Source organism: Nocardia inohanensis NBRC 100128 (assembly GCF_001612945.1).
Taxonomy (GTDB): domain Bacteria; phylum Actinomycetota; class Actinomycetes; order Mycobacteriales; family Mycobacteriaceae; genus Nocardia; species Nocardia inohanensis.
The window spans coordinates 342,661-573,346 of the sequence record NZ_BDBK01000012.1 but is presented as its reverse complement, the minus strand read 5'-3'; the positions used below and the strand labels follow the sequence as shown (position 1 = coordinate 573,346).

The window sequence follows — 230,686 nt, the reverse complement described above, 5'->3', positions numbered from 1 at the left end:
GGGGTGCGGTATCGCGAGGCGGTGCTGGCCCTGCGGGATCGGCTGGCGGCCGGTACCACCGTGGTCGCGGATGCGGGGAATACCGGTGCGGCCGTGGTGCATTATCTGCCGGTGCCCGAGGACGGGCGGTTCCTGATCGCGCTCGGGATGGGCGGGATGGGGTATGCGTTCGGGGCGGGGGTCGGGGCCGCGCTGGGGCGGGGGCGGCGAGCCGTCGTGATCGCCGGGGACGGTTCGTACTTCATGCACGGGCACGAAGTGCATACCGCTGTCGAGTATCACGTGCCCGTCACGTTCGTGGTGTTCAACAACAACGCGCACGGGATGTGCGTGACGCGCGAACAGCTCTATTACTCGGGGGAGTACACCTTCAACCGGTTCGGGCAGGCGCGGATCGGGGCGGCCGTGGCCGCCATGTTCCCGCATCTGCCGGCGTTCACCGCCACCACCATCGACGAGTTCGAACGCGCGCTCGACGAAACCCGTACCACTTCCGGGCCCGCCTTCATCGAATTGCTCTGCGATCCCGATGAGATTCCGCCCTTCGCCCCCTTCCTGAAGGAGTTGTCAGCATGACCGAAGCTGCCCGCATCGCCCCCATCGAAGTGCCCGATGTCGGAGTGCCCGGGGTGTATCGCATCGAAACCCTCGCCATGAAGGAGGGGATGCCGATGGTGCTGGATATGACGCGCGCGGTGTATCCGCACGACGAGATCTTCGGGGACTACTGCACGGTCCACGAATTCGTGGCCGCCCCGCCGGACGAGGTGTACGAGTACCTGGCCGACACCCGCAGCTTGTGCGAATGGACCTACAGCATGCGGGGATTCGAGCGGGCCGGGGAACCGGACCTGTGGGTTTCGGACGACCGCATCGGCTCGCACACCCGGATCTACACCCGCACCGTCGCCAATCCGCAAGCGCGCACGGTGGATTACCACTGTTCGTGGGATCAGAGCGAGCACCTGTGGATGATCTACCTGATGCGCGTGGTGGACGCGCAGGTGGTGCTGAACAAGCCGGGCTCGGTGGTCACCTGGACCAACTGCCGTCACCCCTTCTACGAGGAGAACGGCTATCCCGCCACCGCCCCGGCCGATCGCCCGGTCTGGGTGGGCGACTTCTGGCACCTCTTCGCCGCCGGGCACCTGCTCGAACTACGCAATCTCAAGGCCATCTGCGAGCACCGCCACGCCGCCGGCCAGCCGATCAAGCCGGAATGGATGGACTGAGCATGAGCACCGTGAGCCTCCTCGACGTCGCCGGGTACCTGCCCGAGAACATCGTCTCCGCCGACTATTTCGCTCAGCACGCCGACCCGGCGGACGTGACCGCCAACGTCATGTTCAAGGCCCCCAAGTTCCGCCGCCATATCGCGCCCGGCGAATCCGTCGCCGATATGGCCGAACGGGCCGTCGCCCCCATTCTGGCGCGCCAGGGCCGGGAGGTATTGCGCGACATCGATATTCTGATCGTGCACACCCAGCTCCCGGAAACCGGCATCGTCGGCAACGGCGGCGAAGTGGCCGCGCGCCTGGGCATCAACCCCGAATGGCTGATCGATCTGCACAACGGCGGCTGCGCGGCCTTCGTGCACGGCATGAAACTCGCCCGCCAGCTGCTGGCGACCACCGACGCCAAGTCGGCGCTCATCGTGACCGTACAGAACTGCGCCGGACAGGTTTTCACGCAGGAACAGGTGCGCGGCAAACCCCAGGCCGCCATTCCAGGTGACGGCGCGGGCGCGGGCCTGCTGGTGAAATCCGGCGCTTCCCCGATCCTCGACATCGAGACCCGGCACCTGCCCCAGTACGCCGGGCAGATGACGGTCATGGCCGACCCGCCGCGCAAGTACTGGGAAGCCGGTCCGGGCCAGATGCACGTCGGCTTCACCGAATCCAAGATCGTGCGGGTGCTGGCGCGCGGCAACCGCATCGTCCCCGAGGTCGCGCAGGCGGTCTGCACCCGGATCGGCGTCCCCGCGACCGATCTCGACCTGCTGGTCACCAACCAGCCCAACCGCGCCTTCCTGCGCAACTGGCGCGACGCCCTGCAACTCCCCGCCGAGAAGCACCCCGACACCTTCGACGACTGCGGAAACCTCTTCGCCGCCGGCATTCCCGTCACCTTCGACCGGGCCGTGGACGAGGGCCGCGTTCCCGCCGGATCGCTGGTGATGTTCGCCGGTTTCGCGCACGCCGGTGATTTCGCCGCCGCGGCCGCGGTGCGCTGGGGCGGACGCTGAACGGACGGAACTAGCATGACGCACACCATCGAGCTCGGACACCGGCTCGGGCTCAATGAAAACCCGTACGGCCCACTACCTTCCGTGCACGCCGCGCTGGAACGCGCGCTGGTCGCCGCGAACCGCTACCCGGAGTTCCGCCCCGACCGGCTGCCCCGCATGATCGCCGCCCAGGTCGGCGTCGCACCGCAGCGCGTGGTGGTGGGCGCCGGCGCGACCGGCGTGTTCATGACCCTGCTCCAGGAATTCGTCCGCCCCGGCGACGAAGTCGTCATGGCCACACCGACTTTCGAGGGCTTCCCGATGCTCACCGACATGGTGGGCGGCAAGACCGTCGCCGTACCGCTCACCCCCGGCGGCTGCCAGGACCTGAACGCCATGGCCGCCGCGGTCGGCACCCGCACCCGCCTGGTGGTGGTCTGCAATCCGCACAACCCCACCGGCACCCGCCTGGATCCCGCCGCGCTCACCGACTTCCTGGCGGCGCTCGATCCGGCCGTCACCGCCGTACTCGACGAGGCGTACCTGGAGTTCGTCCCGCACGCCGATCGCCTCCCCACCCTCGGCTTGCTCGACCGGCACCCGAATCTGGTGGTGGTACGCACCTTTTCGAAGGCGTTCGGGCTGGCCGCACTGCGCATCGGTTACGCGGTCGGGACGCCGGTGACCATGGGCCGCATCGCGCACCGCCAGGTGCCGTTCGCCATGCACGCCCTCGCCGAGGCCGGGGTGCGCGCCTGCTACGACGCCGCCGACGAACTCACCGCCCGCGTCGAGGCCATTCGCGCCGAGAGTGCGCGCCTCGGCGCCGGGCTGCGCGCGCTGGGTCTGGCGGTGCCGGTCAGCGCCGCCAATTTCGCGTACGTCTTCACCCCTGACCAGGCGGCCGGATTCCGCTTGCGGAACTCCTTCGCCGAGGCGGGCATCCAGGTCAAGGATTATGCCGACGGCATCCGGGTCACCGTCGGCGACGGACCGGCCACCGATGCCGTCCTCACCGCGGTACGGACCACCATCGCGTAATGCGTACCCTGTGACAATGGACGCTCGACCACATACCGGGTCCGAAGCCGGCGGGTACCCGGCTCCGGACGCGGACGTGGATCACGAATTGCTCGCCCTCAGTACCCAGCTGTGCTTCGCCCTGTACAGCACCTCCCGCGCCATGACCGCCGCGTACCGCCCGCATCTGGACGCCATGCAGGTCACCTACCCCCAGTACCTGGCGCTGCTGGCGCTCTGGGAATTCCCCGGCATCACCATGCGCGAACTCGGCGAGCACCTGCGCCTGGACTACGGCACCATCTCCCCGATCATTGCGCGGCTGCAAGCCCGCGGTCTGGTGGACAGCGTGCGCAGCGAATCCGATCGCCGCACCGTCCATCTGCGCGCCACCCCCGCCGGTCAAGCGCTGCAACGCCGGGCCCAGCAGATGATCGAGGCGACCATGGCGGGGATCGGCTATCCGGTCGAGACCCTGGTGGAGTTGCGCGACCGGATCAATGAACTCGGCGCCCGTTTGGAGCAGGTCTCGACCGGGCCCCTGCCTCCCATGTCTTGACACGGGGCAGTCCCGTTTGAAAGACATTGTCGAGTAACAAGTTTGCCTCGGCGAAAGACATAGCTCCGGGGAAACAGCTCGACCGCGGGCTGCACGAGGCCCGGGCACAAAGGGAGTTATTGGTGCACTATCGAGTACCGACGCGAAAGTCCGCCGTCGCGCGGGCCGCCGCGGTCGCGGCCGCCATCGCCTTGGCGGTGGGCCTGCCCGCGGGCAGCACGTCGGCGGAACCGTCGAAACCCGCGTCCATCACCGCGAATACCAAGGATGGGCGCACCTGGCATCTGAAGGTCTATTCGGCGGCCATGGACAAGGAAATCCTGGTCGATGTCCAGCGTCCGGTCGACGAATCCAAGTCCGCACCGAATCTCTACATGCTCAACGGCCTGGACGGCGGTGAGGGCACCGCGAACTGGAAGGCCCGCACCAATGCCCTGGAATGGCTGACCGACAAGCAGGTCAATGTCGTGCAGCCGATCGGTGGTCTCGGCAGTTACTACACCGACTGGGAGAAGACGGACCCGAAGCTGGGCCTGAACAAGTGGAAGACCTTCTTCACCGAGGAACTGCCGCCGCTGCTGGACAAGGAATTGCAGTCCACCGGTTTGAACGCGCTCGCGGGCCTGTCGACCTCGGGCACCTCGGTGCTGCAATTGGCCGAGGCCAAGCCCGGCCTGTGGAAGTCGGTCGCCGCGTACAGCGGTTGCGCTCAGATCGCCGACCCGGCCGGCCAGCGCTTCGTCAAGCTCGCCACCGAGACCTGGGCGGGCGGCAATACCGAGAACATGTACGGCCCGGCCGATTCCCCGCTGTGGGCGGCGAATGATCCGGTCATCAATGCCGAGAAACTGCGCGGCACCCAGCTCTACATCTCCACCGGCAGCGGCATTCCGATGCTCGAGGACGTGCAGTACTACCTCGACAACGCGCCCGGCGTCACCGGTGCCATCAACCTCAGCCTCGGCGTCATCATCGAGGCAGCGGTGAACGGCTGCACCCACAATCTCCAGTCCAAGCTGGAATCGTTGCAGATCCCGGCGACCTACCAGTTCAACCCGGTCGGCACGCACTACTGGCCGTACTGGGAAGACGCCCTGCACAAGTCGTGGCCGATGCTGGCCGCCGGCATGGGGATCTGAATCCGCTGAGCCCGCACGAGATCAGCGCCCACCGAATTCGGTGGGCGCTGAATTCGTTTCGGGGGTCAGTTCAATGCGGTTGCCAGGGCATTGCGTTCGACGGTGAAGAACGTCTGATCCGATGGCAGTTGCCAATCCGGGCCGACGAAATACTGCTTGGCGGTCTCGTCACCGAATGCCAGATAGCGCAACCAGGCCACCCCCGCGCCCGCCGCCCGGTAATGCTCGGGACCGTCCACCGGTGAGAAATGGGTGACGCCACGGGCATTGGCGATCCAGGACGGGGCATTGGACATCAGGTTGTACTGCCACCAGCGCACCCACGCGAAATCCGGTACCACGATGTCGTTGTAGCCGGTCAGGAACAGCGTCGGCACGCCGATCAGCGATCCAAGCGCGAGTGGCCCCGGCTCCATGGCCAGCACGCCCGCGATGCGCAGCTCCGGGTCGATGAGCGAGGCGACCGCGGGCAGCAGAGCGCCGGCTTGCAGCGAGGCTTGCCCGCCGCCGGAGTGCCCGGCGAAGAAGGTGCGGCGCAAATCCACCTTGCCGAACAGCGGTGATGCCGGATCGCGATCGGTCAGTACCGCCACGGCGAGGCCGAGGGTCGGCACGTCCACCGTGGAGTTGAACAGGTCGTACGGGATGACCACCACGAAACCGTGACTCGCGTACAACCGGGCCAGCTGGTCGTATTGCCCGGGCTGGGACCAGATCCCGCCGGTCAGCACCACCAGCGGGGCGGCGGCCAGGTCGGCGATATCGGCCGGATAGTAGGTGTTCACGCCGATCGGGGATTCCAGCCCGGCCGGGAACGCCTGGGTGCATTGCAGCTCGTCGGTATTGCCGAAGACGGTCACGGTGATGTGGGCGATCATGCCGTACACCGACTGCTGGCACGGATTGGTCACCACCGGCGTGCTGACCGGATGCGGACCCGTTGTGGCGTAGCGGCTTTGGGCGGTGGCCGCCGCCGGTCCCGCTTCGTCGGCGGAGGCGAGTGCCGGCGCGGTGCAGGCGGCGAATGCCAGTATGCCCACCGCCGCAGCGGTTTTCAGAGCGGTGAATGTCCTCATCGTCGAGGGCTCCCCTTCGGATATGCGATTGTTCAGCGCGGCGTATTGCCGAGCCCCTGAGCCGCGGCCAGCACCTGGCCGCCGACGTCGATCAACAGCTTGAAGACATCCACCGGGACCGCTTTCCCGTTGCACCACAACAGATTGCAGCCGGTGGAGGCGTACGGTCCGACGCCCAGCAGGATCTCGGCGGCGTTCACCGGATCGACCAGCCGGGACAGCTCGTCCAGATCCTTGGCCAATGGCTTGCTGGGGGCGGGGTAGCGGTACGGGTCGTCGTAGGGTTCGCCGGGCACATCGGTGACCGCGGCGGACAGGCGGCGGAACAGTTCCTTGTTGTCCGGGTTGGAGGTTCCGGTCAGCAGCGCCTGGAGATTGTTGAGCTCGATCTTGGCGGGCACGCCCATGCGCACGATCACCAGGTCCCGGCTCGGCACGACCACCACGAACTGGCCGAGCGCGCCGGAGAAGGCGTAGGTGTCGCGCGGCGAGCCGGTGAAGACCGGGTGTTCGTTCAGGGTCGCGGTCGGCACGTCCACGCCGCGATAGGTGTCACCGGCATTGAGCCACATCAGGAAGCCGTAGCCGCCGTTGGCCGCGCTCGGGGTGGTGGCCTGGCGCAGGTAGTCCGCGCTGACGAGCTGCTGTCCCTGCCAGGAACCGTTGTGCAGCAACAGGGTTCCGATCCGCGCCAGATCCGACGGGCGCATGGCCAGCCCGCCGTTGACCGCGGTATTGCCGCTGCGGTCGCGCAGCCAGATCCAGTTCTCGCGATCGATTCCCAAGGGGCCCATGAGTTCTCGCTGTACGAACTCCTGGTAGTCCAGCCCGGTGGTGATCTCGATGATCTTGGGTAGCAGCGCGAGCACGGACTGCGCGTACTGGAAGGTGGTGCCCGGTTCGTAGTCGGCGGGGGAGGCCAGGGTCTGCAAGACCTGATCGGTCTGGATGCCGGCGATATCGGCGGGCCAGCTGAAGTGCAGGCCGGTGGATTGCGTGAGCACCTGGCGCACGGTGAGATTCGCGTGCGCGGCATCGGCCTGCGGGAAGAACTTGCTCAGCGGATCGTCCACGCCGAAGTAGCCGAGGGTGATGGCGCGGCCCACCGCCACCGAGGCCACGCCCTTGCTGGAGCTGGCCAGGGGCAGCGGCAGATTCCCGGTCGGGGTGCGGTCGCCGACGAGGCAGCCGTGCCGGTACACCTGCACCGCGTAACCGCCCGCGCGCTGCCCGAAATCGAGGGCGTCGGTGACCGCGGCCGCGTCCATGCCGACCTCGCCGGCCTCGCGGCGTTCGAACAGCTTGCCGGCATCGGGCTCGGCGCACGCGACGGCGGCGGGTGCGGCCGGAGCCGGGGCGGCGGTCAGGGACAGGGCCGCGAAGGCGGCTACGCCGACGGCTGCTGCCCGGCTGGTGCGGTGGAAGCGCATGTACGAGATCCCCTCGGCAGGCCGCTGGTCCGGCCTTCGTGTAGCAACTGAGACTGATTGGTGTCACATACCATAGCGAGTGGTGACGTCGGACACAATCCACTGTCTGAGGCAATCGAGCTCAGTGTGTGCGGCAAAGCGCCGGAAAAAGTGGGCGTCGAGTCGCCGACCGGTCGGAATCCATACTGATCAAGGGTCTTTCGGCACTTTTCCGGTCTCCGCCGCCGTGTGAAAGTAGGGTTCGGGAGCGGATCCGAGGCGGGCGAGGAAATCGAAGATGATGATCGCGTTATGGGTGCTGCTGCCCTACGCAGCAATCCTCTCCTGTGTGCTCGGCCATCTCTGGCGCTACCGGCACGACGGCTTCCACGGCTACCTGTACGGTCCGCACCTCGATCGCGCGGAACGGTTCGGCATTCACGCCTTCCGGATCGGCGTGCCCGTCCTGTTCGTCGCCCGCGTCGCCGAAGTGTTCGCCGCCGGGCCGGATTCGCGCCCCGAGGGCGGCATCCGCATCGTCCTCATCGCGCTCCAGCTCATCGCCGTCCCGGCGACCATGATCGGCGCGGCCCTGATCCTGGTGCCGCCGCTGATCGCCGCCGACTCCCGCCCGCGCGTCTCGGTGGTGGATCGCCTCACCCTGCCGGTGCTCATCGCCACCCTGCTCTCGGCCACGCTGGTCACCTTCGACACCACCCCCGCCGACGGCCGATACCGCAGCGCCGAAACGCTTTTCACCTGGACCCGCTCACTGCTCACCCTGCATCCCCAGCCCGAGGTGATGGCGCACGCCCCCGGCATCTACCAGGCGCGCGCCCTCATCGTCATGCTGCTCGTCGCCATCTGGCCCTTCACCCGGCTGGCCGGCATCTTCACCGTGCCCGCGCTGCGGCTGCTGCGGCAAACCGCGCGACTCGGGCTGGTTCGCCCGGCCCGGTAATAATCGGGCATGCCGGAATCCGGGGGAACCGACCAATTCGCACGGCCGGACGCCTGGACTCCGTCGAGCTCATCGAATACGACGGCGCGCGGATCACCGGCCTCTACGCCATCCGCAATCCCGACACGCTCGGCGCCGCCGGTACCGCGCACGCGCTGATCCGATGACCGCCGCCGTGACGTGGCCCACACCATGTCACGGTCCGGGCTCCGGTGGTGTCTGCGCATCGCCGAACGGATGGCCCAGGTCCTGGCGGCCCCCATCCTCGAACCCGAGCAGGGCGTTCATCTACGCCACCAGCGGCTTCCCGCCCCGGATGCGCTCGCTCGTCCGCCTGCTCGAAAGTAAGGGCTACGAGGTCGTGGACACCTTCTCCTGCCGCGCCCTCGACACCTGGCTGCCCTTCAAGCCGGTCGGCGGAATCCGCAAGGGCCACCCCGATATCGACGATCTGGCCGCCGCCCGCGCCTTCGTCGAACGGCTCCGCGCGCGGTGGTGACACGCCGTCTGGGATCGATTCCATTGCCTGCGTGACGTTTTCGGATGATCCCACAAGATCGCGTCGTTGCCTGGCCGAACCGGGCCGGTCGTGTAATGGTGGTGGCATGATGCCCGACGCGGAGTTGAATCCGGCTGCGGTCGAGATCGGCGGGTTCTTCCCGCAGCCACCCGAAGCCCTCTGGCACGCGCTGATCGAGCCGCATCTGGTCGAACGCTGGCTATTGTTGCGCTCCAGCGGATTCGCGGCCGCGGTGGGCACCCGGTTCATTTTCGTGGTGCCCGGCCGCCCGCCGGGTGAGATCGCCTGCGAGGTGCTGGCGGCCCGCGCGGGGGAGCGGCTCACCATCAGCTGGGTGGACCTGCGGGCCGAGCAGCCCGCGCGCTGGGTGGTGGATTGGCTGCTCCAGCCCGAAGGGCGCGGGACGCGACTGCTGTTGACCCAGACCGGATTCGATATCGAGGACCGCCGGCAGAAGATGGCCCGCAATGCCATGGAGCGCGGCTGGAAGACGACCCTGTCCCGGCTGCGCGAGGTGCTGGCGGACTGACCCGGCGGCGGCCGGTCAGTTGGTCAGCGGGTCGACCTTCGGGGAAGGCACGGTGCCGGGCCGGGCGCGCGGCGAATCGTCCACCAGGCGTAGCGCGGTGAAGCCCTGCTCGGCGGCCAACCGGCGAATGGCTCGCACCTCGTCGTCGGTGCGCGCGGTGACATCGATGCTGACCTGCGCGTCGGTAATGCTGTGGCCGGCATCGGCGAGCTGGGTGGCGAGCATGGTGAAGGTGAGGAGGGCGTGCTCCTCGAACAGCTGCTCGGGCTCGATGTGCGGTATCCCCTTCATGACCAGGCACTGTATGCATTGCGGCCGGGAGTCGGTGGCAGCGCGGTCCGCGTGTCGGGTTCGCCTGCTTCCGGGGCGTCGTTTGCCGATGTGTTGCGTGTCTCTTCCGCTCGCCCTGCCACCCGAGTAAAGTCCCGTTTCGGGATATCTCCGTAATGGAGATAAATCGCCAACGAAAGGGGTTGCGGTGACACGGGAATCGGGTCGGGCCGAGGCCGAACAGCGGGTCCAGCGTGGGATCCGCCGGCTGATCGCGCGGGCGGTGTTCGTCAACGACGCCATCGCCCGGGACCTCGGCCTACGCCTGGTGGACTTGCAGGTGCTCAACCTGCTGGCGCTGCCGGGCGGACCGGCGACACCCGGTGACGTCACCGCCGTGACGGGCTTGCCCTCCAGCACCACCACCCGTGTGCTGGACCGGCTCGAGTCCGGGGGATTCCTGCGCCGCGTCATGGACTCCGGTGACCGGCGCAAATTCACCCTCGAACTCGTCCGCGATCGATTCGCCGACTACGACCGCCGCTTCGACCGCCTGCGGGCGGCCAATACGGCACAGCAGGACGGTTACTCGGTCGCGGAGCTCGAACTGATCGCCGGCTTTCTGGAACGGCACGTCGACACCGCCGTCGACACCGGCCCGGAGTAGCCATCGCGGAAAACACACCGCAGAGGAGCACAACATGTACGGAATGCCCGCCTGGTTCGACCTGACCACCGCCGAACCGGCCAAAGCCATCGAGTTCTATATGCAGCTCTTCGACTGGAGCGCCGAACCGGTCGTGATGACCGATTACGGGAAATACATCATGTTCCGCAGGAACGGCGCACCCGTCGCGGGACTGGTGGAGCGCACCGGCGCGACACCGCAGCCGGACGGATGGCTGACCTACCTGTCCACCGCCGATATCAGCGCGACCATCGCTGCGGCGCAGGCGAATCGGGGCGGGGTGCAGCGCCCGATCCTGGAGATCCCCGGGATCGGGACCACCGCCGTGCTCACCGATCCCGCCGGATCCGCGATCGGTGTGGTGCGCCCCGACGGTGACGCCGAAGAACGCGCCGCGGGACCGACCGCACCGGTCTGGACCGAACTGGAATCGGTGGACTGGCCGCTCACCTTCGACTTCGCCACCGAAGTCTTCGCGCTGCGCACCGAAATCCAGTCCGCCACACCGGGATCGCGCTTCGCGACCTTCCACGACGAAAACCATCCGCGCGGCGGGATCTTCGAACTCGCACCCGAAATCCCGCACTCGCGCTGGGAGGTCGCGTTTCTCGTCGACGACGCCCAGCAGGCGGTGGACCGTGCCGTGGAACTGGGCGGCACCATCGTGCGGCCCGTCTACGACATCCCTGTCGGCACCGGCCTCGGTGCGCGAGTGGCCGACCCCAGCGGCGCGCACTTCAATTTCATCGCCTTCTGATCCTGCTCAGTCTCCGGTGGCCCGGGCGAGGCGGGCGGCGAGCTCGCGGACGTGCGTGACCAGCTCCGGTGGATGCAGGATTCGGAATTCGAAGCCGAAACCGGTGGTGTAGTAGGCGATCGCGTCCAGCGACGGCCCGCCGGTGTGCAGGATGCAGGATTCGGCGTCGATCGCCTCGAGCGCGCCGACCGCCGGTGCGATGCGCTCGGCGGCCTGCTCGGCCGAGGTGTGCAACAGGATGCGGGCTCGGAAACGGTAGGGCGCGCTGGTGATGCCGTGCGAGACGAGCTCGGCGGCATCCGGGGCCGGGCGCGGTGTGAAGCGCGGCCCGGTGGGGATGCGCGGGGTGAGGCGGTCTACCCGGTAGGTGCGCCAATCCTCGCGATCCACATCCCAGCCGGTCAGATACCAGCGCCGGCCGGTATGCACCAGGCGATGGGGTTCGGTTGTGCGGCGGGAGGTTTCGCCGTGGTGGGTGCGGTAGTCGAAGCGCAGGCGATGCTGATCGCGAATGGCGGCGGCAATGGCGGTGAGGGTATCGGGATCCACCTGCGGACCACCCGCGGGCACCGCGACGGTGGCCGATTGCAGCGCGGTCATCCGATGCCGCAGCCGCGCGGGCAGCACCTGCTCGAGCTTGGCCAGGGCGCGCAGCGAACTCTCCTCGATCCCGGCGATGGTGCCGCCCGCCGCGGTGCGCAGGCCCATCGCCACCGCGATCGCCTCGTCGTCGTCCAAGAGCAGCGGCGGCAGTTTCGCCCCGGCGCCCAGCCGATACCCGGCCGCGCCCGCGGTGGCATCCACGGGATAGCCCAGGGCGCGCAGCTTCTCGATATCGCGGCGCACCGTGCGCACATCCACCTCGAGCTGCTCGGCCAGCTCCGCGCCGGTCCGATCACGCGGGGTCTGAAGCAGGGACAGCAGGCGCAGCAGTCGCGCGGAAGTTTCCAGCACGATTTCGATTCTGCCGGAAACCTAGGGCGAAAGCTGTCCTAACCCGCTCGTACGGTGGTTCTCATGAGCAACGAGATCACGCCCTTCCGCATCGAAATCGCCCAGGAACAGCTCGATGTTCTGCGCGACAAGCTCGACGCCGCCCGCCTGCCCGCGCCCCTGCCCGGCGACGACTGGGACACCGGCGTCCCGGTGCACTGGCTGCGGGAGCTGGTCGAGTACTGGCGCACCGGCTACGACTGGCGGGCCGCCGAAGCCGAATTGAACCGTTATCCGCAGTTCGTCACCGAAATCGACGGGCAGCGCATCCATTTCATGCATATCCGTTCGGTCGAGCCGGGTGCGACGCCGCTGCTGATGACCCACGGCTGGCCGGGTTCGATCGCCGAATTCCTCGATGTCATCGGGCCTTTGACCGACCCGGGCGCGCACGGCAGCGACCCGTCGGACGCCTTCCACCTGGTGATCCCCGCGCTGCCCGGTTTCGGATTCTCCAGCCCCCTGGTCGATTCCGGTTGGAGCCGCGAGCGGATCGGCCGCACCTGGGCCGAACTCATGCAGCGCCTCGGCTATGACCGCTACGGCGTGCAGGGCGGCGACATCGGCGGCGCGGTCAGCCCCGAAGTCGCCCGCACCGCAACGGATCACGTGATCGGCGTGCACGTCAACGGCGGCCCCAATCTGCCCCCGATCCCGTTCCCGGAAGCCGATCTGCCCGCCCTGACCGACCTCGAACGGGACCGCGCCCGCCGCATCAACGCCTTCGTGCGCGAGGAGTTCGGTTATATCGCCATCCAATCCACCCGCCCCCAAGCCCTCGCCTACGGCCTGGTCGATTCCCCGGTCGGTCAGCTCGCCTGGATCATGGACAAGTTCCGCGAGTGGACCCATCCCCGGAACGTGCTCCCCGACAAGATCATCGACCGCGATCGCCTGCTCACCAACGTCATGCTCTACTGGCTGACCGGCACCGCCGGCTCCGCCGCCTACGTCGGTTACGCCCAGGCCGACCGCTGGGGCGAAGTCCCCGCCGACTCCGGCGTTCCCACCGGCGTCATCGCCTTCGCCCACGACGTCTGCATCCGCCGTTACTGCGAGCCGTCCAACACCATCACCCGCTGGGTGGATGTGGACCACGGCGGTCACTTCGCGGCGCTGGAAGAACCCGAACTGCTGGTCTCCGATATCCGCGAATTCTTCCGCGACCTGCGCTGAGGATCCGGGGTGGTGAGCGTGACGGTCAGCGAGGCCGCGCACAGCGCCACCCCGAACCACACCGCGCCGTCCACCCCGACGCCGTCGGCCAGCACACCGCCGAACAGCGCGCCCAGGGCGATCGAGAGGTTGTAGCCCAGGGTGTTGATGGACATGGCGGCCTCGAAGGCGTCGGGTGCGGTGGCGAGCGTGGAATTGATCTGGCACAGGTTTGCCGCGCCGAAGGAGATGCCCCACAGCACCATCGCCAGCAGCAAGCCCGGCCGCGTCTGCCCGATGGTCAGCAGCAACAGCAGCGAAACCACCAGTCCCGCACCGGCGGTCAGGAAGGTGGCCCGCAGATTCCGGGTCGCCGCCTGCCCGGCGAGGAAGTTCCCGGCCGCCCCGCCGAGGCCGTAGACCATCAGCAGGCCGGTGACGAATCCCGGCGAGGCCGACGAATTCTCCTCGGCGAACGGGCGAATGAAGGTGTACGCACCGAAATGGCCGAGCACGTAGAGCATTACGGCGATCATGACCGCTCGCAATCCCGGATTGTCGACCGGCAGCCGGAACACCTCCCGCACCGAGACCGCGTTCTCCGAAGGCAGCGAAGGGATTACGGTGGCGACCGCGACGCCCACCACCGCCGCGAGCGCGCCCCAGATCAGGAAAGTGGTCCGCCAGCTGGTGAGGCTCTCCAGGAAGGTGCCCAGCGGAATGCCGACGACGGTGGCGATGGAGATGCCCGAGAGCGCGACCGCCGCCGCCCGATTGGCCTGCCGCTCCGGAACCAGCCGCATGGCCATGCTCACCCCGATGGCCCAGAACATGCCGTGCGCGAAGCCCATGATCAGCCGGGTGGCCAGCAGCAGCGGAAAGTTCGGTGCGAGGGCGGTGATCAGGTTCCCCAGCGCCAGCACCGCCAGCAGCACGGTCAGCAGTACGCGCCGATCGACCCGCCTGGTCCACGCCACCAGGAACGGCACCCCGAGCCCCGCCGAGATGCCGAACAGGGTGACCATCAACCCGGCGACCCCGACCGCGACGCCCAGGCTGGACCCGACGGACGTCAACAGCCCGACGGGCATCAGTTCGGTGGTGACGAAGGTGAACAGGCTGGCCGTGATGACGGCGACCCCGAGCCAAGGCCGCCAGACCGCGCCGGAAATCCGTTGTGTCGCTGTATTACTCATACTCCGATCTCACCCGCGCCGGATCCATGAGTCCAACACATGTTTGTCACCGCATCGATCCGAATTCAAGATTGATCCATGGAACTACAGCAGATGCGTTACGTCCTCGCGGTGGCGGAAACGAACAGCTTCACCCGCGCCGCGGAACGCTGCCTGGTGGTCCAATCCGCCCTGAGTCACCAAATCGCCCGTCTGGAAAGGGAACTCGGCGCCCGGCTCTTCGAACGCACCAGTCGCCGGGTCCGTCTGACTCCCGCCGGTGCGGCGTTTCTCCCCGCCGCCCGCCAATGCCTGGACGCGGCCGACCGGGCCGCCGCCGAGGTCGCCGCGGCGGTCGGTGAGATCCGCGGCCGCCTGGCCGTCGGCCTGATCCCGACCGTCACCGCCGTCGACGTACCCGAAGCGCTGCGGCATTTCCGTCAGCGCTATCCGCAGGTGCGGATCAGCCTGCGGGTAGGCGCGAGTGACGATCTCATGGCTCAGATCCGGGCCGGGGAGCTGGACGTGGCATTCCTCGGATTGCCCACCACCGCTCACCCCGACGGCGTCGCGGCCCGCGAGCTCGGGCGGGACCGCCTGGTCGCGGTGGTCGCCCCGGATCATCCGCTCGCCGGGGCATCGACGGTCGAGCTACGCCGACTGGCGGCGGAACCGTTCGTGGATCTGCCCGCCGGAACCGCCGGGCGGATTCAGTCCGATCAAGCCTTCGCGGCCGCCGGACTGGAGCGTGACGTCGCTTTCGAGGTCACCACCGCCGACTACATCGCCCGGCTCGTCGCACCCGGCCTGGCCGTGGCCATGCTGCCCGCCGCCTACGCGCCGCAACTCGCCGGCGTGGTCACCGTCGCGGTCGCCGATGCCCCCGCCCGGGTGGAGTACGTCGTCTGGAGCCGCCACACCCGCACCCCCGCGGCGACCGCTTTCCTGGAGATCGCGGCCGGTGACCCGCGCGACTCCTGACTTACTCAAGCCCGGTGCGGATACGCCCCGCCGTCGACTACCAGGCGCTGCCCGGTGAGATACCCGGCGGCGGGGGAGGTCAGGAACGCCACCACCTCGGCGACCTCCTCCGGGCGGCAGACGTGGCCGAACGGTGCGGTCGCGTCGAGGTCGGCGGCCTGGCGGGTCGCGCCCGCGGTGAGGGCGGCGGTGAGGCGATCGCCCATATCGGTGGCGACCAGGCCGGGTGCGACGATATTGACGTGAATGCCGTGCGCCGCTTCCTCTTTGGCGAGGGTGTGGGCGAGGGCTTCCAGGGCGGCCTTGGCCATGTTGTAGGGCGCGCCGGCCGCGCCGAGCGCGTGGGCGGCAATGCTGCTGATCATGATGATGTCGCCGCGCGGCCGCCGGCGCATTCCGGGCAGGACCAGGCGGGTGAGGTGATGCGGACCGATGGCCTGCACCCGCAGCAGCCGCTCCACCTCCTCGGCGGGCGTGTCCGCCACCTGCTGCCCGCGGCTGGCGATGCCGCCGTTGTGCACCAGGATGTCGATCGGGCCCAGTTCGGCGGTCACCTGTTCGACCATGGCCGCGACGGCGGGCAGATCGTCGACGGGAGCCTGCACGGCGCGGCATTCGACGCCGAGTTTCCGTAATTGCTCGACGGTCTCCGCGGCGGCCGCCGCGTCCCGGCGGTAGTTGACCGCCACCGCCGCGCCGCGCGCCCCCAGCGCCAGGCTGATGGCCCGGCCGATGCCGCGTCCGCCGCCGGTCACCAGTGCCACCCGGCCCGCCAATTCGCCTGCTGCGGTATCCATTCGAGCTCCTTCGCCGATGTCTGCTCCGATCATCGCCCGCGGCGGTGCCGGATGTCGATGCCCGTTCCGGTGGTTGCGACACCGGCGGCGCGGGATGTCCGGTTCGGGTGATGCGGTAGGGCAGACTCGGGTACCGAATGGTCTGTTGCCGAGCGGATAGGAGCTGGGTCGATGCACTTCGAAGAGAATCGCGGCGGCGGGATCTCGCGGCGGGCGGTGCTCGGCCTCGGGGCGGCCGCGATGGCGGCCCTCGGCCTGAGCGCCTGCGGGGACTCCGGTGATTCGAGTTCGACGACCACCAGCACCACGCCCGCCTCCAACGATCCGCACGATATCGCCATCGACGCCTATGTTTTCGGCTACCCGCTGGTGCTGACCGATGTCACCCGTGAAACCGGCGGCCCCGCGAACCAGTTCGTGCACCAGAGCCCGCCCACACCGCAGGAGAAGCAGGTGGTGCGGCTGAATCTGGACACCCTGTATTCGCAGTCGTGGCTGGATCTGCGCGCCGAGCCGATGGTCTTGCAGGTGCCCGCCATCGAATCCGGCCGGTACTGGCTCATGCAGCTGATGGACGCGTGGACCAACACCGTGCACGATCCGAGCAGCATGGATCAGCAGATCAAGCACGGGGAGCCCAAACCGCCCTACACCTATCTGCTGACCGGGCCGGGCTGGTCGGGCAGTGTGCCGGCCGGTATGACACAGCTGGCCATGCCCACCGGCACCGCCTGGCTGCTGGGGCGCATCGAATACAAGGGCGGGGCCGATGTCGCGAATGTGCGTGGCATTCAACAACAATTGAAGCTGGCCCCGCTGAGCGTGTGGAGCGCCGACCCGAACGCGGTGCAGGGCGGTCCGGGTGCGCGGGCCGCCGGTGGACCCGCACCCGCGCAGACCGTCGCCGCCATGGACGGGCCGGCCTTCTTCAACCGCCTCTGCGCGGTGATGGCGTCGAATCCGCCCGCGGCCGCGGATGCCCCGGCCATGAAGCGTTTCGCCACCATCGGCGTGAAGCCCGGGGCCACCATCGATCCGCAATCGGCCGAACTGCTCACCGCCGCGGCGGTCACGGCGCGCAAACAGATTCCGGCGTACCACGATCCGCAGGGCAAGGACGACAACGGCTGGGTGTTCGACTTGAACGTCGGCGCCTATGGCACCGATTACCCGCTGCGCGCCCAGGTGGCCATGATCGGCCTGGGCGCGAACCTGCCCAAGGACGCGGTGTATCCGACCATGAACGCGAATGCGGACGGCGGCAAGCGTTTCCGGCTCACCTTCGCCAAGGGCGAACTCCCGCCGGTCGGGGCGTTCTGGTCGCTGACCGCCTACGACGCGCACAGCTACCTGATCGACAATCCGGCGGGCATCTACTCGGTGGGCCACCTGATCCCGGTGGCCGCCGGAGCGGACGGAAAGGTCGAGATCACCATCCAGAGCGAGGATCCCGGTTCCGAGGTGCCGGTCGGGAACTGGCTGCCGATCCCCGCGTCCGGGCCGTTCTCGGTGACGCTGCGTTTGTACGCGCCGAAAACCACCGTGCTCGAAGGGAAATGGTCGGTGCCCAAGCTGGAGACCGTGGGCTGAACCGGCAGCGGCGGCGCGGGCGCACCACCACCCGCGCCGCCGATCCGCATGAATACCGTTACGGGGTAACGATATTGAAGTTCGGGTCGGGCTTGTCCAGGACGTCCTTCAGCTGCTTCAGCTTGGTCGGATCACCGCTGACCTTGATCGCGCCGGACTGGATCTCGCTGACGATGTCCTGCTTCCCGGCCAGCACCGCGATCAGCTTCAACCGCGGCAGTGTGAAGGTGGCATCCGGTGCGGGCCCGGTGAAGTCGGCCGGCACCACGTAGTGGATGAGCACGCCGTTGCGCAGTTCGGTGCGATAGGTCTTGTTCTCGTCGGTGATCACCCAGTCGTTGACCAGCTTCAGATCCCACGCCTTGGGCCCGTTCACCAGGAAAGCCGCCGAATCGAAGACCTGGTCCACGCTCATGGCGCTGATCATGCTGGCGGAGTTGGCCTTGGTCGGCGTCCCGAAGTTGCCGTTGCGCAGCTCGTAGGCGCCCGACAGGTAGAAGTTGCGCCACGGACCGCTCTCGGATCCGTACCCCAGCTGCTCGAAAGAGCTGGCCTGCAACATCTTCGCCTTCTCGTTGTCCGGCTCGGCGAAGATCAGGTAGTTGAGAACCTGTACCGCCCAACGGTAATCACCGTCGGAGTAAGCCTTGCGAGCGGTCTTCAGCACCTCGCCGGCGCCGCCCATGGCCGAGACGTGCCGCTTGGCGCTCTCCACCGGCGGATGCTCCCACAGATGCGCGGGATTGCCGTCGAACCAGCCCATGTACCGCTGATACACGGCCTTCACGTCATGGCTGACCGTGCCGTAGTACCCGTGGTTGTACCACTTGGCCTCGATGGCCGGCGGCATCTGGATCAGCTCGGCGATCTCGATGCCGGTGTAGCCCTGGTTCAGCATGCGCAGCGTCTGATCGTGCAGGTAGCCGTAGGTATCCCGTTGCAGCTGAAGCCATTCGGTGAGCTTGTCGGTGCCCCAGGTCGGCCAGTGGTGCGAGGCGAAGGCGACATCGGACTTGCTCGCGAACATATTGATGGTCTCGGTCAGGTACTGCGACCAGACGTGCGCGTCCCGCACCAGCGCACCGCGCAGCGTCAGAATGTTGTGCAGCGTGTGAGTCGCGTTCTCCGCCATGCACATCGCGCGAAAGCCGGGGAAGTAGAAGTTCATCTCCGACGGCGCTTCGGTGCCCGGGGTGATCTGGAAGACGATCTCGACGCCGTCGATGTTCTCGGTCTGCCCGGTGCGGGTGACATCCTTGTTCGGCGGGATCAGGCTCACCGTGCCGGTCGAGGTGGTCATGCCCAGACCCGCGCCCACCTGGCCCTTCTCGCCGCGCGGCAGGGCCGCGCCGTACATGTAGGCCGAGCGGCGCGCCATGGCGGTGCCCGCGAAGATGTTCTCCGCCACCGCGTGCTCCATGAAGCCCTGCGGTGCGATCACCGGGATGCGACCGGAGGCGGCGTCCTCACTGCTGATCACGCCCAGCGCGCCGCCGAAGTGGTCGACGTGCGAATGGGTGTAGATCATGCCGACTACCGGCTTGTCGCCGCGCTTGGAGCGGTACAGCTCCATGCCCGCCTTGGCGGTCTCCACGGAGATGAGCGGATCGATGACGATGATGCCGGTCTTGCCCTCGATGACGGTCATGTTCGACAGATCCAGGCCGCGGATCTGGTAGATGCCCGGAACCACTTCGTACAGACCCTGTTTCACCACCAGCTGTCCCTGCCGCCACAGGCTCGGGTTCACCGAATTCGGGCACGAGCCCTGGAGGAAGCCGTAGGAGTCGTCGTCCCACACCACCTTGCCCTGGGCGTCCTTGACGAGGCCCGGCTCCAGCTTGGCGATGAAACCCCGGTCGGTGTCGGCGAAGTCGGTGGTGTCGCCGAACGGCATCGAGGACTGGACGGCCTTTTGCTGATCGATGATCTTCCCGCTGGCATCGACGGCGTCCTTGGAGTTCTGCTCGGCGGCGGACCCACCGTCGGAATCGCTGTCGCAGCCGGTGGCGGTCACCCCGATGCCGGCGGCCACCAGCGCCGCGGCCCCCACGCCGAACACCCCGCGCCGGGACATGGTGAACCCGTTCGGCTTCCGGTCGTCCCCGTCGGTGGTGCGGTTCTGGTCTGACATCGGTGTCTGCTCCTGTCTCGGTTCGACGTTGTGGGACACACCCGGCGCAGGTTGGTAGCTATCAGTTAGCTGTAATCTTTCCAGCCGATTGTGTGGATCAAGGTCGGTTCCGTCACCGTAGCACCCTATTGCAGTCTCGCTGCAATAGACTGCCGATATGACCCACCCGCGCAGCGCAGTCCGGGCCGGTGTGATCGGATTTCTGTTATGACCGACGGTGACCAGGTCCGCACCCGGCGGCGGCGCAATCCGGAACAGACCCGCAAGGCGATCATCGGCGGCCTGCTCGCGGCCGTGCACGACGGTGATTTCGACCCGACCACCAAGACCATCGCCGCGCGGGCCGGAGTATCCGAGCGCAGCATCTTCGTGCATTTCCCGACCCGCAACGACCTGCTGGTCGCCGCGGTCGACCTGCAATCGCAGGATGTGGAGGCCGCCATCGCCGAGGTCGATCCGGCGTTGCCGCTGGACGCGCGCATCGAGGCGGTGGTTCGCCAGAGCGAGCGGATCTTCGCCCTGCAACGCGAACCGCGCCTGGTCGGCCTGCTCGAATCGCAGACCGTGCCCGCGGTGGATGAGCGAATGCGCTTGACCGACGGGCGAATTCGCGACGGGCTGGCGCGGGCCTTCGCACCCGAGCTGACCCGCGCCGCCGCGCGCGACGAGCAGCTGCTCGACTTGGTCGACGCCACCGCGGGCTGGGCTTATCGACATCACCTGATGGATCGCCGGGGCGCCACCGCGGCGGCGGCTTCGGCGGCGATCGGCCGGGCGCTGCGGGTGCTGCTCGGCGCCGCCTGAGCTCACCTGAAACAGTGACCCGGCCCCGGTCCTTGGCGGCCACGGACCGTTGCTGATTATTCGCCCAAGGGGCGGGTGTGATCCGGTGAGCGTGCTCATCGGCACGCATGACGTTCAGTCCTACCTGGCGTGCGCGTGAATGGAAAAGGGGCTCAGCCGTTTTCGGCTGAGCCCCCTTGATGTGTTGAGGCGATTCGCAAAAGTCAGCGCGGCGGAGGTGGTCCCGATCCCACACTGCCCGCACCGGGTGGCGGGGGCGGTGGCGGCGGTGGTGGCGGCGGGCCATGTTCGCCGGGCGGACCTTCGAACCCGGGTGGCGGGGGAGGCGGCGGTGGCGCAGGAGGTCCGCCCGCACCGGGTGGCGGCGGCGGCTCCGCGGCGACCGGGGCGGCGAGCGTGCCCAGCGGGATGAGCAGCAGTGCGGCGGCAACAGCCACTCCGGCGCTGCGCGAGGCGCGGAATCCATTCCGGGATCTGGATGAATCGGGCAAGTCGGTCGAACCTCCTACTCTCCGTGGATCGGAATCAGTAGTGCATGTCGAACGAATCGGCTCAGCGTAGACGAAGGCCGCGGACGGAACTCGCGGCCTTCGTACGCGTGTCTCGGGGAATTCCGAAACCCGTTACGGCGTGACGATATCGAACGCCGGATCCGGCTCATCAAACAGACTGACCAGTTTCGCAAAGCTGGCCGCATCGCCCTCGATCTCGATCTCGCCGGAGGCCAGCGCAGCCTGAAGATCCTCACCGGTGAGCAGCACCCCGATCAGCGTCGGCCGGGTCAGGGTGAAGGTCACATCGGCCGCGGGCTGCTGATCACCCGCGCGCCGATCCCAGTGCGTCAGCAGGCCATTGCGCAACTGCAAGCGCACCGTCCGGCCCTCATCGGTGAAAACCCAATCGCTGGTGGCCTTCTCGTGCCAGGCCTTGGGCCCGTTGAGCCGCAGCGACATGGCGTCGAACACCTGGTCCACGGTCAGCGCGGCCAGCAGCATCGGCGCGACCGCCTCGGTCGGCGTGCCGAAGTTGCCATTGCGCAATTCGTAAGCGCCACTGAGGAAGAAGTTGCGCCACGGCCCGTTCTCCGAGCCGAAGGCCAGCTGCTCGTAGGCGTCGGCCAGCAGGGTCTTCGCGGCCGCGTGGGTCTCGTCGGCGAACACCACGTAGTTGAGCACCTGCGCGACCCAGCGGTAGTCGCCCCGGTCGAAGTACGCGCGCGCCTTCTCCACCACCGCGTCCGCGCCGCCCATGAACTCCACATGGCGCGCGGCGCTCTCGACCGGCGGGTGCTCCCACAGGTGCGCCGGATTGCCGTCGAACCAACCCATATAGCGCTGGTAGATGGCCTTCACATTGTGGCTGACCGAACCGTAGTACCCGTGCGTGTGCCAGGCCGCGGCCAGGGCCGGCGGCAGCTCGATCATTTCGGCGATCTCACTGCCGACATAACCCTGGTTCAGATAGCGCAGCGTCTGATCGTTCAGGTAGCCGTACAGGTCACGCTGCAACTCCAGGTATTCGATCAGGTTCTCGGTGCCCCAGGTGGGCCAGTGGTGGGAGGCGAACACGACATCGCTCTCCCGGCCGAACAGGTTGATCGACTCGGTCAGGTACTTGGCCCACTCGTGCGGGTCACGCACCAGCGCACCACGCAGCGTGAGCAGATTGTGCAGGGTGTGGGTGGAGTTCTCGGCCATGCACAGCGCGCGGAAACCGGGGAAGTGGAAGTTCATCTCCGACGGCGCTTCGGTGCCCGGGGTGATCTGGTAGACGATGCGCACGCCGTCGATCGTCGACTCCTGCCCGGTCTCGGTGATATCGACGGTGGGGGCGATGAGCGAGATGGTGCCGGTCGAGGTGGTCTGGCCCAGCCCCGCGCCGACCTGGCCCTTGGGCCCCCGCGGCAGCGCCGCGCCGTACATGTAGGCGGCGCGCCGGGACATCGCGGTGCCGGCGTAGATGTTCTCCGCCACAGCGTGTTCCATGAACCCCGAGGGGGCGATCACCGGTACCCGGCCCGAGGTGGCGTCCTCCACACTGATGACGCCCAGCGCGCCACCGAAGTGGTCGACGTGCGAGTGGGTGTAGATCATGCCCTTGACCGGCTTGGTCCCGCGATGCGCGAAGTACAGGTCCATGCCGGCCTTCGCGGTCTCGACCGAGATCAGCGGATCGATGACGATCACACCGGTGTCGCCCTCGATGACGGTCATGTTCGACAGGTCCAGCCCGCGGATCTGGTAGATGCCCGGAATCACCTCGTACAGGCCCTGTTTCACCACCAAGCCGGACTGCCGCCACAGCGATGGATGCACCGAGTGCGGGCAACCGCCGTTCAGGAAGCCGTACGATTCGTCGTCCCACACCACTTTCCCGCCGGCGTCCTTGACGATTCCGGGTTCCAGCTTGGCGATGAAACCGCGGTCGGCGTCGGCCTGATCGACTTCGTCGGCGAAGGGCAGCTCCTGGGCGGCCCGCTCGTGCTGCTCGATGATGAACTTGCTCGGTTCGGTCACTGCGCTCACTCGACTGACCTCCTGTAGCTGCCGGAGTACTCGGCATCGGCGAAAAACGAACGTGCTCTTGCTATGTGACGATCGGGTCGAACAGGGCGATGAGGGCGGCGACCACCGTCACGACGCCCACGGCCGCGGCGGTCACCGCGATGACCTGGGCGCCGTGACCCCAATGCCCGTGTTGCAGCGAACGATTGCGGGTGAAGCTGACGATCGCGACGATCGTCAGCACCGCGGCCGCGCACAGCGGTGCGGCCGCGGCGTCGCGCCAGCCGCTGGTGACGGCGTGATTCACGAACAGCACCGCGGTGCCCATCGCCGCGACGGCGGTGCGCCGCCAGGCCAGGGCGGTGCGCTCGGCGGCGAGGGTGGGCGCGGTCACGTCCACACCGTCGCGATGGCCGCGAACACCGAGACCAGCGCGATACCGCCGGCCAGAATCGGCACCAGCACCGTATTGCCCAGCGGCTCACCGCGATTCATCCGCTCGGTGACGTCCTTCCAGTGCAGGTACGCGCCGATCGACAGCACCACCGCCAGCACGATGCAGCTGATCGACAGGGTGCGCCGGACACCGAGGTGATGGAAGGGCTGCACCAGCGTGTGCACCGCGACGCCGGCCGCGAGCAGCCCGAGGGCGGTGCGGATCCAGGCCAGGAAGGTGCGTTCGTTGGCGAGGGTGAATCGATAGTCGATGTGCTCGGGTTCGGAGTGCTCGCCGTCGCCCGCCTGGCTCATGCCAAGATCACCACCCTGTCCGGTTCCGCATGCGTTTTTCGGAGGAGAGCTATCGATCAGCAACTGCGATCCTCCCATGAATTGCCGCGGTCGGATCGGCAGGTTACGCCAATCGGACATAAGGAATGACTCATGTCCACATTCTCGGGATTCCCAATCCGGACAACCTCACCCGGATTGGGTGAATCCAGAGTTATCGATCTTGCGCGGGCGTACTCTCGCCCGTCATGGTCACGGCAGGATCGCGAATGGAAGAGCGCATCGCAGTTGCGGTGCCGGAACCGGACTACGAGTGGGGCGGGGTGTTCGTGGATCGGCTGGCTATCGCCCCGCCGGGCACCGGGCCCTGGCCCGACACCGGCAACCCGCCCGGCTTCGTGCACATTCGCTCGCTGGACTGGTCCGTACTGGCCGTCATGTGCGTACTGGTTTTCCTGCTGGGCATCGCGGCCATGGTGGTGGTCGGCAATGCCGACTTCAAGGACGAGCCCGCGCCACCGCCGAGCATCCCCACCGAATGCGAGCCGTTCTGCCCCGTGCGCTAGCCCGAATCAGGAGCGCGCGGTCCGAGTTCGGGTGCGGCCCTTCGCCGGAATCAGCAATTCGACCGTGGCGCGCAGCTGCTCGCGGGCGCGCTCGGCGCTCAATTCACCCGACAGCCAGCGCGCCGACAGCCCCTCGGTCAGTGCGGTGATCACGGTGGCCACCTGGTCCGCGTCCACCGCGTCCGGGACCTCGCCGGCGGCCTGCGCGCCGCGGATGGCCTCGGCCGTCTCCCGCGTCCACTGCTCGGAAGTGCGCGCGAGGGGTTCCCGCAACGGCTCCTCGTAGACCGCGCACGCTCGCAGCTCGTTCCAGGCCAGGGAGTTCTCCAGCACCGCCGGGGTGTCCTGGATCTCGGCGAGCACGTAGTCGATGAGCTGCTCGCGAGACGCGCCCGGTCCGCCGGCCGCCTGCCGGTAGGCGCGCGCCTCGTCATTGATATAGGTGAGCGCCGCGGCGAGCAGACCGTCGCGATCCTTGAAGTGGTAATAGAGGAGACCGGGGGAGACGCCCGCCACCTGCGCGATATCGCTGACCCGCAACCCGCGCACCCCGCGTTCGGCGATGGCGGTCGCGCTGGCCCGCAGGATGGATTCCCGGCGGCTGGTCACCCCTGGTACTCCCTTCCGGCCGCCGATTCGTCGACGGTCATGCTATCCCAGCGCCGGCTGCTGCTGGGTGATGCAGTGGATGCCGCCGCCGCGCGCGAAGATCTCCCGGGCGTCCACGGTCACCACCCGGCGGCCCGGATACGCCTCGGCCAGGATGGCGGCCGCGGTGGCGTCGGCGGGATCGCCGTAGCCGCAGGCGATTACGCCGTCGTTGACGACCAGATGGTTGATATAGCTGTAGTCCACCCAGCCCTCGTCGTCGCGCAGTATTCCGGGCGCGGGGACTTCGACTATCTCCCAGGGCTTTCCGTGCACATCGTGCGAGGCGCGCAGGGTGGCCAGTACCTCCGCGGTAACCAGCGCGTCCGGATGCGCGTCGTTCCGCTGCGCATGCACCAGCACCCGGCCGGGAGAGGGGACGGCCGCCACGATATCCACGTGCCCGCGGGTGCCGAAACGCGCACTGTCCCGGGTGAGTCCGCGCGGCAGCCAGATCACCTGCTCGGCCCCGATGGTGCGCGCCAACTCCGCCTCGACGGCCGCCTTGTCCGGGCCGGGATTGCGGCCCGGATCCAATTGCACGGTCTCGGTGACCAATACCGTGCCCTGGCCGTCGACCTGAATGCCGCCGCCCTCGTTCACCAGCGACGACGAGATCAGCTCGGCCCCCGCCAGCCCGGCGACGAAAGCGCCGATGTGCCGGTCGTTCTCCCACGCGGCCCACTCCTGCGCGCCCCAGCCGTTGAACACCCAATCCACCGCGCCCAGCCGCCCGTCCGCGCCGCGCACGAAGGTCGGCCCGATATCGCGCATCCAGGCGTCGTCGAGCCGGGCCTCCACGATCTCGATCGCGCTGGAGAGATAGCGCCGCGCCACATACCGGTCCGCGGGATCGACCACCATGGTCACCGGCTCGAAATCCAGCACCGCGTGCGCGACCGCCGACCACGCCACCCGGGCGTCGTGCGCGGAATCGGCGGTGTCGAAGGCCGATCCGCCCTGCGGTGGGAAGGCCATCCAGATGCGTTCCTGCCGAACCGTTTCCGCGGGCATCAACCAGGTCATCACGCCACCGAGCCGTACGGATGGGCGCGATCGACCGGCTCGGTGAGCCGGGCGTAGGTGTCGGGCCGGCGGGTGGTGTTGAACGGGAACAGGTCCAGCCAATCGCGGCGCTGCTCCAGATCCAGATCCGCGACCAGCACCGCGGCCGCGTCGCGCGGAGCCTGCACCAGGACGCGGCCGTAGGGATCGGAGATGAACGACGAACCGTAGAAGTTCACGCTGCCCTCGTCACCGAAGCGATTGGGCACGATCATGAAAGTGCCTGCGGTGATGCCGTTTCCGACGATCACGTGCTGCCACAGCGGCCGGGTGTCGAAGTCCGGGAAGGACGGTTCGGAGCCGATGGCGGTCGGATAGACCAGGATCTCCGCGCCGCCCAGCGAGTAGCCGCGCGAGACCTCCGGAAACCACTCGTCCCAGCAGGTCGGCAAACCGATTGCCGCACCGTCGATTTCGGCCGGCCGGTACACCGGGTAGGCGTGCTCGGCCGGGCCGGGGCGGAAGTAGGTGTCCTCGAAATAGCCGTCGGTGGCCGGGATGTGCAGTTTGCGGGTACGGCCGATCAGCTCCCCGCCGGGCGAGACCAGGATCGCGGAGTTGAATCCCAGCCCGTCCTCGGCCTCGGCGCGCTCGTAGAGCGAGGCGTGCACCAGCACCCCGTACTCCTCGGCGGCGTGCGCGGCGAAGGTGAAAGTCGGTCCGGTGAGCAGATCTTCGGCCCGCGCGCCCGGATTCGCGCCCGCCCGCACATCCGCCGGGTAGCGGGACAGGGTCAGTTCCGGCAGGAACACCGCCTTCGCGCCCTGTTCGGCGGCCAGCCGGATGCCGTTCTTCAGCTGCGCCCGCAGCGCCGCGGGATCGGCCAGCCAGCGGTGCTGGACCAGCCCCACCCGCAGCGGCTGCCGCCGCGGTGCCCGCACCCGGGCGAACGACACCGCCGGCGTGCGGGCGGTCTCGACGATGAAACCAGATTCGGTCATTGCGTACCTCCTGCGCCGATCGAACCAAAGACTGAAATTTCAGTCAAGAAAAACTGAAATCTCAGTCAGACCCGGTCGGGCCTAGCTGGGTGCGGCAGGCCTGCCACGCCGGCGCGGACAGCAGGTCACGGCAGCGATCGAAGAGCCGGAACAGGGCGGGGCCGTGGGCAGCCGCCAGCTCGGCATTGTGGGCCATGACATCGAGTTCGTTGGCCGCGGTGATCTCCATGAAGGCCCGCAGGTCCGCTTCGGCCGGCAGGTATTCGCGCCCGGTGAAGCGGTCCCGGAACCTGACCGGCGGGTGGTCGAGGCGCGGATACACGGCCCCGCGATCGCAGCCCGCGTATTGGTAGACCAATGCCTCGGCATGCTCGCCGATCAATTCCACCAGTGCCGTGCGATGCTCGAGATCCAGCAGTGATCGATCGAACCCGTCGGTGCCGTACATGGCGTGACAGAGTGCGGCATAACGGATTGCACGACTCGCACCCCACGCCGTCAGCATGTCCGCCACCCGGTTCAGATGCGCCAGCAGCGTCCCGCCGGGATGCGGAATCTCCGCCGCACCGTGCCCGCGCAGGAACCGTTCGATCCGATCCCGCTGCGTCAGTTCCGATATCAGCCGCGCCGTCCGCGGCACCGCGATGCCGTGCGCCGCGGCCGCCCGCACGACCGCCCCGCCGATGGCATCGAGCTCGGTGGGCAAACCGGCCTCCGCATCACGCTGCATCGAGGACTTCGCGGTGGCGGGGAAGGCATCGTAGCGCGCCAGTATCTGCTCGACTTCCGTTGCGGCCCCGTGTTTTCGAGCGACTTCGGTCGTCTCCGCCACCACGGCCGCCAGCTCATCCCGGCGCTCCGACCGGACGACGCCGATGGGACTGCGGTAGTGAGTGGTCAGCAATGCGAAGGGCGCGAGAAACGCGAGCTTGTTCCACAGTACGGACTGCTCTCCGGGTAGCACCCGGACCTCGAGTCCCGCCCCGGCGAGCACCTCGGCCGCCCCCGCCAGCCGCTCGGACGACCCGCTCAGATCGATTTCGGTGAACGGACTGCCGTGCTCGATGAAACCGGCTGCGGTACGCGCGGATTCGACCCGAACAACCGCCGGAACGACCTGCTCACGCCCGTACCGCCGGCGCAGCAGATCCAGATGTTCGACCCCGTTCAGCAGCGGCACCACCAGCGCGCCGGTCAGCCGCTCGGCGGGCAACCGCTCGAGCGCGGTCTCCAGAGCCGTGTGCTTGACGGTCACCAGGCACAACTCGACCGCCTCCCGCAGCCTGGTATCGGCCTCGACCTTCGCGGTGAACTCCCCGAACTGTTCACTTCGAACTCGAATCCCCTTGTCGCGCAACACCTCCACGGTCTCCGCACCGGCCAGGCAGATCACCCGATGCCCGGCGCGCGCCAGCAGTGCCGCCAGCAGCCCGCCCACCCCGCCCGGCCCGAGCACCGCCACCGTGCCGGTCCCGGAAACAGCTTCATACGAGGAAAATCCAATGCCGCGCACAGATAAGTCCTTTCGGAACAGTCAGGTCGACACCCGCCCCGATCCCTCCGCCCGGGGCCCGGACGCGGTAGAGAAAAGGGGACGGGTTGCCGCCATTGGGCCCGGCCCAATCATCCGCACCCCCCGCCGCCCCGGTCAATCCTCGTCTTCCCTTGCCAATCCCCAAGATCGCCCTTGCACCCCCCGCCCTCTACCGTGACACCCGTGCGCATGACCATCGACGACCTGCGAGTATTCACGGCGGTCTGTCAGGCAGGCAGCCTCAGCGCGGTAGCCCGCGACCTCTCCTGCACCCAATCCGCCGTCAGCCAACACGTGAAACGCCTCGAGAAAGCCACCGGCGTCCGCCTCCTGGACCGCCACCCCGACGGCGTCACCCCCACCCCCGAGGGCCTGGTCCTACTCGCCGCCGCCACCGACGGCATAACAGCCCTCGACCAAGCGATCCGCCGCCTCGGCGACTTCGCCCGCGGCGAAGCAGGCGCGGTCCGAATAACCACCGGCCCCACCACCATCCGCCACTTCATGTCCACCGCGATAACCGACTTCCGCCGCCACTACCCCCAGGCCACCCTCGACTTCCGAACCATCACCTCCACCCGAGACTGCTTCGCCGCCCTCATCGCCGGCACCGTAGACCTGGCCTGGGTAACCATCCACGGCCCCGTCCCCGGCATCGAACAACGCCCCGTCCTGGACCTACCCTGGGTCCTCGCCACCCGCGCCGACCACCCGATCGCCGCCCTACCCACCCTCACCCCGCCCGACCTCGCCGCCCTCCGCCACATCCGCCTACCGCAGAACTCCGCATCCCGCCAACACCTCGACACCGCCCTAACCCGCCTGGGCGTACACCTCCCCTCGGAAACCGGTGCCACAGACTGGAATACAGCAGTCCTACTCACCGAACTAGGCGTAGGCCACGCCGTAGTCCCCAACCTCCCCTACGAGGCCGCCGAAGCCTCCACCGCCCCCCTCCGCTTCCTACCCCTACCTTTCCTCCCACCCCTCCCGGTCGGCTGGGCGGTCCGCAGCTGGTCCACCCTCACGCCCCTCGCCCGCGCGTTCGCCGAACTCGTCGATCGCCGATCCCCGCTCCGGCAACCCCAATGACGTGGCGGCATCGAGCCCGGCTCAGATGCCGCCGAGGTCTCGAACTTTTTGCTCCGCTGCCCGGCGGAGTCCTTTGAACTTCGACTTTCGCGCAATGCTGTTCAGGTTCGGAAACTCCGGTGCGCTGTCGATTGCCGCGAGGACGTCGAGGGCGAGAGCTGCACGGGCGTGGCCGGATTCACCGGGCCAGGCCAGGATCAAGGGGACCAGGCGCGCGGCGGTGTCGTCATCGCCCAGCAACGCGAGGCTGTGCAACGCCCAAATATCCTTCCCTGGATGCCCCGCCAATTGCCAGGCATCGAATACAGCCCAGCCGAATTCGGCGAGGGACGAGGCATCAGTCGCATCGGCAACCAGGCGAATGCCGGTGGAGTCGTGATCGCGTCCGCTCATAATGAGCATGGTCAACAGATGCTGGGTCGCCGATTGCGGTAACGCGGCATCGTTGCCGCGCATTCGGATCTGTGGAAGCAACGCGGGGGAGAGCCAGTAGGGCGGCTTGGGGACGCGAGCACGAGACAACTGCCAGGGCGGCGTGACGAGGATGGCGGGCAGGTCATTCGTGTCCGCCTCCGGCAGTTTCGCTTCTGTTTCGAGTAGCGAACGCGCATCCGGATGAACATGCGTTTCGATCAGATCGGGATGCGCCAGCGCATGCAGCCGGAACAGTTGTACTACTGCCGGATTCGCGTGCTCGGCGGCATGAGCGGATAGCAGTCGCATTGCCCGGCGTGGATAGCGCGCGGTCGCCTTGGTGAGCGCTGCCGCTGCCGGTTTCCAGTGTGTCCTGCCGAGCAGTGCCAGATATGCCTCGTCGGTGGGGAAATGGACCAGCAGCGGCGCGGTTTCTCGTATCGCACGGGCATGCCAGTCTCCCAGCGCCAGAAAATCGCGCACGACGATCGGGGTGGCGGCGACACCGACCAGGGTCAACAGACTGAATCGCGCCTCGTCGCCGAGATAGGACCACCGGGTATCGAGCGCTAATCGATGCGCGAACTGCTCGGGCGTCGTCATCGCGGTAGTCAGCAGCGCCACGGCTTGCGACCGGTACTTCTCCTCGGGGATGGACAGATCGGCGTCGACCCAATCCTGTCGCTCGGGCAGCAGATACGACGTCGCGATCCGCAGCCGAAATCCGGATTCGCTCCGCATCCCGGTAAACCGTTGCACCACAGCCCGGTACTCGGACTCCGGAGCCGTCAGCAGCCGGCTGCGAACCTGGCTTGCCAGCCCCCAGAACCTCCCGTAGGCGTTATCGTGTTCGACCTTGTGCCGCAGGGGATACAACTGTCGTCCGGCGGCCGGCACATACTTCGTGTCGTCCTCGAGGTCGTAACACAGCAGCGCCGCCTCGGCCGCGAACAGATAACCGTGTTCGAAAGCCCAACTGTCCACGAACAGGTCGCGGGCACTCTCATCCAAATGTGCGGAGTGCCGCACCATGGACCCACAATGGCAGGTGTCGTAATCCCGCGCCACCAATACCCATACCGCGGCCGCCCCCATCGGGGAGTCGCAAGAGTGCGGAGCATCGAGAAAAGCCAGGCCCGCAGCCGCGAGCTCCGTCTCCCCCTGCTCACTCGTCATAGTCAAAGACCGCACGATCTGCGGCCGATAACGCTCCAGAAATTCCCGCAACCGCGCAGTGACGTCGGCTTCCAAACCCCTTGTGCGTGAATCGTTCATCCCACGAAACGGTTCGGCCTTGACCCACCACCCATCCGGAACCACCCACCGGTCTTCATCGTCGTACAGCACCACGCCCAGCCTCTCCACAAGCTCCCCACCCGAACCGGATGATGGTGACGATCTTGCCCGCCGCCACCGACAGCCGGCACCTTCGCTCCTGGGGGACGACGGGTTCCCGCCCCTCGGCCTAGCGGTTGGGGCCTATTCCTCGACCGTTGATGTCGACGAGCCCGGTTGACCAGCGGGCGTAAGTGACTTCCGGGTTCACAGTGATCACGTCGACCTGTCGGACGAGGTCACGGAGGATGGTGTCGTCGTCGAAGTGGTTCGGACCGGGGGTAATGACGGCCTCGGCTTGCAATCGGGTCACTTGCGTTTTCACCCTCGCCAGCGGGGGTCGCGGTGTTCTGGGGTCGTAGACGATGACGCCGCAGAAGTCGTAGCCGAGCTTCTTTGCGATAGAACGTATTTGGTGTTCATCCCTGAGTTGACTTACTCCGGACACGTCGGTTCGCAGATATCCGAGGGCCGCTGGTCGGTGCCGCATCGTTTGCCCCTTGCAATTTTGCTGGTGCCGTAACGCACACAGCAGCGAAGTTTGCGCCGCACTCCCGGCGGCACCTTGTTCGACACGTACACCGAAAGTTTCAACGCGGTCTGGGCTACCGCCCGGCCAGTGGAAGGGTGAACTCTATGGTCCGCACCGAGTACTACCACGACCCCAACGCCCCCACCCCGAACAATATGGTCGTGGCCGCCTCGGCGGTGGTGTGCGACGACGACGGCCGCATCCTATTGCAACGCCGCACCGACAACGGCTTGTGGGCGTTGCCCGGCGGCGGGATGGAGATGACCGAAAGCCTGCCTGGCTGCGCGGTCCGCGAGGTCAAAGAAGAAACCGGCCTCGACATCGAAATAACGGGTTTGGTCGGCACTTACACCGACCCTCGTAACATCATCGTCTACAGCGACGGCGAAGTACGGCGACAGTTCAACGTGTGCTTCGTGGCCCGCGTGATCGGCGGCACGCTGGCGATCTCCGGCGAGTCGACCGAACTCCGGTTCGTCGATCCCGCCGACCTCGGCGCCATCGACATGCATCACACCCAACGGCTACGGCTCACCCACTATCTCGAGCGACGGCCCGCGCCCTACCTCGGGTGACCGGCAGCGACTATGGTCGAGATTTGCCGGTCACCAAGGCGCGCACGGATTCCAGCTCCGCACTGGTCCCACCGCGCCCACTGCGGAGCAACCAGGAGATCGGGTGTCAGGGTAGTGCGATGTATTTGGTTTCGAGGTATTCCTCGATGCCTTCGGTGCCGGCTTCACGGCCGAGGCCGGACTCCTTGACTCCGCCGAAGGGTGCGGCGACGTCGGAGATGATGCCGCGGTTCACGCCTACCATTCCGGATTCGAGGGCTTCGGCTACGCGTAGGGCGCGGTCGAGGTCGCGGGTGTAGATGTATGCGGCCAAACCGAATTCGGTGTTGTTGGCGGCGGCGATGCCTGCGGCTTCGCCGTCGAAACCGGTGATGGCGGCGACGGGGCCGAAGACCTCTTCGCGCAGGATGCGGGCGCCGGCGGGGACGTCGGTGAGCACGGTGGGTTCGTAGAACCAGCCGGGGCCGGGGACTTCGGCGCCGCCGGTGGTGATCTTCGCGCCCTTGGCGACGGCGTCGGCGACCAAATCGGCAACGGAGGCACGCTGTTTCGCGGTGATGAGCGGGCCGACCTGAACGCCGTCGAGGTGACCGGGACCGATCTTCAGTGATTGCATCCGTGCGGTGAGCCGCGCCGTGAACTCCTCGCGCACCGCGTTGTCCACGTGGAAACGGTTGGCGGCGGTGCAGGCTTCACCGATATTGCGCATCTTGGCGGCCATGGCCCCGTCGATCGCCGCGTCCAGGTCGGCGTCGTCGAACACCACGAAGGGGGCATTGCCGCCGAGCTCCATGGAGGTGCGCAACACCTTCGAAGCCGATTGCGCGAGCAGGATTTTGCCGACGCCGGTGGAGCCGGTGAAGGTGACCTTACGCAGCCGATCGTCCTCGAACATGGGATCGGTGAGCTGCGCCGCCCGCGAGGTCGGCAGGATGGACAGCACGCCCGCCGGCAGTCCGGCATCGGCGAACACCTGCCCGAGCAGCAGCATGGTCAGCGGGGTCTCGGCGGCGGGCTTCACCACCATGGTGCAACCGGCCGCGAACGCGGGCGCGATTTTGCGGGTGCCCATGGCGAGCGGGAAATTCCACGGCGTGATGGCCAGCGCCGGACCGACGGGCTGCTTGGTGACCAGGATCCGTCCGGCGCCGCTGGGGGAGTGGGTGTAGCGGCCGTTGATCCGCACCGCTTCCTCGCTGAACCAGCGCAGGAATTCGCCACCGTAGGTGACCTCACCTTGGGCTTCGGTGAGCGGTTTGCCCATCTCCAGGGTCATCAGCAACGCGAAGTCGTCACGCCGCGCCATCACCGATTCCCAGGCGCGGCGCAGGATTTCGGCTCGCTCTCGGGCGGGAGTCGCCGCCCAGCTCGCCTGCGCGGCGACGGCGGCGTCGAGGGCCAGCCGCCCGTCCGCGGCGGTGGCGTCGGCCACCTCGGTCAGCACTTCGCCGGTGGCGGGATCATGCACCGCGAAGGTGCCGCCGCCGACGGCGGGTCGTTGTTCGCCGCCGATCCACAGGCCGGTGGGCACGGTGGCAAGCAGGTCGGCCACGTCACGCATTTGTCTATCGCTCCTTGATATTCGAGGGTCTCGGTTGCTCGGTCAGGCGAGTGCGCGCACCACGTCGGCGAGCACGCCCACGCCGTCGGCGAGCAGTTCGTCACCGATCACCAGCGGCGGCAGCAATCGGATCACATTGCCGTAGGTGCCGCAGGTCAGCAGCACCACGCCACGCGAAAGCGCTTCCGCCGCAATGGCCTTGGTCAGCACCGGATCGGGCACGGTACCGCCCGGTCGCACGATCTCGATGGCGAGCATGGCGCCGCGCCCGCGCACGTCACCGATCACGCCGGTCTCGGCGGCCAGCTCACGCAGCGCCGGCACCACGGCGGCTTCGATGGCCCGCGCCCGCGCCGGAAGATCGAGCTCCTTCATGACCTCGATGGCGGCCAGCGCCGCGGCGCAGGCGACCGGATTACCGCCGTAGGTGCCGCCCAGCCCACCGGCGTGCACCGCGTCCAGCAGCTCGGCCCGGCCGGTGATCGCCGCCAGCGGCATCCCGCCCGCGATCCCCTTGGCCATGGTGATGATGTCCGGCACCACGCCTTCGTGCTCGCTGGCGAACCACGCCCCGGTGCGCGCGAACCCGCTCTGCACCTCGTCGGCGATGAACACCACGCCGTGCTCCCGCGCCCAGGCGGCGAGCGCGGGCAGGAATCCCGGTGCGGGCACGATGAATCCGCCCTCACCCTGAATGGGCTCGATAATGATCGCGGCGACACTCTCCGCCCCGATCTGCGTCTCGATCTGCGAAATCGCCTGCTGCGCGGCCTGTTCCCCGCTCTGCCCGGCCTTGTCCCGGTACGGGTAGGACATCGGCATCCGGTAGATCTCCGGCGCGAACGGCCCGAAATGCGTCTTGTACGGCATGGATTTCGCGGTCAGCGCCATGGTGAGGTTGGTGCGGCCGTGATACGCGTGATCGAAGGCGACGACCGCGCTCCGGCCGGTCGCCAGCCGCGCCACTTTGACCGCGTTCTCGACGGCTTCGGCGCCGGAATTGAACAGCACCGACCGCTTGTCGTGATCGCCGGGCGTCAAAGCCGCCAGCTCCTCGGCCACCCGCACATAGCTCTCGTACGGGGTCACCATGAAGCAGGTGTGGGTGAAACGCGCGGCCTGCTCGGCCACCGCCGCCGCGACCGCCGGATGCGAGGCCCCCACATTGGTGACCGCGATCCCGGAACCCAGGTCGATCAGCGAGTTCCCGTCCACGTCCACGATGACGCCGCCGTCGGCATCGGCCGCGTACACCGGTACCGCGGACCCGACTCCGGCGGCGACCGCGGCCTTGCGCCGGGCGGTCAAGGCCGCCGAATGCGGTCCGGGCAGCTCGGTGACGACCCGGCGCTGCTGCGGTAGCCGGTAGGTGAGGGCGGTCATCGGAGGTTGCTCCCTGTCTTGTCGATGGATGGAACGGCTTGCAGATCGCTCGCGACGAGCGGAAGTGTGTTGCGGCGGAAGAACTCCGGATTGCGCCAGCGCGCCACGGCCATCAGCGCCACACCCAGCAGCAGAATCCCGAAGCCCATATAGAAGACGAGCCCGATGCCGCCGATGGCCGCGCCGCTGCCGTTCCCCGGATCCATGCTCTCGCGCACCGACACCAAGAACACCGCCAGCAGCATGATTCCGCCGAGCATCGGGAACATGCCCTTGAACACGAAATCCCGTGCGCTGCCCAGTAATTCGCGCCGGAAATACCAGGTGCAGGCGAAAGCGGTGATGCCGTAGTACCAGCAGATCATGATGCCCAGCGCCGCCACCGTATCCAGCAGCACGCGTTCGGACAGCAGCGACACCACGGTGTAGAACGCGCCGGTGACCACGCCCGCCGCGACGGTGGAGAAGGTCGGCACCAGGAAGCGCGGATTCACCTCGGCGAATTTCTTCGGGAAGGCCCCGTAGACGCCCATGGCGAGCATGGTGCGCGCGGCCGGCAGGAAGGTGGTCTGGAGGCTGGCGGCCGAGGAGGCCAGGATGGCGAGCAGCAGCAGCGGTCCGGCCCAGCCCAGCACCGGATCGGCGAGCGCGCCGAAGACATTGTCGGCGTTGGCTTCGTTGCCCAGCCCGGTCCCGCTGTCGCCGACGCCGGCGTACATCATGACGGCCACGGTGACCAGCAGGTAGGTGACCAGGATGGAGAGCACGCACAGCAGTCCGGCCCGTCCGGGCACCCGCTTGGGATCCTTGGACTCCTCGCCCAGCGTCAGGCAGGTATCCCAGCCCCAGAAGGCGAAGATGGAACCGGTCACGCCGATCATGAAGGCGCTCAGGGTGATTCCGGTGAAGGGGTCGAACCAGTCCGGATCGAAGTGCAGTTGCGCGGGTGCGTCGCCGCTGCCCACATGCACCAGGGCGGTGACCGCGAACGCCACCAGCACGATCATCTGGAACCCGACCAGCACGTACTGCACGCGCTCGCTGGTGGTGATGCCGCGCCCCGCCACCACCGTGGCGATGGCGACGAAAAGCAGTGTGGTGCCGATGTTCACGAGCTTGTCGTCCGCCAGCTCGGCCAGCCACGCGCTGCCGAAGATCCGCCCGAGGAAGAGGTAGAAGAACTCCACCGCGATGGCCGCCAGATTGGAGAGCACGATAATGGTCGCCATCACCATGCCCCACCCGCACATCCAGCCCACGGCGGGCCCGAATGCCTTGGTGGACCAGGTGAACGAGGCCCCGCAATCGGGCATGCGCGCGTTCAATTCGCGATACGCGTAGGCGGTCAGGAACATCGGCACGAATCCGGCGATGATGACGGCGGGCATCTTCAACCCGACCGCGGCCACGATCAAGCCGATGCTAGCGGTCAGCGTATATCCGGGTGCGACCGTCGAAATCCCCAGCACCGCACCGGAAAAGGTGCCGATCTTGCCCGCCGCCAGCCCTTTGTCGACGGGTTCGATCTCTACTCTGGGGGGTTCACTGGTGACGCTCATTCGTTTCCTCCTTGGGAACCACGACCATCGGCACCTGGAGGACTCTGAGCATCTTCGCTGCGGTGGAACCGAGGAACAGTCTTCGAGGTTGGGCGAGCCGGCTGGAGCCGACCATGATCAGATCGCCGTCGTGCCAATCCAGGCGGTTGACGGCGGCTTCGACGGATGAGCCGTCGGCGGTCATCGCGGTGACCGGGAATCCCTCGGGGAGAGCGGCTTTCGCCTCTTCCAGGGTGAGTTCGGCGTGCGCGAGGGCCCGCTCGCGCACCGATTCGGGGGTGTCGTCGCGGCGCCGGGGCGCGTGCGCGTCCAGGGCGATCAGCGAGACCAGGCGCAGGGGCGTTCCGGCGGCGGCACTGGCGCGCACCGCCAGCTCGAAGAGCAGATCCGCGCCCGGCCGGTCGCCGATGGCGCAGGTCACCTCGCGCACGGCGGTGACGGGGGAGTTGCGGGTGCCGCGCGGCGCGAGCGCCACCGGCACCGGGGCCGAATGCAGCAGTTCGCTCGCCACCGATCCGATGGCGTGCCGCCCGATCAGCCCGTCCCCGGCCGCCCCGACCACGATGGCCAGGGCATCCAGGCGAGCCACTTCGTCGATCAAGCCCGCGGCGAAGGATTCGTGAAAGCTGATGTGCCCCTCGGCTTTCACATCGCCGGGCAGCGCGGCGACCGCGTCGGCCAGCCATTGCCGGGCCCGCACGGTGAGCATGTCGTCGTAGCCGTCATTGGGCACCAGCCCCGGAACCAGGCGGTCCGGGGTGAGCACCATGCAAATGTCCAGCTGGGCGTCCAGGGTCCGGGCCAGCCGGACCCCGAGGGCCAGACCGTCCTCCCCGCTCGGTGTCGCCAGATACCCGACTATCAGTCTCCGCATGCTCATCCGCCTAGCCGTGCGCGCTCATGACGTGCTTGACGCGGGTGTACTCCTCCACGCTGTAGACCGAGAGGTCCTTGCCGTAGCCGGAGTACTTGAACCCGCCGTGCGGCATCTCGGCGACCAGCGGGATGTGGCAGTTGACCCAGACCGCACCGAAATCCAGTGCGCGGCTGAAACGTTCGACGGTGGCGTGGTCCTTGGTCCACACGCTGGCGGCCAGCGCGTAGCGCACGCCGTTGGCCATTGCGATGGCCTCGTCGGCATCGGTGAAGGATTGCACGGTCAGCACCGGGCCGAAGGTCTCCTCCTGCACGATGGGATCGTCCTGGCGCACACCGGTGACGATGGTCGGCTCCACGTAGAAACCCGTTTCGCCCCAGCGGTTTCCACCGGTGACCACCTTGGCGTGCGCGGGCAGCGCGGCGAGTTTGCCCATGACGGCGGCGAAGTGGTTGACGTTGTTGAGCGGGCCGTAGAAGGCGTCCGCGTCGTCGGGCCGCCCCGGTTTCAGGGTTCGCGCGGCCTCGGTGAGCGCCGCGACCAGGTCATCGTGGATGGACTCGTGCACCAGCACCCGGGTCGCGGCCGTACAGTCCTGCCCGGCATTGAAGAACGCCGCCTGCGCGATGCCCAGCGCGGACTTCTCGATATCCACGTCGCCGAAGACGACAACCGGTGCCTTGCCGCCCAATTCGAGATGGGCGCGCTTGAGCTGATGCGCGGCGGACTCGGCGACCGCCAGCCCCGCCCGCACCGAACCGGTGATCGACACCAGGCCGGGGGTGGGGTGCGCGACCAGTTCCGCGCCGGTGCTCGCATCGCCCAGCACCACATTGAGCACGCCGTCGGGCAGGATGCCCTTGCTCAGCCGCGCCAGCACCAGGGTCGATTCCGGGGTGGTGTCGCTGGGCTTGAGCACGATGGTGTTGCCCGCGGCCAGGGCCGGGCCGATCTTCCATACCGCCATCATGAACGGGTAGTTCCACGGAGTCACCTGTGCCACAACGCCGATCGGCTCGCGGCGCACGTACGAGGTGAACCCCTCCATGTACTCGCCGGCCGCGCGGCCCTCCAGCAGCCGGGCCGCGCCCGCGAAGAAGCGGAGCTGATCCGCGCCGACCGTGATCTCCTCGGCGGCGATCATCGCCTTCAGCTGACCGGTATTGCGGGACTGCGCCTCCACCAGTTCATCGCTGTGCGCCTCGATGGCATCGGCCAGCTTCAGCAGCGCGGCGGCCCGTACGCCCGGGGTGGTCCGGCCCCAGCTTTCGAAGGCGCGTTCGGCGGCCGCCATGGCGGTATCGACATCGGCGCGATTGGAGATCGGGGCGCGGCCGACGACGGATTCGTCGACCGGGCTCACCAGGTCCAGGGTGCGCGTGGCGGCGGATGCCACGAATTCGCCATTGATGTAGTTCTCGAGCACAGGACTCGTCTTCGACGTCACCTGGGTTCACCGTCCATCCGTGTGTGCGGGGTGCGGGATCAGTGTGCGCTGTGACACAGTGCGGGTGCCCGTGCCGAGTTGTCGATCCGATCGGAACAATTTCGACATTCTGTACACTCCGGTTCGATGCCTGTTTCCATTGGCTGGGTATTGGCCCAACCCGAGTTGGCGGTTCGCCTGCGCGGCGGCGCGACGGGCGTGGATCGCGAAATCGACCTGGTCGTCACCACCGAACTGGAGCGTCCGTACCCGTGGCTGTCCGGCGGGGAACTCGTCCTCACCACCGGTATGCGATTGCCCGCCGATACGCCGGGGCGCACCGCGTATCTGCGCGGGCTGGCCGAATGCGGGGTGGCCGCACTCGGTTTCGGTATCGGGCTCACGCATCCGCGGATCCCGGCCGACCTGATAACCGCCGCCGACGAGATCGGCCTGCCCCTCATCGAAGTGCCGCTCGCGACCGCCTTCGCGGCCATCGTCAAACGCGTCAGCGTGCGCAGCGCCGAACTCCGATACGATGCCGTGCTGCGCGCCTCCCGCGCCCAGCCGCGCATGACCCGGGCGCTCATCAAATCCGGAGCCGAGGCGATCGTCCGGGAACTGGCCGCCTCGCTGCCCGCGACCGTGGTGGTCCTGGACCCCGCGGGACTGGTGATCGATTGCGTCCCAGCCGAATTGGATGCCACCCTGCTGGGGCGCATCCGGGGTGCGGTGGCCGGCGGCACCGCCAGCGGCGTCCGCACCGAAACCTCCGGCACCTCCATCACCCATCAGCGCATCGCGGTCGGCCGCCATCACCACGGCGATCTCGTCGTGGTGACCGACGCCCCGCTCGGCCACGTCGATCAAATCCTGCTCGGCCACGCGAATTCGCTGCTGGCCCTGGACTTCGAGAAACCGGCCCGCCTGCGCGCCACCCAGCACCAGCTCAATTCGCACGCCCTCGGCCTGCTGCTCGGCGCGGAGGTCGACCCCGAACCCGCCTGGGCGCAACTGGCGGAAGCCGCCGATGCCGAGGGCCGAATCCGGGTGTTGCTCGCGGACGGCGACAGTGCAGAGGCCGTGGCGGCGGTGCGAACCGCGCTCGCCGACGGGCTGCTCGCCGCGGGACACCCCCTGTACCTGCACGCCACCCGACGGCAGGTGCTGGCTGTGCTGCCCGCCGATTCCGCATTCCCGCGGGAATTCACCGGCGGTGCCGAGCCCGGCGTCGACACGGCCGAGCCGCCGTCGCCGGGCCGGCCGATCGCCGGTATACCCGTCGGCCTGCGCAGGCAGCTGCGCTTCGGAGTGAGCGCGCCGCACGCGGTGCGCGAGTTGACCGACGCGGCCGCGGCCGCCCGGCTCGCGGCGTCGGCGGCCGAAAGAGGCGGCGTGGCAATGGAATTCAGCGCCTTCACCGGTAGCTCCCTACTCGCCTTCGACGCCACCCGCGAAGTGCTCGACGCGATGGCTCGCACCGCGCTGGCCCCACTGGTGGAACACGATCGCCTGCACGGCACCGGCCTGCTGCCCGCGCTGCGCGCCTTCCTGGAGGCCAACGGCCAGTGGGAGTCCGCGGCCGCCGTGACCGGCGTGCACCGCCACACGCTGCGCAAGCGCATCACCCAGGCGGGTGAGCTGCTGAACTGCGATCTCGACAACGCCCGCATTCGCGCCGAACTCCTGCTCGCCCTGCTGACTCGTGGCTGAACACAGGCACTCATCGTCGATAGCTACGAAATCCGAAGCTTGTAATCCAGATTTAATGCCGTTTCGGTTGCGAGATGAAGAATTTACAACTGAATCGGTTGCGAGCCGACCGGTGGCTGTGGGATAAAAGTTCACATGACCGCCACCATCGAGCCCCACACCCCGGCCGCACCGCAGGCGTCCCGCGTCATCCGCGACAACCTGTGGATGCACTTCACCCAGCAGCACGCGCGGTCCGGCGAGGACACCCCGGTGATCGTGCGCGGTGAGGGTGCGTACATCTTCGACGACAAGGGCAACCGCTACCTGGACGGCCTCGCGGGCCTGTTCGCCGTGCAGGTCGGCCACGGCCGCGAGGAGCTGGCCGAGGCCGCCGCCCGCCAGACCCGCGAACTCGCCTACTTCCCGCTCTGGGGTTACGCGCATCCGATGGCCATCGATCTGGCGGAGCGGCTGGCGAATCAGGCTCCCGGCGATATCAACCGGGTGTTCTTCACCGTCTCCGGCGGCGAATCCGTCGAGACCGCTTGGAAACTCATCCGCCAGTACTTCAAGCTCACCGGCAAGCCCACCAAGCACAAGGTGATCAGCCGCTCCATGGCCTATCACGGCACCTCGATGGGCGCGCTCTCGATCACCGGAATCCCCGGGGCGAAGGCCGATTTCGAGCCGCTGGTACCCAGCACCCTGCGCGTGCCGAACACCAACTTCTATCGCGCCACCGAGCACGCCGACGACTACGAGGCGTACGGTCTCTGGGCCGCCGACCGCATCGAAGAAATGATCATGTTCGAGGGGCCGGAGACCGTCGCGGCCGTCTTCCTGGAGCCGGTGCAGAACACCGGCGGCTGTTTCGTCCCGCCGCCCGGCTATTTCCAGCGCGTGCGCGAGATCTGCGATCGCCATGACGTGCTGCTGGTCTCGGACGAGGTGATCTGCGCGTTCGGCCGGCTCGGATTCGATTTCGGCGCGAAGAAGTTCGGCTACCAGCCCGACATCATCACCACCGCGAAGGGTTTGACCTCCGGTTACGCGCCCCTGGGCGCGGTCCTGGTCAGCGACCGCATCGCCGAACCGTTCCAGCACGGCGCGACGTTCATGCACGGCTCGACCTACGGCGGGCATCCGGTCGCGTGCGCCGTCGCCATGGCCAACCTGGATCTCATGGAACGCGACGACATCTACGGTCACGTGCTGCGCAACGAGGGCGCGTTCCGCTCCACCCTGGAAAAGCTCTACGACCTGCCGATCGTCGGCGAGGTCCGCGGCGACGGGTTCTTCTGGGCGGTGGAACTGGTCAAGGACCGCGCCACCAAGGAGAAGTTCACCGACGCGGACGCCACCCGCATCCTCAAAGGCCATGTCTCCAAGGCGCTCTTCGAAGCCGGCCTGCACTGCCGCGCCGACGATCGCGCCGAACCGGTGATCCAGCTGGCCCCGCCGCTGATCTGCGAACAGCAGCAGTTCGACGAGATGGAGCAGGCGCTGCGCCATGCCCTGACCGGGGCGTGGCAGCTCATCTGATTTCGTTGTCGGAGCCCCCGGCTACTGTTGGTCGTCATGCGAGGAGCATCGAAGCCGCGGCAGCTGGGGGATTTGCCGTTCGCGCGCCATCTGGAACCGGCCGGGTCGATCGGCATCGAAGGCGAGTACGACTGCGCTCACTTCGAAGGCTTGACCCTGGACGGAATCGATGCCACCGGAACGCATTTCACCGAATGCGCGCTATCGGGGCTGACGGTCACCGGCGGCGCGTTCCGGCACGCCCGCTTCAATGACGCCTGGATCCACGGCACCCAGTGGACCGGCGTCGACTGCTCCGACAGCTCCTGGCTCGACACCGAACTGGTGGACGATGCCTTCTCCGGCGTCGAGCTGTTCGGCGCGAACCTGCGCCGAGTCCGCTTCCACCACTGCAAATTCGATTCGGTCAACCTGCGCGGCGCGGTACTGAACGAGGTGTCGTTCGTCGATTGCGTACTGCGCCATGTCGATATCAGCGAGGCCAAACTGACCGCGGTCAGCTTCCCCGGCACCCAGATCGAGGCCCTCTCGCTACGCAAAGCGCAACTGAAGAAGGTCGACTTCCGCACGGCCCGCACCCTCGGCGTCTTCGACGGCATCGAATCCCTGGCCGGGGCGACCGTCACCCAGACGCAGCTGCTCGAACTGGCCCCGGTGTTCGCCCACACCTTCGGTATCGAGGTTCGCTAGATCTCGATGCCGTGCTGAAGCGCGGCCACCGTGCCGTCCAGGGTTTCGTAGAGCGCGGTCAGGGAGTGGTCCCCGCCGCGCACCCAGGCGTCCAATCCGACCCCGAAGGCCGCGAAACAGGTTGCGGCGGTGAGGGTCGGGCGGATGTCGTCGGCGGGCAGTCCCGCCCGGCGTGCGAAGTTCCGGGCCAGCGCGGCCTGACGGCCCACCGAACCGGTGAAGTTCTCGCGGCGGATCTCCGGGTGGGAGAGCAGCAGCTCGCGGGCACGGCGCGCGGTGTCGGCCTGGGCGGTCCGTTCCGCGGCGCGCTCCGGATCGAGGATGAACTCGCGCAGCGCGGCGCGCACCGCCGGAAACACCGGCTCCTCGGGCGGGCGGCTGTCCATCGCGGCGAGCAGAGCCGCCATGACGTCGGCTTCGTGGGCGAAGACGACCGCGGTCTTGGACGGGAAATGCCGGTGGAAGGTGCGCCGGGAGACCTGGGCCGCGTCCGCGATCTCCTGCACGGTGGTCTGCTCGAAGCCGCGGCTTTCGAAGAGCCGGAGCGCGGCATCGATCAATTCCCTTCGCACCCTGGCCTTTTCGCGCTCCCGCAATCCGCTCGGCTCGGTCATCGCGCCCCTTTGTAGCTCAACTCGCACCCCTTGCTGTCACAAAGTGACACTTCAGAGGATAGTCTGGCCGAAGTGTCTCAATGTGACACCACGTAACCGGAGCTCGAGAGAAAGGCGTCTCGATGACGCGACGTACTGTGATCACCCTCTGCTCGGCCGCCGTACTGGTTGCGGCCCCGCTGGCCGCCGGACCCCTGACCGCGGCCGCCTTCGCCGAGCCCACCGCGCCTTCCGGCGCCGCCCCCGGCACGGTGACCAGCGACGAAGCGCTATCGCCGCACCTATGGATCGAGGGCACGGGTTCCGCGCGCCGCCTCACCTATTGGACTCGCGACTCCTCGGATCAGCCCGCGCTCGCCACGGGTGCGGTGTTCACTCCGGCCGGCACGCCGCCGCCCGGTGGCTGGCCGGTCGTCTCGTGGGAGCACGGCACGGTCGGCATCGGCGACGATTGCGCACCGTCCACCACGGGGCGTTCGCAGCGGGATATGAACTACCTGGCCACCTGGATGAAGCAGGGTTACGCGGTGGTGGCCACCGATTACATCGGCCTCGGAACGCCCGGCGTGCACGCCTATCTCGACGGCCGCGCGGAAGCGCACGCCGCCATCGACATGGTGCGCGCGGCGCGGTCGGTGGAGGATTCGCTCGCCACCAAGTGGGTGGCCATCGGGCAGTCGCAGGGCGGCGGCGCGGCGGTGTTCACCGCGTCCCTCGCGACCGGTTACGCCCCGGAACTCGATTATCGCGGTGCGGTCGCCACCGGACCGGCCTCGAATATCGTCGATGCCGCCATGCTGGTCGGCCCGGATACGCTGCCCGTCAAGTCTTCTCACTTGACCGCGTACGCGACCTATGTCGTGAACGGATTGCACGCCGCCCGCCCGGATTTCGATATGGACAGCTACCTGACCCCGCTCGGCAAGCAACTCGCCACCCAGGCGCAGACGCTCTGCTTCACCCCGCTGGCCGAGGCTGCCGCGGGCGTTTCGCTGAATCAGCTGTTCTCCCGGCCGCTTTCGGAGGGCGATTTCGCCGCGATCGCCCACCCGGTGATGGATGTGCCGATGACCGGTTACGACCGCCCGCTGTTCATCGGGCAGGGCACCGACGACACCGATGTGCCGGCGCCGTTGACCGCCAAGCTGGTGGTGGACCTGAACGCGCACGGCGTGCACCCGGAGGTACACGTCTATCCGGGCAAGGACCACAGCGCCACCGTGGCGGCCTCACTCCCGGACAGCGTGCCGTTCGTCGCCCGGCTCTTCGCCTGAGAACTAGCCCGCGAGCAGCACCGCGCCCAGCGTGATCGCGCCGGGCAGCGCCTGGACCAGCAGAATGCGGCGGCTGGCGGTGGCCGCGCCGTAGAGGCCCGCGACCACGACGCAGGCGCTGAAGAAGATCTGAGCGGCATGGCCGACCGGATCGGATGCGATCAAACCCCAGATCAGGCCCGCGGCCAGAAAACCGTTGTAGAGGCCCTGATTCGCGGCCAGCGCCTTGGTCTGCTCGGCGAATTCCGGGGTGGTGCCGAAGGCGGCACGGCCGCGCGGCGTGGTCCACAGGAACATCTCCAGGACCAGGATGTAGATGTGCAGGGCGGCAAGTAGGCCGACCAGTATTTCCGCGATCGCGCGCATCGAAGAGCCGCCTCTCGAGAGTCCGGTGCAGACGAAATTCGCCTGCCAGGATTCCCGATCGGCGGCCCGGTGTCCGGCAGGCGCGCCCTGACGCGCGCCTGCCGGAGTCTTCAGCTCGCGGTGGGAACGCGGCGGTTGCGGGTGCCGAAGAGCGCTCGGCCCTCGGCGGGGGTTCGGGTCTCCAGCAGCGCGGGCAGCTCGGGCCGCAGATGCTGCTTCAGGATCTCCCCGGCCATCGGCGCGATGATCGGGGCCGCCAGGATCAGGCCCTTCTTGTTGAAGAGCGTGAACAGCCACACCAGAATCCGGCCGGCCGGGCGCACCAGCAGGTCGACGATTCCGGGCCGATCGAAATGCCCCAGCTTGCGCATCCACTTGGGCAGCGTGGCGATGGACGCGAAGGACAGCAGCCGCGCCCCGAGCGCGTAGGTCCACCCCGCGCCATTGCCCGGCGAGGTGAACAGCATCTGGTGGATGCCGTCCTGCGCTCGCTCCGAAGTACACAGCCGCCCACGGACATTCGCGTAGTACTCGCGCACGCCCTCGCGGGTGACCGGCACGTCCTCGGGCTTGCAGGTCTGCAATTCGGCCGCGATCCGGCATTCCTGCCAGAACCGCGCCTCTTCCTCCTCGGTGAGCCCCGGCCCGAACATCTCGTACGCCTTGAGCACCGAATGCCAGCCCGTGATGTGAATCCACAGCTGGGTTTCCGGGCTGTTGGCGCTGTAGCGCTGCCCGCTGATCGGCTCGATGCCGGTCGCCTTGGCGTGGATGGTCATCAGATGCTCGGCCGCCTCGGTGGCGGTCTTGGTGTCGCCGATGGCCACGATCAGGAAGTAGGCGAAGGTCAGATCCAGCCGGCTGCGCGGATCGGAGTAGATCTTCGCGGTGTCGGCGACCGCCGCGGTCAGGAAGGGATCGAAGTGCTCGAGCGCCACCGCGCGCTGGAACCCGATCACGGCGGTGGGCGAGGTCCACACCTTCCAGCTCGGCGAATCCGGTCCGAAGAACCCGAAGTCCTCGCGGCGGAGAGTGGTCGGATCGAAGGTCACTGAGAGCTCCTTCACGGTTCGATCCCATCGAATACAACGCAACCGTAGCAATTGTTCCCGTTCAATACAACGGTCCCGTAGGATTTACCCGGACAAATGCAGCGCCCTCGGATCAGCCGATGACAGAATGGGCCCGATGAAGGTGAAACGGCAGTGAGCAACCCCAGCGCGACGGACCGCCCCCGCAGGCGTTACGCCCCCCGCCTGCCCCCCGAGGAACGCCGCGCGCAACTCCTCGACGCCGCCTACGCGGTACTCGAGAAGGCCGAGCTCCACGAACTGAGCATGGAAGCCGTGGCCCAGGAGGCCGGGGTCGGCAAGCCGGTGCTCTACACGATCTTCAAAACCCGGGCCGAGCTGGTCGCCGCCCTCCTCGAACGCGAACGTGAACGCGCCCTCGACGAGGTGGCCGAGACCCTCCCCACCGACCTGCTCGGCGCGGAACCGGTGGTGGCCGCCTCGGCGACCGTCGAAGCGTTCGTCAATGTCGCACTGGAGAATCCGACCCGCTGGCGGCTGCTGCTCGCCGGCCCGGGCAACGCCCCCGACGAATACCGGGAGGCGATCCGCAGCTCCCGGGCCGGTATCTTCGATCAGGCCGAGGCGCTGGTGCGCATGGGCCTGGCCATCGATTCCCGTTGGGCCGAAGTGGATTCCGGCCTGCTGACCAATTCGCTGCTCACCATCGCCGAAATGCTGGGCCGGCTGGCCATCAGCGAACCCGAGGCCTATCCCCGCGAGCGCATCGAAGGCTTCGTGCAGGCCATCGTCCGCATGCTCATCGGGACGGCCGCCCGGGACTAGTTGCGCTCGAACAGCCTTCGCGCCACCCGTGCGCCCATCAGGGTGGAGATGCCGACCGGGGTCTGCGGGTCGTAGCCGGTGAGTTCGGCGATGCGGGTCAGGCGGTAGGTGACGGTATTGCGGTGCACGCAGAGTTCGCGTGCGGCCGCGTTCTGGTTGAAGTCCTGGGCGATGAAGACCTCCAGGGTTTCGGTGAGCACCGGCTGATCCGCGAGCGGGTCGAGGGCCGCGCGCAGCGTCGGGGCCGCGCCGGAGGTGGCGATGGCGTACTCGAAAACCATGTCCTGACGACGGCAGATGGCATCCGGCCGGCGCAGTGAGCGACCGGTCTCGGCAAGCACTTTCGCCTCCTCGAAGGCCGCCGGCACCTGTGCGCGGGCCGGGGCGGCCGAGACGCCGACCCAGAGCGAGGCCGGGGTATCGCGGGTGCGGCCGAGCAGGATGGTGGTGAGTTCGCGCAGGGCCGCGGGTTCGTCGGTTTCGCTGTGCAGGGGGAGCAGAGCGGTCCAGCCGCCGCTGTCGCGGTGCAGGAAAGCGCCGGAGATCTCGCCCAGGCGGCGGCGCAGCGTCGTGAGAATGCCCGGTTGCGGGTTGTCCAGGCGAATGGCGGCGACCAGATAGGCGTCGGCCAGCGACAGCGCGGCGTCCTCGGCCCATTCGTAGGGGTCGCGGCCGGTGAGCAAGGCCTCGGCGATCTCGCGGGCGCGTTCGACGCGGTCGTAGCGGATCTGGCGGGCATCGTCGAGACAGGCTTCGGCGAAGCGGCTCGTCATCAGCGTCACGTATTCGATGAGGCGAAGCGCCACAGCGGATTTCAGCTCGGCTTCGGCAGGCGTGCTCGCGGCCGTCACGTGGCTCCACAGGAACGAGGTGCCGACGCGGTAGTTGGTCAGGGCCTCGGCGAGGGGCATGCCGTCCCGGGTCAGCGACAGCACCCGCTGCACCAACGGCAGGGATTGATCCTCCGCGGGTTCCACACCGGTGTCGAGATAGTCGAAGAACAGCTCGACATTCAATTGCGCCGCGGGCAGGAAGTCCGCGTCCAGCATGGATTTCGGCAGGCGATCGTACGGGGGCTCACCCGCCGCGAAATCGGCGATCAGCGCGTTCGCGCGCGCCTGCCATTCGCGTAGTACCGCGGTCGCCACGTCGAGACCTCCCCTGCTGTCGAGGCAATGTGTTGTCCCACCCTATGTCACGCGTCTCGGACAATTTCGCCGAGTGGGTAGCGCTAGTGAACTGACTCGCTTACGCTGACCGCATGACGGAGTGGAAGCCCACGGCCTGCATCCTGTGCGAGTGCAACTGCGGTATCCAAGTGCTGGTGGGGCCGGATGGCCGGTCCTTCGAGAAGATCCGCGGGGACAAACTGCATCCGGCGTCGGCGGGGTACACCTGCAACAAGGCGCTGCGGCTGGATCACTATCAGAACGGGCGGGTCGGGCGGCTGACCGCACCGCTGCGGCGGCGCGCGGACGGCGAGTTCGAGGAAATCGACTGGGACACCGCGATTTCGGAGATCACCGCGCGGCTGCTGGAGATCAAGCTGCGGCACGGCGGCGAATCCATCTTCTACTACGGCGGCGGCGGGCAGGGCAATCACCTGGGCGGCGCGTACGCCCCGGCGACCATGGCCGCGTTCGGCATGAAGTACCGCTCCAGCGCGCTGGCGCAGGAGAAGACCGGTGACTTCTGGGTCGGGGCGCGCATGTTCGGGCATCCGGTCCGGGCCGATGTGGAGCATGCCGAGGTGGCGTTCTTCGTCGGCAAGAATCCCTATCAGTCGCACGGGTTTCCGCGAGCGCGCACGGTGCTGAAGGAGATCCACAAGGACCCGGCGCGCTCGATGATCGTGCTGGATCCGGTGCGCACCGAGACCGCGGAGCTGGCCGACTTCCATTTGCAGCTGCGGCCGGGCACCGACGTGTACCTGCTGACGGCGATGGCCGCGATACTGTTGCGCGACAACCTGATCGATGCCGAATGGCTGGCCGAGCACACCACCGGCGCGGACGAGGTGCTGCAAGTGCTGCGCGCCGTACCGATCGAGAAGTACTGCGCCATCGCCGATGTCGACCTCGACCTGGTCACCGCCGCCACGCACCGGCTGGCCCGCGCCGAGTCGGTGGCCGCGCTCGAAGACCTCGGCGTACAGATGAACCGGTACTCCACGGTGGTCAGCTATATAGAGAAGCTGGTGTGGATGCTCACCGGCAACCTCGGAAAGCCGGGCGCGCAATACGCTTTCACGGGTTTGGCCGCGCTCGGACACGATCGCGGGCATCCGATGGGGGAGGGGCCCGAGAGCCCGGTCGCCGGCGCGCCCATCATCAGCGGCCTGGTGCCCTGCAATGTGATCACCGAGGAGATCCTCACCGATCACCCGGCCCGCTATCGCGCCATGTTCATCGAATCGGCCAATCCCGTGCATTCCCTGGCGGATTCGGCCCGCATGCGCGCGGCCCTGGAAGCGCTGGAACTGGTGGTGGTCGTGGATGTGGCCATGACCGAGACCGGCCGCCTGGCCGATTACATCCTGCCCGCGCCCACTCAGTTCGAGAAGTACGAGGCGACGTTCTTCAATTTCGACTTCCCGCGCAATATCTTCCACCTGCGGCATCCGGTGCTGCCCGCGCCCGAGGGCGTGCTGGCCGAGCCGGAGATCCATGCCCGGCTGGTGGAGGCCGCGGGGGTGCTCGGCGAGGACGACTACGCGCCGTTGCGCGTCGCACTCGAGCAGGGCCGGGAAGCGTTCGCCATGGCCTTCCTGGGCATTCTGGCCGACCCCGCCAAGTCGAAACTGGTTCCGGTGCTGCTGTATCGGACCCTCGGGCAGACCCTGCCCGACGGGGCCGCCGCCGCGGCCATGCTCTGGGCCGCCGCCTACAACTGCGTCCGCAAATTCCCGCAGAGCGTCGAACGGGCCGGATACGGCACGGGTCTGGAGGCGGGTGAGCGCCTGTTCGAAGCCATCCTCACCGGTGCGCACGGCATCGTCATCACCGAGGACGACTACGACGTCACCTGGAATCGCCTGCGCGGCAACAAAGTCCGCCTCGATCTGACCGACCTGCTCGAGGTGCTGGCCACGCTGCCCGACCTGGACTCCGATCCCGGTGACTGGCCGTTCGTGCTCTCGGCCGGTGAACGCCGTGCCTTCACCGCCAATACCATTGTCCGCGACCCGGATTGGCGCAAACGCGACGGTGCCGGCACCCTGCGCATGAGCGAAACCGATGCCGAACGCCTGGGCGTGAGCGCCGGAGACCGGGTGCTGCTCACCACCCGCCGCGGCAGCACCGAGGTACCGGTGGAGCCCACCGACCGCATGCGTCCCGGACACCTCTCGCTGCCCAACGGTTTCGGGCTCGCGGTCGACGACGACAACGGCAAGCCGGTGCAGACCGGCGTCGCCCCCAACGAACTCACCGAATTCGATTCCCGCGACGAGTGGGTCGGCACCCCCTGGCACAAGTACGTCCCCGCCCGCCTGGATACCGTGACCGCATGAAGCGCACCACCTTCGCCAACTGGCCCTGCACGGTCGCCCGCACCGTGGACCTCATCGGTGACTGGTGGACGCCCCTGATCCTGCGCGAAGCCTGCTACGGCGCGACCAGGTTCGACGAATTCGAGCGCATCCTCGGACTCAGCCGCAATGTGCTCACCCAGCGGCTGACCCGGCTGGTCGAGGAGGGCATGCTGGACCGGGTGCAGTACCAGGAGCGCCCGGTCCGGCACGAGTACCTGCTCACCGATCAGGGCCGGGAGTTCTTCCCCGTGATCGCCGCCATGATGGCTTGGGGCGACCGCTGGCTGGCCCCCGAGGCGGGGGCGCCGGTGGTACTGCATCACGACGCCTGCGACCATGACACGCACGCCGAAGTGGTGTGCGCGCACTGCCGTGAACCGCTCCGGCAGCAAGATGTCTCCGCCCGCCTGGGCCCCGGCTTTCCGCCGCGTTTGCGGGAGAAAGCCCTGGCCACCGGCCGTTTCGGCGACTGAAACCGGTAGCCGGGACGGCTGTGGGAGTTCTCACAAACCGGCCCGCCGGCGGTTGATCAACAGGACCACGGGTATTCCAGACCGTCCGCATATGTGTGAGGGGTATGGGATATGGGCGCGAGCCTGATGATCGTGCAAGACGACGACCGGGTCCGCGGAGAGTTACGAGTCGCGATGGAGGCCGAGGGTTACGACGTGTCCGAGGCCGCCGAGGCCGAGGTCGCGCTGGAGCAGCTGCGGGTGCACGGCGCACCCGACGTGATGATCGTCGACCTGATGGTCGGCGAGATGGACGTCTTCAGCTGTATCCGCGAAGTTCGGCGCGAACACGAGGTGCCGATCATCGTGGTGAGTGACCACGGCGACACCCACGACGTGGTCGCGGTGCTCGAAGCCGGAGCCGACGATTTCGTCACCGCGCCGTTCGAGATCAAGGAGATGAGCGCGCGCATGCGAGCGTTGCGCCGTCGTCCCCGGCTCGGGGCGCTGCCGGAGGATCCGGTCCTGGAACCGCCGCTGGAGGTGATCCTCGACGCGGATCACGGTGCGCCGCTGGTGTTGTCACCCGAAGGCGGTGTGGTGCGCCGCGGTGACGAGGAATTACACCTCACCATCACCGAATTCAGGTTGCTGTGCGAATTGGCAGCCAACCCCGGGCGCGTGCTCAGCCGGGCCGTACTGCTCGAAAAAGCTTGGGACGAAGGCTTCTTCGGTGACGAACGGATCGTGGACGTACACGTGCGTCGCCTGCGAACGAAGATCGAAACAGACCCTTCGGACCCACGCATCGTGGTTACCGTGCGCGGCCTGGGCTATCGACTGGATATGCGGCGCTGAGGTCATCGGATCGTCATGTGATCGTAATGAGTTCGTACGGTAGACCTCAAAGATCGCTTGACAGTCTGAGTTGGTCATGCAGACCACAATCAGCAACATTGACGCAATAGCACCGCAACTTCTGGCTGAACCGTCCATCCTGATCCGTGAACCAGTCGTCGCCGACGGCGCCCGGATCTGGGCCATGGCCAAGGACTCCCGGGTCCTCGACGCCAATTCCAGTTACGCCTACCTGCTTTGGTGCCGGGATTTCGCCGACACCTCGGTGGTCGCCGAAATCGACGGCGAGCTGGCCGGTTTCGTCACCGGCTACACCCGGCCGCAGGACCCGCACACCATTTTCGTGTGGCAGGTCGCGGTCGATCACCGGCACCGCGGGCGCGGCCTGGGCGTCGCCCTGCTCGACGCGCTCGTCGAAGGACAAGCGCGGCAGGGCGTTTCCCGGCTGGAGACCACCATCTCACCGGACAACCCGGCGTCCATCGCCATGTTCCGATCGCTGGCCCGCCGTCGTGGCGCACGGCTGACGCGCTCGGCATTGTTCGCGCCCGGGGATTTCCCCGACGGGCACGAACCGGAAGACCTGTACCGCATCGCACCAATCACCCACCAGGAGGAATGGCGATGAACAGCCCCGATATGAGCATCTTCGCGACCATGGAGTCCAATGTGCGCGGCTACTGCCGCTCCTGGCCGACGGTGTTCGACACCGCCTCCGGAGCCTGGCTGCGCGATGAGACCGGGCGCGACTACCTGGACTTCTTCGCGGGCGCCGGCGCGCTGAACTACGGGCACAACAATCCGGTGCTCAAGCGCGCGCTCATCGAATACCTGGCCGGGGACGGCATCACGCACGCGCTGGACATGTCCACCATCGCCAAGCGTGAACTGCTGGAAACCTTGCGCACCAATGTGTTCCAGCCGCGCGGGCTCGACTACAAGGTGCAGTTCCCGGGACCGACCGGCGCCAACGCGGTGGAGGCCGCGCTGAAGCTGGCGCGCAAGGTCACCGGCCGCACCGAGATCCTCAACTTCACCAATGCCTTCCACGGCATGACGCTGGGCGCGCTGTCGGTGACCGGCAATGCCGCCAAGCGGGCCGGTGCGGGTGTGCCGTTGCAGCACGCCACCGCCATGCCCTACGACGGCTATCTCTCCGATGACCAGGACGAGTCGTTCATCTGGATGGAGCGCGCCCTCGACGACGCCTCCTCGGGTGTGGATCTGCCCGCCGCGGTGATCGTGGAGACCGTGCAGGGTGAGGGCGGGGTGAACCTGGCCGGCGCGAACTGGCTGCGCAAACTGGCCGGATTGTGCTCGGCGCGAGAGATTCTGCTCATCATCGACGACGTGCAGATGGGTTGCGGCCGCACCGGGCCGTTCTTCTCCTTCGAATACGCCGGCATCACCCCCGATATCGTCACCCTCTCCAAGTCGATCGGCGGCTACGGATTGCCGATGGCGCTGGTGCTGTTCAAGCCCGAACTCGACCAGTGGGCGCCGGGCGAGCACAACGGCACCTTCCGTGGCAACAATCCAGCCTTCATCACAGCGACCACCGCGCTACGGCACTACTGGTCCGACGATGCGCTCGAAGTGGCCACGCTCGCCAAGGGTGATCGCATCGAGCGCGCGCTGACCGGACTGGTCTCCGGCTTCGAGGGCGTCACCGCCCGCGGCCGCGGCATGGTGCACGGCATCGTGTTCGACGACGCGTCGCAGGCCAGCAAGGTGTGCGAGGCGGCCTTCGATCGCGGCCTGCTGGTGGAGACCTCCGGTCCCGAGGACGAAGTGGTGAAACTGCTTCCGCCGCTGACGATTACCGAACCGGAGCTCGATCACGGCCTGGAGCTGCTGTCGGCCTCCATGGACGCGGTCTACGGCGGGCGGGGGATCTGAGATGATCGTGCGCACCACCGCCGAGATCACCGGCACCGAACGCGATGTGGCGGGCCCGGGCTGGCGTAGCAAGCGCATCGTGCTGGCCGGTGACGGAGTCGGATTCTCCTTCCACGAGACCACCATCGAGGAATCCACCGTCCACGAATTCCACTACCAGCATCACATCGAGGCGGTCTGGCTGACCGAGGGCGAAGGCACCCTGGTCGATCTGGACCACGGCGTCACCTACGAACTCGGCCCCGGCTCGATGTACCTGCTCGACGGCAACGAACGCCACCGGCTGTTCGCCCGCACCCGTATGCGCATGCTGTGCGTGTTCAATCCGCCGGTCTCCGGACAGGAGGTCCACGACGAGAACGGCGTCTACCCCCTGGCCGTCGCCGCCGACTGAGCCACTTCAGGAGCTCGAATGACGTTGTCCGACAACATCCGTATCGACCGCTACCGGACCCGCACCATGGTGGGCACGCCGCATATCGACCGCGACGATCCGACCGTCTGGGGCACCATCGGCACCCCGGCGCTGGCGAACTTCGACAATGACGGGTACGCCGTCATCGACGGTCTGCTCGATCCGCTGGAGGTCGCCGATTTCGCCGCCGAAATCGGCCGGCTGACAAACGATCCCGAGCTGCGGCTCGACGAACGCGTGATCATCGAGAAGTCGTCGAACCAGGTGCGGTCGCTGTTCGAGGTGCACAAGATCAGCGCCATGGTCGCGGAGCTGGTGCGGGAGAGCCGGATCGCGGGCCTGGCCCGCCAGGTCCTCGGCTCGGATGTGTACCTGCATCAGAGCCGGGTCAACTACATGCCCGGCTTCCGGGGCGCCGGCTTCTACTGGCACTCGGATTTCGAGACCTGGCACTCCGAGGACGGTATGCCCACGCCGCGCGCGGTCAGCCTGTCCATCGCGCTGACCGACAACTACCCGTTCAACGGCAGCCTGATGGTCATGCCCGGCTCGCATCGCACCTTCGTGCCGTGTCAGGGCGAGACGCCGGACGACCATTACCGGGATTCGTTGCGTGAGCAGGAAGTCGGCGTGCCCACCGAAGCCGATATCGCCGAACTGGCCGGGAAGTACGGTATCGCCCAGTTCACCGGGCGTGCCGGCTCGGCCCTGCTCTTCGATTCGAACATCATGCACGGCTCGTCCGGCAACATCACCCCGTTCCCGCGCTCGAACATCTTCCTGGTGTTCAACAGCGTCGAGAACACCCTGCTGGATCCGTACGCGGCGCCGTATCCGCGGCCGGAATACATTGCGAGCCGCGACTTCACGCCGGTGCTGTAGTTCTCGGCGCGTGATCAGGCCAGTGGTACCGCGACGATCGGGTCGGTGGTGGGTTGGGTGGACCCGCCCACCGGCTCGATCGAAACGGCGAGAACACGTGCCGAATCCAACCGGATCAGCAGTGGGGCCCGGTCGGTGGGCACAGTGGTGAGCACTCCCGCCGAACGGGGTTGCCCGCCTTCGGGAATCAACCAGAGCTGATACACCCGCCCGTCGGGAGGCGTCGGCAGCGCATCGAAAGTCAGCACCGCGGCGTCCAATTCGCGCGAGGAGATGACATCGGCGGTGCCGCCCCCGGTGATCGGCACCCCGGCGGACCTGGCATCATCGCGGGTGCGGACCTGCTGGGCGGTGAGAGTGCCCGAATCCGGTTGCCGCACAGCGTCGATCACGGCGACCGCGCCCAATGCCAGCGCCGCGACGAGCGCGGCGGCCGCGAGCCAGCGGACGCCGGGCGGAATCCGGCGCAGCGCGGTGACCGAGGCCGGCGGCCCGGACAGCAGACCTAGCTGCCGATCCAGGGCGCGCTGGATCCGCGCCTCCAGTTCCGGGGGAGCTTCCCGGGCATCGACGGCGGTCAGATCCGCCAGGGTGTCGCGAATATCGCGCACGATGGCGCGGAAAGCATCGGCCTGCGCCGCTTCGGCCGCGTCGAGCAGCGCCTCGACCCGCCTTCGGTCGACCTCGGACATGGCATCGAGCGCGTACGGGTGTGCGTGCTCGAGCAGCTCGGTGTCGGAGGGCTGTTCAGACATCGGTCACCGCTCCTGTCAGGCAGTTCTGCAAGCGTTTGAGCCCGTCGCGAATCCGCGATTTCACCGTGTTCAACGGAATCTCCAGCTGGGCGGCGACTTCGTTGTAGGTGCGGCCGCCGTAGTAGGCCAGCGCGAGGGTTTCACGCTGGGTGCGCGTCAGCACCTCCAGGCACTGGACCACCGCCCGTTCGTCGGAGTGCTGTGCCACGGTTTCGGCGACGATATCGTGATCGCGGCCCAGGTGCCGATGTCCGTACGCGATATCCCGGGCGGTCGTCGCGGCTTCCACACGCACCCGGTCCACCGACCGCCGGTGGGTGAGCATCATGAGCCAGCCCATCGGCCCGGCCAGCCTCGGATCGTAGCGACCCGCGGTGTTCCACACCTGGAGATAGACCTCCTGCGCCACGTCCTCGGCCGCCGCCACCCGGCGCAGTATCCGTAGTGCCAGACCGAACACCCGATGGTGGGTGCTGCGATAGAACTCGGTGAAGGCCTCGCGGTCGCCGTCGGCGATGGCGGCCAGCAGGTCGATCAGCCGGCGCACGGTCTCGGGATCCGCGCCGGGCCGCGACGCCGGGCAGACCGGCGCGGGGTCCTCGTCGGGTGCTTCGATTCCGACCGGGTACCCGCGTTGTTCATCCGCCATGGTGGTGCTGCTCCGTGGGTAGGGGATGGTAATTCCTCCGTGACGTGCTGACCGCATACCTCCATTTCGATACGCGACCGGTCATGGTTCGGCCGCATCGTGATGTTTTCGAGCCGATCACACAAATTCGGAAATCGACCAAACCCTCTCGGCCGGCAGCGCGAAACCCATTCAGCGCTCACCGGATACGTACCCTCGAGCGCCCGGGGCGGTCTCGGACCGCCCGCCGAGCGCCGGTGGCCGTCCGATCCCTTCGCTGACGACCACCGGTCCGCCGGCCCCTTCACTGCTGCCCGAAATCCGGTTTACGGGTCGGGCACGTCCTCGCCAAGGAGATATACGAGATGAATGCGACACAGCGTACCGCCCGGACTTCGGCGCCGCGGGTATTCGCGGCCACGCTGGCGGTCACCGCGGCGGTGCTCGGGCTGACCGCGTGCTCGGACGACAAGTCCGACAGCAGTTCCACCACCACTTCGGCCGCGACCGGTAGCGCGGCTCGTGCCGACGCCGCCGCCAATCTGGTCGGGCCCGGCTGCCAGAGCTATGCCGAGCAGGTGCCCACCGGCGCCGGATCGGTCAGCGGGATGGCGCAGGACCCGGTCGCCGTCGCGGCGTCGAACAATCCGCTGTTGAAGACCCTGGTCGCCGCGGTTTCCGGGCAACTGAACCCGCAGGTGAACCTGGTGGACACCCTGAACGGCGGAAAGTTCACGGTGTTCGCGCCCGTCGATTCGGCGTTCGCGAAGATCCCGGCCGCGACCATCGACGGCCTGAAGACGGACTCGGCGACGCTGACCAAGATCCTCACCTATCACGTGGTGCCGGGGCGCATCGCGCCCGACAAGATCGCCGGGACGCACCCGACGGTCGAGGGCGCGAACGTCACGGTGACCCGCACCGGCAACGACATCAAGGTCGCGGACGCGTCGGTGATCTGCGGCGGCGTCGAAACCGCCAATGCCACCGTGTATCTGATCGACTCCGTGTTGATGCCGCCCGCCTGATCCGGCGTTGCCCATGACCGTGTTCGGCTCGGTGAGGTGTTCGGAGTGACTGTGTCCGTGCGGGATTCGACCCGCTGGTGGGCGGCGATCACGGCGGGGCTGCTGGCCGGCGCGACCGTGCTCGGGGTCGGGCAGCTGGTGGCCGCGTTCATCGATCCGGCCGCCTCGCCGTTCTACGCCCTGGGCGCGACGGTGGTGGATCACACCCCGCAGGCGTTGAAGCAGGCGGCGATTCGCCGCTTCGGGAGCCGGGACAAGGACGCGTTGTTCGTATCGATGGCGGCGGTCATGGCGGTGGGAGCCGCGATCATCGGGCTGTTCGAGCGGCGCCGGCCGGTGGGTAGTGCGCTTTTGGTGGTGCTCGGTGCGGTGGTCGCCGGTGCGGCCTGGCAGCGGCCCACGGCCACAGCGCTTTTCGTGCTTCCGGCGGTGGCGGGGACGATCGCGGGTGTCGGCGTGCTGCGGTTCCTGATCCAGCGCGCGCCCGGTCCGGCCGCCGTGCCGCCGGGGGTCGCAGAGGCTCCCGGGGCGGCGTCGCGGCGCGGATTCCTGTTCGCCGCGGCCGGTGTCGCAGCGTTGGTCGCGGGAGCGGCCGTCGCCGGACGGATCCTGGCCACCCGGCTACACGATGTGGTCGCCGATCGAGCGGGATTCGTGCTGCCCCGGGTGCGGGCAGCGCCACCGGCGCCGGCGGGAGTGGAGTTGCCGGTCGACGGCATTACCCCGTTCCGGACCGCGTCCCGGGACTTCTATCGCGTCGACACCGCGCTGCGATTACCCGCCCTGCTCAGCGCGGACTGGAGTTTGCGGATACACGGAATGACCGACCGCACCGTGGAATTCGACTTCGACCGGCTGCGCGAGTGGACTCCCGTCGAGCGCGTGATCACCCTGACCTGCGTCTCCAACGAGGTGGGCGGGAACCTGGCCGGAACCGCCCGCTGGCTCGGATATCCACTCGCCGGGCTGCTGTCGACGGCAGGCGTCCATTCCGACGCCGATATGGTGCTGTCGCGCAGTATCGACGGCTTCACCGCGGGCACACCGCTCTCGGCGATCCTGGACGGGCGTGACGCGCTGCTGGCCATCGGCATGAACGGCGAACCGCTGCCGGTCGAGCACGGCTATCCGGCCCGGCTGATCGTGCCCGGGCTCTACGGCTACGTGTCGGCCACGAAATGGGTTGTGGACCTGGAGATCACCCGTTTCGACCGCGCCCGCGCGTACTGGACCGACCGCGGCTGGGCGGACCGGGCCCCGATCAAGACCGCCGCCCGCATCGACGTGCCCGCCGCCTTCGCCACCCTCGACGCCGGCCCGGTCACCGTCGCCGGGGTGGCCTGGGCGCAGCACCGGGGCATCGACCGGGTCGAGGTTCAGGTGGACGAACAACCCTGGCAGGAGGCGACTCTCGCCGCCGAGTACAGCCTCGACACCTGGCGGCAATGGCGATGGCAGTGGCAGGCCACGCCCGGCACTCATACGCTGCGCGTCCGCGCCACCGATCGCACCGGCGTGACCCAGACCGCCGACCGCGCCGCGCCGTTCCCCAGCGGTTCCACCGGATGGCACAACCGGGTCGTCACCATCCGCTGAATCGGTTGGCTCAGGTCCATTTCCAATCCGCCACCACCGGAATGTCCTCACCGTGCTCGCGCGTCCAGGCGCGGGCCTGCCAGCGGGCGTCGACCATCTCCTGCCGCAGGCCCGCCGCCTTCTCGCGCAGCGCCGGTACCCGGTCGATGACGTCCATGACCAGGTGGTAGCGGTCCAGGTCGTTGAGCATCACCATGTCGAAAGGCGTTGTGGTGGTGCCTTTCTCCTTGTAGCCGCGGACGTGCAGCTCGTCGTGGTTGGTGCGGCGGTAGGTGAGCCGGTGCACCAGCCACGGGTAGCCGTGGAAGGCGAAGATGACCGGGCGGTCGCGGGTGAAGAGAGTGTCGAACTCGCGGTCGGGCAGACCGTGCGGGTGCTCCTCGCTGGGGAGCAGGCGCATGAGGTCGACGACATTGATCACGCGGACGCGCAGCTCGGGCAGGCGCTCGCGCAGGATCTTGGCCGCGGCAAGGGTTTCCAGGGTCGGTACGTCGCCCGCGCAGGCCAGCACCACGTCGGGTGCGGTGCCCTCTTCGTCGTTGTTGCCCGCCCACGGCCAGATGCCGATGCCCCGCGCGCAGTGCACCGCCGCGTCTTCGGTCGAGAGCCACGATTCCTGCGGCTGTTTGCCTGCCACCACGACATTCACGTAGTGGCGCGAGCGCAGGCAGTGGTCGTAGGTGGACAGCAGGGTATTGGCGTCCGGCGGCAGGTAGACGCGCACGATCTCGGGTTTCTTGTTGAGCACGACGTCCAGGAAGCCCGGGTCCTGATGGGTGAAGCCGTTGTGGTCCTGCCGCCAGACATGTGATGAGAGCAGGTAATTCAGGCTGGCGATGGGCCGCCGCCAGTCCACCGCGGAGCTGGCGTCGAGCCATTTGGCGTGCTGGTTGAACATGGCGTCGACAATGTGGATGAAGGCTTCGTAGCAGGTGAAAACGCCGTGGCGGCCGGTCAGCAGATAGCCTTCCAGCAGGCCCTGGCACATGTGTTCCGACAGCACCTCGATGACGCGGCCGGTGCGGTCGAGCTTGACGTCGTATTCGCCGACCTCGGCCTGCCAGTCGCGGCCGGTGACCTCGAGAATGTCCTGTAATCGGTTGCTGGCCAGCTCATCCGGCGCGAAGGTGAGGAAGTTGTCGGGGTTCGCGCGGGTGACCTCGCGGAGCCAGCCGCCCAGCACCCGGGTGGCCTCGTGCTTCACCGCGCCCGGTACGAGCACCTCCACCGCGGAGTCCCGCCAGTCCGGCAATCGCAGATCGCGCAGCAGCAGGCCGCCATTGGCGACCGGGTTGGCGCTCATGCGCCGGTCGCCGGCGGGCGGGAAGTCGCGCAGCTCGGGCACCGGGCGACCATCGTCGTCGAAAAGTTCTTGCGGGCGATACGATTTCAGCCACTGCTCCAGCACCGCGCGATGCCCGGCATCGGTGCGGGCCGCGGGCAGCGGCACCTGATGGGCGCGGAAGGTGCCCTCCACCCGGTCGCCGTCCACGACCGGCGGGCAGGTCCAGCCTTTCGGGGTGCGCAATACGATCATCGGCCAGCCGGCGCGTTCGCCGGAACCGTCCGCGCGGGCGGCCCTTTGTATCTCGGCGATCCGGTCCAGGCTGTCGTCCATGGCCCGCGCCATGTCCTGATGCACGGCGCTCGGATCGTCGCCCGCGACGATGACCGGCTCGTAGCCGTAGCCGCGCAGCAGGGAGATCAGCTCGGACTCCGGGATGCGCGCCAGCACAGTCGGATTGGCGATCTTGTACTCGTTGAGCGCGAGAATCGGCACCACCGCACCGTCGCGGGCGGGGTTCAGGAACTTGTTGGCGTGCCAGCTGCCCGCGAGCGGTCCGGTCTCCGCTTCGCCGTCACCGATCACGCAGAACACCGTCAGGCTCGGATTGTCCAGTGCCGCACCGTAAGCATGCAGCAGCGAATAGCCCAGCTCACCGCCCTCGTGGAACGATCCCGGCGTCTCGGGTGCGCAATGGCTCGGCACGCCGCCGGGAAAGGAGAACTGCGCGAACAGCTCTCGCATACCCTCGCCATCGCGCGGGATGTGGCTGTAGAGCTCCGAATAGGTGCCCTCCAGCCATCCGCACGCATTGGGCCCGGGTCCGCCGTGTCCCGGCCCGGCCACGAAGACGGCGTTCAGCTCCCGGGCCCGGATGGCGCGATTGGCGTGCGCCCACACCAGATTCAGCCCCGGCACGGTGCCGAAGTGCCCGAGCAGTCGCGGTTTGATGTGCTCGGCGGCGAGCGGTTCGCGCACCAGCGTGTTCGCCAGCAGATAGATCTGCCCCACCGCGAGATAGTTGGCCGCCCGCCACCACGCGTCGAGGGTGGCGAGTTCGCCGGAGCTCAGCGGCCCGGGGAGTTGCTCCAGCCGATACGGACTCGGCGCGATGGTGTCCCCGCCCTTGCCACCGAGATTGTCCGCCGATGTATCGTCCTGCGACTCGCTGGTCGCGGATTCGCTCGTAGTGCTCACGGCACACCCTTTCGCGCGTTCGACTGCTGCGTGGAATGTCTGCGATGTCGTGCTTTCCGGGCTGCCGCCCACGATACGGGAACCCGCGCACCCGCCCTCGGGACGCTGCTCTCGATCGGCTTCCGTGCCCGGGATCGACCACTCGGTGCTCTTCCGCGATCGGCCTTTTGCCGCTCTTCCCGTGATCGGCTCGGCGAAACGCCGGGGCGGGTCGCGCGAAAGGGACAGAAGGTATTCCGGACCGGCCGCACCCGGGTCTAGGATCGCCGCATGACGGTCGGCACTGACCTGCCCAAACCCAACACTCTCTTCGATCTCGACGTCTGGCTACATCGCTGGCCCGCGAGCGTCTACGCCACCGAACTGCACTTCGGCGTACTCGTCTTCACCGGTCGCGACCTGTTCGACGAACGCGATATCGAAATCGCCCAGCGCACCTACCCCGGGCGCCGGATCCTGCTCAACGACAACGGGAAACTCGAGGTGCACCCGGCGGGGGAGGGACCGCCGCGCTCCATCTTCGATCCCGCCCACCCGCTACGGATCGCGCTGCACTAAGGCGCGACCGGGGCCACCGCGATCGGCGGAATGGCTGCCACGCATTCCGTCGCGCCCGGAGTTCCGGTGCGGATGAAGTTGCCCACCACACCGACCACGCAACCGCTGGGCTCCAGATCCGGCACGTGGCCGGTGTTGGGCACCGAAATGAAGGTGGCGTGCGGGAACCGGGCCGCGGCCAGCTTGCCGTTGGCATCGGGCGTGATGGCGTCGAGGTCACCGGAGAGCACCAGCACCGGCACATCCGGCAGCTGCTCGGTCATATCGTGCGGGCGCGTCGCGGAGGTGGCGGGCCAGTCGATGCAGGCGTCACCGCCGTCGCGCTGACCCGCGGCGAAACCGGCGGCGCTGAACGCGCCGAGGTCACCGGCCGCGGCGATGGCGGCGTCGTACTGCTGCCGGCGCTGCGCCGGGTTGGCGTCGGTGTTCCAGAGGGTCGGGTAGTCGTTGCAGGTGACGGTCAGATACGCGCCGATGTTCTCGTACGCCGACTCCGCCGCGATCTGCTGCGCCCACTGCCGCAGCGCGGTGTCGTCGCCGGTCGCGGCGGCCCGCAGGGCGGCGGGCAGCAGTCCCAGCGGCGTCATGGCGGTCGGATCCGCGCCGACATTCGAGGTCGCGGCCTCGAACACCCAGGTGGCCAGCTTGGCCTCGGTCAGGGCGAAGGGGCGCGGGGAGGTGAACTCCAGCGGGGCGGTGCGCAAGCGAGCCGCGACGGTGCGCAGGTCCGCGACCGCCTGATTGCCGTCGCAGACTCCGCTGCGCTGGCAGATGCGTTGCAGCGCAAGCGATACCGCCTCGGCATTCGGGCGCGCCAACCGGTCCGCGTCGGCGGGATACGCGCCGGTCAGCACCATCGACTGCACGGTGTCGGGATGCCGCTGCGCGTACACCGGCGTCAGATAGGTGCCGTAGGAGATGCCGTACAGCACCAGCTTCGGGATCTCCAGGTGCGCGCGCACCGCATCGAAATCGTCGGCGGTCGCGGCCGAGGTGTACCCGGCGGCCTTCGGCCCGAGCGCCGAAGCGCAATCGGCCGCCATCTTCCGCTGCTGTTCCCGGTTACCGAACTGGTGATCCGCTTCGCTGCCACCGCACTCCAGCGGACCCGACAACCCGGTGCCGCGCGCATCGATGAGCAACAGATCGTGATCGCTGAGCAGATCCCCGGTCAACTGCACCGCCTCCGGGGCATGCGAAATCAGCGGCACCCCCGGCCCGCCCGGATTCGGGGTGATGGTGCCCGCCGTCGCCACCGCCGAATCGCTGTGCCGCACCAGCGCATACGCCACATCGACCGACCCCAGCTCCGGCTGCCCCGCCACGATCGACCGTTTCACCGTCCCGCAATCCACCCGATGCTCGGCGACGGCCGGGCACCACTCCGGCGTCGCCGCCGGCTGCGCCCCGCCACACGCCGTGATCACCCCGGCGGTCACCGCGAGCGCCAGCAACAGTCCGGTCCGCCGCACCGTCTTCTTCACCATTCCGAAACGCCCTCTCTCGCAAAACCTTCGACCGGTCTAACCGGACAACCATGAGCTTCTCGTGAGGGGATCAAGGGCACGGCAGGGAAAAGGCAAAGGCGCGTAAGAATCCGGCCGAACCGTTTGTCAGGCCCGCTCGAGCCGCGATTCGCCCAGCCCGAGTCAAACGGGACCGGGACCACTTGCCGCGGGATCGCCACGAGCGGGGCCACCTGGAGCCGGACCACCGCGACCGAGACCACGGGGAGCGGGGATCACTGGGAGCCGGCCCACGGGGAGCGGGATCACCGGGAACGGGTCCACGGGGAGCTGAGCACGGACACGGCGCTGGCGCGGCGTGGTCGGTCGCCCCGGCGGTGACGGCGGTCACGAATCGCGGGATCCGTCACGGGTGTTGAGGCAATCTGTGGGCAACATTGACGGGTGAGCACCCCGACCGCAGCCGCCGCCCCGACCGTCCTGGTCGTCGAAGACGATCCGAATGTGCGCAGCACCCTGGACATGCTGCTGCGCTTCGAGGGCTATCGGGTGGAGCTGGCCGCCGACGGGGTGGAGGCGCTCGAATCGCTGGCGGTACGGCGGCCCGATCTGGCCATCGTGGATGTGGTGATGCCGCGACTGGACGGTCTGTCGCTGTGCCGGCAGCTGCGCCGCCGGGGCGACCATCTCCCGATTCTGGTGCTCACCGCCCGTCAGCAGACCGGGGATCGGGTGGCCGGGCTGGACGCCGGAGCCGACGACTACCTGCCCAAACCGTTCGATACGGAGGAATTGCTGGCCCGGTTGCGGGCGCTGCTGCGCCGCAGCCGATACGACGCCGAACCGGCGCTGCTCGCCATCGGCGACCTGAGCCTGAATCCCGCCACCCGCCAGGTGTTTCGCGGCGCGCGCGAGCTCGATCTCACCAAGACCGAGTTCGACGTGCTCGAACTGCTGCTGCGGAATGCGCGAATCGTCTTGTCTCGCAGTCAGATCTACGAGCACATCTGGGGCTTCGACTTCGATACCGAATCGCGTTCACTCGATGTGTACATCGGGTATCTGCGGCGCAAGACCGAGGAGGGCGGCGAACCCCGGATCATCCACACCATCCGCAATGTCGGTTACACGGTGCGGCCGTCATGATGCTGCGCACCCGCATCGCCGCCGTGGCCGTCGCGGTCACCGTCCTGGCCATCGCGCTCATTCTGGCGACCTCGTACCGCAATGCGCGTGACCTGGTCATCGACCAGCTCGAGTACAGCCTCAACGACCGCGCCGATGCCGCTGTCGCCGTATTGAACAGCGGCGCGGTGCTGCCACCGCGCCCCGATATCGTCGAGCAGCTGGTGCGCGCGGACGGCAGCGTCAAGTCGCTCACGCCGGGCGGGCGCATCCTCCCGGTCACCGCTGCCGACCAGGACATCGCCGGCACCGGTAGCGGCACAGCGCGTGTCGACATCGAGCTGGACGGCGAACCGTACGACATCATCACCCGGCCCGCGCCCGGCGGTGCGGTGATGGTCGCCCAGCATTACCGCGAATCCGAACGCATCGACAAGCAATTCCTGTGGCGCACAGCCGGTGTCACCATCGGCGCGGTGCTGTTGTCGGCCCTGCTGGCCTGGCTGGCGATCGGCCGGATCCTGCGGCCGGTGCGCCGCCTGCTCACCGCCACCGAGCACATCACCACCACGCGCGATCTATCCACCACGCTGCCCGGTGCGGGACACGACGAAATCGGCAGGCTGACAAAGAGTTTCGACACCATGCTGCGGGCGCTGCGGCAGTCGCGCGCCCAGCAGCAGCGCCTGGTCCAGGATGCCGGTCACGAACTCCGCACCCCGCTCACCTCCATTCGCGGCAGCGCCGAACTGCTGCAACGCGCCCGCGGCCGGCTCCCCGAAGCCGACGAGACACAGGTGCTCACCACCCTGGTCACGGAGATCCGGGCGCTGGATGAACTGGTCGGTGAACTGGTCGAACTCTCGACCGACCAATACGCCGACGAGGATGCGGTGCGGCTGGAATTGGCCGATGTGGCGGAGGAGTGCGCACGGCGTTTCCGACATCGCACCGGCCGGACCATCACCGTGAGTTGTACGGCACCGGAGCCCGTACGCGCCCGGCCGAAAGCTCTGGCGCGTTGCGTGGACAACCTGCTGGGCAATGCCGTGAAGTTCAGTCCGGCCGGCACGCCCATCGATATTCGTATCCTGGGTACGCGGCTGGCGGTGCACGACCGAGGTCCCGGTATCGAATCCGGTTCGGTCACAGCCATTTTCGACAGGTTCCACCGTACCCGCGAAGCGCAGGGCACCGCGGGCTCCGGCCTCGGCCTGGCCATCGTCGCCGATATCGTGGCCGCCCACCACGGCACGGTCTTCGCCGAACCGGGCCCGGGTGGCACCATCGGTTTCGAACTCCCGCCCTGCCCCGCGGCGCAGCCTTGACCTTGCCGTTACGGCAACCTCTACCTTTCGTGAAAGTGCCGGACAACCCAACCAGGAGGTGGTGACAACGATGGCCTGGTCCATCACACAGGTGGCCCGGATGGCGGGCATCACCTCCCGCACGCTCCGGCACTACGACGAGATCGGATTGCTGAAACCGGCGCGGATCGGTTCCAACGGCTACCGCTATTACGAGGTCGAACAGCTCCTGCTGCTCCAGCAGATCCTCGTGCTGCGCCGCCTGGAACTGAGCCTGGACGAGATAGCCGCGGTGCTGGCCGAACAGCGCGACCCCTTGGACGCGCTGCGCGAACACCACAAACGACTACGCATCCAAGCCGATTCGCTGGCCGCCGTGACCCGGACCGTCGAGCGCACCATTGCCGAACTGGAGGGAAACCGCGATATGACCAAGATCAGCCGGCCGGAGAACCTGTTCGAAGGCTTCGACCACCACCGATACGACGACGAAGCGCGAGCCCGCTGGCCGAAGGAGTTCGAACAGGCCCAAGCCGCGATGGCCGACCTGACCCCGGCCGATATCGACCGCATGCAGCGCGAGATGACCGCGGCGATGATCCGCATGGCCGAACTCATGGTCGCCAATGTGGACGTGAGCGACCCGGCGGTACAGGCCGAAATCGACCAGCACTACCGAAGTGTCAGCGCCGGTTGGACGCCCGACCGGAACGCCTACACCTGCATGGGCCAGATGTTCGTCGAGGACGAGCGGTTCAAAGCCAACTACGACCGCATCGCCCCGGGGCTCGCCGAGTACTACCGCGATGCCATGGCGGTGTACGCCAACGCCCGGTTGAGCTGAGCGCCGCGGCGGCGTGCCGGAGTCACCCGGCACGCCGCCCTGCCGGTGAGCGTCAGTGCACGCCCGCCGGTTCGGTGGCCGCGCGATAGGCGGTCACCGCATCGCGGATCTCCTCGTTGACCAGATCCGCATTGATCTGCGCTCCGGCCATCGCGCCGGCGGCCGCCGCATTACCCACCTGAGCGGTCAGGTCGGTGACATTGCCCGCGGTCCACACGCCGGGGACATCGGTGCGGCCGGTCGCATCGGCGGGAATGTATTCGCCTGCGCCACTGGGGTGTTCGACGAGATGCAATCCCAGCCCGGCCAGCGTCCCCGCCCGCGCGACCATCCGGGTGGGCACGGCCAGTGCCGCGCGTGCCACCCGCGTACCGTCCGCGAGCCGCACCCCGGTGAGCCGATCGTCCTCGGTCTCCACCGCGCTGACCTCGCCGATCACCACCGGAATACCCCGTGCCGCAAGCTGTTCCGCCTGCTCACCCTCGGGTGCGTCCAGGGTGTGCGCGAAGAACATCACGTCCTCGCTCCACTGCCGGAACAGCAGCGCCAGGTGAACTGCCATGGGGCCGTTGCCGATCACGCCGATCGCCCGGTCCCGGACCTCCCAGCCGTGGCAGTACGGGCAGTGGATCGCATCGCGACCCCAGCGCTCGCGCAGCCCTTCGATCTCCGGCAACTCATCCACCAGCCCGGTGGTCACCAGCAGCCGCCGCGCCCGCACCGTCCGCCCGTCGGCCAGCGTCACCGTGAAACCGGCTCTATCCGAAGCGGATTGGTGATCGGCGGTCGCCGCGCCCCGGCCGGCCGCGCCTGTGATCTCGTCATCGGCCCGATCGCGGACTGCCGTGACGACTTCACCGTTCACGATGTGGCCGCCGTAGCCGCGCACTTCCTCCCGGCCGCGCGCGATCAGCTCGGCCGGCGGCACGCCTTCCCTGGCGAACAGCCCGTGCACCCCGTCGGCGGGTGCGTTGCGCGGCTGTCCCGCGTCGATCACCAGTACCGAGCGGCGGGCGCGGGCGAGCATCAACGCCCCGTTCAACCCGGCTGCCCCGCCGCCGATCACCACCACGTCATAGCTGTCGTTCAGCAGTTCGGTCATCCTGACCACCTCCTGCCGACCACCGTGCCCGGGGCCGAGCCAGCCTGGCAATGTTTCTTGCCGTTCTGGCAAACTACAGAGATGGACGACGAAACCGATCGGGCCCTGGACGGTGTCGGCCCTCGCCTGCGTGAGCTGCGACGATCGCGCGAGACCACCCTCGCGGAGCTTTCGGCCGGCACTGGAATCTCGGTCAGCACGCTGTCGCGGCTGGAGTCGGGAGCGCGGCGGCCCACCCTCGAACAATTGCTGCCACTGGCCCGCGCACACGGGGTGACCCTCGACGAGCTCGTCGACGCCCCGCTCACCGGCGACCCGCGCGTGCACCTGCGCGCGGTGCAACGCGGCGGCATGACCATGCTCCCGTTGACCCGGCGCGCGGGCGGCATTCAGGCGTACAAGATCATCATCCCGGCGGATTCCAAACGCTCCGAACCGAATCCGCAGGTGCACGAGGGCTACGAATGGCTCTACGTCCTCAACGGCCGCCTGCGCATGATCCTCGGCGCCCACGACCTGATCCTCGGTCCGGGCGAAGCGGCCGAATTCGATACCCGCGAACCGCATTGGTTCGGCGCGGCCGACACCGAACCCGTCGAATTCCTCAGCCTCTTCGGCAAGCAGGGCGAACGCGCGCACGTGCGAGCCAAACCCAAACGGAACGGCTGACCCGCGGTTGATACCTTGACCCAGTGACGTTAGCGAGTGAAACGACCCCGTCGGGCGCCCCGGAGAGCAATGCCCCGGCTACCCGCGCCTACTACATCCCGCTCGGCCCGGGCGCGGACGGCTACCAGCGTTTCCTCGCCACCGAATCCACCATCAGCGTCTGGGCCCCGACCATGCAGCACGGCGCCCCGCCATCGGCGCTGCTGGCCCGCGCCATCGAACAATGCGAGCCGCGCCCCGGCGCCCGGGTCGCCCGCTTCACCATGGAGATCCTCGGTCCGATCCCGGTGGCGGAGATCGAAGTCCGCGCCTGGATCGAGCGCCCCGGCAAACGCGTGGAACTGGTCGCGGCCGAGCTCGCGGCCACCCAGCCCGACGGTTCCCGCCGCGTGGTGGCCACCGCCCGCGCCTGGCGGCTCGCCACGAGCGAGACCGCCGAGGTGGCCCTGACCTTCGACCGGCCGCTGCCGCCGGTGCCCGCGCGCGAGGTCATCGACTGGTCGGCCTTCCCGCCGGGCTGGGATGTCGGGTACGTGCGCTCGGTCGACATTCGCGACGCGATCGTGGAGGGGGCGCGTGCCGGTTGGGTCCGCCCGCTCGTGGAGGTCGTCGAGGGTGAGGAGACGAGCCCGCTCGTGCGGGTGTTCTCCGTCGCCGACATCGCCAACGGCGTTGGTGCGCAACTCGATCCGGCGCATTGGACCTTCCTCAACACCGACCTGACCGCCGACCTGTTCCGGCTGCCCGTCGGCGATTGGATCGGCGTCGAAGTCCAGACCTCCATCGGCCCGGACGGCGTCGGCATGTGCTCGACCGTGCTGCACGACGAGCAGGGCCCGATCGGCCGGCAACTCCAGATCCTGGAAGTGCGCGCCCGGGGCTGACCGGAAGCTGTAACTCTCCGGATTCATTGCGAGCACGCCGCAAATACCGGGAAGCGCTGTCGCCGTAAGGGGTTCAGCGAGCGCGGTGCGGGCGGCGGCGCACGGTCATCCCGTCCGCGACCGCCAGCACCAGGGTGGTGGTGTCGTCGCTCCGCGCCCACCAGCGATGCCGTACACCGGCGGCGCAGTAGTAGGTGTCGCCGGCGTGCAGCGTGAGCTCGTCATCGCCCGCCGCCACCGTGATCGACCCGCGCACCACATAGATCAATTCGTCGTTGTCGTGGGTGAACTCGCGATCGCCCCGGCTGGTGCCGCCGGTGAATTCCAGTGCGCGCAGATCTCTTTCGCCGTGCACGAGCGAACGAACCGACCCGTCGACGGGCTCGGTCTGCGGGAGCCGCGTGTCCTCGTCGGCGCGCACGACGGGGGAGTGGACGGCGGTATCGCTGCCCGCCAGCAATTCGGTGGCGGTGGTGCCCAGTGCGTCGGCGATGCGTTGCAGTGAACGCAGACTGGTGTTGCTGCGCCCGTTCTCGAACTGGCTCAGAAACGATTGCGACAACTCCGCCTGCTCGGCCAATTGCGCGAGGGTGAGCCGGGCCGACAGGCGCCGGGCGTGCACCACCTGGCCCAGTCGTTGCCAGCGACCGTTTTCCGCCTCGATGCCCACTCGTCCCCTTTCGCTGTGCGCCATTCTCGACGGCTCGCGGCCGGATCCCAGGGTTTGCCTCACGCAGATCCGAACGCTTCCCGCCGCCACGACTGTACTGAATATTCAGTATCGCTGAATATTTGGAGGTGCAGTGGAGCAGAACACGCTCAAGCGGCGGGGTATCGGTCTGATCGGCAGCGATCCCGAGCTCGCGTTTCCCGGATACACCCTGTACGCGCCCCTGGCCGGGCGCGGCATCGTGGATCTGGTCGACCTGTCCGGCGAACTGGCGCATCGCTGGGAGCTGCCGTATCGGCCGGGGCGGCACGCCCGACTGCTGCCCGACGGCGCGCTGGCCTACAACGGGGCGACCCTCGATATCGCGCCGCTGTTCGCCATGTGGCGCAAATACAGCGGCGGATCGATGGGCGTCTACGCGCCCGACGGCACTCTGTTGCGTGAGCATCGCGACGACTATCAGCACCACGACGCGCACCACTACGACGACGGCCGCATTCTCTATACCGCCGTCGAACCGCTCACCGGCGCCGAGGCCGAACGGATTCGCGGTGGCGTGCCCGGCAGCGAGGCCGACGGCACGGTGTGGGCCGATGTCGTTCGCGAGGTCGCCGCCGACGGTTCGACGCTGTGGGAATGGCGCGCCGCCGTGCACCTCGATCCCGCGGATTACGTGCTGCAACCGCACTATTGGCGCGAACACTGGCCGTTGATCAACAGCGTGCACCCGCTCGACGAGCACACCGTGGTCGCCAGCCTGCGCAGTGTCTCCGCCGTCATCCTGATCGACCGCCGCACCGGTGCGGCCACCACCCTCGCCGACCGCACCGTCGTCGCACAGCAGCATCACGCCACCCCGCTCGGCGACGGCAGACTGCTGGTCTTCGACAACGGCACCTTCCGCACCGGCGAATCGGTGACCTACAGCCGCGTCGTCGAAATCGACCTGGACACCGGCGAACTTGGCTGGATCTACCAGGATTCGCCGCGCGAGGCGTTCTTCACCCCGTACATGGGGGGCGCGCAACGACTGGCCAACGGTAATACCTTGATCACCGAAGCGGCCTTCGGGCGCATCTTCGAGGTGACGCCGGACCGCCGCATCTGCTGGGAGTACGTGGTCCCGTCGTTCACCGAATACCCGGATCCCGATACGGCACAGGTCTTTCCGGGCGTCTCGAATGCCATCTTCCGTGCCTACCGTTACGCCGCGGCCGAGATCCCGTGGCTGGGGGAGCGGTGAGCACGGTGCACCCCGTGGACGAGATCCCCTCGGCGGGCAGGGCTTTCGTCGCCGCGATCCAGCACCTGGCGGTCATGATCGCCATGCCGATCACCTCGGTGCTGCTGATCACCCGCAGCCTGCACCTGGACGATGCCACCGCCCGCGCCCTGCTCAGCGCCACCCTGCTCTGCTCCGGCATCGGCACCATCCTGCAATCGATCGGCCGTTTCGGGCTCGGGGCCGGGCTGCCGTTCATCATGCTGCCGGGCGGCGCGGCGGTGGTGCTGTTCTTGCAGATCGCCCAGCAATCCGGTCCGGCCACGGCATCGGGCGCGGTCATTCTCACCGCCGCCCTGGGGATCCTGCTGGTGCCCGTAGCGCGCCGGCTCGTCACCCGGATCCCCGCCGTGGTGATCGCCGCCATGGTGGTGGTGATCGGCGTGAACCTGGTCAAGGTCGCGGGCGGTCTCATCGCCCCGGCCGGCGATCCAGCGGTGTCGGCGGTGGGGCTGGCCGCCGCGACCATCCTGGTGACCGTGCTGGCGCACCGCTTCCTGCCGAGCGGCTGGCGCCGGGTATCGGTGCTGCTCGGCATGATCGCCGGGACCGCACTGGCCGCCGCCATCGGCCAGTTCCAGCTGCGCCCGGGTTCGGGGCTGGTGCAGTCACCGACGCTGTTCCCTTTCGGCACACCGCATTTGGACATTCTCGCGGCGCTACCGCTGCTCATCTTCAGCATCGGTTCGATGGCCGAGGCCACCGGGCAGACGGTGTTGAACGCCAAGGTGGTCGGCAAGGCGATCGACCCCGGCCCCACCGTGGCCCGCACCATTCGCGGCGATGCGGTGACCTCGCTGCTGTCCGGCCCGCTGGGCGGCGCGACCATGGTCACCAGTGGTGAGAACATCGGCCTGATCCAGCTCACCGGCGTGCGCAGCCGCTATGTCACCGCATTGGCGGGCGGCCTGCTGGCGGTCGCGGCCTTCTTCGCGCCGATCGGCCGCCTGGTGAATTCGCTGCCCGGACCGGTGGTCGGCGGTACCGCGGCCATTGCCTTCGCCATGATCATCGTCGCGGGCATCGGCATGTTCGAGCGCCTCGACCTGACCGCCGACGGCACCTTGATCACCGCCACCGCCGCCCTCACCGCGGGCCTGCTGCCGATTCTCACCCCCGCGCTGTACAAGTCCTTCCCCGCCGATCTGCGCCTGCTGCTGGGTAGCGGCGTCACCATGGCGGCCGTGGTCGGCGTGCTGGTTCACCTGCTGTTTGCTGTTCGCGTGTCGAAATCGGCGTGTCAGAATCCGGCAGTCGGTTATCAACCAGCGAATATGGGAACTACAGACGGGTAGGAACAGCCCCCGTTCAGCAGAGGAGACATGATGCTAGGACTCGGAATCCTCGGATGGATCATTATCGGCGGTCTGGCCGGTTGGATCGGCAGCAAGATCATGGGCACCGATGCTCAGCAGGGCATACTCATGAATATCGTGGTCGGCGTGATCGGCGGCCTGATCGGCGGGTTCCTGCTGAAGCTGTTCGGCGTCGACGTCAACGGCGGCGGACTGATCTTCAGCTTCTTGACCTGCCTGGCCGGCGCGGTGATCTTGCTGTTCGCGGTCGGCAAGGTCACCGGCAGTCGTTAGCCCGGATTGACGGGTTTCGCCGGACGCGGTCCGGGTACGCGAATGCAGGGACACACCCGCATTCGCGAGGAGGATCATCGTGCCGCCCTATCACGGTTCATCCGAAGCCACTGTGAAGAACCGCACCGGAGAACCCATCATTCTCGACGATCTGGATGCCCCCGGCCTGTTGCTCTTACTGGTCGGGGTCATCACTCTGGCCTGGACCCTCACGGCCAACGATCCAGATCTCTCCGCCGGCACCATCACCGGCGCCACCCTCACCTTCTGCGCCCTCGTCTCCGGAATCATTTGGGTTACCCTCGAGCACACCCGTTCCCGAGCCCACGAGGACCCATGCCAGCCATCGAAAGAACGCGCCCGTACATCGCCGTGATCATGGGTGTCTCCGGCTCGGGCAAATCCACCGTCGCCGAATCCCTTGCCGCTCAACTCGGCTGGGATCTGCTGGAGGGCGACGACCTGCACCCGCCCGCCAATATCGCCAAAATGGCCGCCGGTCACCCCCTCACCGACGCGGATCGGGAGCCGTGGCTGGAGGCCATCGCGGCCTGGATCGCCGAGCACGTGGCGGCGGGCAAATCGGGACTGGTGACCTGCTCGGCCTTGAAGCATGCGTACCGAGATATCTTGCGCCGCCCCCTGATCGGGCATTCGGAAGCCGAACTGACCTTCATTCTGCTCAGCGGATCCCGCGAGCAATTACAGCAGCGAGTGACGACCCGCCCGGGGCATTTCATGCCACCCTCGCTGCTCGATTCGCAGCTGGCCACGCTCGAAGCGCCGACGCCCGACGAGCGCATCGTCACCATCGAAATCGGTTCGCCGCCAGCGGTTGTCGCGGCGGAGGCATTGGAAGCCCTTCATCCCTGACACGGGATCACCTGCGCGCGTGTGACTTTCGCGCTGCGCCACCGCCGAGCGATTCCACGGTCTACTCCGCGACGGCGACCGTTATCGTTCCCACCATGTCAGGAGCAACCTTTTGAGCCACGCCGACTTGGTCTTCACCGGCGGCACCGTCCTCACCATGGACTCCGCCCGCAGCCGCGCCACCGCTCTGGCCGTCACCAGTGACCGCATCACCGCCGTCGGCGACCTCGACATCCGCGATCACATCGGCCCCCGCACCGAGGTCGTCGACCTGACCGGCCGTGCCCTGCTCCCCGGCTTCCAGGACGCCCACATCCACGCCGCCACCGCTGGCATCGAACTGGGCCACTGTGACCTGACCGGCACCACCTCGCTCACCGAATACCAGCGCCGCCTGGCCGTCTACGCCGCCGCGAATCCGGACCGTCCCTGGCTGACCGGCAGCGGCTGGTCCCTGGAGAGCTTTCCCGGCGGCATGCCCACCCGCGCCCAGCTGGATGCGATCGTCCCCGATCGCCCCGTCTACCTGACCAACCGCGACCACCACGGCGCCTGGGCCAATACCCGCGCCCTCGAACTGGCCGGCATCACCGCCGCGACCGCCGACCCCGCCGACGGCCGCATCGAACGCGAAACCGACGGCACCCCAACGGGAATGCTCCAGGAGGGCGCGATGGCCCTCGTCGAACGCCTCCTCCCGCCCATCACCCCCGAAGAGCGCCTGGCCGGCCTGCTCCGCGCCCAATCCCTCCTGCATTCCCTGGGCATCACCGGCTGGCAGGAGGCCATAGTCAAAGCCGACGGCGGCGACATGGATTCCGCCGCAACCTATTACGCCGCCGCCGAACAGGGCTTGCTCACCGCCCGGGTAGTCGGCGCCCAATGGTGGGACCGAGACCATGGCATCGACCAAATCCCCGCAATGCTCCTGCGCCGCAAGCAGTTCACCACGAACCGCTTCCGCCTCGACACCGTGAAAATCATGCAGGACGGCATCGCCGAGAACTACACCGCCGCCATGACAGCCCCCTATAAGGACGCCCACGGCTGCTGCACCACCAACACCGGCCTCAGCTTCATCGACCCAGCAGCCCTGTGCGCCTACGTCACCGAACTCGACGCCCACGACTTCCAAGTCCACTTCCACGCCCTGGGCGACCGAGCAGTCCGAGAATCCCTGGACGCCATAGAAGTCGCCCTCCGCACCAACGGCCCCCGAGGCAACCGCCACCACCTGGCCCACCTCCAAGTAATGCACCCCTCCGATATCCCCCGCTTCCACCGCCTGGGCGCCATCGCCAACCTCCAACCCCTCTGGGCAGCCCACGAACCCCAACTGGACGACCTCACCCTCCCCTTCCTCGGCGGCAACCTGGCCACCCGCCAATACCTCTTCGCCGACCTCCTCCAAGCAGGCGCCACCCTCTCCTGCGGCAGCGACTGGCCGGTCAGCGACCCCAACCCCCTCGCCGGCATCCACGTAGCCGTCAACCGAATCCACCCCGGCACCACCAACCCACCCCTACTCCCCGCCCAACGCCTGGACCTGATGACCGCCCTCTCCGCCTACACAGCCGGCTCAGCCCACGTGAACCGCCACCACAACACCGGCACCCTCCGCCCCGGCGCCCTGGCCGATCTCGTTGTCCTGGACCAAGACCCATTCACCATCCCCCCACTCACCCTCTCCGAAATCACCGTTCTCCAAACCTTCGTAGCCGGCACCCGAGTCCACGGCTAACCGCCCCACACGCCCGTTAACCAGCCGATTTGGAGATCCAGGGGGGTCCTGGGGTAATCTCATCGAGCACAAAGCGAGAGCCCAGTGCAACGGGCTGTGGCGCAGCTTGGTAGCGCACTTGACTGGGGGTCAAGTGGTCGCAGGTTCAAATCCTGTCAGCCCGACAGTTGTGAAACCCTTTCTGACCTAGGTCGGAGAGGGTTTTCTCATTTTCCCATCAAGCAGGCTTCGGTCAGTGTGTGTGACCTCCGGCACAAACTGGTCATTCGTCCATTTGCTGTTTCGGGTCGTCTTTAGCCTGTGGCGCACATCCTTCGGACGTTGAGGAGGCCACGATGGGTCGATTGGTTGCCGCGGTGGTGGCGGTGGTGGCCTGCGGGGCGTTGATCGCCAGTGCGCCGGGCGCCCGCGCCGACGACGCCGGTGCGCTGGAGGTGCTGGCCTACAACATCGCGGGTCTCCCCGAAATCCTTTCCAGCGCAACCACTCCGCGCGAAGCCGCCACCACCGAGATCGGGCGGCGCATCGGGGACTACGACGTCGTGCATGTCGAAGAGGACTTCAACTATCACGCTGCCCTCTACACCGGTGACAGCCACCCGTACCGGACGCCCACCAGTGGCGGCGTGCCGTTCGGCAGCGGACTCAACACGGTGGCGCGGCTGCCCTACGACACCGATGATTTCCAGCGCGTCAAATGGGACGATTGCAGCATCGGTTCCGGAGACTGCCTGACGCCCAAGGGCTTCACCTTCGCCCGGCACCGGCTGGCCGATGGTGTGTACCTGGATCTGTACAACCTGCACACCGATGCGGGCGACGAGGCCGGTGATATACGGGGCCGGGCGGCGAATCTCACGCAGTTGTCGGCATTCATCGCCACCCACTCCGCGGGCAATGCGGTCATCGTCATGGGCGACACCAACACTCGCTACACCCGAACCGGCGATACCATCGCCCGGTTCGCCGCCGACAACGGTTTCACCGACGCTTGGGTGGAACTCGCGCGGGGCGGGTCGGCGCCCGCCGCGGGCAGCCCCGCTCTGCTGTGCGACCCCGCCGCGATCACCGATTCCTGCGAGGTGGTCGACAAGATCCTCTACCGCGGCAGCACGCTGGTGAACCTGCACGCGACCGCGTACCACAACGAGCACGCGGCCTTCCTGGATGCCAACGGCACGATGCTGTCCGACCACGATCCGATCCACGTGTCCTTCGCCTGGTCGCGCAATCCCGGCTATCGCTTCAGTGAGCAGTTCGGCGGACCGCACGGCGACTACTTCAACGACATCGACCGCGTCCCGCCCACCGCCCATCCGACCCGCGTGGTCTTGCGCGGGGGCTCGCGACTCGATCAGATCTCCTTAGCACTCGACACCGGCGCCACCCTGACCCACGGCGGCACCGGTGGCACCGAGACTTCGCTGTCGCTCTCCGCCGGTGAATACCTCGCCTCGGCCGGATTGTGCCGGGGCGTCAAAGACGGCCACACCCGGGTGTTCTCCGCGAAGTTCACCACCAGTACCGGGCGCACTCTCAGCGCCGGATCGGCCACCGGAGACTGCGTGACCTACACCGCGCCGGACGGCTGGCAGATCACCGGGCTGCACGGACGTTCCGGCGACGAAATCGACAAGGTCGGATTCATCTACACGAAACGTTGACCCCGTTTCGAACTCCGCCACACCATCTCCGCACCTCTGGATGCGTTACGAACATCCTTGAAGCTGAAGGGATTCCCGTGCGACCCGCCCGTCTCCTCGCGCTGCTGCCGGCCCTGTTCGCCCTGGCGTCGCCGATCCCGGCGGCTGCGAGCCCGACGGGTCCGATCCTCAACGACTGGGACTGCCTGCCTTCGCCTGCCCACCCCCGGCCGGTCGTGCTGCTGCACGGTATCGCCGACGGCCTGTCGGCCTGGCACGAAGTCGCGGCGAAACTGACCGATCGCGGAGTGTGTGTATTCGCTACGGAGTACGGAAAGGACCCTCGAACCTTCAACCAGCTCAACGGATTCGCGCCCATGGCGCAGTCCCTGGACGAAGTCTCCGCGTTCACCGAGCAGGTCCGGCAGCGCACCGGCGCCGCACAGGTCGATCTTGTCGGGCACTCGGAGGGTGGGGCGCTGGCGCTGGCCCTGTCACGGCGGCTCGGTGGCCCGGCCGTGCACACCGTCGTGCTTTTGGCCCCGCCGACGCACGGGACCACACTCAGCGGGCTCGTCGATTTCGCGACGCGCGCCGCGATCCGTCCGGTCACCGACGCCGCGCTGCGTGAACTGGTCTGCCCGGCCTGCGCCGACCTCGAAACCAGTTCGGAATTCATCGGCGAGCTGAGCAGGCAACCGATTACGGCGCCCGGCGTGCGGTACGCCATCCTGGCCCTCGCCAACGACCCCATCGTCAGTCCCGGCGGCGCCGCCTCGTTCGTCGAGGAGCCGTCGGCCTCCAACGACCTGGCTGAAAACCTCTGGCCGGGAGAACACTTCGACCATGCGACCCTGCCGCAGCATTCACTGGTCGCCGACTGGGTGGTGGATCACCTCACTTCCTGACAGATCTCAGGGCAGTGTGAGGGCAGATCGGCCAGGCCGTGCGGGAAGGGGTGGGGATTCGACGGACCTTCATGTACCGATGTGGGTGGCCGACTGACTGGGTCAATTGTCTTGGGCGGCAACGGCCGCCGGGGCGACACCATAGGGGATGGGCTGGCGGGGATCAATGGTGAGGTGGGTTGTGATAGGGCACAGAACTAGCCGAGCGTCCATGTCTTGTTGCGGGTAAGCTACCGGCTGGTAGTGGATTCCGGTTATGGTCCAGCGTGGGCTCGATGGGTGGTCCGACGGGGAGGTCGGGCGCGGCAAGGCAGGGTTAGGGTGCAGGTGTTGATCGGCTGGTCGAGGTTGCCGTTCGCCTTGGGGTGCAGCGGGTATCGACGGGATGCGCCTGAGTGGGCCTGGATGGCGTTGCGCGCGAATCCAAATGGGGTTACATCGTAGTTAGCTCGCGGGGATACGGTTCCGCACATTACTTCTCGGGGGGATTCGGGTTTCCGGTTGGGGACTCGATTTCTACGTCTTGATCAATCTGGCTTACAACTCCGAGGACTGATAGCGATATGACGAACTTCGACGAGCCGACCGCTAAGGCAGCCGATGGCGCGACGCCTGAGGGTACGGCGAAACTTGCTGCTGCGTTGCGGGCCTCGCTGAAGGAAACCAATCGGTTGCGGGCGCGCAATCGGCAGCTGGATGCGGCTTTGCGGGAGCCGATCGCGATTGTGGGGATGGCTTGCCGGTATCCCGGGGGTGTCGAGTCGCCGGAGGATCTATGGCGGTTGGTCGAGGGTGGCGTGGATGCCACTACCGAGTTGCCCGCCAATCGGGGGTGGGATATCGAGCGGATCTACGATCCTACCGGCGAGCTGCCCGGTCGTTCCCATACGAGATCGGGTGGATTCCTGCACACCGCAGGCGATTTCGATCCCACGTTCTTCGGCATCAGCCCGAATGAAGCGGCCGGTATGGATCCGCAGCAGTTCCTGCTGCTCGAAACCTCGTGGGAGGCGTTCGAGCGTGCGGCCATCGATCCGGGGACCCTGCGTGGCAGCGCGACCGGCGTCTGGGTCGGCATGATGTATCACGACTATCCGGCCAATGCGAATGCCGGATCGCTGGCATCGGGGCGGCTCTCCTACACTTTCGGGCTCCAGGGGCCGTCGGTCACCGTGGACACCGCGTGTTCGTCGTCACTGGTCGCCATGCATTCGGCGGCCGCCGCATTGCGGTCGGGGGAGTGCGAGCTGGCGCTGGCGGGCGGAGTGACCGTGATGGCGGGCCCGGATACGTTGGTGGAGTTCAGCCGGCAACGCGGACTGGCCATCGACGGTCGGTGCAAGTCGTTCTCCGACAGTGCCGACGGGGTGGGCTGGGCCGAAGGCGCCGGTGTGCTGGTGCTGGAACGGCTTTCCGACGCGCAACGCAACGGCCACCGGATTCTCGCCGTGATGACCGGTTCGGCGGTGAACTCCGACGGTGCGTCGAATGGGCTGACCGCGCCCAACGGTCCTGCGCAGCGGCGCGTTATCGAGCAGGCGCTGGCCAGTGCGGGAATCTCCGCCGCCGATGTCGACGCGGTCGAAGGGCACGGCACCGGAACGACTTTGGGTGATCCCATCGAGGCGCAGGCATTGCTGGGCACCTACGGTCGCGATCGGGCTCCGGAGCGGCCGCTGTGGCTCGGTTCGTTGAAGTCGAACATCGGGCACGCGCAGGCCGCCGCGGGTGTGGGCGGCGTGATCAAGATGGTGATGGCGATGCGGCACGGGACGCTGCCGCGCACCCTGCATGTGGACCGGCCGTCTACCAAGGTCGACTGGTCCGCCGGCGAGGTGCGGCTGCTGACCGAACCGGTGCCGTGGCAGCGGTTGGATCGCCCACGCCGCGCGGGTGTTTCGTCGTTCGGAATCAGCGGGACCAACGCACACGTCATCCTCGAAGAGGCTCCCGTTCTCGAACCGGCTCCTGCCGCGGTGACGAACCCGGCCGAGCCCGTCGGTGCTGTCATGCCCTGGGTACTGTCCGCCGCCACCGCCCGTGCCCTCGGCGATCAGGCTGTTCGCTTGCGGTCGTATATCCGTGAAAACGACTCCAACGCATACGATGTCGGATATTCCCTGGCCGCCACCCGCTCCAGGCTCGGCCATCGCGCGGTGATCCTCGGTGCCGATCGCGACGAACTGCTCTCGGGCATCGAGGCATTGGGTCGCGGCGACGCCCTACCGGGTGTGGTGACGGGTCGCGCGGTGTCGGGTTCGACAGCGTTCGTCTTCTCGGGTCAGGGCGCGCAGTGGGCCGGAATGGCCGAGCGGCTGCGTACGCACCCGGTCTTCGCGGCGACCTTCGATCAGGTCGTCGCGGAGCTGAACCCGCTTCTGGGCCAACCGATCTCGCTCGACGAGGCGCTGGCCGCGACGGATTCGATCAACCAGACGGTCTTCGCGCAAGCCGGATTGTTCGCCTTCGAGGTCGCCCTGTATCGCGTGCTCGAGGCGTGGGGTCTGCGCCCCGACCTGGTGGCGGGCCACTCGATCGGCGAGATCGCCGCCGCGCACATCGCCGGAGTGCTGTCGCTCTCGGACGCCTGCACGTTGGTGGCCGCGCGCGGCCGGTTGATGCAAGCGCTACCCACGGGTGGAGCGATGCTCGCGGTCGGAGCGCCGGAATCCGCCGTCGCCCCGCTGCTGACCGACGGCGTATCGATCGCGGCGGTGAACAGCCCCACCTCGGTGGTGGTCTCCGGCATCGCGGCCGAAGTCGACGCGCTGGCCGAGGTGTTCGCCGGGAAGTCTTGGCGGACAAGCCGTTTGCGTGTCTCGCACGCCTTCCATTCCGGCTTGATGGATCCGATGTCGGCGGACTTCGCCGCGGTGGTGGAGGGTTTGAGCTTCGCCCGCCCCACTATTCCGCTGGTATCGACCGTGACCGGCACTCGGGTGACCGATGAGATGTCGGACCCGGCGTACTGGGTGCGTCAGGTCCGCGCCACCGTGCGGTTCGCCGATGCGGTGACCACGATGGCGGAAGCGGGCGTGGCGCGCTTCGCCGAAATCGGGCCGGACGCGGTCCTCACGCCGATGGTGCTCGGCACCGTGGACGCCGAAGGCACCGTCGCGGTCGCGGTTGCGCGTCGTGAAGAGGCCACGACCGCCACGGTGACGGCGGCGGTCGCGAAGTTGTTCGTGTCGGGCGCAGAGGTGGATTGGGCCGCTTTCTATCCGGGTGCGCAACCGATCGACCTGCCCACCTACGCATTTCAACGCGAGCGGTTCTGGCTCGATGCGAAGCAGTATCTGTCGACGACATGGCTGGCCACCGGCGCCGATGCGGCAGGATTGGAGCCCGTCTCCCATCCCCTGCTGGGAGCGATTGTCCCGCAGCCCGATTCGGGCGGGGTGAGCTTCGTCGGCCGCTGGACCCTGGACTCGGTCGGATGGCTGGCCGATCACAGCGTACTCGGTACGGCACTGCTGCCGGGAACCGGTTTCGTCGAGTTGGCGACGCATGTGGGCGGATTGCTCGGTCACGGACGAGTGGACGAGCTGATCCTGCACGCACCGTTGACATTGCCTGCCCGCGAAGGGGTTTCGGTCCAGGTGGTGGTCGGCGCGGCGAACGATTCCGGTCGCCGGCGCATCACCGTTCACTCGCGCCAACCGGATGCCGTCGCATGGACTCTGCATGCGCAGGGTGACCTCGGCGGCGAGCATGTCCAGCCCGATTTCGATCTCGCCACCTGGCCCCCGGCCGACGCCGAGGCGATCGACGTCGCCGACGCGTACACCGAGATGCTGGATGCCGGATACGGGTACGGCCCCAATTTCCAAGGCATGCGGGCCATGTGGCGACGCGGCGAGGACGGCGCCGATGGTCACGAACTGTTCGCCGAGGTGGCGCTGCCGGATCCGGCGGCCGCCGAAGGTTACGGCCTGCACCCCGCACTCTTCGATGCGGCAATGCACGCCCTCATCGTGGATCAGCTCCGCAATGGCGGCCTCGACGCACCCGCACTGCCGTTCAGCTGGCGTGGTGTCGCACTGCACGCCGCCGGGGCGAGTGCCATCCGGGTCCGAATCCAGGTGCAGGACAGCCGTTTCACGCTGTGGCTGGCCGATAGCACCGGCAAACCCGTGCTCTCGGTCGACTCGCTGGACACCCGCCAGGTGTCCGCGGACCGGCTGCGCGTCGACCGGGTAGCCGATGCCTTGTTCACGGTGGATTGGATCGCCGCGACGGTCGCGAGTTCGGCAGCCCCGGCGCATACCGCGGTCATCGGAGCGCCGAGTTCGGGCGAGGTGCGCGGCTATCCCGACCTCTCGTCACTGGTAGCGGAACTCGACGCAGCGGCGGAAGCCGTTGTCCCCGGGCTCGTCTTGCTCCACAGCGCTGATACCGGCGACCCGTCCTCGCACGCCGCCCGCGAGGCACTGCACGGCCTGCTGGCAACTATCCAACAGTGGCTGGGCGACCCGCGATTCGCCGAGTCCCGTCTGGTGATCCTGACCCGCGACGCGGTATGCGCCACCGAGTGGGAGCAGGTGCGCCCCGCGCAGGCCCCCATCTGGGGTTTGGTGCGCGCCGCCCAGGCTGAACACCCGAACCGGCTGCAACTGCTGGACCTCGAAGGCACGGCCGACCACGATCCGGCCGCCGTCGCCACCGCCGCCGCGGCCCTGGCGTCGGAGCCGGAAGGTGCGCTGCGTGGCACGAATCTCTTTGTGCCGCGCCTGGTTTCGCACCAGGTCACCGAGGCGAACCGCGAACCGGTCGAGCCGCTGGACACCGGCACCGTGCTGATCACCGGCGGTACCGGCGGGCTGGGTGCGCTGTTCGCCCGGCACCTGGTCACCGAGTACGGCGCGCGCCGACTGGTGTTGACGTCCCGGCGGGGGCCACAAGCCCCCGGCGTCGACGAATTGTGCGCCCAGCTGACCGAACTCGGTGCGCAGGTGACCGTCGCCGCCTGCGACGTCTCGGATCGGGCGGCGCTACAGGCGCTGCTGGACGAGATCGAGCCCGAGCATCCGCTGACGGGTGTCGTGCACGCCGCGGGCATCGCCGACCACGGCCTGATCGAAACCATGACGAGCGATCGCATCGATGCCGTCTTCGCACCCAAGGCCGACGCCGCCTGGCATCTGCACGAACTCACCAGCGACCAGCCGCTGTCGCTGTTCGTGCTGGTGGCCTCCGCCGGTGGTCTGGTGCTGGCCGCCGGGCAGGCCAACTACGCGGCGGCCAACGTCTACCTCGATGCCCTCGCCACCTACCGCCGGGCGGCCGGGTGGACGGCCACGTCGATCGACTACGGCCTGTGGGAACGATCGAGCGGTCTGGGCACGGAACTGTCGGAAGAGGACTTCGAAAGGATGCGGCGTCAGGGCTTCCCGGCGCTGTCCGAAGCTGACGGGCTGGCGCTCTTCGATGCCGCCGTGACCTCCGGCGTCGCCCAGCTGGCCGCGCTGCCGCTGGACCGAGCCGTGCTCCGCACCCGAGCCGAGCACGCACCCGCCCTGGTCCGCGGGCTGGTTCCGGCGTCGGCGCCGCGCGATACGCCGTCACCGCTGCTGGAGCTGGTCGGCCTGCCGTCCGAACAGCGGCTCCCGCTGCTCGTGGAGTTCGTGCGCAAGCAGGCCGCCGCGACGCTCGGCTACGCGGATGTCGATCTCATCGAGGTCGACAATGTCTTCGGCGAAATGGGTTTCGATTCGCTCACCGCGGTCGAATTCCGGAACGCGCTGCGCGACGCGACGGGCGTGCAGTTGCCCGGCACCCTCGTCTTCGACTATCCGACGCCCCAGATTCTCGCGAAGCAACTGGACGAGAAATTGGCGGAAGGCGCGAGCGCCCTGGCGAACGCTGTCGACGCGGCCGCCGAGCGAGATCGTAACGAGGGCGTGGCCGACGACTCGCTGTACGGCATGTTCCGCACAGCGGTTGGGCGGGAACAGTATTCGGTCGCCTTCCTGCTCCTGCACCTGGCGGCGCAGCTGCGTGAGCAGTTCACCGCCAACGACAAGCTGGACGTCGAGCCCGAGCTCATCCGATTGACCGAGGGCGCCGGTTCCCCGCGCATCATCTGCATCGCCCCGCCGATGGCGGCCGGCGGTGTGCGCCAATATGCCCGCGTCGCAAACAAACTGCGGACCGCCCGCGACGTGGTCGGCCTCGCCCCGATGGGGTCCCACGCGGGCCAGCCGCTGCCCACCGACTATGCCGCGGCCACGAAAGCCTTGCTCCAGCCCATCCTCGATGCCGCCGAGGGCAAGCCGTTCATCCTGTTCGGGTACTCCTCGGGCGGGGTGCTCGCCTACAGCGTCGCCGAACGCCTGGAGGCGCTGGGCGGACCCACGCCGGCGGGAGTGGTGCTGGTGGACAGCTACCGGGTGGCCGAGGGTGATGCGAGTGAGTGGATTCTCAAGCCGGTCGCCGAGAACATGGTGACCAACGAGGCCGCCTTCGATCGCTTCGACCCCGCCCGGTTGACCGCCATGGGTCAGTACATTCAGGTGCTGCGCGGTATCGTGCCCGGCAAGATCGCCGCACCCACCCTGTTCCTCCAGTGCGCGCAGCGGATTCCGGGCGTTCCCCAGGACTTCATGGAGTGGCAGGCCCAGCCGTGGGACGAGAGCCATCGCGTGGTTCAGGTGGACGCCAACCACTTCGCCATGCTGCACGAGGGATCGGATCAGGTCGCCGCGGCGGTCGACGATTGGCTGGAAGGGCTGGAGTGAGGGTCCGGCCGGGAGGGTGGTTCGCCCTCCCGGCCGGCGCTCATGCGCCGGTGTAGGTGAGCCGGACCGCGGCGTACCACGGCAGCCGCTTGCCGCCGATCGGCCGCCGGGGCCCGACGGGCGCCATCGTGAGCGGCCACATCAGCGGGGGCAGCCGGCGGAATCGGGCTGCCATCCGGAACAATCCGACGACCTCGTCGGCGGTCCAACCCGCGTCGGCGAAGAATCGCAGCGGCTCGAGCGGCCCGAATTTCCAGGGTGAGTTCTCGAGCAGGTTCTTGTTCACCCGATTGAAGCGGTCGACCACGGGCTTGTTGTTCACATCCATGATCCACCAATGGATTTCGGGCCGCGCCAGTGCCGCCGCCAATCCCGAGACCTCGTCTTCGGACAGGTAGTACACCAGTCCTTCGGTCAGTACGAGCGCCTTCTTCACCCCCGCGAGCGCCTCGTTCAGGAATTCGTCACGTGCTGCCGGATCGGCGAGATCCACTGCGGCGCGGGTCAGTACGCAGCGGGGTGTTTCGTCTTCCAGCAGACGGTTCTTCTCGGCGATCAAATCCGGGAAGTCGGCCTCGATCCAGCGGAGATCGGCGGGCAGGTCGAGACGATAGGGGCGCGCATCCAGACCCGCCGCCATATTGATGACGAGATCGCAGCCCTCGGTGAGGGTTTCGGCGATCAGGTCGTCGATGACTTTGGTTCTCGTGATCAGGGGCCAGCCGGCCATCGCGTTATTCTCGTTCGCGACGATGGCCTTGCCGGTTTCCCCCGCGAGCCGCTCCGCGAGCGGATCGTGAAAGAGCGCATCGGTACGAGCCGATTCGATCGCGCGATACGCGGCCACCCAGCGGGCGGTGTCCGAAACATTCGAAATGGGTCCTGCGGTTCGATCCATTGTTGAAGTCTCGCACAGTAATTCGCGATGGGTCGGCCGGGCGATTGCCGCGCTACAGCAGTACGGGGACCGATCGATGACCGTTGGAAACGAAGCTGCCCAGCGGCCGGAGTTCGGCGGGGTCCACGGCCAATCGCATATTCGGAAACCGCTCGAACAGGGCCGGCAGTGCGATCGCCGCTTCGAGCCGGGCCAATGGCGCACCGAGGCAATGGTGCGCGCCGTACCCGAAGGCGATGTGCTCCTTGCTCGCCCGATGTATGTCGAAATCACCGGCGGTGCCACCGTGGATGCCCGGGTCCCGGCTCGCGGCCCCGTAGGAGGCGAGGATCGCCTCGCCCGCGGCGATCCGCACACCGGCGATCTCGATATCCTCGACCGCGTAGCGCAGCGGCAGATGGTTGATCGGCGGCTGGTACCGCAACGCTTCCTCGATCACCTCCGACCACGGCACCCGGCCGGCGAGGACGTCGGCGCGCTGTTCCGGATTGGTCAGCAAGGCCACGATCGCCTGGTCGAGCAGGTTGACCGTGGTCTCGTGACCGGCATTGATCACCAGGATCAGGGTGTCGATCAATTCCTTCTGCGTCAGCCGGTCGGAGTCCTCGTCGACCGCCGAGATCAGCGCGCTGGTGATGTCGTCGCCGGGGTGGCCGCGCCGATAGAAGATCAACTGTCCCATCAGCGAGACCATTTTGAGGACATTGGCTCGCGCCTGCGCCGGCGTGAACGAGGTGTCGAAGAACCCGTCGACGCACGCATTGATCTTGGCATCCAAATGCTTGGGTACACCGAGCAATTCGCCGATGACCTGAATCGGCACCGGATACGCGTAGGTGGGCCGCAGATCGACGACTTCACCCGTGGGCAGGGCATCCAGTCGTTTCAGCAGTCCGTCGACGATGGTTTCGATCCCCGGGCGCATCAGGGCGGTGCGACGAGCGGTGAAGGCCGGTGCCACCAGTTTGCGGAGGCGGCGGTGCTGGTCGCCGTAAGCGGTGAACATGTTCTCCGCGATGACCCACGGGTGCAACGGCCACCGGTGATCGATCTCCCCGTTCTTGAAGGCCGTCCAGTGCTGGCGTGGGTCCTTGGACACCCGGGGATCGGCGAGCAGTTCTTTCAGCACCGCCGCATCGGTGACCGCCCACGCCGCAACCCCACCGGGCAATCCCACCGACGAGATCGGTCCACGCAGGCGTATCCGCTCGTTCTCGGCTTGAACATCGGCGCCCGTGGGATCCAGCACAATCGCTTCAGTATTCAAGGACCAACTCCCCAGCCGCGGGGCGAACCCCGTACTGCCTCAATCTGTTCCAGCGAAAGTAATGCTGGGCCGGCCGACTCCGTTGTCGCATTACAGCGAAACTTACCACCCGGTATCAAACGGCCTTCAGCCGAACGGGCATGTGTGAGTAACCGCGCAGCGTGGAGAGCCGGCGGCGGGTCGGCTCGCCGTCGAGGCGGATATCGGGGAAGCGTTCGAAGAGCGCGGTCAGCGCGGCCACGGATTCCAGCCGGGTCAGGCTCGCGCCGATGCAGGCGTGCATGCCGGTGCCGAAGGAGAGGTGTTCCTTGGCATTCGGGCGGGTGACGTCGAAACGGTGCGGGTCCGGGAATTTGACGGGATCGCGGTTGGCACCGGCCAGGGAGACGACGAGTGACTTGCCCGCCGCGAGTGGGACGCCGCCGAATTCCATCGGTTCCAGAACGCAGCGGGCGGTCATCTGAACCGACGTGTCGTAGCGCAGCATTTCCTCGACCGCGCCCGGCCAGCGCTCGGGTTCGGCGCGCAGCAGGTCGAGTTGATCGGAGTGCGAGAGCAGCAGCGGGACGGCATTGCCGAGCAGGTTCATGGTGGTCTCGAAACCCGCGCCCATCAATACATTGGCGCTGGCCATCAATTCGGTGGTGTTCAGGTCGCCCGCGGAGACCAGCTGGCCGAAGATATCGTCGCCCGGTTCGCGGCGCACCTTCTCGATGTGGGCGGCGAGGTAGTCTGTCATCGCCGCGGTGGCGGCCATGGCGCGCTGGTGGGTCCGCCAGGAGATGCCGACATCCAGCAGCGGAGCGACATGGCTGCCCCAGCGCAGGAACAGCTGGCGATCGGCCGCCGGGAAACCCATGATCTCCGCGATGATGGCGATCGGCACCTGCGCGGTGTAATCCGCGATCAGATCCACGGATTCGTGCGCGGCCATCGCGTCCAGCAGCTCCGCGGTGACCTCGCGAACCCGATCGCCCAGGCGAGCGACCGCACGCGGCGTGAATGCGGAAGCGACAGGCTTACGCAGGCGCCCATGCTCCGGCGGATCCAGCGCGAACATCGACGGCGCCTCGATCGGGTTGGGCGGCACCACAACTCGCTCCGCATAGCGCCGCAATGGCAAAGGCACGGACGGATCGATCGGCCGCCGCACCCCGAATCGCCTGTCGCGCAGCACCTCCCGGCACACCTCGTAATCGAACGCCGCATAACCGGCCTTCGTAACCCGCACCCCGCCGTCGCCCCGCAACTGATCGATCAGCGAGTACGGGTCGTCGTACCCCTCATCCCCGCTCATCAACCGCGCGAACGGATCCCCCATCCCGCGCAGCGCGAGAAACCCCAGCCGCGGAAACCCATGCTCCGCCGCCCACCTGATCGAGTACCGCGCGTTCATCAAAACCTCTGTGCCGTAACGAAAACCGCAAGTTCCAACGACTCGCGATCCCAATATAGGCCGCCGCGCCCCACCTGCAACCGCTGAACATCAAACACCGCTCGGTGCCTCGCCGGGGCGACGTTGCCCGGTACTGAACCTTCGACCGCTCGACCCCGGTCGAGGTTGGCGGAGGCGTGAATTCGCCGAAACAAACATGGGAGAGCGAAAGTCGGCATCATCGTAGGGTGTGCCGCTACTTCTTCGTAGCAATAGAATTAGGGGGTTGCGGATTGAGACCGGTACGGAGGATTCGGAGCAGCGAAGTTATATCGGTCGTCTAATCTGTCACGTGGGCGATCTGGGTCTGCACGTTTTGCCGGGATCGCGCGGGGGTGATATTAGTCTGAGCTGTGCTTTGCTCTCGTGGTTGTCCTGCTGATGAATTCGTTTGTGTCGGCGGTGTGCTGTCGTGAGTGTTGATGGGGTTGTGGTGGCGCCGGTCGCGCGGGTGGCGACGGGGGTGCGCGGGCGGGGTGGGCGGTACGAATTTCTGGATGCGTTGCGGGGGCTGGCGGCTTCGGCGGTCGTGGTGCAGCACTCGGCGGAGCGGTTGTGGCCGGCTTATTTTCGGTTCTCGCAGGCGCATTTCGGGCTGGGGCAGTTCGGGGTTTTCGCGTTTTTCCTGGTGAGTGGGTTCATCATTCCTGCTTCGATGGAGCGGGGGCGTTCGCTCGGGGCGTTCTGGGTGGGGCGGTTTTTCCGGTTGTATCCGTTGTTCTGGGCGTGTTTGACCGCGGCGATGGTGCTGCATTGGATAGACCGGTTCCGGCTGCCCGAACGGTTCTGGGACGATCCGGTTCGCAACTTCCTGACGAATCTGACGATGGGGGAGTACTTCATCGACGGCACCAGGACTCAGATGGTCGGGGCCGCTTGGACGTTGTCCTACGAGCTCGCGTTCTACCTGTTTCTGTCGCTGCTGTTGCTCGCGGGGTTCAACCGGCGTTCGGTTCCGCTGGCGTTGTTGTCGATCGGTTTGATCGCGCCCGCGGTGGTGCTGCCGCCCGCGATGATCAACGGCTCCGCCGCGAACGTGGTCACCCGGTCGATCGTCGTGGTCGCGACGATAGCGATCGCGGCACTGTTCGCGCGGTGGGCACCGGATCGGCGCTCGGCACTCGGCGCGATCCTGCTCGCGGTCATCACCGTTCCGTTCGTGCTCAACCAGCCGGAGTCGGGACCGTACACGGTCGGGATCTTCGCGACGATGTTCGTCGGCACCGTGCTCTACCGGATGACCGTCGGCACGGTCAGCGCCAAACAGGCTTGGGGGGTGTTCGGGCTCGCGATCGGCATGATCTTCGTGACCAGTCTGTTCGCCGAGCCCGTCACCGATCCGACGACCGGCGTCTTGGTCACCTGGGTCAAGCTGCCGGTCACCATCATTCCCGCCTTCCTGCTGTTCGCGGGGGCGCTGCTGCTGCGCGGGCGCTCCTTCCCGAGCCCGCTGCTGTTCCTGGGCCGGATCAGCTATTCGCTGTACCTCGCCCACGCGCTCGTACTCGATGCGCTGCCGCGCTGGAGCACGTCCGTCGCCGGGATTCCCGCGGCGTGGCTGACCTTCGGCACCTGGGTGATCGGGGCGATGGTGATCGCGACCGTCAGCTATCACGCCATCGAGAAGCCCTGCCACAAGCTCGGCCACCGCATGATCGCCCGCATCGATGCGCGCAAGTCACTGCGTGCGGAGTTGTAGCCCGGGATTCTCGGCGAGTACGTCGGCGACGCTTTGAGCGATCATGGTGAGCCCGGGGACGGCGCGCACGAGCTGGTCGGCGAGTGGGCCGAGTTGCTCCAGGAACGACTGGAAGTCGCCTGCCGCAAGCCTTTTCGTGAATTCCTTGGTCAGCGGGTTCGAGGGGAACGTCGGGAGCGTGCCGGGCTTCTCGCTCGGAAAACGGGTGGGCTCGTCGCTGTAACCGCCCTGGCTCACGATGCCCATCGCGAGTGTTCCCGAGATCAGCGCGCCGCCGCTGTCGCCGGGCAGGCTCAATGCGCTGTGCATGAAACGGATCGGTGGGCGTTGCGGGTCGGGCTGGTCGACGCGGGTGACGATCCCGCAGGTGAATCCGCTTGTCGCACCGGACTTGCAGACCGGCTCGCCCACCACGGGGACGCCGACCCCGGTGATCGCGATGGTGCTCTGCCCGGCGCGAACCAGGTTGTTGTCGAAGGAATTTCGCGCCTCCCCGGCGATCCGCACGATCGAATAGTCGCGGATGCCGTCGACGATCGCCTTCTCGAAGGTGCCGGTGGGGGCTCCGGCGATCGGGCCGGGTAGCGGTGTGAAGGTCTGCTGTTCGTCGGTGACCGGCTCGCCTGCTTCGGCGGCTTCATTGCAATGCCCCGCGGTGACAGCGGCCGGTAGGCCCGCACTGTCGATGGCGTTGAACGCCCAAGAGCACAAGCCCTTCCCGGCGATGTAGCGGTCGCCGCCGACCGTCCGATCGCCGGTGGAATCGGAAGCGGCATCCATCAGCAGCTCTCGCATCGAAACCGCGCTGACCGCAGCGAGTTCAGGGGTCGCGGACTCGTCGACGGCGAGGAAACCCCGCTGACGCACCGCTTCCCGCGCCCCCTCGGCAGCATCACGAATCGCGACGACCGCGCGGCCCTGCGGGTCCAGCCAGGTCCCGGCCACCGCGTCCGGAAAACGCCGGTCCAAGCTCGCGGCGAAATCCGCCAGTCGCTGAGCCAGCTCCACCCGCCGCAGATACTCCTGCGGCTCGAGCCGTAAATCTCGCCCGACCGCGGAGGTCAACCCCGGCGGCAGCTCAGCGGCAGCCGGGCCGGCAGTGGCGCTGCCCACCGGCATCACCGAAATCAGCAGGGCGGCGGCAACACTGACCAGCAGCCGCCCAACAGCGCGACGTGGGCTCATGCGCTCGGAACAGCCCGGCGGACCACGATCGCCGGTGGCTCGGCCAGCGACCTACCCACCACGCAATAGCGTTCGGTAGCGGTCGCCAGCTTCGCCAGCGCGGCATCGTCGGCGTCGGTCTCCACGGTGAAAGTGACCACCAGATCCTGCACCCCGACCGGTGCGTCGCGATCGACCCCCAGGGTGCCGCGGGCATCGAAGCTCCCCTCGGCCCGCCCCTCGACCGACCGCAACTCCACACCGAATGCTGTTGCGACCGAACGCAACGTCACCCCCGCGCAGGCGAGCAACGCCTCGAGCAGCATGTCGCCCGAGCACGCATCCGAGCCGTCACCCCCGGTGGCGCGATGCAGACCGGCGCGGCTGGTCCCGGCGAACTGGTCCACATCGAAGGTGATCCCGGGGGCGGCGATCCGACCGGCCGCGAGCAGCGGGGTGCGGGCGGCGGCGGGGTCTCGGCGGTACTGCTCCTTCAGCGGCGCTTGGGCGGTGCGCAACTCGGTGGCGTCCATGATCCGACGCTAGCCCGGCGGCCTCGAAGATCGCAGGAAGTGGCGCAGGAATTTTCGAATGCGTTGCCTATCGCCGGTCCGGCGGGTCGCTCCGGCGGGCGCGTGAGCGGGTGCGCCATTGGGTGGGGGTGCAGCCGTAGCGCCCGCGGAACCAGCGCGAGAAGTTGCCGGGGGAGGAGAAGGCGAGGAGTTCGGCTATCTCGGTGAGGGTGTGCCGGCGGCTGGTCACCAGGTGCTGGGCCAGTTCGGCGCGGGTGGCATCCAGGAGCGAGGTGAAGGTTTCGTTCTCGGCGGCCAGATGCCGGTGGATGGTGCGCCGGTCCACGCCGAGGCTGCGGGCGATCTGGTCGATGGAGCAGCGGCCGGTGGGGAGCAGGAGCTCGATCAGCTCGCGGACCCGGTCGAGGGTGGTGACCTGGTTGTCGGGGGCCGGATCGAACCTGTGCTGGGCGTAGGCGCGGAGCTGCGGATCCGACATGGCATTGGGGGAGTCGAGATCGGTTGTGTAGGTGAGGATTCCGTTGAAGTCGGCGTCGAAGGTGAGGTGCGGGCCGAAGAGGCGGTGATGAGTGCGCCGGTCCCGAGGAGCGGGGTGGGCGAAGCGGACTTCCAGTGGCTGCCAATCGGTTCCGAGAAATCCGCGCAGCAGGCCGTGCAGCACCCCGATCGCCAGTTCGATGGCTTGCCGGGTGTCGCCCGGCCCGCCCAGGTCCAGGGACAGCCGGATGGTGGCGATGCCGTTGTGCTCGGTGAGCCGGGTGCGCAGGGCTTCGTTGTACATGTGCTCGTGGCGCGACAGCACGCGCAACGCGCTACGGACATCGGGTTCGTCGCGGAGCACCAGGCTCAGCGGGCCGAGGTTGGCGAAGCGGCGGCGTTCGGCCAGCCGGAGCCCGAAATCCTCGGTGCCGGAGGCGATCGCGGAGCGTTCGAGCAGATCGGCGATGGCCGCGGCGGGCACCCAGCGGTCCTGGAGGCTCAAGCTGGCCGGATCCAGGCCGGCGGCGCGGAGCAGTGCGACCGGGTCGAGCCCGAGCGACTGTCCGAGCTCGACGTAGCTGTGCAGCGACGCATATCGGGCCAGCGGTCTCAACGCGTCTCCTGTGTCCCGAGATGAACATATTTGTGTCCCGACAGGATAAGCACGCGCTCTCGATCCGGCTTAATGTGGGTTGCATCACACGCGATGACCTGCGGAAAGAGGAGATTTCTGGTGGCACGAGCTGTTCGCTTCTATGAAACCGGCGGCCCGGAGGTGCTGCGCTGGGAGGAGGTCGAGGTGGGCGCGCCCGGCCCCGGCGAGGTGCGCATCCGCCACCACGCGGTCGGCCTGAATTTCGCCGACACCTACTTCCGCAGCGGCCTGTACCCGGCCGCCCTGCCGGCGGGTATGGGCGTCGAGGCCGCCGGGGTGATCGAGGCGGTCGGCCCCGGAGTCGACGGATTCCGGATCGGCGACCGGGTCACCTACACCGGCAGCCCGCTGGGCGCCTACAGCACCGAGCGGGTCATGCCCGCCGCGCACCTGATCGCCCTGCCCGACGAGATCGGCTTCGACACCGCCGCGGCCATGACCATGCGCGGACTGACCACGGCCTACCTGCTGCGCCGCATCCACCCGCTGCGCGCGGGCGACACCGTGCTGTTGCACGCGGCCGCCGGCGGGGTCGGGCTGATCTTCCTCCAGTGGGCGAAACTGCTGGGGCTCAATGTGATCGGCACTGTCTCGACCCCGGAGAAGGCCGAGATCGCCGCCGCTCACGGCTGCGATCACACGGTGATCTACACCCGCGAGGACGTCGCGGCGCGGGTGCGGGAACTCACCGGCGGCGCGGGCGTTCCGGTGGTCTACGACAGCATCGGCAAGACCACCTTCGACACCTCGTTGGACGCGCTGGCGCGACGCGGGCTGCTGGTCTGCTTCGGCACCGCCTCCGGTCCGGTACCGCCGATCGAACCGATGCGGTTGGCGGTCAAGGGTTCCCTGTTCGTCACCCGCCCCGCGCTCGCCGACTACATCGCCGACCCCGCCGAGCGCGCCGAACTCGCCGGTGAGCTGTTCGATCACGTCGCGGCCGGGCGCATCCGGATCGAGATCAATCAGCGCTACGAACTGCCCGATGCGGTCCGGGCACACCGCGACCTGGAGTCCGGCCGCAGCGTCGGCTCCTCGGTCTTCACCCTCTGACCTGCCACCGCCGGGAGGAACCCATGACAACCATTGCCCCGCTGCCGTTTTCGACCACTCGCGGCTCGATCCGGGTGCGGCCGCTGACCTGCACGATCGGCGCCGAACTCTTCGATGTGGACCTCGCGCGAGCCGCGCACGACGAGGCGCTCTTCGCGGAACTGCGCGCCCTGCTGCTCGAGTACAAGGTGCTGTTCGTCCGCGACCAGGACCTCAGCCGGGCCGAACATGTCGCTCTCGCAGCGCGTTTCGGCCCGCTGGAGGATCATCCGGTGGCGGGCAGCGACCCGGAACATCCGGGGCTGGTGCGCATCTACAAGGACCTCGACAGCGCGCCCGAGCATTACGAGAACGCCTACCATTGTGACGCCACCTGGCGGCAGCAGCCGCCGATGGGCGCGGTGCTGCGCTGTGTGGAGACGCCGCCGGTCGGGGGCGACACCATCTGGGTGAATATGGTCGAGGCGTATCGTCGCCTGCCCGAACAGATCCGGGACCGCATCCGCGGGTTGCGGGCGCGGCACAGTATCGAAGCCAGCTTCGGCGCGGCCCTGTCGATGCAGCAACGGCAGGAGCTGGCGCGGCGCTTCCCCGACGCCGAACACCCGGTGGTGCGCACCCATCCCGAAACCGGCGAGCAGATCCTGTTCGTCAATTCCTTCACCACCCACCTGGTCAACTACCACACCCCGGAGGATGTGCGCTTCGGCGCCGACTACGCCCCGGGCGCGGCGGAACTGCTGCACTACCTGATGCGGCAGGCCACGATTCCCGAATTCCAGGTGCGCTGGCGGTGGACCGAGAACAGCTTCGCGATCTGGGACAACCGCTCGACCCAGCACTATGCCGTCCAGGATTACTGGCCCGCGGTCCGCAAGATGGAGCGCGCGAGCATCAGCGGCGACGCGACTTTCTGAAATCCATTCACTCCCAACACTGTTCGACTCCAGAGGAGCACCCTCATGCATTTTCACGACGATTCGCTGTTCCCGGAGAACCAGGAGAAGCTGGTCATCACCGTCGCCCCCTACGGTCCGGAATGGGAACTCGACGATTTCCGCGAGGACCTGCCGCTGACCATGGATCAGCACGTGCAGGCCGCAGTGGACTGCTACCACGCCGGCGCTACCGTGCTGCACATCCACGTGCGCGAACTCGACGGCAAAGGCTCCAAACGCCTTTCGAAGTTCAACGAGCTGCTCGGCCGCCTGCGCGAGGCCGTGCCGGACATGATTCTCCAGGTCGGCGGCTCCATCTCCTTCTCCCCGGAAGGCGATGGCGCGGACGCGAAATGGCTGTCCGACGACACCCGGCACATGCTCGCCGAACTGGATCCCAAACCGGATCAGGTGACCATCGCCATCAACACCAGCCAGATGAACATCGTCGAGCTGATGACCGACGAGGACATCGCGGGCACCTCCTTCACCCGCCCGGAGGTGTACGAGGCGTACCGGGAGATGGTGGTGCCCGCCGGTCCGGCGTGGGTCGAGGAACACCTGAAGCGCTTGCAGGCCAGCGGTATTCAGCCGCACTTCCAGCTCTCCAGCATCCCGCAGCTGGAGACGGTGGAACGGTTGATCCGGCGCGGCGTCTACACCGGTCCGCTCATGCTCACCTGGGTCGGCATCGGCGGCGGGTTCGACGGGCCCAACCCGTACAACATGATGGAGTTCGTGCGCCGCGTCCCCGACGGCGCGGTGCTGACCCTCGAGACGCTCATGCGCAGTTGCCTGCCGGTCAACACCATGGCCATCGCGATGGGCCTGCACGCCCGCTGTGGCAACGAGGACACGCTCTGGGGTCGCAAGGGCGAGAAGCTGTCCTCGGTGCGCCAGGTCGAACAGCTGGTGCGCATCGCCGGCGAGCTGGGCCGCGAGGTCGCCACGGGCAAGGAGGCCCGCGAGATCTACAAGCTCGACGAGCGTTACGCCGACGCCCAGGAGACCCTCGCGAAGATCGGTTTCGCGCCCAATCGCAAGCCCGGCCAGGTCGGATTCACCCAGCACGCCTAGTCCGGACCTTCTCCGGTGTGCCGCGGCAGGTCTCGGCGCACCGGATTCGTAGGAGCACCAATGGAGTTGCACACCACCGGCACCGGGCCGGACAGCCACACCGCCGCCCCGGAGCCTCGGGCCCGCCGCTATCCGTGGCTGGTCTTCGCACTAGCCTTCGGGCTGCTGCTGGCCGATTACATGTCCCGGCAGGTCCTCAGCGCCGTCTTCCCCTTCCTGAAATCCGAATGGGCCCTGTCGGATTCCCAGCTGGCCTCGCTCACCAGCGTCGTCGCGCTGATGGTGGGGATACTCACCCTGCCGCTGTCGATACTGGCCGACCGCTGGGGCCGGGTGCGCAGCCTGGTGCTGATGGCGGTGCTGTGGAGCGCGGCGACGCTGCTGTGCGCCCTGGCCACCGGGTACGGGCAGATGCTGGGCGCTCGTTTCCTGGTCGGCGTCGGGGAGGCCGCCTACGGCAGTGTCGGAATCGCCGTGGTGCTCAGCGTATTCGCGCCCCGGGTGCATGCCGCGCTCAGCGGGGCGTTCATGGCCGGGGGCTCGTTCGGCTCGGTGCTCGGCGTCGGGCTGGGCGGGTTCATCGCCGTACAGCTGGGCTGGCGATGGTCGTTCGCCGCCATGGCCATTGCGGGCCTGCTGCTGGCGGCGGCCTTCCGGGCCGTGGTCACCGAGGCGAAACTGGCCCGCCACGCCGCCGCACCCGCGCCGCGAACCACACAGCCGGGCAATGGTTTCCGCGCGCCTATCTCGTCACTGTTCACCAATCCCGCGGTGCTGTACGCCTATCTGGGCAGCGCATTGCAGATCTTCACCGCCGCGGTGCTGCTGGCGTGGATGCCGAGCTTCGTCAATCGCTACTACGGCCTGGCCCCGGACCGGGCGGGCGCGGTCGCCGCGGTCTTCGCGCTGCTCGTCGGAGCCGGCATGGTCGTCTGCGGGATGATCACCGACCGGGTCGGCCGCAGCGAGGTGACGCGCAAATGGTCTGCCGCCGTGGTGTTCTGCGTGCTGTCGGTGCTGTGCCTGGGCATCGGTTTCGGCCTCGGCGCCGGAACACCGCAACTGCTGTTGATCGGTATCGGCGCCTTCTTCTCGGGCGGCTCGTCGGGTCCCACCGCGGCCATGGTCGCCAACCTCACCCACCCCTCGGTGCGGGCGTCGGCACTGGGCACCCTCACCCTGGCGAACAGCCTGCTCGGCCTGGCGCTGGGCCCGTTCGTCGTCGGCGTGCTGGCCGATCACCTCGGTCTGGCGACCGCATTGGGTCTCGCGCCGCTGGCCTACCTACCCGCCATCGCCGCCCTGCTGGCGGGTCGCCGAGCCCACCCGGCGGGTCTGCGCCGTTTGGCCGCCGTCGATCCCACATCCTCGATCTGATTTCGAAAGGACTTGCCGCACACCATGAACGGCCCCGAAGTACCCACCGTTGTGATCGTGCCCGGCCTGCGCGACCATGTGCCCGAGCATTGGCAGACGCATCTCGCCGGCCGCCTGGACCGGGTCCGCACGGTCCCGCCGCTGGAGCGCGACAAACTGTCCTGCGCCGCTCGTGTCGCCGCGCTCGACGCCGTTCTCACCGAGGTCGCGGGCCCGGTGGTGCTGGTCGCGCACAGCGCCGGCGTCATGATCACCGTGCACTGGGCGCAGCACGCCACCCGGCCCGTACGGGCCGCCTTGCTGGCGACCCCGCCGGACTTCGAAACGCCACTGCCGCCGGGCTATCCGAGCCGGGACGAGCTGGCGGCGAACGGCTGGATCCCTATCCCGCGGCGGCGGTTGCCGTTCCCGAGCATGGTGGCCGCCTCCACCACCGATCCGCTCGGCTCCTACCGACGCGTCGCGGGCCTCGCCGAAGCATGGGGCAGCCGGCTCGTGGACCTCGGCGACGTCGGCCACCTCAATCCGGCCTCCGGCTACGGCGATTGGCCGCGCGGGGACGCGCTGCTGGGTGAGTTGATCGATGCCGGCGTGGCGTCCGGAGCCGGGCGATGAGCAAGATCGTAGCCTCCGCGCGGGAGGCCGTCGCCGATATCGTCTCCGGATCGAGCCTGGCCGTCGGCGGTTTCGGCCTGTGCGGCATTCCCGGCGCGCTCATCGAAGCCCTGGCCGCGACCGGCGTCACCGACCTCGAGATCATCTCCAACAATTGCGGCACCGACGCGCACGGCCTCGGAATCCTGCTGGCGGACCGCCGTATCCGCCGCATCACCGCCTCCTACGTGGGCGAGAACAGCGAGTTCGCCCGCCAATATCTGTCCGGTGAACTGGAAGTCGAACTGACACCGCAGGGCACCCTCGCCGAGAAGCTGCGCGCGGGCGGTGCGGGAATCCCCGCCTTCTTCACGCCCGCCGGTGTCGGCACCCCGATCAGTGACGGCGGCCTGCCTTGGCGGTACGCCGCGGACGGGTCGATCGCGCTGGCCTCGCCGCCCAAAGAGGTCCGCACCTTCGGCGCGCGCTGGAACCACCGGCGCTACGTGCTCGAGGAGGCGCTCACCGCCGACTACGCCCTGGTGCACGCGCTCGTCGGCGACACCGAAGGCAACCTGGTGTTCAACAAGGCCGCCCGCAATTTCAACCCGCTCGCGGCCGCGGCGGCACGCGTCTGCATCGCCCAGGTCGAAAACCTGGTTCCCGCGGGCGAACTCGACCCCGATCGCATCCACCTGCCCGGCATCTTCGTCGACCGCATCGTGCACACCGGGCCGCAGCCCGAGCGCATCGAGAAGCTCACCATCGCCCAGGAGCGCTGAAATGACCACTGCCACCGAGGTGCTCGGCTGGTCCCGCACCGCCATGGCCGCTCGCGCCGCCCGCGAACTGCGGCCCGGCGAATACGTCAACCTGGGCATCGGCCTGCCCACCCTGATCCCGGACCACCTACCCGACGGCATGCGCGTCGCCTTGCATTCGGAGAACGGCATTCTCGGCACCGGACCCTACCCGTCCGCAGCCGAGGTCGACGCCGACCTGATCAACGCGGGCAAGGAAACCGTCACCGTCCTGCCGGGCGCGTCCTTCTTCGACTCGGCGACCAGCTTCGGCATGATCCGCGGCGGCCATATCGACACCGCGGTGCTGGGCGGCATGCAGGTCTCCGCCACCGGCGACCTGGCCAACTGGATGGTCCCCGGACACCTGGTCAAAGGCATGGGCGGCGCGATGGATCTGGTGCACGGCGCTCGCCGCGTGATCGTCCTGATGGAGCACACCGACAAGTCCGGCGCCCCGAAGATCCTGCCGCGCTGCACTCTTCCCCTCACCGGAGCGGGCGTGGTGCACCGCATCATCACCGACCTCGCCGTCATCGATGTCACCGCAACGGGTTTGGTGCTGCGCGAATGCGCCCCGGGCATCACCGCGGCGGATGTCCGGGCCGCCACCGGCGCGCCCCTGGCGAGCCCCGGATGAGCTTCAGGGGATGGTGACGAAGCCCTGGGCGGCCATCCATTCGCGGGCGACCACCGCCGGTTCGCGGCCCTCGACATCGACCTTGCGGTTGAGGTCGGTGATGGACTGGTTGGTCAGTAGGCGGGAGATGGGGGTGAGGAGTTCGATCACCTGGGGGTGGGCGGCGGCGAAATCGGCGCGCATCACCAGGGCCGCATTGTATTGCGGGAAGAAACCGAGGTCGTCGTCGAGGAGGCGGAGGTCCAGGGAGGGGATGCGGCCGTCGGTGGCGGCGACCGAGCCGAAGCGGCATTGGCGGGCGTCCGCGGTGGCCTGGTAGACGAGGGCGTCCTGGACGATCTGCTTCTGGACTTTGCCGGTGTCGATGCCGTATTTGCGGGCCATGCCGGGGAATCCGTCTTGGCGGACGTTGAATTCGGTGCCGACGCAGGTGGCGGCCGCGGCGGGGTCGGCGGCGATCAGGCGCGCGTAGTCGGACAGGGTGCGGACGCCGGTCTCCTGGGCGGTGCGGGCGCTGGTCACCATGGCGTAGGTGTTGTTCATGGGAGCCATTGCGGCCCAGACCATGCCGTGGGCGGTGCGGTCGGCGTCGCGGACGGCCTCGAATTGGGGTTCGGAGCCGGAGACCGGGGTTTCGTTGCCCAGGTAGTTGATCCAGCCGGTGCCGGTGTAGTCGTAGGCGATGTCCACCTGGCCGCGGACCTGGGCGTCGCGCAGGCTGTTGGAGCCGACGATATTGGTCAGGTCCCGGACTTCGGCGCCGGCCGCGTCGAGGGCGAAGGCGATGAGATAGCCGAGGATGTTCTGTTCGGTGAAGTCCTTGGAGCCGACCGTGATTCGCACACCCTCCAGGGCGGGAATCGGCTGGATGCTGCCGGGGTTCACCCGCAGCGGGACCGAACCGCCCGCCTCCAGACCGCACGCGGCGGCGACCAGCACCGTGACCGCGGCCGCGAGAGCCGCACAGCCGCGCCGGATCCGGGCTCTCATCGCAGCCCCTTCGGTCCCAGATAGCGTTCGGCCAGCGCGCCGAGCCAATCGATGAACAGCGCCAGCGCCACCGCCAGCAGCGCGCCCACCCAGAGCGTGACATTGTCGCGCAGCTTGTAGCCGGTGTCGATGAGGATGCCCAATCCGCCCGCGCTGACCAGGAACGACAGCGTCGCCGTGCCGACCGCGAGCACCAGCGAGGTACGCAGCCCGGCAAGGATGTACGGCACCGCGAGCGGGAATTCGATACCGCGCAGCACGGCCGCCGCCGACATGCCCTGTCCGCGACCGGCATCGATGACGGCGGGATCGACCTGGTGGTATCCGAGAATGGTGTTGCGCAGCACCGGCAGCAGTGACAGCAGCACGATGGGGGCGACGCCGATCCAGAACCCGGTGGTGCGGGTGATCAGATAGAACAGCACGATGAGCCCGATGGCCGGTGCGGCCGCGCCGATATTGGCCAAGCCGACGAACAGCGGTGCCAGCCGGCGCAATCGAGGCCGGGTGAGCGCGGTCCCCAGCGGCACCGCGATGGCGACGACGATGGCCACCACCGTGACGGTGATGCGCACATGCTCCCAGGTGACGGTGGCGATATTGCCCGCGCTGAGACTGGCCCGCTGGGTGGCGGTGAGCTCACGGGCGAACGCCCACACCAGCACTCCCGCGCTCAGCAGCAGGGCGAGCACCGGCTGAGCGAGCAGCCGGATGCGTTCGGCGCGACGCTCGGTCTGCGCGGTCACGGGGTACCGCCCGCGTGCGACGCCCGGATCGCGGACAGGTGCGCGACCAGGGTGTCGATGGTGATGAGCCCGGCGTACGCGCCGCGCCGTCCGGTGACGACCGCGTTCGCGGTGCTCTCGGCCAGCAGCGCCTCCAGGGCTTCCTGAAGCGTGGAGCGCAGCGAAACACCTTCGCCCACAGCGGTTCCGGCATCGCGGAGGGAGTCGGCGCGCGCGAGCTGGGCGAGGGTGACCCAGCGCAGCGGGCGCTGCTGGTCGTCCAGTACGAGTCCCCAGTCCTTGCCGCCTTCGGTGATGGCCGCGCGCAGTGTTTCCACCGGATCGCTCTCGCGTGCGGTGGCGCAGTCACCCAGTTCGATATCCTCGACGCGGGTCAGCGTGAGCTGTTTCAGCGCGGCGTCCGCGCCCACGAATCCCGCGACCGTCTCATCGGCCGGGTCGGCGAGGATCGCGGCCGGGGTGTCGTATTGCAGGATGCGGGATCGGCTGCCCAGCACGGCGATCCGATCACCGAGCTTCACGGCCTCGTTGAAATCGTGGGTGACGAAGACGATGGTCTTGCGCAGTTCGGCTTGCAGCCGCAGCAACTCGTCCTGCAACAGCCCGCGTGTGATCGGGTCGACCGCGCCGAACGGCTCGTCCATCAACAGCACCGGCGGATCGGCGGCCAGGGCGCGCGCCACCCCGACCCGCTGCTGCTGGCCGCCGGAGAGCTGCCGCGGATAGCGGTCCCGGAAAGCGCCCGGGTTCAGGCCTACCAGTTCGAGCATCTCGTCCACGCGGGCCGAAATCCGTTTGCGATCCCAGCCGTTCAGTCCGGGCACGGTCGCCACGTTCTTGGCGACGGTCAGATGCGGAAACAGCCCGGCCTGCTGGATCGAGTAGCCGATGCCGCGCCGCAAATGGTCCGGATTCACCGCGGCCGCGTCCCGGCCGCCGATGGTGATGGTGCCGGAGCTGGGTTCGATCAGCCGGTTGATCATGCGCATGGTGGTGGTCTTGCCGCAGCCGGACGGGCCGACCAGGACCACCGTCTCGCCCGCCGGAATGACCATCGACACGCCTTCGACCGCGGGATCCGCTTGTCCCGGATAGCGTTTGGTCACCGACTCCAGAACGATCTCGACGCCGGAGACAGCGGTCTCGGGTTCAGTCACGGATACCCCCGGGTGTGGTCAGTCGGCCGGTGAGGACGAGCAGGGCGTCGAGCAGCAGCGCCAGCACCACGATCAGCACGGTGCCGGTGAGGGCCTGCGGCACCGCCGTCGGCGTGCCGAGCCGCGACAGTCCGGAGAAGATGAGGTTGCCCAGCCCCGGCCCCTTCGCGTAGGCGGCGATGGCCAGAATGCCCATGATCATCTGTGTGCTGATCCGCATGCCCGCCAGAATCGCCGGCCAGGCCAGCGGCAGTTCGATCACGGTGAGCACCCGCAGGCGGTTCATGCCGACGCCGCGCGCCGCATCCGTGACCGCCGGGTCGACCGAGGACAAGCCCACGATGGCATTGCGCAGGATGGGCAGCAGCGCGTAGAGCACCAGCGCGGTGATGGTCGGCGGAACCCCCAGGCCGAGCACCGGAATCAGCAGGCCCAGCAGGGCGAACGACGGGATGGTCAGAATAATGCTGGCGGTCGCGGTCGATATCGCGGAACCGAGCGGGCTGCGATGCACCAGCGCCGCGATCACGACCGAGACGATCGCGGCGATGACGACCGCCTGCACCACCGCGGAGACATGCAGATATGAATCCGTCAGCAATTGATGACGGTGGTCGGAGACGTAGGTCCACAGCGTATCCAGCGCCCTGCCCTCCCTCAGGTCGGCATCGGGGTGAGCATAACGGCAATGCGCCCGCACCGGGCACGATTTCGTTGCCCACGGCAAGAATCAGGGTGCGGTGACCGGGGTTTCGCAGCTGGCGGGCGGGTCGATCAGGCCGCAGTCGGCGGGCGCGCGGACCAGCGGATAGTCGATGGGCACGCCGCCGTCGGCGATGATGGTGCGGTAGGCGGTCACCGCGTCGGTGGGGGTGCGGGCCAGGGTCGCATCGGTGCGGGCATTCACGGTGTAGAGCCCGAATCGCGGTGTGTAGGAGCTCCATTCGTAGTTGTCGGTGATGCTCCAGTAGTTGTAGCCGATCACGTTCATGCCGTCGGCCTTGGCGCGCTGCATCCAATAGACGGTGTCGCGCAGATGATCGGAGCGGGTGTAACCGTCGGCGCGCGGCTTGCTGTCCTCGGTGGGCATGCCGTTCTCCACGATCCACAGCGGTTTGCCCGGGAACTTGCGTGAATAGTATTGCAACGCAAAGTAGATGCCCTCCGGACGCACCGGCAGGTCCCACATCCCGGCCGGGCGATCGGCCGAACCATCGGATCGGGCGGCCGATTCCGGCGGTTCGTAGCCGAAGTAGTAGTCGATGCCGACGAAATCCAGCCGGTCCCCGATGCGCTCGATGAGCGGTCCGTTGACCCGCTCTTCGGCCCCGGCGACATAACCGACATTGCTGGTCACCCGCGCGCCCGGTTGCACCTGATGGATGTAGTCGTAAATATCGTTGTGCGCCTCGGCGATTCGGTCCAGCATCCGATCGGCGTCGGTGCCGTTCTGTCGGACTTCGTGCATGATGTAGGCGACCGGCTCGTTCACGGTCACCCAGATCGGATCGCGCGCCGCATAGCGGTCGACGACCTTGCGCATGTTATCCAGCCAGTCCGCGACCATGCCGGGATTGCCCCAGCCGCCCCGATCGACTTCCCAGCCGGGATACACCCAGTGATCCAAGGTCAGCATCGGCCGCATTCCGGCTGCCACGATGGCGGCGATCACCCCGTCGTAATAGCTGAAAGCCGCCGAATCCCACACTCCCGGTCGGGGTTCCAATCGCGCCCATTCCAGTCCGACGCGAAATACCTTGACGCCCAGCCCCGCCGCGAGCGCGATATCGGAGCGGTACCGGTCACGGAAATCGACCGCATCGCCGAGTCGATCCCAGCCCGGATTGGCGTCGATGTAGCGGGTCCAATTGCTGTCCGGTGACTGCCCCTCGGATTGGAATCCGGAAGCGGCCACACCCCAGAGGAAATTGTCACCCAGCACGCCGGTCCGCGTTTCCTCGAACACCGGGCTGCTCTGCCCGGTCACCGCGGACGGCAGCATGGTGGCGGCCATAATGAGCCCGGCCCCGGCCAGGCAGCGAAATCTTGTGCGCATGAGCACATCCCCTGGGAAATTCCGTGAAAGCTCCGAAAGTGGCAGCTAACTCCTGAATAGCTGCACTTTGTTGCGGGGATATGCCGACTCGATTGTGGTTTGGCAGGACCCTGTCATGGGGCGTAGATCGACTCGCCGTGAGGCACGCCGCCGCCGGCCGCCGAGGTTCCGATATTCGGTCCGGTCGCGGCGGTGATCGGTCAGAATGGACTCCGAGATGTCGGGTCGGATTGTCGCCGGGAGTGAGCAATCGTGAAAAAGCCTGCTGTACAACGACTTCGGCGAATCAGTGCCATAGCATCCGCACTGCTGCTACTGTGCGTGCCCGGCTGTACGTCGGCGCGCGAGAGCGCGACCCCGACTTCGGTAACCCCGTTGCCGTCGAGCGAGACCGCCACCGCCACTTCGGTTCCCGCCACCTCCACCGGCGCGGCCGCGACGAAAGCCGTGCTGCCCACCGGCGACTCGTTACGGCGCAGCCCCGGAACCACGTTCTCCGGCTGCGATCCGGACGGCCGCGACAAATTCTCCACCGGAGAGGTTTTCGATCCGCAGACCGGAGCCAACCTGCCATTGCCGAAACCGACGCTGGCGGCCCCGGAACAGCTGGTGAAGCAGCGCTGCACGGTGGCCGGTGACCCGAAGAGCCTCCGGGTCGTCTATGTGCTGGCCACCCGAACGCCCGCCTCCGGGTTGAACGCGGAGAAGTTCGCGACCCGGATCGTCTCGTTCGGCCTGCGTGACACCAGCCCCGCCGTGCAGACGCCGTGGCCGGCGCAGCTGACGGGGGACATCAACGATCTCTGGCCCACCAACTTCGGTTTCATTGTGCGCCTGGGTGGTTCGCGGTTGGTGGGATTCGATCTCGCTACCCTCGCTCCGGTGTGGGACCGCGATGACGGGCAGATCTACGACTCCCTGGTCACCGGTTCGGTGCTGGCGCGCGAAATCGGGGTGTCGGCGGGGGAGACGCTGGTGTTCAACAGTACGAAGGACGGCGCGGAGATCGGGCGCTTCGCGGATCTGAAGTTCCTGCGCGATATGCCGGGCGATCAGCGCGGAGACGTGGCGGACGGCGGCGGATTCTTCGTGCAGCGGCAGGGCAAACCCGACTATGGCGTGTCGTATTTCGATGCCGCGTCGGCGAGTCTGCTGGGGCCGCTCTCGAACACCTCGCCTTCCGGATATCAGCGCAGCGGCAATCTCGTGATGACTTGGGGTAAGGGGTCGGCGGACGCGGACAACTACCTGAACGTCTACGACATCGGCAAAAAGGATTTCGTGCTGCGCAAGTCCGGTGCCGATGCCGCGGGCCTGCATCTCTCCCATGTGTACCTGGCCGGGCATTTCCTGTATATCGAGAACACCGACGACAGTCCGGTGATCGACCTGACCACCTTGGGCAAGGTGTCCACGAAATGGAAGCTGCGCCCGATGGACACCGTCGGCGGCGAATGGACCCTGGTGTCCTCCGGCCACGTCACCAACGACTACACCGACTGCTTCGGCACCGACGCCAAATTCCTGTGTTACGAACGCGGCGAATTGGTGCGCAGTCCGGGCGGGGTGTACGGCGGCCCCTGGTACTGAACGCGATTCGCGCGAATCCCTCCATCGGGGGAGCGCGGATTCCACCTCGCGGACGACGTGCGCGGATACGGATCTCCGTAGCGTCGAAGGTCTTCGGGACGGGAGTGAACCTCTTGTCCCGCACCTGTATTCGTGAGGGGGATATGTGCTTTCCGCGCTCGTGCCGGCCGTGCGGATGCCGGATCTACGGCGGAAGATCCTGTTCACGCTGGGGCTGCTCGCTTTGTACCGGCTCGGTGCGGCGCTACCGTCGCCCGGCGTCGACTACAAGGCCGTGCGCAGCTGTATCGCCCTGGTATCCGGTGGCGAATCGGCGGGGATCTTTCAGCTGATCGACCTCTTCTCCGGCGGCGCGATGCTGCAACTGTCGGTGTTCGCCATCGGGATCGTGCCGTTCATCACCGCGAGCATCATCACCCAGCTGCTGACCGTGGTGATTCCGCGCTTCGAGGAGCTGCGCAAGGAGGGCCAGTCCGGGCAGGCGCGGATCACGCAGTACACCCGCTATGTGGCGATGGCGCTGGCGGTGTTGCAGGCGTCGACCTTGGTGGCCTTGGCCGCGCGACGGCAGCTGCTGCGCGGGTGCGAGCAGGACATCCTGGCCGACGACTCGCTGTTCGCCATGATCGTGATCGTGCTGGTTATGGCGGCGGGGGCGGCGCTGGTGATGTGGTTCGGCGAGCTGATCACCGAGCGCGGCATCGGCAACGGTATGTCGCTGCTCATCTTCACCGGTATCGCGGCGCGAATCCCGAGTCAGGGCCGGGCGATTCTGGACAGCCGGGGCGCAGCGACCTTCGCCGCGCTCTGCGGCACCATATTGCTGCTGATCGTCGCCGTCATCTTCGTCGAGCAGGGGCAGCGGCGAATTCCGGTGCAATACGCCAAGCGCGTGGTGGGGCGCAAGCTGTACGGCAGATCCTCGACCTATCTGCCGCTGAAAGTGAATCAGGCGGGGGTCATTCCGGTCATCTTCGGGTCCTCGCTGCTGTATCTGCCGAACCTGCTGGCGCAATTGACGCAGCGGGGTGCGGGCGATCCGGCCGCATGGCAGCAGCTGATCCAGAAGTACCTGGTCGATCCGAACAACCCGGTGTATGTCGGGACGTACTTCTCGCTGATCCTGTTCTTCACCTACTTCTATGTCGCGATCACCTTCGATCCGGCGGAGCGGGCGGAGGAGATGAAGAAGTTCGGTGGCTTCATTCCGGGGTACCGGCCGGGAAAGCCGACCGCCGCGTACCTGAACCATGTGCTGAGCCGGATCACGCTGCCCGGATCGGTCTACCTGGGCGCGGTCGCCGTGCTGCCGAACCTGTTGCTGCACTTCGGCTCCGGCGGCTCGGCCCAGAATCTCGCGTTCGGCGGCACCTCGGTGCTGATCGTGGTGAGCGTCGGCCTCGACACGATCAAACAGCTGGAGAGCCGGATGATGAACCAGAACTACACAGGATTCCTGCGCTGAAGCAGACTGTGCAGATGGCTACCTTGACGCGTCCGCTGCTGCTGCGGCTGGTCTCCACGCTCGTGCTCGCGATCAGCGCCACCGTGCTGTCGGCGGGCACCGCGCAGGCGGTCGCGCCGATCGGCGGCCGCAGCGCCACCCTGGGCCCCGGCCCACGCGATGCGGCCGCGGCCGCCGATATCGCGGCCGCACCCCGGAATTCGACGATCTCGGTACTGCTCGCGAACGACCAGCTGCTGTTCCGATCGGGCATGCGGGCCGTCATCGACGCGCAGACGGATCTGCGCTGCGTCGCCGAAGTCGGCGACGGCGCCGCGGCCGTCCACGAGCTGACGCGCCTGCGCCCCGACATCGCCATCCTCGACCTGGACATGCCCGGCTTCGACGAGCCCGCCACCATCGACAGCATCGCGGAACTCGCCGCCGGCGGCCGAATTCTCACCCTCGCCACCGAAGACAGTGACGAAAACCTCTACCGCGCACTACGTCTGGGCGCCTGCGGCTTCCTCACCAAATCCCTCCCGGCCCAGGACCTGCTGGCCGCCATCCGAACCGCCGCCCAGCGCGACGCCCTCATCGATCCACGCCGAACCCGTCACCTGATCACCCGCCTGACCCACGGCATCGACCCGTTCCCCACCGCCCCCGAACTCGCCGCCCTCACCCCGCGCGAACACCAGGTCCTGCTGCTGATGGCCGAGGCGCATACCAACCCCGAGATCGCCGCCGCGCTCGGCGTCGGCGAGCAAACCGTCAAAACCCATGTCTCCAACGTGCTCGCCAAACTCGGTGTCCGCGACCGCGTCCAAGCCGTCGTCTACGCCCACACCCGCCGCATCGTCCCCGCCGGGCGGTCGCGGTGATCCGCCCCGTCACCTGACCGGATCGAAACAGCTCGAGGGCAGGTCCTGGATGGAGCAGAGCGCGGGGGCCCGGGTGGGTGCGTAGTTTCCGGGGACCCCGCCGGCGGCGGTGATGTCGCGGTAGGCGGCTACCGCGTCGGTGGGGCGGCGGGTCAGGCCGGGGTCGGTGGTGACGTCCACGGTGTAGAGGCCGAAACGGGGGGAGTAGCTGCCCCATTCGTAGTTGTCGGTGATGCTCCAGTAGTTGAAGCCCATCACGCTCATGCCGTCGGCTTTCGCGCGCTGCACCCAGTAGACGGTGTCGCGCAGGTTGTCCACGCGGGTCATGCCGTCGGTGGTGGGGGAGCCGTTGTCGGTGGGCATGCCGGTTTCGACGATGTAGAGCGGGCGGCCGGGGAACTTCTGGGAGTAGCGGCGCAGTACGTAGTAGATGCCGTCCGGTTCCAGGATCAGGCTCGAGGACTGATTGGTCAGCAGGGCGGCCAGATTCGGCGGCTTGCTCAGGGAGCCGCCGTAGTAGTAGTCGATGCCGATGTAGTCGAGCTTGTCCGCGATCCGGTCGACGAAGGACGCGTCGGCGGCGGCCGTGCCGATGGCCGAGTAGGCGATATTGCTGGTCACCATCGCGCCGCCCTGCCGGGCGTGGATGTGGTCGTAGATCGCGCGGTGGGCGGCGACCATGCGGTCGATCATGGTGGTGGCGTCGAGCGATCCGATCCCGCCGATCTGCTGCTCCTTGCCCACATACGCCAGTGGCTCATTGAAGGTGACCCACAGCGGGTCCGAGCTCGCGTAGCGATCCACCACCGCGCGCGCATTGGTCAGCCAGTCCTCGACCATGCCCGCACTGCGCCAGCCGCCCCGATCGACCTCCCAGCCGGGGAAAACCCAGTGATCCAGGGTGATCATCGGCTGCATCCCCGCCGATCGGATTCGCGCGATCATACGGTCATAGAAGGAAAAGTCCCATTCGCCCGGATTCGGCTGCACCCGGGCCCATTCCACGCTGACCCGGTAGACTCCCACCCCGAGCTCGGCCGCGTGCTGGATGTCCTCGTCGTAGCGGTGCAGGAAGTCGACCGAATTGCGATAGTCCTCGGCCTGCCCGGATCGGGCGTACCTACTCCAATTGCTGTCCGGCGCAAAGCCTTCGCTCTGAAAGCCGGAGCTGGAAACGCCCCAGCGGAATCCGCCGCCCACCCCCGGCACCTCGGCGGCGGCGCGGCCGGGTGTGATGACCGCGCAGGCGGTCAGGACGATACAGGCCAGTGTGAACAACGCACGATGTCCCATCGGATCGAGACTACCTGCCGGAGAGCGGGTTTCGGGGCGCACCGGAGAGATCGGCGGCGATCGCGGTCGAACGCGTCGCGCGAATATAGGGCATATGCCCGATACCGGGCGAGCAGCCTCCGCCCTAGTATTCCGGCCACGGCAACCCCGCTCGGCCGGCGCGCGCGGGATCGTAGCTCGAAATCGCAAGTACCGCATGGGAACAGGACCCTTAGTAATGTTGTGGTGTCGTACCTCGCGATCGGCCCTGGTGAGACTGTTGGTCTGTTGACAAGTTCAAGACCATCCAAATACTGTTCAGTTCAATGAAACATGCTTTCCGAAGACCCGGTATGTGAGCCTCGATCTGCTTGCTTACCCAGGTAGCGCTTCAGTCTGGCAGCGTCGCTCGCTGATCAAACGCTCCACCGAGCCCGGCCGCACACCGCCGGGCCGGTTTGGTTCCGCCTGCGCCATCCCCTCGGGCCGGAACCGTCCAGCGGAGAGACGTCCCCGCCGCGCGCGGGCTCTTCGCAGCGTTTCGACCGCATCGAAATCCGTTGTGTCGGAGCTGGAATAGTCTGACCCGCTCTATGTATGAAGGATGTTCAGGGGTGACCGGATCGGCCTTTGCCGTCGCCAATGTCGGGAAGTCGGGCAGCATGCCGGATGGGGGCGAACGGCGGCGGATCGCGTTCGTATTCCCGGGTAACGGCAGCCAGTGGGCGGGCATGGCACGCGAGCTGCTGGCGGCGGGCGGGGTGTTCGGGGAGTCGATCGCGCAGTGCGAGGCGGCGCTCGCGCCGTACGTGGAGTGGTCGCTCACCGCGGTGCTGCGCGGCGAAACCGGTGCTCCCGCGCTGGAGAACGTCGCCGTGGTGCAACCCGCGCTGTTCGCGGTGATGGTCTCGCTGGCCCGCACGTGGCAGGCGGCCGGAGTCGAACCGGACGTGGTGATCGGCCATTCGCACGGGGAGATCGCCGCCGCGCATATCGCCGGTGGCCTGTCGCTGTCCGATGCGGCCCGGGTGGTGGCGCTGCGCTCCCGGGCGCTCGCCGATGAACTGGCCGGACACGGCGCGATGGCCTCGATCGGCCTCGACCTGGACGCGGTCCGGGAACGGCTCGCGGCGTACGGGGATCGCTTGACGCCGGCCGCGCTGAACGGGCCTGCGCAGACCGTCGTATCCGGTGACATCGCGGCGGTTGAGGAACTGCTCGCCGAGTGCACCGGCGCGGGTGTGCGAGCGCGCCGGGTGCCGATCGATTACGCATCGCATTCGCCGGCGATCGAACGCATCCGGACCCGGCTGCTCGAAGAGCTGGAACCGATCCGCCCGCGCACCGGCACGGTGCCCTTCTACTCCACGATCGCCGCCGCGGAGCTGGATACGGCGGAGCTGAATGCCGAGTACTGGTATCGCGCCGAGCGGGAACCGATTCGGTTCGCCGAGACCGTCACCACGCTGATCGAGTCCGGCGTCACCGGATTCGTCGAGGTGAGCCCGCATCCGGTGCTGACCGTGAACATCGCCCTGATCGCCGAGGCCGGGGAGGCGGCCGGGACCGTGGCCGTGGTCGGATCCCTGCGGCGCGGCGAAGGCGGCCCGGAGCGGTTCGCGGCCTCGCTGGCCGATGCCCGCGCCGCGGTTCAGGCTGTTTCCGGCGCGCCGGGTTCGGCTGCGCCGCAGGACAGCCCATTGGCGCGCACCCTGTCGACCGTCCCCGAATTCCAGCGTGCCGCGGTCGTTCTCGACCTCGTGCGGGAGCATGCCGCGGCCGTGCTGGGTCATGATTCGCCTCACTCGCTCGACCCCGACCTGCCGTTCACCGACTTCGGCGTCGATTCGGTCAGCGGAGTGGAGCTGCGCGACAGGCTGATTCGCGCCACCGGTCTGTCCCTGCCCGTCTCGCTCGTCTTCGACCATCCGACCGCGAACGCGGTCGCCGCACTGCTGCGCGCCCGGATCACCGGTGCTCGCCCGGCCGAGCACCGGGTGTCGCGGCACGCGGGCACGGACGAACCGATCGCCATCGTCGGCATCGGCGCTCGATTCCCCGGCGGTGTGCGCTCGGCCGAGGACCTGTGGGACCTGCTGTCCGCGGGCCGGGACGTGATCACCGACTTTCCCGAAGACCGGGGCTGGGACCTGGACCGGCTGTTCGACGAGGACCCGGACAAGCCGGGAACCGTCTACACGCGCCAGGGCGGATTCCTCAGCGGTGCAGGCGATTTCGATCCGGCATTCTTCGGCATCAGCCCGCGCGAGGCATTGGCGATGGACCCGCAGCAGCGACTGCTGCTGGAGACCGCCTGGGAGGCCCTGGAAGACGCGGGCATCGACCCGATGTCGTTGCGGGGCAGCGACACCGGGGTTTTCGCCGGCGCCTGCACCTCCGGCTACTCGCGCCGGGTCACCGGCGACCTGGAGGGCTTCCGGCTGACCGGCACCTCGCACAGCGTCATCTCCGGTCGTCTGGCTTACGTGTTCGGCCTGGAAGGCCCGGCGGTGACGGTGGATACGGCGTGCTCGTCATCGCTGGTCGCCCTGCACCTGGCCTGTCAGGCGCTGCGGGACGGGGACAGTTCGCTGGCGCTCGCGGGCGGCGTGACCGTCGCGGCCAGCCCCTATCTCTACGTGGACTTCGCCCGCCAGCGCGGCCTGTCCCCGGATGGCCGGTGCAAGGCGTTCTCGGCCGCCGCCGACGGTGTGGCCTGGTCCGAGGGCTCGGGTGTGCTGGTGCTGGAGCGGCTTTCGGACGCGCGGCGCCGCGGCCACCAGGTGCTGGCGCTCATTCGCGGCAGCGCCGTGAACAATGACGGCGCCAGCAATGGGCTGACCGCGCCGAACGGTCCCGCGCAGGAGCGGGTGATCGCGCAGGCGCTGGCCAACGCGGGGCTCGCGGCCGCGGACGTGGATGCGGTGGAGGCGCACGGAACCGGTACGGCGCTCGGCGATCCGATCGAAGCGCACGCCTTGATCGCCGCCTACGGGCACGATCGCGGTGAACGCGAACCCTTGCGCATCGGCTCCCTGAAATCGAATATCGGTCACGCGGTGGCCGCCGCCGGCGTCGCCGGTGTGATCAAGATGGTGCAGGCCATGCGGCACGAAAGCCTGCCGCGCACCCTGCACGCCGAAACGCCGTCGCCGCACGTGGATTGGTCCGCGGGCGCGGTGCGCCTGCTGACCGCGCCCGAACCGTGGACCGCGGGGGAGCGGATCCGCCGGGCGGGTGTGTCGTCGTTCGGAATCAGCGGCACCAACGCGCACCTGATTCTCGAGGAAGCGCCCGCCGCTGCCACCGCCGACAGCGGCAAAGACGATGCGGCACAGCCGAACAATGCCGTCGCGGTCACCCCGCTGCTGGTATCGGGCAAGGGTGAATCGGGTCTGCGTGCGCAAGCCGCTCGGCTGCGGGCCTGGCTGTCGGCCCGCCCGGAGATCGACCTCGCCAATGCGGCCCGTGCGCTGGCAACCGCACGGGCACAACTGGATTCGCGTAGCGTGGTGCTCGGCCGTGATCGTGACGAACTGCTCGAACGCCTGGCCCAACTCGCCGACTCGGGTACCGGCACCGGCGTCATCACCGGCGTCGCCGGGTCCGGGCGGACCGCATTCCTGTTCACCGGCCAGGGCGCGCAGCGCATCGGAATGGGCACCGGCCTGTACCGGGCGTTCCCGGTCTTCGCCGATGCCTTCGACTCGATCTGCGCCGAATTCGATCCACTGCTGGGCCGGGCGCTCGACGACATCATCTTCAGCGGCGACGCCGCGGTGCTGGATCGGACCGAGTTCACGCAGCCGGCGTTGTTCGCCTACGAGGTCGCGCTCTACCGCCTGCTGGAATCCTTCGGCGTCACCCCGGATGTGCTGCACGGCCATTCGATCGGCGAACTCACCGCCGCGTACCTCGCCGGTCTGTGGTCCCTCCAGGACGCCTGCCGTTTGGTGGCGGCTCGCGGCCGGCTGATGGGCGCGCTGCCCGAAGGCGGAGCCATGCTCGCCGTCGGCGCGTTCGAGAGCGAGGTGAACGCGGTACTCGACCGGTACCCAGGCCGCGCCTCGCTCGCCGCGGTGAACGCCCCTGCGGCCCTGGTGATCTCGGGTGACGATGATGCCGTAGCCGAGATCGAAACCGAGTTCTCCGGTCGCGGCACGAAGACCTCGCGGCTGCGGGTCAGCCATGCCTTCCATTCGCATCGGATGGAACCGATGCTGGCCGAATTCGAGTCCGTAGCAAGGTCTTCGACCTACCACCCGCTCCGTTTGCCGGTGGTATCGAATGTCTCCGGTCAGCTCGCTGGCGACGAAGTGCTGGACCCCGCCTACTGGGTTCGCCAGGTCCGGGCCGCCGTGCGTTTCGCCCCGGGCATCGAGACCCTCCATGCCTCGGGTGTGCGCCGATTCCTGGAGGTAGGCCCCGACGCCGTGCTGACGGCGATGACCCGCCAGACCCTCCCGGAGGAGGTGCGGCCGGGCGCAGTCGTGGCGGCGGCCGCCCGCCGGGATCACGATGAGGCTCAGCAGTTCCTGACCATGCTGGCGCACGCGCACACCGCCGGCGTGCGCGTGGATTGGACGCCGCTGTTCGGTGACCGGCCGCAGCGCCGAGTTCCCCTGCCCACCTACGCCTTCCAGCATCAGCGCTTCTGGCTGCCGCCCCGCCCCGAAGGCGCCGGCGACGCCCACAGCCACCCGCTGCTCACCGGAGTGGTGCCGGTAGCCGGTAAGGACGAGTTCGTATTCACCGGCAGGTTCACCCTGGCAACCCACCCGTGGATCGCCGATCACCGGACGTACGGCACCGTGGTGCTGCCGAGCGCCGCGCTGGTCGAATTCCTGCTCGCCGCCGGTAATGAGATCGGTTGCGGCGTAGTCGAAGAACTGACCTTGGAAGCCCCGATCGCGCCGTCGGAAGAGGACGAGGTCGAACTCCAGGTCGCCGTGCGGGAGCCGGACGAGACCGGGCGACGCCAGTTCGGGTTCTACTTCCGCCGCGCGGGCGAATGGGTGCGCAACGCCAGCGGCGTGCTGGCCCCCGCCTGGGCGGGCGGCGACGCCCTGCTGGACCAGCTGCAAGACGAGCCCTGGCCGCCCGCCGATGCCGAAACCCTCGACGCGGCATGGATTCCCGAGCGCATTGCCGCCGTGACCGGGCTCGAGTACGGTCCGGCTCTGCTCGGCGTCACCGCGGCATGGCGACGGGACGACACCGTCTTCTCCGAGGTCACCCTCGATACCTCCGCCGCGCCCGAACCGGAGCGTTTCGATCTGCATCCGGCCCTGCTCGACCTGGTCATGCATGCCGGGCTGGCGGGACTGCTCTGGCGTGATCAAGAGGCCGACCCGGACACCGGCCGGTTGCTCTTCCGATGGGGCGGAGCGCGCCTGCACCGGCCCCTGGGCGATGCGACGACCCTGCGGGTCATCGCCACCACGCGCGGCCAGGAAACCATTTCGGTTGCTGCCGTAGATGATTCGGGCAAGCCGGTGGTCTCCCTCGATGCCGTCGTCATGCGGCCGTACGACGTGAAGCAGCTGCGCGGCACCCTGGCGGGCGACACCGCCGACCTCTTCGCGATCCAGTGGACGCCCACACCCGCGGCGGCGAGCCTGTCCGTGGATCGGCTGGCCGTACTGGGCACCGATCCCGTCGCCGGAATCGCGGCCTGCTATCCGAGCGCAGCGGAAATCGCTGCGGTGCGGGAGCTCCCGGATGCCGTGATCTGGTCTCCGGAATTCGGCGTAGTCACCGACGATCCGGCCGCCGTCCGCGGTCAGCTGGAGCAGGTCCTGGCCACGGTCCGGACCTGGCTGGCCGAAGACCATCTGGCCGACACCCGGCTGGTCGTGGTGACCTCGAACGCCGCCGCGCTGCCGGGGGAAACACCGGACCTCACCGCGGCCGCCGTCTGGGGCCTGATTCGCAGCGCCCAATCCGAATACCCGGGCCGATTCGCGCTGGTCGATACGGACCCGTCCACCGCTGCGCCCATGGGTGATTCGTCGCTGCTCGGTGCGGTGATCGCCGCCGGAGAACCGCAGGCTGCCATGCGCGGCGGAGCTCTGCTCGTGCCCCGTTTGGTGAAAGCGCGCGCGGAACACGCGGCCGAACCGTCCTTCGGCTCCGGCACCGTCTTGATCACGGGCGGCACCGGCGGTCTCGGCGCATCGACCGCCCGGCACCTGGTCGCCGCGCACGGTGTGCGCCGGCTGCTGCTGGTATCCCGGCGTGGCGAGAACGCCGAAGGCGCCGCGGAATTGGTCTCCGAACTCTCGGAAGCCGGGGCCGAGGTGCGCGTGGCGGCCTGCGATGTGGCCGACCGCGAAGCCCTCCGGACCCTGCTCGCATCGATACCGGCCGACCGGCCGCTGACCGGCATCATCCACGCCGCGGGTGTCCTCGGCGATGCCACCGTCGCGGGTCTCACCCCCGAGCAATTGCGGCGTGTGTTCGCCTCGAAGGCCGAATCCGCATGGCACCTGGACGATCTCACTCGCGAGGGTGACCTGTCGGCTTTCGTCCTGTTCTCCTCCGTCGCGGCGACGATCGGATCGGCGGGCCAGGCCAACTACGCGGCAGCCAACGCCTTCCTCGACGCCCTGGCCCACCGCCGCCGGTCCGAAGGTCTCCCGGCGACCGCGGTGGCGTGGGGCCCTTGGAACTCCGCCGGCGGCATGACCGGCACCCTGGACCGCAGCGCCGTCGCCCGCTGGGAACGACTCGGCCTGCACTCGATCGGCAACGACGAGGGGCTGCGGCTGTTCGACGCGGCGGTCGCCGGCCCCGCCGCACACCTGGTCGCGATCCGGTTCGAGCCGGCCGAACTGCGCCGCGAAGCCCAGCACGGCGCGGTACCCGCGGTCCTGCGCGGATTCCTGCCCCGCACCGCGAACCGCACCGCGGCACAGTCGAGTTCCCTGGCCACCCGCCTGAGCCGGGTGCCGCAGGCGCAACGCGCCGAGGTGATCCTGGACCTGGTCCGCGAACACGCCGCGGCCGTCCTGGGCCACGGTTCCGCCGAAGACATCAGCCCCGGCGAGCGCTTCGACGCCCTCGGCTTCGACTCACTGGGCGGCGTCGAATTCCGCAACCGCCTGTCCAAGGCCACCGGCGTCCAACTGCCCTCCACCCTGGTCTTCGACCATCCCACCGCCGCGGCGGTCGCCACCCTGCTGCACGCCATGATCGCGGGCACCGATTCCGCTCCCGCACAGGCGAAGACCGCGCGCCGCACTCGCGTGGACGAACCGATCGCCATCGTCGGCATGGCCTGTCGTTACCCCGGCGGCGTCGACTCACCGGACGCGCTGTGGGATCTGGTCGCCACCGGAACGGATGCGACCGGCGACTTCCCCGCCGATCGCGGCTGGGATCTGGACCGGCTCTTCGACCCCGACCCCGACCAGCCCGGCACGGTCTACGTCCGGCGCGGTGGATTCCTCTACAACGCAGGCGATTTCGATCCCGGCTTCTTCGGTATCGGCCCCCGCGAGGCCACCGCGATGGACCCGCAGCAGCGCCTGCTGCTGGAGGTCTCCTGGGAAGCGCTGGAGCACGCGGGCATCGACCCGGCCTCGTTGCGCGGCACCGACACCGGCGTCTACACGGGCGTGATGTATCAGGACTACGAGGCCGTCACCGGTAAGGCCGGGCCCGAGGTGGAGGGCTACCTGCTCACCGGCGGCCTGGGCAGCGTCGCCTCCGGCCGGGTCGCGTACGCGCTGGGTCTCGAAGGTCCCGCGATGACCGTCGATACGGCCTGCTCGTCGTCCCTGGTCGCGCTGCATCTGGCCTGCCAGGCGCTGCGCCAGGGCGAGAGCGCGCTGGCGCTGGTCGGTGGCGCGACGGTGATGTCGACGCCGATGGTGTTCCAGGAGTTCTCGCGCCAGCGTGGCCTGGCGAAAGACGGCCGCTCCAAATCGTTCTCGGCCGCCGCGGACGGCGTCGCCTGGTCCGAGGGTGCGGCGGTGCTGGTGGTGGAGCGGCTCTCGGATGCCCGCCGCCTGGGCCACCAGGTGCTCGCGGTGGTGCGCGGCAGCGCGATCAACCAGGACGGCGCCAGCAACGGCCTGACCGCGCCGAACGGTCCCTCGCAGCAGCGGGTGATCGCGACGGCCCTGGCGAGTGCCGGATTGCGTCCGAGCGAGGTGGATGTCGTCGAAGCGCACGGCACCGGAACGGCGCTGGGCGACCCGATCGAGGCGCAGGCTTTGATCGCCACCTACGGGCAGGAGCGCGCGGGCGAACCGCTGCACCTCGGCTCGCTCAAATCGAATATCGGTCACACCCAGGCGGCCGCGGGCGTCGGCGGCGTGATCAAGATGGTGCAGGCCCTGCGGCACGAATCCTTGCCGAAGACCCTGCACGTGGATGCCCTCTCGCCGCATGTGGATTGGTCGGCGGGCGCGGTGCGGGTATTGACCGAGCCGCGACCGTGGCCCGCCGGCGAGCGGGTGCGCCGGGCCGGGGTGTCGTCGTTCGGCATCAGCGGCACCAACGCCCACGTGATCATCGAAGAGGCGCCCGCACCGGCGGTTTCAGCCGGACACGCCTCGGCCGAGCCGGATGACGACGGCGCGGTGGCGCCATGGGTGATCTCCGCGAAATCGGAGGCGAGCCTGCGGGCGCAGGCGGAACGATTGCGGGCCTGGCTCACCGAGCATCCGGAGGCCGACATCTGGTCGGTGGCAAGGACATTGGTGGAATCGCGGGCGGCACTCGACCGGCGCGGCGTCGTCACCGGCCGCGATCGGGCCGAGTTGCTCTCGGGTCTGGCCGAATTGGCGGCGGGCGCCCCGGGCACGATCGAGGGCACGCCGGGCACGGGTAAGACAGCCTTCCTGTTCACCGGTCAGGGCGCGCAGCGGGCGGGCATGGGCGTGGGCCTGTACGCGGCGTTCCCGGTGTTCGCGGCGGCGCTGGACGAGGTCTGCGCGCAGATCGATCCGCTGCTGGGCCGCTCGCTGCGGGACCTCATGTTCACCGACGCCGATGGTGTGCTGGACCGGACCGAGTTCACCCAGCCGGCGCTGTTCGCGTTCGAGGTGGCGCTGTACCGGCTGGTCGAATCGTTCGGTGTCACACCGGATGTGCTGATCGGTCATTCGATCGGCGAGCTGGCGGCCGCGCAGGTGGCGGGCGTGTGGTCGCTCGCGGACGCGTGTGCGCTGGTGGTGGCGCGCGGCCGGTTGATGGGTGCGCTGCCGCCGGGCGGGGCCATGCTCGCGATCGCGCTGCCCGAAGCCGAAGCGCTGGAAGTGCTTGCCGCATATGACGACCGAGTGTCGCTGGCGGCCGTGAACGGTCCGGCGGCGGCGGTGCTGTCCGGTGCGGCGGAGGCGCTGGACGAGATCGGTGCCCGGCTCGCCGTCGAGGGCGTCAAGACCTCGCGGCTGCGCGTCAGCCACGCCTTCCATTCGGTGCTGATGGAACCGATGCTCGACGAGTTCCGTTCTGTCGCTGCCGGATTGACCTACCACGAGCCGTCCCTGCCCATCGTGTCCGACCTCTCCGCGGCGGTGGCCGCGACCGAGCTCACCGATCCCGAATACTGGGTCCGGCAGGTGCGCGGCTGTGTCCGTTTCGCCCCGGGCATCGGCACGCTCGTCGAATCGGGCGTGCGGCGGTTCGTGGAGATCGGCCCGGATGCGGTGCTGGCCGCCATGACTCGGCAATGCCTGGCCGACACTCCGGGCATCGAAGCCAAATCGACGGTGATCGCGACCACGCGCCGGGCGATCGAGGAACCGGCGCAGTTCGTATCCGCACTGGGCCGGGCCGCCGTCGCCGGTATCTCGGTGGATTGGACGCCGCTGTACGCGGACCGCGTCACTCACCGAACGACGTTGCCCACCTATGCGTTCCAACACGCTCGCTACTGGGCGCGACCGGCTACCACGCCGGACCTGTGGCAGTCCGGCCTGGACTCCACCGGCCACCCGCTGCTGACCGCGATGATGCGCTTGCCGGACTCCCCGGATGTGGTGTTCACCGGCAGGCTGTCCCGAGCCGCACAGCCGTGGCTGGCCGATCACGCCGTCGCCGGCGTGGTCCTGCTCCCCGGCGCGGCCCTCGCGGAGCTGGCGCTGCACGTGGGCTCGGCGGTGGAGTGCCCGCACCTGGGCGAGCTGATCATCGAAGCGCCCCTGCCGATCCCGGCCACCCGAGCCGTCGACCTGCGGGTCGTGGCGGGCGGCCCGGATGACGAGGGCGTTCGCACGGTATCGGTGTACTCGCGGCAGGCCGATGACGCGGGATCGTCCGATAATGCGGCAGGACAGTGGATTCGCCACGCGGTCGCCTCCGTCACCACCGGATCGGACCCGGCCCCGGAGATCGATCCGGTCAGCTGGCCGCCCGCGGACGCGACGCCGATCGCGATCGATCACGCCTACCCGGAGCTGGCCGAGCGCGGTTACGAGTACGGCCCGGCCTTCCGCGGCCTGACCGCCCTGTGGGGGCGCGAGGGCGAAGTGTTCGCCGAGCTCGACCTGCCGGAGTCTGCCGCGGGCGCAACGACATTCGGCATTCACCCGGCTCTGCTCGATGCCGCACTGCATGCGATTCTGCTCGGCGGGCTGGCTCCCGCCACCCTGCCCGGTGAGATCGCCGTCCCGTTCTCCTGGGAGAACGTCAGCCTCTACGCGACCGGTGCGACCACCCTGCGTGTGCGGGTCGCCGCGACCGGCACCGGCCCGGTGGGGGAGCGGATAGCCGTCACGCTGGCCGACTCGTCCGGTCTGGCGGTCGCCGCGGTGGCGGCGCTGACCCTGCGCAGCTTGCCGGCCGATGCCCTGGACGCGGCGCAGTCTCGCACCGAAGGTGTGGGCTTCGAACTGAACTGGCTCGAACTGCCCGAGCCGCCCGAGACGGCGGTGAGCTGGAGCCCCGATGGTGCGACCGTGACCATCGGGGGACAGGACGCGACCGTGCTGCGCATCGACACCCGGCACGGCGATGAACTGCCGACGGCGGTAAGAGATCTCGTCACCGCCCGCACCGCGCAGCTACAGCAGCTGCTGGCCCAGGATCGCCGCATCGTCGCGGTGACCCGCCAGGCCGTCGCCGTGCATCCGCACGAGCCGGTGGACCTCACCACGGTGGCGGCCTGGGGTCTGCTGCGTACCGCCCAGAGCGAGAACCCGGACCGAATCACGCTGGTCGATATCGAAGCCGGGGCAGACGATCGGACCGCGGTCGCCCGTGCGCTGGCCACCGCCGGCGAACCCCAGCTGGCCCTGCGAAACGGCAAAGCCTATGCGCCGCGCCTGAACCGGACCGACTCGAACGCACCCGAAGTCGCGTCGCTCGACACCCCGGCGTGGGCGCTGAAGCTACGTGACAAGGGCACGCTGACCGCCGACAACTTCACCTTCGGCGCCGCTCCGGCGGCGTTGGAACCCCTGGCACCGGGCCAGGTCCGGGTCAGCGTGCGGTCGGTCGGCCTCAACTTCCGGGATGTGCTGATGGCCCTCGGCACCTACCCCGACAAGTCCGGACGCCCCGGCGGCGAGGGAGCCGGTGTCGTCCTGGAGGTCGCGCCGGATGTCACCGAATTCGCCCCCGGCGACCGCGTTTTCGGCTTGATCCCGGGCGTCGCGTCGATGGCGGTGGTCGACCGCCGGCTCCTCGCCGCGATGCCGCACGGCTGGTCCTTCACCCAGGCCGCGGCGATCCCGATCGTGTACGCGACCGCCTATTACGGCCTCGTCGACCTGGCTCAGGCACGCCCCGGCGAAACCCTGCTGCTGCACGCCGCGACCGGTGGCGTGGGCCTGGCGGCGGTGCAACTCGCCCGCCACCTCGGCCTGCGGCCGCTGGTCACCGCCAGCGAGCCGAAATGGAGTGTGCTGCGCGAGCTGGGCTTCGACGATTCGGCCATCGGCAACTCCCGCACCTTGGATTTCGAGCGGAAGTTCCTCGACGCCACCGGCGGTCGCGGCGTGGACATCGTCCTGGATTCCCTGGCGGGCGAATTCGTCGACGCCTCACTGCGTCTGCTGCCGCGCGGCGGCCGGTTCGTCGAAATGGGCATGATCGATCGCCGCGATCCGGCCGAGGTGGCCGCCGCCCATCCGGGTGTCGACTACTTCAGTTTCATGCTGATGGAGGTCGGCCCGGATCGGCTGCACGAGATCCTGACCGCCTTGGTGGAGCTCTTCGAAGCCGGAGCTCTGACGCCGTATCCGACCACCGTGTGGGACCTGCGGCAAGCGCCGCAGGCGTACCGGTACCTGAGCCAGGCCCGGCACATCGGCAAGAACGTGCTCACCGTGCCGGCCCCGCTGCGGCCCGAGGGCACCGTCCTCATCACCGGCGGCACCGGCGGCTTGGGCGCGGTCGCCGCCCGGCATCTGATCACCGCACACGGCGTGCGCAGGCTGGTGCTGGCGAGCCGCCGTGGCCCGGACACCCCCGGCGCGGCCGAACTCGCCGCCGAATTGTCCACGCTCGGTGCGCAGGTGGAGGTGGTCGCCTGCGATGCGGCCGACCGGAGCGCACTCGACGCGGTGCTGGCGGCCATCCCGCCCCAGCACCCGTTGACCGCGGTTGTGCACGCCGCCGGCGTACTGTCCGACGGTCTGCTCGCCACCATGACCCCGGACCGGATCGCAAAGGTATTGCGCCCCAAGGTCGATGCGGCCTGGAACCTGCACGAGGCCACCAAGGACCTGGACCTGTCGGCTTTCGTGCTGTACTCCTCCATCGCGGGCCTGATCGGCAATCCGGGCCAGGCCAACTACGCGGCCGCCAACGTCTTCCTCGACGCCCTGGCACACCACCGCCACGTCAACGGCCTGCCCGCGACCTCGGTGATCTGGGGACCGTGGGAGCAGAGCGGCGGGATGACCAGCACGCTCGGCGCGGCCGATCTCGCCCGGCTGCGGCGCGAAGGGCTGCTGCCGCTGGGCGATTCGGACGGCATGGAACTCTTCGACGCCGCCCTTTCCGGCGGGCGATCGGAGTTCGTGGCGATCCGGGTCGATCCGGCCGCGCTCGGCGCAGCGGATCCCGCCGAGCTGCGCCCGGTCATGCGCGCCCTGTCCCGGCCGCCGCGCCGGCGCACGGCCGATGCCCGGCAAGCGGAATCGAATACCCGCCCGGCGGGCTCGGCGTCGCTGCAAGCGCAACTGCTCGGCCGCCCGCCCGCCGATCAGGAACGCCTCATCCTCGGCGTGATCCGCGCCCAGGCCGCCGCGGTCCTCGGCCACCCCAATGCCGATGCCACGCCGCCGGACAAGCCGTTCAGCGATATCGGCTTCGATTCGCTCGGCGTCATGGAGTTCCGCAACCGCCTGAAAACCGCTGTCGGCGTGCAACTGTCAGCGACCGCCATGTTCGACCATCCCACCCCGGAAGCGCTGGCGGCGCACCTGCGCCAGGAGCTGGTCCCGGTCGAGGATCCGGCCGAACGCATTGCGGCCGAACTCGATTCGCTGGCCCGCAGCTTCGCCGCCGCCGAACTGTCGGCCGCGGACCGGGCGGCTGTCGCGACCCGATTGTCCGTCCTGCTGCACGAGCTCGAAGGCAAGGACGCCGAAGAAATCGACCTGGGCAACGGCGCCGACGGTCTCGACGACGCGGACGACCGCGAACTGTTCGATTTCATCGACCAAATCAGCTGAACCCGTTCCCGCGACCGAATCAGCTGAGCACCGAACGATCTGGAGTCCCCCCGATGTCCGACAACGATGAGCTACGCCGGTATCTGAAGAAGGCCGCGAAAGAGCTCTACGACACCAAGCAGCAGCTGCGCGCGCTCACCGACCGGTCGCGGGAGCCGATCGCCATCGTCGGTATGGCCTGCCGGTACCCGGGCGGGGTGCGCTCGGCGGACGAGCTGTGGCGGATGACGGCGGACGGGGTGGACGCCATCGGGGCGTATCCGGCCGATCGCGGCTGGGACCTGGACCGGCTCTACAACCCGGATCCCGATGTGCCGGGCGGTATCTACACCCGCGACGGCGGCTTCCTCGATGCCGTCGGCGATTTCGACGCGGCCTTCTTCGGCATCGGGCCGCGTGAGGCCGCGGCCATGGACCCGCAGCAGCGGCTGATGCTCGAAGCGTCCTGGGAAGCCCTCGAGGACGCGGGCATCGACCCGGTGTCGTTGCGCGGCAGCGACACCGGCGTCTTCGCCGGCGTCATCCACCAGCACTACGGTCCCCGCATCGGCGGCCCGAATATCAGCGCCGAGACCGAAGGCCATGCCTACCTGGGTGTTTCGAACGCGGTGCTCTCCGGCCGGATCGCGTACACGTTCGGCTTCAAGGGCCCGGCCATCTCGGTCGACACCGCCTGCTCGTCGTCGCTGGTGGCCCTGCATCTGGCGTGTCAGGCGCTGCGGCAGGGGGATACGTCGCTGGCGCTGGCCGGCGGCGTGACCATCATGTCGGATCCCTCGCTGCTGATCGCCTTCGCGCGGCAGCGGGCGCTGTCGCCGGACGCGCGCTGCAAGGCGTTCGCGGCCGCCGCCGACGGCACCGGATTCTCCGAGGGCCTCGGCGTCCTGGCGCTGGAACGGCTGTCGGACGCACAACGCCTCGGCCACACCGTGCTCGCGGTGATCCGGGGCAGCGCCGTCAATCAGGACGGCGCGAGCAACGGCCTGACCGCGCCGAACGGCCCGTCACAGGAACGCGTGATCGCGTCCGCCCTGGCGAATGCCGGTCTGACCCCGGCGGATATCGACGCGGTGGAGGCGCACGGCACCGGCACCATGCTCGGCGATCCCATCGAGGCGCGCGCCCTGATCAGCGCCTACGGCACGCGTCGCGAGAGCGCCCCGCTGCTGTTGGGTTCGCTGAAATCCAATATCGGCCACACCTCGGCCGCCGCGGGTGTCGGCGGCGTGATCAAGATGGTGCAGGCCATGCGGCACGGCGTGCTGCCCAAGACCCTGCACGTGGATGCGCCCACCCCGCACGTGGATTGGTCCGCGGGCACGGTGCGGCTGCTTCAGGAGAATGCGCCGTGGCCGGCGGGGGAGCGGACCCGGCGCGCCGGGGTGTCGTCCTTCGGCGCGAGCGGCACCAATGCCCACCTCATCCTCGAGGAAGCGCCCGCCGCACCGGTCGCCGAGCCGGCGCCGGAGGTGAAACCTGTTGCCGCCGAAATCGTTCCGCTGCTGATCTCGGCCAAGACCGAGGACGCGCTGCGCGCGCAGGCGGATCGGCTGCGGCACTGGCTGCTCGAAAACGCCGACGCCGATATCCGCGACGTGGCGTACTCCGCGGCGACATCGCGGGCACAGCTGGAGCGCCGCGCCGCGGTCGTCGGACGGGACCGGGACGAATTGCTCACCGCGCTGGCCGGGGTGGCGGCGGGCGCGGACGGCATCATCGAAGGAAATGCCGGATCGGATCGGACCGCATTCCTGTTCACCGGTCAGGGCGCGCAGCGCGCCGGTATGGGCGCGCACCTGTACCGGGCCTTCCCGGTATTCGCGGCGGCCCTGGACGAGGTCTGCGCGGAGTTCGATCCGCTGCTGGGCCGCTCGCTGAAAGACCTGATGTTCGCCGATGCCGACGGCGTGCTGGACCGGACCGAGTTCACCCAACCGGCCCTGTTCGCCTTCGAGGTGGCGCTGTTCGGTTTGCTCGAATCGTTCGGTGTCACACCGGATGTGCTGATCGGTCATTCGATCGGCGAGCTGGCGGCCGCCTACGTGGCGGGCGTGTGGTCGCTCGCCGATGCCTGCGCGCTGGTGGCGGCGCGCGGCCGGCTGATGGGCGCACTGCCGGTGGGCGGTGCGATGCTCGCGGTGGCGATCGGTGCGCAGCGCGCCGCCGCCGTCGTCGCCGATTTCGGGGACCGGGTATCGGTTGCGGCCGTCAACGGCCCGGCCTCGACCGTGCTCTCCGGCGACGCCGATGCCATCGCCGAGATCGAGCGGCTACTCGCGGCCGAGGGCGTGAAGACGAACCGGTTGCGGGTCAGCCACGCCTTCCACTCCGCGCGCATGGATCCCATGCTGGCCGAGTTCCGCGGCGTCGCGGCGAAAGTGACGTACCACGCACCATCGCTGCCGATCGTGTCGAATGTTTCGGCCGTCGTGGTCTCCGCCGAACTCACCGATCCGGAGTACTGGGTCGCGCAGCTGCGCGGGTCGGTCCGCTTCGCGCCGGGCGTCGACGCCCTGCTCGATTCCGATGTGCGCCGGTTCGTGGAGGTCGGCCCGGACGCGGTGCTCACGGCCATGACGCGCGGCTGCCTCGCCGAACATCCGGCGCTCGAATCGGTTGCGACCGTGGTCGCGGCGGCCCGCCGCTCGGCCGATGAGGTCACGCAGTTCGTCACCGCCCTCGCACGGATTCATGTGGCGGGCGCGCGGGTGGACTGGCAGCCCTGGTTCGCCGGACGCGCGGTGCGCCGGATCCCCTTGCCCACCTACGCCTTCCAGCACCGCCGCTATTGGTTGTCGGGCGCTGCCGACTTGACGGCGCCCTCCACCGACCATCCGGTCCTGACCGGTGTGGTCGGCTTGGCCGGGTCCGACGAATGGTTGCTCACCGGCCGATTCTCGCTGCGCACCCATCCGTGGATCGCCGATCACATGACCTACGGCACGGTCGTCGTGCCGAGCGCGACCTTCATCGAATTCCTGCTCGCCGGCGGCCGCCGCATCGGTTGCGGCGTGGTCGAGGAACTCACCTTGCAAGCGCCGATCCTCCCGGTCGCCGACGACGAGATCGAGCTCCAGGTGCTGGTCCAGGCGGCGGACGAATCCGGGCGGCGGCCGTTCGAGTTCTACTTCCGCAAGACCGCCGACACCGAGTGGATCCACAATGCCACCGGCGTGCTCGGCTCCCACCCGGACGGCGATTCCGCCCTGCTGCCGCGACTGCGGGAACAGTGGCCGCCCGCCGACGCCGAAGTCCTCGACAGCGTGGGGCTTCCGGCCCGCATCGCCGAACTGGCCGGACTCGAATACGGTCCCGCCTTCGTCGGCGTGCGCGCCGCCTGGCAAAACGACGACACCGTCTTCTCCGAGCTCGAGCTGGACACCGCCGCGGCCCCGGAACCTGGACGGCACATCCTGCATCCCGCCCTGCTCGACATGGTCATGCACGCGGGCTTCTCCGGATTGCTCTGGCGTGGTGGGAATTCCGATCCGGACACCGGAAAGCTGCTGTTCCGGTGGGCCGGTGCGCGCTTCTACGATTCGGCAACCAGGCCGGCCGAGGTCACCTCGCTCCGTGTGATCGCGACCGCGAGCGGACCCGAGACCATCTCGGTCGCGGCCGTCGATCCGGACGGCAATCCGATCGTCTCGGTCGACGCGGTCGTGATGCGCCCGTACGACGTCAAGGAATTCCGCAGCAGCCTGGCCGGTGATGCGGCAGGTCTCTACCGGGTGCGCTGGGAATCCAGTGCGGGACCGGCGGCGCACGCGGGCCGGTCACTTCCCGTCCTGGCGACGCTCGGCAGCGAAGTGGTGTCGGGGATCAGTGCCGCGCATCCATCGATCACCGATGTGCTCGCTGCAGACCACCTCCCCGACGTACTGGTTTGGCGGGCCCGCGGCTCCGCCGTCTCCGCGGCTACCACCGGTGGCCCCGAGTCGGTGCGGGCCGCGGTGCACGAAGCGCTGGCCACGGTGCGGTCCCTGCTCGCCGAAGCACGGCTGTCCGCGACGCGGCTGGCCGTCGTGACCACAGGTGCCGTGGGGCTGGACGGCGAGATCCCCGATCCGGCCGCCGCGGCGGTGTGGGGGTTGGTGCGCAGCGCCCAGTCGGAGCATCCGGATCGGTTCGTGCTCCTCGATGAAGACCCGGCACAGCCCGTCGACGCCGATCGCATTGCGGCGGTGGTGCGTTCGGGTGAGCCGCAGCTGGCGCTGCGGGGCACCGAGGTACTGGTTCCCCGCCTGGTGCGGGCGGCCACATCCGAGAACGCCGGTGCCACTCCGTCATTCGGCGATGGCACGGTACTGATCACCGGCGGCACCGGTGGCCTGGGCGCGTTGTTCGCTCGCCATCTCGTGACCGAACACGGTGTGCGGCACCTGGTGCTGACCTCACGACGCGGCCCGGACGCCCCGGGGGCGGCCGAACTGAGCGCCGAGCTGACCGGACTCGGTGCCGAGGCGCGCATCGTCGCGTGCGATGTGAGCGACCGCGACGCCGTCCGGAACCTGCTCGAAACGATCGCCACCGGAACCGGCCTGACCGCCGTGGTGCACACCGCCGGAATCCTGGACGACGGCACCGTCGAGTCGCTGACCGATGACCAGGTGGATCGAGTGCTGACCCCGAAGGTCGACGGCGCCTGGCATCTGGACGAGCTGACCCGTGCGCTGAATCTCTCCGCGTTCGTGCTCTTCTCGTCGATCGCGACCGTGCTGGGCACCTCGGGCCAGGGCAACTACGCCGCCGCGAACGGTTTCCTGGACGCCCTGGCGCAACGTCGCCGCGCGGCCGGGCAGGCAGCTACCGCGCTGGCCTGGGGACCGTGGAATCAGAGCAGCGGCATGACCGGCGGCTTGCGGAGTTCGGCCCTCGCCCGCTGGGATCGACTGGGCCTGAGCCCGCTCGAAAACGCCGAGGGGCTGCGCCTTTTCGACGAAGCGCGCACACACACGGAACCGAGCCTGGCTCCGATCCGCTTCGACGCGAGCGTCCTGCGCCGCGAATCCGATACCGATGCGGTCCCGGCAGTACTGCGCGGCTTCGTGCGGCGTGCCACCCCGGCCCGCCAGGCGGTCGCCGCGGCCGCGGGATCGCTCGCCGCCCGCTTGGCGGAAGTACCGGAAGCCCGCCGCGCCGAACTGGTGCTGGAGGTCGTACTCACCCAGGCCGCCGCCGTGCTCGGCCATGACTCGGCCGCCGATATCCGCCCCGAACAGCGCTTCGACGAGATCGGTTTCGACTCCCTCGGCGGCGTCGAGTTCCGCAACCGCCTCGGCAAGGCCACCGGCCTGCAACTGCCATCGACCCTGGTATTCGACCACCCCACCCCGGTCGCGGTGGCGAAGCTCGTGCAATCGCGCATCGAACCGGCCGCGGGCGCTCCGGTCAAGAAGACGGTCCGTCGCGTCCGCGCGGACGAACCGATCGCGATCGTCGGTATGGCCTGCCAGTTCCCCGGCGGCGTCGAATCACCGGACCAGCTCTGGGAACTCGTCGCCTCCGGCGTCGACGCGACCGGCGACTTCCCCGCCGATCGCGGCTGGGACCTGGACCGGCTCTTCGACGCGGACCCCGACAAGCCCGGCACCGTCTACACCCGGCGCGGCGGATTCCTCTACAACGCGGGCGATTTCGACCCGGCCTTCTTCGGTATCGGCCCGAAGGAAGCCTCCGCGATGGACCCGCAGCAGCGCCTGCTGCTCGAAACATCTTGGGAGGCACTGGAAGACGCGGGCATCGACCCGACGACGCTGCGGGGCAGCGACACCGGCGTCTATGTCGGCGCCGGCTACTCCGGCTACGTCGATCTGGTCGCCGGCGATCTGGAGGGCTATCGCCTCACCGGCACCACCAGCAGCGTCATGTCCGGCCGCGTGGCGTACGTGCTCGGTCTGGAAGGCCCGGCGGTCACCGTGGACACCGCCTGCTCGTCCTCGCTGGTCTCCCTGCACCTGGCCTGCCAGGCGCTGCGCCAGGGCGAAAGCTCCCTGGCCCTGGCGAGCGGGGTGACGGTCGCCGCCAGCCCCTACCTCTACGTCGATTTCGCACGGCAGCGCGGCCTTTCGCCCGACGGCCGCTGCAAGGCGTTCTCCGCCGCAGCGGACGGCGTCGCCTTCGCCGAGGGCGTGGGCGTGCTCGTGCTGGAGCGGCTCTCCGACGCGAAACGCCTGGGCCACAATGTCCTTGCGCTCGTGCGCGGTACGGCGGTGAACCAGGACGGTGCGAGCAATGGTTTGACCGCGCCGAACGGTCCGTCGCAGGAGCGGGTGATCGCGGCCGCACTGGCGAACGCCGGTCTGGAGCCGTCGGATATCGACGCGGTGGAGGCGCACGGCACCGGCACCCCCCTCGGCGATCCGATCGAAGCCCAGGCGCTGATCGCCTCGTACGGTCAGGATCGTGCGGGCAATCCGCTGCGGATCGGATCCATCAAGTCGAATATCGGGCACACCGTGGCCGCGGCGGGCGTCGGCGGCGTGATCAAGATGGTGCAGGCGCTGCGCCACGAAACCCTGCCCAAGACCCTGCATGCCGACGAATCCAGCCCGCACGTGGACTGGTCCGCCGGTGATGTCCAGCTGCTCACCGAGGCGCAGCCGTGGCCTGCCGGCGGCCGGATTCGCCGCGCCGGTGTGTCCTCGTTCGGTGTCAGCGGCACCAACGCGCACGCCATCCTCGAAGAAGCACCCGCCGCGCCGGTGGCCGTTCCGGCTACGGAGGCGCGGCCGCTGCCGGTGGTGCCGTGGCTGCTGTCGGCCAAGAACGACTCCGCGCTCCGGGGACAGGCGGCCAGGCTGCGGCAGTGGGTGATCGAGAACCCCGAAGCCGACCCGGCGGAGGTGGCCCATGCGCTCGCGACCACCCGCGCCCAGCACGAGTCACGGGCCGCCGTCCTCGGCGCCGATCGCACGCAACTGCTGGCCCGGCTGGCCACGCTGGCCGACGGAACCGACAGTGCCGGAATAGTTTCCGGTACTGCCGGGTCCGGCAAGACCGCCTTCCTGTTCACCGGACAGGGTGCGCAGCGCATCGGCATGGGTGCGGGGCTGGCCGCCACCTTCCCGGTATTCGCGGCGGCCCTGGACGAGGTCTGCGGCCGGTTCGATCCCCTGCTGGGCCGGTCGTTGCGGGAGCTGATGTTCGGCGACGACGCGGCCGTGCTGGGCCGGACCGAATTCACGCAACCGGCGTTGTTCGCGTTCGAGGTGGCCCTGTACCGGTTGATCGAATCATTCGGTGTCACACCGGATCTGCTGATCGGCCATTCGATCGGTGAACTCGCCGCCGCGTATGTGGCCGGTGTCTGGTCGCTGGAGGACGCGTGCACGCTGGTCGCCGCGCGCGGCCGGCTGATGGGTGCGCTGCCCGCGGGTGGCGCGATGCTCGCGGTCGCCGCGCCCGAAGCCGAAGTCGGCACGGTGATTGCGGGATTCGGCGAGCGGCTCGCCATCGCGGCGGTGAATGCTCCCGCGGCCGTGGTGGTCTCGGGCGACGAGGACGCCATCGACGAGATCGAGCGGCAGTTCGCCGGACGCGGCCGCAAGACGAACCGGTTGCGGGTGTCGCACGCCTTCCACTCCCATCGGATGGCACCGATGCTGGCCGAGTTCGAGACGGCGCTGGCGGCGGCGACCTACAACGCTCCACGAATTCCGCTGGTATCCAATGTCTCCAGTGAGATCGCCGGGACCGAGATCCTGACCCCGGGCTACTGGGTGTCACAGGTGCGCGGCGCGGTGCGCTTCGCACCCGGGATCGAGACGCTGGTGGCGGCGGGCGCGCGCCGTTTCCTGGAAGTCGGCCCCGATGCGGTGCTGGCCGCCATGACCCGGCAGACGCTGCCCGCCGACCTCGAGTCCCGCTCGCTGGTCGCCGCGGCGGCCCGCCGGGGCAACGACGAGGTCGAGCAGTTCCTGACCATGCTCGGCCAGGCCCATACCGCCGGTATCCCGGTCGATTGGAACGGGCTGTTCGGCGACCGCCGCCCGGCCCGAGTCGCGCTGCCCACCTACGCCTTCGAGCACAAGCGGTACTGGCTCGAACCCGGTCTCGCTCAGCCCCGGCCCAGCGCCTCGGACCACGACCTGCTCACCGATGTGGTGCGCGTGGCCGACCGCGACGAGTGGCTGCTGCGCGGCCGGTTCTCACTGCCCACCCACCCCTGGATCGCCGACCACACCACCTACGGCGTGGTGGTCGTCCCCAGCGCGGCGCTCATGGAGATGCTGCTGGTCGCGGGCCGCCGGATCGGCTGCGAGGTGGTGGACGAACTCATCCTCGAAGCGCCGATCCTGCCGCCGCCCGACGGCGAGGTCGAACTGCAAGTGCTGGTGCGGGAACCGGACGCGGCGGGCCGCCGGTCGTTCACGTTCTACTACCGCCTCCCCGATGCCGTCGACGGCGAATGGACGCGCAATGCCAGCGGTGCGCTGAGCGGCCGCCAGCTGATCGACATCGGTCTCATGGATATGCTCCGCACCGGTCCGTGGCCGCCACTGGACGCCGATCCGGTTGACACCGAATGGATTCCGGCGCACGCCACCCGGGTCTCCGGACTGGCCTACGGTCCGTCGTTCATCGGCGTCGACGCCGCCTGGCACAGCGGTGATCTCGCGTTCTCGCAGATCACGCTGAACCCCGACGTCCCGTCCGAGGGTTTCCAGCTGCACCCGGCGCTGTTCGACATGGTCATGCACGCCGGGCTCGTCTGCCTGATCTGGCCGGAGCTGGGCAGCAATCCCGCCGAGGGCAAACTGCTGTTCCGCTGGGGCGCAACGCAATTCCATACCACCGGCAAGGTCACCAGCCTGCGTGTGCTGGCCGTCAAGCGCAGCAGCGAGGCGATCGCCGTCGTGGCCGTCGACCAAGACGGCAATCCGGTCGTCACCATCGACGAAGTGGCGATGCGTTCCTACGATGTCCAGCAGTTCCGTGCCACGCTGTCGGGTGGACGTGCGGCCCGGTACGGGGTGCGCTGGTCGGCGGTCGGGGCGGGGGAAGGGCTCGCCCCCATCGGGCGCGCGGCCGTGTTCGGCGCCGCGCAGGTATCCGGAATCGACGAGCGGTATGCGGATCTGGCGGCACTCGTCGCTGCCGACACCGTTCCGGACATTGTGGTGTGGTCGGAATCGACTACACCGCACAGTGATTCGATCAGGTCGTCGAGTGATCGGGTGAAGGCCGCCCTGCACGTGGTGCGCGAATGGCTGACCGAAGCGCGGTTCGCGCGGTCGCGGCTGGTCGTGCTGACCGACGAGACCTCGGACATCGCTTCGGCAGCGGTAGCCGGTCTGGTGCGCAGCGCGCAGACGGAGTACCCGGATCGAATCGTGCTGCTGGATGCGCAGCTCCTTTCGCTCGATGCGCTGCGAGCCGCCCTCGCGACCGCGGAACCACAGCTGGCCCTGCGCGACGGTGAGATCCTCGCGCCGCGACTCGAGGCGGTGACCTCCACTGCGGCCGAACAGGTTTCGTTCGGCTCCGGGACCGTGCTGATCACCGGCGGCACCGGGGGATTGGGCGCACTGCTGGCGCGGCACCTGGTCACCGCACACGGCGTGGAACGGTTGCTGCTGGTGTCCCGCCGAGGTGAAACCGCTGACGGAGCAGCGGAACTCGCGGCCGAACTGTCGAGCCTGGGCGCCGAGGTGCGTATCGCCGCGTGCGATGTCACCGACCGGGACGCGCTGCGCGAGCTGCTGGCGGGCTTGCCCGCGGACCATCCGCTCACCGGTGTCGTGCACACCGCGGGCGTGCTCGACGACGCCACCTTCGGGTCCCTCACCGACGACCGGATCGATCGGGTGTTCGCACCCAAGGCCGATGCCGCATGGCATCTGCACGAGCTCACCCGCGAGCTGGAGCTGTCGGCCTTCGTCCTGTTCTCCTCGATCGCCGGCCTGATCGGCTCGGCGGGGCAGGCGAATTACGCTGCCGCGAACAGCTTCCTGGACGCACTGGCCACGCGGCGCCGGGCCGCGGGACTGCCCGCGCTGTCCCTGGCCTGGGGACCGTGGCAGCCGGAGCTCGGCATGACCGGCGCCCTGGATCGCACCGCCGTCAGCCGGATGGAACGCCTGGGCCTGGCCCCGCTGGACCGCACCGACGGCCTGCGCCTGTTCGACGCGGCGCTGACCACGGCGGAACCGGTGACCGCGCTACTGCACCTGGACGCCGACAAACTGCGTCTGGAGGCGCACGGCGGTCTGGTTCCGGCGGTGCTGCGCGGCTTCGTTCGCGCCCGCGGCCGCACGGCCACCACCTCGGCCGCCGAACCCTCGCTCGCCGAACGCCTGCAAGGCGTACCGGAGGCCAAGCGGCACGCGGTCGTGCTGGACCTGGTGCGCGAACACGCGGCGGCGGTGCTGGGGTACGGGTCGATCGACGACATCGGACCCGATCGCGGCTTCGACGAACTCGGTTTCGATTCGCTCGGGGGCGTCGAGTTCCGGAACCGGCTCTCGAAGGTGACGGGCCTGTCGCTGCCCTCCACCCTGGTATTCGACTATCCCAATGCCAGGGAGATAGCCGGTTACCTGCTGGCGCAGACCGTGGTGGCCGAGCCCGCGCCGGCCGCTCCCGCCGTGCCCGACGACATCGCCCGGCTCGAGGCCATGCTCGAGCGGATCATCGCGGGCGGCAACAACGACCAAGACACTATCGCCGGATTGCGGGGCGTCAACGAACGCCTGCGCGCCTTCCTGGGGGACAAGTGGCCGGGCAGTGAATACGACGACCTCGAATTCCACTCCGACACTGAACTTTTGGACCTGATCGACGAGGAGTTCGGACCCGCATGAGCAACCCCGGCACCAGCAACGAGGAACGGCTCAGCCGGTATCTGCGCAAGCTGACCGTAGATCTGCGAGCCGCCAAGAAACACATCCAGGACCTGGAGGACCGCGCCGGCGAACCGATCGCCATCGTCGGTATGAGCTGCCGGTATCCGGGCGGCGTCGAAACCCCGGCGCAGCTGTGGGAGCTGGTCGCCTCCGGCACCGACGCGGTCGGCCCCTTCCCGGCCGACCGCGGCTGGGACCTCGAGCGACTGTTCGACCCCGACCCGGACAAGGCCGGCACCGTCTACACCCGCGAAGGCGGATTCCTGGACGCGGCAGGCGATTTCGATCCCGGCTTCTTCGGGATCTCGCCGCGCGAGGCCGCCTCGATGGACCCGCAGCAGCGCCTGTTCCTGGAAGCGGCCTGGGAGGCGCTGGAAGATGCCGGCATCGATCCGATGTCACTGCGCGGCGGCGACACCGGGGTCTTCGCGGGCGTCATCCACCAGGACTACGGCCCCCGCGTGGGCACGCCCGGCCTGAGCGCGGAATCGGAAGGCCATGCCTACCCCGGTGTTTCGGCCAGCGTGCTCTCCGGCCGCGTCGCGTTCCTCTTCGGTTTCAAGGGCCCGGCCCTCTCGGTGGACACCGCGTGCTCGTCCTCGCTGGTCGCCCTGCACCTGGCCTGCCAGTCCCTGCGCCAGGGCGAAACCTCCCTCGCGCTGGTCGGCGGCGTCACCGTCATGCCCGACCCCACCCTGCTCATCGCCTTCGGCCGGCAGCGCGCGCTCTCGCCCGACGCCCGCTGCAAGGCCTTCGCGGCCGGGGCGAACGGGACCGGGTTCTCCGAGGGGCTGGGCATGCTCGCCGTCGAACGACTCTCGGACGCGAAGCGGCTCGGTCACCGCGTGCTCGCGGTCATTCGCGGCACCGCCGTCAACCAGGACGGGGCCAGCAATCGACTGACCGCGCCGAACGGGCCCTCGCAGGAGAAGGTCATCGCGGCCGCGCTCGCCAGCGCGGGCCTGACCCCCGCCGATATCGATGCCGTCGAAGCGCACGGCACCGGCACCAGCCTCGGCGACCCCATCGAGGCGCAGGCCCTGATCGCCGCCTACGGTCGCGGCCGCACCGGCGAGCCGCTGCGCATCGGCTCGCTCAAATCGAATATCGGCCATACCTCCGCCGCGGCCGGGGTCGGCGGCGTGATCAAGATGGTGCAGGCGATGCGGCACGAAATGCTGCCCGCCACACTGCATATCGACGCGCCCACCCCGCACGTGGATTGGTCGGCGGGCACGGTGCGACTGCTCACCGCACCGGAACAGTGGCCGGCGGGGGAGCGGGTGCGCCGCGCCGGTGTCTCCTCCTTCGGCGCCAGCGGCACCAACGCGCACGTGATTCTGGAAGAGGCTCCGGCACCGGAGCCGGCCCCCGCGAACCCATCGGACGACACCTCCGACCCCGGTGCGCAGGCGACCGCGTCCGGTGATTCCGGCGTGCGGTCGCCGGCGTCGGGTATCGCCGAACCCGGCGCGCACGCGGTCGCCTCCGGTGCCGCCCCGTGGCTGCTGTCCGCGAAAACCGAGGACGGCGTGCGGGCGCAGGCCGCCAAACTGCTGGCGTGGGCGACCGAAAACCCCGGCCTGACAGTCGATGACGTCGCCTACTCGCTGGCGGTGACCCGTGCGCGCCTGGATTGGCGGGGCGCGGTGGTGGCCGGTGACCGGGACGGGATGCTCGCCGGACTGGCGGCGCTGGCCGCGGACGGCACCGCGAGCCTGGCCAAGGGGGTGGCGGCGGGGCGGGCGGTCACCCGTAAAGCCGCATTCCTGTGCACCGGTCAAGGCGCACAGCGGGTAGGCATGGGACGTGAACTGTACGAGGCGTTCCCGGTGTTCGCCGCCGCACTCGACGAGATCTGCGAACAGTTCGACCCGCTGCTGGGCCTCTCGCTGAAACGGCTGATGTTCACCGGCGAGCTGGATGCGGACGGCCCCGCGCACGCCGATGTGCTGAACCGGACCGAGTTCACCCAGCCCGCGCTCTTCGCCTACGAAGTCGCGCTCAGCCGGCTGCTGAACGCCTTCGGCGTGACACCCGATATCCTGGTCGGACATTCGATCGGCGAGCTGGCCGCCGCGCACATCGCCGGCGTGTGGTCGCTGGCCGACGCGTGCCGATTGGTCGCGGCGCGCGGCCGCCTCATGGGGCAGCTGCCCGAAGGCGGCGCGATGCTGGCCGTCGCCGCGAGCGAGCGTGAGGTCCTGGACGCGATCGGCGACCGGACCCGTGTCTCCATCGCCGCAGTGAATTCCCCTGCCGCCGTGGTGGTCTCGGGAGACGAGGACGAAGTCGCGGCGCTCGAGGAGCTGTTCGCCGAACGCGGGCGCAAGACCTCGCGGCTGCGCGTATCGCATGCCTTCCACTCCCACCTCATGGACCCGATGCTGGCCGAGTTCGAAGCCGTCGCCCGGACGGTGAGCTACCGGCGCCCGCAGATTCCCCTGGCCTCCAACGTCTCCGGCGATATCGCAGGCGATGAAGTGCTGGAACCCGCCTACTGGGTCCGGCAGGTGCGGGCCGCCGTGCGGTTCGCGCGCGGCGTGGACAGCCTGGTGGCGTCCGGGGTGCGCCGATTCGTGGAGATCGGCCCGGATGCGGTGCTGACGGCCATGACCCGGCAATCCCTCCCCGACGAGATCGAATCCCAGTCGCTGGTGATCGCCGGGGTGCGCCGGGGCCGTGCCGAGGTCGAACAGCTGGTGGACTGCCTGGCACAGGCGCACACCGTCGGTGTCGATATCGATTGGCAGGCGTTCTTCGCCGATCGGCCGGTGTCCCGAGTCGCATTGCCCACCTACGCATTCCAGCGCCGCCGCTACTGGCTGGAAACCCATGTCGGCGGCCCCGGCCTCGAATCCGCGGGCCTGTCCGCAGTCGAGCATCCGCTGCTGGGCGCGGTGGTTTCCGTCGCGGAATCCGGTGATGTGCTGCTGACCGGCCGCCTCTCGGTGGCGACCCAGCCGTGGCTCGCCGACCATGTGGTCGCCGGCTCGATGCTGTTGCCCGGCACCGGGTTCGTGGAGCTGGCCCTGCGCGCCGGAGCCGTAGCCGGTTGCCCGGTCATCGAGGATCTGACCCTTCAGGCCCCGCTGGCGCTGCCCGCGACCGGCGGGGTGCACATCCAGGTCGTGGTCGGCGGCGCGGAACACGATTCCCCGCAGCGGCCGGTCGCCGTCTACTCCCGCGACGAGGACGATCAGGACGGCCAGTGGGTGCTGAACGCGCGCGGCTCGCTGAGTGCTGAAAACAGCGCGCCCGCTTTCGAACTGGCGGCCTGGCCACCGGCTGCGGCCGCACTCGATATCCCCACCGCGTACGCCGGCCTGCTGGCGCGCGGCTACGACTACGGCCCGGCGTTCCAGGGCGTGCGCGCGCTGTGGCGGCACGGCGCCGAGGTATACGCCGAAATCGCCGTCGATCCCGAAACCGGGCTGCGCGCCGACGGATTCGGCATCCACCCGGCCCTGCTGGACGCCGCCATCCACGCGGGTCTGCTGGTCCGGGTGCTCGAAAGCGATGCGGGACAATCCGACTCGCCCTTCACGATCGCGGGCGGTCAAGTCGTACTGCCCTTCTCCTGGGAGTCGGTCTCGCTCTACGCCGCCGCGCCGTCGGTGCTGCGCGTACGCCTGACCACGTCCGGAACAACGGTTTCGGTCGCCGTAGCGGACGAGCACGGGCAACCGGTGCTGTCGGGCACCCTGACGACCCGATCCATGCCCCTCGAACAGCTCGCCGCAGCCGCCGCGCGCACTCGCGCCGCGGCAGCGCCGCTGCTCGAACTCGTCTGGTCGCCAACGACTTCCGAGCCTGCGCCGGCGGATGCGCAGGTGGGCCGGTGGGAGCGGCTCGACCCGGAGACCCCGGTTCCCCCGCTGGTGATACTCGAGGCCGGGTCCGGCTGGAACGATCACACCGTTGCCGATGTGGTGACCGCGACTCATGCCGAGGTCGCCCGAATCCTCGAGGTCGTGCAGGCATGGCTGGCCCAGGACCGCTTCGTGCAGAGCACCTTGCTCATCGCCACCCGCGGCGCGGTCGCGCTGCCGGGTGAGGACCCGACCGACCTCGTAGGCGCGGCCGTGTGGGGCCTGGCGCGCGCGGCCCAAACCGAAGATCCCGGCCGGATCCTGCTGGCCGACACGGACACCGGCGCCGACGAGCTACCGGCCGCCACCGTGCTCGCGATAGGCGAGCCACAGCTGGTGCTGCGTGCCGGCGTGGCCCACACCGCGCGGCTGATCCAGCCTCCGAGCGCGGCGTCTGCCCCGCCCACCGGTCGGGCGGCGGCAAATGATGACAGCGTCGGAGATGATCGGACCGTTGCGCCGGTGACCTCCGCTGGAGTGGACGGTTTCTCCTTCGGTACCGGTTCGGTGCTGATCACCGGCGGGACCGGTGGGCTGGGCGCGGTCGTGGCCCGGCATCTGGTGGCCGAGCACGGCGTGCGGTCGCTGCTGCTGGTCAGCCGTAGCGGTCCAGCAGCCGAGGGAGTGGCCGAGCTCGGTGCGGAATTGGAGCGATCCGGCGCGGTGGTGCGGGTGGTGGCTTGCGATGTCACCGATGCCGCCGCGGTGGCCGGGTTGCTGTCCGAGGTGCCGGCGCAGTGGCCGCTGACCGCGGTGATCCATGCGGCGGGCGTGCTCGATGACGGCATCATTCCGTCGCTGACCGCGCAGCGCGTGGACGCGGTGCTGGCTCCCAAGGTGGATGCCGCGTGGCATCTGCACGAAGCGACCGCCGGGCTGAATCTCGCCGCGTTCGTGGTGTTCTCGTCGGTGTCCGGCATTGTCGGCGGGCCCGGCCAGGCGAATTACGCTGCCGCGAACACCTTCCTGGACGCGCTGGTCGCCCACCGGCGCGCCCGTGGACTCGCCGGGCAATCGCTGGCCTGGGGTCCGTGGGCGCGGTCGAGCGGTATGGCCGGCACGCTGGACGAGACCGACCTGGCCCGCATGAGCCGCGGTGGATTCACCGCGCTCCCGGACGAGCAGGCGTTCGCCGGTTGGCGGGCCGCCCTCGAACGCGGCACCGCGCAGGCGGTGATCGCGACCCTGGACACCGCCGCACTGCGGGATCAGTCCGAGGCCGGGCTGCTGCCGCCGCTGCTGCGGGAACTGGCGCCGGTCGCGACTCGCCGCCCGGCCGCCGATTCGGCGGCGGCCGGTCTGCGGCAACGCCTTTCGGGTCTGGACGCCGACCGGCGGCGGCAAACCGTGCTCGATACCGTGCGCACCCACATCGCGGCGGTACTCGGTCACGACAGCGCCGCCGCGATCGACCCCGACCGTGCCTTCCAGGACCTCGGCTTCGATTCCCTGAGCGGCGTCGAACTGCGTAACCGGCTCAAGACCGTGACCGGCCTGTCCCTGTCGGCCGCAGTGGTTTTCGACTACCCGACCCCGCAGGCGCTGGCCGCCTACCTGGCCGACGAGCTCACCGGCACGGGGCAGGACATCGCCGTCACCGCGACGAAGGCAGTCGCCGACGAACCCATCGCTATCGTCGGCATGGCCTGCCGGTACCCGGGCGGCGTCGATACACCGGAGGACCTGTGGAAGCTGGTGCTGGACGGCACCGATGCCATCACGGAGTTCCCAGTGAATCGCGGCTGGGATGCCGAGCGGCTCTACGACCCGACCGGCGAGACCCCGCATACCAGCTACACGCGCGAGGGTGGATTCCTGCACAGCGCGGGCGAATTCGATCCCGCCTTCTTCGGCATCAGCCCCAATGAAGCCGCCACCATGGACCCCCAGCAGTTCCTGCTGCTGGAGACCTCGTGGGAGGCCCTGGAACGCGCCGGTGTCGATCCGGCCGCGCTGCGCGGCAGCGCGACCGGGGTCTTCGCGGGCATGATGTACCACGACTATCCGGCCAATGCGAACTCCGGATCCATTGCCTCGGGCCGTGTTTCGTATGTCCTCGGCCTGGAGGGGCCGTCGGTCACCGTCGACACCGCCTGCTCGTCGTCGCTGGTGGCGATGCATCTCGCCGCGCAATCACTGCGGTCCGGCGAGTCGGATCTGGCCTTGGCCGGCGGTGTGGCGGTGATGGCCACCCCGGAAGTGTTCGTGGAGTTCAGCCGCCAGCGCGGCCTGGCTCCGGACGGGCGCAGCAAGTCCTTCGCCGATGCGGCCGACGGTGTCGCCTGGTCCGAAGGCGCGGGCGTATTGGTGCTGGAGCGGCTGTCGGACGCGCGGCGCAACGGCCATCGCGTCCTCGCGGTGATCGCCGGTTCGGCGGTGAATCAGGACGGCGCGTCGAACGGTCTGACCGCGCCCAACGGTCCGTCGCAGCGCCGGGTCATCCGGCAGGCGCTGGCGAACGCGGGCGTCTCGCCCGCCGAGGTCGATGTCGTGGAAGCCCACGGCACCGGCACCACCCTGGGCGATCCGATCGAAGCCCAAGCGCTGCTCGCCACTTACGGCCGGGAGCGGCCCGGAGACAACCCGCTGTGGCTGGGCTCGCTCAAGTCCAATATCGGCCACACCCAGGCCGCGGCCGGGGTGGGCGGCGTGATCAAGATGGTGATGGCGATGCGGCACGGGCTGCTGCCGCGCACCCTGCACGTCGATCAGCCCTCCACCAAGATCGACTGGTCCGAGGGGCACGTCCGGCTGCTGACCGAGGCGATGCCGTGGCCGGTCGCGGAGCGCCCGCGACGCGCCGGTGTTTCCTCGTTCGGCATCAGCGGCACCAACGCGCACATCATCATCGAGCAGGCCCCGGCCGCGAACTCGGCTCCCGTCTCGGGCACCGCGCCCGCACCGGCCGGTGGCGTACTGCCGTGGGTGCTCACGGCACGCAACCGGGACGCGCTCGCCGACCAAGCCGGGCGGCTGGCCGCGGCCGTCGCGGATCGTGCTCTGGATCCGGCGGATACCGGCTTCTCCCTGGCGGCCACCCGCGGCGTATTCGAGCACCGCGCAATCGTGCTGGCCGATGACCGTGACGGCCTGCTCGCGGGTACGCGAGCCCTGGCCGCGGGTGAATCCACGGCGAACGTGGTGACCGGCCGAGCCGTACCCGGTGCGACGGCGCTGGTGTTCTCGGGTCAGGGTGCGCAGTGGGCGGATATGGCCGCCGGGTTGCGCGCGGCGTACCCGGTGTTCGCCGGGCATTTCGACGCCGTCGTGGCGGAGCTGGATCCGCTGCTCGGACAGTCGATTTCGCTGGCCGAGGCGCTGTCGTCCGAGGATCTGGTGCATCGGACGGTGTTCGCGCAGGCGGGCCTGTTCGCCTTCGAGGTCGCGCTGTTCCGCCTGCTGGAGTCCTGGCGGGTCCGCGCCGACCTGCTGGCCGGGCACTCCATCGGTGAGATCGCCGCCGCACATGTCGCGGGCGTGATGTCTTTGCAAGATGCGTGTGTGCTGGTAGCCGCCCGCGGCCGGTTGATGCAGGCGCTGCCCGCCGGTGGCGCGATGGTGGCCGTAGGCGCTGCGGAAGCGGACGTTGCGCCGCTGCTCACCGGCGAGGTGTCGATCGCCGCGATCAACGGCCCGGCCGCAGTGGTGCTCTCCGGTGTCGAGACGGCCGTCGCGGCCGTCGTTGATCAGTGCGTCGAAAGAGGCTGGCGCACACATCGTCTGCGGGTTTCGCATGCTTTCCACTCGGCGGCGATGGAACCCATGCTGGACGAATTCGCCACGGCGATAGCGGGTTTGACCTTCACCAGCCCCAGCATCCCGCTGGTGTCCACGGTGACCGGCACCCTGGTCGAGGCCGAAATGACCGATCCGTCGTACTGGGTCGGTCAGGTCCGCGCCACCGTCCGCTTCGCCGATGCGATTGCCACCGCGGCCGCGTCGAGTGCTGTGCGCTTCGCCGAGGTCGGCCCCGACGCGGCGCTGACCCCGATGATCGCGCAGATCGTGGACGGCGGGCCCGCAACGGTGGCGGCGCTGGCACGCCGCGACCATGCCGATGCGTCCACCCTGCTGACCGGCGTCGCCGGCGTGTTCGTGGCCGGCGCCGACCTGGACTGGGCCGCCCTCTACGCCGGCGCCGCGGCCCAGCGAATCGACCTGCCCACCTACGCCTTCCAGCACGAGCGTTTCTGGCTCGACGCCAAGCAGGTGCTGGCGCAGTCCTGGCTGGGGGCCGAACTGGGCGGAGTGACCTCCGTCGGTCTCGACGCCGTCGACCATCCCCTGCTCGGTGCGCTGGTGCCGCAAGCGGAATCGGGCGGTGTCACCTTCACCGGCCGCTGGTCCCTGGACTCGGTGGAATGGCTGGCCGACCACAGCGTGCACGGCGTCGTCCTGCTGCCGGGCACCGGGTTCGTCGAATTGGCGAGCTATGCCGGTGGCCTGGTGGGCTGCGAGGTGGTGCAGGAACTCGTGCTGCACACCCCGCTGACCATGCCCGCCGCGGGCAGTGTCGCGGTACAGGTCGTGGTGGCCGCCGCCGATGACAGCGGTCGCCGCCGGATCGGCGTGCACTCCCGCCAGACCGCCACGGGCCCATGGCAATTGCACGCCGAGGGCATACTCGCCCCCGGCGCGGCGGCCCCCGATTTCGATCTGACCTCGTGGCCACCGGCCGGCGCGGAACCCCTCGACGTCGACGGCGCCTACGACGACCTGCTCGACCTCGGATACGGGTACGGCCCGTACTTCCAGGGTCTGCGTGCGGCCTGGCGCCGGGGTGACGAAGTATTCGCCGAGGTCGCCCTGCCGGACGCCCGGCAGGCCACCGGCTACGGAATCCATCCCGCCCTGTTCGACTCCGCCCTGCACGCCGGAATCATCCACGGCCGCAACGGCGGCGGCGCAGTACTGCCCTTCGCCTGGAACCGGGTGGCGCTGCACTCCGCCGGCGCTGCCGCCGTGCGCGTGCGCAGTGTTCCCGAGGGCGACAACTTCGCCATCCAGATCGCCGATGAGCAGGGCCGCCCGGTGCTGTCGGTGGGAGCCTTGGTCTCCCGGCCGGTTTCGGCCGAGCGACTGGGCGCGGATCGCGTGTCGGATGCCCGCTTCGGGGTGGAATGGGTGACCGTGCCGCAGCCCGCTACGGCTGTCGAGCCCGGCCGCGTAGCCGTGCTCGGCCCCGATCGCGGGCTCGCGACCTTGATCGCGGACCTGGATGCGGCTGCGGGCCAAGCCGTTCCCGAGATCGTGCTGTTCGAATGCCCGCGCCAGGACGGTCCGCCGACCTCGGCGGCACGGGCGGTCATGACCGCCGTTCTCGACACCGTCCAGGCTTGGCTGGCCGAACCCCGTTTCGCCGCTGCCCGTTTGGTGGTGTGCACCGAAAACGCGGTAGCGGTCGGAGATTCGGATCAGGTCCGTTTGGACCAGGCCCCGGTATGGGGCCTGCTGCGGGCCGCGCAGGCCGAACACCCCGGCCGATTCCAGCTACTCGACGTCGATCGCGGCAGTGACCGGAGCGCTGCCGTCACGGCGGCCGCGACCGGCGAACCCGAGGCGGCGCTGCGCGGCGCGACGGTATTCGCGCCGCGCCTGACCCGGCAGACAGCCGGTTCGGCCGCGCGCTCGATCGAGGCGGGCACCGTGCTGGTTACCGGCGGCACCGGTGGTCTCGGTGCGGTGATCGCCCGCCATCTGGTCACCGAACACGGTGTGCGCCAGCTGTTTTTGACCTCCCGGCGGGGACCGGAAGCCCCGGGCGCCGCCGAATTGCGTGAGCAGCTGATCGAACTCGGCGCAACGGTCACCATCGCCGCCTGCGACGTCTCCGATCGAGCCGCGCTGGCCGCCTTGCTCGACGGCATCCCCGCCGAGCATCCGCTGACCGGTGTGGTGCACGCGGCCGGAACCGCCGACAACGGCCTGATCGAATCGATCACGCCGGACCGGATCGCAAACGTGTTCGCGCCCAAGGCCGATGCGGCCTGGCATCTGCACGAGCTCACCCGCGATCGCGACCTGTCGCTGTTCGTGCTGGTGTCGTCCGCGGGCGGTCTGGTGCTGGCCGCGGGGCAAGCCAACTATGCCGCTGCGAACGTCTTCCTCGATGCCCTCGCCGCCCACCGTCGCGGGCTCGGATTGCCCGCTACCGCAATCGATTACGGCATGTGGGAGCGCTCCAGCGGTCTCGGCAGCGAACTGTCCGAGGACGATTTCGACCGCATGCGCCGGCTGGGTTTCCCGCCGCTCACCGAGGCCGACGGCCTGGCCCTGTTCGACGCGGCCATCGCCACCGATAGCGCGCAATCGGTAGCGCTGCAGGTCGATCCGGCCGTGCTGCGCACCCGGGGCGAGCAGATCCCCGCCCTGGTCCGTGCGCTCGTACCGGCCCCGGTACGCCGCGGCAACCGGACGCCGGCGGGGCAGGCATTCCTGCAAAAGCTCACGGGCCTAACGGATTCCGATCGCAGCGCGGCCCTCGTCGACTTCGTCCGGGAAGTAGCCGCGGGCATCCTCGGCCACGCCTCGATCGAGGCCGTCGAACCGCATCAGGCGTTCCAGCAACTCGGGTTCGACTCGTTGAGCGCCATCGAATTCCGCAACCGGCTCAATACCGCCACCGGACTGCAACTCCCGGCCACGCTCATCTTCGACTACCCCAACCCGCGCGCCGTCGCCGAGTTCATCGGCACCCAGCTCACCGGCGTCGCCGTGGTCGAGGAGCGTGCGGTCAGCCGCGTCCGAGCCGACGACGAGCCGATCGCCGTGGTGGCCATGGCCTGCCGCTATCCGGGCGGGGTGGCCTCGCCGGAGGACCTGTGGAACCTGGTCGTCTCGGGCACCGACTCCATCGGCGACATGCCCTCGGATCGTGGCTGGGACATCGACGGCATCTACGATCCCGAACCCGGCAAGGCGGGCAAGACCTACACCCGCAATGGCGGATTCCTGTACTCCGCGGCCGAATTCGATGCCGACTTCTTCGGGATCAGCCCCAACGAGGCCACCGTGATGGACCCCCAGCAGCGCCTGCTGCTGGAAGTCTCCTGGGAGGCCCTCGAGCGCGCCGGCCTGGATCCGGCGGTGCTGCGCGGCAGCTCGACCGGCGTCTTCACCGGCCTCATGTACCACGATTACGCGCAGGCCACCGGCACCGGCAGCGGCGCCGCGGGCAGCCTGGTCTCGGGCCGCGTCTCCTATGTGTTCGGTCTGGAAGGCCCGTCCGTCACCGTCGATACCGCCTGCTCGTCCTCGCTGGTGGCCCTGCATCTGGCCGGGCAGTCGCTGCGCTCGGGAGAGTGCGATCTCGCCCTGGCCGGTGGCGTGGCCGTCATGGCGACCCCGGACATGTTCCTCGAATTCAGCCGCCAGCGCGGGCTCTCCCCGGACGGCCGGTGCCGGTCCTTCGCGGAGTCGGCCGACGGTGTCGCCTGGTCCGAGGGCGCGGGTGTGCTGGTGCTGGAACGCCTTTCCGACGCCCGCCGCAACGGTCACCAGGTGCTGGCGGTGATCGCCGGTTCCGCCGTCAATCAGGACGGTGCGTCGAATGGGCTGGCCGCGCCCAACGGTCCGTCCCAGCGCCGGGTCATCCGCCAGGCGCTGGCCAATGCCGGGGTCTCGCCGGTCGAGGTCGACGCGGTGGAGGCTCACGGCACCGGGACCACGCTCGGCGATCCCATCGAAGCCCAAGCGCTGCTTGCCACCTACGGGCAGGACCGCGACCCGGAGCATCCGCTGTGGCTGGGCTCGCTGAAGTCCAATATCGGTCACGCGCAGGCCGCCGCGGGGGTGGGCGGCGTGATCAAGATGGTGATGGCCATGCGGCAGGGGCTGCTGCCGCGGACCCTGCACGTGGATCAGCCGTCCACCAAGGTGGATTGGTCCGAGGGGAACGTGCGGCTGCTCACCGAATCGGTGGCGTGGCCGCAGGTGGATCGGCCGCGGCGTGCGGGTGTGTCGTCGTTCGGGATCAGCGGCACCAATGCGCACCTCATCGTGGAACAGGCTCCGGTGGTCGAGCCGGCTCCGGTGACCGCCGCGGTTCCGGTCGGTGGGCTGCTGCCCTGGGTGCTCTCGGCGCGTAGCGAAGCGGCGCTGGCCGAGCAAGCGGCCCGGCTGCTATCGACTGCGGCCGAACAGGATCCGGTCGACGTCGGTTTCTCGCTCGCGTCCACGCGCACGGTGTTCGAGCATCGCGCCGTCGTCCTGTCCGGCGCCCGCGATGAGCTGCTCGCGGGAGTGCGGGCGCTGAGCCGCGCCGAATCGGTAGCGGGCGTGGTGTCCGGTCGTGTCGTGACCGGATCGACGGGTCTGGTGTTCTCGGGTCAGGGCGCGCAATGGGCGGGGATGGCCGACGAGCTGCGAGCCACGTACCCGATATTCGCCGAGCACTTCGATGCGATCATCGCGGAGCTGGAACCACTACTGGCACAGCCTGTTTCGCTGGCCGAAGCACTCTCCTCGGAGGAGCTGATCGACCGGACGGTGTTCGCGCAGGCGGGTCTGTTCGCGTTCGAGGTGGCCCTGTTCCGCCTGCTGGAGTCGTGGCAGTTGCGCCCCGACGTGGTGGCCGGGCACTCGATCGGCGAGATCGCCGCCGCTCATGTCGCGGGTGTGCTGTCGCTGACCGACGCCTGCGTGCTGGTCGCCGCTCGCGGCCGGTTGATGCAGGCGCTGCCCACGGGCGGGGCGATGGTCGCCGTCGGCGCATCCGAAATCGAGGTGCTGCCGCTGCTCACGGGTGCGGTGTCGATCGCCGCGATCAACGGCCCGTCCTCGGTGGTGCTCTCCGGCGTCGAAGCCGATATCACCGCTGTGGTCGAACGCTGTGCCGAGAACGGCTGGCGCACACACCGTTTGCGTGTCTCCCACGCCTTCCACTCGGCGCTGATGGAGCCCATGCTGGCGGAGTTCGCCACGGCGATAGCGGGTTTGACGTTCAACCCACCGACCGTCGCACTCGTCTCCACGGTGACCGGCTCCCGCGTCACCGGCGAGATGACCGATCCGGCGTACTGGGTCGGACAGGTCCGCGACACCGTCCGCTTCGCCGATGCGGTCGCCACCATGGCGAATGCGGGCGTGGCCCGGTTCGCCGAGGTCGGGCCCGATGCCGTGCTCCTGCCGATGATCGGCCAGGCCATCGATACGACGGTGGTGGCCCTGGCCCGTCGCGGCCACGCCGATGCCGGCACGGTCTCGGCCGGGGTGGCCGGGTTGTTCGTCACCGGCGCCGAACTGAATTGGGCCGGGACGTATCCCGCCGGGGCGCGGCGAATCGATCTGCCCACCTACGCTTTCCAGCGCCGCCGCTATTGGATGCTCGAAGGATCCGCGGCGGGCGGTGACGCCCGCTCGATGGGTCTGGCGACCACCGGACACCCCCTGGTATCGGCGGTGGTGACCCAACCGGACTCCGGTGCGGTGATCCTGACCGGTCGCCTGTCCGTACAGACGCAGCCGTGGCTGGCCGACCATCGGGTGCTGGGCACCGTATTGGTTCCCGGTGCCGGGCTGGTCGAACTCGCCCTGCACGCCGGCGAACAGGTGGGTTACCCGGCCCTCGAGGACTTGGCGCTCCGATCACCGCTGGTGCTACCGGAATCCGGCGGTGTCGCGGTGCGCGTCGTCGTCGGGGCCGAGGACGAGAGCGGCCGCCGCGCGGTGCGGATCTACTCCTGCCCCGAGGCGGCGGTCGATTCGGCCGCGACCTGGACGCTGAACGCCGAAGGCGCGCTCACCCGGGAGGAGGCGAACGCCGCCGACCTCACCTCGTGGCCGCCGCTCGGTGCCGAGCCCCTCGCGGTGGACGGCGCTTACGACGAGCTCGGGGACGCCGGGTACGGTTACGGCCCCAGCTTCCAGGGCCTGCGGGCCGCATGGCGGCGCGGTGACGAACTGTTCGCCGAGGTCGCGCTGCCGGATCTCCAGGAGGCCAAGGCTTTCGGGCTGCATCCGGCGCTGCTGGATTCCGCGCTGCACGCCCTGCTGGTGAGCGAGTTCATGCCCGCGACCGAGGGCGGGATCGCCCTGCCGTTCGAATGGTCGGGCGTTACCTTGCACGCTGCCGGAGCCGACGCGCTGCGGGTCCGGCTGACCCGCGTCGGTGACAACGCCGTAGCCGTCGACCTCGCGGATCCGACCGGTGCCGCGGTGGCGAGCGTGCGGCACCTGGCCTCCCGGCCGATCGATGCCGCCCAGCTCGCGGCAGCCGTGTCCAGCACCGATAACGCCATGTTCCAGGTCGATTGGACGCCGATCGCGGTGTCCGACGCCGGGATCAGCGCCATCGCGTGGGCGGATCTCGGTGACGAGATCCCGGCCGCCGTGGTCCTGGACACGCCGAGCTCCGCTGATCCGGGCGGCGTTCGGGCGGCGACACACGCTGTGCTGCAAGCGCTTCAGTCCTGGATCACCGATGGGCGGTTCACCGATTCGGTGCTGGTGGTTCGGACCAGCGGTGCGGTATCGGTTGCCGGGGAGACCGTTCCGAACCTGGCCGGCGCCGCCGTGAGCGGTCTGGTGCGTTCGGCGCAGGCGGAGCATCCGGGCCGGATCGTGCTGGTAGACAGCGACTCCGAGCTCGACGGCCTGCTCGGCGGGATTCTCGCTGCCGAAGAACCGCAGGTCGCCGTGCGCGGCGGGCAGGTATACGGACCGCGACTCACCCGAGCGGCCTCCGCCCGGGCGACGGCTCCGACCGGGTTCGGCGCGGATGAGACCGTGCTGATCACCGGTGCCAGCGGCTTCCTCGGCGGCTTGTTCGCCCGGCACCTGGTCACCAAGGGCGTCCGGCACCTGCTGCTGTTGAGCCGCCGCGGTGAATTCGCGCCGGGCGCAGCCGAATTGCGCACCGAACTGCGGAATCTCGGTGCGGAGGTCGAATTCGCGTCCTGCGATGCCGCCGACCGCGAGGCGCTCGCCGAGGTGCTGGCCGCCGTTCCCGCGACCCGCCCGCTGACCGGTGTGTTCCACACCGCCGGCGTGCTGGACGACGGTGCCCTCGCCGCACTGACCGCGGATCGCATGGATACGGTGTTGCGGCCCAAGGCCGATGCCGCCCTGCACCTGCACGAACTGACCGCCGGAATGCCCCTGCGGGCCTTCGTGTTGTTCAGCTCCGCGGCCGGTGCCTTCGGCAGCCCGGGGCAGGGCAACTACGCCGCCGCCAACGCCCTCCTGGACGCACTGGCATTGCACCGCAGGGCATCCGGACTTCCGGGGCAATCCCTCGCCTGGGGTTTGTGGAGCACGGACGGCGGCATGGCCGCCGAGCTCGGCGACGCCGAACGGCAGCGCATGTCCCGATCGGGCATGCTGCCGCTCGCCCCGGAACAGGGTTTGGCGTTGTACGACGCAGCGGCCGACATCGGCACGGCGGCAACGGTGCTCGCACGGCTGGATCCGGCGGGGCTCCGCTCCGCGGGCTTCGCCGAGACCCTGCTCTCGGGGCTGATCCCGGCGCGCCGCCGCGCGGCCGGGGATGCACCCAATGCGCTCCGCGCCCGCCTCGCCGAAACTCCCGGCAGCGAACGCCTCGGCGTGCTCGTCGAGATCGTGCGCGGGCAGGTCGCGGCGGTGCTGGGGCACCCGAATCCCCATGCGATCGCGGCCGACCGGGCCTTCAACGAAATGGGCTTCGACTCCATCACCGCCATCGAGTTCCGCAATACCCTCAAAACCATTACGGGACTGCGGTTGCCCGCGACCCTGGTGTTCGACTACCCGAGCCCGCTGGCTCTGGCCGAATACCTGGCGGCGGAGTTCACCGGCGATGAGGGCCCCGGCGGATCATCGGAACCCTCGGAAATCGACGTGCGGCGCGCGCTGCAATCGATCCCCGTAGCGCGGCTCCGCGACGCGGGCCTGCTGGATGCGCTGCTGAAGCTGGCAGCGGGCCCGGAGGCGCCCGCCGAGGAACCGGACATCACCGAGGAGTCGATCGACGACCTCGATATCGACGATCTGATCGACCTGGCTTACCAGTCATCGGAGGATTGACGGCGATGCCGACCGGGTGGGCAGCCTGCCCATCCGGTCGGTGCGGATCAGTTCGACAGCGCTTTCACGCAGTGATCGCGAACCAGCCCGCTGATCGGCCCGCTGTTCGCGTCGATGAAGAAGTGCCCGCCCGGAAAGGATTTCGCGAAGAAGCTGCCGGAGGTGTGCGCGGCCCAGCCCTCGATCTGCTCGAAACTGGCGTCGGGGTCGCGATCGCCGACCATCGCGACGATCGGGCTGCCGACCGTCGCGTCCGGGGCGCACCGGTAGGTCTCGATGGCCCGGTAGTCGTTCCGGACGACCACCAGGATCAATGCCCGGAACTCGGGATCCTCCAGCAGGGCCGACGGGGTGCCGCCGAACTCCACCAGGTGCGCGGCGAGTTCCGCATCGGTCAGCCGGTGCATGCGCACCTCGGGAATCGCCGCCGACGGCGCGCGCCGGCCGGAAGCGAACAGCACCCGTGCCGCCGCGCTGGTCTCCGTCTCCAGTCGCCGGCCCGTCTCGAAGGCCACGACCGAACCCATACTGTGCCCGAACAAGGAGAATTCCTGGCCCCCAACGGCTTCCGTCACCTCGGGCAGCAGGCCGTCGACGAGTTCCGCGATATCGTCCACCAGCGGTTCCAGCCGCCGGTCCTGGCGTCCCGGGTACTGGACCGCGAGCACTTCGTACTCCGGACCGAGGGCTCTGGCCAGCGGGCCGTAGGAGATGGCGGAGCCACCCGCGTGCGGGAAGCAAACCAATTTGTGCGCCCCGGCCCCGGCGGCGGGGGACAGGCGACGGAGCCAGCTATTACCCATCCGTGCAGTCTTGCACAGCAAACCTGACAACGCGCCCCGGGCTACCCGTGAGTAGCGTGAGTTCCTCTATGACACAGCGGATTTGACTCCTTCACCGCCCCAATCGCCGTGGGCGACACCTTGTGACACCTCACAAAGTCGTTGCCGAAACCCGCCGTGTCGCATCAAATCTCCACAGTCTCCGAGCCGCGACTCGAGCAGACGGCGCACGACATGGAGGTCTCAGATCTTGGAGAGTATCGACACCGCGACACTGCGCGCGGAGTGGCGGGACCACATCATCCGGGTCAACAGCGGTGCCGGCGCCCTCATCGTGCTGAATCGTGGTCGGCCCGAAGCCGTGCTGCTGTCGGAGGCGATCTGGTTGCGCGGGTGTGGCGCGGTGCCGGTGCCCGAGTCCGACCGATGCTGGCGGGCGGCCTCGGATGTGCGCAGTGGATTGAGCGCGGTGCGCACCTCCGCGCACCTGGCCGGGCAGCACACCTTGATCGGAAAGCTCTACGGGACGCTCTACAAGGATGATTCGGGCACCGAACTGCAAGGCGTGATCGCGCCCTGCGACTGGGTGCGCCGGGCGCTGCCCGAACTGGGCCGGAGATCGGCCGGATAGAGTGCCCGGAGTTGCCGCTTGTAGATCTTTCCCGAGTCGTCGCGGGGCAGCTCGTCGACGATGCGGATGAGGGTGGGCAGTTTGTAGCGGGCGAGCCGGCCGTCGAGGGCGGATCGGACCTCGGCCTCGGTGAGTTCGAATCCGGGACGGGTAATGAGGTGTGCCGCAACGCGTTCGCCCAAGTCACCGTGGTCCGGGATCCCGAAAACGGCCACATCCTCCACACCGGGCAGCTCGCTGATCGCGGTCTCGATCTCGGCGGGGTAGATGTTGACGCCGCCGCTGATGACGACCTCGCTGTCGCGACCGGTGAGATAGAGATACCCGTCGCCGTCGAGACGGCCCAGATCGCCGACGGTGATCATGGAAGACGACTCGGCGGCCTGGTGGAGATAGCTGAAATCCGGCCAGTACTCGGCACGCCGGATGAACACCCGCCCGACCTCGCCCGCCGGCAACTCGTTCCCGTCGTCATCGCGAATGCTGACGGCCGCACCGTCGAGCGGCCGCCCCACCGACCCCGGATGCCGCTCCCACTCCGCGGCATCGATCCAGCTGATCGCCCCCGCTTCACTGCACCCGTAGAACTCCCACAACGCAGCCCCGAACCAGTCGATGGCCGCCCGTTTGACCGCGGGCGGGCAGGGCGCGGCGGAATGAATCAAATGCGTCAGGCTCGACACGTCATAGCGCTCACGGATCTCCGGCGGCAGTGACAGCAGCCGCGACAGCATGGTCGGCACCACCTTGGCATGCTGAATCCGATGCCGATCCACCAGCTGAAGGAACCGCTCGGCATCCCAGCGCGGCATGATCGTGATATTGGTGCCCATCCGAAGCGCAAGCACCGCAACGGCATTCGGGCTGGTGTGATACAGTGGCCCCGCGACCAGCATCTGCCCGCCCGGCGCCAGCCCCATACGCTGCGCGGTCGCCCCGGCGATCGACAACAACTGCTGCGCCGTCATACGTTGCCGCAGCACCCCTTTCGGACGCCCGGTCGTGCCCGAGGTGTAGATCAACCCCATCGAATCGGCGATAGCCCCGTCCACATGCCCCAGCGGCTCGGGATGGCGCTCGATCCAATCCTCGAGCAATGCGTGCCGCCCGGTGACCCGGCCCAGCCCCGCATCCAGCCCCGCTTCCCGAAGCAGCTCGACCGGCATGACAACCTCGAGAATCGGCGCCTCCGACCCGGCCGCCGCCAAGGCCCGCTCGACCGTCGGAACGAACTCGGTGTGCGCGACGACCAGCCGAATACCCGCGTCGGCAAGCAGATGCGCGACCTCCGCCCCCTGCCACCGAGTATTGATCGGCACCGGATTCGCCCCGCAGGTCGCCGCCGCCAGCGACGTCTCGAGAAACTCGATGTCATTGCGCGCCATCACCGCGATCCGATCGCCGCCCCGAATCCCCGCGGCCACCAACGCCGCCGCCAGCCTCGCCGCCCGCTCATGAGATTCGGAATGCAGTCGTTGCCGAGCCCCACAGGTAATGGTCGGGGCCGTATCGCCGGATGCGCTCATCTCCGAAGTCTGGCAGAAGGCATCCGCACCCGCCGGATCGGAGTGACCGCAATACGACACCGGCCCAACCTCTTTCGAGGTCGGGCCGGTGGCGTTGCGAGTTGTTGCGGTTATCCGGCGTCGGCCGCCGTCGGCAGCCCGTTCTCGATGGCCGCGATGATCCGCGGCCGCAGCTCGGCGGCGCGGATGATGGCGTCGACCGAGCCGACCTCGACGGCGCGCTGGATATTGTGCACGCGGTCGAATTCGGCGGCTACCTCACCGAGCTTCTCGGTGCGGACCGCGGAGCGGATCTCGTCGAGTTCGGCGGTGAGGGCCGCGCGGTCGGCGGTGGCGGTGCCGGCGGCCCGTTCGGCGAGTTCGCGAACCCGCTGATCGGCCGCGGTGCGGGCACTGACTTCACCGGCGAAGACCACGGCCGCCGCCGGAGCGCCACCGAGCACCGAGGCGAACGAACCCTCCAGGGCGAGCACCGTCATATTCGGGTTGAGCGCCTTGGAGAAGACCACGAACGCGCCGCCGTGGTAGCGCGAGATCACGCAGAACACGATGGGGCCCTGGAAATTCACGATGGCCCGGCCGATTTCGGCGCCGTACTCCAGCTGAAGCTTGCGCATCGACTCCGGGGAGCCGTCGAAGCCGGAGAGGTTGGCCAGCACCACCAGCGGGCGATTGCCGCTGGCGGTATTGATGGCGCGGGCCGCCTTCTTCGACGACTGCGGGAACAGGGTGCCCGCGGTGTAGGTGTCGGGTCCGTCGGTGGACGGGTAGCCGCGCCGGGACACACCGCGCGATTCGATGCCCAGCAGGCACACCGGGATGCCGCCGAGGTGCGCGTCCTGCACCACCGCGGTCTCGGCGTCGGCCATGCCCGCCCAGCGTTCCAGCACCGGATGGTCCTGGTCGGCGACGGCGCGCATGACGGTGCGAATATCGAAGGGCTTCTTGCGATCCGGGTTGGCGGTGGCCGAGAAGATCTCGCCGACGGTGGTGAAGTCGCTGCCCGCCACCACGTGCGGGAAGTCCGAGACGTCACGGTCGATGGGGTCGCTGGTCACCGAGCGGCGCGGGGTGGCCTCGCCGGGCACGATGTAGGTGTGCTCGTAGTGCGCCATGAGCACGCCGCGCGCCGCCATCAGGTTGGGCGCCCAGTACTGCGCCTGACCGTTGGGGCCCATCACCCGGTCGTAGCCGCCGATGCCGAAGTTGTCCTCGGCCGAGACGCCGCCGGAGAAGTCCAGCGCCTGCTTGCCGGTGAGCACCATCGCCGAATCGGGGGTCATGATCAGCACGCCCTTGGTGTGCATGAGCATGGTGGCTTCGGCGTTCCAGTACGGCTGCGCACCGACATTGATGCCCGAGACCACGATATTGATCTCGCCGCCGTCCTGGGTGAACTCGACGATCCGCTTCAGCGCGGCCGCCACCCAGTCCATGTTCTCGGTACCGGACTTCATGGAGATGCGCGCGCCGGAGGAGAGCGCGTACCACTCCAGCGGCACCCGCAGCTTCTCGGCCAGATCCAGGGCCGCGATCACCCGGCGGCACTCCGGTTCCGACAGCGCGCCGAGGGATTTGGTGGGATCGCCGAGCAGCAGCACCCGGGTGATGCCTTCGGGATGGTTCGGCGTCACGGTGCTGACCACGCCCGCGACGATCGCCGCCTTGTTATTGCCCTTGGGCCGATCGGTCGGCACCAGGGTGTGCGTGCCGTCCAGGTCGTACTCCACGAAATCGCCCAGCAGGCCGGTCAATTCGTAGGGGTAGACGGTATTGCGGCTGCTGGCGCGCAGCACCTTCTGCCGGTACTCGTCGAGCGGTTCGACCACCTCGTCGGTGCGCTCGCCGATGCTGACCTCCGCACCGCCGGCCGCGTCGAAGGCGATCCGGACCGCGATCTTGGCCAGTTCACCGGTCTGCTGGTCGCGCTGACGGGCGATGAGCAGGATCTCCTCCAGCCCGGCGCCCGCGGTCATCGGCAGCACGTGCCCGCCGAGCACCCGCTCCAGCTCCTCGCGCGTGACATCGACCTCCGGCCAGATGTACATGATCACGCGATTGGTGTTGAAGCGCTTGGCCGACGGCCGCTGCGCCTGCGCCCGGCGAATCGAATCCAGGGCGGTGGCGATGGCGATCTCGGCGGTCGGCAGGGCCAGCAGCCGCCCGTCGTGATCGCGCAGCGCCGCCAGGTCACGCACCTGCGCGAAGGCGATCAAACGCTCGTCGGAGGGGTTGTCCTTGGCGATGCCGCGGAACAGGTACACCTCTTCGTCGTCCGAGGACGGCAGCCGGGTGAGATCGAACTTGCGCAGCCGCTTCATCTGCATGCGCTGCGCGATGAACGGGTGCAGCCCGCGGATCAACCGCTCCTCGGTCATGCCGGTGGCGGTCGGCCGGAAGGTGAAGTGGTGGTGCATGACCGCGCCGCCGCTGCCCGCGACGGTGGCGGTGATGCGATGCACCTGGTTCGGCAGCGCCTGCGCGTCGAACACCTCCTGCAAGGCGGTCGCCATGGCGTCGAAGTCCTCGGGCTGCTTCTCCCAGCCCAGGTAGATGTCGACCTCGACGGAGGCCGCGCTGCTCGCCAGCTCGGCCAGCCCGCGCAGGATCCCGGCGAGCTGATCGAAGCTGCCGGCGGCCGAAACCAGGCTCAGCCCACGGCGTTCGGCGATCACGAAGGTGGAACCGCCGGCTTCGGCGGTGCGCACATCGGTGAGGTCCTTGTTGCCGTAGTAGCGGCGGGGCAGCACCTCGAGCATGGCGGTGTTGTCGGCATTGCCGCGGACCAGCCGCTGCCCGAGCAGCCGCACCAGCGGTTCGGTGCTGCGCACCATATCGGCGATGCGCTCGGCGCGGTCGGCGGTGCGCGGATGCAGGTCGAGGTAGCGCAGGTTCTTGCGCACGTTGGTGTACACGCGAGCGCGGTTGCGGCGCAGCAAAGGCTGTCCGTACCAGGCGTATACGACACCGCGGGTGAGATCGGCGATGACCGGGAAACGCACCTGGGTCGCGGTGACCAGACGCTCGAGCGCGAGGCCGGCGGGTTCGTGCAGCGATCCGCTCGGCACCGGCTCGCGCAGCCACTGGCGCAGCAGCGTGGTGATCACGGTGACGGTGTCCGAGGGCCGCTGCTGGGCCAGGAAGATGCGGAAGACCGCCGATTCCAGGTCCGGGGTGCGGTCCAGTTCGGTGACCCCGTAGTGGCCGAGCGCCTTGATCAGCTTGGCCTGGTAGGAGTCCGGCAGTCCGGCGCGCTCGACGTCGAGGCTCTGGAGGTAGGTGTGGAAATGCTCACGGGCACTGTGCACATGGCTCTGCACGCCCTCGTCGTCCCACGACCGGTTGTGGCTGAGCTCGGCGAGATCGGTGAAGACCTCCACCAGTTCGAGCTCCTCGGCGAGCGGCCGGCGATGGTCGGAGACCACGGCCTTGCGCACCGCGAGATAGTCCTCGATGACCCGGCTCTCGTCGTGCGGGTCGACGTCGAAGCCGAGCAGCAGGCTGCGCAGATCCTGGAGGCTGCGGGTCAGCTTCTCGTGCGGGCGGACCGCGGCGGTCTGATCGGGCAGGTCCAGGGTGACGGTGCCGGTCGCGCCGGCCTCCGCCTGGTCCTCGTCGTCGGCCGCGATGGGCTCCAGCCGCAGCAGCGGCGCACCCGTCTCCACCTGGGTGCCGACCGAGACCGCGCACTCCTTGAGGCGAGCCCGGAACGGCGCGCGCAGTACGGTCTCCATCTTCATGGATTCCAGCACCAGCACCGGAGCCCCGGCCTCGACCTCGGCGCCGACCTCCAGCGGCGTGGCGACCACCAGCGCGGGCGCGGGGGAGCGCACCACACCGCCTTCGTCGCGGCTGATGCGATGGGTGACGCCGTCGACGTCGACCACGTGCACGGGTCCGTGGGTGCCGGTGGTCAGGCGGTAGCGGGTGCCGTTGACCTCGACCTGGCCGGTGTGGTCGTCGAAACGCTCCAAATCGACGTCGGCGGTACGGGTTTCGCCACCGGCCTCGACGCCGACCCGGAACCGATGCGCGCCGATGCGGGCCACCCGCACCCGGTAGCCGACGCCGCGCAGCTTCAGATCGCGCGGGCGGCCGCTCTCGTGCTGCACCTGCGGACGGCCGCCGGATGCGGTGGAGAGCAAGCGATTCCGCTCGACCCGCTCTTCTTCTTCGTACGCGTCGATGGCCGCGGCGGCCAGCGCGATGGTGGAGTGGCGGTGCGAGACCAGCCGGCCTTCGGGGCGCACCCGGTCGATCCAGCCGGTGTCGGCGCTGCCGTCGAGCACCTCGGGCTGGATCAGCAGATCGAGCACGAAGCTCTTGTTGGTCGCGCCGCCCTCGATGACGACCCGGGTCTGGGTGACCGCGCGGCGCAGCCGGCCCAGCGCCTCTTCGCGATTGCGGCCGTAGGCGATGATCTTGGCGATCATGGAGTCGAAGTCGGCGGGGATGGTGTCGCCCTGGCTGACGCCGGTATCGACCCGAATGCCCGGTCCGGCAGGCAGATCCAGGCGGGCGATGCGGCCCGGTGCGGGCGCGAAGTCGCGGTCGGGATCCTCGGCGTTGAGCCGCGCCTCGATGGCGTGCCCGCGCTCGGCCGGCGGCTCGCCCTCGAGCTTGTTGCCGGCGGCGACGTGCAGCTGCGCGCGCACCAGATCGAATCCGGTGGTGGATTCGGTGATCGGATGCTCCACCTGGAGGCGGGTGTTCACCTCGAGGAAGGCGAACAGCTCGTCGCCGGGGTGGTAGAGGAATTCGACGGTCGCCGCGCCGCAGTACCCGACCGCGATCGCGAGGCGCTCCGCCGATGCCTTGAGCTCGGCCGCCTGCTCGGGCCGCAGCACTGGCGAGGCCGACTCCTCGATGATCTTCTGATTGCGCCGCTGCACCGAGCAGTCGCGCACGCCCAGCGCCCACGCGGTGCCCTGCCCGTCGGCGATCACCTGCACCTCGACGTGGCGGGCGCCGGTGACCAGGCGCTCCAGGAAGACGACGCCGCTGCCGAAGGCACGCGCGGCCTCCTGCCGGGTGCGCTCGTAGGCGTCCTCGAGCTCGTCCGGGTTGGTGATGACGCGGATACCGCGCCCGCCGCCGCCCGCGGTGGCCTTGAGCATGAGCGGGTAGCCGATGCGCGCGGCGGCTTCCTTGGCGTCCTCGATGGTCTCGACCGGCCCGCGGCTCCACGGCGCGACCGGCACCCCGACCTCTTCGGCGATCAGCTTGGCGCCGATCTTGTCACCGAGCTTGCGCATGGCGTCGGGGCTGGGGCCGATGAAGGTGACCCCGATCTGCTCGCACAGCTCCGCGAAGGCGGGATCCTCGGCGACGAAACCCCAGCCGACCCAGGCCGAATCGGCGCCGGTCTCGATCAGCGCCTGCTTCAGCAGCTTGAGGTCCAGGTAGGGGCGGGCGGACGCCGGACCGAGGTCGTAGGCGATATCGGCCTCGCGCACGAATGTCGCGTTCCGATCGACATCGGTGTGAAGCGCGACAGTTTCGATCGATTGCCCGGTCTCTGCCGCCAGGTCTCGGGCGGCATGGATGAGGCGCATTGCGGCCTCTCCCCGGTTCACGATGGCGATGCGGCTGAACACTCGCCAGCTCCTTCCATTCCACGATTCCGGCCCGGTCGGGCGAACAAGCGAACAGTATTGCCACTGCTCTTTCCGCGTAGTCTGCACCGCGAAGCCGGTTCAGGTACACCGCGAGACGGGGTTACCGGCACGTATCCCGCAAAAACTTTTGCCGGACCCCCTGAAACCCCACCCTCACGCCCGATATGGGCGGTGAAGTAAACCGGTCGGTTTACGGGCTCGGAGGCCCGGCACGCGCCGAAGTCGCCTCTGAAAGAGTTATCGCCGAGGAATCCGTTTTCGTTCGCGCGGGCGCGCTCAGCGAATCAGCTTGCCGGTGTCCGGATATTCCTGAATCCAGTGGAAGCCCGGTTCGCGTAGCGGGAATGTGCCCGGGTCCAGCCGGCGCAGGTCGATGGTGACCGGACGGCCCCGGTATTCGCCGCGCAGCACCAGCCGATCGGCCTCCGGTTGTTCGAAGCCGAAAGTGTAGGTGAAGGGTGGCAATTCGCTCGGCGGGGCCTGTTCGTCCTGCGGCGGGCCGGTCAGGGTGAGGGTGGCGGTGGTCGGGTCCACGGTGGCGGTGGCGGGGACGAAGGCGTCGTCCATCTGCTGATAGGCCGCCTTGCGGGTATCGATGATCAGTCGCCGCCAACGAGTTTCGTCGGTGGTCAGCGGCGGCAGCGGCCGGCCGTCGAGGGTGAACTCGGCGACGTTCCAGATTCCGTACAACGGTGGCTCGGGTACGCCGCCGCCCTGGACGCGGTAACCCTCGGCGGCCATGCGCGCCCCACCGGCCAGCACCCAGAGGCCCAGCATCGCCATCGCCACGGCGGCTATCCGATTCGCCCGGTCCCGGCGGAACAGCGGCGGCTGGCTCAGCGCCCCGCAAGGACGCTCCAGCACAAGCACATTCGCCAACCGACGGGCCTGCGGCGCGAGCACGAACAGGCACATCAGCAGCAGATGGAACGACAGCAGCTTGACCGGGATGTCGAAGGTCATGTTCAGCACGAACACCTGGGTCAGATTCACCAGGCTCAGCAACGCGCCGGCGGTCGCGGTGCGGGGCAGGAACAGCAGCAGCCCGCCCAGCACTTCGGCTGCGCCCAAGAGCATTTCGTAGACCGGCGCGGCGCCGACCTGATTCCACAGCACGCCGGTCCGGCTGAAATCACCGTACGGCTGGAGCAGGGTGATCAGCGTGGGCGGCGGCATTTGCAGCGGGATCACCTTGGCCATGCCGTAGAACAGCATCTGCCCGCCGAGGCAGAGCCGGAGGAAGGTCAGGAACCAGGCGTGCAGCCGGACGTATGCGGTGCGCCGCCGATCCAGCAGCGACCAGATCGCGGTAACGGCCGCCGCCGCGCTGAACACACAGAAGATCAGCACCCACAGTGGGGCTTGATCGCCGCTGTAGGACTTGCGGAGTGGGGCCACCTCGGTGCCGAACACGGTCGTGCTGACCACCCGGACGAAATCGTCGATCGATTCCATCTGCCCGTTCGCCGCGCCGGCCGCCAGATACACGAACAGCGGCCCGGTGAACACCAGCACGAGCTGTGCGAAGAGCAGGCAGAGCAGCCCGAAGTAGACGAAGCAGAATCGGAACGCGATCCGGGTCAACGGTTTCCAGAATGTCGGCGCGAGATCGGCGGGGGTGCTATCTTTTTCGCGATCCAGAACATTCGTGGCAACGCTCGACATGCTGGCGCCCCCCTCGTTTCCATCCCGGGTGCCGGGAAAATAGCTCAGACCGTGGCTCGAATCCCGACGATGATGCCATCCCACCCGTGCCGGGTGGGCGTGAGACACGCTTCCGGGCCTGGCAGTACCGCATTGTGATCGACTACTGGTCGGCTGATCATCAGCGACACGCGGGTGATTTGCCGCTACATAGCTTTACGCCCGTCCTGCTCTGCCAGGATGGGCGCTTGGACTGTTCTCATCGCTGCTCATACTCCGGGAGGAGCCAGGCCGATGAATGCCGGGCAATCAGCGCGTGACCCTCGCACCTTGGTCGACATTCTGTCGATGCGGGTAGCGGAGACCCCGCAGCGGTCCGCGTATATCTTCGCCAGCCATCGGCACGCCGATGAGGTCGTCGATCACCTGCGCCTATGGGATCGGACGGCCGGATTGGCCGCGCGCGTAAGCGAAACCACCGCGCCGGGCGACCGGGTGCTGCTGATGTGCCCGCCCGGACCGGAGTTCGTGTACGCGTTCTTCGCCTGCCTGCTGACCGGCCGCATCGCGGTGCCGGTGCACCTGGCGGTCTCGGGGCATCAACTGGCGTCGCTGACCGCCATCGTGCGCGACAGCGGCGCCGCGGCGGCCATCGCGCCCCTGAGCACCGTGCCGATCGGCGACGGGCAGCTCGGGCCCGGCATCCGGATCATCGACGCCGACAGCGCAGGCGCTGGAACAGGTTTCGATCTCGGCGCGGCGGCGCCCGGCCCGGAGGACATCGCCTTCCTGCAATACACCTCGGGCTCGACCGGATCCCCCAAGGGCGTGATGGTCCGGCACCGGAACCTGATGGCCAATCTCGGGCTGCTGCGCACGAAATACGCACTCACACCGGACAATACGATCGTCTCCTGGCTGCCGCCGTATCACGATATGGGCCTGATCCAGGGTGCGCTGCTGCCGATGTTCGTGGGCTTCCCGAGCGTCCTGCTGTCCCCGATGACCTTCCTGCGCAATCCGCTGACCTGGCTGCGGGCCATCTCCGAACACGAGCACGTGGTCGCGGGCGGCCCCAATCTGGCCTACGGCCTCTGCGCGAAACGGGTGTCCGCCGACGACGCGGCCCGCCTGGACCTGAGCGGCTGGGACATCGCCTTCGCCGGCGCCGAGCCGGTCGATCCGAATACGCTGCGCAAGTTCGCCGCCGCCTTCGCGGGCAGCGGTTTCCGCAGCGAGAGCTTCGTGCCCATGTACGGTTTGGCGGAGTCGACGCTGTACGTGTGCGGCGGGCGGCCCGGCGCCGGCCCGCGCGCGCGGAGCTATTCGATCGAAGACCTGGACCGGGGCCTCGCGACCGCGAAAACCCCTGGGCGAGAGCTGTTGAGCGTCGGCGCGACCGAACCGGAGCGGATCGCGGTGGTGGACCGGGAAACCGGGCAGCGCTGCGCGGAGCACCGGATCGGCGAGATCTGGTTGCGCGGTGACAGTATCGCCGCCGGCTATTGGAACAAGCCCGCCGAGACCGCGCGCGCCTTCCGCGCGACCCTGGCCGACGGCGACGGTACCGAGTACCTGCGCACCGGCGATCTGGGCTTCGTATCCGATGGCGCGCTCTATGTCTCCGGCCGCATCAAGGAACTGATGATCGTGCACGGCCGCAATATCTTTCCGCAGGATGTGGAGCGCACCATCGTCTCCGGTCATCCGCACCTGCGGCCCGGCGGTTGCGCGGTCTTCGCGGCGCAGATCGAGAACGAGGATCGCGTCATGGTGGTCCAGGAACTCGACGAGACGCAGCGCGAAACCGCTGCGGCACTGGAAGGTTCGATCCGCGACATCGTGAGTCGCGTGCACGCCATCAGCGTGCATCAGGTGGTCTTCGTCGGCAAGGGCGAGGTGCCCAAGACCACCAGCGGAAAGATTCAGCGGCAGCGTCTCCGGGAGACGTACTCGACGGCAGCGGCACGGTAGGAAAGGGTGAGATGACCACATCGCCGGAGCGCACGACAGTGCTGGACTTCTTCGTGGAGTGGGCCGCCGAGCGGCTGGAGCGGGACACGGTCGACCCCTACTCGCCGCTGACGTCGCTGGGCCTGGATTCGGTGAAGGCCGCCGAGCTGATGAACATCCTGGAGGACCGGTACCAGACCGAGATCACCGCCGAGGACATCTTCGACGGGCTGAGCCTGGCGGATGTGGCGGCCATGGCGACCGCGCGCACCGGTGCCGGCGGCAGCACGGCGGCCGAGATGCCTTCGGACGCGGTGCGATTCAGCCTGCTGTTCTTCTCCAGCGATGCGCAGCGGCAGGACGACAGCCGTTATCGCCTGCTGCTGGAGAGCGCCCGCTTCGCCGATACGCACGGCTTCGAGGCCGTCTGGATGCCGGAGCGGCACTTCCACAAGTTCGGCGGGCTGTACCCCAACCCGGCGGTGCTCGGCGCGGCGCTGGCCGCGGGTACCGAACGGATCCGGATACGCGCGGGCAGTGTCGTACTGCCGCTGCACAATCCGGTGCGGGTGGCCGAGGATTGGTCGGTGGTCGACAACCTGTCGAACGGCCGCGTCGACGTCGCCTTCGCCACCGGCTGGAACGTGGACGATTTCGTGCTCGCGGAGGACAACTACGCCGACCGCGTCGAGATCACCAGGGCCGGAATCGATACCGTGCAACGGCTGTGGCGCGGCGAGAGCATCACCCTGCCCAATGGCGTCGGCGAGGAGCGGCAGGTCCGCGTCTTCCCCGCCCCCGTGCAACCGGCACTGCCGACCTGGCTGACCTGTAGCGGCGGCATCGAACGCTTCGAGATGGCGGGCGCGGTCGGCGCGAATGTGCTGACCGCCTTGCTGTTCCAGGAAGTGGACGAGCTGGCCGAGAAGCTGACCGCCTACCGCAAGGCGCGCGCCGCGAACGGGCATCAGGGCGACGGGACCGTGACCGTCATGCTGCACACCTTCGTCGGCGCCGACGAGGCGTTCGTGCGTAAGACCGTCGAGGGACCGTTCAAGAGCTACCTCGAGGACTCGGTCGATCTGTGGCGGCGCGGCTCCGACGCCCTGGACAGCCTGGACGAGAAGACGCGAACCAGGGTGCTGGACTTCGCCTTCGAACGCTACTACCGCAACAACGGCCTGTTCGGCACCCCGCAGACCGCCGCCCCGATGGTCGAGCGGCTGCGCGAGATCGGCGTGAACGAGATCGCCTGCCTGATCGATTTCGGTATTCCCGACGCCGAGGTACTGCGCGGCTTGGCGTCGCTGGCCGCACTGGAGCAGCTGGCTCGATCCGCGTAGCGCATATTCCCGCCGTCCCTACCAGCAGGAGCAGATTTGACCGGCCGAGTTCCGCTTACTTTTCCGTTATCAGCTGCCCAGCAAGGGATTTGGTACGCGCAACAGTTGACCGGCGCCACCCCGTTCACCAATGCGCTCTGCATCGATCTGCGCGGCGACCTGGATACCGGACTGCTCGCGGAAGCGTTCTGGCGGGTCGCCGGGGAGTTCGAGGCCGGGCGGCTGCGGGTGCTGGAGGAGAACGGCACGCCCCGGCAGGTGGTGGACCGGCCGCTGGGCGAGGGCATCGAATGCCTGGATCTGCGCACGGCCGCGGATCCGGCTGTCGCGGCACGGGATTGGATGCGCGCGGAGTACAGCCGCCCGGTCGACCTGCACCGGGATCGGCTGATCACCACCGCGGTGCTGCGGGTGGGGGAGCGGCACTGGTTCTGGTACCTGCGCGCCCATCACATCGCGATGGACGGGCTGGCCGCCATGACGCTGCTGGCCCGCGTCGGTGAGGTGTACACCGCCGCGGTCGAGGGCCGGGAGCCGGCGGCGTCGCGGGCCAAGGGGCTGGCCGAGCTGGTGGCCGAGGACGAGAAGTACCGGGCGTCAGCGCGTTTCGAGGCCGACCGGGAGTTCTGGCGCGCGCAGCTGGACGGGCTGCCCGCCCCGGTGAGCCTGGCGGGCAGGAGCGCTCAGGCCGACGCGCACCCGATCTCGGTCGGCGGTGTACTGCCCGCCGAGACCGGGGAACTGCTCGCGGCGGTGGTCAAGGCGACCTCCATCAACCCGGCGGTGCCGATCCTCGCCGCCTTCGGGGCCTTCCTGGGCCGGTTGACCGGCAGCGACGATATCGTGCTCAGCCTGCCGGTGTCGGCGCGCGTCACCACCGCCGCGCTGCGCTCGGGCGGCATGCTGGCCAATACCCTGCCGTTCCGGATCACCATGAGCCCGTTCACGACCGCGAGCGAACTGCTCGCGGCGACCCAGCGGCAGCTGATCGAGGTGCTGCGGCGGCAGCGGTACCGCCAGGAGGACATGTTCCGGGATATCGGGCGGCTCTCCCCGCAGACCCAGGTCTTCGGGCCGTACGTGGACATGATGATGTTCGATACCCGGATCGTGCTGGGCCCCATCGAGGGGCAGCTGGAGGTGCTGACGCCGGGGCTGGTCTCGGATCTGTCGGTCAGCGTCTACCGCGACGCGGTCTCGGGCGGCACCCGGGTCGACTTCGTGGCCAACCACGATCTGTACACGCCGGCAGACCTGGCGCGCCATCATGATCGGTTCGTGCGGTTCTTCCGCGAATTCCTGCGCGCGAGCAATGCCGATGCCGCGACGCCGGTCCGGGCTATCGAACTGCTCGACGCCCGCGAGCGGGAGCGAATCCTGCTGGGCCGCAACGATACCGCACTGCCCATCGATCGCGGCGCCACCCTCGTCGAGCTGTTCCGGCGGCAGGCGGACGCGACACCCGATGGGATCGCCGTCGTGTCGGGTGACGAGCAGATCACCTACCGCGAGCTGGCGGCACGGGCGGACCGGATGGCTGCCGGTCTGGCCGCCGCGGGCGTCGGGCCGGAAAGCATTGTGGCCATTACGCTTCCGAAGGGCATTCCGCTCGTTACCGCGATGCTCGCGGTGCTCGAAGCCGGCGCCGCCTATCTCCCGTTGGATCCCACCTCACCGCCCGACCGGCTCGCCTACATTCTGGCCGATGCCGCGCCCGCACTCGTCATCTCCGCGGACGGCGGCGCGGACCTGACCGCGGCCGCCGAGCCGCGCCGTCCGCGCCCGGACAACACCGCCTACGTCATCTACACCTCGGGCACCACCGGAAAACCCAAGGGCGTGGCGGTAACTCACGCCAATGCGGTGGCGCTGTTCGAGAGCACCCGCCCCTCGTTCGGATTCGGGCCCGGCGATGTCTGGACCTGGTGCCACTCCCAGGCTTTCGACTTCTCGGTGTGGGAGATCTGGGGCGCGCTGCTGCACGGCGGCCGGGTGGTGGTGGTGCCGCGCGAGATCGCCTACTCACCGGCCGAACTGTGGGAGCTGATCGTCGAGCAGCGGGTGACGATCCTGAACCAGACGCCGTCCGCGTTCTACGCGCTGATCGAATCCGGGCGCGCCGCCGCGGCGGATGATTCGGCGCTGCGCACGGTGGTTTTCGGCGGTGAAGCACTGGACCCCAAGCGTTTGGCGCGCTGGAGCGGCCTCGGCCGGGCGGGTGGTCCGGCGCTGGTGAACATGTACGGCATCACCGAGACCACCGTGCACGTCACCGAACAGCCGCTCACCCACGAGCATTGGGACGGCGAGCTGGGCTCGAGCCCGATCGGTGTCCCCCTGGCGAACCTGCGCGTCTACGTCCTGGACTCCTGGCTGCGGCCGGTCCCGGACGGCGTGGCCGGGGAATTGTACGTGGCGGGCGGCCAAGTCGCGCGCGGCTATCGCGGGCGCGCGGGCCTGACCGCCGCGCGCTTCGTCGCCGACCCCTTCGATCCGTGCGGCGGCCGCCTGTATCGCAGCGGTGATGTGGTGCGCTGGACCGAATCCGGTGTGCTGGAGTATCTCGGGCGCGCCGACGAGCAGGTCAAGATCCGCGGCTATCGCATCGAATTGGGTGAGGTCGAAGCCGTACTCGCGGACCAGCCCGCCGTGGCCCGGGCCGTCGTCACCACCCACACCGCCGAGCCCGCCGCGCCCGATGCCCCGCCCGAAACCCAGCTGGTCGCCTACCTGGTGCCGGACCCGCGGTTCGCGCCGGTGGCGGTCGAATGCCTGGAGCTGCAACGCGAAGGCGTGATCGCGCCCGGCGAACTGCACGAAATGCCCAACGGCATGCCGATCGTCGGCCGCAACCGCTCCAATGTCGAGTTCCTGTACGAGGAGATCTTCGAGCACGGCGAGTACTGCCACGACGGCGTCGCCATTCCCGAGACCGGCACCATCGTGGACATCGGCGCGCACGTCGGCATGTTCTCGGTCTACGCCAAACGAAAGTCGCCCGCGGTCAAGCTGTTCGCGGTCGAGCCGATGCCGGAACTGCGGCGCATGTACCAGGCCAACTCACGCCTGCACGGCTTGGACGCCACCTTGGTGCCGTACGGCATCGGCGCGGAGGCGACCACCGACACCTTCACCTACTACCCGGAAATGTCGGTGATGTCCGGGCGCGGCACCGACAGCCGGGTGCAGCACGACATTCTGGAATCGTTCATCCAGCACGAATACGCCGCCGAGAGCCGGGATCTCGGGGAGAGCTATGTCGGTCAGCTGATCGAGGACCGCCTCGAGTTCGAGCGGATCGACGTCTCCATTCGCACGCTGTCGCACATCATCACCGAATACGGGATCGATCGCATCGACCTGCTCAAACTCGACGTCGAGGGCAGCGAGCTGGACGCCCTGCGCGGCATCGAGCCCGAGCATTGGCCGCTCATCGACCGCATGGTGATCGAGGTCCACGATGTCGAGGGCCGGCTGGCGTGCATCGAAGAACTGCTGCGCGACCACGGATTCCGGGCGACGGCACGCATTTCGCCCAACGTGATCGGGACCGACCTGCACATCGTCTACGCCTACCGCGCCACCATCGGCCCGGACGCCGACGTGGACAGCACCGGACAGCCGGATTTCCTGACACCCGACGAGAAATGGTGTGCCCCGGCCGCACTCGGCAAACTGCTGCGCGAACGGCTCGGCGCGCAGCTGCCGGGCTACATGGTGCCGGATGTGGCGATGGTGCTGGACGCGCTGCCGCTCACCGTGAACGGCAAAGTGGACAAGGCGGCGCTGCCGGAACCGGTGGCGGCGCGAGCCTACTACCGGGCCCCGCAGACGGTGACCGAGGAGATCGTGGCGACCGTGTACGCCGAGGTCCTCGGCGTACAGCAGGTCGGCCTCGACGACGACTTCTTCGCGCTCGGCGGGAATTCGCTGTCGGCCACCCGGCTTTCGGCGCGGCTCTGCGAGGCGCTCGGCGTCACCGTCACGGTGCGCGATGTGTTCGACGCCTCGGTCGCCGCGGACCTGGCCGCATTGCTCGCGGCACGGCTGACCGATACCGCGCCCTCGGACGAGCGTCCCCGATTGCTGCGGCGCAAACGGCCCGAGCGGATGCCGCTGTCGTACGCGCAGCAGCGGATGTGGTTCGTCAACCGCTTCGACCCCGAATCGGCGGCCTACAACATCCCGATGCTGATCCGATTGTCCGGCGCGGTAAACGAATTCGCCCTCGCCGCGGCGGTAACGGATGTGCTCGGGCGGCACGAGGCGCTGCGCACCAGGTACCCGGACATCGCCGGCGTGCCGTACCAGGCGGTGACGCCGGTCGAACGGCTGGATGCGGCGGCCGATATCCGGCTGACCGCGCTGCCGGTCGACGCGGCCGGGGCGGAAGCCGAACTCGCGGCGCTGGCGGCGGTGGGATTCGATGTGGCCGAACGCGTTCCGCTGCGCGCGCGGCTGCTGACGCTGGGCCGCGACGAGTTCGTGCTGGCGCTGGTGGTGCATCACATCAATGCCGACGGCTTCTCGATGGGGCCGCTGGCGCGTGATCTGGCGATCGCCTACGCCGCCAGGTGCGCCGGGCGGCAACCGGATTGGCAGCCGCTGCCGGTGCAGTACGCGGACTACACGCTGTGGCAGCGGGAACTGCTCGGGACCGAGGACGATCCGCAATCGCTGCTCGCGCGGCAGATACGTTACTGGCGAGAGCAATTGCGCGATCTCCCCGAACTGCTGGAGCTGCCCGCAGATCGCCCCCGGCCCGCGATCGCCTCCCATCGGGGCGCGCGGCACACCTTCGCGGTGGACCCGGACGTGGTCCGCGGCCTGCGGGCGCTCGCGCAGGACCGGGGCGTGACGGTGTTCATGCTGTTCCACGCCGCCCTGGCGGTGGTGCTGTCGCGGCTGTCCGGCAGCGCCGATATCGCGATCGGCTCACCGGTTTCGGGGCGCGGCGCGGCGGAGCTGGACGAGCTGATCGGCATGTTCGTCAATACGGTCGTGCTGCGCACCCTGGTGGACGAGTCGAAGCCGTTCACCGAACTGCTGGCGCAGGTCCGCGGTGTGGACCTGGATGCGTTCGCGCAGGCGGAGGTCCCGTTCGAACAGGTCGTGGAGGCGCTGGATCCGCCGCGCAGTCAGGCCCATCATCCGCTGTTCCAGGTAATGCTGGCCTTCCACAATCTGGACCAGGCCGTGCTCGAACTGCCGGGTGTGACGGTGTCGGCGACGGGCGCCGAGACCGGCACCGAGCGTTTCGATCTGACCTTCACGCTGACCGACACACCCGACGGTGACGGTGCCATTCCGGTCGAACTCGGTTATGCCACCGACCTTTTCGAACCGGAGACCATCGCCGGCCTCGTCGACCGGCTGCAAACGGTACTGCGGACCATCACGGTCGAGCCCACCGCGCCGGTGCGGGATATCGACGTGCTGTCCGCGCCGGAGCGGCATCGCCTCGTACACGAGTTGGGGCGCAACGGAACTCACGACACCGCCACGTCGACTGCTGAGCTGACCCTGCCCGGCCTGCTGGCCGCGGCGGTGGCGGCGAATCCCGACGGCGATGCGATCGTGGACGGCGACCGGCGCATGTCCTACCGCGAGCTCGACGAGCGATCCAATCGGCTGGCGCGCGGGCTGATCGAGCGCGGTGCCGGACCGGAAACCGTCGTGGCGGTCGAGATCGCCCGGTCGCTGGAGTGGGTGCTGGCGGTGTGGGCGATCGCCAAGGCCGGTGCGGCCTTCCTGTCGCTGGATCCGGCGCATCCCGCCGAACGGAATCGCCTGGTGTGCACGGACTCCGGTGCCGGGCTGATCCTCACCGGCGGTGATCTCGAGCTGCCCGAACTCGGCGGCGCGCCGCTGACCGATGCGGAGCGCCGCGCGGCCGTGCACCGGGACAATCCGGCCTACATCGTCTACACCTCGGGTTCGACCGGACGCCCGAAAGGCGTCGAGGTCACCCACGCCGGTCTCACCGCCGTCGTCGCCGACCATCGGCAACGGTGTGCCGCCGATACCGATTCGCGGGTGCCGGCCGTGGCGGCGCGGACCTTCGACGCGGCGATCCTGGAACTGCTGCTCGTCTTGTCGGCGGGCGGCACGCTGGTGATCGCGCCACCGGATGTGTATGGCGGCGAACCGCTTCGGGAGTTGCTGCGGGAACAGCGGATCACGCACGCGTTCTTGACGCCGTCGGTGGCCCTGTCGCTGGATCCGGCGGGGCTCGACGAGTTGCGGACCGTCCTGACCGGTGGCGATCGCTGCGGGCCACCGGTGGTATCGCGGTGGGCGGGGACCGATACGGCGGGCCGCCGCCGGGTGCACAACCTGTACGGCCCGGCCGAAGCGACCATCTGGGTGACCGGGACGGAGCTGCTGCCGGGGCGGAGCCCGGCCATCGGCGCACCGATCGACGGCATGTCCGTGGTGGTACTGGATCGGTGGTTGCGCCCGGCGCCGATCGGGGTGGTCGGTGAGCTGTATGTCTCGGGTCCCGGTGTGGCGCGCGGTTATCGCGGCCGGGCGGGGCTGACCGCGGAGCGGTTCGTCGCCGATCCGTTCGGTGCGCCCGGTCGGCGGCTGTACCGGACCGGTGACCTGGTGCGCTGGATGGCCGACGAATCAGGTGCGGCCACTTTGGTGTTCGTGGGCCGCTCCGATTTCCAGGTCAAGGTGCGCGGGCAGCGCCTGGAGCTGGGCGAGGTCGAAGCCGCCCTGGCCGCTGTCGAAGGCATCGAGCAGGCCGTCGCGGTGGTGCACGGTGCGCGGCTGGTGGGTTACGTGCTGCCCGGAGCCGGCTGTTCGGTCGATCCGGCGGCGGTCCGGCAGGCGGTGGGGGAGCGCTTGCCGGGATTCATGGTCCCGGATGTGGTGATGGCGCTCGAAGAACTCCCGCTGACCAGCAGCGGCAAGGTCGATCGGCGCGCGCTGCCGGAACCGGTGGCCGAAACCCGGGAATTCCGGGCCGCCTCCACACCGGTGGAACAGATCATCACCGAGGTGTTCGCCGCCGTCCTGGGGGCGGGCCGGGTGGGCATCGACGACGACTTCTTCGCGCTCGGCGGCGACTCCATCGTCTCGATCCAGGTGGTCGCCAAGGCGCGCGCTCGCGGTGTGCTGTTCGGGCCGCGTGACATCTTCAAGCAGCGCACCGCCGCCCGCCTGGCGCTCGTCGCCCGTGCCGCCGATGACGTGCCCGCCGAAATGCTCGCGGAGCTGCCCGGCGGTGGCGTGGGCGAGCTGCCGCTGCTGCCGGTCGCGCGCTGGATGCTGGAGTGGGACAGCGGGTTCGACCGTTTCGAACAGCACATGCTGCTGCGGCTCCCGGCCGGAATCGACGAGACGGGTCTGCGCACGGCCGTCACCGCGGTGCTCGACCGGCACGACCTGCTGCGGTCCCGGCTGCATCGCGCATCCGGCGGCGAACGGTCGCTGCTGGTTTCGCCGCCGGGCAGCGTGGACGCCGGGTCGATCCTGCATCGCTGCCCGGTCCCCGCGGCCGTCGATGCCGATTCGGATATCACCGCGGCACAGCTGTCCGCGGCCGCCGGCCGATTGGATCCGGCAGCGGGTGTGATGGTGCAGTTCGTGTGGCTGGACGCCGGTGGCGAGGCGGGACACCTGCTCGTGGTGGCGCATCACCTGGTGGTCGACGGCGTCTCCTGGCGGATACTCGTACCGGATCTGATGTCGGCCTTCGAACAGATCGCGGCGGGCGGCGTACCCGTGCTGGAGCCGGTGGGCACCTCGATGCGCACCTGGGCACACGGATTGGTCAGCGCCGCAACCGAACCCGCACGCTCGGCCGAGCTGCCGCTGTGGCAGGCGATGGTATCGGGACCGGATCCGGTGTGGGGCGGGCGGGAACTCGACCCCGCCGTCGACACCCCGGCCTCGCTCGAACAGGTCGACGTGGAGCTGCCCGAATCGGTGACCCGGGCCCTGTTGTCGCGGGTGCCGGCGATCTTCCACGGCGGCGTCAACGACGGGCTGTTGGCCGGTTTGGCGGTGGCCGTGCGTATTTGGCGCTCACGCCGGGGGATCGACGAGCCCACGCTGCTGGTGCGGCTGGAAGGCCACGGCCGCGAAGAGCAGGCGGTGCCGGGAGCCGACCTGTCCCGCACCGTCGGCTGGTTCACCACCGTATTCCCGGTCCGGCTCGACCTGACCGGCATCGATGTCGAGAGCGGCGAAGCCGTCGCGGCGGCGGTCTGGTCGGTCAAGGACACCCTGCGCTCGATCCCGGACAAGGGCATCGGTTACGGCCTGCTGCGCTACCTGAACCAGGAAACCGGCGCACAGCTCCCCAAGCGCATGCCGGGCGGGATCGGCTTCAACTACCTCGGACAGCTCAGCGGCGGACAGGCCGAATCGCAGTTGCCCGCCGACCCGCGGCAGCCGGTGACGACCGCCGTGGATGTGAACGCGATCGTCATCGACGATCGGCTGCGGGCCGGGTTCCGGTTCCCGCGCACCCTGCTCGACCGGCCGGAGGTCGAAGAACTGGCCGGATTGTGGGCGGAGGCTTTGATCGCCATCGCCGCCCATGCCGAAACCCCCGGTGCGGGTGGGCATTCCCCGTCGGACTTCGACCTCGTGCCGCTGCCGCAATCCGATGTCATCGCCCTGGACCGCGCCTATCCGGAGCTGCGCGAGGTGTGGCCGGTGACGCCTTTGCAGGCGGGGCTGCTGTTCCACACCGAACTCGCCGGCAGCGCCGAACCGGATGCCTATGTCGCACAACTGGTATTGAGCCTGACCGGTGATCTGGACCCGGATCGTCTGTATCGGGCGGCACACGCGCTGCTGGATCGGCACGCGGGTTTGCGGACCGCGTTCACCACCACCACCGGCACCGGCACGAGCGTGGCAGTGGTCTGTGATGACCTCGAATTGCCCTGGCAGCTGGCAGATCTCACGAATGCCATCGATCCCGAGGCGGCGTTGCGGGCGCTCACCGAGGCGGAGCGGGCCTACCGCTTCGATCCGGCGGTCGCGCCCCTCCTGCGGTTCGCGCTGGCGAAACTGGGCGATGATCGCTGGGCCCTGATCCTCACCAACCACCACCTGGTCCTCGACGGCTGGTCCTACCCGCTGCTGATCGCCGAGCTGTTCACCCGCTATCTCGACGGTGGCCCCGACACCGGCGTTCAGGCCGGATCGTATCGAGACTTCCTGTCGTGGTTGACGACTCGCGATCACGAAGCCGCGCTGACCGCGTGGGCCGATGCCCTCGCCGGTGCGGAACCCACCCTGGTCGCCGATCCGGTAGCGAATTCCGGTGCGGTGGAGGAAGAGTGGATCGCGCTCGACGACGCCGCCGCCCGCGACCTGACGGCCGTGGCGGCTGCCGCCGGAGTGACCGTGAACACCGTCCTGCAATCGGTGTGGGCGGTCCTGGTGGCCCAGCTGAGCGGTCGCACGGATGTGGTCTTCGGCGTGACCGTCTCCGGCCGCCCCGCCGAATTGCCCGGTGCCGAAACCGCTCTCGGCTTGTTCGTCAATACGATTCCCACCCGGGTACGGCTGCGCCCGGCCGAACGCCTCACCGACCTGTGGGGACGTATCCAGGGCGAGCAGGCGGCCCTGCTCGAGCATCATCACGTCGGACTGACCGATATCCACACGCTCACCGGCTACGACAGCCTGTTCGACACCGTGATGGTGGTCGAGTCCTATCCCGTTGACGTGCAAGGTATTCGGCAGCTCACCGCGCACGGCGATCTCGAAGTCACCGGCGTCACCGCCACCGACTCCACCCACTATCCCTTGACGTGCAGCGTCACGGTGCAGGACGGGGTGCGGATCCGGCTCCAATACCGGCCCGAAGTGTTCGACCCGACCACTGTCACCTCGATCGCCGCGCGACTGCGACAGCTGCTGCGTGCGATCACCGTCGACCCGGCCGTCGCGCTACGTGATCTCGAGGTGCTCCCGGCGTCGGAGCGACAGCTGCTGCGCGAGTGGGGCCGGGGATCGGCGCTGGACCTGGCCACCGTGCGCACGACCACCGAGACCCTGCCGGAGCTGCTGGCGGGTGCGGTCGCCACCGACCCGGATGGCTGCGCGGTGGTGGACGCGGATCGGCGGGTCTCGTATCGGGAGCTCGACGAACGTTCGAATCGGTTGGCGCGATTGCTGATCCAGCATGGCATCGGGTCCGGGTCGGTGGTGGCGGTCGGCGTACCGCGCTCGCTCGAATGGGTGCTGGCGGTCTGGGCCGTCGCCAAGTCCGGAGCGGCCTTCCTGTCCTTGGATCCCGGGCATCCGCTCGAACGCAACCGATACATGTGCGGCGATTCCGGTGCGCGCGTGGGGATTACGGTCTCCCGCTATCTCGGTGCCCTGCCCGCGGCGAACATGGCGTGGCTGGCAGTGGACGAACCCGAAGTCCGCGCTCGATTCGAACAGCTCCCGCCCGCGCGCCCGGACGCCGCCGTGCACCCCGCCGATACCGCGTACGTGGTCTACACCTCGGGCTCCACCGGTCGCCCGAAGGGCGTCGAGATCACCCACGCCGGGCTGGCGGGCGTGTGCGGCGGGCAACGCCACCGGTTCGGCGTGCACCCCGAATCGCGGGTGCTGGGCGTCGCGGCCCGCACCTTCGACGCCGCGATCTTCGAACTGCTGCTGATGATTTCGGGCAGTGCGACGCTTGTGATCGCACCCCCGGACGTGTACGCCGGGCAACCCCTGGCCGAGCTGATGCGCGCCGAACACGTCACCCACGCCGTCCTCACGCCCAGCGTGGCGGGCGTGCTGGATCCCGCCGGACTGGATGCGCTCGAGGTGCTGATCGCGGCGGGCGAAGCCTGCCCACCGGCCCTGGTATCGCGCTGGTCCCGCACCGATACCGCCGGCCGCCGGCGGGTGTACAACCTCTACGGCCCGGCCGAAGCCACCATCTGGGTGACCGGCAGTCCCGAACTGCGAGCGGGTGATCCGGTCACCATGGGATCGGTCATCGGCGGCATGTCCGCCATGGTGCTGGACGGCTGGCTGCGTCCGGTCCCCGCCGGGGTGGTGGGCGAACTGTACGTCTCGGGTCCCGGCGTGGCTCGGGGCTATCGCGGCCGGCCGGGCTTGACCGCGGCCCGATTCATCGCGGACCCGTCCGGATCCGGGCGACGCTGGTATCGCACCGGCGACCTGGTGCGCTGGGTGGCCGGCGAATCCGATTCGGCCGCAGCGGCTCTGGTCTTCGCGGGCCGATCCGACCATCAGGTGAAGGTGCGCGGCCAGCGCATGGAGCTGGGCGAGATCGAAGCCGTCCTGTGCGCGCTCGACGGCATCGACCAGGCGGTCGCGCTCGTGCACGCGCCGGAATCCGGTGCGGGCGTGCGGCTCGTCGCCTACGTGGTGGCGCGCGAGGGCTGGGCGGTGGATCCGGCCCGGGTGCGGCGGGCGGCGGGCCGGCGCCTGCCGGGCTTCATGGTGCCCGATGTGGTGCTGGCCCTGGACGCCTTGCCGCTGACGGTGAACGGCAAGGTCGACCTGTCGAGCCTGCCGGAGCCGGTGGTGGAGCGCGCCGGCTATCGCGCGCCGCGCACGGCGACCGACACGATTGTGGCCCGGGTATTCGGTGAGGTTCTCGGCGTGCACCGGGTCGGCCTGGACGACGACTTCTTCGCACTGGGCGGGAATTCGCTGTCGGCGACCCGATTGTCGGCGCGACTCTCCGAGGCTGTGGGCGAGACCGTGGGGGTGCGTGAGGTATTCGAGACCCCGCGGGTGGGGGAGCTGGCCGCGGCGCTGGCGGCCCGGGAATCGACCACCGGGTCCGGCGGCCCGCGGTTGCGGCCGCGGCCGCGCCCCGAGGTCGTCCCGCTTTCGTATGCGCAGCAACGCATGTGGTTCGTGAACCGGTTCGCCCCGGACTCGGTGGCCTACAGCATTCCGATGGTGCTGCGTCTCTCCGGCGCACTCGATGCCCCGGCGCTGTCGGCCGCCGTCCGGGATGTACTCGCCCGGCACGAGGTCTTGCGCACCCGCTATCCGGACGTCGAAGGGGTGCCCTGCCAGCGTGTGGTGCCGGAGCCGGAGCTCGCGGCCGCCGTGGACGTCGATCTCGCGCCGCAGCCGGTCGGCGCGGCGGATCTCACGGGTGCGGTCTCGGACCTGGTATCGGTGAGTTTCGATGTGGCCGAACAGGTTCCGATTCGCGCGCGACTGCTCGCACTCGCCCCCGACGAACACGTACTGGTGCTGGTGGTGCACCACATCGGGGCCGACGGCTTCTCGATGGGTCCGCTGGCCCGCGACCTGGCCGCCGCCTACGCCGCCAGGTCCGCCGGACAGCGGCCCGATTGGTCACCGCTGCCCGTGCAGTACGCCGATTACGCACTCTGGCAGCGCGAATTGCTCGGCTCCGCGGACGATCCGCAGTCGCTGCTGTCCCGGCAGCAACGCTACTGGGTCGATCGATTGCGCGGTCTCCCGGACGTTTCGGCGCTGCCGACCGACCGCCCCCGCCCGGCCGTCGCATCGCATCGCGGCGCGACCTACGGCTTCACCCTCGAGCCAGGTGTGGTGGCGGATCTGCGCGACCTGGCCGCCGCCCACGGCGTGACCCTGTTCATGGTCTTCCACGCCGCCCTGGCCGTGGTGCTGTCGCGCTTGTCCGGCACCTCGGATATCGCTGTCGGAACACCGGTTTCGGGTCGCGGCTCGGCGCAGCTGGACGACCTGGTCGGGATGTTCGTCAATACCGTCGTACTGCGCACCCGCACCGACGCCGCGGCCTCCTTCGCCGCGGTGCTGGCGCACGTGCGCGAGGTCGACCTGGATGCCTTCGCGCACGCGGAGATTCCGTTCGAACAGGTCGTGGAGGCCCTGGATCCGCCGCGCAGCCAGGCCCATCACCCGCTGTTCCAAGTGCTGCTCGCTTTCCATAACCTGGACCGGGCGAGCATCGAACTCCCGGGCCTCGCGGTGACGCCGGTGCGCGCCGATACCGGCGTCGAACGCTTCGATCTGACGCTGACACTCACCGACACACCCGACGAGCAGGGCGCGATTCCGGTCGATATCGGCTATGCCACCGAGCTTTTCGATCCGGCCTCGATCGCGACACTGGCCGCACGCCTGCAACGGGTCTTCGGCGTGATCACCGCCGATCCCGCCGTCGCGGTGCGCGATATCGACCTGCTGTCCACGTGCGAACGCCGCCTGCTCGCCGAGGAATGGGCCCGCACCGGCACCCCTGATCTCGGTGACCTCGACGTGGCCGCGGACAGCGTGACGCTGCCCGTCCTGCTGGCCGCCGCGGTAGCCGCGAATCCCGACGGCGACGGGGTCGTCGACGGGGACCGGCGGATGACCTATCGGGAGCTCGACGAACGCTCGAACAGGCTGGCCCGCTTGCTGATCGCGCGCGAGATCGGCCCGGAGTCCGTCGTCGCCGTCGCGCTCCCGCGCTCGCTCGAATGGGTGCTCGCGGTGTGGGCGATCACCAAGTCCGGCGCGGGATTCCTGTCCCTCGACCCCGCGTACCCGCTCGAACGCAATCGCTTCATGTGCGCCGATTCCGGTGTGCTGCTGGGGATTACAGCGAGCCGATATGTGGCTACCCTGCCGCAGGACGATATCGCCTGGCTGTCCCTGGATACTCCGGCGGTGACCGATCCGATCCAGCACCATCCGCCGGCGCCGGTCACCGATGCCGACCGGTGCGCGCCGCTGCGGCCCGGCAATACCGCCTACATCGTCTACACCTCGGGCTCCACCGGAAAACCGAAGGGCGTGGAGGTCACCCATGCCGGCCTGGCGGCGGTCGCCGCCGCGCAGCGCCGCGACTACGCGATCGATGCCGATGCCCGCGTATTGGGCGTCTCCGCACGCACTTTCGACGCCGCGATGCTGGAACTGCTGCTGGCGGTCCCGGCGGGCGCGGCCCTGGTCATCGCGCCCGCCGACGTCTACGGCGGGCAGCCGCTCACCGAACTGATGCGCGAGCGGCGCATCAGCCACGCCTTCCTGACCCCGTCGGTGGTGTCCTCCCTCGAACCCGAGGGCCTGGACGAGCTGCGGGTGCTGACGGTCGGCGGCGAACGCTACCCGGCGCGCCTCGTCGACCGCTGGTCGCGTACCGATACGGCGGGGCAGCGCCGGTTCTTCAACACCTACGGCCCCACCGAGGCCAGCATCATCATGATGATCAGCGGCGAACTGCGCGCCGGTGATCCGATCGAGCTGGGCTCGGCTATTCCCGGCATGGGCGTGCTGGTGCTGGACGCGTCCCTGCGCCCGGTGCCGGTGGGTGTCATCGGCGAGCTGTACATCTCGGGCGCGGGACTGGCCCGGGGATACCTGAGCCGTCCGGCGGCGACCGCCGCCGCGTTCGTGGCCAACCCGTTCGGCGCGGCGGGCGACCGGCTGTACCGGAGCGGTGATCTGGTGCGCTGGACGGGCGTCGAATCCGATTCCGGCACCGGCGTACTCACCTTCGTCGGTCGGGCCGACTTCCAGGTGAAGGTGCGCGGGCAGCGCCTCGAACTCGGCGAGATCGAAGCCGCGCTCTGCGAAATCGACGGGATCGCACAGGCCGTCGCCATCGTCCATACCCCCGGTGCGCCCGCGGATTCCGGGCCACGGCTGGTGAGCTATGTCGTCGCCCGCCCCGGCGGTGTGATCGACCCGGCGCGGATCCGGCAGGCGGCCGCCGATCGGCTGCCCGGCTACATGGTCCCCGACGTGGTGATGGTGCTCGACGAACTGCCCTTGACCACCACCGGCAAGGTGGATCGGCGGGCGCTGCCGGAACCGATCCTGTCGGCCCGGGAATTCCGGGCCCCGTCCACCCCGGTCGAGGAGATCGTCGCGGCGGTCTTCGCCGAGGTGCTCGGCGTGGACCGGGTCGGCGTGGACGACGACTTCTTCGCACTCGGCGGCGACTCCATCGTCTCCATCCAGGTGGTGGCCAAGGCCCGCGCCCGCGGGGTGATGTTCGGTCCCCGAGACGTTTTCGAACAGCGCACCCCGGCTCGGCTGGCAGCCGGCGCGCAGACCGCCGGTCCGGTCGCCGGTCTGGCCGAGCTGCCCGGTGGCGGCCGCGGCGAGGTGCCGCTGCTGCCGGTCGCGCAGTGGATGGTGGAGTGGGGCAGGGGATTCGACCGATTCGAACAGCACGTGGTGCTGCGCCTGCCCGGCGGCGTCGACCGGCCCGCGCTGAACGCGGCGCTGACCGCGCTGCTGGATCGTCACGACATGCTGCGCTCGCGGCTGCGGTCCGAACGGACCGGCGAATGGTCGCTGCTGGTGGCCGCGCCGGGAGAATCGGACGCGGAGGCGGTGCTGCATCGTCGCGAACTCGAGCCCGGCGCGGACACCCCGGCAGGCCGGGCGGCGATCGCGGAAATCGCTGCGGTGGAACTCGATTCGGCAATGCACCGGCTGCGCCCGGCCGACGGCGTGATGGTCCAAGTCGTCTGGCTCGACCCGCAGGACGGGACGCCGGGCTGGCTGCTGATGGTGGCGCATCACCTGGTGGTCGACGGGGTCTCGTGGCGGGTGCTGGTGCCCGATCTGCTCTCCGCGCTGGAACAGGCGGTGGCCGGTCGGGTTCCGGAGCTGGAGCCGGTCGGGACGTCCATGCGGCGGTGGGCGCACGGGCTGCGCACCGCCGCGACGGACCCGGTGCGGGTGGCGGAGCTGGAACTGTGGCAGCGGATGGCCGCGGGCACCGACCCGGTCTGGGGCGGCCGGGAACTCGATCCCGCCATCGACACCGCGTCCACCCTCGAACAGCTCGACCTGCGGCTGCCCGAGCCGATCACCCGGGGCTTGCTCTCGCGCGTGCCCGCCGTCTTCCACGGCGGCGCCGATGACGCCCTGATCGCGGGACTGGCTGTGGCCGTGCGGATCTGGCGCGAACGGCGCGGTATCGACGATCCCTCGGTGCTGATCCGCCTGGAAGGGCATGGGCGCGAAGAACAGGTGGTCGCGGGCGCGGACCTGTCGCGTACCGTCGGCTGGTTCACCTCCATGTTCCCGGTCCGATTCGATTTGGACGGCATCGACGCCGTCGCAGCCGTGCGCTCGGTCAAGGAAACCCTGCGCTCGATCCCGGACAAGGGCATCGGCTACGGCCTGCTGCGCTACCTCAACGCGGAAACCGGTGCGCTGCTGCCGGATCGGATGCCGGGGCGGATCGGATTCAACTACCTGGGCCGGATCTCGGCCGCCGATATCGGCAGCGGCGGCCTGCACGGCGGTCTCGGCGAGCTCACCGCGCCACCCGATCCGGCGATGCCGGTGACGGTCGCGGTGGACGTGAGCGCGATCGTGATCGAGGACCAGCTGCGGGCGGTGTTCCGATTCCCGCGCACCCTGCTGGACCCGGCGGAGGTCCGGGAGCTGGCCGACCTGTGGTCGCAGGTGCTGACCACGATCACCGAATACGCCGAAACACCCGGTGCGGGTGGGCATTCCCCATCGGACTTCGGACTGGTGACCCTCACCCAACCGGAGATCACCGCGCTCGAACACGCCTACCCCGCGCTGACCGACGTCTGGCCGTTGACCCCCCTTCAGGGCGGATTGCTGTTCCACGCCGAACTGGCGGGCACCGACGCCGATGCCTATGTGGCACAGCTGGTGCTGCACCTGACCGGTGCGCTGGACCCGGCACGGTTACGTGCGGCCGCCGCCACCGTGGTGCGCCGCCACAGCGGTCTGCGCAGCGCCTTCACCACCACCGCCGACGGCGCAACTGTCGCCGTGGTCTGCGATGATGTCGAATTGCCTTGGCAGATAACAGATCTGACCGGGCATCCCGATCCCGAAACCGGTCTCGCCGAACTCGCGGCGGCCGAACAATCCCGCCCCTTCGACCTCGGCGCGGCGCCGCTGCTGCGGTTCACGCTCGTGGTGATGCCCGCCGACCGCTGGGCCTTGATTCTCACCAACCATCACGTCATCCTCGACGGCTGGTCCTATCCGCTGCTGGTCACCGAATTGTTCACCGAATACGCCGGAGCCGAGCCGGGCTGGACGCCCGGATCGTATCGGGATTACCTGGCGTGGTTGGCAAGTCGCGACCGCGCCGCCGCACTGAGCGCGTGGGCCGCAGCCCTCGACGGCGTGGAACCCACCCTGGTCGCCGGTAATACGAATCCCGGATCCACGACGGTGGCCGAACAGGCGATCGCCATCGACCGGGCCGAGACCCGCGAACTGGTGGCCGCCGCCGCCTCCGCCGGCGTCACCGTGAACACCGTCCTGCAATCGGCCTGGGCGATCATGATGGCCCTGCTGACCGGCCGCACCGATGTGGTGTTCGGTGCGACCGTCTCCGGCCGCCCCGGCGAACTGCCCGCCGCCGAGCACACCATCGGCCTGTTCATCAATACCGTGCCCACCCGGGTCCGGCTGCACCCCGGCGAGACCGTGACCGGCCTGTGGACCCGCATCCACGCCGAGCAGGCGGCGCTGCTGGAACACCATCACCTCGGATTGCGGGATATCCACGCGCACACCGGCACCGACGGTCTCTTCGACACCCTGATGGTGCTCGAGTCCTACCCGGTGGACATGCGCGATATCGAACACGCGGTCGGCCACGGCGATCTCGCCATCACCGGCGTCTCGGCCAAGGACGCCACCCACTATCCGCTGTCCTGCACCGCAATGCTCCAGGACGACCTGCGGATTCGGCTGCAATACCGGCCCGAAGTGTTCGACGCCGCCGATATCGGTCTACTCGCCGACCGGCTGCGCCGGGTGCTGCGCACCATCGCCCGCGGCCCCGCCCTGGACCTGCGTGCGGTCGAGGCGCTCTCCGCGCCCGAGCGGTACCGCCTGGTCCACGAATGGGGCCGGATCGGCACCTGCGATCTCGACCTCACCGCGCTCGACGGACTCGACGACGCCGGGGCTCCGGCCGCGGGCATCACCCTGCCGGACGTGCTGGCGGCCGCAGTGGCCGCCGCTCCGGACGGCGACGCGGTCATCGACGGTGCGCGCCGGATGACATACCGCGAGCTGAATGATCGCTCGAATCGGTTGGCCCACATGCTGATCCGCCGTGGCATCGGAACCGAAGACGTGGTGGCGATCGCGGCGCCGCGCTCACTGGAATGGGTACTCGCGGTCTGGGCCGTCGCCAAGACCGGAGCCGCCTTCCTGTCCCTGGACCCCGCCCACCCGGCCGACCGGAATCGCTTCACCTGCGTCGACGCCGGGGTGCGCTGCGTGCTGACCCGGGGCGATCTCGGCTTCGAGGTCAGCGGGATGGCGGCGGTCGATCTCGACCGGCTCGAGCTGCCGCAACCGGCCGGCGCGGTGACGGACGCGGACCGGCGCGCGACGCCGCACCTCGGCAATACCGCCTATCTGGTGTACACCTCCGGTTCGACCGGACGCCCCAAGGGCGTCGAGGTCACCCACGCGGGATTGGCCGCCGTGCTGGCCGACCAGGTGCGGCGGTGCGCGGTCGATGCCGACTCCCGAGTGCTGGCGGTCGCCGCCCGCACCTTCGACGCGGCGATCCTCGAACTCCTGCTGGCCGTATCGGGTGCCGCGCCGCTGGTCGTCGCGCCCACGGAAGTGTATGGCGGGGAACCACTCCGGGAACTGCTGAGCGCGCGGCGGATCACGCACGCCTTCCTGACACCGGCGGTGGCCCTGTCCCTGGACCCGGCCGGACTCGACGACCTGCGAATGCTGGCGACCGGCGGCGATCGCTGCCCGGCGCGACTGGTGTCGCGGTGGGCCGGCACCGATACGGCGGGCCGCCGCCGGGTGCACAACCTGTACGGCCCGGCCGAGGCGACCATCTGGGTCACCGGCACCGAGCTGACGCCGGGCCGGACGCCCGGCATCGGCAATCCCATCGCGGGTGCGGGCGTGCTGGTGCTCGACGCCTGGTTGCGTCCGGTGCCGTTGGGTGCGGTCGGCGAATTGTATGTGGCGGGCGCGGGTCTGGCGCGCGGCTATCTGGGCCGGGCCGGGCTGACGGCGGCCCGGTTCGTCGCGAATCCGTTCGGCGCCTCGGGGCAGCGGCTGTATCGAACCGGTGACCTGGTGCGCTGGGAGGCCGGCGAATCCGGTTCGGGGACAGCGACACTGACCTTCGTCGGGCGCTCGGACTTCCAGGTGAAGGTCCGTGGGCAGCGCCTGGAGCTGGGCGAGGTCGAAGCCGCGCTGACGGCGATCGAGGGCATCGAACAGGCCGTGGCGCTGGTGCACGCTCCGGCGCAGGACGCCGGTGCGCGTCTGGTGGGATACGTTGTCCCGCTGCCGAATACCGTCGTGGATCCGGAACGGATCCGGCAGTCGGTGAGTGAACGACTGCCGGGCTACCTGGTGCCGGACCTGGTGGTGGTGCTCGACGACGTCCCGCTCACCAGCAGCGGCAAGATCGACCGCCGCGCGCTGCCGGAGCCGGTGTTCGCGCCCCGGAAGTTCCGCGCGCCATCCACCCCGGTCGAGGAGATCGTGGCCGGAGCCTTCGCCGAGGTGCTCGGCGTGGACCGGGTCGGCGTCGACGACGACTTCTTCACCCTGGGCGGGGATTCGATCGTCTCCATCCAGGTGGTCGCCCGGGCGCGGGCCCGGGGCGTCGTGTTCGGGCCGCGTGACGTCTTCGAACAGCGGACCCCCGGGCGACTGGCGATATGCGCCCGGCTCGCGGACGGCGCGGCCGCCGCGGGTCTGGCCGAGCTGGCCGGGGGCGGCGTCGGTGAGCTGCCGCTGCTGCCGGTGGCGCGGTGGATGGTGGAGTGGGGCAAGGGTTTCGACCGCTTCGATCAGCATGTGGTGTTGCGATTGCCGGACGGCGTGGACGAGACCGCCCTGACCGGCGCGGTACGGGCGGTGCTCGAGCGGCACGACATGCTGCGGTCGCGTCTGCGTCGCGGCGACTCCGGCGACTGGTCGCTGGTGGTCGCGCCGGCCGCGGAGATCGATGTCGACGCGGTACTGCACGGCTGCGTCGTCGAGGCCGAAGCCGATACCGAGACCGGTCGCCGCGCGGTCGCCGGCATCGCTGCCGCACAACTGCATTCGGCGCTGAACCGGCTCGATCCCGCCGCCGGCACGATGATCCAGTTCGTGTGGCTGGCACCGGCCGGAGGCGAAGCGGGCTGGCTGATCGTCGTGGCACACCACCTGGTGATCGACGGCGTCTCCTGGCGTGTGCTCGCACCGGATCTGCTGTCGGCCTTGACTCGCGACCGGACCGGCGGCACCCCGGCGCTCGAGCCGGTAGGCACCTCGATGCGGCGCTGGGCGCACGGATTGGCGAGCGCCGCCGCCGAACCCGGCCGGGTGGCCGAGCTGGCGCTGTGGCAGCGGATGGCCTCGGGCCCGGATCCGCTGTGGGGCGGCCGGGAGCTGGACCCCGCGATCGATACCGCCGCCACCCTCGAGCAGGTCGGCCTCGAACTGCCCGAGCCGGTGACCAGGTCCCTGCTCACGCGGGTGCCGGAGGTCTTCCACGGCGGCGTCAATGACGGACTGCTGGCGGGACTGGCGGTGGCCGTGGGTATTTGGCGCACCCGCCGGGGCATCCACGAGCCGTCGGTAAAGGTGCGCCTGGAGGGTCACGGCCGTGAAGAGCAGGCGGTCCCCGGGGCCGACCTGTCGCGCACGGTCGGCTGGTTCACCACCATGTTCCCGGTCCGATTCGACCTGACCGGCATCGATGTCGCGGCCGCCCGCACGCCGGGCGACGCGATCGGCGCGGCCGTGCTGTCGGTCAAGGAAACCCTGCGCGCGATCCCCGACAAGGGCATCGGCTACGGGCTGCTGCGCTACCTGAACCGGGAAACCGCCGCACTGCTGCCGGACCGCATGCCCGGCCGGATCGGCTTCAACTACCTGGGCCGGATCGCGGGCGCGGACGGAATCGACGGTGGGCTGGGCGATTTGGCCGTGCCGCCGGACCCGGAGATCCCGGTAACGGTGGCGCTCGACATCAGCGCGATCGTCGTCGAGGACCGGTTGCGCGCCGATATCCGCTTCCCGCGCACCCTGCTCGACCCCGCGGATATCGAAGAACTCGCGGCGCTGTGGAGCGAAGTGCTGACCGCGATCGCCGCACATGCCGAAACACCCGGTGCGGGCGGGTATTCACCCTCGGACTTCCCGCTGGTCGAATTGACCCGATCCGATGTCACCGCGCTCGAACACGCGTATCCCTCGCTGTCCGACGTCTGGCCGGTGACCCCGTTGCAGGCCGGGCTGCTCTTCCACGCCCAGCTGGCCGACCAGGCGGCGGGCGTCGATGTCTATGCGGCGCAGGTGGTGCTGCGCCTCGCCGGTGCACTGGACCTGGATCGGCTGCACGCCGCCGCGACCGGGCTGCTGGAGCGGCATCAGGGCTTGCGGACCGCGTTCACCACCATCGGCAGCGGTGCGAGCGTGGCCGTGGTCTGCGACGACGTCGAATTGCCTTGGCAGGTGGTCGATCTGACCGGCGAATCGGATGCGGAAGCGGCGCTGACACACCTCGCCGCCGCCGAGAAGGCCCGCCGGTTCGAACTCGCCATCGCGCCACTGCTGCGCTGCACCGTGGCCCGCCTGCCCGGCGATCGATGGGCGCTGATCCTGACCGACCATCACGTCATCCTGGACGGCTGGTCCTGGCCGCTGCTGGTCACGGACCTGTTCACCCGATACGCCGGCGGTCACGACGCGGCCCTCCCCGCAGGCTCCTATCGAGACTTCCTGGCGTGGTTGACGACTCGCGACCGCGAAGCGGCGCTGACCGCCTGGGCGGCCGCCCTCGACGGGATCGAACCGGCCTTGATCGGCGACCACGCCGGGGCCCCGACCGAGGCAGCCGCCGACCACTCGATCGTGATCGACGCCGCCGCCACCCGAAACCTGGTGGCCGTCGCGGCGGTCGCGGGCGTAACTCTGAACACCGTGCTGCAATCGGCGTGGGCGCTGCTGATGGCGCAGTCCATCGGCCACACCGATATCGTCTTCGGGGCCACCGTGTCCGGGCGCCCCGCCGAACTGCCCGCCGCCCAGCACACCATCGGGCTGTTCATCAATACGATCCCCACCCGCGTGCGGCTCGACCCCGCCGAATCCGTGGCCGCGCTGTGGACCCGGATTCAAGCCGAGCAAGCCGCGCTGCTCGACCACCATCACCTCGGCCTGCCGGACATTCACACGCTCACCGGCCACGACCGGCTCTTCGACACCGCCATGGTGCTGGAGTCCTATCCCGTGGACGCGCAACGAATCCGGGAGGTGGCCGACCTCGGCAGCCTCGAGCTGACCGGCGTGACCGGCACCGACTCCACGCATTACGCACTGTCCTGCACCGTGATTCAGCAGGACACCTTGCGCATCCGGCTGCAATACCGGCCGGAGCTGCTGGGCACCGCGGCTGTTGTGGCGTTGGGCGAGCGATTGCGAAACCTGCTGGCCGCCATCACCGCCGACCCCGCGGCCCCGGTACGCCGGCTCGAGCTGCTCACCGTGCCCGAGCGTGCGCGACTGCTGCGAGCAGCGGACCGCGACGAGCACGCGCGGCTCCTCGGCGGCGCCGAACCCGGCGGCGTGACCCTGCCCGAGCTGCTGGCAGCCGCCGTGGCCGCCAACCCGGACGGCGACGCGATCCTGGAGCGCGACCGGCGGCTCACCTATCGCGAGCTGGATGAGCGCTCGAATCGCCTGGCCCGCTACCTGATCGGGCACGGCGTCGGACCGGAATCCGTGGTGGCGATCGGCGTCTCCCGATCCCTCGAATGGCTGCTGAGCGTGTGGGCCGTCGCCAAGGCCGGTGCGGCATTCCTGTCCGTGGATCCCGCCCATCCGCTCGACCGGAACCGGTTCGTCTGCGCCGATTCCGTTGTGCGGGTAGGGATCACGTTGAGCCGGCATCGCGCCGCACTCCCCGATGACGGGCCGTCCTGGCTGGAGTTCGACGACCCGACCGTGGCGGCGGCGGTCGGCGCCTGCGCGGGTAGCGCGGTGACCGACGCGGACCGGCGGGCCCCGGTGCGCCCCGGCAATGCCGTCTATATCGTCTACACCTCCGGCTCGACCGGCCGGCCGAAGGGCGTCGAGGTCACCCACGCCGGGCTCGGCGCACTCGCCGCCGCCCACCGCCATCGGTACGGGGTCGAGAGCGGTTCCCGGGTATTGAGTGTCGGCGCACGCACATTCGACGTGGTCGTCCTGGAATTCCTGCTCGCCGTCTCCGCCGGAGCCGTGCTGGTGATGACCCCCGACGACGTCTACAGCGGACGGCCGCTGACCGAGCTGATGCGGGATCACCGGGTCAGCCACGCCTGGCTGACGCCGTCGGTGGCCGCCTCCCTCGACCCGGGCGACCTCGACGACCTGCGCGTCGTATGGGTCGGCGGTGAGCACTTCGCGCCCCAGCTGGTGGCGCGCTGGGCCGGTACCGACACCGCCGGTGTCCGCCGGATGTTCAACTCCTACGGCCCGACCGAGGCCACCATCATCACGACCGTCAGTCGCGAACTGCGGGCGGGCGATCCGATCACCATGGGTGCGGGCATCGCCGGGCTGCGATTGCTGGTACTGGATGCGTGGCTGCGGCCGGTGCCGGTGGGTGTGGTGGGTGAGCTGTACGTGTCGGGCGCGGGTGTGGCGCGCGGATATCGCGGGCGCGCCGGGCTGACGGCGGCCCGCTTCGTGGCCGATCCGTACGGCGCACCGGGACAACGGTTGTATCGCACCGGCGACCTGGTTCGCTGGACGGCCAGCGGGCCGGAAACCGAATCCGGTTCGGGGCAGCTGGAATTGATGTACCTGGGCCGCTCGGACTTCCAGGTGAAGGTGCGCGGACAGCGGCTGGAACTCGGTGAGATCGAGGCCGCGCTGTGCGAGCTGGACGGCATCGAACAATCGGTGGTGGTACACGTCCCCGGCGAAAACGGCGCAGCCGGTGGCCGGTTGGCGGGGTACGTCGTCGCCGGGCCGGGCCGGGTGCTGGACCCCGTGCAGATCCGCAAGGTGATGGGGGAGCGGCTGCCGCGGTACATGGTCCCGGACGCGGTGCTGGTCCTGGACCGGCTGCCGCTGAACACCAACGGCAAGGTGGATCGCAAAGCCCTGCCGGAGCCGGTCATCGCGACCTCGGAGTTCCGTGCGCCCGCCACCGCGGTGGAGCAACGGGTGGCCGCGGTATTCACCGAAGTGCTCGGTGTGGAACGAATCGGCCTCGACGACGACTTCTTCGCGCTGGGCGGGAATTCGCTCTCGGCAACCCGATTGGCGGCCCGGCTGGCGGACGGCGTCGGCGTGCCCGTGGCGGTCCGGGACGTTTTCGAAGCCTCGGTGGTGGGCGTGCTGGCCGACCTGCTGAACTCCCGCATCACCGGTGCGCCGGCGCTGGAACGCCCACGGCTGCGCGCCTGGGAGCGCCCCGAACGTGTACCGCTGTCGTTCGCGCAGCAGCGCATGTGGTTCGTGAACCGCTTCGCCCCGAAATCGATGGCCTACAGCATTCCCCTGGTGCTGCGGCTCTCCGGCGCGGTGGACACCGGCGCCCTGTCGGCCGCGATGTGGGATGTGCTGGCCCGTCACGAAGTACTGCGCACCCGCTACCCGGACGCGGACGGCGTGCCGTACCAGGTGGTGACACCCGTCGCCGACCTGGCCGGCGCCGTGGACCTCGAGCTGACCCCGCGGCCGGTGCGGGCACACGAGATCGAGGCCGAGGTCGCCGCTATCGTCGCCGCGGGTTTCGATGTGGCCGAACGGATTCCACTGCGCGCACGATTGCTGTCACCCGCGCCCGATGACTACGTGCTGGTCCTGGTGGTGCACCACATCGGCGCGGACGGGTTCTCCATGACCCCGCTGGCACGCGATCTGGCCACCGCGTACACGGCCCGGTGCGCCGGGCAGGAACCGGACTGGTCGCCGATGCCGGTGCAGTACGCCGACTACACCCTGTGGCAACGCGCGCTGCTGGGCGCCGCCGACGATCCGGAATCACTGCTCGCACAGCAGCTTCGATACTGGCGTGAGCAACTGCGCGAACTGCCCGAACTGCTGGAACTGCCGACCGATCGACCCCGGCCCGCCGTCGCGTCCCATCGCGGGGCCCGGCACGAGTTCACCCTGGAACCCGGACTGGTCGCCGCATTGCAACGGGTGGCGCAGACCTGCGGCGCGACCGTCTTCATGGTGTTCCACGCCGCCCTCGCCGTCGTGCTCGCCCGGCTCTCCGGCAGCGCCGATATCGCCGTCGGAACGCCGGTTTCGGGGCGCGGATCGGCCGAATTGGACGACCTGGTGGGCATGTTCGTCAATACCGTGGTGCTGCGCGCCCGCGTGGACGAGTCGATGACCTGCACCGAACTGCTCGCCGCGATCCGCGAGGTGGACCTGGATGCGTTCGCGCACGCCGAGATCCCCTTCGAACAGGTCGTGGAGGTGCTGGACCCGCCGCGCAGCCAAGCCCACCACCCGCTGTTCCAGGTGATGCTCGGCTTCCACAACCTCGATGCCGCCGCATTCTCGCTGCCCGGCGTCGAGGCGGCGGTATCCGGTGCGGACACCGGCATCGAACGCTTCGACCTGACCTTCACCCTCACCGATGCCCCCGACCACACCGGCGCGATCCCGGTCGGCATGAGCTACGCCACCGACCTTTTCGACGCGGCCACCATGGCGACGCTGGCGCGGCGGCTGCATGCCGTGCTCGGCGCGATCGCCGCCGATCCGGGTCTGCCGGTGCATCGCATCGACAGCCTGTCGGTGCCGGAACGCGAACAGCTGCTGTACATCTGGGGCCGCAACGATCGGTGCGTGAGCGAAACGGTCACGTTGCCCGAGCTGCTCGACGCCACCGTGAACGCGAACCCGGAGGGCGACGCGATCGTGGACGGTGAGCGGAGACTGACCTACCGGGAGCTCGACGAGCGCTCGAATCAACTGGCGCGCAGGCTGATCGAACTGGGAGCCGGTCCGGAATCGGTGGTCGCGGTCGCGGTGCCCCGGTCGCTCGAATGGGTGCTCGCGGTGTGGGCGATCGCCAAGACGGGCGCGGCGTTCCTGTCCGTGGACCCCGCGCATCCGCTGGAGCGCAATCGTTTCGTCTGCACCGATTCGGCTGTGCGGCTGGGTATTACGACACCGGAGTACCGCGCTTCCCTGCCGGAGGACGGCGTGATGTGGGTGGCCCCGGAGTCGCCGGAGGTGGCAGCGTGCCGGGCTACTGCGCTGACCGTTGCCGACCGTCGTGGCATACCGGCGGACAGCACGGCGTACGTGGTGTACACCTCGGGTTCCACCGGTCGACCCAAGGGCGTGGACGTCACGCACGCCGGACTCGCGTCCGTGGTGGCCGACCATCTGCGCCGCTGCGAGATCGGCGCGGATGACCGCGTATTGGGCGTTGCCGCGCGGACTTTCGACGCGGCGATACTGGAGCTTTTGCTCGCGCTCGCAGCGAGCGCGACCTTGGTGATGGCGCCCGCCGACGTGTACGGCGGGCAACCACTGAGCGAGCTCATGCGGGAGCGGCGCATCAGCCATGCCTTCCTGACACCCGCCGTGGCATCGACGCTGAATCCCGAAGAGCTCGAAGACCTTCGAGTGCTGCTGACCGGCGGCGACCGATGCTCCGCACAGCTGGTCGAACGCTGGTCGGGCACGGATTCGGCGGGCCTGCGCCAGATGCACAACCTGTACGGTCCGGCCGAGGCGACCATCTGGGTGACCGGGGCGGAGCTGGTCCCGGGAGCCGTGCCGGCGATCGGCGAACCGATCACCGGGATGTCGGCGGCGGTACTGGACGCCTGGTTGCGGCCGGTGCCGGTGGGCGTGGTGGGCGAGCTGTACGTCTCGGGATCCGGTGTGGCACGCGGCTACCGGGGCCGGGCCGGATTGACCGCGACCCGCTTCATCGCGAACCCGTTCGGCGTCGCCGGGGACCGCCTGTACCGAACCGGTGACCTGGTGCGCTGGGTCGCCGATGAATCCGGTTCGGCGACCCTGGAATTCGTCGGCCGATCCGATTTCCAGGTGAAGCTGCGCGGGCAGCGGCTGGAACTCGGCGAAGTCGAGGCCGCACTGGTCGCGGTGCCGGGGATCGAACAGGCCGCAGCGGCGATCCGCGAGGCGCGAAACGGTGAAAGCCCCAGCACCGCAGGGCGTTTGGTGGGATATGTGGTGGCGACGCCGGGGCTTCAGGTCGATCCGGAGGCCATTCGCTGCGCGGCGGGGCAGCAGCTGCCGGGTTACATGGTGCCGGACGTGGTGATGGTGCTCGACGAAATGCCGATGACCGCCACCGGGAAGATCGACCGGAAGGCCCTGCCGGATCCGGAGCTCCCGGCCCGCGTCTACCGCGAACCGTCCAAACCGCACGAGCGGCTCATCGCCGAGGTCTTCGCCGAAGTACTGGGTGTCACGCGGGTGGGCGCCGACGACGACTTCTTCGCGCTGGGCGGAAACTCGCTCAGCGCAGTGCAAGTCGTCTCGCTGGTGCATGCCCGCGCCGGTGCGCAACTGCGATACGACCAGCTCTTCGCGGACGCGACCCCGGCCTCGCTCGCGCGTTCCTTGGACACCGGCGCCGACCCGATGAACATCTCACTCGGTGTGCTGACCCCCTTGCGCTCCTCCGGCACCCGCTCGCCGCTGTTCTGCGTGCACCCCGGCGGCGGCCTGGCCTGGGTCTACGGGGCGCTGGTCGGCCATCTCGACTCCGACCGCCCCGTCTACGGACTGCAAGACCCGTATATCGTCGCCGACGAATCCCGGCTCGAATCGGTCGACGCCTATGCCGAGCGATATGTGCGCGAGATCCTGGACCGCTACCCCGACGCCACCTACAACCTGCTCGGCTGGTCGTTGGGTGGCCAGATCGCCCACGCCATGGCCGTGCGACTCCAGGACCTGGGCCGGCCGGTCGGGCTGCTGGCCCTGGTCGACGCCACCCCCGAATCGGGTGCGGGCGAGACCGTCGAACCGACGCGAAAAGAGGTGACCGCGGCGATCTCTCGCATTCTCGGCGGCTGGCGCGACATCCTGGAATTGGACGACGTTCCGGAGATCGGCGAGCTCGACGAGTTCTACGACCTGATCGCCGACCGCATCGGCCGTGCCGGAATCCTCGCGCCCCGGCAGGTGCAGCGCGTCCTGGAGAGCTTCTCCAACCCGCTGCCCTATCTTCCCGGCCGCTTCGCCGGTGACGCGGTGCTCTTCACCGCGGGGCGCGAAGCCGGGCGGGACCGCCTCGCCGACACCTGGCGCGGCCACATCACCGGTCGCATCGATCAGATCGCCATCGACGAGTGGCATACCGGAATGCTGAACGCGGACAAGGCCGCCGAGATCGCGCCGCTGCTGGAATCGCGGCTGCGGGCCCGCGGCTGAGCACACTCGTCACGGTTCGGACAGCCTCCGAACCGTGACGAGTGCCGTGCACTCACTTGCGCGGTGCCACACCGGGATCGGCACCGGCGACGATCTCTCGCAGGGCCGCGATATGCCCGAGGAACGCCGCCCGCCCGGCGGTCGTCAAGCGAGCGCGTAGCTTTCGCCGCGTGCCCTCGAGCCGCCGTTCGGTGGCCACGTAGCCCGCGTCCTCCAGCGTCGCGAGCTGTTTGGACAGTGCCGAATCCGACAGTGCGAGACGCTCTTTGAGGAAAGCGAACTCCGCCCAGTCGGCTGCCGCCAAGGTGGCGACCAGGGAAAGCCGGGTGCTGGGGTGGATGAGTTCGTCGAACCGAGCCTCGGTCATGCCCGCGCCCAGCCGCGCAGGGTGCGCAGGATCTCCGGGCCGCCGAAGCCGACCACGGCCGCGACCAGCACCGCCGACCAGATGGCCGGATGCCGGTCCCCGTCGGCATCGAGTGCGAAAGCCACGCCCACGGTGAGCACTACCAGGCCGATCAGCATGCCGATCACCACCAAAGGCATACGGCGACTGGCTGTTTCGGCACTGACCTGAACCTGCCCGGTACGGCGGCGGCCGTCGAGCAGGCGAGATGCGATGGTCGCATGGCCGATGCCGAAGGCCAGCGTCGCGGCGATGACGAGCCACTGCGGGCCCAGATCGCCGAGCGTGCCCAGCACCAGCCACCCCGCCGCCATTCCCCACCAATAGCCGCGCGGCAGGCCGACTTCCGCGGCGACCTGCCGCTGGGCGCGTTCGGCCGCTTCGAGCGCGGCGCGGGCTTGATCCGGAGCGATGTACTCCATGATGACACCTCACTTTCCTACCTGGAAAGTAAGTCTCCACTTTCCAGGTAGGAAAGTCAACGGCCATCGGCCGGGAGCCCGCGCGAGGCGGGGGCGGGTCGTCGCCGGACGACCCGCCCCGCACCCTCACACCCCGCCCGCGCGCGGGATACCGCGATTGCGTTCGGCGGCACTCGCGAGATGTGAACCGGCCCGGCGAACTCCGGCACCGGCACCGGTCCCGGCGGCCGCGGTGCTACCCGCGTGCGCGCCGCGCGCGCCGCCGGCCACCATGGCCGCCAGTCCGCCCGCGACCGCCGCGATCACCAGACCCAGCGGCAGCGCCCACCACTTGCTTGCCGAACTGCTGGAATCGGTTGCCGCCGGGGCGGATTCGGGCGCCGGCGCGGCCACCTGACCGCCCGGGGCGGCACCCGGGACGCTCACATCCAAACCGCTCAGCTGCCCAGCGATCTCCGGTGGCGCGGTGACGAAACCATCGGCCGAACTCCAGCGGATATCGACCGGAGTCCCGTTCTGCCCGGCGAAACGCTGGCTGTAGACGCCGTTCTCCACGGTGGTGTCGGAGAGCGGGGCACCCAGCGCACCGTCGGTGGCGTGCAGATGCGACCAGGCGGTGCGGATCGGCCCCTGGACCAGCCAGGCGCCGTGCTGCGGACTCCATTCGATGGTCGCGCCGTCGGGCGCCGAGAACTCGCTGAAGCGCGCGGTGCCCGCGACCGGTGCGTCGGATTCGTCGTTGACCGGATAGCCCAGACCCGCGCCGGCCCCGCCCAATGCCAGATACTTCTCGAGAATGGCGCCGTACATCACCTTGGCGCCGGTTTCGGGGGAGTAGATCATCTTGCCGCCCTGGAAATCCTGGGCGGCGCCGTTCGGGCCGAAGGCGTACACCGTGCCCACCTTCTCGCCCAGCGGCGAATTCGCGCCGCCCTTCTCGCTGTAGTGCGCGTCGATGGCGGCCGCGGCGTCAGCGGGTTGCGCCATCGCCACCGGGCCCGATACCAGGCCCAGGCAGCCGGCGGCGAACAGGCCGAACGCCGCTCCCGCCGCGAAAACCGAGTTCTTCCAACGTGTCATGAGAAGCTCCTTCTCAGCGTCGTCCACGATGGTGGGAGCGGATCAGCGCAGCTCGCCCGTCTTGGGCCGGGCCGCGAAGCCGGTGATCGCCGACAGCACCGCGCCGACGATGCCGCCACCGGCGACCTGAGCCAGGATCTGGCCGAAGTCCAGCCCGCTGCCCGTCGCGGCCTGGATGATGCCACCGGTGATGCCGCCGCCCACGGCGCCGACACCACCGTTCACCAGCGGGCCCAGCGGATTCTTCGATCCGCCGACGCCGCCGCCGACCGCCCCGCCGAGCAAACCCAGAAGCCATTCCATAGCATGTCCTCCTAGCGGTATCGGATCGAAAAGCTATGCCCGGTCCTCTTTTTCGCTATTCCTGCGGTCGCGCCGCTCGGACCGGACGCCCTCGGCGTCGATGCGTTCCTTGCGCACGGTGTCCGAGATCGACTGTTCGTCGGGGACCTCGTCGACCACCAGGCTCACCCGCTCGACCGGCACCGTCTCCTTGTGCGCGCGCACCCGGTCGGCGTGCAGGACGACCTCCTGGTCCTGCTCCCCGATGGTGGTGTCGGCGCCGGTGGGGTCGGTGATCGGCTCGCGCACCAGCCGGGCCTCCTCGTGCGTGGTCGGCACGGTGAACGTCTGCTCCTCCTCCACGACGTACTTGTGCAGCCGCGCGGTGCCGGAGGCTTCGCGCTCGGTGTCGATGACCAGGCGCTCCTCCGAGCGGGTCAGCTCTTGGTTCTGATCGCCGTAGGTCATCGGCTCGTCGGCGCCGGGCCGGATGCGCGGCCGTCCGGCGGCGTAGGTGGCGCCCATTCCGGTGCCGCGGCGCTGACCGCCGCCGTAGTGTTCCATCAGCCGCTGCTCGGCCCCGGAGTCGATGTGCCCGTCGCGTTCCAGATGGGGTGCGCTGCGGATTTGCTCCTGGGCGTAGGGCACCTGCATGGTCATGTCCTCGGCGCGGTATCCGGCGCCGTCGAGGGGGATCAGCGTCGGGTCGCTGCCCGCGTCGGTCTCCATCGCCATCCAGGTCGGGGTACCGGTCTCGTCGTCGAGGTAGAAGTTGTCCACCCGGCCGATCGGCTCACCGGCACTGTCGTAAACGGTCGCACCGATCAGTGATTCCAGCGTGGGGTTCGCCATGATCTCTCCTAACTGTCGGCAGCATCCCGGCGGACACGGGTGTCCGGCCTGGATGCCGAATTCAGGAACGATCTCGGAAAATGCGATGCGATCAGCGGATACCCACGCCCGAGTCAAGCAAACTGACAGCAATCAAATCGTGGGTCAGTCGGCCGCGCAGACGGCGGTGTCGAAGGCCGTTTGGAGGGCGGCGGTGGCGGCGGGCTCGGCGGGCCGCAGGTTCGCGATGAGGGTGACGGCGCGGCCCGCCGGGGTGACGCCGTTGAAGGTGCGGAAACCGGGGATGGAGCCGCCGTGCCCCCAGACGGATATACCGCAGGGCGCGGTGGTCTGCGTCAAGCCCAGGCCGTAGGAGAAGCCGGGGCGATTGGTCAACGGCCGGGGGTTCTCCCGCATGGCGGCCGATTGGGCCGGCGCGAGCAGGTTTCCCGTGATCAGGGCGGTGAAGAAGCGGTTGGCGTCCGTGCCGGTGGAGACGATCTCGCCGGCGGGGCCCGCCCAGGAGGGATCGAACCGGGTGTAATCGGTGGGCTTGCCGTCCACCGATTCGTAGCCTCGCGGGTGCGGCGCGCGGATATCGGTGTCGCCCGCGGCGGGGAAGTAGGTCTCGCGCAGGCCCAGCGGCTCGGTGATGCGGCGCGTGACCTCCTCGGCGATCGGGTGGCCGGTGATTCGCTCCACCAGCAGGCCGGCGACCAGGAAATTGGTATTGCTGTATTCGGCGCGCTCGCCGGGCTGGAAGTGCGGGGGCATGGCCATGGCGTCGCGGACCAGGTCGGCGGTGGCGAAGTGCTTGGTCAGCAGGGCATCCGAATCGTCTTGCAGCTCGGGCAGTTCGAGATACTCGGGCAGACCGCTGCTGTGCTGCACGAGGTTTCGCACGGTGATGCGATTGCCGTCGATGCCGTTGCCCTGCACCACGCCCGGCAGATACCGCTCGATCGGCGCGTCCAGTTCCACCGCGCCCTCGGCGACCAATTGCATCAGCACCGTCGCGACGAATGCCTTGGTATTACTACCGAACCGCGCGTGCGCGCCCTCGGGAAAGCCGGTGCGGGCGGCGATATCCCCGACCCCGGAACTCGCGGTCCAATCCCGGCCGTCGGCGCTGACGACGAGCTGCACGCCGGGTATCCCCGCCGCCACCGCGGCATCGAGGGTCTGCTGCACGGCCGTTCGGGAACTGGCGGACAGCGGCCCGTACGCTGGGGCAACCGGATCGGAAGTGCAGGCGGCCAGCGTGGTGGCCAGCAGGGCGACCGCCGCCAAGGGCACGATGCGACGCGGCCCGCGCGCGGGAGTTGAATCGGATGCGGTCGCCATAGGTGTCATGAGCTGGACGTTAGCTGCGTCCCGGTGCGGCCGGCATCGCCCCGATGGCCGATTCGCGGTCATCCCTGCGAGGTACGGCAGGTAGGGGAACGACCCCCGGACCGGCCGCGCCGGTGCGGTCGTTTGGCGATCCGGTCTCCGGGTAGGCGATTCGCGACGCCGATTGTTCGCGGCGTCGCGAATCGATGATCAGGAGAACGAGATGCGTTTGGGCCTGCCGGATTCGATCGAGGCGGCGCTGTTCGATCTGGACGGAGTGCTCACCGATACCGCAGCGGTGCACGAACGAGCGTGGCAGCAGGTCTTCGACGAGTTTCTGGAACAGCGGTGCGGGACGGGGTTTCAGCCCTTCACGCCTCGGGACTATCAGGACTTCGTCGACGGCCGCCCCCGGTTCGACGGGGTGCGGGAGTTCCTGAGATCGCGGAATATCACTGTGCCGGAGGGCGAGAGCGACGCGCCGCCCGGCGAGAACACGGTGCACGGGATCGGGAATCGCAAGGATCTGTTGCTGCGGACGCTCATCGACCGCGACGGCGTGCACGTCTACGACGGCACGGTGAAGTACCTGTCGGCGGTGCGCGCGGCCGGGCTGCGGATCGCGGTGGTGTCCTCCTCGGCGAACGCGGAGGCGGTGCTGCGGGCGGCCGATCTCGCCCGCTTCGTCGAGGTTCGCGTGGACGGGAAGAGCTTCGCGGCCGAGGGGTTGCGCGGTAAACCCGCGCCGGACGGATTCCTTTCCGCCGCAGCCGATCTGGCGGTGGCGCCGGGCAGTGCCGCGGTCTTCGAGGATGCCGTGGCCGGCGTCGCGGCCGGGCACGCGGGCGCCTTCGGGTTCGTCGTCGGGGTGGAACGCACGGGGGAGCGGCAGCATGCCGAGGCGCTGCGCCGGGCCGGGGCGGATGTGATCGTCGGTGATCTCGCGGAATTGGACCGGGCCCGATGAGCGATCCCGGTTTCGAGATCTCGCCGTGGGAATTGCGTTGGTGCGGACTGGATCTGGAGGCGCTGCACCGCACCGAATCGATCTTCGCGCTCTCCAACGGGCACCTCGGCCTGCGCGGGACCCTGGAGGAGGGCGAGCCGGTCGGGCTGCCCGGCAGCTATCTGAACGGCTTCTACGAATCCCGGCCGCTGCCGTATGCCGAAGTCGGATACGGCTATCCGGAGCAGGGCCAGACCGTGGTGAACGTGACCGACGGCAAGGTCATCCGCCTGCTGGTGGAGGACGAGCCGATGGACCTGCGCTACGGCGACACCCGCGCGCACAATCGGGTGCTGGACTTCCGCTCCGGCACGCTGCGCCGGGACACGGTGTGGACCTCGCCGACCGGTCGCACCGTGCGGATTCGGTCGGAGCGGCTGGTGTCGTTCACCGAACGCGCCGTCGCCGCCGTGCGCTACGAGGTCGAACCGCTCGACGGCGATATCGAATTGGTGGTCCAATCGGATCTGCTGGCCAATGAGCCCATCTCGGCGTCGCACGGCGATCCCCGGCTCGCCGCCGCGCTGGACCGGCCGCTGATCGCCGACGACAGCGCGGCCCGGGGGCTCGCCGCGGTGCTCGTCCATCACACCCGCAGCTCCGGCTTGCGGATGGCGGCCGGAATGGATCATGAACTCGCGGTGCCCAATTCGGCGCGTTGCGGCGTGCACGCCGAGGACGATCTCGCGCGCGTCACCATCGCCGCCGATGTGCCGCACGATGAAAAGCTCTGTCTCACCAAGTATCTCGCCTACGGGTGGTCGGCTCGGCGCTCGGTGCCCGCCCTGCGCGCCCAGGTGGAGGCCGCGCTCGCCGCGGGAATGGAGTCCGGCTGGGACGCGCTGCTCGCGCGGCAGCGCGCCTACCTGGACGACTTCTGGGCGCAGGCCGATATCGAGCTGGACGGGAATCCGGAGCTCCAGCAGGCGGTCCGGTTCGCGCTGTTCCACGTCTTGCAGGCGGGGGCGCGCGGGGAGGCGCGGGCGATTCCCGCGAAGGGGCTGACCGGACCCGGCTATGACGGACACGCGTTCTGGGACACCGAAACCTATGTGCTGCCGGTGCTCACCTACACCATGCCGCTGGCCGCCGGCGATGCCCTGCGCTGGCGCCACGCCACCCTCGACCAGGCGCGCCGGCGCGCGCGGGAACTCGGTCAGGCCGGCGCCATGTTCCCGTGGCGATCCATCGACGGGGAGGAGGCGTCCGGATACTGGCCGACCGCGACCGCCGCCGTGCACGTCAATGCCGACATCGCCGATGCGACCGCCCGCTACCTGGCCGCCACCGGGGACGAGAAGTTCGAGGTCGATTGCGGGGTGGAACTTCTGGTCGAGACGGCCCGGCTGTGGGAGAGCCTCGGCCACTACGACACCTCGGGACGGTTCCGGATCGACGGCGTCACCGGGCCCGACGAGTACTCGGCCCTGGCGGACAACAACCTGTACACCAACCTGCTCGCCCAGCGGAATCTCGACGAGGCGGCGGCGGCCTGCGAGCGCCAGCCCGAGGTGGCCGACCGGTTGCGCGTGGACGACAGCGAACTCGCCCGCTGGCGTGCCTGCGCGGCGGCGATGTCGTTGCCGTACAACCACGAACTCGGCGTCCACGAACAATCGGAAGGCTTCACCCGTTACGCCCCATGGGATTTCGCCTCCACCCCGGGCGAGAAATACCCGCTGCTGCTGCACTACCCGTACTTCGACCTCTACCGCCAGCAGGTCGTCAAACAGGCCGACCTGGTGCTGGCCATGTACCTGTGCCCCGACGCTTTCACCCTCGAGCAGAAGACCCGCAACTTCGACTACTACGAGGCGCTGACCGTGCGGGACTCCTCACTGTCGGCCAGCATCCAATGCGTCCTCGCCGCCGAGGTCGGCCACCTGTCGCTGGCCTACGACTACTTCGCCGAAGCCGCCTTCACCGATCTGCACGACCTGCACCACAATGTCTCCGCCGGTCTGCACATCGCCGCCCTCGCCGGAACCTGGATCAGCTGCGTAGGCGGTTTCGGCGGCCTGCGCGAGCAGCACGGCCACCCCGCCTTCGCTCCCCGTCTCCCCGCGGCCATCGACCGCCTCGCCTTCCGTATCCGCTGGCGCGACAGCCGCATATCGGTCGAGATCACCGCCTCCTGCACCACCTACCGCCTCTTGACCGGCGACCCCGTCCGCCTGTCACACCACGGCGCCACCCACCGGCTCGGCACAGCACCCCTCACCCTGGCGAACCCGCCCGCCCCAACCCTCTCCACGCCGCGCCAGCCCGCCACCCGAGCCCCCACCCACCTCGGATTCGTCGCCGCCCCGGACCGGTTCGATTGACCGGCCCGCTCATCCGGCGGCGTAATGGCTTGCGCCCCACCAGTCCACGATCACCACATCCTCGTCGCCGACCACCCAGGCGTCATGCTTGGCCGGCAGTGAGGTGACTTGGCCGGGGGTGGCGTCGAATTCGGTGCCGTCGGCCATCAGGATGTGCAGCGTGCCCGCTATGTGGTACTGGAAGTGCGGAGCCTCGCACCATTCGGTGCCGGCGGCGGGTTTCACGTCCCGGGACCATCGCCAGCCGGGATGCAGGATCAGGCGCCCGATATCGCTGTCGCCTACCTTCAGGATCTCGGCGCGCCCGTGCTCGAAGGCTCGAACGTCGTCGGGTGTCGCGAAATCCCGGTGCTCCGTGCCCATTTCGATCACCGGTCCCAGGCTTGGACGCCGGTTTCGCGGACGATGCGGCCGTCGGCGAGATCGAGGGTGGCGGCGCACAACACCCTCGTACCGTCGGGGTAGCGGCAGGATTCGAAGAAGTTGACGGTATTGCCGTCGGTCACCGCGTGCTGGATCTCGTGCGTCATCTCGCGATCGCACACGTCGGTGAGGTAGGCCCCGATCTGTTCGAGACCGCGCAGCACCCGCGGATGGCTCGGCGGATTGTCCTGATCGATCAGTTGGATCTCCGCGTCCTCGGCATACAGGGCGCGCAATGCCGCGGCATCACGCTCCTCGATCCCGCGGCGGAACTCGCGGAGATCGAATCCGGACTGGGTGGTGCTCATCTGAGATGCCCTCCTCGCTGGTTTCCGATGCTGTGGCGAAGTGTGCGCGGGCTGCGTCAAACGCGCGTCAAGGCGGCGGGCGGCCCCGGTCGCCCCGGGGTTGCCAGACGAGTGCGAGCGGACGAGACTCGAGGTCTTCGCGGAGAGGTGCGCGCGATGCTGCGGATACTGGTACTCGGCCCGCTGCGGGCCGAGCTGAACGGCGAATCGGTGCGGCTGCCGGATCACCGGCAGCGCGTCTGCGCCCTGCTGGCCTGGCTGGCGGTGCATCCGGGTCCGCATCAGCGCTCGCGGCTGGCCGCCGAATTCTGGCCCGATGTTCCCGAGGCCAATGCCCGGGCCAGCCTGCGCAGTGCGGTGTGGGCGCTGCGCGGTGCGCTGGGGGCCGCGGCGGATTGTCTGGAGGCGGGGCGCGACACCGTGCAATTGGGCGGGGAGGTACGTGTCGATCTGGTCGAATTCAATCGGCTGGCCGCCGCCGGGGATGCGATGGCCGCCGTGCGATTGTGCCGGGGGGAGGTGCTCTCGGGCTGGTACGAGGATTGGTTGCCGCAGGTTCGCGCCGATCACGCCCGGCGGTTGGGCAAGGTGCTGTCCCTGGCTGCCGCGCATGCCGAAACCAGTGGTGATCTCGAGGCCGCGGTGGGGTGGGCGCGGCAGCGCGCCGAACTCGACCGCACCGACGAAATCGCCTGGCGTGAGCTGATCCGGCTGCTCGCCGCGCACGGTGACGCGGACGGCGCGCTGGCCGCGTACGCCACGCTGCGCCAGATGCTGGATGCCGAACTCGGTCTGGCCCCGGCGGCGGAGACCATCGCGCTGATGCGCCGGATCCGGCCGGCCGAACCGGCCGGGGCAGGGCCGGATCCGACGTCGCCGCTCCACTCCAGCGGGCCGGTCGAGAAACCGCCGCGGTCACGAAACTGCCCGTCCCCCAACGGAATCGGGTCCGATCTCGTCATCATGATCAGCGGTGCGGGTGGTGTCGGCGAGTCGGCGCTGACCGAGGAAATGCTGGATCTCGCGGCACGGCGGGGCGCCCGCATCGTCTGCGGCGCGGGCAGCGGGGCGGGCGGCGCGCCCTTCGGGGTATGGACGCGGCTGCTGACCGATCTGCTCACCGGGGCGGATCCACTGCCGCCGGAGGTCACTTGGACCACCGATCTCGCTCGCCTGGTCCCGGCGCTCGCGCCGCGCGTCGCCCGCCTCGACCCCGAAAGCGATCGAATTCGCCTGTTCGAGGCTGTCGTTCGGTTACTTACCGCGCTGTCCGCCCGCCGCCCGCTGGTCCTGGTGCTGGAGGATCTGCACCTCGCCGACCCGGCCAGTCTCGAACTGCTCGGCTACGTGTGCCGCCGGACCCGGCGGGTTCAGTCGTCGCTGCCGTGGCGAGAGCCGATGAACCGCAACAGCTCCGGGTCGGCGGAGGTGAACCGGTCCATCTCCTCGCCGCCCGTGCACGAGTAGAGCCCCACGGTCACCCGTCCGGAACGCCGGTCCAGGACCCGCCAGATCGCTCCGGAGGATTCCCAGCGTCGCAGGATCGCGGCCGGATCGGTGGGTTCGTCGCTGCTCATGGCGGACCGGAGGTCAGCTCGCGGCCGAGGTGACGCCGGTGAGCTGCTCCGACAATGTCCAGAGTGCTTGGGCCAGTGCGGCATCCAGGGCTTGGCCGTTGCGCGGTTGCTCGACCTTCGAGCGGTGGAAGTACTTGCCGTCGATGTCGTCGGTGGTGGTCGCCAGGTGCACCAGCGGTTCGGCGCCGCGCTCGGCGCTGAGGAAGACCAACCGGCCGAGCGGGGAACGGATCAGCGTGCCGAGCCCGAGGGGAGCGTTGTCGTAGACGTGGGTGGCGACCGCGCCGGGGTGGAAGGCGGCGGTGCGCAGGCCCGATTCCCGGGTGCGCCGGGCCAGTTCGCGAGTGAAGAGGATATTGGCGAGCTTGGAGCGGCCGTAGGCGGCGAGCTGGTTGTAGGACCCGGACACGGCATTGACGGTGTCGAGGTCCAGCCGCGCCATGCGGTAGGTGGTGCTGGAGGTGTTGACGACCCGGGCGTCCGAGGCGAGCAGGCGTTCCAGCAGCAGGTTGGTGAGCAGGAACGGCGACAGGTGATTGGCCTGGAAGGTCAGCTCGTTCCCGTCTTCGGTGATGGTGCGCTGCGCCCAGGCTCCGCCGGCGTTGTTGGCCAGCACATCGATGCGCGGATACCGTTCCAGCAGTTGCGCGGCCAGCGCCCGCACCTGGTCGAAACGCGCGAAGTCCGCGGTGAACGCCTGGCCGCCGACCTGCTTCGCCACCGCGGCGGTGCGTTCGGGGGAGCGCCCCACCACCGCGACGCTCGCGCCGCGCGCCGCCAGCTGGGCCGCGGCCGCCGCGCCGATGCCCGAGCTCGCGCCCGTCACCACGACCGTCTTACCGGCGAGATCCTGTGCCGCCATGCGCCGTCTCCTTCCGAACGACGGGTCGCGATGCCACCCGTATCACGGGTGATCATTCCCATTCGGACGGGCGGTCGTCCAGCCCGGCTATCGGCGCTCGATCACGAAAGCGGTGGAATTGTCGCTGCCGCCCGCCTGTAAAGCGGTGTCCACCAGGTCGTTCGCGGTCGAAGCGAGGGAATCGCCCTGGGCCAGCCGCAGTTTCAGCTCCGCGATGTCCAGGGGCTTGTGCACGCCGTCGCTGCACAGCAGCAGTCGGCCGCGGCTGAGCCCGGTGAGCGCCTGCCCGATCGCGTCCGGCGCGACCGTGCGCACCGAGGTGGTGACCAGATGGCTCATCCGCGCGGTGGGCGCCAGCCCGCGGCTGCTCAGATATTCGGCGACGGTGTGATCGGTGGTGATCTGGTGCAGGATGCGACCGTTCCAGCGGTACGCGCGACAGTCGCCGACCCACGCCACGTCGATCGGGCCGTCGGGCTGCGCGGCGTCGGGCAGCACCGCGACCACCACCACCGCGTCCGCCTCCGGCTGCGGGAATTCGCGCAGCAGATCCCGTTGGGCCGCCAGGATTCCCGCCCGCGCCCCGTGCGTGGCCGCCTCCCGCGCCGCCACCGCGGCAATGCCCCGGGCCGCCCGCGCGGCCAGCAGTTGATCGCCGATACCGTCCGCGACGGCGAAGGCGATGCGCCCGCTGCCGGGTTCGGCATGCGATCCCACGGCATCGGCATTGAGTGATCGCCCGCCCCGCCTGGTCGCGGAGGCGGCCGTGATGGCGGCGCGGGATGCGGTCGGTGGGATGGCGCTGGCCCCAGCTGTGTCCACGGCGCGGCTCCTAGGACGATGTTGTGCCCGTGCTGCCCCTCAGCACTGCCCACAGTCAACCGTGTCAGACCGTGCGGTATTGCCAGAATCAGCCATGAATATCCTGTGAACAGGTCACGATTCGGGCGCGGGAAGTGGGATCCTCAGTCGCATTTGCCCGTTCCGGCGTCCTGTACGCCGGCGACCGCGGCCTGCTTCTGCTCCTCGGTGAAGACCTGCCAGTCGGCGGTGGTGCGGAATTCGGTGACGGCGTCACCGGCCGCCCGATCCACCCCGACCTGACCGGAATCCTTGCGGATCGTCTCGAATCGCGGCAGGTATTTCTCGCACGTCTCGTGCCGCAGCACCGCGGGCGCGATGGCCGAGGGCACCGACACCTCACGCGAATTCTCCGGCGGCACAATGTTCTTCGAGGTGGTGAAGGAGGCGTCGGCGGGGCTGGTCGAGGTGGCCTCGACGGTCGCCCCGTTCTTGCCGCCGGTGTAGTCGCAGGCCGGTAGCAGCAGCGCGACGGCACACGTTCCGGCGGCGATCACAGTGCGGTACATGGGTGTTCCTTCGGCTCCGGCGGGCTTCGGTGATACCGGTGCCATACCCCGCCGCGCTGTGAATATCCCTTGCCGCCCCGTCGGCTCCGTGAGCGACACCCCAATCGGCGTGTCGCTGTCTTTGGGCGTGGCGCGACTACCCTGGCGACATGTCGGCAAACCAGGGCGAAGCGCAGATCGTTGCACTCTGCAATCAGAAAGGCGGCGTCGGGAAGACGACTTCGACCATCAATCTCGGTGCCGCACTGGCGGAATGCGGTAAACGCGTGCTGCTGGTGGACCTGGATCCGCAGGGGGCCTTATCGGCCGGTCTCGGGGTAGCGGTCAACGAACTGACTTTGACGATCTACGACCTGTTGGGGCGCAACACGCCCGGCATCGACGAAGTTCTGATGAAAACCTCCGTCGAGGGGATGGACCTACTACCGAGCAATATCGATCTCTCCGCGGCCGAGATCCAATTGGTCAACGAGGTCGGCCGCGAACAGTCGCTGCGCCGCGTGCTGGAACCGGTCCGGGACCGCTACGACTACATCCTCATCGATTGCCAGCCCTCGCTGAGCCTGCTCACCGTCAACGCGCTGGCCTGCGCGGACGGGGTGATCATTCCGATGGAGTGCGAATTCTTCTCGCTGCGCGGGCTGGCGCTGCTCACCGACACCATGGACAAGGTGCGCGATCGACTCAATCCGCGGCTGCGCCTCTACGGCATCTTCGTCACCATGTTCGACCGCCGCCTGCTGCACTCGCGCCAGGTGCGCGCCCGGGTCTCGGAGGTCTTCGGCGACAGCGTCTACGAGACCGCCATCTCACGCACCGTCCGGTTCCCCGACGCCACCGTCGCCGGCGAGCCCATCACCAGTTGGGCTCCCCGTTCCGTCGGGGCCGACCAGTACCGGGCTCTGGCTCGCGAATTCCTCGCCAAGGCCGGCGAACCAGTCGTGTAGCCAGGCGGTGGCGGTTTCGCCGCCGACGTCGTAGCTGGGGTAGGTGGTGTGCACCTGCGAGGCGTAGAACTGCTGGAACATGGCTATCCGCTGCTGATTCGCGGCATTGGAGAACTGGTTCTGAAGCATGCTCAGCACGCCGCCGCCGCTGCGCAGATCGTCGATGAGGGCCCCGGCTTCGAGTTCGTAGCGCCAGAGTTCGGTGAGGGCCGGATCGGAGAGCTGGGCGATGAATCCGGCGAAGCGGGTCACGAAATCCTCGGCGGCGGTGGCGCAGTAGAGGTCGCCGACGGCGCAGATGGTGCGGGCGCGAGCGGCGAGCAGGCCGAAGCCGCCGGGGCGCGCGCCGCCCGCGCCGGCTCCCGGGGTCGCCGGGCCGACCTGAATGTCGGTGGGGGAGCGGCGCGGATCGGACATCAGGCCGACGGCGGCGATGCGGTCGGGCGGGACCACGCCCACGCCGGTGCCGATCTCGGCGGCGAGATCGCCCGCGGCGTCCGCGCCCTGGCTGTAACCGAGTAGCGCGATCTTGGTCTCGTCGCAGGTCTCGGCGATGGAGGCGATCATGGCGCGCGCGTTGCCGATGGCCTGGGCCTTGGAGCGGCCGTAGACCCCGGTCTCCCAGGGGAAGGCGGTGGCGGGATAGTTCACGTAATTGGTGCGGATGGAGTCCGGCAGGCCGCGGGTGACGAAGGAGAGCATGCCCGGGCTGGGATGGGTGTGGCCGTCGAGGCTGGTCTCCCAGGTGCCGGGGATGGCGACGACGAAGAGTGCGGGGCAGTCGTTTTCGGCGCGCGCGGGGGTGGCGGCGAAAACGGTCGCGGTGCCCAGGACCATGGCCAGGGCGCTCAGGGTGGCAAGCAGTCGCCGTCGTCGCATGAGAACCTCGATAGTGAACCGGTTGTGTTTCGAAATAGTATGAGCCGGCTCACGTCGATGTCGAATTATGGCCCGGGGCACGCGGATCCGAGAACCGAACGCCCGGCCGGTTCACAGCGAACGCCCAGCCCGCTCGGAGGTTGCCCCGAGTTCGGCCGCCCACCATGGTGTTATGGGCAACGACACTCCCGAGACGCGCCGCAGCGCGGGTTACCCGCCGCGCCCGCCCCGTCCCATCCGGCCGTGAGGATCGAATCCGCTGTGGCGCGCCGGATCTCGGCGATGCCGTTGCGTATCGGCCTGGTCGTCGCCATGGTCGCGCTGGCCGCCGTGGTACTGCTCGCGTGCGGCGTGGCGGTGACCTCCGCGCTGTCCCGGTCGCTGACCGAGCGCACCGACGAACAGCTCTACGACGCGGCGCGCACCTGGGCCCAGCCCCGGCAGATGAAACAGCTGACCGCCGACGACGGCCGCACCTTCTGGGTCCCGGCCGACGCACCGACACCGCCGGATCTGGTTAAGTCGGTCACCGACCAGCCGCGCCGCTTCTACGAACTCCGCAAAGGGCCGGGCGGGGTGCAGTATTCGGAGACCTCCGGGGCCAAGAGCGGATCCCTGCCGGATGTGGCGGGACACGCCCGGAGTGTGCCGACGACCGTCGATTCGGTGGGCGGCGGTACCAAGTGGCGGGTATTGACCACCACCAACGAGTACGGCGCGACCACCATCGGCCTGCCGCTCGCGGAGAACCAGCAGACGGTGTCGCGGCTCATCTACTTCGAACTCGGTACGGGGGCAACGGCGCTGCTGATCCTCGCGGTCGGCGGCTATCTGGTGGTGCGCCGCACGCTGCGTCCGCTGCGCGAGGTGGAGGACACCGCGGCCGCCATCGCCGGCGGTGATCTGCACCGCCGGGTGCCGGTGCGCCACGTCGACACCGAGGTCGACCATCTGGCCCGCTCGCTCAACGAGATGCTGGCGCGTATCCAGCACGGCATGGCCGCCACCGAAGCCTCCGAGGAGGCCGCCCGCCGCTCGGAACAGACCATGCGCCAGTTCGTCGCCGACGCCAGCCACGAACTGCGCACCCCGCTGACCACCATCCGCGGTTTCGCCGAGCTCTACCGCCAGGGCGCCAGCACCGACGCCACCGCCGTGCTCGCCCGGATCGAAGGCGAAGCCGCGCGAATGGGGCTGCTGGTCGAGGACCTGCTCATGCTCGCCCGCCTCGACGCACAACGCCCGCTCGATCGAAAACCGGTGGACCTGTTGATGATCGCCGGTGACGCCGTGCACAATGCCCGCGCCGCGGCCGCGCATCGCGACGACGGCGCGCCCACCCCGGGCCGCTCCATCGAACTCGAGATCGGTCCCGGCGCGGGCACGCTCCAGGTTTCCGGCGATGAGGCCCGGCTCCGGCAGATCCTGTCCAACCTGCTCGGCAACGCGCTCACCCATACGCCCGCCGAAGCTCCGATCACCGTGCGGCTCAGCCCTTTTCCCGATCACGTCCAGGTGGAGGTCGCCGATGGCGGACCCGGCCTGCCTCCCGAGGCGGATCGGGTATTCGAACGCTTCTACCGCGGCGACGCCTCCCGGACCCGGGCCAGCGGCGGCACCGGTCTCGGCCTGTCCATCGTCGCCGCCCTGGTCGCCGCCCACCACGGCACCGTGAGCGCCCGCAGCGAACCCGGCCGGGGCGCGACCTTCACCGTGATCCTGCCCCGCTGAGCCCGCGGTGACCTGCCGACAGCCCCGTTCGAATCCTGAGGAACGCCAGGCAACTTCACGGTACGAGTCACCGAATATGGCCAGTTCAATCTCCATGAATGGGTTCACTACGACGAGAATCGTGGGTAACATATCCGATGCTCACCCTGGAGAGAGGATCCACATGGCATCGGCGGCAGCGCAGCCCATCGATTCGTTCGGGCCCGGCGAGCGCCCGCCGCTGACCCTCGAGCAGACCCGGATTCACATCCCCGGTGTGCACCGTGTCGGCGTCAAGCGCCCGCCCAGACTCGAGGACGCCCTGGATTTCTGGCAGTTCTCCGGCGCGGCCGCGAATGTGGCCATGCAGATGGCCCGCCCGGGCGTCGGTCACGGCGTGGCCGACAGCAAGGTGGAATCCGGCGCGCTCATGGTGCATCCGTGGAAGCGGTTGCGCACCACGGCCTCCTACCTCGCCGTCGCTGTTCTCGGCACGCCGGAGGAGAAGGCGGCCTTCCGGGAGGCCGTGAACGTCGCCCATCGTCAGGTGCGTTCGGAGCCGGGTGCGGCGGTGCGGTACAACGCCTTCGACCGCGATCTGCAAATGTGGGTCGCGGCGTGCCTGTACATCGGGTTCGAGGACTCCTACCAGCTGCTCAACGGCCGGATGAATGCCGAACAGGCCGAGGCGTTCTACTCGACCTCCTCGACCCTCGGCACCACCTTGCAGGTGCCCGCGGAGATGTGGCCGGCCACCCGAGCCGACTTCGACGCCTACTGGACCGAGGCGTGCCGGCAGGTGGCCGCCGACGAGAAGATCCGCGCTTTCATCGACGACCTGCTGCACCTGCGGATGATCCACTGGTACCTGCGCGTCGTCTTCGGCGGCCTGCTGCGTTTCCTGACCGTCGGCTACCTGCCGCCGTACTTCCGGGAACAGCTGGGCGTGCGATGGTCCGCCCTCGATCAGCGCCGGTTCGAGAACCTCTTCCTGTTCGTCGGTTTCGTGAACCGTTTCATCCCGCGCTTCATCCGGAATATGGGCACCCGGTCGATGATGGGGGACGTGCGCCGGCGTCTGCGCAAGCAGCGGGCGCTGATCTGAGCTTCAAGTAACCATATGGTTGGCACTATTCGTCATGAGTGGTGCCGGGAAGTATCGGGTCCGCGTGGTTACAGTGATCGGCGGTCCCGGGTAACCGGGACGCCGTCCTGGCGTGGGCAAGACCAAGATGTCTCGACCGAATCGGTTCCGGGAGAAGGGGTTACAGTGGACGAGTTGGTCATGACCTCGAATGTGGAACGACTTTTGAGCGAGATCTTCGCTCGGTACGGCACGGTGGACGCGTTCTGCGCGCACCTGAAGGGCGTCCTCGACCACCCCACCCTCGAATTGCCGGTGCCGAGCGTCTGGCCCGGGGAGTTGCCGGCGGACGATGCCCGGCAGAGCGGGCGGCATCGGCTCCGCTGAGTCGTCAGGAGATCTGTAATTCCGCGCCCGCGACCGTCACGGTCCGGGCCGCTAGCGGCTGCTCGGCGGGTCCGAGCACGACCGACCCGTCCGCGACGGCGAATGCGCTACCGTGGCAGGGACACAGGATCTTGCCCTTGGTGATATCCCGGACCAGGCAGCCGCGATGCGTGCACTTGGCCGAGAAGGCATGGAACTCACCGGGATTCGGCTGCGTCACCACGGTCGCCCGGTCCGCGAAGATCTTGCCGCCGCCGACCGGGATATCGGCCGCCGCGATCGTGAACGGCCCATTGTCGGTCTTGTCGGCGGCCTGCCCGGGACCGCAGCCCGCGACCGCCGCGACGGTGAGGGTGGCGGTGCCGCCCAGGACGGCGCGACGGGTGGGTTCGGAGGCGGGTACGGACAATGGACACGGTTCTTTCGGGCGGTGGCGAGCGAGCCCGCCGGATATCGGATGACGACCTCGGCGACCCTACCCCGGCCGGGTGCGGCCGCTCGGCTCGTACCCCCGCGAACTATTGCATAGATAGCAATTCGTGCATATGGTGGTCGTCGGACTGACGAAGGAGATGAGGATGGGCGCGGGACACACGCACGAGCACGGCCACAGCCACGGCGCCGGCGGGCACGCGCACGGCGCGTCCGCCGACAGCGACAAGCGCTGGCTCTCCGGCGCCCTCGCCCTGATCGTGGTCTTCATGCTCGGCGAGGTGGTCGTCGGCATCATGGCCGGCTCGCTCGCGCTGCTCTCCGACGCCGCGCACATGCTCACCGACGCGGCCTCGATCGTGCTGGCGCTGTGGGCCATCCGGCTCGCCGCCCGCCCCGCCGCCGGCCGCATGACCTACGGCTGGAAGCGCGCGGAGATCCTCTCCGCGCAAGCCAACGGCCTCACCCTGCTGCTGCTCGCGGCCTGGCTGACCTACGAGGCGATCCGCCGGCTCATCGACCCGCCGGAAGTCACCGGTGGCCTGGTGTTGGTGACGGCGCTGGTCGGCATCGTGGTGAATGTGGCCGCCAGCTGGATGATCAGCCGCGCCAATCGCACCAGCCTCAATGTCGAGGGCGCGTTCCAGCACATCCTCAACGATCTGTTCGCCTTCATCGCCACCGCCATCGCGGGCGTGATCATCCTGCTCACCGGTTTCGCCCGCGCGGACGGCATCGCCACCCTGGTGGTGGTCGTGCTGATGGTCAAGGCCGGTATCGAACTGGTCCGCGCCTCCAGCCGCATCTTCCTCGAAGCCGCGCCCGCGAACCTGGACCCCACCGAGATCGGCGCCGCCATGGCCGCCGTCGACTCCGTGGTCGAGGTGCACGACCTGCACATCTGGGAGATCACCTCGGGCTCACCGGCCTTGTCCGCGCACGTGCTGGTCGACCCGGGCAGCGACTGCCATCAGGCCCGCACGACGCTGGCGAAACTGCTCGACGACGACTTCCACATCGAGCACGTCACGCTCCAGGTCGATCACGCCACGCCGAGTGTGCTCCAGGTCGGCGACCCCGCCCACGATCCGCACTGCGAGGACGCGCACGGCCCGGCGCATCGCAGCCCGGCCAGCCCTCGGCACTGACCAAGATCGCTGACCTAGGCTGCTGGGGTGGCCGATAGCGACGTGACCTCCGCTGCGCTCGGACCCGAACCATGGGGTTCGCGCTGGCTCGGGAACGCCGACGAAGGCGCGTTGCGGCGTCGCGTCCGGGTGCAGGTGCTGCTCACCATCCCGGTGATAGTGGCGAACATGATCGGCGTCGCGGTGGCGAGCGTGCTGATCGCCTTCGTGCTGCCCGGCCCGAGCGTGCTCACCGGGGACCTGGTGCTGCTGAACTTCGTGGCCGCACCGGTCTACGGCGTGGTGGCCAGTCTGGCCGGGCTGGCGTGGGGCACGGTGTGGGCGTTGCGGACCCTGCGCTGGTCCACCGATCCGGATCGCGTTCCGACACCCGCCGAACAGACCGCGGCGGCCGCCGTGCCGTGGCGGCTGATGCTCATGCAGGCCGCGCTGTGGGTGGGCGGGCTCATCGTGCTCACCCCGCTTTACGCCCGCCACGATTGGGAGTTCGTGCCGAAGATCGTGCTGGGCATGGGTTTCAGCGCCATCGTGGTGTGCGCGTACAGCTACCTGATCGCGGAGTTCGCGCTGCGCCCGGTGACCGCGCGGGTACTGGAGGCGGGCACGGCTCGGCGTCGCCGCGGCATCGGGGTGTTCGGTCGTTCGGTGCTGGTGTGGCTGGTCGGTTCCGGTACGCCGATCACCCTGCTGATGGCCGTCGCGGTGCTCGCCCTGACCGATCCGAAGATCACCACCGCGCGGCTGGCGGTCTGCGTGCTGGCCCTGGGCGGTGCGATTCTGGTCTTCGGTCTGCTGCTCCAGGCCCAGACCATGGCCGCCACGGTCGCTCCGATCCGCGGGGTGCGCAATGCGCTGCGCCGGGTGGAGAACGGCGATCTCGCGGTGGCGGTCACCGTCTACGACGGCACCGAGTTGGGTGAATTGCAAAGCGGTTTCAACCACACCGTCGCGGGATTGCGTGAGCGCGAACGCGTCCGGGACCTGTTCGGCCGCCACGTCGGCCAGGATGTCGCGGCCGCCGCGATGGCCGGGCCGTCCGAACTAACCGGTATGGAATGCGATGCGGCGGCGCTGTTCATCGACATCATCGGCTCCACCGCCATGACCGCCACTCGCCCGGCCGCCGAAATCGTGGCCCTGCTCAACGAATTCTTCGGCATCGTGGTCGACGAGGTCGAGCGGCAAGGCGGGCTGCTCAACAAATTCGAGGGCGATGCCGCGCTCGCGGTCTTCGGCGCGCCCGCGCCGCTGCCGGACGCCGCCGGTGCGGCGCTGGCCGCCGCCCGCCATATCCGCCACCGTTTGTCCACCGCCGCAATCGAAATCGACGCCGGGATCGGCGTCGCCGCGGGCCGGGTGGTGGCGGGCAATGTCGGCGCGTATCAACGCTACGAGTTCACCGTCATCGGCGATGCGGTGAACGAGGCCGCGCGCCTGTGCGAGCTGGCCAAAGCCGAGCCGGAGCGGGTATTGACCTCGGCCGCCACCGTGGCCGCCGCCGGTCCGGGCGAGGGAATCCATTGGGCGGCGGGCGAATCGGTGATCTTGCGCGGTCGTATTCGGCCCACCCGGCTGGTGCGGCCGCTGACCGCCGCCGTCCAGGGCGCTGAACACGAATGAGCCGGAGCGCCGTGACGGCGCTCCGGCTTCACAATCCATTCGGGATCAGTGCTTGAAGGCGTCCTTCACCTTCTCGCCGGCGTCCTTGACGTCCGACTTGGCCTGATCGGTCCGGCCACGCTGCTCCTGATCGGCATCGCCGGTGAGGTGGCCGAGCTGCTCTTTGGCCTTGCCCTTGACTTCTTCGGCCTTGTTCTTGGCCTTGTCGGTGGCACTCATGTCATTCCTCCTACTCGGTGGACCGTCGGACGGCCCGTGCTCGACCTACCCCGCACACCCCGCTCGAAACAGCCTGAGAAACGCCGCAATTGGGGCATAGCCGCGGGGATATCGGGTAGGCGGCCGATAGAGACGGAACAAGGAGTTGGATATTTATGACAACCGCACTTCAACCTCGTGGCGGGGGCGGTGGCGTCGGCAGGCCGAACGCCAGCAGCCTGGCCGAGGTGCTCGACACGATCCTGGACAAGGGTCTCGTGATCGACGCGTATGTGCGTGTATCGCTGGTCGGCATCGAGATCCTGACCATCGACGCACGCGTGGTCGTGGCCAGCGTCGACACCTACCTGCGATTCGCCGAGGCGGTCAACCGCCTCGATATCGCCGCCCAGGACCAGAAACCCGGCCTGCCGGACGTGGTCAAGGACGTGGCGTCGGGTGGAAAGGCCTCCACCGCCAAGGAAGCCGTGGAATCGGTGACCCAGCAGTTGTCGGGGGCGTTGCAGGAGAACAAGGGTGACGCCAAGGAAATGCTCGAGGCCGCCGGCCAGCAGATTCTCGGTGCGCTCACCTCGGGCAAAGACGACGACAAAGAAAAGGAACAGGCCAAGCCCAGGTCCACCACCCGCCGGAAGACCCAGTCATGAGCACCACCGAAAACCCCAGCAACCCAGTCGATCCCAACACCGCGCTGCTGATCTACGGGATCGTGCCCGCGGACGCCGAACCCGAAGTGGACGGCATCGGGCGCGAGCCCACCCCGGTGCACACGGTCAAACACGGGCAGATCGCGGCGCTGGTCAGTGAGGTGCCCGCCGATCAACCGCTGGACCGGGCCGAAGACCTCCAGGCGTTCTCCCGCGTGGTGGACAGCCTGGTCGGTGAAATGCCGGTCATCCCGGTGCGTTTCGGTGCGGCACTGGCCGGGCCGGACGAGGTGGAGCGGGAACTGCTCGAACCCAATGCCGATCGATTCCGGCAGGCGCTCGACGAATTGTCCGGCCTCGCCGAATATCTGGTGAAGGGCCAGTACGTCGAGGACGTGGTGCTGCGCGAGATCCTCACCGAGAACCGCCAGGCCGCCGAATTGCGCGAGACCATCCGCACCGCGCCGCCGGAGCTGAGCCGGGACGCGCGCATCTCGCTGGGCGAAACCATCAATGCCGCACTGGAATACAAGCGCCAGGTCGACGGCCAGGTGATGATCGAGGCCCTGCAAGCGTTCACCGAGCACCTCGCCATCCGCCCGCCCACCCACGAGGAGGAGGTCGCCGATATCGCGGTGCTGGTGCCCGTGGCCAAACAGGACGAGCTGATGCGGATGATCAACGATCTGGCCGAGCAGTGGCGCGGCCGCGTGGACATGCGGGTCGTGGGTCCGCTGGCCGCTTGGGATTTCGTGGCCGCCGAGGGGCCGGACGCCTCGTGATCGGCACCCTGCTCGGTCTGCCGCTGCTGCCCGTGCGCGGGGTGGTGGCGCTGGCCCGGATGCTGTCCGAGGAGGTCGACAAGGAGATGTACGGCATGTCCGCCATCCGGCGGCAGCTCGACGAATTGCAGCGGGCGCGGGCCGCCGGGCGAATCGACCAGGAGGAGTACCAGCGGGCCGAGCAGGAGGTGCTGAGCCGGCTGCTCAATCGGAAGGGTAGCGACAGTGGCTACTGAATCAGGTTCCCGCGCACGGGGTTCGGCGCGAGCGGCGGACGGCGAACGGCTGTCCGCCGCCGCGGCCGCCGGGGCCGGGGTCCGGCAGATCGCCGAGCTCACCGGCAAGCAGACCCTGGGCGCCACCGGCGTGCAGCCCACCGAACAGGGCTGGCACGTCGAGGTGGAGGTGCTCGAGGACACCCACATTCCGTCCTCGGAGGACATTCTCGCGCTGTACGAAGTGGAGCTCGACCGGACGGGGGACCTGTTGTCCTATCGCCGGATTCGGCGCGGTAAGCGCTGTGTGATCGGAGACGATCGGCGATGACCCTCTCTCCCGGCGGCCGCTATCCGGTGAACCAGGCGCGCGGCGGCTCCGAACCCGCGAACCTCGGCGACATTCTCGAGCGCGTCCTCGACAAAGGCTTGGTCATCGCCGGGGACATTCGGGTGAACCTGCTGGACATCGAATTGCTGACGATCAAGCTGCGGCTGGTGGTGGCCTCGCTGGAGACCGCGCGCGAAGTCGGCATCGACTGGTGGGAGCGCGATCCGTGGCTGCGCGGGGATCGGGCGGTGGGGCAGCGGCCCGAGAACGAGGCCATCGACGAATTGCGTTCCGAGAACGAGCTTTTGCGGCAGCGGCTGGCGGAACTGGAGGGCCGCGATGGCGAATGAGACCGCGGTGTGGGTGTACGCGGTGCAGCGCGGGGGCGAATCCGGGCGTACGCCGGCGGGGGTCGGCGGGGAGGCGACCCGGCGTGTCACGGCGGCGGGATTGACCGCCGTGGTCGGCACCGTGCCGCTGGACCGGTTCGGCGCGGATGCCTTGCAGCGCAATCTGAACGACTTCGAATGGCTGGCCGCCACCGCCGATGCGCACAATGCGGTCATCGAGGCGGTGGCCGACGGGCGGGCCGTCATTCCGGTGCGGCTGGCGGTGCTGTGCGCCGATGACGAGGGGGTGCGCAAGCTGCTGGCCGAGCGGCGGGCCGACCTGGACCGGGCGCTGTCGTTGGTAGAGGGGCGCATCGAATTGGGCGTCAAGGTCTTTCAAGCGCAGTCCGCCGCCGAAAGTCGCATGCCGCGGGCCACTTCGGGCGCGGAGTACCTGAAACTGCGCCGCGATGCCCTGTACCGCGATCGCATCGAACGCGAGGCCGCCGACGTGGCCGCCGCCGAACTGTACCGGGGGTTGTGCCCGTACTCGGTGGCCGCGCGCCGCCGTCCGGTCACCGATCGCGCGCTCACCGGCCGCGACACCCCGATGCTGCTCAATGCCGCCTATCTGGTCGATCACGGTCGCGTCGGCGAATTCCGTACGGCGGCAAATCGTTTGGCGGAGCATCCGCTGCTGTTGGTGGAGCAGACGGGGCCCTGGCTGCCGTATTCGTTCGTGGGCAGTGCGGGCGATATCCGATGAGCGAGCCCATCGCGCACTCGTATCCGGCGGTGGCCGAGACCTACCGCGACCGGAATCTGGCGCTCATCGACCTGATCGATCGGGTGCTGGCGGGCGGCGTGGTGATCTCCGGCGACATCACCATTTCCATCGCCGACGTGGAGCTGGTGCACATTTCGCTGCGCACCCTGATCTCCTCCGTCGCCAGCCTCATGGAGGGTTGAGCATGCCCGATCCGAGCCGGTCCGAGCCGGGGGAAACCAGCCCGAGCGAGCGCATCGAACTCGATCCCGCCACCGTGGAGCGCGGTCTGGCGACGCTGGTGCTCACCATCGTCGAGCTGATCCGCCAGCTGATGGAACGGCAGGCGCTGCGGCGGATCGATGCGGGCGACCTGTCCGATCAGCAGATCGAACAGGTCGGTGCCACGCTCATGCGCCTGGCCGACGCCATGGACGAGCTGTGCGTCCATTTCGGGCTCAGCCCAGCGGATTTGAATATCGATCTGGGGCCGTTGGGTCCCCTGCTGCCCCGTTAGAAGACGATTTCGCCTTCGCTCGCACCAGCGCCGCCACCACCGCCAGCACGATGCCGACGAGCAGCGCCGACACCCACGCCGGGATGGCCAGCGCCAGTAGCAGGATCAGCGCGGTGACCACGGCGCCGCCGCTGTAGAGCCCGATCAGCGCGGCCGTGGCGTTCATCTTGGCCCGGGTGCCGAAAACCGGCATACGCCCGATGGTTTCGCGTAGCGCGCGGTCGATCTGCTCACGCACCACCGCCCGCAACTGGTCGATGCCGAGCCCGGTCAGATTGGAAACCGGGGACCCCTTGGGTCCGAGATTCCCTGGCATTTCCACCATTTTCCTATACCTCCTGTTTCGGGCTCTACCCGTTCGCCGCAGGTGCACACCGGTTCGCGCGCGTTTGCGGGTCCGAGTGCGCGGGTATCGCGGCAGTGCGCGACCGGAAGGCGACGAGGACACCTATGACGAGTGGGAGACAGCATGAGCCGGCAGGTAGGCGATCATGTCGTGGCGCGGCTACGGGAGTGGGGCGTCGAGCAGGTCTTCGGCTATCCCGGAGACGGCATCAACGGTCTCATCGCCGCCTTCGGTCGCGCCGGCGACACTCCCGCGTTCGTGCAGACCAGACATGAGGAGATGGCGGCGTTCGCGGCGACCGGGTACGCCAAATTCAGCGGTTCGGTCGGGGTGTGCACGGCCACTTCGGGGCCGGGGGCGATCCATCTGCTGAACGGTCTCTACGACGCGAAGCTCGATCATGTCCCGGTGGTGGCGATCGTCGGGCAGACCGCGCGCAGTGCCGTGGGCGGCAGCTATCAGCAGGAGGTGAACCTGCGGGTGCTGCTCGAGGATGTGGCCTCGGAGTACCTGGTGGAGGTCAATGTCCCGAACCAGCTGCCCAATGCCCTCGATCGGGCGTTCCGGACCGCGTGGACGCGGCGCGCGCCGACCGCGGTGATCATTCCCGCGGATCTACAGGAGGAGCGGTACCAGGGTCCCGAGCACGCCTTCCGGCAAGTGCCGTCCAGTCCGCCGAGTGAGCTGGTCGCGCCCACCGTGGTGGCGCCCGAGAGCGAGATCCGCCGGGCCGCCGAGATCTTGAACGCGGGCTCGCGGGTGGCCATCCTGATCGGGCAGGGGGCGCGCGCCGCCGCGGACGAGGTGATCGCGGTCGCCGAACTGACCGGTGCGGGCGTGGCGAAAGCGCTGCTGGGCAAGGATGTGCTCGCCGATGATCTGGCGTTCGTGACCGGTCCGATCGGATTGCTCGGCAGCAGGCCCAGTTACGAGCTGATGACCCAGTGCGACACCCTGCTCATCGTCGGATCGAACTTCCCGTACTCGCAGTTCCTGCCCGAGTTCGGGCAGGCGCGGGCGATTCAGATCGATATCGACGGCACCATGATCGGAATGCGTTATCCCACCGAGGTGAACCTCATCGGCGATGCGAAAGACACACTGGCGCGGCTGATTCCGCTGCTGACGCCGTCGCCGGACCGGGGCTGGCGCACCGAGATCGAGGAGAGCGTGGCGCGCTGGTGGCAGACGCTGGAGCGGCAGTCCATGCTCGACGCCAAACCGACCAATCCCATGCGGGTGGTGTGGGAGCTGTCGCAGCGGATGCCGGACAACGCCATCGTCACCGCGGATTCGGGCTCCTCGACCAACTGGTACGCGCGCTGCCTGCGTTTCCGGGGCCAGATGCGCGGCTCGCTGTCGGGGACGCTGGCGAGTATGGGGTGCGGGGTGCCGTACGCCATCGGCGCGAAGTTCGCGCATCCGGATCGGCCGGCCATCGCGCTGGTCGGGGACGGGGCCATGCAGATGAACGGGATGGCCGAGCTGCTCACCGTCGCCCGGTATCAGCACCGCTGGACCGATCCGCGCCTGATCGTCTGCGTCTTCCACAACAACGACCTCAACCAGGTCACCTGGGAATTGCGCGCCATGGGCGGTGCGCCGAAATTCGAGGAATCACAGACGCTTCCGGATATCGACTACGCCGAATTCGCCCGCAGCGCCGGTCTGGGCGCGTTCCGCATCGACGACCCCGATCAGATCGGCCCGGCCTGGGACGCCGCACTCGCCGCGGATCATCCGGTGCTGCTCGATATCCACACCGATCCCGAGGTGCCCCCGATCCCGCCGCACGCCACCTGGGAGCAGCTGAAAGCCGTCACCGAGGCGGTGCTGCACGGGGATTCGGGCGGCTGGCACATGGTGACGCAGGGCCTGAAGACCAAGGCTCAGGAGATGTTTCCGGCACGCGGCGAGTGAACCCGCGCCGATCTGCCGAGTCGGTGATGATCGGTTCGCGATGCTCCGAAGGTGTCTCGCTCACGTCGTTGTGGGCAGGCGCCCTGCGCGACGGGTGATCACGTCGTCGGGATCACCCGTGCCGGTTCGAAGCTCGCGCATGGGCGGGGATCAGGCCGCTGCCCTCTTGACCAGTTCGGCGATGCGGGTCTCGTCGGCGGCGGTCAGCTGGAGGAGGGCGAAGGCGGAGGGCCACATGGTGCCCTCGTCGAGGGCGGCGATGTCGTTGAAGCCGAGAGTGGCGTAGCGGGCCTTGAACTTTTCGGCCGACTGGAAGAAGCAGACGACCTTGCCGTCGCGGGCGTAGGAGGGCATGCCGTACCAGAGTTTGGGAGTCAGGGCGGGGGCGTTGGCCTTCACGATGGCGTGGATGCGTTCGGCCATGGCGCGGTCGGAGGGCTGCATTTCGGCGATCTTGGCGAGCACGTCGGCTTCGCCGTCCGCTCTGGAAGCCTTGGCGCCGCGGCGGGCCGCGGTCTTGAGCTCCTTGGCATGCTCCTTCATGGCGGCGCGCTCATCGGCGGAGAAGCCGACGGTGGTCTTGGTCTCGGTGGTCATTTCGGGTGCCTCCATTGGGTTTTCGAGGGGGTGATCGGGAAGTCAGCTGTCTTGGAGCAGGCCCAGCACATTGCCGTCCGGGTCGGTGACGGTGGCGACGCGGCGGCCCGCACCGACATCGCGGATGGGTTCCCTCAGCGTCGCGCCGGCGGCGATCACCTCGGCGAGGGTGGCCTCGAGATCGGGGACCTGCCAGTAGGTGACGGGGGCGGTCATGCCCTGCGGGCCGCCGCCGGGCACCAGGCCGATGTGCTGGCCGTCGAGGTCGAAACCGGCGTAGTAGGTGCCGTCCACCTGGGGTGGGAAACCGAAGAGGGCGGTGTACATCTGCTTGGCGGTGGCCAGGTCGGATACGGGATGCAGCACCGTCTTGATGCCCTTGGCGGTCACGGCCACTCCTTGGTTCGAGCTGTTCGGATGTCTTGCTTGCTATGGGAATTACGGTATGGCCGGGGGCGGGTGCCGGACATCCGTGCTCACCACGGAACGCACCACGGATTCGGTACGTATCGGGCACTCGCTCGGGTGCGTGAGAATGGGGGCGTGTCGAAGCAGAAAGCCGCCGCCGGTATCTCGGAGCGGGAGGCGGAAGTCCTCACCCTGGTGGGGCAACATCGCAGTAATGCCGAGATCGCCGCGCAGCTGTACATCTCGGTGCGGACGGTCGAAACGCATGTGTCCTCGCTGCTGCGCAAGGTCGGCGTACCGGATCGGCGGGCGCTGGCCGAACGCGCGGGCGAACTCGCCGGGGACGAACCGGCCGGCGCGGCGACGGCGGTGCTGCCGTCACCGCTGACCTCGTTCGTCGGCCGCGGCGAGGAGCGGGCCGCATTGCGCGAATTGGTCGGAAAACACCGGCATGTCACCGCATTGGGCCCCGGCGGTGTCGGCAAGACCCGCCTGGCCTTGGCCGTGGCCGCCGATCTGGCCGGTGATTTCGCCGATGGCGTCTGGTTCGTGGATCTGGTCCCGGTGACCGACCCGGATATGTCGGGCGCCGCCGTGGCGCGCGCGCTCGGACTCGGTGAACAGCCGGGCCGCGGCCTCGACGATGCGGTGCTGACCGCCCTCGCCGACCGCCATGTGCTGCTGGTTCTCGACAACTGCGAGCATGTCCGCGACGGCGCGGCCCCGTTCATCGAACGCCTGCTCGCCCGCTGCCCGCGCGTGACGGTGCTGGCCACCAGCCGCGCGCGCCTGATGGTGCCCTTCGAGCAGGTCTACACCGTGCCGCCGCTCTCCCTCGACGACGATGCCGCCGATGCCATCGCCCTGTTCCGGGACCGCGCCGCCGCCCTCGGCTGGCCGGTGGATCCCCGGCAGCTGGATCAGGTGAGCGAGGTCTGCCGGCGGCTGGACGGTTTGGCGCTGGCCATCGAACTCGCCGCCGCCCGCTTGCCCACCCTCGGCCTGGACGGTCTCACCGCGAGCCTCGCCGACCCGCTGCGCCTGCTCGTCGGCGGCCGCCGCGCCGACGAACGACACCGGTCCGTGCGCGCTATGCTCGACTGGAGTCAAGCACTCCTGGAACCCGCCGATCGCACTCTGCTGCAACGTATCTCGGTCTTCGTCGCGCCGTTCACCACCGCCGATGCCGCCGCGACCGCCGGCCACCCGCCGCTGGATCCCGGAGCGGTGGCCTACGGGCTGGCGGGGCTGGTCGAGCAGAGCTTGCTGACCGCCACGCCGTCCGCGCGCGGCACCCGCTACCGTGCTCCCGAGGCGGTCCGCCAGTACGCGCGCGAGCAACTCGAAGCCACCGGTGATCTCACCGAAGCTCTTGTCCGGCACCTGGATTGGTGTTCCGCGACCGCCGCCGCATTGGAGCGGGAACTGCCGGCGGAGGAGGGGGCGCGCATCGAATTCCGTCCGTCCCCCGCGCCCGGCGCAGCGAATGCGAAGTCCGTTCCGACAGCCGCCGGTGCGCCTCGCGGTGCGTTCGTCCCGGCTGCCACGGGTGGGCCGCGCAGCGGGTTCGCCCCCGCCGCCGCTGGTGGGGCGCGCGGTGGGTTCGTCGCGGCTGCCGCTGGTGGGGCGCGTGGCGAGTTCGCCCCCGCGGCCGATGCCGGTGCAGCGTGCACCGAATTCTCCGCGCTCGCCGCCGGTGAGTGGCGCGCCGGATTCGATGCGGCCGCCGACGATATCCGCGCGGCCCTGGCCTGGGCCGCGGTCCGCCCCGAGTGCCGGGCGCAAGCCTACGAGCTGGCGATATCGCTGGCGCGCTTGACCTTCGGGCGCAACCTGGTCAGTGAATCCCAGTTCCGCTATGAACAGGCCGCCGAGCTCGCGGGCGATCCGTCCGCCGCGGCCGCCGCCCTGCGCCGCGCCGCCGAGGTGGCGGGCTGCCGTATGCGCGGCGAGGACATGTACCGCCTGTACCGTGCCGCCGCCGACACCGCCCGCGCGGCGGGCGATACCGCGCGGGCCGCCCGCGATCTCGCCACCGCCGCCATCACCATCTATCGCATGTCCGACGCCTTCTCCACCCCACCGCCCTTCGCCGAAGCCGCGGTGCTGCTGGACGAGGCCCGCGCGCTGGCCGGCGCCGACCCGGCCGCGCTGGCCGCCGTCGCCCTGGCCGAATGCGGAGTGCTCTCCAATACCGCCGATTCCACCGCTTCGGAGCCGGAAACCGCTGCGCACCAAGCGATCTCCCGCGCTCGGCACGCGGTGGAGCTGGCCGACCGCACCGGGGACCCGCTGGCCCGCAGCGCCGCCCTGGACGCGCTGGCCGCCGCCCAGATCTGGACCGGCGACGCCTTCGCCACCGACGAAACCACCTGCCGCCGAGTCGAACTCCTGACCGCGGCCGACCCCACCCCGGCCATCGCCCTCGAGCAGGTGAGCGCGCTGGCCGAGGCCGCCGAAGCGGCGATCGGCACCGGCGATCTGGCCAATGCCCGCCGCTGGGCCACCCGCTTGCGCGATTTCCCGCTGCTCGCCGAGCGCGGCGACTTCGCCACCTCCCGTCTCCTCGTCGCCGACGCGCTCGCGGGCAATGCCGCCGAAGTCCGTACCGCCAGTGCGCGTTTCCTCGATGCCTGGACCCTCACCGGCCGCCCGCACGCCCCCAATCTGGCCGCCGCGGCCGCCGCGGTCGCCCTCACCCACGGTCTCGACGGCGACGAGGAGGCCCGTACCACCTGGCTCGCCATCGCCGACGCGCTCGACGTGACCCCCGAACACCGGGCCGCCTATCACGCCGTCTTCAACGCCCTGGTCCTGCTCCATCACGGACACCCGGACCGAGCCCTGGCCGAACTGGCCGCCGACCCGGCCGAACTGGATGAACGCACGGTCTGGGTCTGGCGTCACTGGTACCTGGCGCTTCGCGCCGAAGCGGCCGTCCTGACCGCCCACCCGAACGCCCTCGAATACCTCGATACCGCCCGAATCGCGGTGTCCGGCAACCCCATCGCCACCGCGCTGGTCGAGCGCGCCACCGCCCTGTTCGAACACGATCACCATCGGCTGCTCGCCACCGCCGCCGTCTTCGAAGCCGCGCACTGCCCCTACCAGCAGGCCCGCACCCGCACCCTCGCCTAAGGCACTCGGATTCAGGCAGATGCCCGATGCCCGGAGCCGTGCCCGGCGCATACCGTGCACCCAGTTGCGGAGGCACGAGATCGGAGTGGGTAATGGCGCGCAAGGCGATCGTGGTCGGCGGCGGCATCGGCGGGCTGGCGGCGGCGCGGGCATTGAGCCGGAGCGGCTGGGATGTCGAGGTGCTGGAGAAGGCCAAGGCCTTCGGTGAGGTGGGGGCCGGGCTTTCGCTGTGGTCCAACGGGATTCGGGCGCTGGACGCCCTCGGTCTGGGTGATGCGGTCCGGGCGCGGGCCATGGTGGATACCCAGGCCGGTATTCGCGATGTCTCGGGCCGTTGGCTCTCGCGCACCGACACCGCGGAGCTGGCCCGGCGATTCGGCCCGGTGGTGATCGTGCACCGCGCCGAACTGCTGGAGATCATGCGTGCCGCGGTGGCGGCCGGCGCGCTGCACCTGGATACCGAGGTGAAGGAGGTCCGGGTGGTGGGGGAGCAGGTGGAAGTGGTGCACTCGCACGGGGTTTCGCGGGCGGACCTGGTGGTGGGCGCGGATGGGATTCGCAGCACGGTGCGGCGGGCGATCTGGGGTGAGGTGCGGCCGGAATACGCCGGATACACGACCTGGCGGGTGGTGGTGCGGCCGGAGCGGCCGCTGCAAGCGGGCGGGGAGACCTGGGGCCGCGGTGAGCGAGTCGGTTTGGGGCCCTTGCCCGATGGCCGGGTGTACCTGTTCGGCGTGGCCGGCGTGCCGGCGGGGGAGCGCAGTGCCGACGGTGAGCTGGCCGAGCTGAAGCGCCGATTCGGTAGGTGGCACCAGCCGATTCCGGAGCTGCTCGAGGCCGCCGAGGAGGACGCGATTCTGCGGCACGACATCTTCGAGCTCCCGCCCCTGGACACCTTCGTCTCGACCCGGGTCGCCCTGCTCGGCGATTCTGCGCACGCCATGACCCCGAATATGGGACAGGGCGCGAACCAAGCTCTGGAGGATGCCGTTACGTTGGCGGCGCTGCTCGACCGGCACGCGGGCATCGGCGCGGCGCTGGCGGCCTACGACAAGGACCGGCGGCCGCGCACCCAGGCGATCGCGACCCGCTCGCATCGAATCGGCGCGGTGGCGCACTGGAGCTTCCCGCCGCTGGCCGCCCTGCGTGACCTCGTGGTGCGGCTGACTCCACCGGCGAAACTCCTCGACGGCCTGGCCCCGGTGCTGGAGTGGGAGCCGCCGCAGCACTGAACAGGCATATCGCTACCGTTGCGAAGCATACCCCCAGGGGGTATAGTTCTCGGTGCTGCCGACCGACGGCACCGAGAAGGGATATGCGATGAGCGCCATCACCGTTGCCGTCACCGGAACGACCTGTAGCTGTTGCGCGGACCTCACCCACCCCGCCATCAGCTCGGCGCGCGAAGTGGAAACTTCGTCCGAGCCCTAGCCACAGGACTTCCGATGTTCTCCTTGCTGTTCCGCAACCGCGATTACCTCCGCCTCTTCACCGCCCAGGTCTCCGCACTCTTCGGTACCGGATTGACGACCGTCGCCCTCGGCCTGCTCGCCTACGAGCTCGCCGGCGGTAACGCGGCCGCGGTGCTCGGCACCGCCCTCACCATCAAGATGCTCGTCTACGTGACCGTCGCACCGGTCGTCGGCGCTTACGCCGACCGCTTCCCACGCCGCCTGTTCCTGGTCTCCCTCAACCTGATTCGCGCGGCCGTGGTCCTGGCCCTGCCCTTCATCGACCAGATCTGGCAGATCTACGTCCTGATCGCCGTACTCCAAACCGCCTCGGCCGCTTTCACTCCCACGTATCAGGCGGTGATCCCCGACATCCTGCCCGCCGAGCAGGACTACACCCGAGCCCTCTCCGCCGCCCAACTGGCCGCCACCATGGAGACCCTGCTCAGCCCGATGCTGGCCGCCGCCGCCCTGACCGTGATCAGCTTCCACTGGCTCTTCGTCGGCACCGCAACGGGTTTCGTGCTCTCCGCGCTCCTGGTAACCGGCACCCGCATCCCGAACGCCACCGCCGCCCCGCAGACGGACTTCCTCGACCGCATCTCGGCGGGAATGCGCAGCTTCGCCACCACCCCTCGCCTGCGCGGTCTCCTGGGCTTGAACCTGGTGGTCGCCGCCGCCGGTTCGGTGATCATGGTCAACACCGTCAACTATGTCCGCGACACCCTCGGCGGCACCCAGTCCGGCGTTGCAATGCTGCTGGCCGCCAACGGTTTCGGCACGATGGTCATCGCCCTTTCGCTACCGGGCGTGCTCGACCGCGTCGGCGCCCGGCCGATCATGCTGACCGGCGCGGCCACGCTGCTCGCCGGTCTCGCCTCGGGCCTGGCCCTGTCACTGGCCACCACCGGCGACTGGCGTTGGATGGCGGCGATCGCGATCTGGGCAACGATCGGCGCCGGTACCGCCGCCATCCTCACCCCCACCGGCCAGGTCCTGCGCAGCTCCGCCCGCCCCGCCGAACGGCCCGCTCTGTTCGCCGCCCAATTCTCGCTGTCTCACCTGGCCTGGCTGCTCACCTATCCGATCGCCGGCCGGCTGACCACCGCCGCGGGCTTCACCGCCACCTGGGCGACCCTGACCGTGATCGCAGGTGTGGGCATCGCGGCGGCGCTGCGGTTGTGGCCCGCGCGGGAGCCCGCTCCCACTCCGGCGGCGACGGAATTCGCCCTCGTCGCGTGAGGATTCGGTAGACGTCCCACCTGTCCGCGAACACGAAAAAGCCTCTCCGGCAAGGCCGGAGAGGCTCGTATTCTCGCAGTTCGGAGCAACGTCCGGTACGGATCACGGGGTGGGGCAGAGGAAACCGCCGCCGGGGGGACTGGCCGGAAGGATCTTTTCCGGTGCGGGGACCGGCCTTTCGGGCAGGGAACCGGCGGGTGTGGAGCCGTGTGGAGCGTTGCTCGCAGTCGGACCCCCGGGTGTTCCGACATCACCGGAGGCACCGGCGGGGGTGGGGTTGGAGGTGAATACGGCGGCACAAACAAACGCACCGACGAGCAGGCCGATGAGCTTTTTTTGCGTCATGCCTCGCGACGTTAGGGCGAAATCGGGGCGTTAAGGCGGAGGCGCGGCCCGCTCGAGACCGAATCGCGACCTATCGGTTTGCTTGCTGCGATGTGACGGCCTCGCGCCGGTTATGCGGATCGGGAGGGGAAGTGGCGGTGGTCACGGGCTTTTGTGCGGATTTGCAGATTGTGGTTGCGGAACTGGTCATTGCGTGGGCTGGGAATGTGCACGAATACTCCTTGGCATCGAAGTTTGTGGGCCCCGTCACACGATGAGGGTGTGGCGGGCCCGAGCGTGAAGGAGTGCGCGATGAGCGTCCGGGTATCGGAACCGGAGCCGGGGTCGGCGCTGGCCGGGTTACGGCGAGTGGTGGCCGCATCGATGGCGGGGACCGTCGTCGAGTGGTACGAGTTCTTTCTCTATGGCACGGCGGCGACGCTGGTGTTCAACAAGGTGTTCTTCGCCAAGGGGACCAGCGATCTGGATGCCATCCTGGCCGCGTTCATCACCTATGCGGTCGGGTTCGCGGCGCGGCCCCTCGGTGGCGTGGTGTTCGGCCACTTCGGCGACAAGTACGGCCGCAAGAAGCTCTTGCAGCTGAGCCTGATCCTGGTCGGCGCGTCCACCTTCCTGATGGGCTGCCTGCCGACCTTCGGACAGGTCGGGTATCTGGCTCCGGCGCTGCTGGTCGCACTGCGCTTCATTCAGGGCTTCGCGGTCGGCGGTGAGTGGGGCGGCGCGGTACTGCTGGTCGCCGAGCACAGTCCGAGCAAGAGCCGCGCGTTCTGGGCCTCGTGGCCGCAGGCGGCGGTGCCGGTCGGAAATATGCTCGCCACCGTCGTGCTGCTGGTGCTGACCTCGACGCTGTCGGACGCGGCCTTCCTGTCGTGGGGCTGGCGCGTCGCGTTCTGGCTGTCGGCGGTGGTGGTACTGGTCGGCTACTACGTGCGCCGGCAGATCACCGACGCCCCCATTTTCCTTGCCGCACAACAGGTCGCGGAGCAGGAGAAGGCGGCTTCGTTCAGTGCGCTGGAGGTGCTGCGGCGGTACCCGCGCGGCGTGCTCACCGCCATGGGCCTGCGCTTCGGCGAGAACATCAGCTACTACCTGATCGTCACCTTCTCCATCACCTATCTGAAAGTCCACGTGGGCGCCAACACCAAGGTGATCCTGTGGTGGCTGCTGGCCGCGCACACCGTGCACTTCCTGGTGATCCCACTGGTGGGACGGCTCAGCGACCGGTTCGGCCGGCGGCCGATCTACCTGATCGGCGCGCTCGCGGCGGGCACCTGGGGCTTCTTCGCCTTCCCCATGATGGACTCCAAGCACAATGCGGTGATCCTGTCCGCCATCATCATCGGCCTGGTCTTCCACGCCTTCATGTACGCCGCCCAGCCGGCCATCATGGCCGAGATGTTCCCGACCCGCATGCGCTATTCCGGTGTGTCCCTGGGCTATCAGGTGACCTCCATCGTGGCCGGATCGCTCGCGCCGATCATCGCGGTGCGGCTGCTCAGCACCTACCACTCCTCGGTCCCGATCGCCTGGTACCTGGCGGGTGCGTGCGCCATCACCGTGGTGGCGGCGCTGTTCGCCCGGGAGACCAAGGGCGCGGATCTGGCCGAGGTGGATCGCGCGGACGCGGAAATGCTGGTGGCGGAGGCGAATTCGAAGGTGAAGGTGGCATGAGCGGCACGACCGGACCCCGGCGCGGGGAACTGTGCGGCCGGACGGCGCTGGTGACCGGCGGCGCGAGCGGGATCGGCGCGGCGTGCGCGCGGGAGCTGGCCGCGCGCGGCGCCCGGGTCACCGTGGCCGATATCGACGGCCTCGGGGCCAAGCAGCTCGCCGCCGAAATCGACGGCAGCGCTTGGGAAGTGGATCTGCTGGCGGTGAGCGCGCTGGAGGAGCTGGCGCTGGACGCCGACATCCTGGTCAACAATGCCGGGGTGCAGACCGTCAGCCCGATCACCGAATTCCCGCCGCAGCGCTTCCGCGACATGCTGGCGCTGATGGTGGAGGCCCCGTTCCTGCTCACCCGCGCCGTCCTGCCGCACATGTACGCGCAGGGGTTCGGCCGGATCGTGAATATCTCCTCGGTGCACGGGATCCGGGCCTCGGCCTTCAAATCCGCGTACGTGACCGCCAAGCACGCTCTCGAGGGGCTCTCGAAGGTCACCGCGCTCGAGGGCGGCCCGCACGGGGTGACGAGCAATTGCGTCAATCCCGGCTATGTGCGAACCCAGCTGGTGGACAAGCAGATCGCCGAACAGGCCAAGGCGCACGGCATTCCGGAGCGAGAGGTGGTGGAGCGGATCATGCTGACCGAGAACGCCGTCAAACATCTGGTCGAACCCGAAGAGGTGGCCTCGCTGGTGGCGTGGCTGGCCTCGGACAACGCGCGAATGGTGACGGGTGCGTCCTACACCATGGACGGCGGATGGAGCGCACGATGAGCGTCGACCCGACCGCGCCGCAATGGATTCCGAGCGCCACCGATATCGAGGAGGCGCGCATCACCGATTTCGCCCGCTTCGTCGAGCGGCGATACGGCGTGCACGCCGCGGACTATCACGAGCTGTGGCAGTGGTCCATCGACGATATCGCCGGATGCTGGCGTGCGGTGTGGGAGTACTTCGCGCTCGGGGAGATCCCGGGCGAGGTGCTCGCCGAGCCCGCCATGCCCGGGGCGCGCTGGTTCCCCGGCGCTCGCCTCAACTATGTCGATCAGGTGCTGCGGCAGGCGCGCACCGACAAGCCCGCGCTCGTCGGCCTGAGCGAGGACACCCCGCCGCGCGAGCTGTCCTGGGACGAAATGCTCACCCGCACCGCCGTTCTCGCGCGATCGCTGCGTGAGCTCGGGGTACGCCCCGGCGACCGGGTCGCCGGCTACCTGCCCAATATCCCCGAGGCCGTCATCGCCTTCCTGGCCACGGCCTGCCTCGGCGCGATCTGGAGTGCGTGCGGCCAGGACTACACGGCCAAGGCCGCCCTGGACCGGCTCGGCCAGCTGGAACCGACCGTGCTGATCACCGCCGACGGTTACCGCTACGGCGGCAAAGCGCACGACAAGCGTTCCGATATAGCCGAATTGCGTGCCGGGCTGCCCACCCTGCGTGCCGCGGTGGCGGTCTCCAATCTCGGCCTCACCGTGCCCGCCGCCCTGAGCTGGGAGGACGCCACCGAAGACCCCTCCGGGGCCGCCGGGCTGCCGGTCCCGAACCCGGTGGCCTTCGACCATCCGCTGTGGGTGCTGTACTCCTCCGGCACCACCGGCAAGCCCAAGGGCATCGTGCACGGTCACGGCGGCGTGGTGCTCGAGCATCTGAAAGCCCTTGCCCTGCAATCGGATATCGGATCCGAGGACACCTTCTTCTGGTACACCAGCCCCAGCTGGATGATGTGGAACTATCAGGTCGCGGGCCTGCTGGTGGGTGCGACCGTGGTCTGCTACGACGGCAGCCCCGCCTACTCCAGCCCGGATGCGCTGTGGGGCCTGGCCGCGCGCACCCGTGCCACGGTGCTCGGCACCAGTCCCGGCTATGTGCTGTCGTGTGAGAAGGCGGGCGTCATCCCCGCGCTCGCCCACGATCTGAGCGCCCTGCGCCTGGTCGGCATCACCGGTTCGGCGCTTCCGCCCGCCTCCTCGCTGTGGCTGAGAGATGCGGTGGGCGAGCATATCCCGGTCTCCTCGATCAGCGGCGGCACCGATGTGGTCTCGGCCTTCGCCGGTGGGGTCCGCACGGTCCCGGTGCGCCCCGGCGAACTGTCGGCCCCGTATCTCGGTGTCGCGCTGGACTCCTGGAGCGAGAACGGCACCCCGGTTCGCGGCGAGGTCGGCGAGCTGGTGGTCACCGCGCCCATGCCATCGATGCCGGTCGCGTTCTGGAACGACCCCGACGGCTCCCGCTACCGCGACGCCTACTTCGACGTCTTCCCCGGCGTCTGGCGGCACGGCGACTGGATCACCCGCACCGCGCACGGCGGCGTCATCGTGCACGGCCGATCCGATTCCACCTTGAACCGCAACGGTATTCGCATGGGCAGCGCCGACATCTACCAAGCCGTCGAAGCCTTGCCGGAAGTGGCCGAAGCGCTGGTGCTCGGGATCGAGGAACCGCACGGCGGTTACTGGATGCCCCTGTTCATCGTCCCCGCGCCGGGCTACGAGCTGACCCCGGTCCTGGAGCAGCGCATCGCCGCCGTCATCCGCATCGAGCTCTCACCCCGCCACGTCCCCGACGAAATCCGCAGCGCCCCCGGCATTCCCCACACCCGCACCGGCAAGAAGCTGGAAGTCCCGCTCAAACGCCTGCTCCAGGGCGCGGATCCGGGCAAGGTGGTGGATCCCTCGGCCGTCGACAATCCGGAGTTGCTGTCCTGGTTCGCCGCTCAGCGCCCGGCTACGACAGCCGCGCGATGAGATCCTCGATGTAGGCGCGGAAGATCCCCGGCATATCCACCCGCTCCGGATCCAGCAGCCACTGCAACTGCAATCCGTCCATCATGGCGGTGATCTGCCGGGCCACCGCGACCATGTCGACGTCGGCGCGAAACACCCCGTCCGCCTGGCCTTCCGCGAGCACCCGCGCCAGATTCTCCGCCAGCT

Annotated in this window: 152 protein-coding genes, 1 tRNA gene and 3 pseudogenes (2 of these 156 running past the window's edge); 91 read left to right on the top strand and 65 right to left on the bottom strand. The window is 68.9% G+C overall.

Annotated features, from left to right (window positions below):
• The 6 genes from NI1_RS25020 to NI1_RS24995 form a co-directional block, all read left to right on the top strand.
• A protein-coding gene (locus NI1_RS25020) for a thiamine pyrophosphate-binding protein (RefSeq protein ID WP_084523628.1) crosses the window boundary here: on the top strand, positions 1–576 show its 3' end. The gene continues 1,419 nt to the left of window position 1, outside the view; 576 of the gene's 1,995 nt are visible here — the last part of the coding sequence; its start codon lies off the left edge, out of view; it ends in the stop codon at positions 574–576.
• Positions 573–1,232, top strand: a complete 660-nt coding sequence (locus NI1_RS25015; protein WP_157535318.1) for an SRPBCC family protein — start codon at positions 573–575, stop codon at positions 1,230–1,232. Before NI1_RS25020 ends, NI1_RS25015 begins: the two co-directional genes overlap by 4 nt.
• Positions 1,233–1,234: 2 nt before the next feature.
• Positions 1,235–2,245: a 3-oxoacyl-ACP synthase III family protein gene (locus tag NI1_RS25010; protein ID WP_067825156.1), complete on the top strand. Its 1,011-nt coding sequence runs from the start codon at positions 1,235–1,237 to the stop codon at positions 2,243–2,245.
• Between the two features lie 15 nt (positions 2,246–2,260).
• Positions 2,261–3,268: a pyridoxal phosphate-dependent aminotransferase gene (locus NI1_RS25005; protein WP_067825154.1), complete on the top strand. Its 1,008-nt coding sequence runs from the start codon at positions 2,261–2,263 to the stop codon at positions 3,266–3,268.
• Positions 3,269–3,410: 142 nt separating this feature from the next.
• On the top strand, positions 3,411–3,806 hold the full coding sequence (locus NI1_RS25000; RefSeq protein ID WP_439957297.1) for a MarR family winged helix-turn-helix transcriptional regulator: 396 nt from the start codon (positions 3,411–3,413) through the stop codon (positions 3,804–3,806).
• Positions 3,807–3,928: 122 nt separating this feature from the next.
• Positions 3,929–4,945 carry an alpha/beta hydrolase gene (locus NI1_RS24995; RefSeq protein ID WP_067825399.1) on the top strand — a complete coding sequence of 339 codons (1,017 nt, stop codon included), beginning with the start codon at positions 3,929–3,931 and terminating at the stop codon, positions 4,943–4,945.
• 65 nt (positions 4,946–5,010) lie between these two features.
• On the opposite strand, the gene NI1_RS24990 is transcribed toward NI1_RS24995, so the two are convergent.
• Together NI1_RS24990 and NI1_RS24985 are read right to left on the bottom strand one after the other, a co-directional pair.
• Positions 5,011–6,021 (bottom strand): poly(ethylene terephthalate) hydrolase family protein, encoded by a 1,011-nt coding sequence (locus NI1_RS24990; protein ID WP_067825150.1) that lies wholly within the window; start codon positions 6,019–6,021, stop codon positions 5,011–5,013.
• A gap of 32 nt (positions 6,022–6,053) precedes the next feature.
• Positions 6,054–7,451, bottom strand: coding sequence for a serine hydrolase domain-containing protein (locus tag NI1_RS24985; protein WP_067825148.1), 1,398 nt, complete (start codon positions 7,449–7,451; stop codon positions 6,054–6,056).
• 277 nt (positions 7,452–7,728) lie between these two features.
• On the opposite strand from NI1_RS24985, the gene NI1_RS24980 reads away from it, so the two are divergent.
• The 3 genes from NI1_RS24980 to NI1_RS24970 all read left to right on the top strand — a co-directional run bounded on the left by NI1_RS24980 (position 7,729) and on the right by NI1_RS24970 (position 9,440).
• Positions 7,729–8,391, top strand: coding sequence for a respiratory nitrate reductase subunit gamma (locus NI1_RS24980; RefSeq protein WP_067825146.1), 663 nt, complete (start codon positions 7,729–7,731; stop codon positions 8,389–8,391).
• A gap of 316 nt (positions 8,392–8,707) precedes the next feature.
• Complete coding sequence (locus NI1_RS24975; RefSeq protein WP_067825144.1) at positions 8,708–8,890, top strand: NADPH-dependent FMN reductase family protein; 183 nt, start codon at positions 8,708–8,710, stop codon at positions 8,888–8,890.
• 106 nt (positions 8,891–8,996) lie between these two features.
• Positions 8,997–9,440 (top strand): SRPBCC family protein, encoded by a 444-nt coding sequence (locus NI1_RS24970; RefSeq protein WP_067825142.1) that lies wholly within the window; start codon positions 8,997–8,999, stop codon positions 9,438–9,440.
• Between the two features lie 15 nt (positions 9,441–9,455).
• On the opposite strand, the gene NI1_RS24965 is transcribed toward NI1_RS24970, so the two are convergent.
• Positions 9,456–9,731 carry a hypothetical protein gene (locus NI1_RS24965; RefSeq protein ID WP_067825140.1) on the bottom strand — a complete coding sequence of 92 codons (276 nt, stop codon included), beginning with the start codon at positions 9,729–9,731 and terminating at the stop codon, positions 9,456–9,458.
• 187 nt (positions 9,732–9,918) lie between these two features.
• On the opposite strand from NI1_RS24965, the gene NI1_RS24960 reads away from it, so the two are divergent.
• On the top strand, positions 9,919–10,377 hold the full coding sequence (locus NI1_RS24960; RefSeq protein ID WP_084523626.1) for a MarR family winged helix-turn-helix transcriptional regulator: 459 nt from the start codon (positions 9,919–9,921) through the stop codon (positions 10,375–10,377).
• Between the two features lie 34 nt (positions 10,378–10,411).
• Positions 10,412–11,155: a VOC family protein gene (locus NI1_RS24955; RefSeq protein ID WP_067825138.1), complete on the top strand. Its 744-nt coding sequence runs from the start codon at positions 10,412–10,414 to the stop codon at positions 11,153–11,155.
• A 6-nt stretch (positions 11,156–11,161) separates the two neighbouring features.
• Here NI1_RS24955 and NI1_RS24950 read toward each other — a convergent pair whose 3' ends face one another.
• Complete coding sequence (locus tag NI1_RS24950; RefSeq protein ID WP_067825136.1) at positions 11,162–12,109, bottom strand: helix-turn-helix transcriptional regulator; 948 nt, start codon at positions 12,107–12,109, stop codon at positions 11,162–11,164.
• Positions 12,110–12,172: 63 nt separating this feature from the next.
• Here NI1_RS24950 and NI1_RS24945 point away from each other — a divergent pair, with 63 nt between their 5' ends.
• Positions 12,173–13,324 carry an epoxide hydrolase family protein gene (locus NI1_RS24945; protein WP_067825134.1) on the top strand — a complete coding sequence of 384 codons (1,152 nt, stop codon included), beginning with the start codon at positions 12,173–12,175 and terminating at the stop codon, positions 13,322–13,324.
• On the opposite strand, the gene NI1_RS24940 is transcribed toward NI1_RS24945, so the two are convergent.
• A complete protein-coding gene (locus tag NI1_RS24940; protein WP_067825132.1) occupies positions 13,252–14,499 on the bottom strand; it encodes an MFS transporter in 1,248 nt (415 codons plus the stop codon). The two genes, NI1_RS24945 and NI1_RS24940, sit on opposite strands and share 73 nt — an antisense overlap.
• A gap of 78 nt (positions 14,500–14,577) precedes the next feature.
• Here NI1_RS24940 and NI1_RS24935 point away from each other — a divergent pair, with 78 nt between their 5' ends.
• Positions 14,578–15,459: a LysR family transcriptional regulator gene (locus NI1_RS24935; protein ID WP_067825130.1), complete on the top strand. Its 882-nt coding sequence runs from the start codon at positions 14,578–14,580 to the stop codon at positions 15,457–15,459.
• Between the two features lie 5 nt (positions 15,460–15,464).
• Here NI1_RS24935 and NI1_RS24930 read toward each other — a convergent pair whose 3' ends face one another.
• Positions 15,465–16,256 (bottom strand): SDR family NAD(P)-dependent oxidoreductase, encoded by a 792-nt coding sequence (locus tag NI1_RS24930; protein WP_067825128.1) that lies wholly within the window; start codon positions 16,254–16,256, stop codon positions 15,465–15,467.
• A gap of 171 nt (positions 16,257–16,427) precedes the next feature.
• Here NI1_RS24930 and NI1_RS24925 point away from each other — a divergent pair, with 171 nt between their 5' ends.
• Positions 16,428–17,846 (top strand): DUF1254 domain-containing protein, encoded by a 1,419-nt coding sequence (locus tag NI1_RS24925; RefSeq protein WP_067825126.1) that lies wholly within the window; start codon positions 16,428–16,430, stop codon positions 17,844–17,846.
• A gap of 58 nt (positions 17,847–17,904) precedes the next feature.
• On the opposite strand, the gene NI1_RS24920 is transcribed toward NI1_RS24925, so the two are convergent.
• Positions 17,905–19,743 carry an alkyl/aryl-sulfatase gene (locus tag NI1_RS24920; RefSeq protein ID WP_245663394.1) on the bottom strand — a complete coding sequence of 613 codons (1,839 nt, stop codon included), beginning with the start codon at positions 19,741–19,743 and terminating at the stop codon, positions 17,905–17,907.
• Positions 19,744–20,187: 444 nt separating this feature from the next.
• On the opposite strand from NI1_RS24920, the gene NI1_RS24915 reads away from it, so the two are divergent.
• Positions 20,188–20,784: a TetR/AcrR family transcriptional regulator gene (locus NI1_RS24915; RefSeq protein WP_067825125.1), complete on the top strand. Its 597-nt coding sequence runs from the start codon at positions 20,188–20,190 to the stop codon at positions 20,782–20,784.
• A 623-nt stretch (positions 20,785–21,407) separates the two neighbouring features.
• Here NI1_RS24915 and NI1_RS24910 read toward each other — a convergent pair.
• From NI1_RS24910 to NI1_RS24900, 3 genes are all read right to left on the bottom strand, one after another.
• The gene (locus NI1_RS24910; RefSeq protein WP_067825123.1) at positions 21,408–23,309 is read right to left on the bottom strand and encodes an alkyl/aryl-sulfatase; all 1,902 of its coding nucleotides are present in this window, start codon (positions 23,307–23,309) and stop codon (positions 21,408–21,410) included.
• A gap of 61 nt (positions 23,310–23,370) precedes the next feature.
• A complete protein-coding gene (locus NI1_RS24905) occupies positions 23,371–23,682 on the bottom strand; it encodes a DUF202 domain-containing protein (RefSeq protein ID WP_067825393.1) in 312 nt (103 codons plus the stop codon).
• Entirely contained in the window at positions 23,679–24,038 is a 360-nt protein-coding gene (locus NI1_RS24900) for a YidH family protein (RefSeq protein WP_067825122.1), read from the bottom strand. Before NI1_RS24900 ends, NI1_RS24905 begins: the two co-directional genes overlap by 4 nt.
• 248 nt (positions 24,039–24,286) lie before the next feature.
• Here NI1_RS24900 and NI1_RS24895 point away from each other — a divergent pair, with 248 nt between their 5' ends.
• Positions 24,287–24,583: a hypothetical protein gene (locus NI1_RS24895; protein WP_067825121.1), complete on the top strand. Its 297-nt coding sequence runs from the start codon at positions 24,287–24,289 to the stop codon at positions 24,581–24,583.
• Positions 24,584–24,589: 6 nt separating this feature from the next.
• On the opposite strand, the gene NI1_RS24890 is transcribed toward NI1_RS24895, so the two are convergent.
• The 4 genes from NI1_RS24890 to NI1_RS38940 form a co-directional block, all read right to left on the bottom strand.
• Positions 24,590–25,192 (bottom strand): TetR/AcrR family transcriptional regulator, encoded by a 603-nt coding sequence (locus NI1_RS24890; protein WP_067825120.1) that lies wholly within the window; start codon positions 25,190–25,192, stop codon positions 24,590–24,592.
• A gap of 42 nt (positions 25,193–25,234) precedes the next feature.
• Positions 25,235–26,257, bottom strand: a complete 1,023-nt coding sequence (locus NI1_RS24885) for an agmatine deiminase family protein (protein ID WP_067825119.1) — start codon at positions 26,255–26,257, stop codon at positions 25,235–25,237.
• A complete protein-coding gene (locus tag NI1_RS24880; RefSeq protein WP_067825118.1) occupies positions 26,257–27,237 on the bottom strand; it encodes a nitrilase-related carbon-nitrogen hydrolase in 981 nt (326 codons plus the stop codon). Before NI1_RS24880 ends, NI1_RS24885 begins: the two co-directional genes overlap by 1 nt.
• Positions 27,238–27,298: 61 nt before the next feature.
• Complete coding sequence (locus NI1_RS38940) at positions 27,299–28,750, bottom strand: ketopantoate reductase family protein (protein ID WP_245663385.1); 1,452 nt, start codon at positions 28,748–28,750, stop codon at positions 27,299–27,301.
• Positions 28,751–28,960: 210 nt separating this feature from the next.
• On the opposite strand from NI1_RS38940, the gene NI1_RS24870 reads away from it, so the two are divergent.
• A complete protein-coding gene (locus tag NI1_RS24870; RefSeq protein WP_067825392.1) occupies positions 28,961–29,863 on the top strand; it encodes a LysR family transcriptional regulator in 903 nt (300 codons plus the stop codon).
• Between the two features lie 21 nt (positions 29,864–29,884).
• Here the strand turns inward: NI1_RS24870 and NI1_RS24865 are convergent, their stop codons facing one another.
• A complete protein-coding gene (locus NI1_RS24865; protein WP_157535317.1) occupies positions 29,885–31,627 on the bottom strand; it encodes a hypothetical protein in 1,743 nt (580 codons plus the stop codon).
• Positions 31,628–31,742: 115 nt separating this feature from the next.
• A complete protein-coding gene (locus tag NI1_RS24860; protein ID WP_067825113.1) occupies positions 31,743–32,102 on the bottom strand; it encodes a hypothetical protein in 360 nt (119 codons plus the stop codon).
• Between the two features lie 146 nt (positions 32,103–32,248).
• Between NI1_RS24860 and NI1_RS24855 the strand changes: the two genes are divergently transcribed.
• On the top strand, positions 32,249–32,719 hold the full coding sequence (locus NI1_RS24855; protein WP_067825111.1) for an NUDIX hydrolase: 471 nt from the start codon (positions 32,249–32,251) through the stop codon (positions 32,717–32,719).
• 106 nt (positions 32,720–32,825) lie between these two features.
• Here NI1_RS24855 and NI1_RS24850 read toward each other — a convergent pair whose 3' ends face one another.
• From NI1_RS24850 to NI1_RS24830, 5 genes are read right to left on the bottom strand one after another with little or no spacing between them, the layout of a single operon-like run.
• Complete coding sequence (locus tag NI1_RS24850; RefSeq protein WP_067825109.1) at positions 32,826–34,280, bottom strand: NAD-dependent succinate-semialdehyde dehydrogenase; 1,455 nt, start codon at positions 34,278–34,280, stop codon at positions 32,826–32,828.
• A gap of 42 nt (positions 34,281–34,322) precedes the next feature.
• Positions 34,323–35,663, bottom strand: a complete 1,341-nt coding sequence (gene gabT, locus NI1_RS24845) for a 4-aminobutyrate--2-oxoglutarate transaminase (protein ID WP_067825107.1) — start codon at positions 35,661–35,663, stop codon at positions 34,323–34,325.
• Positions 35,660–37,222, bottom strand: coding sequence for an APC family permease (locus NI1_RS24840; protein WP_067825105.1), 1,563 nt, complete (start codon positions 37,220–37,222; stop codon positions 35,660–35,662). The genes gabT and NI1_RS24840 overlap by 4 nt, the downstream gene beginning before the upstream one ends.
• Positions 37,206–38,096 (bottom strand): universal stress protein, encoded by an 891-nt coding sequence (locus NI1_RS24835; protein WP_067825390.1) that lies wholly within the window; start codon positions 38,094–38,096, stop codon positions 37,206–37,208. Before NI1_RS24835 ends, NI1_RS24840 begins: the two co-directional genes overlap by 17 nt.
• Positions 38,097–38,106: 10 nt before the next feature.
• Complete coding sequence (locus tag NI1_RS24830; RefSeq protein WP_067825104.1) at positions 38,107–39,546, bottom strand: gamma-aminobutyraldehyde dehydrogenase; 1,440 nt, start codon at positions 39,544–39,546, stop codon at positions 38,107–38,109.
• Between the two features lie 126 nt (positions 39,547–39,672).
• On the opposite strand from NI1_RS24830, the gene NI1_RS24825 reads away from it, so the two are divergent.
• The 3 genes from NI1_RS24825 (at position 39,673) to NI1_RS24815 (ending at position 43,452) form a co-directional block, all read left to right on the top strand.
• Positions 39,673–41,238, top strand: a complete 1,566-nt coding sequence (locus tag NI1_RS24825; RefSeq protein WP_067825102.1) for a PucR family transcriptional regulator — start codon at positions 39,673–39,675, stop codon at positions 41,236–41,238.
• Positions 41,239–41,373: 135 nt separating this feature from the next.
• Positions 41,374–42,762, top strand: coding sequence for an aspartate aminotransferase family protein (locus NI1_RS24820; protein WP_067825099.1), 1,389 nt, complete (start codon positions 41,374–41,376; stop codon positions 42,760–42,762).
• Between the two features lie 36 nt (positions 42,763–42,798).
• Positions 42,799–43,452 carry a pentapeptide repeat-containing protein gene (locus NI1_RS24815; protein ID WP_067825097.1) on the top strand — a complete coding sequence of 218 codons (654 nt, stop codon included), beginning with the start codon at positions 42,799–42,801 and terminating at the stop codon, positions 43,450–43,452.
• Here the strand turns inward: NI1_RS24815 and NI1_RS24810 are convergent.
• Positions 43,449–44,066 carry a TetR family transcriptional regulator gene (locus NI1_RS24810; protein WP_067825095.1) on the bottom strand — a complete coding sequence of 206 codons (618 nt, stop codon included), beginning with the start codon at positions 44,064–44,066 and terminating at the stop codon, positions 43,449–43,451. The genes NI1_RS24815 and NI1_RS24810 overlap by 4 nt on opposite strands.
• 122 nt (positions 44,067–44,188) lie before the next feature.
• On the opposite strand from NI1_RS24810, the gene NI1_RS24805 reads away from it, so the two are divergent.
• A complete protein-coding gene (locus tag NI1_RS24805) occupies positions 44,189–45,340 on the top strand; it encodes a lipase family protein (RefSeq protein WP_067825093.1) in 1,152 nt (383 codons plus the stop codon).
• 3 nt (positions 45,341–45,343) lie between these two features.
• Here the strand turns inward: NI1_RS24805 and NI1_RS24800 are convergent, their stop codons facing one another.
• The gene (locus NI1_RS24800; RefSeq protein WP_067825091.1) at positions 45,344–45,706 is read right to left on the bottom strand and encodes a DUF1304 domain-containing protein; all 363 of its coding nucleotides are present in this window, start codon (positions 45,704–45,706) and stop codon (positions 45,344–45,346) included.
• 110 nt (positions 45,707–45,816) lie between these two features.
• Entirely contained in the window at positions 45,817–46,758 is a 942-nt protein-coding gene (locus NI1_RS24795) for an oxygenase MpaB family protein (RefSeq protein WP_067825089.1), read from the bottom strand.
• A 153-nt stretch (positions 46,759–46,911) separates the two neighbouring features.
• Here NI1_RS24795 and NI1_RS24790 point away from each other — a divergent pair, with 153 nt between their 5' ends.
• Positions 46,912–47,562 (top strand): TetR/AcrR family transcriptional regulator, encoded by a 651-nt coding sequence (locus NI1_RS24790; RefSeq protein WP_067825087.1) that lies wholly within the window; start codon positions 46,912–46,914, stop codon positions 47,560–47,562.
• Here NI1_RS24790 and NI1_RS24785 read toward each other — a convergent pair.
• Positions 47,559–48,710 (bottom strand): PucR family transcriptional regulator, encoded by a 1,152-nt coding sequence (locus tag NI1_RS24785; protein WP_067825085.1) that lies wholly within the window; start codon positions 48,708–48,710, stop codon positions 47,559–47,561. The two genes, NI1_RS24790 and NI1_RS24785, sit on opposite strands and share 4 nt — an antisense overlap.
• 113 nt (positions 48,711–48,823) lie before the next feature.
• Here NI1_RS24785 and NI1_RS24780 point away from each other — a divergent pair, with 113 nt between their 5' ends.
• The 7 genes from NI1_RS24780 (at position 48,824) to thpD (ending at position 55,600) form a co-directional block, all read left to right on the top strand.
• Entirely contained in the window at positions 48,824–51,073 is a 2,250-nt protein-coding gene (locus NI1_RS24780; RefSeq protein ID WP_067825083.1) for a molybdopterin-dependent oxidoreductase, read from the top strand.
• A complete protein-coding gene (locus NI1_RS24775) occupies positions 51,070–51,567 on the top strand; it encodes a winged helix-turn-helix transcriptional regulator (RefSeq protein ID WP_067825081.1) in 498 nt (165 codons plus the stop codon). The genes NI1_RS24780 and NI1_RS24775 overlap by 4 nt, the downstream gene beginning before the upstream one ends.
• Before the next feature lie 111 nt (positions 51,568–51,678).
• On the top strand, positions 51,679–52,404 hold the full coding sequence (locus tag NI1_RS24770; RefSeq protein WP_067825079.1) for a response regulator transcription factor: 726 nt from the start codon (positions 51,679–51,681) through the stop codon (positions 52,402–52,404).
• A gap of 76 nt (positions 52,405–52,480) precedes the next feature.
• Positions 52,481–53,032, top strand: a complete 552-nt coding sequence (gene ectA, locus NI1_RS24765) for a diaminobutyrate acetyltransferase (RefSeq protein ID WP_067825077.1) — start codon at positions 52,481–52,483, stop codon at positions 53,030–53,032.
• Entirely contained in the window at positions 53,029–54,303 is a 1,275-nt protein-coding gene (ectB, locus tag NI1_RS24760; protein WP_067825388.1) for a diaminobutyrate--2-oxoglutarate transaminase, read from the top strand. Before ectA ends, ectB begins: the two co-directional genes overlap by 4 nt.
• 1 nt (position 54,304) lies before the next feature.
• The gene (locus NI1_RS24755) at positions 54,305–54,697 is read left to right on the top strand and encodes an ectoine synthase (protein ID WP_067825075.1); all 393 of its coding nucleotides are present in this window, start codon (positions 54,305–54,307) and stop codon (positions 54,695–54,697) included.
• Between the two features lie 18 nt (positions 54,698–54,715).
• Entirely contained in the window at positions 54,716–55,600 is an 885-nt protein-coding gene (thpD, locus tag NI1_RS24750) for an ectoine hydroxylase (protein WP_067825073.1), read from the top strand.
• A gap of 14 nt (positions 55,601–55,614) precedes the next feature.
• On the opposite strand, the gene NI1_RS24745 is transcribed toward thpD, so the two are convergent.
• Both NI1_RS24745 and sigK read right to left on the bottom strand, forming a co-directional pair.
• Entirely contained in the window at positions 55,615–56,355 is a 741-nt protein-coding gene (locus tag NI1_RS24745; protein ID WP_067825071.1) for an anti-sigma factor, read from the bottom strand.
• Complete coding sequence (gene sigK / locus NI1_RS24740; RefSeq protein WP_067825069.1) at positions 56,348–57,004, bottom strand: ECF RNA polymerase sigma factor SigK; 657 nt, start codon at positions 57,002–57,004, stop codon at positions 56,348–56,350. The genes NI1_RS24745 and sigK overlap by 8 nt, the downstream gene beginning before the upstream one ends.
• Before the next feature lie 344 nt (positions 57,005–57,348).
• Between sigK and NI1_RS24735 the strand changes: the two genes are divergently transcribed.
• Positions 57,349–58,011 carry a fasciclin domain-containing protein gene (locus tag NI1_RS24735; RefSeq protein ID WP_067825067.1) on the top strand — a complete coding sequence of 221 codons (663 nt, stop codon included), beginning with the start codon at positions 57,349–57,351 and terminating at the stop codon, positions 58,009–58,011.
• A gap of 45 nt (positions 58,012–58,056) precedes the next feature.
• On the top strand, positions 58,057–59,607 hold the full coding sequence (locus NI1_RS24730) for a molybdopterin-dependent oxidoreductase (RefSeq protein ID WP_245663384.1): 1,551 nt from the start codon (positions 58,057–58,059) through the stop codon (positions 59,605–59,607).
• Between the two features lie 10 nt (positions 59,608–59,617).
• On the opposite strand, the gene NI1_RS24725 is transcribed toward NI1_RS24730, so the two are convergent.
• Positions 59,618–62,005, bottom strand: a complete 2,388-nt coding sequence (locus NI1_RS24725; RefSeq protein ID WP_084523654.1) for a phosphoketolase family protein — start codon at positions 62,003–62,005, stop codon at positions 59,618–59,620.
• Positions 62,006–62,359: 354 nt separating this feature from the next.
• On the opposite strand from NI1_RS24725, the gene NI1_RS24720 reads away from it, so the two are divergent.
• Positions 62,360–62,647 carry a hypothetical protein gene (locus NI1_RS24720; protein ID WP_067825065.1) on the top strand — a complete coding sequence of 96 codons (288 nt, stop codon included), beginning with the start codon at positions 62,360–62,362 and terminating at the stop codon, positions 62,645–62,647.
• On the opposite strand, the gene NI1_RS24715 is transcribed toward NI1_RS24720, so the two are convergent.
• A complete protein-coding gene (locus NI1_RS24715; RefSeq protein ID WP_245663383.1) occupies positions 62,644–64,134 on the bottom strand; it encodes an alpha/beta fold hydrolase in 1,491 nt (496 codons plus the stop codon). The genes NI1_RS24720 and NI1_RS24715 overlap by 4 nt on opposite strands.
• 423 nt (positions 64,135–64,557) lie before the next feature.
• Between NI1_RS24715 and NI1_RS24710 the strand changes: the two genes are divergently transcribed.
• From NI1_RS24710 to NI1_RS24700, 3 genes are all read left to right on the top strand, one after another.
• Entirely contained in the window at positions 64,558–65,259 is a 702-nt protein-coding gene (locus tag NI1_RS24710; RefSeq protein WP_157535316.1) for a response regulator transcription factor, read from the top strand.
• Positions 65,256–66,566: a HAMP domain-containing sensor histidine kinase gene (locus NI1_RS24705; protein ID WP_067825063.1), complete on the top strand. Its 1,311-nt coding sequence runs from the start codon at positions 65,256–65,258 to the stop codon at positions 66,564–66,566. The genes NI1_RS24710 and NI1_RS24705 overlap by 4 nt, the downstream gene beginning before the upstream one ends.
• 70 nt (positions 66,567–66,636) lie before the next feature.
• Positions 66,637–67,389 carry a MerR family transcriptional regulator gene (locus tag NI1_RS24700; protein ID WP_067825378.1) on the top strand — a complete coding sequence of 251 codons (753 nt, stop codon included), beginning with the start codon at positions 66,637–66,639 and terminating at the stop codon, positions 67,387–67,389.
• A 52-nt stretch (positions 67,390–67,441) separates the two neighbouring features.
• Here NI1_RS24700 and NI1_RS24695 read toward each other — a convergent pair whose 3' ends face one another.
• The gene (locus NI1_RS24695; RefSeq protein WP_067825061.1) at positions 67,442–68,491 is read right to left on the bottom strand and encodes an NAD(P)/FAD-dependent oxidoreductase; all 1,050 of its coding nucleotides are present in this window, start codon (positions 68,489–68,491) and stop codon (positions 67,442–67,444) included.
• A gap of 81 nt (positions 68,492–68,572) precedes the next feature.
• Between NI1_RS24695 and NI1_RS24690 the strand changes: the two genes are divergently transcribed.
• The gene (locus NI1_RS24690; protein WP_067825059.1) at positions 68,573–69,160 is read left to right on the top strand and encodes a helix-turn-helix domain-containing protein; all 588 of its coding nucleotides are present in this window, start codon (positions 68,573–68,575) and stop codon (positions 69,158–69,160) included.
• Positions 69,161–69,255: 95 nt separating this feature from the next.
• Complete coding sequence (locus NI1_RS24685; protein WP_067825376.1) at positions 69,256–70,044, top strand: thioesterase family protein; 789 nt, start codon at positions 69,256–69,258, stop codon at positions 70,042–70,044.
• 73 nt (positions 70,045–70,117) lie between these two features.
• Here NI1_RS24685 and NI1_RS24680 read toward each other — a convergent pair whose 3' ends face one another.
• Positions 70,118–70,714, bottom strand: a complete 597-nt coding sequence (locus NI1_RS24680) for a helix-turn-helix domain-containing protein (RefSeq protein WP_218026818.1) — start codon at positions 70,712–70,714, stop codon at positions 70,118–70,120.
• A 133-nt stretch (positions 70,715–70,847) separates the two neighbouring features.
• Between NI1_RS24680 and NI1_RS24675 the strand changes: the two genes are divergently transcribed.
• From NI1_RS24675 to NI1_RS24630, 10 genes and pseudogenes are all read left to right on the top strand, one after another.
• Complete coding sequence (locus NI1_RS24675; protein ID WP_084523621.1) at positions 70,848–71,957, top strand: aryl-sulfate sulfotransferase; 1,110 nt, start codon at positions 70,848–70,850, stop codon at positions 71,955–71,957.
• The gene (locus NI1_RS24670) at positions 71,954–73,291 is read left to right on the top strand and encodes a uracil-xanthine permease family protein (protein WP_067825053.1); all 1,338 of its coding nucleotides are present in this window, start codon (positions 71,954–71,956) and stop codon (positions 73,289–73,291) included. Before NI1_RS24675 ends, NI1_RS24670 begins: the two co-directional genes overlap by 4 nt.
• 30 nt (positions 73,292–73,321) lie before the next feature.
• Positions 73,322–73,585, top strand: coding sequence for a GlsB/YeaQ/YmgE family stress response membrane protein (locus NI1_RS24665; RefSeq protein ID WP_067825374.1), 264 nt, complete (start codon positions 73,322–73,324; stop codon positions 73,583–73,585).
• A gap of 79 nt (positions 73,586–73,664) precedes the next feature.
• Positions 73,665–73,961: a hypothetical protein gene (locus NI1_RS24660; protein WP_067825051.1), complete on the top strand. Its 297-nt coding sequence runs from the start codon at positions 73,665–73,667 to the stop codon at positions 73,959–73,961.
• On the top strand, positions 73,922–74,458 hold the full coding sequence (locus tag NI1_RS24655) for a gluconokinase (RefSeq protein WP_067825049.1): 537 nt from the start codon (positions 73,922–73,924) through the stop codon (positions 74,456–74,458). Before NI1_RS24660 ends, NI1_RS24655 begins: the two co-directional genes overlap by 40 nt.
• Before the next feature lie 112 nt (positions 74,459–74,570).
• Complete coding sequence (locus NI1_RS24650) at positions 74,571–76,199, top strand: amidohydrolase (RefSeq protein WP_067825047.1); 1,629 nt, start codon at positions 74,571–74,573, stop codon at positions 76,197–76,199.
• Between the two features lie 90 nt (positions 76,200–76,289).
• A tRNA-Pro gene (locus tag NI1_RS24645) sits at positions 76,290–76,363 on the top strand.
• 171 nt (positions 76,364–76,534) lie between these two features.
• Complete coding sequence (locus NI1_RS24640) at positions 76,535–77,863, top strand: jacalin-like lectin (RefSeq protein ID WP_067825045.1); 1,329 nt, start codon at positions 76,535–76,537, stop codon at positions 77,861–77,863.
• 77 nt (positions 77,864–77,940) lie between these two features.
• Positions 77,941–78,750: an alpha/beta fold hydrolase gene (locus NI1_RS24635; RefSeq protein ID WP_067825043.1), complete on the top strand. Its 810-nt coding sequence runs from the start codon at positions 77,941–77,943 to the stop codon at positions 78,748–78,750.
• A 572-nt stretch (positions 78,751–79,322) separates the two neighbouring features.
• Positions 79,323–85,487: pseudogene (locus NI1_RS24630) on the top strand (type I polyketide synthase); the annotation flags it as partial.
• A gap of 40 nt (positions 85,488–85,527) precedes the next feature.
• Here NI1_RS24630 and NI1_RS24625 read toward each other — a convergent pair.
• The 3 genes from NI1_RS24625 to NI1_RS24615 form a co-directional block, all read right to left on the bottom strand.
• A complete protein-coding gene (locus tag NI1_RS24625; protein ID WP_067825041.1) occupies positions 85,528–86,385 on the bottom strand; it encodes a class I SAM-dependent methyltransferase in 858 nt (285 codons plus the stop codon).
• A 52-nt stretch (positions 86,386–86,437) separates the two neighbouring features.
• On the bottom strand, positions 86,438–87,652 hold the full coding sequence (locus NI1_RS24620) for a cytochrome P450 family protein (RefSeq protein ID WP_067825039.1): 1,215 nt from the start codon (positions 87,650–87,652) through the stop codon (positions 86,438–86,440).
• Positions 87,653–87,767: 115 nt separating this feature from the next.
• Positions 87,768–89,048 (bottom strand): cytochrome P450, encoded by a 1,281-nt coding sequence (locus NI1_RS24615; RefSeq protein WP_067825037.1) that lies wholly within the window; start codon positions 89,046–89,048, stop codon positions 87,768–87,770.
• 451 nt (positions 89,049–89,499) lie between these two features.
• Here NI1_RS24615 and NI1_RS24610 point away from each other — a divergent pair, with 451 nt between their 5' ends.
• Positions 89,500–90,786, top strand: a complete 1,287-nt coding sequence (locus tag NI1_RS24610; RefSeq protein ID WP_169815628.1) for an acyltransferase family protein — start codon at positions 89,500–89,502, stop codon at positions 90,784–90,786.
• Here NI1_RS24610 and NI1_RS24605 read toward each other — a convergent pair.
• The 3 genes from NI1_RS24605 to NI1_RS24595 form a co-directional block, all read right to left on the bottom strand.
• Entirely contained in the window at positions 90,766–91,971 is a 1,206-nt protein-coding gene (locus NI1_RS24605; RefSeq protein WP_157535315.1) for a S1 family peptidase, read from the bottom strand. The genes NI1_RS24610 and NI1_RS24605 overlap by 21 nt on opposite strands.
• Positions 91,968–92,483 carry an OsmC family protein gene (locus NI1_RS24600; protein ID WP_067825032.1) on the bottom strand — a complete coding sequence of 172 codons (516 nt, stop codon included), beginning with the start codon at positions 92,481–92,483 and terminating at the stop codon, positions 91,968–91,970. Before NI1_RS24600 ends, NI1_RS24605 begins: the two co-directional genes overlap by 4 nt.
• Before the next feature lie 67 nt (positions 92,484–92,550).
• Positions 92,551–93,576 carry an AraC family transcriptional regulator gene (locus NI1_RS24595; RefSeq protein ID WP_067825031.1) on the bottom strand — a complete coding sequence of 342 codons (1,026 nt, stop codon included), beginning with the start codon at positions 93,574–93,576 and terminating at the stop codon, positions 92,551–92,553.
• Positions 93,577–93,696: 120 nt separating this feature from the next.
• Here NI1_RS24595 and NI1_RS24590 point away from each other — a divergent pair, with 120 nt between their 5' ends.
• Genes NI1_RS24590 through NI1_RS24560 form a run of 7 tightly spaced genes read left to right on the top strand, consistent with a single transcriptional unit; the run spans position 93,697 to position 100,097 of the window.
• Positions 93,697–94,671, top strand: coding sequence for a quinone oxidoreductase family protein (locus tag NI1_RS24590; protein ID WP_067825029.1), 975 nt, complete (start codon positions 93,697–93,699; stop codon positions 94,669–94,671).
• A 23-nt stretch (positions 94,672–94,694) separates the two neighbouring features.
• Positions 94,695–95,588: a TauD/TfdA dioxygenase family protein gene (locus tag NI1_RS24585; RefSeq protein ID WP_067825027.1), complete on the top strand. Its 894-nt coding sequence runs from the start codon at positions 94,695–94,697 to the stop codon at positions 95,586–95,588.
• A 45-nt stretch (positions 95,589–95,633) separates the two neighbouring features.
• Entirely contained in the window at positions 95,634–96,686 is a 1,053-nt protein-coding gene (locus tag NI1_RS24580) for a beta-keto acid cleavage family enzyme (RefSeq protein WP_067825025.1), read from the top strand.
• A gap of 60 nt (positions 96,687–96,746) precedes the next feature.
• On the top strand, positions 96,747–98,063 hold the full coding sequence (locus NI1_RS24575) for an MFS transporter (protein WP_067825023.1): 1,317 nt from the start codon (positions 96,747–96,749) through the stop codon (positions 98,061–98,063).
• Between the two features lie 24 nt (positions 98,064–98,087).
• Complete coding sequence (locus NI1_RS24570) at positions 98,088–98,678, top strand: RBBP9/YdeN family alpha/beta hydrolase (protein WP_067825021.1); 591 nt, start codon at positions 98,088–98,090, stop codon at positions 98,676–98,678.
• The gene (locus NI1_RS24565; RefSeq protein WP_067825019.1) at positions 98,675–99,439 is read left to right on the top strand and encodes a CoA transferase subunit A; all 765 of its coding nucleotides are present in this window, start codon (positions 98,675–98,677) and stop codon (positions 99,437–99,439) included. The genes NI1_RS24570 and NI1_RS24565 overlap by 4 nt, the downstream gene beginning before the upstream one ends.
• Before the next feature lies 1 nt (position 99,440).
• Positions 99,441–100,097 carry a 3-oxoacid CoA-transferase subunit B gene (locus NI1_RS24560; RefSeq protein WP_067825017.1) on the top strand — a complete coding sequence of 219 codons (657 nt, stop codon included), beginning with the start codon at positions 99,441–99,443 and terminating at the stop codon, positions 100,095–100,097.
• A 3-nt stretch (positions 100,098–100,100) separates the two neighbouring features.
• On the opposite strand, the gene NI1_RS24555 is transcribed toward NI1_RS24560, so the two are convergent.
• From NI1_RS24555 to NI1_RS24535, 5 genes are all read right to left on the bottom strand, one after another.
• Complete coding sequence (locus tag NI1_RS24555; RefSeq protein WP_067825015.1) at positions 100,101–101,087, bottom strand: glycine betaine ABC transporter substrate-binding protein; 987 nt, start codon at positions 101,085–101,087, stop codon at positions 100,101–100,103.
• A complete protein-coding gene (locus NI1_RS24550; protein ID WP_067825013.1) occupies positions 101,084–101,833 on the bottom strand; it encodes an ABC transporter permease in 750 nt (249 codons plus the stop codon). Before NI1_RS24550 ends, NI1_RS24555 begins: the two co-directional genes overlap by 4 nt.
• Positions 101,830–102,990: an ABC transporter ATP-binding protein gene (locus NI1_RS24545; RefSeq protein ID WP_067825012.1), complete on the bottom strand. Its 1,161-nt coding sequence runs from the start codon at positions 102,988–102,990 to the stop codon at positions 101,830–101,832. The genes NI1_RS24550 and NI1_RS24545 overlap by 4 nt, the downstream gene beginning before the upstream one ends.
• Complete coding sequence (locus NI1_RS24540) at positions 102,983–103,633, bottom strand: ABC transporter permease (RefSeq protein ID WP_067825370.1); 651 nt, start codon at positions 103,631–103,633, stop codon at positions 102,983–102,985. The genes NI1_RS24545 and NI1_RS24540 overlap by 8 nt, the downstream gene beginning before the upstream one ends.
• 87 nt (positions 103,634–103,720) lie before the next feature.
• Positions 103,721–105,046: a family 1 glycosylhydrolase gene (locus NI1_RS24535; RefSeq protein WP_067825010.1), complete on the bottom strand. Its 1,326-nt coding sequence runs from the start codon at positions 105,044–105,046 to the stop codon at positions 103,721–103,723.
• 375 nt (positions 105,047–105,421) lie between these two features.
• On the opposite strand from NI1_RS24535, the gene NI1_RS24530 reads away from it, so the two are divergent.
• The 3 genes from NI1_RS24530 to NI1_RS24520 all read left to right on the top strand — a co-directional run bounded on the left by NI1_RS24530 (position 105,422) and on the right by NI1_RS24520 (position 108,964).
• Positions 105,422–106,636 (top strand): hypothetical protein, encoded by a 1,215-nt coding sequence (locus NI1_RS24530; RefSeq protein WP_067825008.1) that lies wholly within the window; start codon positions 105,422–105,424, stop codon positions 106,634–106,636.
• A 145-nt stretch (positions 106,637–106,781) separates the two neighbouring features.
• Positions 106,782–108,101: a preprotein translocase subunit SecY gene (secY, locus tag NI1_RS24525; RefSeq protein ID WP_067825006.1), complete on the top strand. Its 1,320-nt coding sequence runs from the start codon at positions 106,782–106,784 to the stop codon at positions 108,099–108,101.
• A gap of 14 nt (positions 108,102–108,115) precedes the next feature.
• The gene (locus tag NI1_RS24520) at positions 108,116–108,964 is read left to right on the top strand and encodes a LuxR C-terminal-related transcriptional regulator (RefSeq protein ID WP_084523617.1); all 849 of its coding nucleotides are present in this window, start codon (positions 108,116–108,118) and stop codon (positions 108,962–108,964) included.
• 9 nt (positions 108,965–108,973) lie between these two features.
• Here the strand turns inward: NI1_RS24520 and NI1_RS24515 are convergent, their stop codons facing one another.
• On the bottom strand, positions 108,974–110,257 hold the full coding sequence (locus NI1_RS24515; RefSeq protein ID WP_067825004.1) for a family 1 glycosylhydrolase: 1,284 nt from the start codon (positions 110,255–110,257) through the stop codon (positions 108,974–108,976).
• Between the two features lie 665 nt (positions 110,258–110,922).
• Between NI1_RS24515 and NI1_RS24510 the strand changes: the two are divergent.
• The 3 genes and pseudogenes from NI1_RS24510 to NI1_RS24500 form a co-directional block, all read left to right on the top strand.
• Positions 110,923–123,870 (top strand): annotated as a pseudogene (locus tag NI1_RS24510) (SDR family NAD(P)-dependent oxidoreductase); the annotation flags it as partial.
• A 53-nt stretch (positions 123,871–123,923) separates the two neighbouring features.
• Positions 123,924–134,675 carry a type I polyketide synthase gene (locus tag NI1_RS24505; protein ID WP_067825002.1) on the top strand — a complete coding sequence of 3,584 codons (10,752 nt, stop codon included), beginning with the start codon at positions 123,924–123,926 and terminating at the stop codon, positions 134,673–134,675.
• Positions 134,672–150,592, top strand: a complete 15,921-nt coding sequence (locus NI1_RS24500) for a type I polyketide synthase (RefSeq protein ID WP_067825000.1) — start codon at positions 134,672–134,674, stop codon at positions 150,590–150,592. The genes NI1_RS24505 and NI1_RS24500 overlap by 4 nt, the downstream gene beginning before the upstream one ends.
• A 47-nt stretch (positions 150,593–150,639) precedes the next feature.
• Here the strand turns inward: NI1_RS24500 and NI1_RS24495 are convergent, their stop codons facing one another.
• Positions 150,640–151,395 carry a thioesterase II family protein gene (locus tag NI1_RS24495; RefSeq protein ID WP_067824998.1) on the bottom strand — a complete coding sequence of 252 codons (756 nt, stop codon included), beginning with the start codon at positions 151,393–151,395 and terminating at the stop codon, positions 150,640–150,642.
• A 229-nt stretch (positions 151,396–151,624) separates the two neighbouring features.
• Between NI1_RS24495 and NI1_RS38140 the strand changes: the two genes are divergently transcribed.
• Entirely contained in the window at positions 151,625–152,005 is a 381-nt protein-coding gene (locus tag NI1_RS38140; protein WP_157535314.1) for a hypothetical protein, read from the top strand.
• Here the strand turns inward: NI1_RS38140 and NI1_RS24485 are convergent.
• The 3 genes from NI1_RS24485 to NI1_RS24475 all read right to left on the bottom strand — a co-directional run bounded on the left by NI1_RS24485 (position 151,906) and on the right by NI1_RS24475 (position 160,814).
• Positions 151,906–153,531, bottom strand: a complete 1,626-nt coding sequence (locus NI1_RS24485; RefSeq protein WP_084523615.1) for an AMP-binding protein — start codon at positions 153,529–153,531, stop codon at positions 151,906–151,908. The two genes, NI1_RS38140 and NI1_RS24485, sit on opposite strands and share 100 nt — an antisense overlap.
• A 110-nt stretch (positions 153,532–153,641) precedes the next feature.
• A complete protein-coding gene (locus tag NI1_RS24480; protein ID WP_067824993.1) occupies positions 153,642–159,128 on the bottom strand; it encodes an ATP-binding protein in 5,487 nt (1,828 codons plus the stop codon).
• A 297-nt stretch (positions 159,129–159,425) separates the two neighbouring features.
• Positions 159,426–160,814 carry a DoxX family protein gene (locus NI1_RS24475; RefSeq protein ID WP_067824991.1) on the bottom strand — a complete coding sequence of 463 codons (1,389 nt, stop codon included), beginning with the start codon at positions 160,812–160,814 and terminating at the stop codon, positions 159,426–159,428.
• A gap of 327 nt (positions 160,815–161,141) precedes the next feature.
• On the opposite strand from NI1_RS24475, the gene NI1_RS24470 reads away from it, so the two are divergent.
• From NI1_RS24470 to NI1_RS24460, 3 genes are read left to right on the top strand one after another with little or no spacing between them, the layout of a single operon-like run.
• Entirely contained in the window at positions 161,142–162,767 is a 1,626-nt protein-coding gene (locus tag NI1_RS24470) for a fatty acyl-AMP ligase (RefSeq protein ID WP_169815626.1), read from the top strand.
• An 11-nt stretch (positions 162,768–162,778) separates the two neighbouring features.
• Entirely contained in the window at positions 162,779–164,089 is a 1,311-nt protein-coding gene (locus NI1_RS24465) for a MupA/Atu3671 family FMN-dependent luciferase-like monooxygenase (RefSeq protein ID WP_084523613.1), read from the top strand.
• A 36-nt stretch (positions 164,090–164,125) separates the two neighbouring features.
• The gene (locus tag NI1_RS24460; protein WP_084523612.1) at positions 164,126–192,412 is read left to right on the top strand and encodes a non-ribosomal peptide synthetase; all 28,287 of its coding nucleotides are present in this window, start codon (positions 164,126–164,128) and stop codon (positions 192,410–192,412) included.
• Positions 192,413–192,464: 52 nt separating this feature from the next.
• On the opposite strand, the gene NI1_RS24455 is transcribed toward NI1_RS24460, so the two are convergent.
• From NI1_RS24455 to NI1_RS24430, 6 genes are all read right to left on the bottom strand, one after another.
• A complete protein-coding gene (locus tag NI1_RS24455) occupies positions 192,465–192,779 on the bottom strand; it encodes a transcriptional regulator (protein ID WP_067824986.1) in 315 nt (104 codons plus the stop codon).
• Complete coding sequence (locus tag NI1_RS24450) at positions 192,776–193,240, bottom strand: hypothetical protein (RefSeq protein ID WP_067824984.1); 465 nt, start codon at positions 193,238–193,240, stop codon at positions 192,776–192,778. The genes NI1_RS24455 and NI1_RS24450 overlap by 4 nt, the downstream gene beginning before the upstream one ends.
• 126 nt (positions 193,241–193,366) lie before the next feature.
• Positions 193,367–194,320: an LGFP repeat-containing protein gene (locus NI1_RS24445; protein ID WP_157535313.1), complete on the bottom strand. Its 954-nt coding sequence runs from the start codon at positions 194,318–194,320 to the stop codon at positions 193,367–193,369.
• A gap of 42 nt (positions 194,321–194,362) precedes the next feature.
• Positions 194,363–194,623 carry a hypothetical protein gene (locus tag NI1_RS24440; protein WP_067824980.1) on the bottom strand — a complete coding sequence of 87 codons (261 nt, stop codon included), beginning with the start codon at positions 194,621–194,623 and terminating at the stop codon, positions 194,363–194,365.
• Between the two features lie 33 nt (positions 194,624–194,656).
• The gene (locus NI1_RS24435) at positions 194,657–195,454 is read right to left on the bottom strand and encodes a PRC and DUF2382 domain-containing protein (RefSeq protein ID WP_067824978.1); all 798 of its coding nucleotides are present in this window, start codon (positions 195,452–195,454) and stop codon (positions 194,657–194,659) included.
• Positions 195,455–195,598: 144 nt separating this feature from the next.
• Positions 195,599–196,786, bottom strand: a complete 1,188-nt coding sequence (locus NI1_RS24430) for a serine hydrolase domain-containing protein (protein WP_067824976.1) — start codon at positions 196,784–196,786, stop codon at positions 195,599–195,601.
• A gap of 202 nt (positions 196,787–196,988) precedes the next feature.
• Here NI1_RS24430 and NI1_RS24425 point away from each other — a divergent pair, with 202 nt between their 5' ends.
• Together NI1_RS24425 and NI1_RS24420 are read left to right on the top strand one after the other, a co-directional pair.
• The gene (locus NI1_RS24425; protein WP_157535311.1) at positions 196,989–197,732 is read left to right on the top strand and encodes a beta-phosphoglucomutase family hydrolase; all 744 of its coding nucleotides are present in this window, start codon (positions 196,989–196,991) and stop codon (positions 197,730–197,732) included.
• A complete protein-coding gene (locus tag NI1_RS24420; RefSeq protein ID WP_067824974.1) occupies positions 197,729–200,095 on the top strand; it encodes a glycoside hydrolase family 65 protein in 2,367 nt (788 codons plus the stop codon). The genes NI1_RS24425 and NI1_RS24420 overlap by 4 nt, the downstream gene beginning before the upstream one ends.
• Positions 200,096–200,104: 9 nt before the next feature.
• Here the strand turns inward: NI1_RS24420 and NI1_RS24415 are convergent, their stop codons facing one another.
• Both NI1_RS24415 and NI1_RS24410 read right to left on the bottom strand, forming a co-directional pair.
• Positions 200,105–200,458, bottom strand: coding sequence for a cupin domain-containing protein (locus NI1_RS24415; protein ID WP_067825361.1), 354 nt, complete (start codon positions 200,456–200,458; stop codon positions 200,105–200,107).
• 5 nt (positions 200,459–200,463) lie between these two features.
• Positions 200,464–200,826 (bottom strand): nuclear transport factor 2 family protein, encoded by a 363-nt coding sequence (locus tag NI1_RS24410; protein WP_067824972.1) that lies wholly within the window; start codon positions 200,824–200,826, stop codon positions 200,464–200,466.
• Between the two features lie 156 nt (positions 200,827–200,982).
• Here NI1_RS24410 and NI1_RS24405 point away from each other — a divergent pair, with 156 nt between their 5' ends.
• Complete coding sequence (locus tag NI1_RS24405; RefSeq protein ID WP_067824970.1) at positions 200,983–202,293, top strand: AfsR/SARP family transcriptional regulator; 1,311 nt, start codon at positions 200,983–200,985, stop codon at positions 202,291–202,293.
• Positions 202,294–202,416: 123 nt separating this feature from the next.
• On the opposite strand, the gene NI1_RS24400 is transcribed toward NI1_RS24405, so the two are convergent.
• From NI1_RS24400 to NI1_RS24390, 3 genes are all read right to left on the bottom strand, one after another.
• A complete protein-coding gene (locus tag NI1_RS24400) occupies positions 202,417–203,265 on the bottom strand; it encodes an SDR family NAD(P)-dependent oxidoreductase (RefSeq protein WP_067824967.1) in 849 nt (282 codons plus the stop codon).
• Between the two features lie 87 nt (positions 203,266–203,352).
• Positions 203,353–204,087: a PP2C family protein-serine/threonine phosphatase gene (locus tag NI1_RS24395; RefSeq protein ID WP_157535309.1), complete on the bottom strand. Its 735-nt coding sequence runs from the start codon at positions 204,085–204,087 to the stop codon at positions 203,353–203,355.
• A 143-nt stretch (positions 204,088–204,230) separates the two neighbouring features.
• Positions 204,231–204,635 carry a hypothetical protein gene (locus tag NI1_RS24390; RefSeq protein WP_067824965.1) on the bottom strand — a complete coding sequence of 135 codons (405 nt, stop codon included), beginning with the start codon at positions 204,633–204,635 and terminating at the stop codon, positions 204,231–204,233.
• A gap of 149 nt (positions 204,636–204,784) precedes the next feature.
• Here NI1_RS24390 and NI1_RS24385 point away from each other — a divergent pair, with 149 nt between their 5' ends.
• On the top strand, positions 204,785–205,582 hold the full coding sequence (locus tag NI1_RS24385) for a ParA family protein (protein WP_084523609.1): 798 nt from the start codon (positions 204,785–204,787) through the stop codon (positions 205,580–205,582).
• Here the strand turns inward: NI1_RS24385 and NI1_RS37405 are convergent.
• Positions 205,565–206,461: pseudogene (locus tag NI1_RS37405) on the bottom strand (cutinase family protein); the annotation flags it as partial. The gene NI1_RS24385 and the pseudogene NI1_RS37405 overlap by 18 nt on opposite strands.
• A gap of 282 nt (positions 206,462–206,743) precedes the next feature.
• Here NI1_RS37405 and NI1_RS24380 point away from each other — a divergent pair.
• From NI1_RS24380 to NI1_RS24370, 3 genes are all read left to right on the top strand, one after another.
• Positions 206,744–208,192: a sensor histidine kinase gene (locus NI1_RS24380; protein WP_067825357.1), complete on the top strand. Its 1,449-nt coding sequence runs from the start codon at positions 206,744–206,746 to the stop codon at positions 208,190–208,192.
• A gap of 163 nt (positions 208,193–208,355) precedes the next feature.
• A complete protein-coding gene (locus NI1_RS24375; RefSeq protein ID WP_067824963.1) occupies positions 208,356–209,276 on the top strand; it encodes an oxygenase MpaB family protein in 921 nt (306 codons plus the stop codon).
• 165 nt (positions 209,277–209,441) lie between these two features.
• Positions 209,442–209,642 carry a hypothetical protein gene (locus NI1_RS24370; protein ID WP_067824961.1) on the top strand — a complete coding sequence of 67 codons (201 nt, stop codon included), beginning with the start codon at positions 209,442–209,444 and terminating at the stop codon, positions 209,640–209,642.
• Positions 209,643–209,646: 4 nt separating this feature from the next.
• On the opposite strand, the gene NI1_RS24365 is transcribed toward NI1_RS24370, so the two are convergent.
• Entirely contained in the window at positions 209,647–210,051 is a 405-nt protein-coding gene (locus tag NI1_RS24365) for a Rieske (2Fe-2S) protein (RefSeq protein WP_067824959.1), read from the bottom strand.
• Between the two features lie 169 nt (positions 210,052–210,220).
• Between NI1_RS24365 and NI1_RS24360 the strand changes: the two genes are divergently transcribed.
• Together NI1_RS24360 and NI1_RS24355 are read left to right on the top strand one after the other, a co-directional pair.
• On the top strand, positions 210,221–211,222 hold the full coding sequence (locus NI1_RS24360; RefSeq protein WP_067825355.1) for a cation diffusion facilitator family transporter: 1,002 nt from the start codon (positions 210,221–210,223) through the stop codon (positions 211,220–211,222).
• Positions 211,223–211,249: 27 nt separating this feature from the next.
• Positions 211,250–212,842, top strand: a complete 1,593-nt coding sequence (locus NI1_RS24355) for an adenylate/guanylate cyclase domain-containing protein (RefSeq protein WP_157535308.1) — start codon at positions 211,250–211,252, stop codon at positions 212,840–212,842.
• Positions 212,843–212,887: 45 nt separating this feature from the next.
• Here NI1_RS24355 and NI1_RS24350 read toward each other — a convergent pair whose 3' ends face one another.
• Positions 212,888–213,061 carry a CsbD family protein gene (locus NI1_RS24350; protein ID WP_067824957.1) on the bottom strand — a complete coding sequence of 58 codons (174 nt, stop codon included), beginning with the start codon at positions 213,059–213,061 and terminating at the stop codon, positions 212,888–212,890.
• Between the two features lie 155 nt (positions 213,062–213,216).
• Between NI1_RS24350 and gvpJ the strand changes: the two genes are divergently transcribed.
• Genes gvpJ through NI1_RS24310 form a run of 8 tightly spaced genes read left to right on the top strand, consistent with a single transcriptional unit; the run spans position 213,217 to position 216,648 of the window.
• The gene (gene gvpJ, locus NI1_RS24345; RefSeq protein WP_084523608.1) at positions 213,217–213,708 is read left to right on the top strand and encodes a gas vesicle protein GvpJ; all 492 of its coding nucleotides are present in this window, start codon (positions 213,217–213,219) and stop codon (positions 213,706–213,708) included.
• Positions 213,705–214,490: a GvpL/GvpF family gas vesicle protein gene (locus NI1_RS24340; protein ID WP_067824955.1), complete on the top strand. Its 786-nt coding sequence runs from the start codon at positions 213,705–213,707 to the stop codon at positions 214,488–214,490. The genes gvpJ and NI1_RS24340 overlap by 4 nt, the downstream gene beginning before the upstream one ends.
• A complete protein-coding gene (gene ccmI / locus NI1_RS24335; protein ID WP_067824953.1) occupies positions 214,487–214,726 on the top strand; it encodes a c-type cytochrome biogenesis protein CcmI in 240 nt (79 codons plus the stop codon). Before NI1_RS24340 ends, ccmI begins: the two co-directional genes overlap by 4 nt.
• Positions 214,716–215,036, top strand: coding sequence for a gas vesicle protein GvpO (gvpO, locus tag NI1_RS24330; protein WP_084523606.1), 321 nt, complete (start codon positions 214,716–214,718; stop codon positions 215,034–215,036). The genes ccmI and gvpO overlap by 11 nt, the downstream gene beginning before the upstream one ends.
• Entirely contained in the window at positions 215,033–215,386 is a 354-nt protein-coding gene (locus NI1_RS24325) for a gas vesicle protein (protein WP_067824951.1), read from the top strand. The genes gvpO and NI1_RS24325 overlap by 4 nt, the downstream gene beginning before the upstream one ends.
• Positions 215,376–216,131: a GvpL/GvpF family gas vesicle protein gene (locus NI1_RS24320; RefSeq protein ID WP_067824949.1), complete on the top strand. Its 756-nt coding sequence runs from the start codon at positions 215,376–215,378 to the stop codon at positions 216,129–216,131. The genes NI1_RS24325 and NI1_RS24320 overlap by 11 nt, the downstream gene beginning before the upstream one ends.
• Complete coding sequence (locus NI1_RS24315; RefSeq protein WP_067824947.1) at positions 216,128–216,334, top strand: gas vesicle protein; 207 nt, start codon at positions 216,128–216,130, stop codon at positions 216,332–216,334. Before NI1_RS24320 ends, NI1_RS24315 begins: the two co-directional genes overlap by 4 nt.
• Positions 216,335–216,336: 2 nt before the next feature.
• Complete coding sequence (locus NI1_RS24310; RefSeq protein ID WP_067824945.1) at positions 216,337–216,648, top strand: gas vesicle protein K; 312 nt, start codon at positions 216,337–216,339, stop codon at positions 216,646–216,648.
• Here the strand turns inward: NI1_RS24310 and NI1_RS24305 are convergent.
• The gene (locus tag NI1_RS24305) at positions 216,590–216,964 is read right to left on the bottom strand and encodes a phage holin family protein (protein ID WP_169815625.1); all 375 of its coding nucleotides are present in this window, start codon (positions 216,962–216,964) and stop codon (positions 216,590–216,592) included. The genes NI1_RS24310 and NI1_RS24305 overlap by 59 nt on opposite strands.
• 153 nt (positions 216,965–217,117) lie before the next feature.
• Here NI1_RS24305 and NI1_RS24300 point away from each other — a divergent pair, with 153 nt between their 5' ends.
• A complete protein-coding gene (locus NI1_RS24300) occupies positions 217,118–218,914 on the top strand; it encodes a thiamine pyrophosphate-requiring protein (RefSeq protein ID WP_067825350.1) in 1,797 nt (598 codons plus the stop codon).
• Between the two features lie 150 nt (positions 218,915–219,064).
• Here the strand turns inward: NI1_RS24300 and NI1_RS24295 are convergent, their stop codons facing one another.
• A complete protein-coding gene (locus NI1_RS24295; RefSeq protein WP_067825348.1) occupies positions 219,065–219,511 on the bottom strand; it encodes an iron chaperone in 447 nt (148 codons plus the stop codon).
• 42 nt (positions 219,512–219,553) lie between these two features.
• Positions 219,554–219,901: a VOC family protein gene (locus tag NI1_RS24290; RefSeq protein WP_067825346.1), complete on the bottom strand. Its 348-nt coding sequence runs from the start codon at positions 219,899–219,901 to the stop codon at positions 219,554–219,556.
• 153 nt (positions 219,902–220,054) lie between these two features.
• Here NI1_RS24290 and NI1_RS24285 point away from each other — a divergent pair, with 153 nt between their 5' ends.
• From NI1_RS24285 to NI1_RS24260, 7 genes are all read left to right on the top strand, one after another.
• Positions 220,055–223,057 carry an ATP-binding protein gene (locus tag NI1_RS24285; RefSeq protein WP_067824941.1) on the top strand — a complete coding sequence of 1,001 codons (3,003 nt, stop codon included), beginning with the start codon at positions 220,055–220,057 and terminating at the stop codon, positions 223,055–223,057.
• 92 nt (positions 223,058–223,149) lie between these two features.
• Entirely contained in the window at positions 223,150–224,289 is a 1,140-nt protein-coding gene (locus NI1_RS24280) for an FAD-dependent monooxygenase (RefSeq protein ID WP_067824939.1), read from the top strand.
• A 52-nt stretch (positions 224,290–224,341) separates the two neighbouring features.
• Positions 224,342–224,488 (top strand): hypothetical protein, encoded by a 147-nt coding sequence (locus NI1_RS38135; protein WP_157535307.1) that lies wholly within the window; start codon positions 224,342–224,344, stop codon positions 224,486–224,488.
• Between the two features lie 14 nt (positions 224,489–224,502).
• A complete protein-coding gene (locus tag NI1_RS24275; RefSeq protein WP_067824937.1) occupies positions 224,503–225,750 on the top strand; it encodes an MFS transporter in 1,248 nt (415 codons plus the stop codon).
• A gap of 636 nt (positions 225,751–226,386) precedes the next feature.
• Positions 226,387–227,766 (top strand): MFS transporter, encoded by a 1,380-nt coding sequence (locus NI1_RS24270; protein WP_067825344.1) that lies wholly within the window; start codon positions 226,387–226,389, stop codon positions 227,764–227,766.
• Positions 227,763–228,533 (top strand): 3-hydroxybutyrate dehydrogenase, encoded by a 771-nt coding sequence (locus tag NI1_RS24265; protein ID WP_067824935.1) that lies wholly within the window; start codon positions 227,763–227,765, stop codon positions 228,531–228,533. Before NI1_RS24270 ends, NI1_RS24265 begins: the two co-directional genes overlap by 4 nt.
• Positions 228,530–230,500: an acetoacetate--CoA ligase gene (locus tag NI1_RS24260; protein ID WP_067825341.1), complete on the top strand. Its 1,971-nt coding sequence runs from the start codon at positions 228,530–228,532 to the stop codon at positions 230,498–230,500. Before NI1_RS24265 ends, NI1_RS24260 begins: the two co-directional genes overlap by 4 nt.
• Here NI1_RS24260 and NI1_RS24255 read toward each other — a convergent pair.
• Positions 230,481–230,686 carry the final stretch of a TetR/AcrR family transcriptional regulator gene (locus NI1_RS24255; protein WP_067824934.1) on the bottom strand. The gene runs 394 nt beyond the window's last position, so the window shows 206 of its 600 coding nt (coding positions 395–600); its start codon lies off the right edge, out of view — the gene reads right to left on this strand; it ends in the stop codon at positions 230,481–230,483. The genes NI1_RS24260 and NI1_RS24255 overlap by 20 nt on opposite strands.

Excerpts from the sequence above, each read along its gene's own strand:
- NI1_RS24275 (WP_067824937.1), top strand. The coding sequence starts at position 224,503 with ATGTTCTCCTTGCTGTTCCGCAACCGCGATTACCTCCGCCTCTTCACC.
- NI1_RS24500 (WP_067825000.1), top strand. The coding sequence starts at position 134,672 with ATGAGCAACCCCGGCACCAGCAACGAGGAACGGCTCAGCCGGTATCTG.
- NI1_RS24600 (WP_067825032.1), bottom strand. The coding sequence starts at position 92,483 with ATGGACGCCACCGAGTTGCGCACCGCCCAAGCGCCGCTGAAGGAGCAG.
- sigK (WP_067825069.1), bottom strand. The coding sequence starts at position 57,004 with ATGGCGGATGAACAACGCGGGTACCCGGTCGGAATCGAAGCACCCGAC.
- NI1_RS24615 (WP_067825037.1), bottom strand. The coding sequence starts at position 89,048 with ATGAACGCGCGGTACTCGATCAGGTGGGCGGCGGAGCATGGGTTTCCG.
- NI1_RS24735 (WP_067825067.1), top strand. The coding sequence starts at position 57,349 with ATGAATGCGACACAGCGTACCGCCCGGACTTCGGCGCCGCGGGTATTC.
- NI1_RS24425 (WP_157535311.1), top strand. The coding sequence starts at position 196,989 with ATGCGTTTGGGCCTGCCGGATTCGATCGAGGCGGCGCTGTTCGATCTG.
- NI1_RS24940 (WP_067825132.1), bottom strand. The coding sequence starts at position 14,499 with ATGAGTAATACAGCGACACAACGGATTTCCGGCGCGGTCTGGCGGCCT.
- NI1_RS24325 (WP_067824951.1), top strand. The coding sequence starts at position 215,033 with ATGACCCTCTCTCCCGGCGGCCGCTATCCGGTGAACCAGGCGCGCGGC.
- NI1_RS24580 (WP_067825025.1), top strand. The coding sequence starts at position 95,634 with ATGCATTTTCACGACGATTCGCTGTTCCCGGAGAACCAGGAGAAGCTG.
- NI1_RS24520 (WP_084523617.1), top strand. The coding sequence starts at position 108,116 with ATGGCTACCTTGACGCGTCCGCTGCTGCTGCGGCTGGTCTCCACGCTC.
- NI1_RS24440 (WP_067824980.1), bottom strand. The coding sequence starts at position 194,623 with ATGGAATGGCTTCTGGGTTTGCTCGGCGGGGCGGTCGGCGGCGGCGTC.
- NI1_RS24605 (WP_157535315.1), bottom strand. The coding sequence starts at position 91,971 with ATGAGCCCACGTCGCGCTGTTGGGCGGCTGCTGGTCAGTGTTGCCGCC.
- NI1_RS24805 (WP_067825093.1), top strand. The coding sequence starts at position 44,189 with ATGACGCGACGTACTGTGATCACCCTCTGCTCGGCCGCCGTACTGGTT.
- NI1_RS24375 (WP_067824963.1), top strand. The coding sequence starts at position 208,356 with ATGGCATCGGCGGCAGCGCAGCCCATCGATTCGTTCGGGCCCGGCGAG.
- NI1_RS24575 (WP_067825023.1), top strand. The coding sequence starts at position 96,747 with ATGGAGTTGCACACCACCGGCACCGGGCCGGACAGCCACACCGCCGCC.
- NI1_RS24985 (WP_067825148.1), bottom strand. The coding sequence starts at position 7,451 with ATGCGCTTCCACCGCACCAGCCGGGCAGCAGCCGTCGGCGTAGCCGCC.
- NI1_RS24990 (WP_067825150.1), bottom strand. The coding sequence starts at position 6,021 with ATGAGGACATTCACCGCTCTGAAAACCGCTGCGGCGGTGGGCATACTG.
- NI1_RS24690 (WP_067825059.1), top strand. The coding sequence starts at position 68,573 with ATGGACGACGAAACCGATCGGGCCCTGGACGGTGTCGGCCCTCGCCTG.
- NI1_RS24855 (WP_067825111.1), top strand. The coding sequence starts at position 32,249 with ATGGTCCGCACCGAGTACTACCACGACCCCAACGCCCCCACCCCGAAC.
- NI1_RS24280 (WP_067824939.1), top strand. The coding sequence starts at position 223,150 with ATGGCGCGCAAGGCGATCGTGGTCGGCGGCGGCATCGGCGGGCTGGCG.
- NI1_RS24430 (WP_067824976.1), bottom strand. The coding sequence starts at position 196,786 with ATGACACCTATGGCGACCGCATCCGATTCAACTCCCGCGCGCGGGCCG.
- gabT (WP_067825107.1), bottom strand. The coding sequence starts at position 35,663 with ATGACCGCCCTCACCTACCGGCTACCGCAGCAGCGCCGGGTCGTCACC.
- NI1_RS24975 (WP_067825144.1), top strand. The coding sequence starts at position 8,708 with ATGCGCTCGCTCGTCCGCCTGCTCGAAAGTAAGGGCTACGAGGTCGTG.
- NI1_RS24435 (WP_067824978.1), bottom strand. The coding sequence starts at position 195,454 with ATGGCGAACCCCACGCTGGAATCACTGATCGGTGCGACCGTTTACGAC.
- NI1_RS24390 (WP_067824965.1), bottom strand. The coding sequence starts at position 204,635 with ATGTACCGCACTGTGATCGCCGCCGGAACGTGTGCCGTCGCGCTGCTG.
- NI1_RS24310 (WP_067824945.1), top strand. The coding sequence starts at position 216,337 with ATGCCCGATCCGAGCCGGTCCGAGCCGGGGGAAACCAGCCCGAGCGAG.
- NI1_RS24745 (WP_067825071.1), bottom strand. The coding sequence starts at position 56,355 with ATGTCTGAACAGCCCTCCGACACCGAGCTGCTCGAGCACGCACACCCG.
- NI1_RS24705 (WP_067825063.1), top strand. The coding sequence starts at position 65,256 with ATGATGCTGCGCACCCGCATCGCCGCCGTGGCCGTCGCGGTCACCGTC.
- NI1_RS24980 (WP_067825146.1), top strand. The coding sequence starts at position 7,729 with ATGATGATCGCGTTATGGGTGCTGCTGCCCTACGCAGCAATCCTCTCC.
- NI1_RS24515 (WP_067825004.1), bottom strand. The coding sequence starts at position 110,257 with ATGGGACATCGTGCGTTGTTCACACTGGCCTGTATCGTCCTGACCGCC.
- NI1_RS24570 (WP_067825021.1), top strand. The coding sequence starts at position 98,088 with ATGAACGGCCCCGAAGTACCCACCGTTGTGATCGTGCCCGGCCTGCGC.
- NI1_RS24410 (WP_067824972.1), bottom strand. The coding sequence starts at position 200,826 with ATGAGCACCACCCAGTCCGGATTCGATCTCCGCGAGTTCCGCCGCGGG.
- NI1_RS24820 (WP_067825099.1), top strand. The coding sequence starts at position 41,374 with ATGACCGCCACCATCGAGCCCCACACCCCGGCCGCACCGCAGGCGTCC.
- NI1_RS24920 (WP_245663394.1), bottom strand. The coding sequence starts at position 19,743 with ATGCCGTTCGGCGACACCACCGACTTCGCCGACACCGACCGGGGTTTC.
- NI1_RS25005 (WP_067825154.1), top strand. The coding sequence starts at position 2,261 with ATGACGCACACCATCGAGCTCGGACACCGGCTCGGGCTCAATGAAAAC.
- NI1_RS24465 (WP_084523613.1), top strand. The coding sequence starts at position 162,779 with ATGACCACATCGCCGGAGCGCACGACAGTGCTGGACTTCTTCGTGGAG.
- NI1_RS24350 (WP_067824957.1), bottom strand. The coding sequence starts at position 213,061 with ATGAGTGCCACCGACAAGGCCAAGAACAAGGCCGAAGAAGTCAAGGGC.
- NI1_RS24420 (WP_067824974.1), top strand. The coding sequence starts at position 197,729 with ATGAGCGATCCCGGTTTCGAGATCTCGCCGTGGGAATTGCGTTGGTGC.
- NI1_RS24585 (WP_067825027.1), top strand. The coding sequence starts at position 94,695 with ATGACAACCATTGCCCCGCTGCCGTTTTCGACCACTCGCGGCTCGATC.
- NI1_RS24565 (WP_067825019.1), top strand. The coding sequence starts at position 98,675 with ATGAGCAAGATCGTAGCCTCCGCGCGGGAGGCCGTCGCCGATATCGTC.
- NI1_RS24860 (WP_067825113.1), bottom strand. The coding sequence starts at position 32,102 with ATGCGGCACCGACCAGCGGCCCTCGGATATCTGCGAACCGACGTGTCC.
- NI1_RS24400 (WP_067824967.1), bottom strand. The coding sequence starts at position 203,265 with ATGGCGGCACAGGATCTCGCCGGTAAGACGGTCGTGGTGACGGGCGCG.
- NI1_RS24840 (WP_067825105.1), bottom strand. The coding sequence starts at position 37,222 with ATGAGCGTCACCAGTGAACCCCCCAGAGTAGAGATCGAACCCGTCGAC.
- NI1_RS24800 (WP_067825091.1), bottom strand. The coding sequence starts at position 45,706 with ATGCGCGCGATCGCGGAAATACTGGTCGGCCTACTTGCCGCCCTGCAC.
- NI1_RS24360 (WP_067825355.1), top strand. The coding sequence starts at position 210,221 with ATGGGCGCGGGACACACGCACGAGCACGGCCACAGCCACGGCGCCGGC.
- NI1_RS24560 (WP_067825017.1), top strand. The coding sequence starts at position 99,441 with ATGACCACTGCCACCGAGGTGCTCGGCTGGTCCCGCACCGCCATGGCC.
- NI1_RS24535 (WP_067825010.1), bottom strand. The coding sequence starts at position 105,046 with ATGCGCACAAGATTTCGCTGCCTGGCCGGGGCCGGGCTCATTATGGCC.
- NI1_RS24880 (WP_067825118.1), bottom strand. The coding sequence starts at position 27,237 with ATGACCGAATCTGGTTTCATCGTCGAGACCGCCCGCACGCCGGCGGTG.
- NI1_RS24655 (WP_067825049.1), top strand. The coding sequence starts at position 73,922 with ATGCCAGCCATCGAAAGAACGCGCCCGTACATCGCCGTGATCATGGGT.
- NI1_RS24295 (WP_067825348.1), bottom strand. The coding sequence starts at position 219,511 with ATGACCACCGAGACCAAGACCACCGTCGGCTTCTCCGCCGATGAGCGC.
- NI1_RS24835 (WP_067825390.1), bottom strand. The coding sequence starts at position 38,096 with ATGCGGAGACTGATAGTCGGGTATCTGGCGACACCGAGCGGGGAGGAC.
- NI1_RS24970 (WP_067825142.1), top strand. The coding sequence starts at position 8,997 with ATGATGCCCGACGCGGAGTTGAATCCGGCTGCGGTCGAGATCGGCGGG.
- NI1_RS24495 (WP_067824998.1), bottom strand. The coding sequence starts at position 151,395 with ATGGGTAATAGCTGGCTCCGTCGCCTGTCCCCCGCCGCCGGGGCCGGG.
- NI1_RS24505 (WP_067825002.1), top strand. The coding sequence starts at position 123,924 with ATGTCCGACAACGATGAGCTACGCCGGTATCTGAAGAAGGCCGCGAAA.
- NI1_RS24340 (WP_067824955.1), top strand. The coding sequence starts at position 213,705 with ATGAGCACCACCGAAAACCCCAGCAACCCAGTCGATCCCAACACCGCG.
- ectB (WP_067825388.1), top strand. The coding sequence starts at position 53,029 with ATGAACAGCCCCGATATGAGCATCTTCGCGACCATGGAGTCCAATGTG.
- NI1_RS24930 (WP_067825128.1), bottom strand. The coding sequence starts at position 16,256 with ATGGATACCGCAGCAGGCGAATTGGCGGGCCGGGTGGCACTGGTGACC.
- NI1_RS24315 (WP_067824947.1), top strand. The coding sequence starts at position 216,128 with ATGAGCGAGCCCATCGCGCACTCGTATCCGGCGGTGGCCGAGACCTAC.
- NI1_RS24485 (WP_084523615.1), bottom strand. The coding sequence starts at position 153,531 with ATGAGCGCATCCGGCGATACGGCCCCGACCATTACCTGTGGGGCTCGG.
- NI1_RS24825 (WP_067825102.1), top strand. The coding sequence starts at position 39,673 with ATGCCTGTTTCCATTGGCTGGGTATTGGCCCAACCCGAGTTGGCGGTT.
- NI1_RS24915 (WP_067825125.1), top strand. The coding sequence starts at position 20,188 with ATGACCGACGGTGACCAGGTCCGCACCCGGCGGCGGCGCAATCCGGAA.
- NI1_RS25010 (WP_067825156.1), top strand. The coding sequence starts at position 1,235 with ATGAGCACCGTGAGCCTCCTCGACGTCGCCGGGTACCTGCCCGAGAAC.
- NI1_RS24775 (WP_067825081.1), top strand. The coding sequence starts at position 51,070 with ATGAAGCGCACCACCTTCGCCAACTGGCCCTGCACGGTCGCCCGCACC.
- NI1_RS24945 (WP_067825134.1), top strand. The coding sequence starts at position 12,173 with ATGAGCAACGAGATCACGCCCTTCCGCATCGAAATCGCCCAGGAACAG.
- NI1_RS24415 (WP_067825361.1), bottom strand. The coding sequence starts at position 200,458 with ATGGGCACGGAGCACCGGGATTTCGCGACACCCGACGACGTTCGAGCC.
- NI1_RS24265 (WP_067824935.1), top strand. The coding sequence starts at position 227,763 with ATGAGCGGCACGACCGGACCCCGGCGCGGGGAACTGTGCGGCCGGACG.
- NI1_RS24385 (WP_084523609.1), top strand. The coding sequence starts at position 204,785 with ATGTCGGCAAACCAGGGCGAAGCGCAGATCGTTGCACTCTGCAATCAG.
- NI1_RS24925 (WP_067825126.1), top strand. The coding sequence starts at position 16,428 with ATGCACTTCGAAGAGAATCGCGGCGGCGGGATCTCGCGGCGGGCGGTG.
- NI1_RS24320 (WP_067824949.1), top strand. The coding sequence starts at position 215,376 with ATGGCGAATGAGACCGCGGTGTGGGTGTACGCGGTGCAGCGCGGGGGC.
- NI1_RS24900 (WP_067825122.1), bottom strand. The coding sequence starts at position 24,038 with ATGAGCCAGGCGGGCGACGGCGAGCACTCCGAACCCGAGCACATCGAC.
- NI1_RS24305 (WP_169815625.1), bottom strand. The coding sequence starts at position 216,964 with ATGCCAGGGAATCTCGGACCCAAGGGGTCCCCGGTTTCCAATCTGACC.
- NI1_RS24885 (WP_067825119.1), bottom strand. The coding sequence starts at position 26,257 with ATGACCTGGTTGATGCCCGCGGAAACGGTTCGGCAGGAACGCATCTGG.
- NI1_RS24935 (WP_067825130.1), top strand. The coding sequence starts at position 14,578 with ATGGAACTACAGCAGATGCGTTACGTCCTCGCGGTGGCGGAAACGAAC.
- NI1_RS24470 (WP_169815626.1), top strand. The coding sequence starts at position 161,142 with ATGCGGGTAGCGGAGACCCCGCAGCGGTCCGCGTATATCTTCGCCAGC.
- NI1_RS25015 (WP_157535318.1), top strand. The coding sequence starts at position 573 with ATGACCGAAGCTGCCCGCATCGCCCCCATCGAAGTGCCCGATGTCGGA.
- NI1_RS24870 (WP_067825392.1), top strand. The coding sequence starts at position 28,961 with ATGACCATCGACGACCTGCGAGTATTCACGGCGGTCTGTCAGGCAGGC.
- NI1_RS24405 (WP_067824970.1), top strand. The coding sequence starts at position 200,983 with ATGCTGCGGATACTGGTACTCGGCCCGCTGCGGGCCGAGCTGAACGGC.
- NI1_RS24300 (WP_067825350.1), top strand. The coding sequence starts at position 217,118 with ATGAGCCGGCAGGTAGGCGATCATGTCGTGGCGCGGCTACGGGAGTGG.
- NI1_RS24700 (WP_067825378.1), top strand. The coding sequence starts at position 66,637 with ATGGCCTGGTCCATCACACAGGTGGCCCGGATGGCGGGCATCACCTCC.
- NI1_RS24770 (WP_067825079.1), top strand. The coding sequence starts at position 51,679 with ATGGGCGCGAGCCTGATGATCGTGCAAGACGACGACCGGGTCCGCGGA.
- NI1_RS24270 (WP_067825344.1), top strand. The coding sequence starts at position 226,387 with ATGAGCGTCCGGGTATCGGAACCGGAGCCGGGGTCGGCGCTGGCCGGG.
- NI1_RS24815 (WP_067825097.1), top strand. The coding sequence starts at position 42,799 with ATGCGAGGAGCATCGAAGCCGCGGCAGCTGGGGGATTTGCCGTTCGCG.
- NI1_RS24965 (WP_067825140.1), bottom strand. The coding sequence starts at position 9,731 with ATGAAGGGGATACCGCACATCGAGCCCGAGCAGCTGTTCGAGGAGCAC.
- NI1_RS24450 (WP_067824984.1), bottom strand. The coding sequence starts at position 193,240 with ATGGAGTACATCGCTCCGGATCAAGCCCGCGCCGCGCTCGAAGCGGCC.
- NI1_RS24755 (WP_067825075.1), top strand. The coding sequence starts at position 54,305 with ATGATCGTGCGCACCACCGCCGAGATCACCGGCACCGAACGCGATGTG.
- NI1_RS24810 (WP_067825095.1), bottom strand. The coding sequence starts at position 44,066 with ATGACCGAGCCGAGCGGATTGCGGGAGCGCGAAAAGGCCAGGGTGCGA.
- NI1_RS25000 (WP_439957297.1), top strand. The coding sequence starts at position 3,411 with ATGACCGCCGCGTACCGCCCGCATCTGGACGCCATGCAGGTCACCTAC.
- thpD (WP_067825073.1), top strand. The coding sequence starts at position 54,716 with ATGACGTTGTCCGACAACATCCGTATCGACCGCTACCGGACCCGCACC.
- NI1_RS24260 (WP_067825341.1), top strand. The coding sequence starts at position 228,530 with ATGAGCGTCGACCCGACCGCGCCGCAATGGATTCCGAGCGCCACCGAT.
- NI1_RS24640 (WP_067825045.1), top strand. The coding sequence starts at position 76,535 with ATGGGTCGATTGGTTGCCGCGGTGGTGGCGGTGGTGGCCTGCGGGGCG.
- NI1_RS24955 (WP_067825138.1), top strand. The coding sequence starts at position 10,412 with ATGTACGGAATGCCCGCCTGGTTCGACCTGACCACCGCCGAACCGGCC.
- NI1_RS24720 (WP_067825065.1), top strand. The coding sequence starts at position 62,360 with ATGACGGTCGGCACTGACCTGCCCAAACCCAACACTCTCTTCGATCTC.
- NI1_RS24850 (WP_067825109.1), bottom strand. The coding sequence starts at position 34,280 with ATGCGTGACGTGGCCGACCTGCTTGCCACCGTGCCCACCGGCCTGTGG.
- NI1_RS24625 (WP_067825041.1), bottom strand. The coding sequence starts at position 86,385 with ATGGATCGAACCGCAGGACCCATTTCGAATGTTTCGGACACCGCCCGC.
- NI1_RS24455 (WP_067824986.1), bottom strand. The coding sequence starts at position 192,779 with ATGACCGAGGCTCGGTTCGACGAACTCATCCACCCCAGCACCCGGCTT.
- gvpJ (WP_084523608.1), top strand. The coding sequence starts at position 213,217 with ATGACAACCGCACTTCAACCTCGTGGCGGGGGCGGTGGCGTCGGCAGG.
- NI1_RS24555 (WP_067825015.1), bottom strand. The coding sequence starts at position 101,087 with ATGAGAGCCCGGATCCGGCGCGGCTGTGCGGCTCTCGCGGCCGCGGTC.
- ectA (WP_067825077.1), top strand. The coding sequence starts at position 52,481 with ATGCAGACCACAATCAGCAACATTGACGCAATAGCACCGCAACTTCTG.
- NI1_RS24715 (WP_245663383.1), bottom strand. The coding sequence starts at position 64,134 with ATGGTGAAGAAGACGGTGCGGCGGACCGGACTGTTGCTGGCGCTCGCG.
- NI1_RS24780 (WP_067825083.1), top strand. The coding sequence starts at position 48,824 with ATGACGGAGTGGAAGCCCACGGCCTGCATCCTGTGCGAGTGCAACTGC.
- NI1_RS24665 (WP_067825374.1), top strand. The coding sequence starts at position 73,322 with ATGCTAGGACTCGGAATCCTCGGATGGATCATTATCGGCGGTCTGGCC.
- NI1_RS24445 (WP_157535313.1), bottom strand. The coding sequence starts at position 194,320 with ATGACACGTTGGAAGAACTCGGTTTTCGCGGCGGGAGCGGCGTTCGGC.
- NI1_RS24380 (WP_067825357.1), top strand. The coding sequence starts at position 206,744 with ATGCCGTTGCGTATCGGCCTGGTCGTCGCCATGGTCGCGCTGGCCGCC.
- NI1_RS24475 (WP_067824991.1), bottom strand. The coding sequence starts at position 160,814 with ATGTCGAGCGTTGCCACGAATGTTCTGGATCGCGAAAAAGATAGCACC.
- NI1_RS24895 (WP_067825121.1), top strand. The coding sequence starts at position 24,287 with ATGGAAGAGCGCATCGCAGTTGCGGTGCCGGAACCGGACTACGAGTGG.
- NI1_RS24695 (WP_067825061.1), bottom strand. The coding sequence starts at position 68,491 with ATGACCGAACTGCTGAACGACAGCTATGACGTGGTGGTGATCGGCGGC.